The organism is Mycobacterium marinum (assembly GCF_003391395.1).
Taxonomy (GTDB): Bacteria; Actinomycetota; Actinomycetes; order Mycobacteriales; family Mycobacteriaceae; genus Mycobacterium; species Mycobacterium marinum.
In genome coordinates, this window is record NZ_CP024190.1 from 2,074,126 (window position 1) to 2,303,635 (window position 229,510).

General features: G+C 66.2%; 209 protein-coding genes and 2 pseudogenes (2 of these 211 running past the window's edge). 133 read left to right on the plus strand and 78 right to left on the minus strand.

Annotated elements, in window-relative coordinates:
* Nucleotides 1–404, minus strand: the beginning of a protein-coding gene (locus CCUG20998_RS08645) for a WS/DGAT/MGAT family O-acyltransferase (protein ID WP_020728260.1). Its footprint begins 955 nt before the window's first position; only the first 404 of its 1,359 coding nucleotides appear in the window; the start codon lies at nt 402–404; its stop codon lies beyond the left edge, outside the window.
* Between the two features lie 117 nt (nt 405–521).
* On the opposite strand from CCUG20998_RS08645, the gene CCUG20998_RS08650 reads away from it, so the two are divergent.
* From CCUG20998_RS08650 to CCUG20998_RS08685, 8 genes are all read left to right on the plus strand, one after another.
* Nucleotides 522–1,502, plus strand: coding sequence for an NAD-dependent epimerase/dehydratase family protein (locus CCUG20998_RS08650; RefSeq protein ID WP_020728261.1), 981 nt, complete (start codon nt 522–524; stop codon nt 1,500–1,502).
* A 134-nt stretch (nt 1,503–1,636) separates the two neighbouring features.
* Complete coding sequence (fdhD, locus tag CCUG20998_RS08655; RefSeq protein ID WP_020728262.1) at nt 1,637–2,458, plus strand: formate dehydrogenase accessory sulfurtransferase FdhD; 822 nt, start codon at nt 1,637–1,639, stop codon at nt 2,456–2,458.
* 116 nt (nt 2,459–2,574) lie between these two features.
* Nucleotides 2,575–2,943 carry a YraN family protein gene (locus CCUG20998_RS08660; RefSeq protein ID WP_036455401.1) on the plus strand — a complete coding sequence of 123 codons (369 nt, stop codon included), beginning with the start codon at nt 2,575–2,577 and terminating at the stop codon, nt 2,941–2,943.
* The gene (locus CCUG20998_RS08665) at nt 2,943–4,454 is read left to right on the plus strand and encodes a YifB family Mg chelatase-like AAA ATPase (RefSeq protein WP_020728264.1); all 1,512 of its coding nucleotides are present in this window, start codon (nt 2,943–2,945) and stop codon (nt 4,452–4,454) included. Before CCUG20998_RS08660 ends, CCUG20998_RS08665 begins: the two co-directional genes overlap by 1 nt.
* The gene (gene dprA / locus CCUG20998_RS08670; RefSeq protein WP_036455403.1) at nt 4,451–5,626 is read left to right on the plus strand and encodes a DNA-processing protein DprA; all 1,176 of its coding nucleotides are present in this window, start codon (nt 4,451–4,453) and stop codon (nt 5,624–5,626) included. The genes CCUG20998_RS08665 and dprA overlap by 4 nt, the downstream gene beginning before the upstream one ends.
* Before the next feature lie 32 nt (nt 5,627–5,658).
* Nucleotides 5,659–6,507 (plus strand): siderophore-interacting protein, encoded by an 849-nt coding sequence (locus CCUG20998_RS08675; RefSeq protein WP_020728266.1) that lies wholly within the window; start codon nt 5,659–5,661, stop codon nt 6,505–6,507.
* A 23-nt stretch (nt 6,508–6,530) separates the two neighbouring features.
* On the plus strand, nt 6,531–7,691 hold the full coding sequence (locus CCUG20998_RS08680) for a lactate 2-monooxygenase (RefSeq protein ID WP_020728267.1): 1,161 nt from the start codon (nt 6,531–6,533) through the stop codon (nt 7,689–7,691).
* A 31-nt stretch (nt 7,692–7,722) separates the two neighbouring features.
* The gene (locus CCUG20998_RS08685) at nt 7,723–8,631 is read left to right on the plus strand and encodes a tyrosine recombinase XerC (RefSeq protein WP_020728268.1); all 909 of its coding nucleotides are present in this window, start codon (nt 7,723–7,725) and stop codon (nt 8,629–8,631) included.
* A 21-nt stretch (nt 8,632–8,652) separates the two neighbouring features.
* Here CCUG20998_RS08685 and CCUG20998_RS08690 read toward each other — a convergent pair whose 3' ends face one another.
* A complete protein-coding gene (locus CCUG20998_RS08690) occupies nt 8,653–9,153 on the minus strand; it encodes a M23 family metallopeptidase (protein ID WP_036455788.1) in 501 nt (166 codons plus the stop codon).
* Nucleotides 9,154–9,463: 310 nt separating this feature from the next.
* On the opposite strand from CCUG20998_RS08690, the gene rpsB reads away from it, so the two are divergent.
* Genes rpsB through CCUG20998_RS08710 form a run of 3 tightly spaced genes read left to right on the plus strand, consistent with a single transcriptional unit; the run spans nt 9,464 to nt 12,550 of the window.
* The gene (gene rpsB, locus CCUG20998_RS08700; protein ID WP_012393618.1) at nt 9,464–10,294 is read left to right on the plus strand and encodes a 30S ribosomal protein S2; all 831 of its coding nucleotides are present in this window, start codon (nt 9,464–9,466) and stop codon (nt 10,292–10,294) included.
* 1 nt (nt 10,295) lies between these two features.
* Complete coding sequence (gene tsf / locus CCUG20998_RS08705; protein WP_011740116.1) at nt 10,296–11,111, plus strand: translation elongation factor Ts; 816 nt, start codon at nt 10,296–10,298, stop codon at nt 11,109–11,111.
* 20 nt (nt 11,112–11,131) lie between these two features.
* A complete protein-coding gene (locus tag CCUG20998_RS08710; protein WP_020724700.1) occupies nt 11,132–12,550 on the plus strand; it encodes an amidase in 1,419 nt (472 codons plus the stop codon).
* 15 nt (nt 12,551–12,565) lie between these two features.
* On the opposite strand, the gene CCUG20998_RS08715 is transcribed toward CCUG20998_RS08710, so the two are convergent.
* Nucleotides 12,566–12,985, minus strand: a complete 420-nt coding sequence (locus tag CCUG20998_RS08715) for a MarR family winged helix-turn-helix transcriptional regulator (RefSeq protein ID WP_020728271.1) — start codon at nt 12,983–12,985, stop codon at nt 12,566–12,568.
* A 337-nt stretch (nt 12,986–13,322) separates the two neighbouring features.
* On the opposite strand from CCUG20998_RS08715, the gene CCUG20998_RS08720 reads away from it, so the two are divergent.
* Both CCUG20998_RS08720 and CCUG20998_RS08725 read left to right on the plus strand, forming a co-directional pair.
* Nucleotides 13,323–13,805, plus strand: a complete 483-nt coding sequence (locus tag CCUG20998_RS08720; protein ID WP_020728272.1) for an MPT63 family protein — start codon at nt 13,323–13,325, stop codon at nt 13,803–13,805.
* 118 nt (nt 13,806–13,923) lie between these two features.
* Nucleotides 13,924–14,874 carry a lysophospholipid acyltransferase family protein gene (locus tag CCUG20998_RS08725; protein ID WP_081651034.1) on the plus strand — a complete coding sequence of 317 codons (951 nt, stop codon included), beginning with the start codon at nt 13,924–13,926 and terminating at the stop codon, nt 14,872–14,874.
* On the opposite strand, the gene CCUG20998_RS08730 is transcribed toward CCUG20998_RS08725, so the two are convergent.
* Complete coding sequence (locus tag CCUG20998_RS08730) at nt 14,875–15,627, minus strand: winged helix-turn-helix domain-containing protein (protein ID WP_020728274.1); 753 nt, start codon at nt 15,625–15,627, stop codon at nt 14,875–14,877.
* 454 nt (nt 15,628–16,081) lie between these two features.
* On the opposite strand from CCUG20998_RS08730, the gene pyrH reads away from it, so the two are divergent.
* The 7 genes from pyrH (at nt 16,082) to CCUG20998_RS08765 (ending at nt 26,986) form a co-directional block, all read left to right on the plus strand.
* Complete coding sequence (gene pyrH / locus CCUG20998_RS08735; RefSeq protein WP_020728275.1) at nt 16,082–16,879, plus strand: UMP kinase; 798 nt, start codon at nt 16,082–16,084, stop codon at nt 16,877–16,879.
* 64 nt (nt 16,880–16,943) lie between these two features.
* Nucleotides 16,944–17,501 carry a ribosome recycling factor gene (gene frr, locus CCUG20998_RS08740; protein WP_012393625.1) on the plus strand — a complete coding sequence of 186 codons (558 nt, stop codon included), beginning with the start codon at nt 16,944–16,946 and terminating at the stop codon, nt 17,499–17,501.
* Between the two features lie 32 nt (nt 17,502–17,533).
* Entirely contained in the window at nt 17,534–18,448 is a 915-nt protein-coding gene (locus tag CCUG20998_RS08745; protein ID WP_020728276.1) for a phosphatidate cytidylyltransferase, read from the plus strand.
* 366 nt (nt 18,449–18,814) lie between these two features.
* Nucleotides 18,815–24,127, plus strand: coding sequence for a PE family protein (locus tag CCUG20998_RS08750; protein WP_116269161.1), 5,313 nt, complete (start codon nt 18,815–18,817; stop codon nt 24,125–24,127).
* A 109-nt stretch (nt 24,128–24,236) separates the two neighbouring features.
* Entirely contained in the window at nt 24,237–25,331 is a 1,095-nt protein-coding gene (gene rlmN, locus CCUG20998_RS08755) for a dual-specificity RNA methyltransferase RlmN (RefSeq protein WP_020728278.1), read from the plus strand.
* 247 nt (nt 25,332–25,578) lie between these two features.
* Nucleotides 25,579–26,100: a disulfide bond-forming protein DsbE gene (gene dsbE, locus CCUG20998_RS08760; protein WP_036455408.1), complete on the plus strand. Its 522-nt coding sequence runs from the start codon at nt 25,579–25,581 to the stop codon at nt 26,098–26,100.
* 13 nt (nt 26,101–26,113) lie between these two features.
* Nucleotides 26,114–26,986: a cytochrome c biogenesis CcdA family protein gene (locus tag CCUG20998_RS08765; RefSeq protein WP_020728280.1), complete on the plus strand. Its 873-nt coding sequence runs from the start codon at nt 26,114–26,116 to the stop codon at nt 26,984–26,986.
* A gap of 30 nt (nt 26,987–27,016) precedes the next feature.
* Here the strand turns inward: CCUG20998_RS08765 and CCUG20998_RS08770 are convergent, their stop codons facing one another.
* The 3 genes from CCUG20998_RS08770 to CCUG20998_RS08780 all read right to left on the minus strand — a co-directional run bounded on the left by CCUG20998_RS08770 (nt 27,017) and on the right by CCUG20998_RS08780 (nt 29,862).
* Nucleotides 27,017–27,271: a DUF2631 domain-containing protein gene (locus CCUG20998_RS08770; RefSeq protein WP_020728281.1), complete on the minus strand. Its 255-nt coding sequence runs from the start codon at nt 27,269–27,271 to the stop codon at nt 27,017–27,019.
* A 164-nt stretch (nt 27,272–27,435) separates the two neighbouring features.
* On the minus strand, nt 27,436–28,029 hold the full coding sequence (locus CCUG20998_RS08775) for a fasciclin domain-containing protein (RefSeq protein ID WP_012393632.1): 594 nt from the start codon (nt 28,027–28,029) through the stop codon (nt 27,436–27,438).
* Nucleotides 28,030–28,116: 87 nt separating this feature from the next.
* Nucleotides 28,117–29,862 (minus strand): cytochrome c biogenesis protein DipZ, encoded by a 1,746-nt coding sequence (locus CCUG20998_RS08780; protein WP_036455790.1) that lies wholly within the window; start codon nt 29,860–29,862, stop codon nt 28,117–28,119.
* Nucleotides 29,863–29,955: 93 nt separating this feature from the next.
* Between CCUG20998_RS08780 and dxr the strand changes: the two genes are divergently transcribed.
* From dxr to CCUG20998_RS08825, 9 genes are all read left to right on the plus strand, one after another.
* The gene (gene dxr, locus CCUG20998_RS08785; protein WP_020728283.1) at nt 29,956–31,164 is read left to right on the plus strand and encodes a 1-deoxy-D-xylulose-5-phosphate reductoisomerase; all 1,209 of its coding nucleotides are present in this window, start codon (nt 29,956–29,958) and stop codon (nt 31,162–31,164) included.
* Between the two features lie 19 nt (nt 31,165–31,183).
* Nucleotides 31,184–32,398: a M50 family metallopeptidase gene (locus tag CCUG20998_RS08790; protein ID WP_012393635.1), complete on the plus strand. Its 1,215-nt coding sequence runs from the start codon at nt 31,184–31,186 to the stop codon at nt 32,396–32,398.
* A 22-nt stretch (nt 32,399–32,420) separates the two neighbouring features.
* Nucleotides 32,421–33,584 (plus strand): flavodoxin-dependent (E)-4-hydroxy-3-methylbut-2-enyl-diphosphate synthase, encoded by a 1,164-nt coding sequence (gene ispG / locus CCUG20998_RS08795; protein WP_012393636.1) that lies wholly within the window; start codon nt 32,421–32,423, stop codon nt 33,582–33,584.
* Nucleotides 33,585–33,635: 51 nt separating this feature from the next.
* Entirely contained in the window at nt 33,636–34,490 is an 855-nt protein-coding gene (locus CCUG20998_RS08800) for a GNAT family N-acetyltransferase (protein ID WP_012393637.1), read from the plus strand.
* Between the two features lie 110 nt (nt 34,491–34,600).
* Entirely contained in the window at nt 34,601–36,415 is a 1,815-nt protein-coding gene (locus CCUG20998_RS08805) for a penicillin-binding transpeptidase domain-containing protein (protein WP_036455410.1), read from the plus strand.
* A gap of 111 nt (nt 36,416–36,526) precedes the next feature.
* Nucleotides 36,527–37,111 (plus strand): DUF1707 SHOCT-like domain-containing protein, encoded by a 585-nt coding sequence (locus CCUG20998_RS08810; RefSeq protein ID WP_036427447.1) that lies wholly within the window; start codon nt 36,527–36,529, stop codon nt 37,109–37,111.
* Between the two features lie 105 nt (nt 37,112–37,216).
* A complete protein-coding gene (gene map / locus CCUG20998_RS08815) occupies nt 37,217–38,074 on the plus strand; it encodes a type I methionyl aminopeptidase (RefSeq protein WP_012393640.1) in 858 nt (285 codons plus the stop codon).
* A 206-nt stretch (nt 38,075–38,280) separates the two neighbouring features.
* Nucleotides 38,281–38,835, plus strand: coding sequence for an alpha/beta hydrolase (locus CCUG20998_RS08820; protein ID WP_036455412.1), 555 nt, complete (start codon nt 38,281–38,283; stop codon nt 38,833–38,835).
* A gap of 114 nt (nt 38,836–38,949) precedes the next feature.
* On the plus strand, nt 38,950–39,705 hold the full coding sequence (locus CCUG20998_RS08825; protein ID WP_231389646.1) for a gamma-glutamyl-gamma-aminobutyrate hydrolase family protein: 756 nt from the start codon (nt 38,950–38,952) through the stop codon (nt 39,703–39,705).
* A gap of 57 nt (nt 39,706–39,762) precedes the next feature.
* Here CCUG20998_RS08825 and CCUG20998_RS08830 read toward each other — a convergent pair whose 3' ends face one another.
* The 27 genes from CCUG20998_RS08830 to nicT form a co-directional block, all read right to left on the minus strand.
* Nucleotides 39,763–40,731: a PPE family protein gene (locus CCUG20998_RS08830; protein ID WP_020728287.1), complete on the minus strand. Its 969-nt coding sequence runs from the start codon at nt 40,729–40,731 to the stop codon at nt 39,763–39,765.
* 874 nt (nt 40,732–41,605) lie between these two features.
* Nucleotides 41,606–42,772, minus strand: a complete 1,167-nt coding sequence (locus tag CCUG20998_RS08840) for a PPE family protein (RefSeq protein WP_020728289.1) — start codon at nt 42,770–42,772, stop codon at nt 41,606–41,608.
* Nucleotides 42,773–43,551: 779 nt separating this feature from the next.
* The gene (locus CCUG20998_RS08850; protein WP_020728290.1) at nt 43,552–44,808 is read right to left on the minus strand and encodes a PPE family protein; all 1,257 of its coding nucleotides are present in this window, start codon (nt 44,806–44,808) and stop codon (nt 43,552–43,554) included.
* A gap of 15 nt (nt 44,809–44,823) precedes the next feature.
* On the minus strand, nt 44,824–45,042 hold the full coding sequence (locus CCUG20998_RS08855) for a hypothetical protein (protein ID WP_036455415.1): 219 nt from the start codon (nt 45,040–45,042) through the stop codon (nt 44,824–44,826).
* A gap of 578 nt (nt 45,043–45,620) precedes the next feature.
* A complete protein-coding gene (locus CCUG20998_RS08860; protein ID WP_116267768.1) occupies nt 45,621–48,200 on the minus strand; it encodes a PE family protein in 2,580 nt (859 codons plus the stop codon).
* A gap of 336 nt (nt 48,201–48,536) precedes the next feature.
* Nucleotides 48,537–51,122 (minus strand): PE family protein, encoded by a 2,586-nt coding sequence (locus CCUG20998_RS08865; RefSeq protein WP_050674502.1) that lies wholly within the window; start codon nt 51,120–51,122, stop codon nt 48,537–48,539.
* Nucleotides 51,123–51,394: 272 nt separating this feature from the next.
* Complete coding sequence (locus CCUG20998_RS08870; RefSeq protein ID WP_020728295.1) at nt 51,395–52,456, minus strand: GNAT family N-acetyltransferase; 1,062 nt, start codon at nt 52,454–52,456, stop codon at nt 51,395–51,397.
* A 281-nt stretch (nt 52,457–52,737) separates the two neighbouring features.
* Nucleotides 52,738–53,850: an alkaline phosphatase family protein gene (locus CCUG20998_RS08875; RefSeq protein WP_020728296.1), complete on the minus strand. Its 1,113-nt coding sequence runs from the start codon at nt 53,848–53,850 to the stop codon at nt 52,738–52,740.
* 21 nt (nt 53,851–53,871) lie between these two features.
* Nucleotides 53,872–54,621: a DUF6390 family protein gene (locus tag CCUG20998_RS08880; RefSeq protein WP_020728297.1), complete on the minus strand. Its 750-nt coding sequence runs from the start codon at nt 54,619–54,621 to the stop codon at nt 53,872–53,874.
* 3 nt (nt 54,622–54,624) lie between these two features.
* Nucleotides 54,625–55,773: a hydrogenase formation protein HypD gene (hypD, locus tag CCUG20998_RS08885; RefSeq protein ID WP_020728298.1), complete on the minus strand. Its 1,149-nt coding sequence runs from the start codon at nt 55,771–55,773 to the stop codon at nt 54,625–54,627.
* Between the two features lie 11 nt (nt 55,774–55,784).
* Nucleotides 55,785–56,057, minus strand: coding sequence for a HypC/HybG/HupF family hydrogenase formation chaperone (locus tag CCUG20998_RS08890; protein ID WP_012393655.1), 273 nt, complete (start codon nt 56,055–56,057; stop codon nt 55,785–55,787).
* A gap of 23 nt (nt 56,058–56,080) precedes the next feature.
* The gene (gene hypE / locus CCUG20998_RS08895) at nt 56,081–57,193 is read right to left on the minus strand and encodes a hydrogenase expression/formation protein HypE (protein ID WP_012393656.1); all 1,113 of its coding nucleotides are present in this window, start codon (nt 57,191–57,193) and stop codon (nt 56,081–56,083) included.
* Nucleotides 57,190–57,864, minus strand: coding sequence for a D-sedoheptulose-7-phosphate isomerase (locus CCUG20998_RS08900; RefSeq protein WP_020728299.1), 675 nt, complete (start codon nt 57,862–57,864; stop codon nt 57,190–57,192). Before CCUG20998_RS08900 ends, hypE begins: the two co-directional genes overlap by 4 nt.
* Nucleotides 57,861–58,583 carry a HypC/HybG/HupF family hydrogenase formation chaperone gene (locus CCUG20998_RS08905; protein WP_020728300.1) on the minus strand — a complete coding sequence of 241 codons (723 nt, stop codon included), beginning with the start codon at nt 58,581–58,583 and terminating at the stop codon, nt 57,861–57,863. Before CCUG20998_RS08905 ends, CCUG20998_RS08900 begins: the two co-directional genes overlap by 4 nt.
* On the minus strand, nt 58,580–60,970 hold the full coding sequence (gene hypF / locus CCUG20998_RS08910) for a carbamoyltransferase HypF (protein ID WP_020728301.1): 2,391 nt from the start codon (nt 60,968–60,970) through the stop codon (nt 58,580–58,582). Before hypF ends, CCUG20998_RS08905 begins: the two co-directional genes overlap by 4 nt.
* Nucleotide 60,971: 1 nt before the next feature.
* The gene (locus CCUG20998_RS08915) at nt 60,972–61,235 is read right to left on the minus strand and encodes a HypC/HybG/HupF family hydrogenase formation chaperone (protein WP_020728302.1); all 264 of its coding nucleotides are present in this window, start codon (nt 61,233–61,235) and stop codon (nt 60,972–60,974) included.
* A gap of 2 nt (nt 61,236–61,237) precedes the next feature.
* Nucleotides 61,238–61,750 (minus strand): hydrogenase maturation protease, encoded by a 513-nt coding sequence (locus tag CCUG20998_RS08920; RefSeq protein ID WP_012393661.1) that lies wholly within the window; start codon nt 61,748–61,750, stop codon nt 61,238–61,240.
* 15 nt (nt 61,751–61,765) lie between these two features.
* Nucleotides 61,766–61,885 carry a DUF6893 family small protein gene (locus CCUG20998_RS29260; protein WP_015355232.1) on the minus strand — a complete coding sequence of 40 codons (120 nt, stop codon included), beginning with the start codon at nt 61,883–61,885 and terminating at the stop codon, nt 61,766–61,768.
* Complete coding sequence (locus CCUG20998_RS08925; protein WP_020728303.1) at nt 61,873–63,231, minus strand: hypothetical protein; 1,359 nt, start codon at nt 63,229–63,231, stop codon at nt 61,873–61,875. Before CCUG20998_RS08925 ends, CCUG20998_RS29260 begins: the two co-directional genes overlap by 13 nt.
* Complete coding sequence (locus CCUG20998_RS08930) at nt 63,228–63,887, minus strand: DUF6084 family protein (protein WP_020728304.1); 660 nt, start codon at nt 63,885–63,887, stop codon at nt 63,228–63,230. The genes CCUG20998_RS08925 and CCUG20998_RS08930 overlap by 4 nt, the downstream gene beginning before the upstream one ends.
* Entirely contained in the window at nt 63,884–64,510 is a 627-nt protein-coding gene (locus CCUG20998_RS08935) for a DUF5947 family protein (RefSeq protein ID WP_020728305.1), read from the minus strand. Before CCUG20998_RS08935 ends, CCUG20998_RS08930 begins: the two co-directional genes overlap by 4 nt.
* Complete coding sequence (locus CCUG20998_RS08940; protein ID WP_036455426.1) at nt 64,507–65,481, minus strand: NifU family protein; 975 nt, start codon at nt 65,479–65,481, stop codon at nt 64,507–64,509. Before CCUG20998_RS08940 ends, CCUG20998_RS08935 begins: the two co-directional genes overlap by 4 nt.
* Nucleotides 65,482–65,484: 3 nt before the next feature.
* Nucleotides 65,485–67,284 carry a nickel-dependent hydrogenase large subunit gene (locus tag CCUG20998_RS08945; protein ID WP_020728307.1) on the minus strand — a complete coding sequence of 600 codons (1,800 nt, stop codon included), beginning with the start codon at nt 67,282–67,284 and terminating at the stop codon, nt 65,485–65,487.
* Nucleotides 67,285–67,333: 49 nt separating this feature from the next.
* Nucleotides 67,334–68,389 (minus strand): NADH-quinone oxidoreductase subunit B family protein, encoded by a 1,056-nt coding sequence (locus CCUG20998_RS08950; protein ID WP_012393667.1) that lies wholly within the window; start codon nt 68,387–68,389, stop codon nt 67,334–67,336.
* A gap of 319 nt (nt 68,390–68,708) precedes the next feature.
* Nucleotides 68,709–69,476, minus strand: a complete 768-nt coding sequence (gene hypB / locus CCUG20998_RS08955; RefSeq protein WP_012393668.1) for a hydrogenase nickel incorporation protein HypB — start codon at nt 69,474–69,476, stop codon at nt 68,709–68,711.
* Between the two features lie 28 nt (nt 69,477–69,504).
* Nucleotides 69,505–69,840: a hydrogenase maturation nickel metallochaperone HypA gene (locus tag CCUG20998_RS08960; protein WP_020724735.1), complete on the minus strand. Its 336-nt coding sequence runs from the start codon at nt 69,838–69,840 to the stop codon at nt 69,505–69,507.
* A gap of 91 nt (nt 69,841–69,931) precedes the next feature.
* The gene (nicT, locus tag CCUG20998_RS08965) at nt 69,932–71,050 is read right to left on the minus strand and encodes a Nickel transporter NicT (protein WP_012393670.1); all 1,119 of its coding nucleotides are present in this window, start codon (nt 71,048–71,050) and stop codon (nt 69,932–69,934) included.
* Nucleotides 71,051–71,200: 150 nt separating this feature from the next.
* Here nicT and CCUG20998_RS08970 point away from each other — a divergent pair, with 150 nt between their 5' ends.
* A complete protein-coding gene (locus tag CCUG20998_RS08970) occupies nt 71,201–71,695 on the plus strand; it encodes a Fur family transcriptional regulator (RefSeq protein ID WP_012393671.1) in 495 nt (164 codons plus the stop codon).
* 6 nt (nt 71,696–71,701) lie between these two features.
* Here CCUG20998_RS08970 and mtr read toward each other — a convergent pair whose 3' ends face one another.
* Nucleotides 71,702–73,081 (minus strand): mycothione reductase, encoded by a 1,380-nt coding sequence (gene mtr, locus CCUG20998_RS08975; protein ID WP_020728308.1) that lies wholly within the window; start codon nt 73,079–73,081, stop codon nt 71,702–71,704.
* Nucleotides 73,082–73,654: 573 nt separating this feature from the next.
* Between mtr and CCUG20998_RS08980 the strand changes: the two genes are divergently transcribed.
* The gene (locus tag CCUG20998_RS08980) at nt 73,655–76,678 is read left to right on the plus strand and encodes an AMP-binding protein (RefSeq protein WP_020728309.1); all 3,024 of its coding nucleotides are present in this window, start codon (nt 73,655–73,657) and stop codon (nt 76,676–76,678) included.
* Here CCUG20998_RS08980 and CCUG20998_RS08985 read toward each other — a convergent pair.
* Nucleotides 76,665–79,601, minus strand: a complete 2,937-nt coding sequence (locus tag CCUG20998_RS08985) for an MMPL/RND family transporter (RefSeq protein WP_020728310.1) — start codon at nt 79,599–79,601, stop codon at nt 76,665–76,667. The genes CCUG20998_RS08980 and CCUG20998_RS08985 overlap by 14 nt on opposite strands.
* Nucleotides 79,602–80,631: 1,030 nt before the next feature.
* Between CCUG20998_RS08985 and CCUG20998_RS28905 the strand changes: the two genes are divergently transcribed.
* Together CCUG20998_RS28905 and CCUG20998_RS08990 are read left to right on the plus strand one after the other, a co-directional pair.
* A complete protein-coding gene (locus CCUG20998_RS28905) occupies nt 80,632–80,766 on the plus strand; it encodes a hypothetical protein (protein ID WP_258035691.1) in 135 nt (44 codons plus the stop codon).
* Between the two features lie 23 nt (nt 80,767–80,789).
* Nucleotides 80,790–82,292, plus strand: a complete 1,503-nt coding sequence (locus CCUG20998_RS08990; RefSeq protein ID WP_020728313.1) for an MFS transporter — start codon at nt 80,790–80,792, stop codon at nt 82,290–82,292.
* Here CCUG20998_RS08990 and CCUG20998_RS08995 read toward each other — a convergent pair.
* Complete coding sequence (locus CCUG20998_RS08995) at nt 82,269–83,291, minus strand: alpha/beta hydrolase (RefSeq protein WP_020728314.1); 1,023 nt, start codon at nt 83,289–83,291, stop codon at nt 82,269–82,271. The two genes, CCUG20998_RS08990 and CCUG20998_RS08995, sit on opposite strands and share 24 nt — an antisense overlap.
* Nucleotides 83,292–83,487: 196 nt before the next feature.
* On the opposite strand from CCUG20998_RS08995, the gene mqo reads away from it, so the two are divergent.
* The 8 genes and pseudogenes from mqo (at nt 83,488) to CCUG20998_RS09035 (ending at nt 94,312) form a co-directional block, all read left to right on the plus strand.
* A complete protein-coding gene (gene mqo, locus CCUG20998_RS09000; RefSeq protein WP_020728315.1) occupies nt 83,488–84,969 on the plus strand; it encodes a malate dehydrogenase (quinone) in 1,482 nt (493 codons plus the stop codon).
* Nucleotides 84,966–85,436, plus strand: coding sequence for a GNAT family N-acetyltransferase (locus CCUG20998_RS09005; RefSeq protein WP_012393679.1), 471 nt, complete (start codon nt 84,966–84,968; stop codon nt 85,434–85,436). Before mqo ends, CCUG20998_RS09005 begins: the two co-directional genes overlap by 4 nt.
* Nucleotides 85,433–87,283, plus strand: coding sequence for a magnesium chelatase subunit D family protein (locus CCUG20998_RS09010; protein WP_020728316.1), 1,851 nt, complete (start codon nt 85,433–85,435; stop codon nt 87,281–87,283). Before CCUG20998_RS09005 ends, CCUG20998_RS09010 begins: the two co-directional genes overlap by 4 nt.
* A 21-nt stretch (nt 87,284–87,304) precedes the next feature.
* Nucleotides 87,305–87,919 carry a cob(I)yrinic acid a,c-diamide adenosyltransferase gene (gene cobO, locus CCUG20998_RS09015; RefSeq protein ID WP_011740150.1) on the plus strand — a complete coding sequence of 205 codons (615 nt, stop codon included), beginning with the start codon at nt 87,305–87,307 and terminating at the stop codon, nt 87,917–87,919.
* A 103-nt stretch (nt 87,920–88,022) separates the two neighbouring features.
* Nucleotides 88,023–89,390, plus strand: a complete 1,368-nt coding sequence (locus tag CCUG20998_RS09020; RefSeq protein ID WP_172607272.1) for a cobyrinic acid a,c-diamide synthase CobB — start codon at nt 88,023–88,025, stop codon at nt 89,388–89,390.
* A 235-nt stretch (nt 89,391–89,625) separates the two neighbouring features.
* Nucleotides 89,626–90,842, plus strand: a pseudogene (gene cobA / locus CCUG20998_RS09025) (uroporphyrinogen-III C-methyltransferase).
* A 22-nt stretch (nt 90,843–90,864) separates the two neighbouring features.
* Nucleotides 90,865–92,457, plus strand: a complete 1,593-nt coding sequence (locus tag CCUG20998_RS09030; RefSeq protein ID WP_012393683.1) for an MFS transporter — start codon at nt 90,865–90,867, stop codon at nt 92,455–92,457.
* Nucleotides 92,458–92,563: 106 nt separating this feature from the next.
* Nucleotides 92,564–94,312 (plus strand): proline--tRNA ligase, encoded by a 1,749-nt coding sequence (locus CCUG20998_RS09035; protein WP_015355251.1) that lies wholly within the window; start codon nt 92,564–92,566, stop codon nt 94,310–94,312.
* Between the two features lie 12 nt (nt 94,313–94,324).
* On the opposite strand, the gene CCUG20998_RS09040 is transcribed toward CCUG20998_RS09035, so the two are convergent.
* Nucleotides 94,325–94,813, minus strand: a complete 489-nt coding sequence (locus CCUG20998_RS09040) for a ferritin-like domain-containing protein (RefSeq protein ID WP_020728318.1) — start codon at nt 94,811–94,813, stop codon at nt 94,325–94,327.
* Nucleotides 94,810–95,349: a hypothetical protein gene (locus CCUG20998_RS09045; protein ID WP_038579257.1), complete on the minus strand. Its 540-nt coding sequence runs from the start codon at nt 95,347–95,349 to the stop codon at nt 94,810–94,812. The genes CCUG20998_RS09040 and CCUG20998_RS09045 overlap by 4 nt, the downstream gene beginning before the upstream one ends.
* Before the next feature lie 215 nt (nt 95,350–95,564).
* On the opposite strand from CCUG20998_RS09045, the gene rimP reads away from it, so the two are divergent.
* The 11 genes from rimP to CCUG20998_RS09100 all read left to right on the plus strand — a co-directional run bounded on the left by rimP (nt 95,565) and on the right by CCUG20998_RS09100 (nt 107,591).
* Nucleotides 95,565–96,098, plus strand: a complete 534-nt coding sequence (gene rimP / locus CCUG20998_RS09050; protein WP_036455796.1) for a ribosome maturation factor RimP — start codon at nt 95,565–95,567, stop codon at nt 96,096–96,098.
* A complete protein-coding gene (nusA, locus tag CCUG20998_RS09055; protein WP_020728322.1) occupies nt 96,095–97,138 on the plus strand; it encodes a transcription termination factor NusA in 1,044 nt (347 codons plus the stop codon). Before rimP ends, nusA begins: the two co-directional genes overlap by 4 nt.
* Nucleotides 97,139–97,247: 109 nt before the next feature.
* Entirely contained in the window at nt 97,248–97,604 is a 357-nt protein-coding gene (locus CCUG20998_RS09060; protein ID WP_179953036.1) for a YlxR family protein, read from the plus strand.
* A gap of 64 nt (nt 97,605–97,668) precedes the next feature.
* Nucleotides 97,669–100,518 carry a translation initiation factor IF-2 gene (gene infB / locus CCUG20998_RS09065; RefSeq protein WP_103653832.1) on the plus strand — a complete coding sequence of 950 codons (2,850 nt, stop codon included), beginning with the start codon at nt 97,669–97,671 and terminating at the stop codon, nt 100,516–100,518.
* A gap of 12 nt (nt 100,519–100,530) precedes the next feature.
* Nucleotides 100,531–101,058 (plus strand): 30S ribosome-binding factor RbfA, encoded by a 528-nt coding sequence (gene rbfA / locus CCUG20998_RS09070; RefSeq protein WP_020728324.1) that lies wholly within the window; start codon nt 100,531–100,533, stop codon nt 101,056–101,058.
* Between the two features lie 4 nt (nt 101,059–101,062).
* Nucleotides 101,063–102,037, plus strand: coding sequence for a DHH family phosphoesterase (locus CCUG20998_RS09075; protein ID WP_036455436.1), 975 nt, complete (start codon nt 101,063–101,065; stop codon nt 102,035–102,037).
* 15 nt (nt 102,038–102,052) lie between these two features.
* A complete protein-coding gene (locus tag CCUG20998_RS09080; protein WP_103653831.1) occupies nt 102,053–103,390 on the plus strand; it encodes an MATE family efflux transporter in 1,338 nt (445 codons plus the stop codon).
* Nucleotides 103,391–103,454: 64 nt separating this feature from the next.
* Nucleotides 103,455–104,354, plus strand: coding sequence for a carbohydrate ABC transporter permease (locus CCUG20998_RS09085; RefSeq protein WP_051173345.1), 900 nt, complete (start codon nt 103,455–103,457; stop codon nt 104,352–104,354).
* Nucleotides 104,354–105,196, plus strand: a complete 843-nt coding sequence (locus CCUG20998_RS09090) for a carbohydrate ABC transporter permease (protein ID WP_020728329.1) — start codon at nt 104,354–104,356, stop codon at nt 105,194–105,196. Before CCUG20998_RS09085 ends, CCUG20998_RS09090 begins: the two co-directional genes overlap by 1 nt.
* Before the next feature lie 6 nt (nt 105,197–105,202).
* A complete protein-coding gene (locus tag CCUG20998_RS09095) occupies nt 105,203–106,516 on the plus strand; it encodes an ABC transporter substrate-binding protein (protein WP_020728330.1) in 1,314 nt (437 codons plus the stop codon).
* Nucleotides 106,509–107,591 carry an ABC transporter ATP-binding protein gene (locus CCUG20998_RS09100; RefSeq protein ID WP_036455442.1) on the plus strand — a complete coding sequence of 361 codons (1,083 nt, stop codon included), beginning with the start codon at nt 106,509–106,511 and terminating at the stop codon, nt 107,589–107,591. The genes CCUG20998_RS09095 and CCUG20998_RS09100 overlap by 8 nt, the downstream gene beginning before the upstream one ends.
* 29 nt (nt 107,592–107,620) lie before the next feature.
* Here the strand turns inward: CCUG20998_RS09100 and CCUG20998_RS09105 are convergent, their stop codons facing one another.
* Both CCUG20998_RS09105 and CCUG20998_RS09110 read right to left on the minus strand, forming a co-directional pair.
* Entirely contained in the window at nt 107,621–108,565 is a 945-nt protein-coding gene (locus tag CCUG20998_RS09105; protein WP_020728332.1) for an NAD(P)/FAD-dependent oxidoreductase, read from the minus strand.
* A 49-nt stretch (nt 108,566–108,614) separates the two neighbouring features.
* On the minus strand, nt 108,615–109,364 hold the full coding sequence (locus tag CCUG20998_RS09110; protein ID WP_012393698.1) for an enoyl-CoA hydratase: 750 nt from the start codon (nt 109,362–109,364) through the stop codon (nt 108,615–108,617).
* A 293-nt stretch (nt 109,365–109,657) separates the two neighbouring features.
* Here CCUG20998_RS09110 and CCUG20998_RS09115 point away from each other — a divergent pair, with 293 nt between their 5' ends.
* The 4 genes from CCUG20998_RS09115 to CCUG20998_RS09130 all read left to right on the plus strand — a co-directional run bounded on the left by CCUG20998_RS09115 (nt 109,658) and on the right by CCUG20998_RS09130 (nt 113,017).
* Nucleotides 109,658–110,854: a PPE family protein gene (locus CCUG20998_RS09115; RefSeq protein WP_020728333.1), complete on the plus strand. Its 1,197-nt coding sequence runs from the start codon at nt 109,658–109,660 to the stop codon at nt 110,852–110,854.
* A gap of 132 nt (nt 110,855–110,986) precedes the next feature.
* Nucleotides 110,987–112,162, plus strand: coding sequence for a PPE family protein (locus tag CCUG20998_RS09120; RefSeq protein ID WP_036455797.1), 1,176 nt, complete (start codon nt 110,987–110,989; stop codon nt 112,160–112,162).
* 37 nt (nt 112,163–112,199) lie between these two features.
* Nucleotides 112,200–112,475 carry a DUF2277 family protein gene (locus tag CCUG20998_RS09125; protein ID WP_012393701.1) on the plus strand — a complete coding sequence of 92 codons (276 nt, stop codon included), beginning with the start codon at nt 112,200–112,202 and terminating at the stop codon, nt 112,473–112,475.
* Nucleotides 112,472–113,017 carry a DUF1802 family protein gene (locus CCUG20998_RS09130; protein WP_020728335.1) on the plus strand — a complete coding sequence of 182 codons (546 nt, stop codon included), beginning with the start codon at nt 112,472–112,474 and terminating at the stop codon, nt 113,015–113,017. Before CCUG20998_RS09125 ends, CCUG20998_RS09130 begins: the two co-directional genes overlap by 4 nt.
* 26 nt (nt 113,018–113,043) lie before the next feature.
* On the opposite strand, the gene CCUG20998_RS09135 is transcribed toward CCUG20998_RS09130, so the two are convergent.
* The 3 genes from CCUG20998_RS09135 to CCUG20998_RS09150 all read right to left on the minus strand — a co-directional run bounded on the left by CCUG20998_RS09135 (nt 113,044) and on the right by CCUG20998_RS09150 (nt 118,721).
* Nucleotides 113,044–115,758: a discoidin domain-containing protein gene (locus CCUG20998_RS09135; protein ID WP_020728336.1), complete on the minus strand. Its 2,715-nt coding sequence runs from the start codon at nt 115,756–115,758 to the stop codon at nt 113,044–113,046.
* 643 nt (nt 115,759–116,401) lie between these two features.
* Nucleotides 116,402–118,114 (minus strand): CocE/NonD family hydrolase, encoded by a 1,713-nt coding sequence (locus CCUG20998_RS09145; protein WP_020728338.1) that lies wholly within the window; start codon nt 118,112–118,114, stop codon nt 116,402–116,404.
* A gap of 31 nt (nt 118,115–118,145) precedes the next feature.
* On the minus strand, nt 118,146–118,721 hold the full coding sequence (locus tag CCUG20998_RS09150; RefSeq protein ID WP_020728339.1) for a hypothetical protein: 576 nt from the start codon (nt 118,719–118,721) through the stop codon (nt 118,146–118,148).
* Nucleotides 118,722–118,914: 193 nt separating this feature from the next.
* On the opposite strand from CCUG20998_RS09150, the gene CCUG20998_RS09155 reads away from it, so the two are divergent.
* From CCUG20998_RS09155 to CCUG20998_RS09190, 8 genes are all read left to right on the plus strand, one after another.
* On the plus strand, nt 118,915–119,226 hold the full coding sequence (locus tag CCUG20998_RS09155) for a WXG100 family type VII secretion target (protein ID WP_036455447.1): 312 nt from the start codon (nt 118,915–118,917) through the stop codon (nt 119,224–119,226).
* Nucleotides 119,217–120,905: an alpha/beta hydrolase family protein gene (locus CCUG20998_RS09160; protein WP_020728341.1), complete on the plus strand. Its 1,689-nt coding sequence runs from the start codon at nt 119,217–119,219 to the stop codon at nt 120,903–120,905. The genes CCUG20998_RS09155 and CCUG20998_RS09160 overlap by 10 nt, the downstream gene beginning before the upstream one ends.
* Nucleotides 120,905–121,477, plus strand: a complete 573-nt coding sequence (locus tag CCUG20998_RS09165) for an LppA family lipoprotein (protein WP_020728342.1) — start codon at nt 120,905–120,907, stop codon at nt 121,475–121,477. The genes CCUG20998_RS09160 and CCUG20998_RS09165 overlap by 1 nt, the downstream gene beginning before the upstream one ends.
* Nucleotides 121,478–121,567: 90 nt before the next feature.
* Nucleotides 121,568–122,533: a metallophosphoesterase family protein gene (locus tag CCUG20998_RS09170; protein ID WP_012393709.1), complete on the plus strand. Its 966-nt coding sequence runs from the start codon at nt 121,568–121,570 to the stop codon at nt 122,531–122,533.
* Nucleotides 122,530–123,213: a 4'-phosphopantetheinyl transferase PptT gene (gene pptT, locus CCUG20998_RS09175; RefSeq protein ID WP_012393710.1), complete on the plus strand. Its 684-nt coding sequence runs from the start codon at nt 122,530–122,532 to the stop codon at nt 123,211–123,213. The genes CCUG20998_RS09170 and pptT overlap by 4 nt, the downstream gene beginning before the upstream one ends.
* The gene (truB, locus tag CCUG20998_RS09180; RefSeq protein WP_020728343.1) at nt 123,210–124,115 is read left to right on the plus strand and encodes a tRNA pseudouridine(55) synthase TruB; all 906 of its coding nucleotides are present in this window, start codon (nt 123,210–123,212) and stop codon (nt 124,113–124,115) included. The genes pptT and truB overlap by 4 nt, the downstream gene beginning before the upstream one ends.
* 106 nt (nt 124,116–124,221) lie before the next feature.
* Nucleotides 124,222–125,424 carry a lipid-transfer protein gene (locus tag CCUG20998_RS09185; RefSeq protein WP_036455448.1) on the plus strand — a complete coding sequence of 401 codons (1,203 nt, stop codon included), beginning with the start codon at nt 124,222–124,224 and terminating at the stop codon, nt 125,422–125,424.
* 28 nt (nt 125,425–125,452) lie between these two features.
* On the plus strand, nt 125,453–126,691 hold the full coding sequence (locus CCUG20998_RS09190; RefSeq protein ID WP_020728345.1) for an acyl-CoA dehydrogenase family protein: 1,239 nt from the start codon (nt 125,453–125,455) through the stop codon (nt 126,689–126,691).
* A gap of 16 nt (nt 126,692–126,707) precedes the next feature.
* Here the strand turns inward: CCUG20998_RS09190 and mntR are convergent, their stop codons facing one another.
* Complete coding sequence (gene mntR / locus CCUG20998_RS09195; RefSeq protein WP_012393714.1) at nt 126,708–127,400, minus strand: manganese-binding transcriptional regulator MntR; 693 nt, start codon at nt 127,398–127,400, stop codon at nt 126,708–126,710.
* 180 nt (nt 127,401–127,580) lie between these two features.
* Here mntR and CCUG20998_RS09200 point away from each other — a divergent pair, with 180 nt between their 5' ends.
* The 7 genes from CCUG20998_RS09200 (at nt 127,581) to CCUG20998_RS09230 (ending at nt 134,920) form a co-directional block, all read left to right on the plus strand.
* Nucleotides 127,581–128,555 (plus strand): bifunctional riboflavin kinase/FAD synthetase, encoded by a 975-nt coding sequence (locus CCUG20998_RS09200; protein ID WP_012393715.1) that lies wholly within the window; start codon nt 127,581–127,583, stop codon nt 128,553–128,555.
* Between the two features lie 125 nt (nt 128,556–128,680).
* Nucleotides 128,681–128,950: a 30S ribosomal protein S15 gene (gene rpsO / locus CCUG20998_RS09205; protein ID WP_011740180.1), complete on the plus strand. Its 270-nt coding sequence runs from the start codon at nt 128,681–128,683 to the stop codon at nt 128,948–128,950.
* A gap of 11 nt (nt 128,951–128,961) precedes the next feature.
* Nucleotides 128,962–129,495 carry an LppU family putative lipoprotein gene (lppU, locus tag CCUG20998_RS09210; protein ID WP_036455451.1) on the plus strand — a complete coding sequence of 178 codons (534 nt, stop codon included), beginning with the start codon at nt 128,962–128,964 and terminating at the stop codon, nt 129,493–129,495.
* Between the two features lie 34 nt (nt 129,496–129,529).
* The gene (locus tag CCUG20998_RS09215; RefSeq protein ID WP_020728347.1) at nt 129,530–129,928 is read left to right on the plus strand and encodes an SMI1/KNR4 family protein; all 399 of its coding nucleotides are present in this window, start codon (nt 129,530–129,532) and stop codon (nt 129,926–129,928) included.
* Nucleotides 129,929–130,298: 370 nt separating this feature from the next.
* Complete coding sequence (locus tag CCUG20998_RS09220; protein ID WP_036455454.1) at nt 130,299–132,587, plus strand: polyribonucleotide nucleotidyltransferase; 2,289 nt, start codon at nt 130,299–130,301, stop codon at nt 132,585–132,587.
* Nucleotides 132,565–133,881 (plus strand): M16 family metallopeptidase, encoded by a 1,317-nt coding sequence (locus CCUG20998_RS09225; protein WP_020728349.1) that lies wholly within the window; start codon nt 132,565–132,567, stop codon nt 133,879–133,881. The genes CCUG20998_RS09220 and CCUG20998_RS09225 overlap by 23 nt, the downstream gene beginning before the upstream one ends.
* Before the next feature lie 4 nt (nt 133,882–133,885).
* A complete protein-coding gene (locus tag CCUG20998_RS09230; RefSeq protein ID WP_012393719.1) occupies nt 133,886–134,920 on the plus strand; it encodes a nitronate monooxygenase in 1,035 nt (344 codons plus the stop codon).
* A 76-nt stretch (nt 134,921–134,996) separates the two neighbouring features.
* Here the strand turns inward: CCUG20998_RS09230 and ald are convergent, their stop codons facing one another.
* The gene (ald, locus tag CCUG20998_RS09235) at nt 134,997–136,112 is read right to left on the minus strand and encodes an alanine dehydrogenase (protein ID WP_020728350.1); all 1,116 of its coding nucleotides are present in this window, start codon (nt 136,110–136,112) and stop codon (nt 134,997–134,999) included.
* A 117-nt stretch (nt 136,113–136,229) separates the two neighbouring features.
* On the opposite strand from ald, the gene aldR reads away from it, so the two are divergent.
* From aldR to CCUG20998_RS09260, 5 genes are all read left to right on the plus strand, one after another.
* Nucleotides 136,230–136,745: an HTH-type transcriptional regulator AldR gene (gene aldR, locus CCUG20998_RS09240; RefSeq protein ID WP_081650992.1), complete on the plus strand. Its 516-nt coding sequence runs from the start codon at nt 136,230–136,232 to the stop codon at nt 136,743–136,745.
* Between the two features lie 28 nt (nt 136,746–136,773).
* Nucleotides 136,774–137,238, plus strand: a complete 465-nt coding sequence (locus tag CCUG20998_RS09245) for an SRPBCC family protein (RefSeq protein ID WP_011740188.1) — start codon at nt 136,774–136,776, stop codon at nt 137,236–137,238.
* Between the two features lie 104 nt (nt 137,239–137,342).
* Nucleotides 137,343–138,260, plus strand: coding sequence for a metal-dependent hydrolase (locus CCUG20998_RS09250; protein WP_011740189.1), 918 nt, complete (start codon nt 137,343–137,345; stop codon nt 138,258–138,260).
* Nucleotides 138,261–138,265: 5 nt separating this feature from the next.
* Nucleotides 138,266–140,026 carry an SDR family oxidoreductase gene (locus CCUG20998_RS09255; RefSeq protein ID WP_020728351.1) on the plus strand — a complete coding sequence of 587 codons (1,761 nt, stop codon included), beginning with the start codon at nt 138,266–138,268 and terminating at the stop codon, nt 140,024–140,026.
* Between the two features lie 13 nt (nt 140,027–140,039).
* Nucleotides 140,040–141,122, plus strand: coding sequence for a PDR/VanB family oxidoreductase (locus CCUG20998_RS09260; protein ID WP_020728352.1), 1,083 nt, complete (start codon nt 140,040–140,042; stop codon nt 141,120–141,122).
* 5 nt (nt 141,123–141,127) lie between these two features.
* Here CCUG20998_RS09260 and CCUG20998_RS09265 read toward each other — a convergent pair whose 3' ends face one another.
* Nucleotides 141,128–141,769, minus strand: a complete 642-nt coding sequence (locus CCUG20998_RS09265; protein ID WP_012393724.1) for a TetR/AcrR family transcriptional regulator — start codon at nt 141,767–141,769, stop codon at nt 141,128–141,130.
* 123 nt (nt 141,770–141,892) lie between these two features.
* On the opposite strand from CCUG20998_RS09265, the gene CCUG20998_RS09270 reads away from it, so the two are divergent.
* Entirely contained in the window at nt 141,893–142,918 is a 1,026-nt protein-coding gene (locus CCUG20998_RS09270; protein WP_020728353.1) for an aromatic ring-hydroxylating dioxygenase subunit alpha, read from the plus strand.
* Between the two features lie 5 nt (nt 142,919–142,923).
* Entirely contained in the window at nt 142,924–144,012 is a 1,089-nt protein-coding gene (locus CCUG20998_RS09275) for an NAD(P)H-dependent amine dehydrogenase family protein (protein ID WP_020728354.1), read from the plus strand.
* Nucleotides 144,013–144,018: 6 nt separating this feature from the next.
* Here CCUG20998_RS09275 and CCUG20998_RS09280 read toward each other — a convergent pair whose 3' ends face one another.
* Nucleotides 144,019–145,356, minus strand: a complete 1,338-nt coding sequence (locus CCUG20998_RS09280; protein ID WP_020728355.1) for an HNH endonuclease signature motif containing protein — start codon at nt 145,354–145,356, stop codon at nt 144,019–144,021.
* A gap of 103 nt (nt 145,357–145,459) precedes the next feature.
* Between CCUG20998_RS09280 and dapB the strand changes: the two genes are divergently transcribed.
* The 9 genes and pseudogenes from dapB to CCUG20998_RS09325 all read left to right on the plus strand — a co-directional run bounded on the left by dapB (nt 145,460) and on the right by CCUG20998_RS09325 (nt 155,886).
* On the plus strand, nt 145,460–146,197 hold the full coding sequence (dapB, locus tag CCUG20998_RS09285; RefSeq protein WP_020728356.1) for a 4-hydroxy-tetrahydrodipicolinate reductase: 738 nt from the start codon (nt 145,460–145,462) through the stop codon (nt 146,195–146,197).
* A gap of 6 nt (nt 146,198–146,203) precedes the next feature.
* A complete protein-coding gene (locus tag CCUG20998_RS09290) occupies nt 146,204–146,668 on the plus strand; it encodes a hypothetical protein (protein WP_036455799.1) in 465 nt (154 codons plus the stop codon).
* A gap of 50 nt (nt 146,669–146,718) precedes the next feature.
* Nucleotides 146,719–147,120 (plus strand): flavodoxin family protein, encoded by a 402-nt coding sequence (locus tag CCUG20998_RS09295; RefSeq protein WP_099052703.1) that lies wholly within the window; start codon nt 146,719–146,721, stop codon nt 147,118–147,120.
* A gap of 31 nt (nt 147,121–147,151) precedes the next feature.
* Nucleotides 147,152–147,298 (plus strand): annotated as a pseudogene (locus CCUG20998_RS28370) (GMC oxidoreductase); the annotation flags it as partial.
* Between the two features lie 200 nt (nt 147,299–147,498).
* The gene (locus tag CCUG20998_RS09305) at nt 147,499–148,620 is read left to right on the plus strand and encodes a PPE family protein (protein WP_181005673.1); all 1,122 of its coding nucleotides are present in this window, start codon (nt 147,499–147,501) and stop codon (nt 148,618–148,620) included.
* Between the two features lie 99 nt (nt 148,621–148,719).
* Entirely contained in the window at nt 148,720–150,267 is a 1,548-nt protein-coding gene (locus CCUG20998_RS09310; RefSeq protein ID WP_020728360.1) for a class I adenylate-forming enzyme family protein, read from the plus strand.
* A gap of 299 nt (nt 150,268–150,566) precedes the next feature.
* Complete coding sequence (locus CCUG20998_RS09315) at nt 150,567–151,370, plus strand: PPE family protein, SVP subgroup (RefSeq protein WP_012393739.1); 804 nt, start codon at nt 150,567–150,569, stop codon at nt 151,368–151,370.
* A gap of 69 nt (nt 151,371–151,439) precedes the next feature.
* Entirely contained in the window at nt 151,440–152,621 is a 1,182-nt protein-coding gene (locus CCUG20998_RS09320; protein ID WP_036455459.1) for a PPE family protein, read from the plus strand.
* A 31-nt stretch (nt 152,622–152,652) separates the two neighbouring features.
* Nucleotides 152,653–155,886, plus strand: a complete 3,234-nt coding sequence (locus tag CCUG20998_RS09325; RefSeq protein WP_020728362.1) for an acetyl-CoA carboxylase family protein — start codon at nt 152,653–152,655, stop codon at nt 155,884–155,886.
* Between the two features lie 16 nt (nt 155,887–155,902).
* Here CCUG20998_RS09325 and CCUG20998_RS09330 read toward each other — a convergent pair whose 3' ends face one another.
* Nucleotides 155,903–156,232 carry a PE-PGRS family protein gene (locus tag CCUG20998_RS09330; protein ID WP_172607273.1) on the minus strand — a complete coding sequence of 110 codons (330 nt, stop codon included), beginning with the start codon at nt 156,230–156,232 and terminating at the stop codon, nt 155,903–155,905.
* A 142-nt stretch (nt 156,233–156,374) separates the two neighbouring features.
* Here CCUG20998_RS09330 and CCUG20998_RS09335 point away from each other — a divergent pair, with 142 nt between their 5' ends.
* The 3 genes from CCUG20998_RS09335 to CCUG20998_RS09345 are packed head-to-tail and all read left to right on the plus strand — an operon-like array spanning nt 156,375 to nt 159,447.
* Complete coding sequence (locus tag CCUG20998_RS09335) at nt 156,375–157,157, plus strand: SDR family oxidoreductase (RefSeq protein WP_012393743.1); 783 nt, start codon at nt 156,375–156,377, stop codon at nt 157,155–157,157.
* Nucleotides 157,154–158,347, plus strand: coding sequence for an acyl-CoA dehydrogenase family protein (locus CCUG20998_RS09340; protein WP_020724787.1), 1,194 nt, complete (start codon nt 157,154–157,156; stop codon nt 158,345–158,347). The genes CCUG20998_RS09335 and CCUG20998_RS09340 overlap by 4 nt, the downstream gene beginning before the upstream one ends.
* Nucleotides 158,344–159,447 carry an acyl-CoA dehydrogenase family protein gene (locus tag CCUG20998_RS09345; protein ID WP_020728364.1) on the plus strand — a complete coding sequence of 368 codons (1,104 nt, stop codon included), beginning with the start codon at nt 158,344–158,346 and terminating at the stop codon, nt 159,445–159,447. The genes CCUG20998_RS09340 and CCUG20998_RS09345 overlap by 4 nt, the downstream gene beginning before the upstream one ends.
* Before the next feature lie 22 nt (nt 159,448–159,469).
* Here the strand turns inward: CCUG20998_RS09345 and CCUG20998_RS09350 are convergent, their stop codons facing one another.
* On the minus strand, nt 159,470–160,210 hold the full coding sequence (locus CCUG20998_RS09350) for an alpha/beta fold hydrolase (RefSeq protein WP_038579293.1): 741 nt from the start codon (nt 160,208–160,210) through the stop codon (nt 159,470–159,472).
* A 98-nt stretch (nt 160,211–160,308) separates the two neighbouring features.
* Here CCUG20998_RS09350 and CCUG20998_RS09355 point away from each other — a divergent pair, with 98 nt between their 5' ends.
* From CCUG20998_RS09355 to CCUG20998_RS09390, 8 genes are all read left to right on the plus strand, one after another.
* On the plus strand, nt 160,309–161,109 hold the full coding sequence (locus CCUG20998_RS09355) for a thymidylate synthase (protein ID WP_020728367.1): 801 nt from the start codon (nt 160,309–160,311) through the stop codon (nt 161,107–161,109).
* 7 nt (nt 161,110–161,116) lie between these two features.
* Nucleotides 161,117–161,614 (plus strand): dihydrofolate reductase, encoded by a 498-nt coding sequence (locus tag CCUG20998_RS09360; RefSeq protein ID WP_020728368.1) that lies wholly within the window; start codon nt 161,117–161,119, stop codon nt 161,612–161,614.
* The gene (locus tag CCUG20998_RS09365) at nt 161,611–162,825 is read left to right on the plus strand and encodes a winged helix-turn-helix domain-containing protein (protein WP_020728369.1); all 1,215 of its coding nucleotides are present in this window, start codon (nt 161,611–161,613) and stop codon (nt 162,823–162,825) included. Before CCUG20998_RS09360 ends, CCUG20998_RS09365 begins: the two co-directional genes overlap by 4 nt.
* Entirely contained in the window at nt 162,825–164,279 is a 1,455-nt protein-coding gene (locus CCUG20998_RS09370) for a class I SAM-dependent DNA methyltransferase (protein WP_020728370.1), read from the plus strand. Before CCUG20998_RS09365 ends, CCUG20998_RS09370 begins: the two co-directional genes overlap by 1 nt.
* Nucleotides 164,270–165,361, plus strand: coding sequence for a restriction endonuclease subunit S (locus CCUG20998_RS09375; RefSeq protein ID WP_020728371.1), 1,092 nt, complete (start codon nt 164,270–164,272; stop codon nt 165,359–165,361). Before CCUG20998_RS09370 ends, CCUG20998_RS09375 begins: the two co-directional genes overlap by 10 nt.
* 10 nt (nt 165,362–165,371) lie before the next feature.
* The gene (gene thyX / locus CCUG20998_RS09380; RefSeq protein WP_012393751.1) at nt 165,372–166,124 is read left to right on the plus strand and encodes an FAD-dependent thymidylate synthase; all 753 of its coding nucleotides are present in this window, start codon (nt 165,372–165,374) and stop codon (nt 166,122–166,124) included.
* A gap of 117 nt (nt 166,125–166,241) precedes the next feature.
* The gene (dapA, locus tag CCUG20998_RS09385; RefSeq protein WP_020728372.1) at nt 166,242–167,144 is read left to right on the plus strand and encodes a 4-hydroxy-tetrahydrodipicolinate synthase; all 903 of its coding nucleotides are present in this window, start codon (nt 166,242–166,244) and stop codon (nt 167,142–167,144) included.
* A 19-nt stretch (nt 167,145–167,163) separates the two neighbouring features.
* A complete protein-coding gene (locus CCUG20998_RS09390) occupies nt 167,164–168,840 on the plus strand; it encodes a ribonuclease J (protein ID WP_012393752.1) in 1,677 nt (558 codons plus the stop codon).
* A 23-nt stretch (nt 168,841–168,863) separates the two neighbouring features.
* Here CCUG20998_RS09390 and CCUG20998_RS09395 read toward each other — a convergent pair whose 3' ends face one another.
* From CCUG20998_RS09395 to CCUG20998_RS09405, 3 genes are read right to left on the minus strand one after another with little or no spacing between them, the layout of a single operon-like run.
* The gene (locus tag CCUG20998_RS09395) at nt 168,864–169,736 is read right to left on the minus strand and encodes an SAM-dependent methyltransferase (protein WP_015355302.1); all 873 of its coding nucleotides are present in this window, start codon (nt 169,734–169,736) and stop codon (nt 168,864–168,866) included.
* A 3-nt stretch (nt 169,737–169,739) separates the two neighbouring features.
* Nucleotides 169,740–170,573 carry a mycofactocin-coupled SDR family oxidoreductase gene (locus CCUG20998_RS09400; RefSeq protein ID WP_036455461.1) on the minus strand — a complete coding sequence of 278 codons (834 nt, stop codon included), beginning with the start codon at nt 170,571–170,573 and terminating at the stop codon, nt 169,740–169,742.
* Nucleotides 170,573–170,887, minus strand: a complete 315-nt coding sequence (locus CCUG20998_RS09405) for a putative quinol monooxygenase (RefSeq protein WP_020724793.1) — start codon at nt 170,885–170,887, stop codon at nt 170,573–170,575. The genes CCUG20998_RS09400 and CCUG20998_RS09405 overlap by 1 nt, the downstream gene beginning before the upstream one ends.
* Before the next feature lie 179 nt (nt 170,888–171,066).
* Between CCUG20998_RS09405 and CCUG20998_RS09410 the strand changes: the two genes are divergently transcribed.
* The gene (locus CCUG20998_RS09410) at nt 171,067–173,676 is read left to right on the plus strand and encodes a DNA translocase FtsK 4TM domain-containing protein (RefSeq protein ID WP_051173346.1); all 2,610 of its coding nucleotides are present in this window, start codon (nt 171,067–171,069) and stop codon (nt 173,674–173,676) included.
* A gap of 11 nt (nt 173,677–173,687) precedes the next feature.
* Here CCUG20998_RS09410 and CCUG20998_RS09415 read toward each other — a convergent pair whose 3' ends face one another.
* Complete coding sequence (locus CCUG20998_RS09415; protein WP_011741175.1) at nt 173,688–174,212, minus strand: amino-acid N-acetyltransferase; 525 nt, start codon at nt 174,210–174,212, stop codon at nt 173,688–173,690.
* A 57-nt stretch (nt 174,213–174,269) separates the two neighbouring features.
* Here CCUG20998_RS09415 and pgsA point away from each other — a divergent pair, with 57 nt between their 5' ends.
* The 4 genes from pgsA to pspM all read left to right on the plus strand — a co-directional run bounded on the left by pgsA (nt 174,270) and on the right by pspM (nt 177,136).
* On the plus strand, nt 174,270–174,866 hold the full coding sequence (gene pgsA, locus CCUG20998_RS09420; protein WP_036455463.1) for a CDP-diacylglycerol--glycerol-3-phosphate 3-phosphatidyltransferase: 597 nt from the start codon (nt 174,270–174,272) through the stop codon (nt 174,864–174,866).
* Nucleotides 174,867–175,005: 139 nt separating this feature from the next.
* Nucleotides 175,006–175,332 (plus strand): transcriptional regulator ClgR, encoded by a 327-nt coding sequence (gene clgR / locus CCUG20998_RS09425; protein ID WP_036455803.1) that lies wholly within the window; start codon nt 175,006–175,008, stop codon nt 175,330–175,332.
* A 157-nt stretch (nt 175,333–175,489) separates the two neighbouring features.
* The gene (pspA, locus tag CCUG20998_RS09430) at nt 175,490–176,305 is read left to right on the plus strand and encodes a phage shock protein PspA (protein ID WP_020728377.1); all 816 of its coding nucleotides are present in this window, start codon (nt 175,490–175,492) and stop codon (nt 176,303–176,305) included.
* A 15-nt stretch (nt 176,306–176,320) separates the two neighbouring features.
* A complete protein-coding gene (gene pspM / locus CCUG20998_RS09435; protein ID WP_012393760.1) occupies nt 176,321–177,136 on the plus strand; it encodes a phage shock envelope stress response protein PspM in 816 nt (271 codons plus the stop codon).
* A gap of 8 nt (nt 177,137–177,144) precedes the next feature.
* Here the strand turns inward: pspM and CCUG20998_RS09440 are convergent, their stop codons facing one another.
* Nucleotides 177,145–177,576 carry a limonene-1,2-epoxide hydrolase family protein gene (locus tag CCUG20998_RS09440; protein WP_020728378.1) on the minus strand — a complete coding sequence of 144 codons (432 nt, stop codon included), beginning with the start codon at nt 177,574–177,576 and terminating at the stop codon, nt 177,145–177,147.
* 73 nt (nt 177,577–177,649) lie between these two features.
* On the opposite strand from CCUG20998_RS09440, the gene CCUG20998_RS09445 reads away from it, so the two are divergent.
* Both CCUG20998_RS09445 and CCUG20998_RS09450 read left to right on the plus strand, forming a co-directional pair.
* The gene (locus tag CCUG20998_RS09445; protein ID WP_036455805.1) at nt 177,650–178,816 is read left to right on the plus strand and encodes a glycosyltransferase; all 1,167 of its coding nucleotides are present in this window, start codon (nt 177,650–177,652) and stop codon (nt 178,814–178,816) included.
* A 35-nt stretch (nt 178,817–178,851) separates the two neighbouring features.
* The gene (locus CCUG20998_RS09450; RefSeq protein ID WP_406682451.1) at nt 178,852–179,046 is read left to right on the plus strand and encodes a DUF3046 domain-containing protein; all 195 of its coding nucleotides are present in this window, start codon (nt 178,852–178,854) and stop codon (nt 179,044–179,046) included.
* 12 nt (nt 179,047–179,058) lie between these two features.
* Here the strand turns inward: CCUG20998_RS09450 and CCUG20998_RS09455 are convergent, their stop codons facing one another.
* On the minus strand, nt 179,059–179,706 hold the full coding sequence (locus CCUG20998_RS09455; RefSeq protein ID WP_036455807.1) for a (2Fe-2S)-binding protein: 648 nt from the start codon (nt 179,704–179,706) through the stop codon (nt 179,059–179,061).
* A gap of 170 nt (nt 179,707–179,876) precedes the next feature.
* Here CCUG20998_RS09455 and recA point away from each other — a divergent pair, with 170 nt between their 5' ends.
* The 4 genes from recA to CCUG20998_RS09475 all read left to right on the plus strand — a co-directional run bounded on the left by recA (nt 179,877) and on the right by CCUG20998_RS09475 (nt 183,685).
* The gene (gene recA / locus CCUG20998_RS09460; RefSeq protein WP_012393764.1) at nt 179,877–180,917 is read left to right on the plus strand and encodes a recombinase RecA; all 1,041 of its coding nucleotides are present in this window, start codon (nt 179,877–179,879) and stop codon (nt 180,915–180,917) included.
* The gene (gene recX, locus CCUG20998_RS09465) at nt 180,883–181,404 is read left to right on the plus strand and encodes a recombination regulator RecX (RefSeq protein WP_036455467.1); all 522 of its coding nucleotides are present in this window, start codon (nt 180,883–180,885) and stop codon (nt 181,402–181,404) included. The genes recA and recX overlap by 35 nt, the downstream gene beginning before the upstream one ends.
* Nucleotides 181,405–181,538: 134 nt before the next feature.
* Nucleotides 181,539–183,077 carry a tRNA (N6-isopentenyl adenosine(37)-C2)-methylthiotransferase MiaB gene (gene miaB, locus CCUG20998_RS09470; RefSeq protein WP_231389698.1) on the plus strand — a complete coding sequence of 513 codons (1,539 nt, stop codon included), beginning with the start codon at nt 181,539–181,541 and terminating at the stop codon, nt 183,075–183,077.
* Nucleotides 183,074–183,685 carry an Rv2732c family membrane protein gene (locus CCUG20998_RS09475; protein ID WP_012393766.1) on the plus strand — a complete coding sequence of 204 codons (612 nt, stop codon included), beginning with the start codon at nt 183,074–183,076 and terminating at the stop codon, nt 183,683–183,685. Before miaB ends, CCUG20998_RS09475 begins: the two co-directional genes overlap by 4 nt.
* Here the strand turns inward: CCUG20998_RS09475 and CCUG20998_RS09480 are convergent.
* Together CCUG20998_RS09480 and CCUG20998_RS09485 are read right to left on the minus strand one after the other, a co-directional pair.
* Nucleotides 183,682–185,034, minus strand: coding sequence for a DUF349 domain-containing protein (locus CCUG20998_RS09480; RefSeq protein ID WP_081650995.1), 1,353 nt, complete (start codon nt 185,032–185,034; stop codon nt 183,682–183,684). The genes CCUG20998_RS09475 and CCUG20998_RS09480 overlap by 4 nt on opposite strands.
* Nucleotides 185,035–185,271: 237 nt before the next feature.
* Nucleotides 185,272–187,077 carry a serine/threonine-protein kinase gene (locus CCUG20998_RS09485; RefSeq protein WP_020724802.1) on the minus strand — a complete coding sequence of 602 codons (1,806 nt, stop codon included), beginning with the start codon at nt 187,075–187,077 and terminating at the stop codon, nt 185,272–185,274.
* A 463-nt stretch (nt 187,078–187,540) separates the two neighbouring features.
* Between CCUG20998_RS09485 and CCUG20998_RS09490 the strand changes: the two genes are divergently transcribed.
* From CCUG20998_RS09490 to CCUG20998_RS09520, 7 genes are all read left to right on the plus strand, one after another.
* Complete coding sequence (locus CCUG20998_RS09490; RefSeq protein WP_012393769.1) at nt 187,541–188,440, plus strand: DMT family transporter; 900 nt, start codon at nt 187,541–187,543, stop codon at nt 188,438–188,440.
* A 219-nt stretch (nt 188,441–188,659) separates the two neighbouring features.
* Nucleotides 188,660–189,637, plus strand: coding sequence for a DMT family transporter (locus CCUG20998_RS09495; protein WP_011741160.1), 978 nt, complete (start codon nt 188,660–188,662; stop codon nt 189,635–189,637).
* A gap of 46 nt (nt 189,638–189,683) precedes the next feature.
* Nucleotides 189,684–190,379 carry a class III extradiol ring-cleavage dioxygenase family protein gene (locus tag CCUG20998_RS09500; RefSeq protein ID WP_020728386.1) on the plus strand — a complete coding sequence of 232 codons (696 nt, stop codon included), beginning with the start codon at nt 189,684–189,686 and terminating at the stop codon, nt 190,377–190,379.
* On the plus strand, nt 190,376–191,320 hold the full coding sequence (gene miaA, locus CCUG20998_RS09505) for a tRNA (adenosine(37)-N6)-dimethylallyltransferase MiaA (protein ID WP_020728387.1): 945 nt from the start codon (nt 190,376–190,378) through the stop codon (nt 191,318–191,320). Before CCUG20998_RS09500 ends, miaA begins: the two co-directional genes overlap by 4 nt.
* A gap of 4 nt (nt 191,321–191,324) precedes the next feature.
* Entirely contained in the window at nt 191,325–192,197 is an 873-nt protein-coding gene (gene dapF, locus CCUG20998_RS09510) for a diaminopimelate epimerase (protein ID WP_020728388.1), read from the plus strand.
* A gap of 46 nt (nt 192,198–192,243) precedes the next feature.
* Complete coding sequence (gene hflX, locus CCUG20998_RS09515) at nt 192,244–193,758, plus strand: GTPase HflX (protein WP_020728389.1); 1,515 nt, start codon at nt 192,244–192,246, stop codon at nt 193,756–193,758.
* 142 nt (nt 193,759–193,900) lie between these two features.
* Nucleotides 193,901–195,061, plus strand: a complete 1,161-nt coding sequence (locus CCUG20998_RS09520; RefSeq protein ID WP_012393774.1) for an acyl-CoA dehydrogenase family protein — start codon at nt 193,901–193,903, stop codon at nt 195,059–195,061.
* A gap of 28 nt (nt 195,062–195,089) precedes the next feature.
* Here CCUG20998_RS09520 and CCUG20998_RS09525 read toward each other — a convergent pair whose 3' ends face one another.
* On the minus strand, nt 195,090–196,271 hold the full coding sequence (locus tag CCUG20998_RS09525; protein ID WP_020728390.1) for a TerC/Alx family metal homeostasis membrane protein: 1,182 nt from the start codon (nt 196,269–196,271) through the stop codon (nt 195,090–195,092).
* A 294-nt stretch (nt 196,272–196,565) separates the two neighbouring features.
* Between CCUG20998_RS09525 and CCUG20998_RS09530 the strand changes: the two genes are divergently transcribed.
* Entirely contained in the window at nt 196,566–198,866 is a 2,301-nt protein-coding gene (locus CCUG20998_RS09530) for an LGFP repeat-containing protein (RefSeq protein WP_181005701.1), read from the plus strand.
* 40 nt (nt 198,867–198,906) lie between these two features.
* Here the strand turns inward: CCUG20998_RS09530 and lexA are convergent, their stop codons facing one another.
* The gene (gene lexA / locus CCUG20998_RS09535) at nt 198,907–199,641 is read right to left on the minus strand and encodes a transcriptional repressor LexA (protein WP_020728392.1); all 735 of its coding nucleotides are present in this window, start codon (nt 199,639–199,641) and stop codon (nt 198,907–198,909) included.
* Nucleotides 199,642–199,948: 307 nt separating this feature from the next.
* Between lexA and CCUG20998_RS09540 the strand changes: the two genes are divergently transcribed.
* The 3 genes from CCUG20998_RS09540 to CCUG20998_RS09550 all read left to right on the plus strand — a co-directional run bounded on the left by CCUG20998_RS09540 (nt 199,949) and on the right by CCUG20998_RS09550 (nt 201,632).
* Nucleotides 199,949–200,491, plus strand: coding sequence for a hypothetical protein (locus CCUG20998_RS09540; RefSeq protein ID WP_036455809.1), 543 nt, complete (start codon nt 199,949–199,951; stop codon nt 200,489–200,491).
* Between the two features lie 162 nt (nt 200,492–200,653).
* Nucleotides 200,654–201,118 (plus strand): transcriptional regulator NrdR, encoded by a 465-nt coding sequence (nrdR, locus tag CCUG20998_RS09545; protein ID WP_011741151.1) that lies wholly within the window; start codon nt 200,654–200,656, stop codon nt 201,116–201,118.
* A 28-nt stretch (nt 201,119–201,146) separates the two neighbouring features.
* A complete protein-coding gene (locus CCUG20998_RS09550) occupies nt 201,147–201,632 on the plus strand; it encodes a peroxynitrite isomerase (protein WP_020728395.1) in 486 nt (161 codons plus the stop codon).
* Between the two features lie 9 nt (nt 201,633–201,641).
* Here CCUG20998_RS09550 and CCUG20998_RS09555 read toward each other — a convergent pair whose 3' ends face one another.
* From CCUG20998_RS09555 to CCUG20998_RS09565, 3 genes are read right to left on the minus strand one after another with little or no spacing between them, the layout of a single operon-like run.
* Nucleotides 201,642–202,328 (minus strand): PhzF family phenazine biosynthesis protein, encoded by a 687-nt coding sequence (locus CCUG20998_RS09555; RefSeq protein ID WP_020728396.1) that lies wholly within the window; start codon nt 202,326–202,328, stop codon nt 201,642–201,644.
* Between the two features lie 45 nt (nt 202,329–202,373).
* The gene (locus tag CCUG20998_RS09560; RefSeq protein WP_012393782.1) at nt 202,374–203,399 is read right to left on the minus strand and encodes an alpha/beta fold hydrolase; all 1,026 of its coding nucleotides are present in this window, start codon (nt 203,397–203,399) and stop codon (nt 202,374–202,376) included.
* 47 nt (nt 203,400–203,446) lie between these two features.
* Nucleotides 203,447–204,424, minus strand: a complete 978-nt coding sequence (locus tag CCUG20998_RS09565) for a proteasome assembly chaperone family protein (protein WP_020728397.1) — start codon at nt 204,422–204,424, stop codon at nt 203,447–203,449.
* A 243-nt stretch (nt 204,425–204,667) separates the two neighbouring features.
* On the opposite strand from CCUG20998_RS09565, the gene CCUG20998_RS09570 reads away from it, so the two are divergent.
* Nucleotides 204,668–205,495: a trypsin-like serine peptidase gene (locus CCUG20998_RS09570; RefSeq protein WP_020728398.1), complete on the plus strand. Its 828-nt coding sequence runs from the start codon at nt 204,668–204,670 to the stop codon at nt 205,493–205,495.
* 7 nt (nt 205,496–205,502) lie between these two features.
* Here the strand turns inward: CCUG20998_RS09570 and sthA are convergent, their stop codons facing one another.
* Complete coding sequence (gene sthA / locus CCUG20998_RS09575) at nt 205,503–206,909, minus strand: Si-specific NAD(P)(+) transhydrogenase (protein WP_085979888.1); 1,407 nt, start codon at nt 206,907–206,909, stop codon at nt 205,503–205,505.
* A gap of 114 nt (nt 206,910–207,023) precedes the next feature.
* Here sthA and CCUG20998_RS09580 point away from each other — a divergent pair, with 114 nt between their 5' ends.
* Nucleotides 207,024–208,091: a DUF4192 domain-containing protein gene (locus tag CCUG20998_RS09580; protein WP_020728399.1), complete on the plus strand. Its 1,068-nt coding sequence runs from the start codon at nt 207,024–207,026 to the stop codon at nt 208,089–208,091.
* Nucleotide 208,092: 1 nt separating this feature from the next.
* On the opposite strand, the gene CCUG20998_RS09585 is transcribed toward CCUG20998_RS09580, so the two are convergent.
* From CCUG20998_RS09585 to CCUG20998_RS09595, 3 genes are all read right to left on the minus strand, one after another.
* The gene (locus CCUG20998_RS09585) at nt 208,093–208,785 is read right to left on the minus strand and encodes an iron-dependent transcriptional repressor DtxR (protein WP_012393787.1); all 693 of its coding nucleotides are present in this window, start codon (nt 208,783–208,785) and stop codon (nt 208,093–208,095) included.
* A 151-nt stretch (nt 208,786–208,936) separates the two neighbouring features.
* Nucleotides 208,937–209,908: a sigma-70 family RNA polymerase sigma factor SigB gene (gene sigB / locus CCUG20998_RS09590; RefSeq protein ID WP_020728400.1), complete on the minus strand. Its 972-nt coding sequence runs from the start codon at nt 209,906–209,908 to the stop codon at nt 208,937–208,939.
* 164 nt (nt 209,909–210,072) lie between these two features.
* Nucleotides 210,073–210,501: a DUF3099 domain-containing protein gene (locus CCUG20998_RS09595; RefSeq protein WP_172607122.1), complete on the minus strand. Its 429-nt coding sequence runs from the start codon at nt 210,499–210,501 to the stop codon at nt 210,073–210,075.
* Between the two features lie 45 nt (nt 210,502–210,546).
* On the opposite strand from CCUG20998_RS09595, the gene CCUG20998_RS09600 reads away from it, so the two are divergent.
* Nucleotides 210,547–210,786, plus strand: a complete 240-nt coding sequence (locus tag CCUG20998_RS09600) for a DUF3039 domain-containing protein (RefSeq protein WP_020728402.1) — start codon at nt 210,547–210,549, stop codon at nt 210,784–210,786.
* Here the strand turns inward: CCUG20998_RS09600 and CCUG20998_RS09605 are convergent, their stop codons facing one another.
* Complete coding sequence (locus tag CCUG20998_RS09605) at nt 210,787–211,761, minus strand: YihY/virulence factor BrkB family protein (RefSeq protein WP_020728403.1); 975 nt, start codon at nt 211,759–211,761, stop codon at nt 210,787–210,789.
* Nucleotides 211,762–211,826: 65 nt separating this feature from the next.
* Nucleotides 211,827–212,012 (minus strand): DUF7455 domain-containing protein, encoded by a 186-nt coding sequence (locus CCUG20998_RS09610; RefSeq protein ID WP_011741138.1) that lies wholly within the window; start codon nt 212,010–212,012, stop codon nt 211,827–211,829.
* 126 nt (nt 212,013–212,138) lie between these two features.
* On the opposite strand from CCUG20998_RS09610, the gene CCUG20998_RS09615 reads away from it, so the two are divergent.
* The gene (locus tag CCUG20998_RS09615; protein ID WP_081650996.1) at nt 212,139–212,519 is read left to right on the plus strand and encodes a DUF952 domain-containing protein; all 381 of its coding nucleotides are present in this window, start codon (nt 212,139–212,141) and stop codon (nt 212,517–212,519) included.
* Here CCUG20998_RS09615 and CCUG20998_RS09620 read toward each other — a convergent pair.
* From CCUG20998_RS09620 to ppgK, 4 genes are all read right to left on the minus strand, one after another.
* Entirely contained in the window at nt 212,447–212,881 is a 435-nt protein-coding gene (locus CCUG20998_RS09620; RefSeq protein WP_020728404.1) for a RidA family protein, read from the minus strand. The genes CCUG20998_RS09615 and CCUG20998_RS09620 overlap by 73 nt on opposite strands.
* 114 nt (nt 212,882–212,995) lie before the next feature.
* Nucleotides 212,996–214,960 carry a PE domain-containing protein gene (locus CCUG20998_RS09625; protein ID WP_020728405.1) on the minus strand — a complete coding sequence of 655 codons (1,965 nt, stop codon included), beginning with the start codon at nt 214,958–214,960 and terminating at the stop codon, nt 212,996–212,998.
* Nucleotides 214,961–215,167: 207 nt separating this feature from the next.
* Nucleotides 215,168–216,679, minus strand: coding sequence for an RNA polymerase sigma factor (locus CCUG20998_RS09630; RefSeq protein ID WP_020728407.1), 1,512 nt, complete (start codon nt 216,677–216,679; stop codon nt 215,168–215,170).
* Nucleotides 216,680–216,852: 173 nt separating this feature from the next.
* Entirely contained in the window at nt 216,853–217,647 is a 795-nt protein-coding gene (ppgK, locus tag CCUG20998_RS09635) for a polyphosphate--glucose phosphotransferase (protein ID WP_020728408.1), read from the minus strand.
* Between the two features lie 225 nt (nt 217,648–217,872).
* On the opposite strand from ppgK, the gene CCUG20998_RS09640 reads away from it, so the two are divergent.
* Complete coding sequence (locus tag CCUG20998_RS09640; protein WP_011741133.1) at nt 217,873–218,742, plus strand: inositol monophosphatase family protein; 870 nt, start codon at nt 217,873–217,875, stop codon at nt 218,740–218,742.
* Between the two features lie 5 nt (nt 218,743–218,747).
* Here CCUG20998_RS09640 and cei read toward each other — a convergent pair whose 3' ends face one another.
* Nucleotides 218,748–219,401, minus strand: a complete 654-nt coding sequence (cei, locus tag CCUG20998_RS09645; protein ID WP_012393797.1) for an envelope integrity protein Cei — start codon at nt 219,399–219,401, stop codon at nt 218,748–218,750.
* Nucleotides 219,402–219,584: 183 nt separating this feature from the next.
* On the opposite strand from cei, the gene CCUG20998_RS09650 reads away from it, so the two are divergent.
* Entirely contained in the window at nt 219,585–219,887 is a 303-nt protein-coding gene (locus CCUG20998_RS09650) for a DUF4193 domain-containing protein (RefSeq protein WP_011741131.1), read from the plus strand.
* Between the two features lie 4 nt (nt 219,888–219,891).
* On the opposite strand, the gene CCUG20998_RS09655 is transcribed toward CCUG20998_RS09650, so the two are convergent.
* Nucleotides 219,892–220,371, minus strand: coding sequence for a DUF3093 domain-containing protein (locus tag CCUG20998_RS09655; protein ID WP_036455473.1), 480 nt, complete (start codon nt 220,369–220,371; stop codon nt 219,892–219,894).
* A 25-nt stretch (nt 220,372–220,396) separates the two neighbouring features.
* Between CCUG20998_RS09655 and dut the strand changes: the two genes are divergently transcribed.
* Together dut and CCUG20998_RS09665 are read left to right on the plus strand one after the other, a co-directional pair.
* Entirely contained in the window at nt 220,397–220,861 is a 465-nt protein-coding gene (gene dut / locus CCUG20998_RS09660; protein WP_012393798.1) for a dUTP diphosphatase, read from the plus strand.
* Entirely contained in the window at nt 220,858–221,604 is a 747-nt protein-coding gene (locus CCUG20998_RS09665; RefSeq protein WP_020728411.1) for a DUF3710 domain-containing protein, read from the plus strand. The genes dut and CCUG20998_RS09665 overlap by 4 nt, the downstream gene beginning before the upstream one ends.
* Before the next feature lie 13 nt (nt 221,605–221,617).
* Here the strand turns inward: CCUG20998_RS09665 and CCUG20998_RS09670 are convergent, their stop codons facing one another.
* Nucleotides 221,618–222,316 (minus strand): serine aminopeptidase domain-containing protein, encoded by a 699-nt coding sequence (locus CCUG20998_RS09670; protein WP_036455815.1) that lies wholly within the window; start codon nt 222,314–222,316, stop codon nt 221,618–221,620.
* 167 nt (nt 222,317–222,483) lie between these two features.
* On the opposite strand from CCUG20998_RS09670, the gene CCUG20998_RS09675 reads away from it, so the two are divergent.
* Together CCUG20998_RS09675 and CCUG20998_RS09680 are read left to right on the plus strand one after the other, a co-directional pair.
* A complete protein-coding gene (locus CCUG20998_RS09675; protein WP_011741126.1) occupies nt 222,484–222,852 on the plus strand; it encodes an OB-fold nucleic acid binding domain-containing protein in 369 nt (122 codons plus the stop codon).
* A 27-nt stretch (nt 222,853–222,879) separates the two neighbouring features.
* The gene (locus CCUG20998_RS09680; RefSeq protein ID WP_020728413.1) at nt 222,880–223,551 is read left to right on the plus strand and encodes a DUF3159 domain-containing protein; all 672 of its coding nucleotides are present in this window, start codon (nt 222,880–222,882) and stop codon (nt 223,549–223,551) included.
* Nucleotides 223,552–223,770: 219 nt separating this feature from the next.
* Here the strand turns inward: CCUG20998_RS09680 and CCUG20998_RS09685 are convergent, their stop codons facing one another.
* Nucleotides 223,771–224,433, minus strand: coding sequence for a potassium channel family protein (locus CCUG20998_RS09685; protein ID WP_011741124.1), 663 nt, complete (start codon nt 224,431–224,433; stop codon nt 223,771–223,773).
* A gap of 52 nt (nt 224,434–224,485) precedes the next feature.
* Entirely contained in the window at nt 224,486–225,169 is a 684-nt protein-coding gene (locus tag CCUG20998_RS09690; RefSeq protein WP_011741123.1) for a potassium channel family protein, read from the minus strand.
* Nucleotides 225,170–225,301: 132 nt separating this feature from the next.
* Between CCUG20998_RS09690 and CCUG20998_RS09695 the strand changes: the two genes are divergently transcribed.
* The 3 genes from CCUG20998_RS09695 to CCUG20998_RS09705 form a co-directional block, all read left to right on the plus strand.
* A complete protein-coding gene (locus CCUG20998_RS09695) occupies nt 225,302–227,299 on the plus strand; it encodes an APC family permease (RefSeq protein WP_020728415.1) in 1,998 nt (665 codons plus the stop codon).
* Nucleotides 227,296–228,501 (plus strand): class I SAM-dependent RNA methyltransferase, encoded by a 1,206-nt coding sequence (locus CCUG20998_RS09700; protein WP_020728416.1) that lies wholly within the window; start codon nt 227,296–227,298, stop codon nt 228,499–228,501. Before CCUG20998_RS09695 ends, CCUG20998_RS09700 begins: the two co-directional genes overlap by 4 nt.
* Before the next feature lie 116 nt (nt 228,502–228,617).
* Nucleotides 228,618–229,510 carry the 5' portion of an ABC transporter ATP-binding protein gene (locus tag CCUG20998_RS09705; RefSeq protein ID WP_020728417.1) on the plus strand. Its footprint extends 7 nt past the window's final position, so the window shows 893 of its 900 coding nt (coding positions 1–893); its start codon is at nt 228,618–228,620; its stop codon lies beyond the right edge, outside the window.

A 229,510-nucleotide genomic window follows, 5' to 3' on the forward strand; every position in this document is an offset into this window, starting at 1 on the left:
TTGATGTAGACCGCGTAGCGCCCGTCGTTGAGTCCCTCCACCAGATGGGCTTCCCAGAGGGGCCGGTGCCTGTCGAGCAGGCTGCCATGCAGCCGAGAGGTCAGCTCGAGGAGCTCCCGTACCCGGCCTGGCCGGGGGAGAGCGGACCGGCGGAAGTGATAGTCGAGCTCCACGTCGTCGTCGAATGTCCACGCGAAGTTGGTCATCGCGCCCAAGAACGCGGGATGCTTGCGGAACATGGGCTGGACGTCGGTGCAGCCGAGCATGGCTTCATATGCCTCGGTGACGAAGTTCCCGTCGGCATTTTCGGGCGGCTGGAACAGCTGCAGGCCCCCCACATGCATCGGGTGTTCGCGCGATTCGCCGAGCAAGAACATGGAATCGGTGGGTGCGATCAGCTTCATCATTCGTCTCCCCGAACTCGAGCAACACCAACCGGGATAGCCGCGCGCAAGGCCCCGCACACATTGCGGGTTTTGGTCCTGCGTTTGGGCGCGGTCGCTGGCGGAAACCCATTCTAGGTGGGTGTTGCTGTCGCGGTTACCGGGCCGACTGGAGATATCGGCATCTCGGCGGTCACTGCGCTGGAGCGGGAGCCGGCCGTGGCGTCGATCGTCGGTATGGCGCGCCGGCCGTTTGACCCGGCCATCTACGGCTGGTCCAAGACCACCTATCAGCGGGGCAACATCTTGGATCGCGATGCGGTCGACGCGTTGGTCGCCTCGGCCGATGTGGTGGTCCACCTGGCGTTCATCAAGCTCGGATCGCGTGCCGAGAGCGCGCAGGTCAATCTGCAGGGCGCCCGCAACGTCTTCGAAGCCACCGTCGCGGCCCGCCGGCCACGACGCTTGGTCTACACGTCGTCGGTGGCGGCCTACGGCTACCACTCGGGCAACCCGGCGGCCATCACCGAGGATGTACCCGCGCGTGGATCACCGGAGCACTACTACTCCGAGCAGAAGGCGCAAAGCGAGGCAGCGCTCGCCAAGATCACCGAGGACTCGTTGCTGCAGGTGTTCGTCCTGCGCCCGTGTATCGTCGCGGGCCCGCACGCCTACTCGTTGGCCGAGGCCATGCCATGCAGGCAGGTGCCCGCGCCGGTGCGCGCGCTGAGCCGGCTGGTGCCGATGCTGAAGCCGATCGTGCCGGATCCGGGTGTTCCGGTGCAGCTGGTGCATCACGACGACGTGGCAGCCGCGATAGCGTTGGCGGCGACCGCACCGGTGCCCGCGGGGGCCTACAACATCGCCGCTGACGGGGTCGTGACGATCACCGACATGGCCAGGGTGCTGGGCGGCCGTCCGGTCCGGGTCCCAGCGGCTGCCGCCTCGGTCGCATCCGCGGCGATTTCTCGATTTCCGCTGGTACCCCCGCTGCTCGAATGGCTTCATGCGGTTCGACAACCCGTGGTGATGGACACCGCCAAGGCGAAACGCGAACTCGGCTGGTCGCCGACGCACTCGTCAGCTGACACCTTGTCGGCGCTGGCTGCAGCGATATGACGGTGGCCGGCCGATCCGACGGGCGGTGCGCAATCGAGGTACGTTGAGGCCGTGTTCGGGTGTTCTGCGGTCCCTGCCGATGCCGTGGCCTGCTGCCGGCGCGATTCGGCGGCGGGGCCAATCGAAGCCGGTCAGTGGGCCACGTAACGGCGCGTCGGCGGGTCAAGCACCTCGCCGCCGGTGATGCGATCACCCGACCGGAAACCCTGGCCGTCGAGGAGCCGCTGGAGATCCGCGTCAATGGTGTGCCGATATCGGTCACCATGCGCACCCCCGGCTCGGATTTTGAGCTCGCGCGCGGTTTCCTGCTGACCGAAGGGGTGATCGCCCACCGTGACGATGTGCTGACGGTCCGCTATTGCGGCGGGCGCGGTGCCGATGGCGTCAACACCTACAACGTCTTGGACATCACGCTGGCGCCCGGGGTAAGCCCGCCGGGCCTCGATGTGACCCGCAACTTCTACACCACCTCGTCGTGCGGAGTCTGCGGCAAGGCGTCGCTGGACGCGGTGCGGCTGATCAGCCGATTTTCGCCCGGCGACGATCCGGCCACCATCACGGCCGGTGCGCTTGAGGCGATGCCCGGCCAACTCCGTAGTGGCCAAAAGGTTTTCGCGAGCACCGGCGGCCTGCACGCCGCGGCGTTGTTCAGCGCGGACGGCACAATGCACGTGATCCGCGAAGATATCGGCCGGCACAACGCGGCAGACAAGGTCATCGGCTGGGCCATCGAGCACGATCGGGTGCCGTTGGCGGGGGCGGTGTTGCTGGTCAGCGGTCGCGCATCGTTCGAGCTGACGCAGAAGGCGCTGATGGCCGGGATCCCGGTGCTGGCCGCGGTCTCCGCCCCGTCGTCGCTGGCGGTCTCGCTGGCCGAAGAATCCGGGATGACGCTGGTGGCGTTTCTGCGGGAAGACTCGATGAACGTCTACACGCGCCCGGACCGCATCGTCTGAATCCGCTGTCGGCCCGTTGTGGACGAGTGTGCGACTGTTGATAATCGGGCGGTTTTGCTTCCCTGACGCCCTCGGTCCGGCGGCCAGTGTCGGGGCCGGCGTGCAGGTTTGGGCGCATGAAGACGTTGACTCGCATGCAACTGGGAGCCCTGGGTGAGCAGCTGGCCGTGGAGCATCTGAGCGGTCAGGGGCTACAGATCTTGACCCGAAACTGGCGGTGCCGCTACGGCGAACTCGATGTGATCGCCTGTGAACCTGCCACCCGCACCGTGGTGTTCGTTGAGGTCAAGACGCGCACCGGCGACGGGTACGGCGGGCTGGCCCAGGCGGTGACCGAAGGCAAGGTCCGCAGGCTGCGCCGCCTGGCCGGGTTGTGGCTGGCCGGTCAGGACCGCGGCTGGGCGGCCGTGCGCCTCGATGTCATCGGGGTGCGCATCGGGCGCGGCGCCAACCCCGAGATCACGCATCTGATGGGCGTGGGCTGATGGCGCTGGGGCGGGCGTTCTCGGTGGCGGTGTGCGGGCTGGACGGCGAGATCGTGGAAATCGAAGCCGACATCAGCTCGGGGCTGCCGGGAGTGCATCTGGTGGGTCTGCCCGACGCGGCGCTGCAGGAATCCCGCGACCGGGTTCGCGCGGCGGTCACCAACTGCGGCAACAGCTGGCCAATGGCCCGGCTGACGCTCGCACTGTCGCCGGCGACCCTGCCGAAAATGGGTTCGGTCTACGACATTGCCCTGGCCGCCGCGGTGTTGTCGGCGCAGCGAAAAAAGCCTTGGCAGCGTTTGGAAAAGACGCTGTTGTTGGGGGAGTTGTCGCTGGACGGCCGGGTCCGCGCGGTGCGTGGCGTGCTGCCGGCCGTGTTGGCCGCCAAACGCGATGGCTGGCCGGCCGTGGTGGTTCCGGCGGATAACTTGGCCGAGGCCAGCCTGGTGGATGGCATCGATGTCTGGGGTGTGCGCACCCTGGGACAACTGCAGGGCTGGCTGACGGGTGCTGCCGATTTGGACAGTCCCAGCGGGCCCGCGGCCACCAGCGAGGGGACCTCGGCCGACTTGGCCGATGTGCTCGGGCAGTCCCAAGCGCGTTTTGCGGTCGAGGTGGCGGCGGCCGGTGCGCACCATCTCATGCTGACCGGTCCGCCCGGGGTAGGCAAAACGATGCTGGCACAACGCCTTCCGGGTTTACTGCCGCCGCTGTCGCGCGGCGAGTCACTGGAGGTCACCGCGATCCACTCGGTGGCTGGTTTGTTGTCGGGGGACACCCCGCTGATCACCCGGCCGCCGTTCGTGGCGCCGCACCACAGTTCCAGCGTCGTCGCGCTGGTGGGGGGCGGCACGGGCATGGCCCGCCCCGGCGCCGTCAGCCGGGCACATCGTGGGGTGTTGTTTCTCGACGAGTGCGCCGAGATCAGCGTCAGCGCCATGGAAGCGTTGCGAACTCCGTTGGAGGACGGGGAAATCCGCCTTGCCCGCCGCGACGGAGTTGCGTGTTACCCGGCCCGATTTCAGCTGGTGCTTGCCGCAAACCCGTGTCCATGCGCTCCAGCGGACCCGCAAGACTGCATCTGTGCGGCGGCTGTAAAGCGACGTTACCTCGGCAAACTGTCGGGGCCGTTGCTGGACCGGGTGGACCTGAGGGTGCAGATGCACCCGGTGCGGGCCGGAGCCTTCTCGGCGGTGGCGGGCGAGTCGACCTCGCAGGTTCGTGACCGGGTGGCCCAGGCCCGCAACGCGGCCGCCCAGCGGTGGCGGCCGCACGGCTTTCGCACCAATGCAGAAGTCAGCGGCCCCCTGCTGCGTCGGGAATTCCGGCTTGGCAACTCAGCGATGGTCCCGTTGCGCACGGCGCTGGATCGGGGGCTGCTCAGCATCCGCGGTGTCGATCGAACTCTGCGAGTCGCGTGGAGTTTGGCGGACTTGGCCGGCCGGGCGGCACCCGGCCTGGACGAGGTGTCGACCGCGCTGAGCTTTCGGCAGCCGGGAGCTTGCCGATGAGCGCGTCCGGCAGTGCCTTGCGGGCCTGGGGTTACCTGTCGCGCGTGGCGGAGCCGCCGTGTGCGGAATTGGCTGCCCTGGTGCAACGAGTCGGCCCGGTAGAGGCGGCCGAGCGGGTTCGGCGCGGCCAGGTCGATGGCGAGCTTGCCCGATTGACCCGGGCCAGATGCGAGATCGATCGGGCCGCAGCAGATCTCGAGCAACTCGCGCGCCGTGGCGGGCGCTTGATCACACCCGACGACGACGAGTGGCCGGTGGTGGCCTTCACGGCTTTTTCTGGTTCGGCGATCCGGGCGAAGGGAAACGGCGGAGCTCCGATGGCGTTGTGGGTGCAGGGTCCCGCCCGCCTTGACCAGGTGGTTCAGCGCGCGACCGCTCTCGTGGGAACCCGCGCCGCGACGGCCTATGGCGAGCACATGGCCGCGGATCTGGCCGCCGGCCTGGTCGAACGTGACGTTGCGGTCATCTCCGGCGGTGCCTACGGAATCGACGGAGCGGCCCATCGCGCAGCGCTCATTGCCGAGGGCACCACGGTGGCGGTACTGGCCGGTGGGATCGACATCCCGTATCCCACCGGGCATTCGGCCCTGCTCCATCGGATCGGCCAGCACGGCTTGCTGGTCACCGAATACCCGCCGGGTGTGCGGCCGGCCCGGCATCGGTTCCTCACCCGCAACCGGTTGGTGGCTGCTCTCGGTGGCGCCGCGGTCGTGGTCGAAGCGGGGCTACGTAGCGGTGCCGCCAACACCGCCGCGTGGGCTCGGGCGCTGGGGCGGATCGTGGCCGCGGTGCCCGGGCCGGCGACATCATCGGCTTCGGCGGGCTGCCATGTGCTGCTTCGCAACGGGGCGCAGCTGATCACCCGCGCCGATGAGATAGTCGAACTGGTCGGTCGAATCGGCGAATTGTCCCTCGAACAATCGCGGCCCACTTCCGTTTTGGACGGACTCAGCCAGTCCGAAAGTCAGGTCTATGAGGCATTGCCGGGTCGCGGCGCGATGAGCGTCGACGAGATCGCTGTCGCATCCGGGCTGGTGGCCGAACAGGTGATGGGGCGGTTGGCGATCCTCGAGGTGGCCGGACTGGCCGAGCGTGACGGCGGGCGGTGGCGCCTGGTGCGTGCCGGCCGCGCACGGACCGCGGCCGAGAGCGTGCGGGCGCGGCTCGTATAGTCGACTGGGGTCGGATCTGGACAGGAGGAGTAGTGGCGGGTCGACCTGTACACACCTTCGAAGTCGTGGGTACCCAACAACTCGCGCCCCACATGGTCCGGGTGCGAGTCGGCGGCAGCGGCTTCGACACATTCGTTCCCAGCGAATTCACCGACTCTTACGTCAAGCTGGTTTTCGTCGCACATGACGTCGACGTGGCCGCACTGCCTCGGCCGTTGACACTGGATAGCTTTTCCAGTCTTCCGCCCGAGAAGCAGCCCGCGGTGCGGACCCTGACCGTCCGTCGCGTCGATGCCGCGGCGCGCGAAATCGTGCTCGACGTCGTGGCGCATGGCGAACACGGGGTAGCCGGCCAGTGGGCGGCGGCCGCGCAACCTGGCGAGCTCGTCTACCTGATGGGACCTAGCGGCGCCTACAAGCCCGACCCGGAGGCCGACTGGCATCTGCTGGCCGGCGATGAATCCGCGCTGCCGGCCATCGCCGCTGCGCTGGAGGCGCTGCCCGCCGACGCTGTCGGCAAAGCGTTCATCGAGGTTGCCGGTCCCGACGACGAGATCGAATTGCGCGCGCCGGAGTCGGTCCAGATCAACTGGGTTTACCGAGGTGGTCGCGCCGATCTGGTTTCAGCGGATCGTGCCGGCGACCATGCGCCGCTGATCGAGGCCGTCAAGACCGCCCTGTGGCTTCCGGGTCAGGTGCACGTCTTCATCCACGGCGAGGCCCAGGCCGTCATGCACAACTTGCGCCCTTACATCCGCAAGGAGCGGGGCGTGGATGCGAAATGGGCGTCCTCAATCTCCGGTTACTGGCGGCGCGGGCGCACCGAGGAGACGTTCCGGCAATGGAAAAAGGAATTGGCGGAGGCAGAAGCGGGTAGCTGACCGCTGGCTGGCATTCTCATCGCATGGCATTCGGCGATTACCAGTACGAGATCTACTTCCAGGGGCTATCCGGGGTAGTGCCAGGGCTGCCGATGGCCTTCGCCGAACTGGAGTCCAGGGCCCAGATGGCGCTGCCGCCGTCGGTGTGGTCATACGTAGTCGGCGGGGCCGGCGACGAGCGCACCCAGCGCGCCAACTGTGAGGCCTTCGACCGGTGGGGTCTAATGCCGCGCATGTTCGTCGGTGCCGCAGAACGCGACCTGACCGTGGAGATGTTCGGACTGACCCTGCCCTCACCGATCTTCATGGCACCGATCGGCGTCATCGGACTGTGCGCCCAGGACGGCCACGGCGACCTGGCCACCGCGCGCGCGGCGGCCCGCACCGGAGTCCCGATGGTGGTCTCCACCCTGACAGCCGACCCCATGGAAGACGTGGCAGCCGAGTTCGGTGACACCCCCGGGTTCTTTCAGCTGTACACGCCGAAGGATCGCGAGCTGGCCGCCAGCCTGGTGCAGCGCGCCGAATCCGCGGGTTTCAAGGGCATCGTGGTCACCCTCGACACCTGGATCCCCGGCTGGCGGCCGCGGGACCTGAGCACCGCCAATTTTCCCCAACTACGCGGACACTGCCTGAGCAACTACACCAGCGACCCGGTGTTCCGCGCCGGCCTGCCCCGCCCCCCGGAGGAAGACCCGCAGGGGACCGTGCTGCGCTGGGCCCAGCTCTTCGGAAACCCGCTGACCTGGAGCGATCTCGCCTGGCTGCGCGAACTCACCGATCTGCCACTCATCGTCAAGGGCATCTGCCATCCCGATGACGCCCGGCGCGCCAAGGACGGGGGCGTGGACGGCATCTACTGCTCCACCCATGGCGGACGCCAGGCCAACGGCGGTCTTCCGGCCCTGGACTGTCTGCCGGGTGTGGTCGAGGCGGCCGACGGGCTGCCGGTGCTTTTCGACTCGGGGATTCGCAGTGGCGCCGACATCATCAAGGCGCTGGCGATGGGCGCGACGGCGGTCGGCATTGGGCGGCCCTACGCCTACGGATTGGCGCTGGGCGGCGTGGACGGCGTCGTGCATGTACTGCGCATGTTGCTCGCCGAAGCCGACCTGATCATGGCCGTCGACGGGTATCCCACGCGCAAAGATCTCACCCCGGACACATTGCGGCGCGTCAACTGAAACCCGCAGCGCTGTCTGCGACGGTGGGGGAGTGCCGGACAACAGCGAAGCGATTCTCGAGGAGTTCGACGAATACCTCGCACTGCAGTGCGGCCGCTCGGCCCACACTCGTCGCGCGTATCTGGGCGACCTGCGATCGCTGCTGGATTACCTCGCTGGCCGCGGCGCTGACCTGCGGGCACTGAGTCTGCCCGTGCTGCGGTCGTGGCTGGCTACCGCGGCGGGGGCCGGGGCGGCCCGAACGACGCTGGCCAGGCGCACCTCTGCGGTCAAGGCCTTCACCGCCTGGGCGGTGCGGCGCGGGCTGTTGGCCACCGACCCCGCGGCGCGGCTGCAGGTGCCCAAGGCGCATCGCACCCTGCCCGCCGTGCTGCGCCAGGACCAAGCGCTGGCGGCCATGACGGCGGCGAAGTCCGGTGCGCAGCAAGGGGATCCGCTGGCCTTGCGGGACCGCTTGATCGTCGAACTGCTGTATGCGACCGGGATCCGGGTGAGCGAACTGTGTGGTCTTGACATTGACGACGTCGACACCGGTCATCGGCTGGTGCGGGTGCTCGGGAAGGGCAACAAGCAGCGCACCGCGCCGTTTGGCCAACCCGCTGCCGAAGCGCTTCAGACCTGGCTGGCAGATGGACGTCCGGCACTGGCAACGGCGGAGTCCGGTCCGGCGCTGCTGCTCGGCGCCCGGGGCCGGCGCCTCGATGTGCGGCAAGCCCGCACGGTGGTTCATCAAACCGTCGCCGCGGTGGATGGGGCCCCCGACATGGGGCCGCACGGGTTGCGTCACAGCGCGGCCACCCATCTGCTTGAAGGTGGAGCCGACCTGAGGGTGGTCCAGGAGTTGCTCGGGCATTCCAGTTTGGCCACCACCCAGCTCTATACCCACGTGGCGGTCTCGCGACTGCGCGCCGTACACGATCAGGCCCATCCGCGGGCCTAGCCGGGCCCTCCGGCGGGGAGCTCAGCCCGTCACGGGCTTGAGCCGGATCGGGGTGGATTTCAGCAGGCCGAGCGGATCGACATAGTGGGCGTCCGACGCCGGCCCCCACATTGCGCCCCAATGCAGGCACGCCTTGGCTGGGCAGCCCGGGTGCCCAGCCACCAGGGTGCCTACCGCTGATCCCGCCGTCACGTGCTGGCCGGCTCGCACCGTCGGGCGCACCGGCTGGTAGCTGGTGCGCAAGCCGCCTGGATGGGCCAGCGAAACGACCGGCCGATCCGCCAAGGTTCCCGCATACACGACGGTCGCGTCACCGGCGGCAAAGATCGGCTCGCCGGGGACCCCGGCCAAGTCGACGCCGCGATGCCCGGGGCGCCAATTCGGTGTGGGTGCATCAAAACCACGCAACACGACCGCCGGCGGCCGCAACGGCCACTGCAACCGGGTGTCGTCGGCATGTGCCGCCGCCGCGCCCAGCAGCGACCAGGATGTCAACCAGGATGTCAACCAGGATGCAGCCATCACCACCCGTCGCACATGATCAGTTCAATGCGCCGACGGCGTCCCTGCCAGCCAAATTCGCGGATCTGTGCGCCACGGGGCCGCTGTGGAAAAACCGTCGCCGGCTTCGGTGTAAACTTCTCGACGCAGCTCGCAACCGCGGGCTGACTTCGCGCGTCTGCTCCGCGACCCGGTAGTTCAGGGATCCGCAACAGCATGCCGAGCGGTCCCGTAGCCGGAGTCTCCGGAGCGGGTTCGGCATCGCAGCAGGCGCCAGGGCCCCGGTTTCAGCCGATACCGGGCGAACAACCGACACAAGTAAGGCATCAGCATGGCTGTTGTAACCATGAAGCAGCTGCTTGACAGCGGCACCCACTTCGGGCACCAGACCCGTCGTTGGAATCCCAAGATGAAGCGGTTCATTTTCACCGACCGCAACGGCATCTACATCATCGACCTTCAGCAGACGCTGACCTTCATCGACAAGGCGTACGAGTTCGTCAAAGAGACCGTCGCCCACGGTGGAACCGTGCTGTTTGTCGGCACCAAGAAGCAGGCGCAGGAGTCCGTCGCCGCCGAAGCGACCCGCGTCGGCATGCCGTACGTGAACCAGCGCTGGCTGGGTGGCATGCTCACCAACTTCTCCACCGTGCACAAGCGGCTGCAGCGCCTCAAGGAGCTCGAGGCCATGGAGCAGACCGGTGGCTTCGAGGGCCGCACCAAGAAAGAGATCCTGGGCCTGACCCGGGAGAAGAACAAGCTCGAGCGCAGCCTCGGTGGTATTCGCGACATGGCCAAGGTGCCGTCGGCGATCTGGGTTGTCGACACCAACAAGGAGCACATCGCCGTCGGCGAGGCCCGCAAGCTGGGTATCCCGGTCATCGCGATCCTGGACACCAACTGCGACCCCGACGAGGTCGACTACCCGATCCCGGGCAACGACGACGCGATCCGCTCGGCCGCGCTGCTGACCAAGGTGATTGCCTCCGCGGTCGCCGAGGGCCTGCAGGCACGTGCCGGAGCGGGCCGCGGTGATGGCAAGCCTGTGGTCGAGGCCGCGGAGCCGCTGGCCGAATGGGAGCAGGAGCTGCTTGCCGGTGCCACTGCCGCCGCCCCGGCCGAAGGCGCTGTCGCAACCGAAACAACCCCCACGGAAGGCTGAAATGGCGAACTTCACCGCTGCCGATGTCAAGCGACTTCGGGAGCTGACCGGTGCTGGCATGCTCGCGTGTAAGAACGCGCTCGCCGAAAGCGACGGAGACTTCGACAAGGCCGTCGAGGCGCTGCGGATCAAGGGTGCCAAGGACGTCGGCAAGCGCGCCGAGCGTGCGACCGCCGAGGGTCTGGTTGCCGCCAAGGATGGCGCGCTCATCGAGCTGAACTGCGAGACGGACTTCGTCGCCAAGAATGCGGAGTTCCAGAAGCTTGCCGACGACATCGTCGCTGCGGCGGTGGCGTCGAAGGCCGCTGATGTTGACGCGCTCAAGGCGGCCAGCATCGGCGGTCAGACGGTCGAGGAGGCCATCGGGGCGCTCTCGGCCAAGATCGGCGAGAAGCTGGAACTGCGTCGCGTCGCGATCTTCGGCGGCACGGTCGAGACCTACCTGCACCGTCGGGCGGCTGACCTGCCGCCGGCGGTCGGGGTGCTGGTCGAGTACACCGGTGCCGGTGCCGAAGCGGCGCATGCGGTGGCACTGCAAATCGCCGCGCTCAAGGCGCGCTACCTCTCGCGCGAGGACGTGCCCGAAGACCTGGTGGCCAGCGAGCGCCGTATCGCCGAGGAGACCGCAAAGGAAGAGGGCAAGCCCGAGCAGGCGCTGCCCAAGATCGTCGAGGGCCGGCTCAACGGCTTCTTCAAGGACGCGGTGCTGCTCGAACAGCCCTCGGTGTCCGACAGCAAGAAGAGCGTCAAGGCTCTGCTCGACGACGCTGGTGTGACGGTCACGCAGTTCGTCCGGTTCGAGGTGGGCCAGGCCTAGCTTGGGCTACCGTCGACCGTATGGTCCGTGTCCACGCTTTCGGTGACGACGTCCTCGGTGACCTTGACGCTGTCGGCCTAGCCGATGCCATCCGGTCCGGCCAGTTGGGTGCGGTCGAGGTTGTCGAGGCCGCCGTCGCGCGGACCGAAGCGGTCAACGCCCGGCTCAACGGCGTGGCGCACGCCGATTTTGACCGGGCGCGAGACGCGGCTCAGCAGCACGGGCGCGGGTCGGGGCGCGGCTTCTTCGGCGGGGTGCCGAGTTATATCAAGGACAACGTCGACGTCAGTGGCCTGCCGACGATGCGGGGCACTGACGCGTGGGTGCCCCGTCGGGCCGGCACCGACAGCGAGATTGCCCGAGAACTGCTGTCTACCGGATTGATCGCGTTGGGTAAGACGCAGATGTCGGAGTTCGGCTTCTGCGCCGCGGCCGAGCATCCCCGGTTGGGCCCGGTCCGTAATCCGTGGAATACCGACCACACCGCGGGCGCCTCTTCGTCGGGATCGGGGGCGTTGGTGGCCGCGGGCGTGGTGCCGATCGCGCATGCCAACGACGGCGGGGGTTCGATCCGAATTCCGGCATCCTGTAACGGCCTCGTCGGGCTCAAGCCGTCGCGCGGTCGGCTGCCATTGAATTCGCAATTGCGCCGACTGCCACTGGTCATCGTCGCCAATGGTGTGCTGACCCGGTCGGTGCGTGACACCGCTGCCATCTACCGCGAGGTCGAGCGCAGCTGGCGGCCGAGTGGATTGCCACCCATCGGGGACGTCACCCGGCCCGGCACCGAGCGGCTCAAGATCGCGGTGGTGACTCGCTCGGTCGACGGTGAATGCGGCACCGAGATGCGGGAACTGACATTGAAGACCGCCGGGCTTCTCGAGGAACTTGGGCACCGGGTCGAATATGTCGAACAGGTTCCGGTACCGGAGTCCTTGCCCGACGACTTCATCTTGTACTGGGGCTTCTTGGCCACCGCGCAGGTGCTTACCGGCCGCTATTCTTTCGGTAAGTCGTTCGATCGCAACCGGTTGGACAGTTTGACACTCGGGTTGGCTCGCCACGCCAACCGCAATGTGCACCGCTTACCCACGGCGGTGGCCCGGTTGCGTACGCTGCGGCGGCACACAGAGCGGTTCTTCCAACGCTATGACGTGGTACTCACGCCTACCCTCGCGGACCCGCCGCCGCAGGTCGGCTACCTTTCGCCCACTGACTACCACCAGGTCATCGAGCGGCTGCGCAAGTGGGTCACCTTTACCCCGTTGCAGAACGTCACCGGTGACCCGGCGATTTCGCTACCGCTGGCCCAATCCTCGGATGGGTTGCCGGTGGGCATGATGCTCACGGCTGACATCGGCCGCGAAGCCCGCCTGCTCGAGCTGGCCTACGAATTGGAGGAAGCGCAGCCTTTCGCGCGCATCCACGTACCCGGGTGAATGTGGACGTGCCCGCTATTCGGTGCCCAGCATCTCCAGCATCCGTTTGAACTCACGCTGCTCAGCTGGGGTCAGCTTGGCCAGGATGCGGTCATCGGCGCCGCGCACGACGACCTCCGCGCGCTTCAACAGGGCCCGCCCGGGTGCGGTCAAGGTGGCCGGCAGGGCGCGACCGGAGGGCACTGATGCTGGGCGCGATACCGCGCCGACCTCTTCCAATTTGCGCAGCACCGTGTTCATCGCCTGCGGTGTGACATTGGTGTGTCGGGCCAACTCGGCGCTGGACAGGCCGGGTGACGCCGAGAGTATGCGTAGACAGACGAATTCCGGCAACGTCAGCCCCAGGGGGTTCAGTGCGGTAGAAACCTCTGGCCGCAGCACCGCTGCGGCCCGGTAGAGCAGGAACCCTAGCGGGGCTTCTTCGGCTTGACCCATGTCAACCATCCTGACATATCGCGCGGAAGGCGGTCGCGAACCAGCACGGTTGATGGGCTTGCCCAGCAGCGCAAGACATCGCTGCGATGGGCGCGGGCAATAGCTTGGTTCAGCAAAGGCCGGCAATTGATGCCGCTGTAAGAGCTGATGCCAATGATGCTGCAGTGTCAAAGGAAACAAACTGAAAATGCACAGTCCCCGCAGCTAGATCGGTGTGGAAAAACAATTCACGGGTTATCGGTGTTTGGGTCCGGCGGCACCCGGAAACCCAGTGGAAAGCGGTTGGTCCCCATGGCGGGGCGGACTGCTTGAACGACACGAGAGAGAGGGGATAACCGTGGAGTTCGTTGCTACCACCATGAAGACGGCTGTGGGGGCTGCGGCCATTGCGGCGGCAAGCGTTTTCGGCGCAGCGTCAGCGTCGGCCGCGCCACCGACTATTCAAGGCTTCGGGACCAGCGAACGGCTCGTCGACGGGCCCATGGTCACCTCCTACACGGTCGGTAACCTGCAGCTCAGCGATGTCACAATTCCGGGCTACCTACCTCAGGGACAGCTCTACTCGGCCGACGTCACGGCTCGGTCCGTGACCGGAACGATCACCCCGCTGGTGTCGAGCTTCAACGCCCGCGCGGCCAACGGTGACACCTACGGAGTGGTCAACGAAGTCCCGGCACCCGGTGGCCTCAATCCCGCACCGATCCTTCAGGGCAACAGCCAAAGTGGCGTCCTGTACTTCGATGTGACCGGCCCACCGCCTAATGGCGTTGTGTACAACGACGGCGTGCAAGACGTTCTCATCTGGACCAGCAACGTCTGATTGCGCACCGCTAGCCGACATCCTCCCCGCGTCATCTGGCGCGGGGAGGGTTGTTTGGGCCGTCGAAATCCGTTCGAATGGCTGAGTCGTGGGTCTGGCGAACGGGTACTCCTTCGCCATGAGCGCAACCGACACGAGTGCAACCGACCCCAGGCCGGAACCGCTACGGCGACAAGCTCAGCGCCATGCCGAGCGGGCGAGAGTGGCGATGGATGACAAGCGTGAGCGCCGCGACGGCGGACTCAGCGGTTGGGTGGCGCAACGAGCGGGGCGGTGGGACCTAGATGGCCAAGACGAGGCCACCCTACAGCGGCAGAAGTTTTTCTGGAATCTGTTGGTCGACTACTGGTTTCGCATGGAGATCGACGGCTGGGAAAACATCCCGGATTCGCCGGCACTGCTGATCGGCATTCACTCGGGTGCTCCCTTTGTCTGGGATGCGTGGACGGTGGGACTGCAGTGGTGGCGGCGGTTCGGCCCGGAGCGTCCGCTGCACGGTACGGCTCACGATGCGCTGATGGCGATTCCGGGTATTGGGCGCTACTTCCGGTCTATGGGAGTGCTCCCCGCCGCTCCGGACGCGATCGCCACGGCGTTGGCCGAGGGCCGCGACGTGGCGTTGTGGCCGGGCGGCGAGGTGGATTCATTGCGTCCGTGGACCGAGCGCGACTGTGCCAACCTGGCCGGGCGCAAGGGATTCGTGAAGATGGCGATTCGTGCCGGAGTACCGATCGTGCCGATTGCGACCGTCGGCGGGGCGGACGCGATGCCGGTTCTGATCCGTGGGGACCGTCTGTCGCGGGTGCTACACCTTGACCGGCTGCTGCGCTTGAAGGTGTTCCCGCTGGCGATCTCACTGCCATGGGGGATCGCGCCAGCTGCCCTGCCCCAGCTGCCGTTGCCGGCCAAGATCCGCACCCGGTTCATGCCCGCGATCGATCTTGACCACGATCCCGACCTCACCGATGACGACGCGTACATCGACGACATCTACCACCAGGTTGAGGGCAGCATCCAACACGGGATGGACGCGTTGGCGCGCAAGCGCGCTCTGCCCCTGTTCGGGTGATCAGCGGACGAGGACCTGTTCGGTCGGCACCGAAATGTCTTGCGGCTCTGGCCCCGAACCCGGGCTGAGTACGGGTTGTCGGGCGGTCCATCGGGGCAGCGGTGGCGTTACCGCCATATAGCCCACGCCCCGCACGGTATCGACCATCGATTCGTGGTCTGCTCCCAGCTTGGCGCGCAGTCGCCGCACATGAACGTCGACGGTGCGGGCCCGTCCGTTGCAGTCGTAGCCCCAGACTTCATGCATGAGCCGCGTGCGGGTGAAGGCTTGTCCGGCGTGGCGGACGAGAAAGTGGAACAGCCGAAATTCGGTGAGTGTCAGGCCTAGGGCTTCGCCGGCCACGGTGACCGTGCAACTGTCCGGGTGAATGGCGAGGTCGCCGAACTCCAGGGTGCCTTTGCGGGCCCGGCGGCGACGCGTGACCGCCAGCCGCAGCCGGGCTCGCAGCTCGGCCGCGCCGGCCGCCGCCAGCAAGACGTCGTCGAAGTGCCAATCGATGTCGATGTCGACGAAGTCGGCCGCGGCGACAACTGCAACCACCGCAACAGACGGCGCGTTGGCGGTCAGCCGCCGGCAGGCGCTGCGGGCAGTTGCCAGGTCGGAGCGCGCGTCGATCATCGCGACATCTGGGCCGGCCCAATCCGGTGGGCCGGCAGCGTCTAGCCGCGCGTGTTGTATTACCGATGCGAACGACTTCAACGTCGGCAGAGTCGACTCGAAGTCAGCGGCATTGCTGAGCAAGAGGACTCTCAAAAAACATCTCCCAACCCCTCGCGGGGTTCCAGCCACCCCGGTCCGCATGCATCTCCCGGGGAGATGTCTCACGGCGCAGCACTGGGTACCCCTTTTCGGCCGCAACTATTCCGCTCCCGCGTGCCGGTGGCATGCACGACAGTCCAGAACAAGTCGGTGGGCCCGATCCGTGTCCGGACCGGGCCCACCTTTCCAACAAGCCTGCTTGAAGCCTGCTTGGTCCCCGGCGGGGCGCCGCGGTTGGGGTCAACGGCCCGCGCTCGATGGCGGATTCCCGGGGCCCCGGCCGTTCAAACATCGCTGCGCCGGTGTCCGCGACCTGACACCGGGCACCTCTTTGGTGCCGTTGGAATATGAGCGGACACCCCGGCTACCCCGGAGCAGTGCGATGAGGCAGGATATGAGAGGCCGTTCCGGGTGGTTGCCGGGATGGCACTCTCATGCGAGGAGATTCATGACGGAGTCCGACGTCGCCGGTGGGGCGGCTCCGAAGCCGGAGCCGGCAAGCGCCAACGGCGTACCGGCAGCTCCTGCTTCGGGGTCGGTGTCGCAATACAAGCGAGTATTGCTCAAGCTGGGTGGCGAAATGTTCGGCGGCGGTCAGGTGGGCCTGGATCCCGACGTGGTGGCACAGGTGGCCCGGCAGATCGCCGAAGTGGTGCGCGGTGGCGTACAGGTGGCGGTCGTGATCGGCGGCGGCAACTTCTTCCGCGGCGCCCAGCTTCAGCAGCGCGGTATGGAGCGGACCCGGTCGGACTACATGGGAATGCTCGGCACCGTCATGAACAGTCTCGCGTTGCAGGACTTTCTTGAAAAAGAGGGCATAGCTACCCGAGTTCAGACCGCGATCACCATGGGCCAGGTGGCTGAGCCATACCTGCCGTTGCGCGCCGTTCGCCACCTGGAGAAGGGGCGAGTGGTGATCTTCGGCGCCGGCATGGGGTTGCCTTACTTCTCGACGGACACGACGGCGGCGCAGCGCGCACTCGAGATCGGGGCCGACGTGGTTCTGATGGCCAAAGCGGTCGACGGGGTGTTTGCCGAGGATCCGCGAGTGAATCCGCACGCCGAGCTGCTCGCCGTGATCAGTCATCGGGAGGTCATCGACCGAGGGTTGCGGGTCGCCGATGCCACCGCATTCAGTCTGTGCATGGACAATGGCATGCCGATTCTGGTGTTCAACCTGTTGACCAATGGCAATATCGCCCGTGCGGTCGCTGGTGAGAAAATCGGAACGCTGGTCACCACCTAAGAGGAAGACTCAATGATCCGCGCTTGCGACGATGCAGGGCGCAGCGATGAGGAGGAGCGGCGCAATGATCGATGAGGCTCTCTTCGATGCAGAAGAGAAAATGGAGAAGGCCGTATCGGTAGCCCGTGAAGACATGGCGACAATCCGCACCGGCCGCGCGAACCCCGGAATGTTCTCACGGATTGTTATCGACTACTACGGCACCCATACCCCTATCACTCAGCTGGCCAGCATCAATGTCCCCGAGGCGCGAATGGTGGTCATCAAGCCGTATGAAGCCAATCAGTTGCATGCGATTGAGACGGCAATTCGCAATTCCGACCTCGGGGTGAATCCCACCAACGACGGCACCATCATCCGAGTGGCCGTACCGCAGCTCACCGAGGAACGTCGGCGCGACCTGGTCAAGCAGGCCAAACACAAGGGCGAGGAAGCCCGGGTCTCGGTGCGCAACATTCGGCGCAAGGCGATGGAAGAACTGCACCGCATCCGCAAGGACGGCGAGGCCGGCGAGGATGAGGTCGCCCGTGCGGAAAAGGACCTCGACAAGAGCACCCACCAGTACGTCGCGCAGATCGATGAGCTGGTCAAGCATAAGGAAGGCGAGCTGCTGGAGGTCTAACGACCTCTCAGCAGCTAAGCCCGTTTAGGTCCGTGGCCAACACCGACGCCACCACCGGCACCCCGGCCGACGAGCCGGTGCAAGAGCCGCCAAAAAAGGCATCACGAGCTGGGCGCGACCTGCCCGCGGCCATCGCAGTGGGCCTCAGCATTGGTTTGTTCCTGGTTGCAACGTTGGTGTTCGCGCCGCGCGGGTGGGTCGCGATCTGCGCGTTTGCGATGGTCGTCGCTACCCACGAGGTGGTGCGGCGGCTACGTGAAGCCGGGTATCTGATTCCGGTTGTTCCGCTGCTGATCGGTGGACAGCTAACCGTCTGGCTGAGCTGGCCATACGGCGTTCGCGGTGTGCTGGCCGGGTTCGGGGCCACGATCGTGGTTTGCATGTTCTGGCGGCTGTTCATGCAGGACAACCGGCCGCACGACGGTGCTGGCAGCGACGGGGTGCCCGCGTCGGGAACCTATTTGCGCGATACCTCGACCACCGTTTTTCTGGCCGTTTGGGTTGTGCTATTCGGTTCCTTCGCCGCGATGCTGGTCTACCCACCCAACGGCACCGGATGGGTGTTCTGCGTGATGATCGCGATCATCGCGTCCGATGTCGGGGGATACACCGTGGGTGTGCTTTTCGGTAAGCACCCGATGGTCCCTACAATCAGCCCCAAGAAGTCCTGGGAAGGTTTTGCCGGTTCGCTGTTTTGCGGGATCGTCGCAACGACTATCACGGCGACATTTCTGGCGCATGAACCCCCCTGGGTGGGTGCGCTGCTCGGGGTGCTGTTCGTGCTCACCACCACGCTGGGTGACCTGGTGGAGTCGCAGGTCAAGCGTGACCTCGGCATCAAAGACATGGGGCGGCTGCTACCCGGCCACGGAGGTTTGATGGATCGGCTCGACGGCGTTCTGCCGTCAGCGGTAGCGGCCTGGATCGTGATGTCACTGTTGACCTGACAGAGTCAGTCAGCCCCGATGTGACAGCCGGGTTCGGCTCGGAGAAGATGCGGCAGCTGCTCGAGGCGTAACGCATCTCCGGTAGATCCATGCCCTCCAAATGCGTTCCATCCGCCATAGAACTCATCTCGGCCGGATTTGCATTTCTCAATTGTGAGATGCAACGAGTCGCTGTCGGTAACCGGAGCCGCAGTTGGCGTAGTCGCGGTGAGATTGCCGCGAGCCTGGCGTGTCGTGACGGCTACTCAACTTTTGACGATCTCGTTTTTCTGCAGATACTTCGTTGACCTGCGGTTATAGCGTGTTTGGACCGGTTGGGTCCGGGTCGAACTTTGTTGGCCTTTGGGTGGATGGGCGGTGGGTGTTGTGTCGTTTGTGAGTGTGGTTCCGGAGTGGGTGGCGGCCGCGGCAACCGATGTGGCCGGGATTGGGTCGGTGGTGGGTGCGGCTAATGCGGCGGCGGCGGGGGCGACGACGTCGGTGACGGCGGCTGCCGGTGATGAGGTGTCGGTGGCGATTGCGGCGTTGTTTGGGGGGTTTGGTCGCGAGTATCAGGCGGTGTGTGGGCAGTGGGCGGAGTTTGAGCAACGGTTCGCGCGGGCGTTGGGGGCCGGGGCGGGGGCGTATGCGGGGGCTGAGGCGGCCGCGGTGGGGACGTTGTCGCCGCTAGGGGTGATTGAGCAGGGCGTGTGGGGGGCGGTGAACGGGCCGGCGGTGGCGTTGTGGGGGCGGCCGTTGATCGGTGATGGCGCTGATGGGGCGGCCGGGACCGGTCAAGCCGGTGGGGCGGGGGGCTTGTTGTGGGGTAACGGGGGTAATGGGGGTTCGGGCGGGGTGGGTCAAAACGGTGGGGCGGGTGGTTCGGCGGGGTTGATCGGGCGAGGCGGGGCCGGTGGTGCGGGCGGGCTCAGCGGCGGCTCGGGGGCTGGCGGTGCGGGTGGGGTGGGCGGCAATGGTGGCTGGTTGTGGGGTGCCGGCGGGGATGGTGGTGCCGGTGGGGTGGGTGCGGTTAGTGGTGGTGTTGGTGGTGGGGCGGGTCGGGCGTGGTTGTGGGGTGCGGGCGGGGCCGGCGGTGCTGGTGGGCAGGGCATGGGTCTAGATGGCGGTGCTGGTGGTGGTGGTGGGCAGGGCGGGTTGGTTTATGGCGGCGGCGGGGCTGGTGGTGCCGGTGGGGTGGGTGGTGAGGTCGGCGGTGGTGGTGTCGGCGGTACCGGCGGGGCTGGTGGTGCGGCGGGGCTGATCGGCCACGGTGGGGCCGGGGGTGGCGGTGGTGCCGGTGATGGCGGTAGCACCGGGGGTGCGGGCCAGACCGGTGGTGATGGCGGCCGTGCCGGTGATGGGGGCGTTGGGGGGCGGGGCGGCTGGCTGGCCGGTGCCGGCGGCGACGGGGGTGCTGGCGGTGTCGGGGGTGTCGGCGGTGCCGGTGGTGGCGGCGCGGACGGGCTGGTGTTGGGCAGTGACGGCGGAGATGGCGGTGATGGCGGTACCGGCGGGGCCGGGGGGACCGGCGGCGCCGGGGGTGCGGGCGGGTTGATCAGTTTGTTCGGCGGCCAGGGTGCCGGCGGGGCCGGCGGTGCCGGTGGGGCCGGTGGGCTGGCCGGTGATGGTGGTGCCGGGGCCACGGGCACGTTTGCCGGTGGTGGCAGCGGTACCGGTGGTGCCGGCGGTGATGGCGGCACCCCCGGTGTGGGTGGTGCTGGCGGCGCCGGCGGGGCCGGCTCGATCGCGGGCGCTCATGGCAGCGAAGGTGCCCGCCCACTGAGCGGTAATGGCGGTAGCGGAGGCCGCGGGGCGGACAGCGCGGTGCTGGGCGGAACCGGCGGGGCTGGCGGCAACGGCGGTCTCTACGGCAATGGTGGTGCGGGCGGGGCTGGCGGCAACGGGATCGCCGGATCGCGGGGCTTGACCGCGATCACTGCGGGCGACTCGGGCACCGCCGGCCACGACGGTGGCGCCGGTGGTGATGGCGGGACCGGCGGCCTGGGCGGTGCCCTGGCCGGCCACGGGGGCGACGGCGGAGCCGGTGGCACCGGCGGCGACGGTGGGGCCGGCGGGTCCGGCGCGGCCGGTGCTGTCGGGGAGGACGGCACCGTGGCAGACCCCGACGGTGGTCGTGGTGGCGACGGCGGGTCCGGCGCCGGGGGCGGGGCCGGCGGGGCCGGCGGTAACGGTGGGACCGGTGGTGACGCACAAGCGGCCGGCTACGCCGACGGCGTTCGCGGCGCCGGCGGATCCGGCGGGACTGGCGGGGCCGGCGGGCTGGCGGGCGACGGCGGCCGCGGTGGTGACGGCGCGGTCGGATTGGGCGGCGATGGCGGCGACGGTGGCCACGGCGGCGACTCCGGTCCTGGCGGGTCCGGCGGTGCCGGTGGTAACGGCGGGAGCACCGGACTGCACGGCCTTTCCGGAGCAACCCCGACCAGCGGCGGCAACGGCGGTGCCGGCGGTGAGGGAGGCAGGGGTGCGATCGATATCGCCGGTGGGACCGGCGGGGCCGGTGGTGACGGCGGAACGTATGGCGATGGCGGTGACGGCGGTGCCGGTGGCGACGGTGTCACCGGATCGCAGGGTTTGACCGCGACCACACCGGGGGGCTCGGGTACCAACGGTGGGGCTGGCAGCGCTGGTGGTGCTGGCGGGTCCGGCGGGCTGGGCGGAACCCTGGCTGGTCACGGCGGTGATGGTGGTGCCGGCGGGGCCGGCGGTGATGGTGGTTTCGGCGGGTCCGGCGCGACTGGTAGCTCCGGGGATCAGGGCAGCGCCGCGGATCCCACCGGTGGCCGTGGCGGTGACGGCGGATCCGGCGCGGACGGTGGGGCCGGTGGTACCGGAGGTGACGGCGGGGCCGGTGGACAGGCACAAGCCGCCGGCTACGCCGACGGCACCCGCGGCGCCGGCGGCAACGGTGGTGCCGGCGGGTCCGGCGGGCTCGCCGGCGACGGCGGCCGCGGTGGAGACGGCGCGGTCGGATTCGGTGGGGCCGGCGGGGACGGCGGCCACGGCGGTAACACCGGCGCCGGCGGGGTCGGCGGTAGAGGCGGTGTCGGCTCGACCACCGGACTCACCGGCCTTGGCGGGCATAGCCCGACCAACGGCGGCAACGGCGGTGCCGGCGGTGGTGGCGGCAACGGCGCGGTCGATATCGCGGGCGGGGTCGGCGGTGCCGGCGGTAACGGCGGGCTCTACGGCAACGGCGGGCACGGCGGCGACGGCGGTGACGGCGTCAATGGAGAACGCGGGTTGACCGCGATTGCTCCGGGGGGCTCAGGCACCGACGGCGGGGCCGGCAGTGTGGGCGGCGCGGGCGGGGCCGGTGGCAACGGTGGGGCCCTGGCCGGTGACGGGGGCGACGGCGGTGCCGGCGGGTCCGGCGGTGATGGTGGTGCCGGCGGGTCCGGCGCGGCCGGTGCCGCCGGGGATAACGGCACCTACCACGGTGGCCGCGGTGGTGACGGTGGCCACGGCGGCACCGGCGGCGACGGCGGTGCCGGGGGCGACGGAGGAGCAGCCGGTCACGCACAAGCGGCCGGCTACGCCGATGGCACCCGCGGTGCGGGTGGGTCCGGTGGCGCCGGTGGCGCCGGCGGGCTGGCCGGCGACGGCGGCCGGGGCGGAAACGGAGCCGCGACAACCGGTGGCGCCGGCGGCGACGGCGGCAATGGCGGTGACCCGGGTGTCGGCGGTGCTGGCGGTAAAGGCGGTGCCGGCTCGACCAACGGATTGAGTGGACTAGGCGGGTACAGCCCCACCAGCGGCGGCGACGGCGGCGACGGCGGCGACGGCGGCAGCGGTAGCGCCGGCACCCTCTCTGACCCACCGGGCGATTTCGGCGGAGCCGGTGGGCGGGGCGGCAACGGCGGGGCCTACGGCAACGGCGGTAACGGCGGCGACGGCGGGACCGGCGGCGACGGAAGCCAAAGCCTGAGCGGCGATGGCGGTGGTCCCGGTGGGCATGGCGGTGCTGGAGGCGTGGGAGGTGCCGGAGGAGTCCTCGGCGGCAACGGTGGGGACGGCGGGACGGGGGGCACCGGCGGCACGGGTGGTCTGGGCGCGCACGGTGAGTCGCAGGTGGACGCAAACGGCCTGAACGGCGGTACGGGCGGTCTCGGGTCTGCTGGCGGCGCCGGCGGCGACGGCGGCAACGGCGGAAAGGCCCACGCAACCGGATTCCACGACGGCGCCGGCGGCCGAGGAGGCGACGGCGGCCAAGGAGGCACCGGAGGGCACGGCGGCGAAGGCGGTGACGGCAAAGCCGGGTACAACCAGCGGGCTGGAGGAGATGGTGGTGCCGGTGGAGACGGCGGCTTCGGCGGCAGCGGCGGCACCGGCGGCCTCAACGGCGACGGCACCAGAGCCGCCGGAGGCGCCGCCGGCATTCGAGGGATCGGTGGCACCGGCGGCAGCGGGGGAGACGGACTCGGTGGCCGCACCGCGACCGGCGACGGCGGCCACGGAGGTAACGGCGGTGCCGGTGGTTACGGTTCTGTCGGCGGTGTCGGTGGCAGCGGCGGCGACGGCGGCAATGGCGGCCAATCTGGTACACCCCGATACGGAGGCCACGGTGGTAACGGCGGCGACGGTGGCGTCGGCTCCGTGACCGGCGGAAGAGGCGGTGCCGGCGGCGACGGCGGTCACGGCATCGACGGTGCCGGAGGCTTATTCGGCCCGAGCGGCGGTGGCGGTGGTACTGGCGGTAATGGCGGGACCGGCGGCTCCGGTGGCACCAACGGCACCGGCGGAGTCGGCGGGGCCGGTGGCAATGGCGGCAACGGGGGCACGGGGTTCAGTACGAATACCGCGGCCAGCGGTGGCGCCGGTGGCGGCGGCGGCCGAGGCGGTGGCGGCGGCGATGGTCTGATCGGCGGCGACGGGGGCAGCGGCGGTAACGGAGGTAACGGGGCGGCCGGCAGCACAGCGGCCGGCAACGGGGGCCGCGGTGGTACCGGTGGCATCGGTGGCGCCGGTCGTACCAACAGCGGCGACGGTGGCAGCGGTGGGAATGGCGGCGCCGCCGGCGAGGTCGGGCAAACCGCTGCAATCCTGCAAGTGGACCCCGGCGTTGGTGGCGCCGGTGGCGACGGCGGCGAAGGCGGCTACTCCAACACAGTCGGCGGCGTCGCTGGCAATGGCGGGACTGGTGGTGCCGGTGGCGCCGGCGGCACCCTCGATCACAACGTCGTCTTTACCTCCTCCGGGCGCGGCGGGGTCGGCGGCACCGGTGGTGTTGGCGGCTCCAGCACCTACGGCACCGGCGGGGTCGGTGGCGCCGGCGGGACCGGAGGCACGGCCGGTGCCGCGGATGCCAATAACTATGCCGCTGCCAGCGGCGACGGCGGGACCGGCGGGATCGGTGGCGCCGGGGTCACCGGCGGCGACGGCGGCCGAGGCGGGACCGGCGGTAGAAGCACCTTTGCCGGCACCTCCGGCACCGGTGGGATCGGCGGTATCGGCGGCCTCGGCACCGCCGGGGTCGGCGGCTACGGCGGGGACGGTGGCACCGGCGGCACTGGTAACGGCGCTACGGGGGGCTACGGCGGTGCCGGCGGCCGAGGCGGCACCAGCACCATTGACGGACAACGCATTCCCGGCTACAACGGTGGCCCAGGCCAACCTCCTCCACCCGGCTACGCCGGTCCGCCCGGCGCCGGCGGGACCGGCGGCGCCCCCGCAAGCCCCTGACCCCCGCGCGGTGGGCCGTGTGCCGGTCGAACCACGATGGGGGAGCAGAAAGCCGCGGTTGGTTCGCAATCCCGGCTGCGGCCGCGGGACGGATGTCAAACTGGAGCACATGGCCCAAGAGTTGATGTTTGAGGAGCCGCGTCGCGGGAAGCCGCCGCGGCACCTTGCCGATTTCGACGCGGAGGGCCGCGCGTCGGCAGTGGCCGCGCTCGGCCTGCCGCCATTTAGGGCCAAGCAGCTGGCACACCAGTACTACGGTCGGCTGATCGCCGATCCCCGTCAGATGACCGACCTGCCAGCGGCGGTGCGTGAGCAGATCGCCGAAACGATGTTCCCGAACCTGCTGACGGCGGCGCGAGAGGTCACCTGTGATGCGGGCCAGACGCGAAAGACGCTATGGCGCGCCACCGATGGCGTCACCCTCGAATCGGTGCTCATGCGCTACCCGCAGCGCAACACGGTGTGCATCTCCTCGCAGGCAGGCTGTGGGATGGCGTGTCCTTTCTGCGCGACCGGCCAGGGAGGCCTGACCCGCAATCTGTCGACGGCAGAGATCCTCGAACAGGTACGGGCCGCGGCCGCGGCGTTGCGCGATGAGTTCGGTGATCGGCTGTCGAATGTCGTGTTCATGGGCATGGGGGAGCCGCTGGCCAATTACGCCCGGGTGCTGGCGGCGGTACGTCGCATCACCGAACCGCCGCCGATGGGCTTTGGCATTTCGGCCCGATCGGTGACGGTGTCGACCGTGGGTCTGGCGCCCGCGATCCGCAAGCTTGCCGATGAACGCATCGGCGTCACGCTGGCGCTGTCATTGCATGCGCCCGACGACGAATTGCGCGACACGTTGGTGCCGGTCAACAACAGGTGGAAGATCAGCGAAGCCCTCGAAGCCGCCCACTACTACGCTGAGGCGACCGGTCGTCGGGTGTCCGTCGAGTATGCGCTGATCCGTGAGGTCAATGATCAACCCTGGCGGGCTGATCTGCTGGGCAAACGACTGCATCGCGCGCTGGGGCCGCTGGTCCATGTCAACCTGATCCCGCTCAACCCGACGCCGGGCAGCGATTGGGATGCGAGTCCCAAGCCGGTGGAGCGGGAGTTTGTCAAACGCGTTCGTGCACAGGGGGTTTCGTGCACCGTCCGGGATACTCGTGGCCGCGAGATCAGCGCCGCCTGCGGACAGCTGGCCGCCGAAGGCGGGTAGCTGGAGCGTGGGCGATTGGGGCTGGGCCTGCGGACAGCTGGCCGCCGAAGGCGGGTAGCTGGAGCGTGGGCGATTGGGGCTGGGCCTGCGGACAGCTGGCCGCCGAAGGCGGGTAGCTGGAGCGTGGGCGATTGGGGCTGGGCCTGCGGACAGCTGGCCGCCGAAGGCGGGTAGCTGCAGCGGGTGCGATGAACCGCGTCAGTGGGTATTACGTCATCAAGGCAAACACCAGTAAGTGAGGTCTGCTATGACTGTTCGCCCTACGCCCCGCAATCGTTGGTTTGCCGCGGTCCTGATGGCCAGCATGGTCGCGCTTGTCCTGACCCTCGGCCTGATCGCCGCCCCGCGCGCCCGCGCCGCCGATGATCGTCTCGATTTCACCGCGACGACGCTGGGCGGCGCGCCCTTCAACGGGGCCAGTCTGCAGGGTAAGCCGGCGGTGTTGTGGTTCTGGACGCCGTGGTGCCCGTTCTGCAACGCCGAGGGCCCCGCCGCCAGCCAGGTGGCGGCCGCCAACCCGGGGGTCACATTCGTCGGCATCGCCGCGCATTCGGACGTGGGTGCGATGCAGGGCTTCGTCGCCAAATACGGGCTGAACTTCACCAACATCAACGACGCCGACGGCGCGATCTGGGCGCGCTACAACGTGCCCTGGCAGCCGGCCTGGGTGTTCTATCGGGCCGACGGTTCCTCGACGTTCGTCAACAACCCCACCTCGGCCATGTCCCAGCAGGAACTGGCCGACCGTGTCGCCGCGCTGACGTCCTGATTCCCCGACCCCGATGAATTCGGCCCTGGTCGCGCTGGCCTTCGCCGCCGGATCGGTGGCCGCGCTAAACCCATGCGGATTCGCGATGCTGCCCGCATACCTGCTGTTGGTGGTGCGCGGGCAGCATGGCGGCGCGTCGGGGGAGGCTGCCTCTCCGATCGGCGCGGTTGGCCGAGCCATCGCCGCCACCATGGGGATGGCGCTCGGTTTCCTTACGGTCTTCGGTGCCTTTGGCGCTTTGACCATCTCGGCAGCTTCCACGGTGCAGCGATACCTGCCCTACCTGACCGTGCTGATCGGTGTGCTGCTTGTCGGCCTTGGGGTCTGGCTGCTGTCGGGGCGTGAGTTGGCCGCGCTGACCCCCAGCGGGTTTGGTCCGCGATGGGCGCCAACGGCCCGCTTGGGCTCCATGTACGGCTACGGCGTCAGCTATGCCGTCGCCTCGCTGTCCTGCACCATCGGCCCGTTTCTCGCGGTAACCGGGGCGGGCCTGCGGGGCGGTTCAATCCTGGGCGCGGTGGCAATCTACCTGGCCTACATCGCGGGCCTGACCATGGTGGTCGGCGCACTCGCCATTGCCGCGGCGACCGCCAGCTCGGCACTGGCCGACCGGTTGCGGCGGGTGCTGCCGCTGGTCAACCGGATCAGCGGTGGGTTGCTGGTGGTAGTTGGGCTCTACGTCGGCTACTACGGCTACTACGAGGTGCGGTTGACCTCTGGTCTACTGGTCGATCCCCAAGATCGGGTGATCGGTGCGGCTGGCCGCATCCAAGGTGAGTTGGCCGGCTGGGTCCACCAGCACGGTATCTGGCCGTGGGTGGTGGCGCTGACGTTGCTGGTGGCCGGTGCGTTCAGCGTCAGTTGGTATCGGCGGGCCCGTCGCTAAGCGGCGCGCGCCGAGTTGGTCGGGAAACCGCTATCGGAGCCAGCCGCGCCGGCGGCCCCACAGGTCACGAACCAGGACGGCCAACGTCAGTACAGCGAACCCGATGAGGAACCAGTCTTCGACATGGCCGACGTGGTTGCCGCGCAGCATCGCCAGCAGAAACAAAAAGGCGCACGCTCCGGTGATGTGCCAGGTGCGGTAATTGATCCGGCTCCATCCCCAGCGTGCGGACGGCACCTCGGCGATATCGACGCCGGTGAAAGGCTCCACCTCAGTACTGGCCACAGCGATTCCTCCGGATGGGATTGGCTACTGCACGTCTTCGAATCGAACCCGATCATTCTGGCACATCTGCCCGAAGCGCAGACCGGGGTCATCACCTTTGTGCTACCCGTCCGGAGGAATCGCCGTAGCGAAATGCGTCGCCGCTGCCGGTGATGCCTAGCTGGCTAGCTGGGCGGCATCAGCACGGTGTCGATCATGTACACCACGGCGTTGGCGGTTTGCACTCCGCCGCAGACCACGGCCGCGTCACCGACCTGTAGGTCATTGCCAGAACCGGTGACGGTCAGCGAGGCGCCCTCGACGGTGCTGTGGGTGCCGACCACCTGCGACGGACTCAACTGCCCGGGGACCACGTGATAGGTGAGGATCTTTTTCAGCAGCGGCGCATCGGTTTTCAACGAATCGATCGTTGCGGCGTCGATCTTGCCGAACGCGGCATCGGTCGGGGCGAAGACCGTGAATTGGCCGCCGTTGAGGGTGTCGACCAGGTTCACCTGCGGGTTGAGCTTGCCGGACAACGCCGAGGTCAGCGTGGTGAGCATCGGGTTGTTCGACGCCGCCACCGCGACCGGTTCGGCCGCCATGCCGGCTACCGACCCCGGCCCGGTCGGCACTTGCTGTGCGTAGGCACTGCATCCGGGGCCGACCAGCGTGTCTGGCGGGCTGGCCATCGCGCTCGGAGCGGTGGCCACCACCAGGCCTACCGCAGCGGCTGCCGCGAGACCGGTTGCTGCAATTGCTGGGTTGTGGAACTTCATTGCCTATGGCTCCTTTGTTGTCGGGTGGATCTCTGACTGTTATTCGGAGCCGCAGCGGTTTTGGATCGGTGTTGTGGGAAAAATAATTCATCCGTAGGTGAATGAATACACCTGCAATCCTTTGCTGGGATGCACTTCTATCGTGGTTCGCTGCACTTGGTCGCCGGCGACGATTTGATGCGAGGTGGGTGCCCCGCCGATCCGCAGCGTCGTCGACTTGCCGGCTCCGGTCACGGTGAGGGTTCCGGTGCCACCGACCACCAGATAGACGTTCTTGGCGAGGTAGTTCAGCTTGATGCGGCAGTCGTCGCCGTCGGCCGTGGCCCGCTGGTGGTCCAGGGACCAGGGGCCTTGCAGGGCGAAGGTGTCTGGGGGCAGCGCGAGCGGGTAGCTGAACGTCGCCGAACCCTGGTCGTAGCCGCTGCCGGCGAAGTTGACCGCTTTGCCAACGCCGAAATATGTCTCGGGGGTCAGGCTCAGCGCGGGTGTGGTGTCGGCGGCGTCCACCGGTGCCGGCAGTTTGGCGCCCGGATTGGCGTCGGTGAGTAGCCGTCTGATCAGGTTCTCCGTGCCGTCGTAGTCACCCTCGCCGAACTTGATGTGCCGAACGGTGCCACTGGCATCGATCAGATACTCGGCGGGCCAGTACGCGTTGCGGTAGTTCGTCCAGGTCGAATAGTTGTTGTCCAGCGCGATCGGGTAGGTGATGTTCAGATCCGCGGCGCCGGCCGCAACATTTTCCGGCACCTTTTCGAACGCGTACTCGGGTGTGTGCACGCCGATCACTTCCAGGCCGCTGTCTTTGTAGGCCCGGTACCAGCCGACGACGTGGGGGATGGCGCGTTGGCAGTTGATGCATGAATACGCCCAGAAGTCGACCAGCACCACGCGGCCTCGCAGCGTACTCAACCGGATCGGTTGGTGCTCAGGGGTGTTGAGCCAGCCGCTGATTCCCGTGATGTCGGGTGCGGTGCCACAGTCTTGCGGTTGCGCGGCGCCGTTGGTGCAGTTGGAGAGCTGCGCGTTTTGGTCAGTCACAAGACCGCCGATGCCGCCCAGGTTGGTGCCGATCTGGTTGGGGCCGCCCACCTGCTCCGGTAGGCCCTGTAGCGCACTGGTGTAGTCGGGGATGGCCCGCTGCAGAGTCGCGGGCAGATTGAGCACCAGGGCCACTGCCAGCAGAATCGTCACGACTCCGGCCCCAATCCGGATCTCGCGCTGGCGGCGACGAAACGCGCTCACCCGCCCTGCCGTCTCGCGCCCGGCCAGGGCGAAGAACAGCAATGGCAAGGCGGTTCCGAGGGCGAATGCGCAGGTGAGCGCGACGGTGTTGAGCCCGATTCTCGAGGTGGCGCCGGCCAGGATGATAGCGGTGAGCACCGGGCCGGCGCAGGGGACATAGAGCACGCCCAGCGCCAACCCGAGCCCGAAACCGGTGCCGCCAGCACTGATCGAGTTGTGCGGGATGCGGGCAAACGGCCGCTGTAGCCACTGTTCGAGTCGCGGAAAGATCAAGCCCGAGCCGATCGCCACCAGCGCGGCCAGCGCGACCCAGCGGATGGTGTCCTGGCGCAGATGCAGCAACGACAGCAGCGCCGAACCCGTCAGGGTCACCAGGCAGAAGCTGAGCACCAGGCCGGCGATCACCCGATAGGGGCGTGTCTGGACACGCGCGGCCTTCGGGTCCGGCGTACTAACCCCCGTCTGTGTGGTGGCCACCGTGGCGCCGCCATGGGCGCCGGAGAAGAAGACCACCGGCAGCACCGGCAGGATGCACGGCGAGATCCCGGTGATCAGACCTCCGACGAAGCCGACGAGTGCAAGCGTGACCATGTTCACTATTCGAAACTGCGGAGGTCCTGGATGGCTAGTCGAAGCGGCGGGCTGGCCGGGCCGCATTGGGGTCGGTCGGGGCACAATGATGGAGTGACTACTGCCACCGACGGGTCCGCCGACGGCCGCTTGCGCGTGCTAGTGCTGGGCAGCACGGGTTCGATCGGCACCCAGGCGCTGGAAGTCATCGCCGCCAATCCGGACCGTTTCGAGGTCGTCGGGCTGGCTGCCGGGGGCAGCAATCTGGACACGCTGCTGCGACAGCGCGCCGAGACCGGCGTAACGGAGATTGCGATCGCCGACGAGCGGGCGGCGCAACTGGCCGGCGACATTGCGTACCAGGGGCCCGACGCTGTCACCCGGCTGGTGGAGGAGACCGAGGCCGACGTCGTCCTCAACGCGCTCGTCGGCGCATTGGGCCTGCGGCCGACGCTGGCCGCGCTGGCATCCGGGTCCAGGCTGGCCTTGGCCAACAAGGAATCGCTGGTTGCCGGCGGTCCACTGGTATTGCAGGCCGCGCAACCCGGTCAGATCGTGCCGGTCGACTCCGAGCATTCCGCGCTGGCTCAGTGCTTGCGCGCAGGCACCCCCGACGAAGTCGCCAAACTAGTGTTGACCGCCTCGGGTGGGCCGTTTCGGGGGTGGTCGGCGGCCGACCTTCGAGAGGTCACCCCGGAGCAGGCCGGTGCCCATCCGACCTGGTCAATGGGCCCGATGAATACGCTGAACTCGGCCTCACTGGTCAACAAGGGACTCGAGCTCATCGAAACCCACCTATTGTTCGGCATCCCGTACGAGCGCATCGAGGTCGTCGTGCATCCGCAGTCGATCGTGCATTCCATGGTCACCTTCGTCGACGGTTCGACCATCGCCCAGGCCAGCCCCCCAGACATGAAATTGCCGATCTCCCTGGCGTTGGGCTGGCCGCGCCGGGTGCCGGGTGCGGCCCGTTATTGCGATTTCAGTCAGGCTCAGACGTGGGAGTTCGAGCCGCTGGATGACGAGGTGTTTCCCGCCGTCGAGCTGGCTCGCCATGCTGGCGAGACCGGCGGGTGCATGACCGCGGTGTACAACGCGGCTAACGAAGAAGCGGCAGCGGCCTTCCTCGCCGGCCGGATCAGTTTCCCCGCCATCGTGGGAACAGTCGCCGACGTGCTGCACGCTGCCGACCAATGGGCCGTTTCACCCGCTAACGTGGATGACGTACTTGACGCGCAGCGTTGGGCGCGGCAGCGGGCACAGCGTGCGATCGCCAAAGCAAGCCCGGCCGGCGCATGCGAGAAGGTCTCCGGACTGGCTTGAGAAAGGTCGATAGAGGCTGATGATGTTCGTTGTCGGCATTGTGCTCTTCGCACTCGCCATCTTGATATCGGTGGCGCTGCACGAGTGCGGCCACATGTGGGTAGCGCGCGCGACCGGAATGAAGGTGCGGCGCTATTTCGTCGGCTTCGGTCCCACCTTGTGGTCGACGCGCCGAGGCGAAACCGAGTACGGGGTCAAGGCCATTCCGGCGGGTGGCTTCTGCGACATCGCCGGCATGACCCCGGTCGAGGATCTCGAGCCCGACGAACATGACCGGGCGATGTACAAACAGGCGACCTGGAAGCGGGTGGCGGTCCTGTTCGCCGGGCCCGGTATGAACTTCGTTATCTGCCTGGTGCTGATCTATGGCATCGCAGTGGTCTGGGGGCTGCCGAACCTGCACCCGCCCACCCAGGCGATCATTGGCGAAACCGGCTGTGTCGCACCGGAAACGGCTCAAGGAAAACTGGAGCAGTGCACCGGGCCGGGGCCCGCGGCGCTAGCCGGACTGCGCGCCGGTGACGTCGTCGTCAAGGTCGGCGACACCGCGGTCTCCACCTTCGACGAGATGGCGACCGCCATTCGTAAGCTGCACGGCAGCGTGCCGATCGTCGTCGAACGCGACGGAACCACGGTGACGGCCAACGTCGTCATCGAATCCACCCGCCGCTGGGTTCCCAACGAGCAGGGCAATCAACTCGAGCCCGCGACTGTCGGTGCTATCGGGGTGGGCGCGGCCCAGTCCGGGCCGACGCAATACGGGATTCTGTCGGCGCTGCCCGCCACGTTCGCCTTCACCGGTGACCTAACGGTCGAAGTGGGCAGGGCGCTGGTGGCCATCCCGACCAAGGTCGGCGCGCTGGTCCACGCCATCGGGGGCGGCCAGCGTGACCCGCAGACGCCGATCAGCGTGGTCGGCGCCAGCATCATCGGCGGCGACACCGTCGACCACGGGCTGTGGGTGGCCTTCTGGTTCTTCCTAGCCCAGTTGAATCTCATCCTCGGGGCCATCAACCTGCTGCCCCTGTTGCCGTTCGACGGCGGCCATATCGCCGTCGCGGTGTTCGAGAAGATCCGCAACATGATCCGCGCGGCCCGCGGCAAGGTGGCCGCGGCGCCGGTGAACTATCTCAAGCTGATGCCAGCGACCTATGTGGTGCTGGTTTTCGTGGTCGGATACATGTTGCTGACCGTCACCGCCGACTTGGTCAACCCGATCAGGTTGTTCCAATAAGAACCAGAAAGAAGGGGTCACAGTGACCACTGGCCTGGGCATCCCGCAGCCTCCGGCGCCCACGCTTTCGCCCCGCCGCACCACGCGTCAGCTGATGGTCCGCGATGTCGGAGTCGGCAGCGATTACCCGGTCTCGGTGCAATCGATGTGCACCACCAAGACCCACGACGTCAATGCCACGCTGCAGCAGATCGCCGAGCTGACCGCGGCGGGCTGCGACATCGTCCGGGTGGCCTGCCCCCGCCAAGAGGACGCTGACGCGCTGGCCGAGATAGCCCGGCACAGCCAGATTCCGGTGATCGCCGACATCCACTTCCAGCCGAAGTACATCTTTGCCGCCATCGATGCCGGTTGCGCTGCCGTGCGGGTGAATCCGGGCAACATCAAGGAGTTCGACGGCCGGGTGGGGGAGGTCGCCAAGGCGGCCGGGGCGGCCGGCATTCCGATTCGCATCGGGGTCAACGCGGGCTCGCTGGACAAGCGGTTCATGCAGAAGTACGGCAAGGCCACGCCCGAAGCGCTGGTCGAGTCTGCCCTGTGGGAAGCGTCGTTGTTCGAAGAGCATGGTTTCGGCAACATCAAGATCAGCGTCAAGCACAACGACCCGGTGATCATGGTCGCCGCCTACGAGCAGCTCGCGGCCCAATGCGACTATCCGCTGCACCTGGGGGTCACCGAGGCCGGTCCGGCCTTTCAGGGCACCATCAAGTCCGCGGTCGCTTTCGGTGCGCTGCTCTCGCGTGGCATCGGAGACACCATCCGGGTGTCGTTGTCGGCCCCACCCGTGGAGGAAGTCAAGGTCGGCAACCAGATTCTCGAGTCGCTGAATCTACGACCACGGTCCCTCGAGATCGTGTCCTGTCCGTCCTGCGGACGCGCTCAGGTCGACGTCTACACGCTGGCCAACGAGGTCACCGCCGGCTTGGACGGTCTTGACGTTCCGTTGCGGGTGGCCGTGATGGGGTGCGTCGTCAACGGTCCTGGTGAAGCGCGTGAGGCTGACCTGGGAGTGGCCTCGGGCAACGGCAAGGGCCAGATCTTTGTGCGGGGCGAAGTGATCAAGACGGTGCCCGAAGCGCAGATCGTCGAGACCCTGATCGAGGAGGCGATGCGCATCGCCGCAGAAATGGGAACCGAGGATCCGGGCACGACATCAAGCGGTACGCCTATTGTGACCGTAAGCTGATAGGGGTCAGTGAATTGTCTGGCCTCAGTTCGCACCACAGAGAGATCTGAGATGTCGGCTCCGCCCATCATGCGCCTTGTCGGCGAACGACGGGTGTCTGTGGTGCGTGACGTTGCCGCATTGTGGCGAGTGCTCGACGAGAATCCGGTCGAATCGTGCATGGTCGCCGCGCGGGTGGCCGACTACGGAATCGAGCCCAATTCGCTTGGCGGGGAACTGTGGACGCGCGACGGAGTGGATGAGTCGTTGTGCTTCGCCGGCGCCAACCTGATCCCGCTGCGCGGTGAATTGATCGATTTGAACGCGTTCGCCGATGAGGCGAAGAGCACCGCGCGGCGGTGTTCGTCGCTGGTGGGCCGGGCCGATCTGGTGCTGCCGATGTGGCAGCGCCTGGAGTCGGCCTGGGGGCCGGCCCGCGATGTGCGTGACCACCAGCCGCTCATGGCCATCAACACCCACCCCAGTTGCGCGATCGACCCGGAGGTACGCCAGGTCCGACCCGAGGAGTTGGACGCCTACCTGGTGGCTGCCGTGGACATGTTCATCGGTGAGGTGGGCATCGATCCTCGCCTCGGAGACGGCGGCCGGGGTTATCGCCGCCGGGTCGCCAGCCTCATCGCGGCCGGGCGGGCGTGGGCCCGGTTCGAGCACGGTGAGGTGATTTTCAAGGCCGAGGTGGGGTCGCAGTCTCCGGCCGTCGGGCAGATCCAGGGGGTTTGGGTTCATCCGGAGCGGCGCGGCCTGGGTTTGGGTACCGCGGGAACCGCCACGCTTGCCGCAGTGACCGTCGGCAGCGGGCGCATCGCCAGCCTGTACGTGAACAACTTCAACACGGTCGCCCGCGCCGCCTACACGCGCGTCGGCTTCAAGGAAGTCGGCACCTTCGCCACAGTGCTGCTCGACTGAGCAGCCTCCTGCACCAAACCCCTTCGTAGCGTCAACCAGATCCGACATAACGGTTGGGTCTCGGTGTGTCTACGCCCTCCTTGGCGTCACTGTTCTTAACATCAGTAACGATGGTAACTAGAGCAACATTGGCCTCAGCTGGCGCAGCCCTTTTGTTGGTCTGCTGCATGGCGCTGCCAGGCTGCACGCCCCGCCCCGAGGGCCCGGGGCCGGCTGCCGCGAAATTCTTCGCCGCGCTCGCCGTTGGCGATACCGCGACCGCGGCCCAGCTCAGCGACAACCCCAACGAAGCCCGGGAAGCGCTCAACGCCGCGTGGGCGGGTCTGCAGGCGACCCACCTGGACGCGCAGATCCTCAGCTCGAAGTACGCCGAGGACACGGGCACCGTCGTCTACCGCTTCACCTGGCACCTTCCCAAGAATCGGACGTGGACCTATGACGGCCAGTTGAAGATGGCCCGCGATGAGGGGCGCTGGGCGGTCCGCTGGGTATCCACCGGCTTGCATCCCAAGCTGGGGGAGCACCAGACGTTCTCGCTGCGCGCCGACCCGCCCCGGCGGGCGTCGGTCAACGAACTCGGCGGCACCGACGTACTCGTGCCGGGCTACGTGTATCACTACGCTCTGGATGCCGTCGAGGCCGGCCGCAACCTGATCGGGACCGCCCATGCCGCGGTTGATGCCCTGCACCCCTTCAACGACACGCTCAACGACCCGCAGCTGCTCGCCGAGCAGGCCAGTTCGTTGACACACCCGCTGGACTTGGGGGTCACCCTGCGTCCTGACGACAGCGGTCGGGTCGCCGAAGCGATCGGCCACCTGCCCGGTGTGGTGATCACGCCCCAGCCCGAGATGTTGCCGACCGACGATCATTTCGCCGGAGTCGTCATGACCGAGGTGAAGAAAGCCGTGGTCGACGAGCTGGAGGGCGAGGCGGGCTGGCGGGTGGTCAGCGTCAACCAGAACGGTGTGGACGTGGCCGTGCTGCATGAGGTGGCACCGTCACCGGCGCCGTCGGTCACCATCACGTTGGATCGGGCCGTGCAGAACGCCGCGCAGCGCGCGGTGGACGCCAGGGGCGGCAAGGCGATGATCGTGGTGATCAAGCCCTCGACCGGAGAGATCCTGGCGGTGGCGCAGAATGCCGCCGCCGACGCCGACGGCCCGGTTGCCACCACCGGCCTGTATCCACCCGGGTCGACCTTCAAGGTCGTTACCGCCGGTGCGGCCGTCGAGCGCGATATGGCCACCCCCAACACCATGCTCGGCTGCCCCGGCGAACTCGACATCGGCCATCGCACGATCCCCAATTACGGCGGCTTCGATCTCGGCGTAGTGCCGCTATCACGCGCGTTCGCCAGTTCGTGCAACACCACCTTCGCGGAACTGAGCAGCAAGATGCCCCCGCGCGGGTTGACGCAAGCGGCCATTCGTTACGGCATCGGGCTCGACTATCGAGTGGAGGGCCTCACCACGGTCACCGGTTCGGTGCCCCCGACGGTGGACCTGGCAGAGCGCACCGAGGACGGGTTCGGCCAGGGCAAGGTGTTGGCCAGCCCCTTCGGGATGGCGCTGGTGGCGGCCACCGTGGCCGCAGGCAGGACACCGGTTCCGCAGCTCATCGTCGGTCGGCCCACGCAGGTGACGGGTGCGGGCGCGCCGATCAGCCCGAAGATGGTGGACGCGCTGCGCCCCATGATGCGCCTGGTGGTGACCAACGGCACCGCCAAAGAGATCGCCGGGTGCGGCGAGGTCTTCGGCAAGACCGGTGAAGCCGAATTCCCGGGCGGGTCGCATTCCTGGTTCGCCGGATACCGCGGTGACCTGGCTTTCGCCTCGCTGATTGTCGGCGGTGGCAGCTCGGAATACGCCGTGCGGATGACCAAGATGATGTTCGAGCTGATGCCGCCCGGGTACCTGACCTAGCCGCTGTGGGCGCCTGGCTGGGCCGGCGGCGTCGCCGCCAATCCCGCAACCGCGGTAAGTTGCCAGGAGAGGCGGATGATCGCCGTTAGCGAGGGACATCAGGAAAAGGCCATGACGGATTCCGGTGCAGAGATGGTGGCGTTGCGGGTCTCCGACGCCGACAGGAACGGCACGATGCGCCGTTTACACAACGCGGTGGCGCTCGGGTTGATCGACATCAATGAATTCGAGCAGCGTTCGTCTCGGGTGTCGTTTGCGCGCACCCAGAACGAACTGGACGGGCTGGTCTGTGACCTGCCCGGGCCGGGTGCCATCGTCACATCCGCGGCTGACCGGGTCGAATTGCGTGGCTGGGCCGGGTCGTTGAAGCGCCATGGCGAATGGATGGTCCCCACTCGCCTGGCGTTGGTTCGCCGGCTGGGCTCGATCGAACTCGACCTGACCAAGGCGCGTTTCGCGGGACCCGTGGTGGTGATCGAACTCGACATGAGGTTCGGCTCACTCGAGCTCAGACTGCCCGAGGGGGCCAGCGCCTCCATCGACGACGTCGAGGTTTACGTGGGCAGTGCCAGCGACCGTCGCAAGGATGCCCCTGGGGAAGGCACACCGCATGTCGTGGTGACGGGCCAGGTGGTGTGCGGCTCCGTGGTGATCCGGGGTCCGCGCCGGGCCTTGCTGCGCCGCCATCAGGTGTAACCAGCGGTTCGTCCAGACAGCGACCATCGGGGCGGGATGTGGCGGCGGGCCGGGCGGCTCCCGGCGAGGTGCGAGTCACCGGCCAGGCGCGACTAAGCTAGCGGGATGCCTGCTCGCACCGCGCTTTCCCCTGGAGTCCTCTCGCCGATGCGTTCGGTGCCCAAGTGGATCGCGCGCCCGGAGTATGTCGGCAAGCCGACGGCCCGCGAAGGGACCGAGCCATGGGTGCAGACCCCTGAGGTCATCGAGAAGATGCGCGTGGCCGGGCGAATCGCGGCCGGCGCACTGGTGGAGGCGGGCAAAGCGGTGGCACCCGGGGTCACGACCGACGAGCTGGACCGGATCGCGCACGAGTACATGGTCGACAACGGTGCCTATCCGTCGACGCTGGAATACAAGGGCTTCCCCAAGTCGTGCTGTACCTCGCTCAACGAGGTGATCTGCCACGGAATCCCCGACTCGACGGTGATCGCCGACGGTGACATCGTCAACATCGATGTCACCGCTTACTTCGACGGGGTGCATGGCGACACCAACGCGACCTTCCTGGCCGGTGACGTCTCCGAGGAGCACCGGCTGCTGGTGGAGCGCACCCGGGAAGCGACGATGCGGGCGATCAACGCCGTCAAACCCGGACGGGCGTTGTCGGTCATCGGGCGAGTGATCGAGGCGTATGCAAATCGCTTTGGCTACAACGTGGTTCGCGACTTCACCGGCCACGGCATCGGTACCACCTTCCACAACGGGCTGGTTGTGTTGCATTACGACCAGCCTGCGGTGGAGACGATCATGCAGACCGGGATGACATTCACCATCGAGCCGATGATCAACCTGGGCACGTTGGACTACGAGATCTGGGATGACGACTGGACGGTGGTCACCAAGGACCGCAAGTGGACCGCGCAGTTCGAACACACGCTGCTGGTCACCGATACCGGTGCCGAGATTCTCACGTTGCCATGAGCTCTCCATGCGCGAGCAGACACAAACTCGCGTAGCCGTCCGCGTGCCGGTGCGATTTTGCGTCTGCTCGCCATGCTCGGTGGCGTCGGCGGTTGACCCGTTACCGGGTGGTTAACCGCAGGAAGCTCGAGGTGTCGCGGGGCTGCGACTGGATGAACTCGTGGCACGCTCTGGTCGATTGGCGGTAACTTGCGTAAGTGTCTTCGATGATGACCACGCTCGACGGATTCCCGGTCCAAGTGGCAGTGGCCGGTCCCGCAACTGGCGTCGTCGTCGCCATTCTTGGTGCCGATCAACGCGCTGTCACCGCGTATGACGCGGTGTGCGAGCGGCTGCATACCGCCTCACTTCGAACGGTGGTGGTGGGCGCCGACCCGCGGCTGACGTCAAAATCCGTGGTTGGCATCCTCGATGCCCTGGGTATCAAGTGGGCGGTGGTGGCCGGCGATCGGGAGGGCGCCGAACTCGCCTGGGAACTGGCGGCGACGAGGTTGGGCAGGTTCGCCGGCTTGGTCGCAATTGACCGTGGCCATCCGGCGATCGCCGATTCCGAGGGTATCGTTCGCGATGACCTGTGTCCGCCCGTCGAGATCGCCACCACCGTGCTGGTGACTTCGGCGGCCGTGCGGGAAGCGGCCCGTAACAGCCAGCAGTTGGTCTACGCCGAGTATCGGGTCGTTGAGCTGCTGGGCCGACGCAATGCGCAGGAGTCGACGGCCCAGCTGGCCACCGAGATCGTGCTGCGCACCAGCGGTTGGTAGGTGCCGCCAACCTGGCCTTCCACGAGCAGGCCGGGGATGTCTAGTCTTGTGCCACAACCGTTTCCGTTGAAATATTCGGCATGACACCACGCTGGGCGATGCGGATGCTCCAGCATGATGGGGAGAGGACGGGTGGTCTTGAACGCCGCTGGACCGGGACCGATCGTGGGGATGACCACATATCTGGACCAAGCCAAGACTGGTGTCTGGGATGTCAGCGCAAGTTTTCTGCCCGCCAGCTATTTCGACGGTGTCACCATGGCTGGTGGCATCGCCGTGCTGCTGCCTCCGCAGCGGGCCGATGCCGATGCTGCCAACAGAGTGCTCGACAGCCTCGATGCCCTGGTCATCACCGGAGGTAAGGATGTCGACCCCGCTGCCTACGGCCAACAGGCGCATCCGGCCACCGACGAGCCGGCACCGATCCGGGACAGCTGGGAGTTCGCGCTACTGCGCGGTGCACTGCACCGGGGGCTACCGGTGCTCGGTATCTGCCGCGGCGCTCAAGTTCTCAACGTCGCATTCGGTGGGACGCTGCACCAGCACCTGCCCGATGTGCTCGGGCACAACGGACACCGGGCAGGCAACGCGGTGTTTTCCTCGCTGCCGGTGCGTACCGTGCCCGGGACCCGGTTGGCGACCTTGATCGGGGAGTCCGCGCAGGTGCGTTGCTACCACCACCAGGCCGTCGCCGAGGTGGGCGAAGGCCTGGTGGTCAGCGCCTGGGATGTTGACGGCGTGGTCGAGGCGCTGGAGCTGCCGGGGGAGAACTTCGTGCTGGCCGTGCAGTGGCATCCCGAGGAGTCATTGGAGGATCTGCGTCTGTTCTCGGCTGTGGTGGATGCCGCCCGGTCGCGCAGCAGCGGGTGAGCGGATCGGACCTCCCGATTGGACGCCGCACTCGGCTCCGCCGGCCTAGTGTGGGCGCTACCCCGGCGGCTCACTGCCGACGGCGTCACCGATTGGTTCGCAGATCCATCCGGTGCGTTGTAGCACCGAGACGACGGGGCTGGCCGCAATCGCTGTTATCCACGCCTGCGGCACCGACAACGCTCCGATCGATGTCGCGTGATCAACGTCGACCAAAAGCTGGCTACCGCCACTGTCCGCGACGGTGGTTCGTGCTAGGCCCGAGGCGGTAGCCGTTTCCAGGACATGTAGCGTGCGGGCCGCGAGATTTGACCGTAGGACAACCGAACTCAGTCTTGACAGCGACAAAGCCGCAGGGGAGATCGCGGCACCCAATGACGCATAGGGCGCAGACAGGGCCTTGAGCGCTCGCGGAATTGATGAAACCACCTGAGTGCCGGTAGTCATGATCGCGAGGCTGTCCATGGCGGCTGTCCCGCAGGCAACGGGCGACCCACGGTGGGCCAGTCTCGTGAACCCGATGGCGACGAGTTGGGAGGTCAACGCCGTCGACCTCGGCGAGATAGCCAGGGCACCGGCGAAGTCGTGCACGGCGTCGGCGCAGTGCACCCACACCCGTTCGTACTCGGCTTCGAGCTCGGCGATCACCGGGCTGGCCTGGCCCAGAAAGTTGTTCGCCGACAACCACTTTCTCATCATGCGGTTGGGCGCGATCAGCTGAGCCGATGTCATCTTTGCTGCTGCCTGTTCGTAGGCTTTCGCGGCGGTTTCGGCCTGAACCGCGGTCTGACTGGCATGGCGGGCCAGGGCGGTGAGCAATGCCCAGTGCGGCGCAATGACCCGCATCACCGGCACCGCCGCCGGCCCGCGCCACCCGCTGGTGAGCCCGGCGGCGATCGAACTACATTCCGCCCCAATCTGGCGCATCCCGGCGGCCAACCCGCGCAACGCCACCGCGGTGGCCTGCAGGGAGCCCGGACGGGCTCGACCGGAGTTGACCTCCGGTGGCAACTTCCCGAAGTCCATGGCTATCTCTTCGGCCTCTTCCGCGCGACAATCGTTCGGGGGATGGCAGGAGTGGGCCGTAGAGACATGATCAATTCCTAAAGTGCTGGGGGACGGGTTGATTCCGCTGTTGTCCCGTTACCGATGTGCTCGGGATCGTTGGCATTCGATGGCATCCTGCGAAGGGGTTACCGCATCGAAGAACGGCGTCATGCAACCAGCGCAGACGCGTTGAAATTGCGTGGTTGGCGATCACCTGTAACCGGTTGTGGTGCAGCACAACCGGCGGGAACGATCAGCGCCGAGCGACGCAGAACTTGGTCAAGATATCTCGGTCATCGGCAGTCGCCGTCGGTGGACCCGGCGGGTGCACGTGGATCAGCTGGGATTGCCAGCCCCGGGTTACCCAACCACTCGTCGGCCACCAGGCCGAAAGTGGCCCAAGGTGGGCCTGGCTTGGCGGCCGATCCCGCGTCATCCAAGCGTTTCTGAAGGGTTTCTGATGCGCGGGAGGAGCGTCTTGATCGCTATGGTTCACGGGTTGTGAGCCGTGAGCGAGCTGCAGGTGGCCGATATCGGGGATCGCCTGCGACCATGCTGCGGGTTGCAGTAGTGCCGCGGCGGAAAGCCCGGACCGCAGTGCCCAGCCCGCGATGACGGCGGCAAAAAGACCTAGCGCGACGACAACGGCGACGGCGCGTTGCCATCGTCGGGGAGAAGCCGCGCATGGGAAGGTCACAGTGGCGCAAACGTACAGCGCCAGCATTGTTGGGGGCTGGAAGAAACCTTTGAGATTGGTTAGAGGAATGCCATTTTCGGCTGGGTAGCTGAGCACGGGCACGTGATCGGGGCCCGATGCGGCGCGGGCCCTAACCGCATCCCGTCATCGTTTGGGTCATCCGGCGGCCGGGGAACGGGGTACCACCGTTGAGCGCAGCTCGAACCGGGAGGCGGCAGGGCCGTTAGCGCTGCGCCCGTTCATGCCGGTCAACGGCATGAACGGCATACCTGCGGTGCCGCTGTCTACGGAGCCAACCGAGGACAAACTGCTCGGTAGGTTCGCGGCGACGGCACTTGTGGCTGGCGCCGTGATCCAAGAATGCGGAACCGACAACGCCCCTACCGTCATGCCGCGTCCCATTGCGGCGCTCAGTGCCGCACCGCTACCCGTGATTCCCAGCGAGACCGATCCCAGCGATTGCGCCCCGGATTCGACCGCCTTGACCGCACCTGTGGCCGCGGCAGTGAGCGAACCGGTTGCGGCTTTGGTAAATCCGATCCCCTTATCGAGGAAGTTCAGCGCGTACATGGCGAAGTTCAGCGGCACGGTCAGTGAGCTCAGCTTCGACAGCGACGTTGACAACGACGTGAAGGCGCTATTCAGGGATGTCATGATGGGTGCGGTGGCGAGCCCCGCCAGGGCCACGGGCAGCGTTGTGATCACCTGAGATGCCGCCAGTACGGCCTCGAGGCTTGGCGCAGCCGCCGATGCGCCGGTCGATTGCGTGGCGGCAACACCTTGTCTGGCCAACCCGACCGGGTCGGTGATCGGCGGCGGTGAAGTAAATGGCGTCAGCCGTGTGGCGCTCGCGCAAGCACCCGCGTAGCCATACATTGCTGCCGCATCCTGAGCCCACATCTGTTCGTAGTTGGCCTCGGTTGTCGCGATCGCCGGGCTGTTCTGACCTAGTAGGTTGGTCGCGATCAACGCTGCGAGATGGGCACGGTTGGCGGCGATCACCGGTGGTGGCACTGTCGCCGCGAACGCGCCGGCGTGGGCACTGACGGCCGCTCTTGCCTGCGCCGAGGCTAGCTGTGCCTGGGCCGCGGTGGTGCTGAGCCACGTCGCGTAGGGCGCGGCGGCTTGGGCCATCGCGGTAGCGGCCGGTCCCTGCCACTTGCCGGCCAGTCCCGCGGTGATGGAGCTATAGCAACTGGCCGCCGAATAGAGCTCGGTGGCCAACGCGTCCCAGGCTGTTGCCGCGGTCTGCATGGATGTCGATCCTGGCCCGGAATACATGCGAGCGGAGTTGATTTCGGGTGGTAAAGCTGCGTAGTCCATTGCTATTTCCTCGGGTCTTGCGCCGGTTGGCCGGCTTGGTGCGTTGGCGTGTCTGTCGCCGCTAGCATGACGAATTAGTTTGTGGCGCAACAGAACATGCTCTTCTTCCGGGCACGTTTGGGTGAGCCGTTTAGTGCATGACAAGTCGCACGGGTCAGCGAGATTGCTGACCGGGTGTAGGTTTCGCCGGCTCCGCGTCAGCCTTGGAATGGCCGCACAACGAGCCTGGTGCTAGCCGATCAGCAGCGAGCGACGCAGAGCTGGTTGAGATATGCCCGCCCGGCGGCAGCTGCCAGCGGGGCACGCGCACGCAGTGCACTGAGCGGGTGGCCCGCCGTGGTCAGTGAGGCAGGTGTGGATAGCCACCACTGCGGTGGTGCCGAGCGCGACCACGTCGGCGGCCGATCCCGTTTCAACCCAGCGCTTTTGCACGGGCTGTGGCCTGTGGATGACGAGCGTTGGTGCCCGGTGCTGCGCACGGACTGTTTGTCGATCTCGGCTCGGTTAAGGCCGGCGGCGGATGCTGTTGCGGCCGGATGCGACGGAGTGGCGGCCGCCACCCCAGAGCGCAGTGCCCAGCATCCGATGACGGCGGCGAATAGGCACAGTCCTGCCACCACAGCGATGGCTGACTGCCATCGCGTCGGCTTGTTGGGGCCCCGCAGAAACACAGTGATTCAACGGTACCAGCGACCGTGCTCAGCTGAGGTGTCAAGACGTGAACCGGCTTTCGCGCCGGTGCCGAGCATGGCCGTGAACCGGATTGGCAGGGAGTCCGGTCAACCCGCCGCTGGTGGGTGCATGACCACTGTCGGCTTGAACCCGTAGCGGGGGACCTCGCTGAAACCGCGTCCGCCAAAGCCGCTCAATGGCAGCCCGCCGAGCATGCTCGCCGGGCCGTGTGCGGTCAGGGGTGCGCCGGCGGCAACGGATGGCAAGGTCGCCACTGCGGCGCCGACCGGCGAGGTCGCCGCCCAGGTCGGGGGCGCCGACAATGACCCGATCGAGGCCGCATTTCCCACCCCCGCCGACACGGCGGTGCCCAACCCGCCGAATCCGCCGAGACCGGGTGCGGCCCCGCCGAGGCCGCTACTGGCGGCGATGGCGGCGTCCTCGGCAGCGTCCATGGCCGAGAAACTGGATAGCCCGAAGAAGTCACACATGGTGCCAAAGAAGTTGCCGGGCGTGTAGAAGCCGGAGCCGATCGCGTTCGTGGTTATTGCGTTGACGGCTGTGCCCAGCGGCGATCCGTCGGTCCCGTTGAAGAATGCGAGCAGCCCGCTCGGGGTCGTCAGGTCGATGCCCTGTAAACCGAGCCAACTTTGAATTCCGTCCAGTTGTGGGGCACCCAGCCCCAGCGCGCCCGCGACATCGGTGATGGTGACGCCGGACGCTGACGGCGAGGCCAGCCCCTGCAGGGCGGTCGGCACCGTTGACATCACCTGTGACAGCGATGCCTGGCTTTGGGTGCTACTTGTGGTCGCAGCCTGGGCGATCAGGCCGGCCTCGGGGCTGGCGGTCGGTGGTGGGTCGGCGAACGGGGTCAACCGCGTTGCCGTCGCGCAGCACGCGGCATAGCCGTACATGGCGGCCGCATCTTGGGCCCACATCTCGCCGTAGGCGGCCTCGGCGGCGGCGATGGCCGGCGTGTTTTGGCCGAGTAGGTTGGTGGCGACCAATGAGGCCAACAACGCGCGGTTGGCCGCGATCATCGGCGGTGGCACGGTCACGGCGAATGCGGCTTCGTAGGCCCCGGCGGCGGCCTTGGCCTGCAGTGAAGCCTGCAGGGCCTGTGTAGCGGTGCCCGCCATCCAGGCGATGTAAGGGGCGGCGGCGGAGGCCATCGAGGTCGATGCCGGCCCCCGCCACGGCCCGCTCGTCATGGCGGCCAATGCTGAACTGTAATCGGCTGCGGCCGAGGATAACTCGGTAGAAAGGCCATCCCAGGCCAGTGCGGCGGCCAGCATCGGGCCCGAGCCGGGTCCGGTGTACATGCGTGCCGAGTTGACTTCTGGCGGAAGCGCTGCGTAGTCCATGGTTGCACCCAGCGCTCAACCGGCGATGATCGCGTTGATGGCTTCGTTGGTGGGATGGCAATCCGCACCGACCGACCGCATCGGGCCAAGGTATTTGGCGTTATCCGCTGCTGCGGAGCATATTTCGGGTATCGTTCGGACAGATGACATGGGCTGCTCTTTCGGAATCGAGCCCGGCCCCGGTGGAAGTGTCCGTGTTTGGGCGCGCAGCGGTGCGCGATCGAGAAACAGCATACGAGCATGAAATATGGTTCAGTGAAGCCATTTTCGATGTCGAGTGCGATACCGGGTCCGGATGGGTAGGTTACGGCCGTCGACTTCAGTGAATTGCTCCGCCCGTGGTTGGGGGAGGAGCTGGTCCGATCGTTGTGTCGCTTGTGCGTCGATCCATGGTTGGGATGCCGGAAATGCCTCCCCACCAACGTCTATCAGATCGGATCGTCATCGAATCCGGTATCGGCGCGGTGGTGCCCGCGGCTTGAGACCGACCCAAGCCGATGTGACGACGCGTGTCAGCCGACGCGTTCGGCAGGCATCGAGCACTGCTCTTCTAGCTGTGCGCTACTGCGGGTCAGGAAACAAGGTGCCGATTTGTCCGGTGCAATAGTGTTTCGCATCAAGTGCGACAATGGCTGCCGGCAGCACAGAGCACAGGCCATGTGCGTCCCCTTAGGGTTGGCGGAGACTCCCTGTATCTAGAAGTTAACTACTGCAACCACATTGATGCAATCGATTTGCAGAAATAGTTGCGAATCATTTGCTACACGACCAGATGCGCACCATCTGCGGTTCGGGGGAGAGTGGGTGTGGGCTCAGGTCAACCCGTTGAGCCCGTCTTCGCCTAGCAGGGTGCCGCCGGTACCGCCGGCTCCGCCCTTGCCGTCGGTGCCCGCAGTTGCACCGGCAGCGCCGTTGCCGCCGTTGCCGCCGTTGCCGATCAGCATCGCACCGCCGCCGTCCCCGCCGTCCCCGCCGTCCCCGAATCCGCCCAAGTCGCACTCTCCGCCGGCGCCGCCGGAGCCTCCGGTGCCCAAGAGCGGTCCGCCGCTACCGCCGGACCCGCCGGAGCCGCCATCGATGAACACTCCGAATCCACCGGCCCCGCCGTCACCACCACTGCCGAATAGACCTGCGTTGCCGCCGTTGCCTCCGGACCCGCCCCCGGATCCGAACCCGCCGAACCCGCCGAATCCGCCGCTGCCGAACAGCAACCCGGCGTTGCCGCCGGCGCCGCCGGTACCAGCAAAGCCGCGGGAGGCTCCGCCGGAGCCGCCGTGCCCGCCGTTGCCGAACAGCAGTCCGGCGTTGCCGCCGGCTCCACCGTTGCTCGAGGGAGCATCGTCGCTGTAGCCGCCGGTGCCGCCAGCGCCGCCGGCGCCGCCGAGCAACCCGCCATTGCCTCCAGCGCCACCGTCGCCGCCGTCGGTATCCCCGGGCCCGCCGTGACCTCCGGCGCCGCCTCCGGCGCCGACCAGGCCGCTGAGCAGCCCGCCCGCGCCGCCGGCCCCGCCGCCCCCACCGGGCCCGGCGAGGCTGCCCCCGCCTACCCCGCCGCCTCCGCCCCCGCCAAACAGGCCCCCGGCTCCACCTGCCCCGCCTACCCCTCCGGCTCCGGTACCGGTCGCTGGTGAGAACCCGCCGGCACCACCAGCCCCGCCAGTACCCGCCAGAAATCCGCCGGCCCCGCCCTCACCGCCGGCGCCGCCCAGGCCTCCCGTCGAGGTGCCACCGGCACCGCCGGTGCCGCCGGTGCCCCACAGCCCGGCGGCTCCGCCCGCACCTCCGTCTTGGGCCGTGAACAGTGGAGCGGATCCGCCGGCGCCGCCGTCGCCGAGCAGCCAGCCGCCGGCGGCTCCATCGGCACCGCTACCCGCCGCAGCGGGGGTACCGTTGCCGATTAGCGGCCGTCCGGTCAGTGTCTGGATCGGCCCGTTGATCGCGGTCAGCGCCTGTTGCTGCAGGGCGTGTATCGGCGAAGCGCTGGCCGGCGCGTTGAAGCCGTCCAGACCCAAGAGCAGCCCGCTGGTCCCGCCCACGCCGGTGCCGCCGACGGTCACACCAGCGCCGCCGATACCGGCGTTGCCGCCGTTGCCGATCAGTACGCCGGCCCCGCCGGCCCCGCCGGCGCCACCGGTGGAAGCGGTGCCGCCGTTGCCACCGGCGCCTCCGTTGCCGAACAGCACCCCACCGGTACCGCCGCCGCCGCCGACACCCCCGGAGCTGAAATAGCCCGCCCCGCCGGCGCCGCCGATTCCGCCGTTGCCAAACCAGCCGGCGTCGCCGCCGGCGCCGCCGGCCCCGCCGTCCACGGAGCTGAAGCCGCCGACTGCACCGGCCCCGCCATCACCGAACAACCCCGCATGACCGCCGGCGCCACCAACCCCCCCGGTGCCGCTAAAGGTGGCTCCGCCGGCACCGCCGGACCCGCCCGGCCCGAACAACAAGCCGGCCGCGCCGCCGGCCCCGCCGTCCCCGCCAAGGGTGCCGCCGAATGCGCCCGACCCGCCGCTTCCGCCCGGGCCGGCCAGCGCCCCGCCGTCCCCGCCGTCCCCGCCCGCTCCGCCATTGACCGAGCCGAATCCGCCGTTACCGCCGTTGCCGCCGCCGGAGCCGAATAGCCCCGCAAGCAGCCCACCGGCTCCACCGGCTCCACCATCCCCACCGGTATCCATCCCTGAGGCGCCGCCGGCCCCGCCGAGCCCGCCGGCGCCAAACAACCCGCCGGTGCCGCCGGTGCCACCGACACCGCCCGATGCGGTTAAGAAATTGCTGTACCCGCCGGCCCCGCCGGTCCCGGCATTGCCTAACAACAAGCCCCCGGCCCCGCCGGCTCCGCCGGTGCCGCCGTTGCCGGTCGATGAGCTGCCGCCGGTACCGCCGGCACCCCCGGACCCGAACAGTCCGGCCGCGCCGCCGGCCCCGCCGTTCTGCCCGGATCCCGCCGCGCCAGAGCCGCCGGCGCCGCCATTGCCGAGCAGCCAGCCGCCGGCCGCCCCATCGGCACCGGTGCCCGGGGTCCCGTTGGCGCCGTTGCCGATCAGTGGGCGTCCGGTCAAGGCCAAAGCGGGGGCGTTGATTGCGGCCAGGAGGGGGTCGGCGATTGACGCCGCGCTGGCGGCCTCGGCGCTGGAATAGGCGCCGGCCCCGGAGGTCAGGGCCTGCACAAACCGGCTCCCAAACGCCGCCGCTTGGGCACTGGCCGCTTGATAGGCCTGGGCGTGGCCGGAAAACAGCGCCGCAATTGCGGTTGATATCTCGTCTTCGGCGGCGGCGAGGATCTCGGTTGTAGGGATGGCCGCAGCGGCATTGGCGGCGCTCAGTGTCGAGCCGATGCCAGTCAAGTCTGTTGCTGCCGAGCCAATAAAATCGGGTACCGCAATTACGAACGACATTGTCATCCCTCAAAATAGAATCGAATTCGGTTTGCGCCCAATCGATGTCGACGCGCCTGGCGATATTTACCGTATAGCAAATTAGCTTTTGGGATTCCTATTTCCATAACGGATGCCTAGAATTGGCGGTAATAGCGGCAGGTGATGGGCGGCACGGCGATCTCGCTTGGTCGCCGGTTTGCTGTGAAAAGTCCTGGGGTGAAATGGCTTTAGGGCGTCGTGTCCGAACCTGCCAGTGCCGCCGTGCGGTTGTTAGGACTGGGCTGATAAACGGATTGTCTTGCTTGCCAGTTATTTCCGATGTGTTACGTGCGGCCGCAGCGCAGGGTGCCCTGGCTAGGGCAACCCGTTGAGCCCGTCTTGACCCAGTAGCCCGCCGGAGCCGCCGTGGCCTCCGCTGCCGGTGGGTGTTCCGCCGTTGCCGCCGTTGCCGCCGGTCCCGATGAACGCCGCGTTGCCGCCGACCCCGCCGGCGCCGTCGCCTTCCCCGCCCTCGCCGCCGGCTCCGCCGTTGCCGAGCAGCCCTCCGCCGACGCCGCCGGCCCCTCCGGCACCCGCGTCGCCGACTCCGCCGAGTCCGCCGCCGCCACCGGCCCCGCCAAAGCCAACCAGTCTCGCGCTTCCGCCCGTGCCGCCGGCCCCTCCGGTCCCGCTGCCGAACCCGCCGAAGCCCCCGGCCCCGCCCGCCGAGAACAGCAGTCCGGCGTCACCGCCGTTGCCGCCGGCCCCGCCTACGCCGCCGACACCAACGGGTGCGAATCCGCCGTCCCCACCGCCGCCCCCGCTGCCGAACAGCAGCCCGGCGTTGCCGCCGGTTCCGCCGCCACCGGCGAAACCCCCGTGGCTGAAGCCGCCGGCTCCGCCGCTGCCGCCCGGGCCACCGAGCAATCCGCCATCGCCGCCGGCCCCGCCAAGACCTGAAATGGCGGTGGCGCCGCCACCGGTCCCGCCATTGCCGCCGCCGGCCCCGAATAGCCCGCCGAGTAGCCCGCCGGAGCCGCCGGCTCCACCCGAGCCGCCATCGCCATTGAGCACGCTCGCCCCGCCGGTGCCACCGACACCGCCGGCGCCCAGCAGTCCGCCTGCCCCGCCGCCGCCCCCGGCCCCACCGTTACCGCCGCCACCGGCCATGTTGGGTCCGCCGGATCCGCCGGCCCCGCCGGTGCCCGACAGCCAGCCGCCGGCCCCGCCGGATCCGCCGGCGCCGCCGTTGGTAGTCGATGTGAACGAGCTGCCTCCGGCCCCGCCGGTTCCGCCGGCGCCCCATAGCCCGGCCGAACCTCCGGCCCCGCCGTTGTGGCCGACGCCTGGTGCTCCGGACCCGCCGGCTCCGCCGTCACCGAGTAGCCACCCGCCAGGCGTGCCGATCGCCCCGGTGCCAGCAGCGCCGGGGGTGCCATTGCCGATCAGCGGGCGCCCGGTCAGTGCCTGGGTGGGCGCGTTGATGGCGGTGAGGACCTGCTGTTGCAGGTTGTGTAGGGGCGAGGTGCTTGCCGCCGCGTTGAATCCGTCCAGCCCTATGAGTAGCCCGCCGGTGCCGCCGACGCCGGTACCGCCGTTGGTGGTGCTGGCACCGCCGACCCCGGCGTTTCCGCCGTTGCCGAACAGCACACCGGCGCCGCCGTTTCCGCCGGTCCCGCCGCTGACTCCAGCACCGCCGCCGGCACCGCCAGCGCCACCATTGCCAATCAGCTGGCCGGCTCTCCCGCCGGTCCCGCCGGCGCCGCCAAGGACGTTTTCGCCGTAGCCGCCGGCTCCGCCTATCCCGCCGTTGCCGACCACGGCGGCATTGCCGCCGTTGCCGCCGTCGCCACCACCTGTCGTGCCGTACCCGCCGTTCCCGCCGATCCCACCGGTGCCCCACAGCCCGCCGTTGCCGCCGGCCCCGCCGTTGCCGCCGGCGCCGGAGGAGCCGAAGGTGGTGGATCCGCCGGTCCCGCCGCCGCCGCCATCGCCGAACAGCAGTCCCGCGTTGCCGCCTGCCCCTCCGCTACCGCCACTGCGCCCGAGGCTGGCTCCACCGTCGCCGCCGGCACCGCCCGGGCCGGCGAGCAGGCCGCCGTCGCCGCCGGTTCCGCCGGACCCGCCGTCGCCGAACATGCCAGCCCCACCGCCGGTACCGCCCGCACCACCGCCGGCACCGACCATCCCGGCCAGCAGTCCGCCCGCGCCGCCGTGACCGCCGACACCACCGTCATCGAACTCCGAGCTTCCGCCGGTCCCGCCAATCCCGCCGGCGCCCAACAGCCCACCGGGTCCGCCGGCTCCTCCGGCTCCGCCGTACCCCCCGCCGATGCCGGTCGCGGTGCCGCCGGCTCCACCGGCCCCTGCGTTGCCCGCCAGCCAGCCGCCTGCCCCGCCGTCGCCGCCCGCCCCGCCGCGACCATCGACCGTCGAGCCGCCGCCGGCACCCCCGGCCCCTCCGGAACCGAACAGTCCAGCCGCTCCGCCGTTCCCGCCGGGCATCCCCGCCGCGCCCGACCCACCGGCCCCACCATTGCCGAGCAGCCACCCGCCCGGCGCCCCGTCAACTCCGGTCCCCGGGGCCCCGTTGGCGCCGTTGCCGATCAGCGGGCGCCCGGTCAACGCCAACGCGGGTTCGTTTATGGCGGCCAGCAGCGGGTCGGCGATCGATGCTGCACTTGCGGACTCGGCGCCGGCATAGGCGCTCGCGCCCGCGGTCAAGGCTTGCACAAAGCGTTGCTGAAATGTGGCCGCCTGCGCGCTGGCCGCTTGATATGCATGGGCGTGTTGGGAAAACAGGGCCGCAACCGCCGCGGATACTTCGTCCCCGGCCGGGGCCAGAATCCCCGTTGTCGAAGCCGACGCAGCGGCGGTGGCCGTGTTCAGAGCTGTGCCGATGTTGGCTAAATCCGTTGCTGCCGAATCGATCAACTCCGGCAGCGTGATCACGAAGGACATGTGCTACCTCCAATACCGGAATAACCGGCTGGCGTCGGCCCGGGACCGACGCGGTCATGGTTCACCGTAGCGCGATTCGAGACGAGGATCTCTACATCGGGGCGGATACGTTGCGGTACTAGGGGTTTTAGCGTGCGATGAATGAGATGGATAATTCGGCACCGTGCGCCGCTCGGCGAACGTGTATGGGGTGAAGCCGTTTCTGGGCTCTTGTGCTGTCAACAAACAGCCGCCAACCCCCGCGAGGCCGGGACGCACTGCGTTGAGAGCGACTAATCGGCGCCTTGGTGGATCTGTTGGTTGGTGGCCACTTTGGCGACGGCCTCGCCGAGCAGAGCCCCCGCGTAGTCATCGCGGGTCCGCAAGTACATGAAGATGCGTTCGGCGCGGGCGCCGAAGCGGTTCTTCTCGACCTCGGCGTCCATGCCCATCCGAACTTTGCGCATTGACAGGGCGCATGCCCTGCGCACCCAATGCAGGATCGTCACGCGGTAAATGTCTCGATCCCGATACGCGTCGTCAACTCCCAACAGGAACGGCGCATAGGTGTCACCGCACTTGTGCGCGGCCCAGAATCCGACCGGCTGTGGTGGGCCGCCCGCTTCGGCGCGGATTCGGACCACCCCGAGTTCCCAAGCGGGGCTGGTCAGCATGCCCGGGAGCAGCGTCATCGGCAGGTCGAACAGGTTGATCCGAAACTTTTTCTGCTCCAGCTGTTCAAACAGGCCATGCAAGTATTTGGCCTCCTCATCGGTCAGTGGAGCCAGGCCTACTCCGTGGAAGCTCACTTCGGTGTCTTTCGCATGTTCGATAACCCGCCGCAGCTGGTAGCGCTTCTTGTTATGAAGTGCCGAATACCAGGCCGACTCGTCCGGGGCATCGAGGGTGAGGGTGTGAGTGTCGAGGATTGGCACGCGGGAGAAGCCCTCGTCAAGCATGAAGGTATCCATTTCCGGATCTCCGTCGGGCAAGTCTCGCAGCATGATCGCGTCGGCTCCCGCGCGCTCGGATTCTTCGTCCGCGGCGGCCAGAATCAGTCGTAGCGCTTCCCGCCAGGGGCCAGTGCGGTCCAGGTAGAGGTGATTGCCCTCGGACAGCGTGGAACCCGTCATGACGACCGTCGAACTCAGGTAGTACCGGTCTGCTTCCCGCCGCCTCTCGATCTCCCGGGAAACGTCTTCAGCCGCGAGCATGTCATCCTTGGTCAGCAGCGTCGTGAACACGGTTGCGGCGACGACGCGATGGGTGTGGTCGCGGACGATCAGGTAGCGGAACTTCCAGCGATGTTCCGGTGGAGCGTCCTTGGCGCCGTAGATCCGCTCTGCCGCCGCCATCGCGTCCCAGCTACAGTGGGCTGCTTCGCCCAGGACGGTGTCCCAGGTACCCTACCTCGCGCTCCCGTACCTTGTTGATTTGGTGCTCTCACCGCCGAACTTGGGAAGTCGGATGCGCGCGAGCGGGTGAAGGAAACCGAATAGTCCGGAAACGCTTGCGGCCGACCCGTTAGCGGCACGTAGGCTGATGCGCCCGCGCGATGTTGGCGCAACGCGCAGTTCAACGATGTATCCGTGGCCAGAACAGATCGCCCAAGCAGATCAGTTGCCGGGCACAAGGATCAGAAGGAGATGAGCGGTATGGCCATTTCGGCCGCGGTGGCGGCGCCGTGAAAGCCGATGAGTCGGGCCGTTTCCGGCGGCTCGTGAGCCGTTGCCAGCACTGCCGCGTCGTCGGCACAAGTCACGACGACATCGCCGATTCGGAGCCGGTGCTCTGGTGCTACCGAACCGAAAATCCCTGTGGCAATTGCATCGTCGCGGGTGCGGACATCGGCTCGGGTTCCCAGCAGCTCCCGCCAGGTATCCAAGACGTCGGTTGTCGCCCCGGGCACGGTGTGCAGGTAGCGCACCCGCGGTTCACCGGCGACCACCCGGATCCCGGCCGAAAGCCGTGGGTCTGTGTCGAGATCGACGCGAGCATCGGCCGCGACATTGAGGCCACCGTGGTCTGCGGTCACCAGTAGCGCCGCATCCGGCGGCAATGCCTCGACCAGCCGGGTGAGCAAGGAATCCACGCTGCGCCCCGCCTCATGCCACTGGGATGAACCGATGCCGAACAGGTGCGCCGCGGTGTCCAGGTCGGAGGTGTAGGCGTAAACGAGTCCCGGCGCGCCACGCACCTCATCGATGACCAGCTGAGCGTAGTCGTCGCTTGCGCGGGTCGGGTGAAACCGCGCGCCGCGGTACGCCGCTGCGGTCAAGCCGCTGCCGATGAACCACTCCGGCAGCACCGCGCGTGTACTGATGCCCGCCCACGTCAATCGTTCGAACCAGGTTGGGAGGGGCTGCCATTGGCCCTGTGGTGGATCATCGCGCCAGCGGATGTGGTTGAGCACCCGATCGGTTCCGGGGACGTTGACGGTAAAGCCGAGGATGCCGTGCTCACCGGGCATCGCTCCGGTACCCAGGGAGACCAGGCTTGTCGGTGTCGTGGACGGAAACGTACAGCTGAGTTGGCTGACCCGGCCGGCATCACCGGCCAACGAGGCGGCCAGCAGTGCACCATCAGCGGCCAACTCGGGCAGCAAGTGCCAGCCCAGCCCGTCGACCAGGACGACGAGCACGCGGTCGACGTGGCCGACCCGGTCGATCAGCCCGAGCCGGTCTTCGGTGCCCGGGACCCCCAGTAGTGCGCCCGCCGCAGGCAACACGTCGCAGATGGAACCGGGCATGACGGTCAGTCTGGCATGCCGCTACACCCGAGCTAGCCGCTGGTTTGTCACTCGTAGCTGGCGGTGGGTGCTCTCGGCGAGCGCCACCACCTGTTCTGGCGGTAGCCGGCCGCAGAGCCGGCCCCAGTGCACGGCGACTTCTTCGCCGACCGACACATCGGGTACCGCGCTGTATCCGTCGGCCCAAACATCCAGTAGCTGCGATGAGGGCGCGGCCAAAGCCAGCGCCTCGCCATCCCAGATGAGGCTTTGACGCGAAACCTCAACGGCGTCACCGGTGCGGGAGACGACTGTTGCCCAAGTGATTCGGCAACTATCGAGCACGCTCAGCGGATGCTCGTCGAGGCCTCGGCCCAGAAAGCGGGTCCACGGATAGACACCGAAGACGTGGAAGCAGTGATTTCCGGCCGCCTCGTGCGCCAGTTCCGGCGTCAGATGCGACCAATAACGGCCCGCCTGCGGGCCGATGATGGCCAGCAGCTCGTCGAAGAACCGGCCAGGCTCCACGTCGGTGCCGACGCCGCCACCGAGCCAGTATGCCTCGACGAGTCGATAGTCCAACGGATCGGCGATGCCGGTCAGCCGCGAGAGCACCCGCAGGTACGGCCACGCACCCGAGAATTTCCTGGCCGCGGCGCGCACATCGGCAACCGATCCGTCCCGCAGCGTGGCGCCCAGCGGGGGACCGCAATAGCCCAAGGCGTTGGGCGCATAGGCGTAGCGGGCGAACATCTCGGGCCCCCGGATGTCGGGCGGATCAGGGACTGACACGCGTCATGCCCGCCCGGACTGCCCCACGAGCTTGACGGCGTCGCGGTGCAGGCGGCCGAAGTTGTAGTAGGCCGCACAGGCCCCCTCCGGAGACACCATGCACGTGCCGATCGGGGTCTCCGGCGTACACGCGGTGCCGAAGACCTTGCATTCCCAAGGCTTGAGCACACCCTTGAGCACCTCACCGCATTGGCATGCCTTCGGGTCGGCCACCCGTACGCCGGGCATCGCGAATCGCAGCTCGGCATCGAACTCGGCGAAATCGTCACTGAGCCGCAGTGCACTTTGCGAGATGAAGCCCAACCCACGCCACTCGAAGTGTGGGCGCAGGGCGAATACCTTGCCCATCAGTGCCAGTGCGGCGGGGTTGCCCTCTTCGGGCACGACCCGCTTGTACTGGTTTTCCACCTCGCAGCGGCCCTCACGAATCTGACGTAGCAGCATCGTGACCGACGCCAGGATGTCCAACGGCTCGAATCCCGCCACGACCAACGGCTTGTGGTACACCTCGGGCACGAACCGATACGGCCGATTACCCACGACGGTCGAGACATGACCGGGGCCAATGAAACCCGACAAGCGCAGATCCGGCGATTCCAGAATGGCCTTGATCGGCGGAACGATCGTTACGTGATTGCAGAACACACTGAAGTTGGGCAACTCGAGGTCGCGAGCCCGCACCAGGGTCACCGCGGTCGAGGGTGCGGTGGTTTCAAAACCGATGGCGAAGAACACCACCTGTTTGTCTGGGTTGTCGATCGCGACCTTGAGCGCATCCAGCGGCGAATAGACGAACCGAACGTCGGCGCCGCGCGCCTTGGCGTCCAGCAGGCTGCCGTCGGACCCGGGAACCCGCATCATGTCGCCGAAGCAGGTAAAGATGACATCGGGTTGGCCGGCCAGCCACATGGCGTCGTCGATGCGGCCCATCGGGATGACGCACACCGGACAACCGGGGCCGTGCACCAGTTCGACATTGTCTGGCAGGAGGTGTTCGATCCCATGCCGGTAGATGGTGTGCGTGTGTCCGCCGCACACCTCCATGAACTTGAAGTGTTCGGGGCCGGCTCCCGGCAGGTGCGCCAGATGTTCGATGGCGGTCAGCAGTTTTCGGGCCGCCGCCGGATCACGGAATTCGTCGACAAATTTCATCGTCAGCCTCCTCACACGATCGAGGATGAGTCGAAGGCTTCCATCTCGGCTGTGTAGGCCTCGCCGAGCTGCTTGATGGCGGCCAGCGTGAGTAGCGCTTCGCTCTCATCGATCTTGGCCATCGCGAACCCGACGTGAACCAACACCCAATCGTCGGGTTGTGGCGTGTCTTCGTCGAGTAGCCGCACGCTGATCGTGCGCTGCACCCCACTGACATCGACTTTCGCCAAATAGTTCTCCGGATCGGTGATCTCGACGATCCGGCCCGGAATCCCAAGGCACATGTCAGCCCCTCTCTTCTAGCAGCTCAGCAGATTCGCGGCAGCGGGTCGCCGACCAACATGTCGACAATCCGGGTACCACCGAATCCGGTTCGCAGGATTACGGTTTCGGCCGGCTCGGCGATGATCTCGCCAACCTCGGCCGCATCGGCTCCCAGGGGGTGCGACTGCAACGCGGCCAGCCCCGCTTCGGCTTCCTCGGGCGCGACGACAGCGATGAACTTGCCCTCATTGGCGACGTAAAGGGGGTCGATGCCGAGCAGCTCACACGCGCCGTTGACCATCGGAGCCACCGGAAGGCGCTGTTCGTCGAGCAAGACCCCGAAACCACAGGCCTGGGCCAGTTCGTTGCAAACGGTGCCCACCCCGCCGCGGGTGGCGTCGCGCAGCCAGCGGGTGCCCGGGGCGGCCGCCATGAGAAGTTCCACCAGCGGGCTGACCGACGCGGTGTCCGAGTGGATGTCGGCTTCGATGGCCAGATCCCCGCGCGCCAGCATGACCGCCATGCCGTGATCACCCATCGAGCCGGACAACAGCACCTTGTCGCCCGGTCGCACCGAGTCGGCAGATAGCGCACGCCCGGTGGGAATGATGCCGGTCCCGGTGGTCGTGATGAACAGGCCGTCTGCCGCGCCCTTGGGCACCACCTTGGTGTCGCCGGTGACGATCTGCACGCCGGCCTTGGCCGCCGCGTCCGCCATGTCGGCGACGATCTGTTTCAACTCCTCGATCGGGAACCCTTCTTCGAGCACGAAGGCGGCCGAAATCCAGGACGGTACCGCGCCCGCCACGGCGAGGTCGTTGCATGTTCCGTGCACGGCGAGTTCGCCGATCGAGCCACCGGGAAAGCGTCTGGGCTGCACCACGAATGAGTCCGTGGACATCGCCACCCGCTCGCCGCTGGGCAGAGTGAGGATGGCTCCATCGCCCAGCGACTCCAGCAGCGGGTTGCGGAAAGCCTCCATGAACACCGCATCGATCAGCGCCGCGGACGCCTTTCCGCCGGCGCCGTGCGCCAGGGTGACGTGCTCGTCGAGCAGCCTGGGACGTCTGCGGCGGAACGACTCGATGCGCCCAATGACGTCACCTTCGGCAAAGCGCGGTCCTGACGACAAGTATTCGCCGGCTGACTTGCTCATGCCGCCCCCAGATCCCGGTCGACCTTTTCGTGGGTCGCCAACCACAACTGATAGCCCAACAATGCCTGTGACTCCTGAATCCGATGCACGCTTTGTGACCGAACGATGAAGCAGGCGTCGACGTTCGGGTTGTCCGCCATCGCGCCACCGTCGTAGCCGGCGAACCCGACGGTGTACAGACCCCGCTGCCGCGCCTCGGCCAACGCGGTCAACAGGTTCGGTGAATTGCCGCTGGTCGACATGGCGATCGCAATGTCGCCGGCCTGTGCGCGCGCGATCAATTGTCGGGCGAACACCAGCTCGAACCCGACATCGTTGCCCAGCGCGGTGATGATCGCCTGGTCGGCGGTCAGCGACCAGGCCGGCAGTGACGTCGTCGGTGTGCCGATCGGCGGCCGGGCGAACAGGCCGGCCAAGGTCGCGGAATCGGTGCAGCTACCGCCATTGCCGAAGGTGAACAGGCGCCCGCCGACGCGGAAGCGGCATGCCATCTCGGTGGCGGCCTGGTCCAGCAGCTCGGCGTTGGCCTCCAGCGTGGAGCGCCGCAAGGCCAGGCTCTCGGCGGCCTTTGCCTGCGCCGAGGCGGCGAGGTCGGCGAGCAGGGATTGTGGATCTTCTTCCTGCGCGTCGATGAACGGATACAGAAAGTTGGTGGGTTCCTCGCGCGTCATGAGTCGTCCCCGTCGTCGCCGAGGCGGCTGATCGCGGTACCCGCATGCACTAGCACCAGGTCACCGGCGGCGACCGGGTCGATAAGTGTCGTGATCACGTCCTCGATGCCGCGCGCGGTGCGCACCGCGGCCAGCCCGTCGGCCGGGGCTGACACCACCTCGCCCAGCCGGCCTTCGTCGCTGCAGGTGACGCACACCTCCTCGGTGCACTCGGGTTTGAGCAAACCGGAATGTTCGAAGCAGACATGGGTCAATTCCCACAGCAGGTGATAGAACAGCACAAATCCGCCGGTTGCGGGCACTCGCGGGTCGGGATCGTCGAGCCAGAGCAGATGATCGGCCAGCGCGGCCTCGGGGCGGGCGCCACTGCCGATCCAGATCGTGGTGGCGCCCCAGGCCGGACTGCGACGCATCACCGATCGGACGTCGGGCTGGTCGGCGCCGGCCACCGCGACCACGATGTCGCCGGGCCGCACCGATACCCGGACCAGATCCACCAGGTCAGGGCCGGTCAGCGCCACCGCGGGCAAGGCGCGTTTGCCCATGATGACCGGATGGACGAACTCGACCGCGATGTGCAGGGCATGCGGTTCCCACGACGGCGCGATTGACCACATGGTCGCGCCCGCGACGAACCTTTTCGCCAGCGTGAACGCGGCGGCCGCCAGGTCAGCGGCCAGCTCGGAGCTGAGCCCGCGATCGATCGCGGTGGTGGTCATTGATCAGTCCTTTTCCAATCCTCATCCAGTCCTATCAACAAGGAAACCACGGCCTGGCCCAGCGCGAGCCCACCGTCGTTGGGTGGCACCGTATGGTGGGTCAGCACCTCGAATCCTGCTCGCTGCAATCGCTCCCGGCATGCCCGCAGCAGCAGCACGTTCTGGAACACTCCGCCGGTCAGGCCCACCAGCCGCACCTGGCCCGCTACCTGCGCAACCACCTCGGCGACGGCGCGGGCCACCGCTTGGTGAAAACTCGCCGCCAGTACCGCCGGTGGCGTGCCAGCGCGCAGGGCCGATACCAGTGTTTGCACCATCGTGGTCGGGTCGATCACCCCGTCCGGGCGCACGGTGAGCGGTAGTGACGGCCGGGGCCCGTTGCACTCAGCGAGCGCCGACTCGGCGAGCGCCTCGAGTTCGATGGCGGCCTGGCCTTCATAGTCGATCCGGTGGCGGACGCCGAGCAGGGAAGCCACCGCGTCAAACAAGCGGCCCATGCTCGAGCACGGCACACAGCCCGCGCCGCTGGCCAACTGGGAACGCGTCACCCGTAGTTCATCGACTCCCGCCGCAGCGACCGGCGCCAGGTCCGGACTCCACTCGATATGCGCGGTCCACAGCTGCGACAGCGCCATCCGCCACGGATTGCGCACCGCGGCGTCGCCGCCGGGCAGCGGCACCGCCAACAGGTGTCCGGCGCGGGTGAAGCGGTGGCTCTGGGGCCCGAGGACAAGAATCTCCCCACCCCAAATCGTCTCATCACACCCATAGCCAGTGCCGTCAAAGGAGACTCCGACGACGGGTTCGTTGATCCGCCCGTGCTCGGCGAGCAGCGACACCACGTGCGCGTGATGGTGCTGGATCAGATCGAGTGGTCGATCGTCCGCGTGACGCTCGGCCCAGTTGCGGGTGTGGTAACTCGGATGCAGATCGGCGGCCAAACGAACCGGATGGCCGCGTATTTCGCTGAGTTGGCCAACCGCGCGCTCGAAGGCACGCAACGTCTCCCAGGTAGCCATGTCACCGATATGCCCGGATAGGTAGGCCCGTGTGCCGTCGGTCAGACAGAACGTGTTCTTGAGCTCGCCGCCGACGGCAAGAACCGGTGGGCTCTCGACGGCGATGTGTCCGAGGTCGACCGGCAGGGGGGCATAGCCGCGAGATCGGCGGATTGGTAGCTCACGGGCCAGGCCCGCGTCTTCGACCACCCGCACCACCGAGTCGTCGCAGGGCACGTGGATGGGACGGTCGTGGTCGAGCACCGCATCGCACAACATCGAAAGGCGCTCTGCGGCATCAACTTCGGTGAAGCAGATGGGTTCATCGGAGCGGTTGGCGCTGGTCAGCACCAGTGCCTCGGGCGCCGCCGCATCGGCACCCGGGACCGGTGTCAACAGTAGGTGATGGATGGGGGAGTAGGGCAGCATCAGCCCGAGCAGCGGGCTGCCCGGAGCGACGGCGTCGGCGACCGGCGCATCGGGTCGGCGGCGCAGCAACACGATTGGCCGGGCGGGACCGGACAACACCGCGGCCTCGGCATCGTCGATGAAGGCGTAGCGGCGCGCCACGTCCAGATCGCGGACCAAGATGGCGAAAGGTTTGGCCCCACGGCTTTTGCGGGATCGCAGCACACCGACCACCGCGTCGTCGTCGACGGCACAGGCCAGGTGGTAGCCACCAATGCCCTTGATGGCGACGACCTTCGCCGCCGTCAGGGCGTGCTGGGTGGCCGCCAGCGCCGCATCCGCCCCGGCGACGTGCTCGGTTGCACTCCGAAACCACAGCGACGGACCGCAGTCCGGGCAGGCGATCGGTTGGGCGTGAAATCGGCGATCGCCTGGATCGTGGTACTCGGCGGCGCACCGCTCGCACATCGGGAATGCCGACATGGTGGTGCCCGGACGGTCGTAGGGCAGCGTGCGGATGACGGTCAATCTCGGCCCGCAATTGGTGCAGGTCACGAACGGGTGCCGAAAGCGTCGGTCCCGCGGGTCGAAAAGCTCGCGCAGGCAGTCGTCGCACACCGCGATATCCGGCGGAATCGGTGTTGTCGCACCGGTTGCGCCCTGGCTGGCAACGATCCGGAAGCCGGCGGCACCGGCCTGCAGCGCCAACTCGGTAGCCGAGACCGAGCTGATGCGGGCCAACGGCGGAGCGTCTGCGCGCAATCGGCGCGCAAACTCGTCCAGCCCGGCGCGCCCGCCCTGTACCTCGATGAAGACCGCCGCCGAGTCATTGCCGACGAACCCGGACAGACCCAGCTCGCTGGCCAGTTGGTGGACGAAGGGGCGAAAACCCACTCCCTGGACGACACCGGTCACCGTGAAACGCTGTCGGGTCTCGGCGCACCGCACCATCGCGGGCCGCAGCAGGGGGAGGCCGGCCATGTCAGCCGCCGTCGGGGAAGTCGGTGTCGGTTCTGCCGCGGCCCATCAACTCCAGACCGGCCATCGCTTGTTCGGCACCGGCCCGATCCGTTTTCTCGACGGCGAAGCCCATGTGAATGATCACCCAGTCACCGGGTGAAAATGTCTCCTCCGGCAGCATGCCGATATTGACTTTCCGCGCCTCGCCGGTGACCTCGACCAACGCCAATTGCCCCTCGTACCCGTCGAGGATCCTGATTACTTGACCGGGTATGCCCAGGCACATGCTCAGACCTCCTCTCCGGTCGACTGCGCGGTCGCGGGACCCTGTAGCGCCGCCACGATCTCCTCGACCGCTCGCGCGGCGCGGGGGACGGCCTTGGCGACGGGTTCGGTGAGGCCGATACCTTCCTCGACGCTACCCGCCTCGCATCCGACGACAACGGTGTAGGGCGGATTGCCGCCCAGCGCCCGCAGATTGGCGAACACCGTTCCCGGATCCATGCCGTGGGCGTCCAGGCCGGGCGCCTCTGACCAGGACGCTTGATCTGCCTCGAAATCGGCTTGGAAGACGTGCAGGGTGCCCGGATTGCCGCGGCTGGGTACCGCGTCGACGAGCACCAGGGTGTCCCAGCTGTCCAGCAGGTCGTAGGCCAAGTGCATGCCGCGGATGCCGTAGTCGATGACGCGCACACCCGGATCGTTCTGCGGGATGTCGGCTCGCCGGACCACTTCGGAGCCAAATCCGTCATCCCCCAGAAAGATATTGCCGATTCCGGCTACCAGGATGCGTGCTGTCATCGGGCTGGCGGGAGGCTACATGCGCCGCAGCCTGAGGTAGCGACGGGCGTCCGGTAGCGATACCACGCCCATCACCACCGCGGCCGCCACGACCAGCGCGATGATGCCAAGGAAGATCCAGCCTAAGATCTCCATATCGAACTCCTTTCGTTGCTGGTTTGTTCGGATTCCAACGGCTCGACTTCGTCGGGGGAGAAGTACAGGTAGCGCCCGTACCAATCATGCAGATCGGCGGCGGGATCGTCCTCCACCACGACCCCGACGTGGCGGTTGCCCTCAACGTCCTCATGCACCGAGGTGACCCGCGCGATCTTGCCGGCAACAAAGATGTCCTGAGCGTCGGCGTTGCGCCTGGGGTGTAGCCGGACACGGCTGCCCCGCGCGACCCGGACCCCGTTCACCAGCACGCCGTCCAGCTCGGGCCGAACCGCGTTGTCGGCCATGGGATCCCACCAGTCGACTCCCTCGGGCAGCTCAGGGACCAGGCCGGAGACGGCATGCGGATCGCGCAGCACACCGTGCAGGCGCGCCATGGCTTCGGGTGACATGGCGTCGCATTGGTCGATGATCTGGGCGGCGCGCGGATCGGTGGCCCGCGCTTGCGCCTTCTCCTCGTCGGTCATCGTCATCACCCGAAGCGTCAGGATCTCGTCGATCTCCGTGCAGTCGTAGAGTGCGGTGTTGCTCTGTTCGGCGACCTCGGGGTGGTCATAGAGGATGATCGGCGAGATCAGCAGCAGGTCTTGGGTGCCCGGGGGGCCGGCCAGTACGGGGAAGCAGCGGTGCTGGGTGCACCGTGACACCGCATCCGCCGCGGCAGGCGCCGGCTCGAGTAGCGAGACAAACTGGCCTCCAATCACTTCGGCGATCATATGACTGCCGATCATGGACCGAGCGATCACCGAGTCTTTGCCCTCGGTAACGGGATCCACCGGCGGCCCTACATTGCGGAGCCGCAACGAGACTCGCCGCAGGTCGCCGTCGGATTGGCTGGAAACCGTGAGTTCGCCGCGCACTTCCCGGCGTTGTCGCACCAGGCGACCGCCTTCGACCTCCTCGATGTCAGTGGCCGCGGGTGTCAGCACCGGTAGCTGCCACGGTTGGTCCTGATCGTCGAATGTGAGTGGTCCGAATGACATTTCGCACTCGACCGCTTCGTCCCAGGTCAGCCATGATCCGGACGGTGTCGCCAGTTCGTCGACGGCCTCGAACGCGCCGTTGATTTCGCGCTCGGCCCGGCGATGCTGCAACTGCAGGTAGCGCACCGCCACGGTGATCGCCTGGGTGCCCTCGACCAGGAACTCTGCCGCGAGCGTGTCGTCTTCACCCAAGCCGGCATCGGCCGCCGCGGGCGGACCCAAAACGCCGAACTGCCAACGAGACTGGTTCTTGCTGGAGGTCCCACGGTACGGATACAGCAAGTAACCCTCGTAGAGCACCGCATCGGCGACCGCGCGGGCCCGGTCTCGGTTTGAGGTCATTGGGCGACCTCCGGTCGTGCGGCGTCGGCGATCAGGGCGGTGACCGCGTGGTCGAGGTCGAGCAGTCCGTGGGCCGACTTGTAGCGGGCCAGCGCGCTGACGGTGTCATGGGCCAGCCGCACCCAACCGGAATTTGGATAGTGCTGGGCGATCAGCTGATGCCACACCGCGACCGGCATGTCGTATCGATCTTCGCAATCCCAGGACACCTGCTGGACCGAGAATCCGCGCTCGGACTTGACGAAGATGGTCCCGCTGAAGAGAAATTGAAGGGGCAATGCGCCGTCACGGAGCGCATGCAGGTACTTGGCGGCGGTCACCTCGAAGTCGTATGTGCAGTCCAGCGGCAGGGCGACAGTCGTGTTGCCGGCGAATCCGGGCACCATCGCGGTGCAGTGTTGCCACAAGAAGGTGCGCTGGGTGATAGCCCAGCGTTCGCGGGCACCGAAAAGGTCCACCAGTCCGTCCGCCTCGGCATCGGAGTAGGGACGACGCAGCGGCTCGATTCGGACCTGGCAGCGCAGCGCAATGGCGTGCACCGGGTCTTCGCCGCCGGTGTCGATCCCGACGCGGGCGGTCAGCACCGGGCTGACGGCGTAGGGTTCGGGCGCCACGTCCAACACGGCGAAGTTCAGGTCCAGCGGTTGTTCGCTCATCGCGGCGTCTCCACCGCCGTGCCCGCGATTTTCGCGAAAAAGGTGTCGATGAACTCCCTGGCTTGCTGACCGCCATCGAACCCTCGCCACAGCATGCGCAGCCGTCCGACGAACTCGTAGCACGCATCGATCGGAACCAGATAGCTGCGCGGCGCGCCCGATTCGGGGACTTGCACCAGCAGCGCTTCAACGTCGTCGGCAAGCAGTTCGAGTCGCTTGTCGCCGTCTTTGAGGTCGCTCCAGACATCGAGGTCCAGCTCGGACTCGCAGGCCCCGGCCGGGCCCGGATAGAAGGCGACGGCGCGTCCGAGAGCGGAGTTGGTGAAGAAGAACGCCACACCGACCGGGATCTGCAGTGCGTCCCAGGCGCGGCGGTCCAGCGCGAAGTCCGGGAACCACAAGTACCGGTCGGGCACCGCGCGGTAGCGCAACTCGGCAGCCGAATCCGTGAACAACAGATAGCAGGCTCGACAGACGCACATCAGTTGCCGGCCAGCCACATTGACGACGTGCTGGTGCTCATCGGCGATCTCGGTAGCGCACATTTCGCAGCGCTCACCCGCTGGTTCGGGAGGCCGCCGGTTGGCGGTGATCCGCGCCAACACGTCATAGGCCGTGTTCATGCGATGGCTCCCAGCTCTTGACCGCGCAGTGCTATCGAGGGCACACCGTCGCGAATCAGCAGCGGCAGCGGGTCGAGGTGGAGCTCCTGGCGTCCCGCGCCGGCGGGGACGCCGGCCCGCACGACGTCGAAATCCGTTCGGCAGCCCGGGCATCGCAGAAGGGTGCCCAGCAGTCGCGCCCCGGCCAGTGAGTCGCGGCAGATCGGACAATGGTCGCGGTAGGCCAGTACCTGCTCGCCGACGCGGCACGCCAGTAGCGTGGTGTCGCCAATCGCAAAACCGGCGACTTCGCCGGGCACCAGTTCGGCCAGCTCGGGCACCGGGTGCCAACTGGTGGCGCTTGATGCGTCGGTTCCGTTGGAATGCACGCGCGACAACAACGACTCCGCCGGTATCACGCCGGCGGTGCCGGCGGGTTCGGCCGCCACGACCTCGATCGCCGAGATTTCCGGGGCGGCAGCCCGCACCGCGTCCTGTACCGCTAACTCCAGCGTCACCGCCGACGACGGACAGCTCTTGCAGCTGCCGGTGAATGCCAGGCGCACGGTGATGTCACCCGATCGCCCGGTGACGACGTCGATCAATTCGACGTCACCGCCGTGGGATCCGAGATAGGGCCGTACCCCGTCCAAAGCGTCGGACACGCGCCGGTGGACGTCATGCGGGTGTAGGCCGTGGACCAGGAGCAGGCTGGCCACCAGGTCGTCGGTGGCCAGCCGCTCGGCTAGGTCGATGTGCGCGTCCGGGTCCAGACCAGGCTGGGAGAGCAGCCGCATGATCCGCTCGAGCCCGGCTCCGTAGAGGCCGACCACCTCCCGGACCAGTTGCGAAGCGCGCTCCTGCGCGGCGGCTCCGCCGGCCGCGCAGGAGTCCAGGAGTGTCTGGATCCGATCGCCCGCTGTACGCCACTGCACGTCGCTTTCCGAAATTGCCTGGGTAGGTTCCGAGGGGGTTTCCGGGCGATCCGCCATGTGTCACTCCCCGACGGGTGACTGTGTTGGTGTGTGCAGTCTCTCCAGGGTTTTGCCCTTTCCCAGATACATGTGCACCCCGCAAGGCAGGCACGGGTCGAAGCTACGCACGGTGCGCATGACATCGATGCCCTTGAAGTTTTCCCGGTCGTTCTCTTCGAAGATCGGCTGGCCCTGCACGGCATCTTCGTAGGGGCCTGGGGTGCCAAAGCTGTCGCGCGGGTTGGCATTCCACGGGGTGGGCGGATACGGGTGGTAGTTGGCGATCTTGCCGTCGCGAATCACCAGATGGTGGCTCAGCACCCCACGCACGGCCTCGGTGAACCCGCATCCGATGCCCTCGTCGGGCACCTCGAATTTCTCCCAGGTCTTGGTGCGCCCGGCCCGGATCTCGGCGAGTGCTTTCTCGGCGAAGTGCAGGGCGCACGCCGCGGCGTAGGCCTGGAAGTAGGTGCGGGCGCGGTCGCGCTCGATGGTGTTGCTGCCGTGCTTGGGTACCTTCCACTCAAACTCGACCGGGCCCTTCAGCGCGGTCTTGGGCAGGTTGATCTTGACGCTGTTGCCGGTGGCCTTGACGTAGCCGATGTCGACCAGGCCGGCCAGGGCCGTCGCCCACAGCCGGGCCAGCGGACCGCCACCGGTGTCCAGGGCCAGGTGATCCTTGCCGTCAAACCAGCGCGGCGACATCACCCAGCTGTACTTGCCGCCATCCATTTCCCGCTTCTGGGGATGCGGGTTGGTGTGCTGGTTCCACGGGTGGCGTCGATCCACCTTGTTGCCTAGGGGATCGGTCTTGACAAACATCTCCTGGTCGGTCCAGTCGTCGTAATACGAACTGCCCAAAAGGATCCGGATACCCAGGTTGATGTCCACCAGCGAGTGGGTGACCAGCTTGCCGTCGACCACAACACCCGGGGTTACAAACATGGCGTTACCCCAGCGTTCCATGTCCTTGTATTCGAAGTTGCACACCTCGGGATCCTGGAAGGAGCCCCAGCAGCCGAGCAGGGTGCGGCGCAGGCCCACCTTCTCGTAGCCGGGCAGGGCGTCGTAGAAGAAGTCGAACAGATCGTCGTGTAGCGGGACGACCTTCTTCATGAACTCCACGTAGCGCATCAGACGCGTCATGTAGTCGGTCATCAACTGGATGGTCGCGACCGTGCCGACCCCACCCGGGTACAGCGTGGAGGGGTGCACGTGGCGACCTTCCATCAGACAAAACATCTCTCGGGTCCAGCGACTGACTTGCAGGGCTTCGCGATAGAACTCGCCGCTGAACGGGTTGAGCGAGCGCATGATGTCGGCGATGGTCTTGTATCCGTGCGCGTCGGCATGTGGCGCTTCGGTCTTTTCCGCTTTGGCGAGCACTCCGGGGTTGGTTTCGGAGACCATCTTTTCGCAGAAGTCCACGCCGACCAGGTTCTCTTGGAAGATGTTGTGGTCGAACATGTACTCGGCGGCCTCACCGAGGTTGACGATCCATTCACCCAGGTGCGGCGGCCGGACTCCGTAGGCCATGTTCTGCGCGTAGCACGAACAGGTGGCGTGGTTGTCACCGCAGATGCCGCAGATGCGGCTGGTGATGAAGTGGGCGTCGCGGGGATCCTTGCCTTTCATGAAGATGGAGTAGCCGCGGAAAATAGACGAAGTGCTGTGGCACTCGACGACTTCGCGGTTTTCGAAATCGATCTTGGTGTAGATGCCGAGGCTGCCCACGATTCGGGTGATCGGATCCCACGCCATTTCGACGAGCTGGCCGGGTTCGCGCTTGGCAGTGGTGGGCTCGGGGACGATAGTTGTCATCGGAGTCTCTCTGTCTAGAACAAGATGGAGTGCCGGTCGGTTCGTCGAACTACCAGGTGCGGCGGGCTCCAGTGGTGAGTTGGGTGCCCTTGTGGCGCCAGCGCGGTTCCTTGTCGACGGTGCGTTCGGTGATATTGCGCAGACTGCGGATCACCGTTCCGTACAGACCCGACGCGGTGCTGGACAACTTGCCGCCCGGCGGCTCGTCCATGAACGGCATGAACTTGTCCGGGAATCCCGGCATCGTGCAACCGATGCAAATGCCGCCGACGTTCGGGCAACCCCCGATGCCGTTGATCCAGCCGCGCTTGGGCACGTTGCACTTCACAACGGGACCCCAACAGCCCAGTTTGACAATGCATTTCGGTGAACCGTATTCGGTGGCGAAGTCTCCCTGCTCGTAGTAACCGGCCCGGTCGCAGCCCTCGTGCACGGTGTTGCCGAACAACCACTTGGGGCGCAGCGCGTCGTCGAGCGGAATCATCGGTGCCTGCCCGGTGGCCATGTAGAGCAGATACGTCAGGGTCTCCGACAGGTTGTCCGGGTGAATCGGGCAGCCGGGAACGCAGACGATCGGGATGCCGGCCTTGCTCTTCCAGTCCCAGCCCAGGTAGTCGGGCACCCCCATCGCCCCGGTCGGATTGCCGGCCATCGCGTGGATACCGCCGTAGGTGGCGCATGTTCCCACGGCGACGACAGCGGTGGCTTTGGGCGTTAGCCGATCCAGCCATTCGCTGGTGGTCATCGGCTGACCGGTCGCCGGGTCGTTGCCGAACCCGCACCAGTAGCCCTCGTTCTTGATCTTCTCGTTGGGAATCGACCCTTCCACGACGAGCACGAAGGGCTCCAATTCACCGCGTTCAGCCTTGAAGAACCACGCGAGAAAGTCGTCCGCGCCCCCGCTGGGCCCACATTCAAAATCGATCAATGGCCAGTGGACAGCGACCTGAGGCAGGCCCGGAAGTGCGCCTAATGCGATTTCCTCGACGCTGGGCTGGGTGGCGGCAGTCAACGCCACCGAATCGCCGTCACAACTAAGACCTGCATTGATCCACAGAACATGGATCAAGGTTTCTTCTGCTTTGACTGCTGCTTCTGTTGGCATGCTGCAGCTTTCCGGGGCGGGCTGAAGCCCCTCACGCTGCCGGAGTCGACCTTCGGCCCACTTGCGCAGCGTTGTTTTTGGGTCTACCCCGGTTGCCGAGCCTTGTCAATGGTTCGCAGTTAGAACACCAAGCAATGTGGCAAGAAAGCCATTGCATGGCCCATCGTTTGTGCCGAATCCGCTTTGAGCAGAACAGTATTCATGACTTCTGGCCCACCCGATGGGCCCCGGCGAGCGGCTCGGCGGACCATTGTTGGGCTTTCTGCAAATCATTTGCAGCTGAATTAATGCGCGCCGCCAATTGCATGCGTAAAGAGGTCTATTCCGGCGGTAGGCCTTGCGCGAATCGGCGCAACCAGTCGAACCAGGCGGTCATGCCGGCCCCGGTGCGTGCACTCACCGGCAGGATTGTTGCGTGCGCGTTGACCTCTCGGATGTGCGCGACGTATGTGTCGACGTCAGCGTCCAGATAGGGCACCAGGTCGATCTTGTTCAGCAGCACCACATCCACACAGCGGAACATCACCGGGTACTTCAGCGGCTTGTCCTCGCCTTCGGTCACCGAGTAGACCATGGCCTTGGCATGCTCGCCGACATCGAACTCCGCCGGACAGACCAGATTGCCGACGTTCTCGACGATCACCAGGTCCAGGTTCGGCAGGTCCAGACCCGGTAGGGCCCGGTTGACCATTGGCGCGTCGAGGTGGCATTCCCCGCCAAATCCGTTGCTGGTGTTCAGCAGCGATACCTGTGCGCCGCGACCACTGAGTTTGGCGGCGTCCAGATCGGTGGCGATGTCGCCTTCGATCACCCCGATGGCGAACTCGCTGGCGAGCTGGTCGAGGGTGGCTTGCAGCACTGTCGTCTTACCCGACCCGGGGGAGCTCATCAGGTTGAGCGCGCGGATCCCGTTGGTCTCGAAAGCCCTCCGGTTGAGATCGGCGCGCACGTCGTTTTCGGCGAAGATTTCTTCCAACACTTCGATTCGCGCCGGTCCCGTCTGATAGCCGGTGTGATCGCCGTGCTGGTGATGTTCGTGCTCGTGGGTGTGCACCGTGCCGTCGTCGTGACGGTGAAATCTACCCATGCTGGAAACCGTTCATCTTGACTACCTTTCACGAGACATCCAGCGATGTCACCAGGAACTCGTTGCCGTGTAGCACCTCTACATCGGAACTGTCACACTGCGGACACCAGATCGACCACGCCGAGGTGATCTCCGACTGCTGGCCACAGGCGCGACAGCGGACCTCGGCGGTGACGCACTCGAGTTCCAACTCGGCGTCGGGCATGTTCTCCGAGTCGCGCACCAGGGTCCAGCAGAACGACAAAGACTCCGGGACCACCTGCCTCAGCGCACCGACACGCACCCGGACCACCTCGACGTGGCGACCGTCGGCATGCGTCTTGACCACGTTGGCGATCGCCTCACACAGGGCTAGTTCATGCATGGGCGGCAAACGGAGCTCATGTGCCTGTTCTACACCGTGGATCCGCACCGGGGCCATCAGCCCGGGACACAGCGGTGGGGTGCGGCTCGGGTCAGGTCGCGCTATTTGCCGCGGCGGTCCACTTCTCTTCGATGCGGCCGAAGCGCCAGACCAGCATGGCGGCGGCCCAGGTGACCACAAACATGCCGACGACCAGGAAACCGACCAGGTTCAGGTTCAGACCGGCGATCCAATCCCAGAATGCACCCCGCCAGCCGAATTCGTCGGCGAAGAGGCCAAGCAACTCGACGCTTCCGATCAGCAGCGCCACTGCCACCGACAGTGCGGTGATGGTGATGTTGTAGTAGATCTTGCGCACCGGGTTGGAGAACGCCCAGCCATAGGCGAAGTTCATGAACGAACCGTCGATGGTGTCCAGCAGGCACATGCCCGCGGTGAACAGCACCGGCAAACACAGGATCGCGTACCAGGGCAATCCGGCCGCCGCGCTGGTGCCGGCGAGCACCAGCAGCGCGATTTCGGTAGCGGTGTCGAACCCGAGTCCGAACAGCAATCCCACCGGATACATGTGCCAGGACTTGGTGATCGAGTTGGTGAACCGGCCCAGCAGCCGGTTGATCAGTCCTCGGTTGTTCAGCTGCTCCTCGAGTTCGGCCTCGCTGAACTCGCCGCGCCGCAACCGGAAGAAAACGCGCAGGATGCCGGCCAGAATGATGACGTTGAGGATGGCGATCAGATATAGGAACAGCCCGGAGACGCTGGTGCCGATCAGGCCCGTGTAGTGGTGCAGCCTCGAGGAGTCCTCTCGGACCGGGCCGATGATGGTCTTGATCCCGGTTGCCAGCAGGACCGCTAGGCCGAAAACCACGGTGGAGTGGCCCAGGGAGAAGAAGAATCCGGTGGCCAACGGACGCTGGCCGTCGTTCATCAGCTTGCGGGTTGTGTTGTCGATCGCGGCAATGTGGTCGGCATCGAAGGCATGTCGCATGCCCAGCGTGTAGGCGGTCACTCCGATCCCGATACCGAAGGCCCTGCTGCCCACGGCAAGCTGCGCCGGCTCCACCAAGAAAACCAGCGTGCCCCAGCCGACGACATGCAGCGCGGCGATGAAGGCGAACATCGCGCCCAGGCGCCACCATTCCGGCGGCGTCAGGGTGCTGTGCAGCCTGGACCACCACGAAGAGCGTGAGACGAGGTCATTGCTGGCCATGTCGGTCCTTCCGGCACTGGGCACGACGCAACAATCAGACTGTAGGTTCGTCCCCGAGCTGGATGCAAGTCAATTGCAAGAACGCCGCCGCGGCGGCACCGCCGGGTTCCATCACTGGCATTCCCGGGGGATGGGCGCGACACTGAATAGGTGACGACAACGCCGCCGGGGCTGGACCCGGCCGTCACCGAACGCATCGGAGAGTTGCTGCGCGCTCGCGGGTTGCGGCGGATGGCGTCGCGCATCCAGGTGTTGGCGGTGCTCGAACCGGTCAACGGGCACCTGTCGGTGGCCGAGATCCATCAACGGCTGGCCGCGCGGCTTCCCGCCGGTGCACAGCCGCCGGACCTGGCAACCATTTATCGCACCGTCACCACTCTGGTGCAGCAGGGGGTGCTGCACGCGCTGACCCTCGATGGGGGCGTCACCACCTACGGACTGGCCACCGCCGCCCACCACCACGCGGTATGCACCAAATGCGCGGCGATCATCGAAGTACCCGCACGACAGCTGAGCTCGGCGCTGGAGCAGGCGATGGCGGGCAGTTCTTTCGCGCTCTCGGAGCGCGCCGGACTGACGCTGCGCGGGTTGTGTCCGGCGTGTCAAGACAGCGTGGCGGACAAGCCGGAACAGGCAGACCGCTAGTCGAGGTCAGCGCAGATTCAACAGGGCGTTTTCGATCACCTCGGGCAGCGCGGGATGAATCCAGTACTGGCCGCGGGCCATCTCGGCCGCGGTCAGCCCGAAACTCATCGCCTGAATCAACGGTTGGATCACCGTCGATGCGTGATAGCCCATGATGTGGGCGCCCAAGAGCCGACCGGTGGCGCGGTCGCCCACGAGCTTCACGAACCCGGTCGTGTCCTCCATCGCCCAGCCGTACCCGACGTCGGCGTACTCCTGTATCGCAACGGTGATATCGAGGCCCTTTGCCACGGCTTCATTTTCGGTCAACCCGACCCCAGCCAGTTGCGGGCTGGTGAACACCGCAGCGGGGACAAACCGGTGGTCGGTGACGGCCATCGACTCGGTGTCGTCCCAGTCGCAAAGCAGATTCTGCTGCACAACGCGGGCTTCATGGTTGGCTACGTGCTTGAGCTGGTACGGCGAGGACACGTCTCCGAGCGCGAAAACCCCACGCGCGGAAGTCCGTTGGTACTGGTCGACCACTACTCGGCCGTCGGCGACCGCGACGCCGGCTTGCTCGGCATCGATCAGATCGGCGTTGGAAACCCGCCCGGTCGCCACCAGGAGCAGGTCGGCGTCGATGGTTGAGCCGTCGTCGAGCTGCAGCACGACGCCCGAGCCACGGTTTTCCCCGCCCACGATGTTGCGGTGCGTGCGTAGTTCCCACTTGGTCGACGCGATGCGGGTAAACCGCTCACAGATGGTGTCGTCGCAATGGCGTAGCAGACAGCTGCCCCGGATCACCAAGGTGACTCGTGCGCCTAGCGTGGAGAACACATGCGCGAATTCGGCAGCCACAAAACCACTTCCAACGATCACGACGTGTTCGGGCAACTCGGCGATACGCATGACGGTGTCGCTGGTGTGATACTTCAGGCCGGATTCGGCGATGGCCTGGGGAACCACCGGCCGTGACCCGGCCGCGATCACCACCTGGTCAGCGGTGAACTCATCGCCGGCCGCAGTCCGCAACAGGTAGCGTCCGTCAGCCTGGGTCGGCCCGAACCGGGTATGGGAGCCGTATACATCGATGTTGGGTGCCGAGCGTCGGTAGTCCTCGCCGCTGTGCGCGATTGGATCGATACGGCCGAAGACCCGCGAGACAATGTCGTCCCAGCGCACCCGGTCGATGTGCGCGTCGACGCCGTAGCGCGACGCGCCCCGAATGGTCTGGGCCACCTCGGCGGCGTAGACGAACATCTTTGTTGGCAGGCACCCGACGTTGAGGCAGGTGCCGCCGAAGGTGCCTTGCTCGCAGATCGCTGCTCGCTTTCCGGCATAGCGCTCGTCGAGAATGCTATTGCCCGAGCCCGTTCCGATGATCGCGAGGTCGTAGGTTTCCATTCTGGGCCGTTTACCCTTTCCCCGGACGATGCCGAGACGTCGGTGTCTAGTTGGCGATAGGCTATCTGGCCCGGCTGTCCGGTCGGAAAGAAGACGTCGTGTTGGGCGCACTCGTCGATGAGCTGGTGGGTGGCATCGCCCGCCCCGCGGATCCACGCGCGCCAAGGACCGATCCTCAAGGCACGCAATGCTTGTCGAGATGATGCAGCGGGATCTCGGCTCGACTCGAGGGGGCGCATGCGCGCCTTTGCCCGGGGGTTGCGTCGTCGGCCACTTCCTCGGAAATGGGCCATTCGAGCGTGTTCGAGTTTGCGAGAAATATGTAAATGTAGATTCAGGTTCTATCGACAATATAATTGGCACCACCATCTCTTCTTCCGCTTGATACCGACGGGCATCCCGGCGTCAAACAGGCCCCTCGAGGGTGCTCCCAAGTCGCGGTACCGAGAATCTTGGTTTGGCCGCCGAGGCGATCGGCGAACTGTTACCGTTCAACGCAGTGGAGCGGCCATCGCATTTGCGCCACTGATTGATGTCCGAATGATTTCATGTACAACTACTGAGGCCACAGCTATGTCGTTACTTCTAGACCGGTTTAGGGAACTCGCGGCGTGCATACCCGCCAACACCGCCATCTCGTTCGTCAACGAAAAAGGGCGAGTCGCCGAATCGATGAGCCGTGCTGATGTGGTGAGCGACATGGGCGAGGTGGCCGAGTTTCTGCGGCACCACTGCGGACTGGAGCCGGGGGACCGGGCGATCCTTGCATATCCATCCGGTCTGGACTTCGTGCGCGGCCTGATCGGATGCCTCGCAGCGGGGGTTGTTCCCGTCCCGATCTACCCGCCGGACCCGATCAACCCTCAGAAGACCGTCGACCGGATGCAGCGGGTGGTGGCCAGCAGCGGTGCGAAAGCGGTGCTGACGAGTCGGCGGTATGCGAACGCTCGCTGGCTCGGAACAGCCAGGTCCATCGTGACCGGAAGCACGGTTGGCTGGCCTGGGGATCTGCCCTGGCACATCACCTCGCGGGGTATCGGCGGCCGCCGAATGCGCGGACCGGGCACCCCCGGCGCGCCGGGCCGCGGCTGGTCCCCGAGCCCTGACGCCCCCGCTTTGCTGCAATACACCTCGGGCTCCACCTCAGACCCCAAGGGTGTCGTCATCACCCATGGCAACCTGGCGCATCAGGTCGATTTCAACCGTCGGTTGCTAGGGCTCGGACTGGATGCCCGGGGCGTCTTCTGGCTCCCGCCGTATCACGACTTCGGACTCATCAGCGTGATCCTGAGCGGTTTGGCGGGCAGTGGCGAGGTCACCCTGATGTCGCCGTTGACCTTCCTGCAACGGCCCGCGCTGTGGTTCGACGTCATGGATCGGGTGCGTGCCACCCACACCGCCGCCCCCAACTTTGCCTACGAACTGGCGGTGCGTAAGACCACCGCCGAGCAACGTGCGGCATGGGATCTGAGTTCGCTGCAGGTGGTCATGAGCGCGGCCGAACCGGTACGCGAGGACACCACCAGCCGTTTCCTGGATGCCTTCAGCGGAACCGGGCTGCGTCGCGATGCATTCTGCCCCTCCTATGGCCTGGCCGAGCACACCGTCGCTGTCACGATGTTCGGGCGTTCGACGCTCAGTGTCGACCGCCATCAGCTGGAAACGCAGCGGCTGGCGGTTCCTGCCGATGGTCCCGGTAGCCAGGTGCTGATTGGTTGCGGCCAGGTGGCCGACGACGTCGACGTGCGCATCGTGGACCCCGAACTCCACGTGCCGCTGGCCGACGGGCAGGTCGGCGAAATCTGGGTGGATTCTCCGAGTAAGGCGGCGGGCTACTGGGGATTGCCGGACAAGAGCCGCGACACCTTCGGCGCCCGTCTCGCCGGGTCTGACGACAGCCGCAGCTACCTGCGAACCGGTGACCTGGGACTCCTGCATGACGGCGAGCTGTATGTGTGCGGTCGCCTCAAAGACCTGCTCATCCTGGCCGGGCGCAACATCCATCCCCAAGACATCGAGGAGAGCCTGCGTGACTGTCACCCAGCCATCAGGCCGGGCGGGATCGCAGCCTTCGCAGTCGATGCCGGCGATGCCGGCGAGGTCGAGGGGCTTGCGGTGCTCGTCGAGGTGAAAGCCGATATCGCCACCGAGATGTTGTCGGGGGTGGCCGATGAGGTGCAGGCAGTTGTCTTGAAGAACCACCAGTTGCGCTGCTCGGCGGTGGTGGTCGCGCCGCCCGGCAGCGTGAGCAAGACGACCAGCGGGAAAGTGCAGCGTGCCAGATGCCGCACCCGCCTGCTGGACGGCACCCTGGAAGCCGAGGCGCTGCTGGTGGCACGCCTCGAGGACGCGGGGCCGCCGGACGTGCCCGACGACGAACTGGGGACGGCCGGCCCAGTGGTCACATCGGCCGGAGCCTGGCCGGCAGCTCCGGGCGACCCGCTACTGGCGTCGGTGCGCGACCAGGTGGCCGCGGTCTTCGGAATTCGGGCTGCCCGGGTCGACATCGACCAACCCCTCAGTGAGCAGGGCCTGGACTCGGTCGGGTTCGTGAAGCTGGCTTCGCGCCTGAGCCAGGCGTTCGACCGGGATGTGCCTCCGGTGGACGTCTTCAACCACCCGACCGTTCGAGGCCTGGCTCACATGTTGAGGGACGCTGAGGTGGCGGGTTGCGAACACCACCCGCCGCAAGCTTTGCTGCAGCACCCCAACCCGGCCCGGTGCGGTCCGGCTGGGGATGGGGACGACGCATCAACCAGGGATTCGTTCGAAGCGCTCCTCAAGGGGGCGATCACCACAGGGCGGATCAGCGAGGGAATGCACTTGCTGCGTTCGGCGTCTCAGCTACGACTGGCGGTTCAATCCGAGTCCGGCGCCCGGACCTGGCCGACCGCCGTTCCGACGACCTTCACCAGCGGGCCCAAGGCTCCCCATCTGATCTTCCTGTGCACGTCGGTCTTCAGCAGCGGAGTGCATAACTATGCAACAATTGCGTCAGAATTCAGGGGAGTGCGAGCCGTCTCGGCCATACCCTTGCCCGGTTTCGCCCGCGGTGAGCCACTGCCCGACTCCCCGGAAGCCGCGGTTGAGTGCCTCGCTCGGATCGTCGTCGAACTGGTCGGTGATGAGCCTTTCGTCCTCGCGGGGCAATCATCGGGTGGAAAGTTCGCCTATGCTCTCGGCAAACATTTTGAGGATGTCAGAAATCGCAATCTCGCCGGTGTGGCTTTGCTCGATAGTCACAAGGAATCCGATCCCGAACTAACTGAACTTCTCACCAGAGAAATACTTTATGACGTGTACGGGGAAAGTGGCGGACAGGATCTATTTCATGCCACCAGGCTAACTGCCGTAGTCAGCTGGTCGGATCTGCTTCCCAATATGTACGATGGGCCTCTTGAATCCGATGTGCTATTCGTGCAATGCACCCGGCCGTGGGTGATGCCTTATGGCGCGGGTGATATTACGTATCCCGCCACCGAGCCTTGGTCGCCATCGAATACCGTGCGCACGGTCGCGGTGGACCACGTTTCGCTGCTCGTCGAAGGGGCGAAACCCGCAGCGCAGATCCTCGAGGAGTGGATCAGCCGGGGCTGAGGGTCTCAGTCGACAAGGCGCGCAGCCGCCGGGTTGGGTGACGTGCGCCAAGCGATGGCAAATGATCCGGGGGATCAGGCAGGCGGGGTTTGACTGCGGTGGGCCTGGTTGGCCGGGTTCGCACCTGCAGCGGCCACCAGAACCAGCGCCCGAGTAGGGCGGCGATGGACGGCGTCATGAATGCGCGCACGATCAGGGTGTCGAACAGCAGGCCCAGACTGATGGTGGTGCCGACTTGGCCGATGATCCGCAGATCGCTGACGATCATCGAGGCCATGGTGATGGCGAACACCAGTCCCGCATTCGTCACCACCTTGCCGGTACCGCCGATCGCACGGATGATGCCGGTATTGAGGCCGGCGCCGATCTCCTGCTTGAACCTGGAGACCAGAAGCAGGTTGTAGTCGGATCCCACCGCCAACAGCACAATCACCGACATCGGAAGCACCAGCCAGTGCAATTTGATGCCGAAAATGTGTTGCCAGACCAATACGGATAGGCCAAAGGAAGCGCCCAATGACAGCGCCACCGTGCCGACGATGACGGTGGCGGCGATAAGGGCTCGGGTGAGGATGAGCATGATGATGAAAATGAGGCACAGGGAAGCGATTCCCGCGATCAGAAGATCCCATTTAGCGCCTTCGGAGAGGTCCTTGGATACGGCCCCGGTTCCGGTCAGATAAATCCTGGAGTCTTCTAATGGCGAGCCCTTCAGCGACTCCTCGGCAGCGGTGCGTATCAGGTCGATGCGGGCAATTCCTTCAGGCCTGTCGGGGTCTCCACGGTGCAAAATAATAAACCGAGCCGCATGCCCGTCGGGGGATAGAAATAGTTTCATTATGCGTTTGAAGTTCGCGTTGGTGAACACCTCGGGGGGGAGATAGAACGAGTCGTCGTTGTTCGCGGTGTCGAACGCTTTCCCCATGGCCGTCGAGTTTGCGCTCAGCTCGTCCATCTGGTCGTAGATCCCGATCATGGTGCTATGCATGGTCAGGACGATGTCCCGTACCGTCTCCAGGGCTTCGATCTGCGGTGGGATCTGGGCGGCCGTCAGCGGCATGAGCCGGTCCATGGTTTTCACGTCGCCCAGCAGGTCGGTTAGTTCGTCGCTGATCTTGTCGACGCCGTCGAGCGCGTCGAATATCGATCGCAGCGACCAGCACATCGGGACTCCGTTGCAGTGCTTATCCCAGTAGAAATAGCTCCGGATCGGTCGCCAGAAATCATCGAAGTCCGCAATATGATCGCGCAACTCATCGGTGACATCCTTTATCTGGCCGGTGTCGATGACCGTCTGATGCATCGTGTCCGACATTTGCATCATCAAGTCATACATGCGTTTCATCACGGTGATGGACTTGCCGATCGCATCCGCCTGTCTGAGTAGGTCGTCCATTCGGTCACGTTGATAGTTGAGATTTTGCATCTGACTGGCGTTTTGCATGCTGATCTGAAACGGGATCGACGTGTGATCCATCGGCTTTCCTTCGGGCCGGGTTATCCCCTGGACACGGGAAATCCCGGGAATCCGGAAGATTTCCTTTGCGACCTTGTCCAAGACCAGAAAGTCGGCTGGATTCCGCAGATCGTGATCCGACTCGATCAGCAACGCCTCGGGCTTCATCCGCGACTGAGAGAAATGTCGATCCGCGGCGGCGAATCCCTGGTTGGCTGGGGTGAAGCCCGGGGTGTAGTCCCGGTTGTTGTAGCTGGTCGTGTACGCGGGCAGAGCGAGCAGACCGATCAGCGCGATTGCGATCGTGGCAGCCAGAACGGGCCCCGGCCAGCGAACCACGACGGTGCCGATCCGTCGCCAGCCGCGAATCTTGATCATGCGTTTGGGGTCGAATACCCCGAAACGGCTGCCGATGGCAAGCACCGCCGGTCCTAACGTCAGGGCGACCACCACCGCTAGCAGCATCCCGACCGCGCAGGGGATACCTAGCGTTCGAAAGTAGGGCAGCCGGGCCAGGCTGAGGCAAGACGTCGCCCCCGCGATCGTCAGCCCCGAGCCCGCGATGACGTGGGCGACCCCCCGGTACATCGTGTAGAACGCCGTCTCGCGGTCTTCGCCGGCCTGGCGGGCTTCCTGATAGCGCCCGATGATGAAGATCCCGTAGTCGGTGCCGGCGGCAATCGCCAGCGAAGTCAGCAGGCTCACGGCGAAGGTGGAAAGCGCAATGGCCCCGACCTGCCCGAGTAGCGCGACTACTCCACGGGCCACCGTGAATTCGGCTCCGACGGTGAGCAATAGCAGGACCACCGTGAGCGGCGAACGGTACACCAAGAGCAACATGATGAATATGACCGCGGCGGTCGTGACGGTGATTCTCGCCAAAGACCTGTCGCCACTGTGCTGCATGTCAGCCACCAGTGCCGCTGTCCCGGTGACGTAGACCGCGATCCCGGGCGGCGGCTTGGCGCCGTCAACGATGCTGCGGACAGCTTCGACGGATTCGTTGCCCAGCGGCTCACCCTGGTTGCCGGCCAGATTCAGCTGGACATAAGCGGCCTTGTCATCGGCACTCTGCGACCCGGAAGCGGTAAGCGGATCCCCCCAGAAATCCTGGACGTGCTGCACGTGCCTGGTATCGCCACGCAACCTACGGACCAGATCGTCGTAGTACTTGTGGGCTTCGGTGCCGAGGGGCTGGTCGCCTTCCAGAACAATTGTCACGATGCTGTCGGAATCCGATTCCTTGAACACCGCCCCGATCCGGTGTATAGCCTGCATCGCCGGCGCGTCGCGGGGAGTCAATGACACCGAACGGTTTTCTCCAACCGATTCCAGTGAAGGCACGAAGGCTGCGATGATCGCGCAGACGGCTAGCCAAAACAGGGCGATGGGAACCGCGAATTTGTAGATCGACCTTGCCAGAATTGATGGTTCTATATCTGTGTTGTTGAGGTATTTGCCACTCACGCGTGCTTCGCTAGATCGATTGTGTCAAAGATGGTGCGATGAGTACCCCCTGTCGCCCATCTCTTATTGCCTGATGTGAATCGACAGTCGATGTCGGATTCCTTCGTCGCGATGTTTGTCGTCAACGCCGCCCCATCCGTCGTGCTACGAACCGTTGGTGCAGCGTACTTCGTGGCCGAGCGGGTTGTCAGTATTTTGTGAAAGTCGCGGCGGGAAGCGGGTGCTGGCAATGTTGGTCGACAGCTATTTTTCGCCCCGGACCGGGCCAGGTGAGTGCAGCTTTCATGACGGGGCAGGGCATTCAACGATGTCGCGCTAGTGCTGGCCGAAATCCGTGCGACGACGCGCAGCTCCACCCTCCGAAGGCCTGATGTACGGCCCGACTTACCGCAGCTTGATGGCATGATGTGTCGGGCGGTGGTGGGCGCCGGAAACCGATTTCGGGCAGCGATTCTGCGGCGGAGGTTGCGACCCATGAAGCGCTGACCGCTACTCCTCCTGGTCGGGCCGTCCTGCCGGGGTTCGTCATCGAAGGATGATCCCATTTATGCACGCCAGAAGCTGAATAAACGCGGGCTCGAACCAAGCTGGTTTGCAATCGGAAGTGACGCCCTGCCCGGGATCCTCGAATTAGATTCTTGAATTATATTCTCGAATTACGTTCTTGAATTTGATTCTAGTATTGGGGCACTATCCTCGGTATTGCCGGACGAGAATCGGCTCGCTGAGCATGTTCGATTCTACGCTTGATGGCGAGGTTGGATGTCGATATCTGTCAACAATTGTTGAGTTTGCTGGTGACTCACACAGTGGTTGCTTTCGAGCGGCGGTCGGCAAGTTGTTGTCAATTTGTCCGATTTGCATAGCAGCGTCTTTCTGGGGGGTAGAGTCACGGGCTGGACTTGCCGGCGCATCATCGACGTTGGCTTCCGTTCGGGGAAATATTCGGTTGGGACGTGCGCGAATATCGCAGCTGTTTCAGATCGAGCCGCGGCGCAGGTATTCATCGGTTCTCGCCGATGCTCACCGAGTGACTGAAAGGGTCGCAGCGATGTCATTGCTGGTGATGGCCGCCTGGGTGCTGCATCGGGCTGGCCCGGCCGGGCCCGTTACGGCCACCGCGGCCCGCGCTGCTGGTGGTGGCCGGGTCGAAGTAGCGCCATGACGCGGGGGGAGACGCAGCGAGCCGTGCCGGCAAGTCCGGGCATCCACTGCAATGCTGCGCCCGTCCAAACCCACCGCGACACGCTATGGGCGATCGCCATTGGCATCTTCATGACCTCGGTGGACGACACCGTCGTGTACGTCGCCAACCCGAGCATCATGGCCGGGCTGAACACCAGCTATCACATGGTGATCTGGGTGACCAGCGGCTACGTGTTGGCCTATACGGTGCCGTCGCTGGTCGCTGGTCGACTTGGTGACCGGTTCGGCGTCAAGAACCTCTACCTGGCCGGATTGGCGGTGTTCACCGTCAGCTCATTGTGGTGTGGCGTGTCGGGCACCATCGAAATATTGATAGCGGCTCGGGTGGCCCAAGGCATCGGCGCCGCGTTGCTCTACACACAGACGTTCACCATCGTCACCCGGGCTTTCCCGCCGGAACGTCGCGGAGCGGCGGCGACCGTTTGGGCTGCGGCCGCCGGCTTCGGCAATCTGGTCGGTCCGCTGCTCGGCGGCGCGCTGGTCGACACCCTTGGGTGGCAGTGGATCTTTTTCGTCAATGTCCCCGTCGGCATCGTCGGATTGGTGCTGGCCGTGCGGTTTGTGCCCGCACTGCCGACGCACACGCGCCGGTTCGACCTGATCGGTGTGGGGCTATCCGGACTCGGCTTGCTCCTCATTGTCTTCGGGCTGCAGCAGGGCCACGCGGCCGGCTGGTCGCCATGGATCTGGGCGATGATCGTCGTGGGCGTCGGGTTTGTGACCGTATTTGTCTACTGGCAATCGGTGAACACCAGCGAGCCACTGATCCCGCTGCGGATCTTCGGCGATCGCAACTTCGCCCTGTGCAGCTTCGGTGTGGCGGTGATCGCGTTCGTGGCGGCGGCGATGATGCTGCCTGGCGTGTTCTATATGCAGACGGTGCGGGGCTTGTCGCCGACTCGTACGGCGCTGCTGATGGCGCCGCTGCCCATTGTCGTCGGCTTGTTGACCCCGTTCATCGGCAAGATCCTGGATCGGGCACACCCGCGGGCGGTGGCCGGTTTCGGCTTCTCAGTGGTGGCCATCTCGCTGATCTGGTTCTCGATCGAGATGGCCCCGGCAACCCCGGTTTGGCGGTTAGCAGTGCCGATCGCTTTCCTTGGCGTTGGAATGGTGTTCGCCTGGCCTGTGTTGACGGTTACCGCCACCCGTGACCTGCCGGCAGAGCTGGTCGGTGCGAGTTCAGGGGTGTACAACGCGGCTCGGGCGTTGGGCGCCACGCTCGGCAGCGCCGGGATGGCCGCGTTGATGACATCACGCATTGCCGCCCAGGCCCCGGCCATCCACGACGACGCGCATACCTCCGCGGCGGCGGCAACCGAAGGCGTCGCCCTGCAGCTGCCCGAGTTTGCGCGTGAGCCGTTCTCGGCCGCGATGTCGCAGTCACTGCTGTTGCCCGCGTTGATCGCACTGCTCGGCGTCGGCGCCGCCTTGCTCATGTCCGACTTGCGCGCGCCGCGGTCAACCCTTGCGCAAGGGCTTTGATGGGTCGGCGTCGATAGTCTCGAGGTAGTGGTCCAGCCAGCGGTCCAGCTGACGATAAGCGGTCAGTCGAGGTTGTGGCAGGGACAAGAACACATCGTGTTTGGCGTCCGGCACCGGAATGACGGTGCTGCGGTTCCCGATGCAGCCGGCCCAGCGGGCGATTTGTGTGACGTCGAGAACCGCGTCGCCGCGTTCCACGGCGGTCGGGTCGGCGCTGTCGGGCACGCTGTGGTCCGAACGCAGGATCAGATTGGGCACGCCGACGTCCAGCCCCCGATGCAGCCGCGCCTGGCCGCGGCGTATGGCACTGAACCAGCCGGCGGTGACGGGAAAGCCGCCCAGCGGTTTCCACTGCAGGTTGAAGTCGAACTCGCCGTGGTAGTCCCGGTGCAGGCCGGAGCCGTAGCCGGGCTCACCTCGCGCTCGGAGCACCCACATGGGGCGCACCCGCGATACCGCGCCGATCGCGGCGGAAATCACGCCCAGGCGCAGGACCGCCGCGCCCTGCAGGTCCAGCCACGGGCTGTTGAGCACCAGGCCGCCGACGCCCCCGTACGCACCCAGCCGGCGCCGACGCAGCCGGTCCAGCCATAGCGACACGATGAGCCCGCCGGCCGAATGCCCGTAGACGAGGACCTTGGCGGCACCTGCCGAGCCGGTGTGCTCGCCGATGACCGCCAAGGCGCGCTGCAGTTCGACGTCGTATTGCGCCAGGTCGGTGGTGAAGTGCGGGGTTTGGCCAGGCCGGTGCGAGCGGCCGCACTTTTGCAGATCCAGCGCGTAAAAGGCGAAGCCGCGGTCGGCGAAGTGGTCGGCCAGAGCGGTATTGAAGAAGTAGTCGGTGAAGCCGTGCACCGCCAGAACCGCGTGTGCCGAGGGCGCGGCGTTCGCCCGGCGGACCAGGGTCGCGACGATGTCGCCCTCGTCGACGGGATCGGGTCCGAGCGGGATCGTGTACTGCTCATAGCCAGGCAGTACATCGGGTACCCAGCCGCTCACGAGGTCAGCTTAGAGGCGATCACCGAAGCGCGGGCGACTAGGTGGGGCAGCGGCGTTTGCTGGTCTGCGCCGTCGCAATTGCGGCTTGCGCCCCGAGGTCTGCCGGCTCGACGGCAGCGGTTTGGGTGGGGCCCATACCCGGCGGGATAACCTGAGGACCTGCACAACCGCGCGAACACGAAGGACCAACGATCCGGTGTCAGAGTCAGCCAGAACCGACGTCGTGCTGGTGGGCGCGGGCATCATGAGCGCCACGCTGGGCGCGATGCTGCGACGACTGGAACCGGACTGGTCGATCACCCTCATCGAGCGCCTGGACGCCGTCGCAGCAGAAAGCAGTGGCCCCTGGAACAATGCCGGCACCGGGCACTCCGCGCTGTGCGAGTTGAACTACACGCCACAGCGACCCGACGGTTCCATAGACATTTCCAAAGCGGTGCGGATCAACGAGGAATTTCAGGTCACCCGCCAGTTTTGGGCGTACGCGGCGGAGAACGGCATCCTCAACGACGTGCGCAGCTTCCTCAACCCACTCCCGCACGTGAGCTTTGTGCACGGTGCCGAGCGGGTCGACCAGCTGCGGCGGCGTCGCGACGCGCTGGCCGGCAACCCGTTGTTCGCCGGCGCCGAGTGGATCGACGACCCGGACGAGTTCGCTCGCCGACTGCCTTTGATGGCCGCCAAACGTGTTTTCTCCGAACCGATTGCGCTCAACTGGGCCGCTGACGGTACCGACGTTGATTTCGGCGCACTGTCTCGACAGCTCGTTGGCTATTGTGTGCGCAACGGCGCGGTGGCCCTGTTCGGTCAGGAGGTCCGCAATCTGGTTCGACAGCCCGACGGTGGTTGGATGCTGACCGTGGTCAACCGTCGCACCGGCGAAAAGCGCAAGCTGAAAACCAAATTCGTGTTTGTCGGTGCGGGGGGCAACGCGCTGTCGTTGCTGCAGCGGTCGGGCATCAAGGAAATCAACGGTTTTGCCGGCTTTCCCATCGGCGGCCGGTTCTTGCGTACCGCGAACCCGGCGCTCACCGCGGCACACCGGGCCAAGGTGTACGGCGTTCCGGCGCCGGGGGCCCCGCCGCTGGGTGCGCTGCACCTGGACCTGAGGTATGTCAACGGTAAGTCCTGGCTGATGTTCGGGCCGTTCGCCGGATGGTCGCCGAAGTTCTTGAAGCGCGGCCACTTGCGCGACCTACCTGGTTCGATCAAGCCCAACAACATACTGTCCATGGTTGGCGTCGGTGTCACTCAAGTGACACTGTTGAACTACCTGATCGGCCAGCTGCGTCTCTCCGAGCCCGACCGAGTCGCGGTGCTGCGCGAGTTTGTTCCCAGTGCAGCGGATTCGGACTGGGAATTGATTGTGGCAGGTCAGCGAGTGCAGGTGATCCGTCGGGACAAGCGCAAAGGTGGTGTGCTCGAATTCGGTACCACGGTGGTCGGCGAGGCCGACGGCAGTATTGCGGGACTACTTGGGGGGTCGCCCGGGGCCTCGACGGCGGTGCCGATAATGCTTGAGGTGTTACAGCGATGCTTTACCCATCGGTACCAGTCCTGGCTGCCAGCACTCAAAGAGATGGTGCCGTCGTTGGGGGCGAACTTGTCTGAAGAGCCGGTTTTGTACGACGAGGTGCGGTCCTGGAGCAGCAGGGCGCTGCAGCTGGATGCGTCATGAGCGAAGCGCTGCGCCGTGTCTGGGCCAAAGACCTTGACGTACCAACCCTTTACGAATTGCTCAAGTTGCGGGTCGAGGTGTTCGTGGTCGAGCAGGCCTGCCCCTATCCGGAGCTGGACGGCCGTGATCTGCTCGCCGAGACCCGCCACTTCTGGCTGGAAACCGCCGATGGCGAAGTGATTTGCACGTTGCGGTTGATGGAGGAACACGCCGGGGGCGAGAAGGTGTTCCGGCTTGGCCGGCTGTGTACGAAACGTCAGGCCCGCGGGCACGGGCACTCCACCCGGCTGCTGCGGGCAGCCCTGGCCGAGGTTGGCGACTACCCGTGCCGGATCGACGCGCAGGTCTACCTGGCCGAAATGTATGCGCGGCACGGATTCGTTCGTGACGGGGACGATTTCATCGACGACGGTATTCCGCACCTGCCCATGTTGCGGCCCGCGCACGGTCCCGCGGCGCAGTCATGAAGGCCTATCCATTCAGCGCGATCGTTGGACACGACCAGATGCGACTGGCGTTGCTGTTGTGCGCCGTTCGTCCGGAGATAGGCGGCGTGCTCATTCGCGGCGAGAAGGGCACCGCGAAATCAACAGCCGTGCGCGGGCTCGCCGCGCTACTGTCCGCCGCTACCGGCAGTTCCGGTCCCGGGCTGGTCGAAATGCCGCTGGGAGCCACCGAGGACCGGGTGGTCGGCTCGCTGGACCTGCAGCGCGTCTTGCGCGATGGCGAACACGCCTTCGCGCCGGGACTGCTGGCCCGCGCCCACGGGGGAGTGCTCTACGTCGACGAAGTGAACTTGCTGCACGATCATCTGGTCGACATCTTGCTCGACGCCGCCGCGATGGGGCGGGTGCACGTTGAACGGGACGGCATCTCACATTCGCACGAGGCCCGTTTCGTCCTGATCGGCACGATGAATCCCGAAGAAGGCGAACTGCGTCCACAACTGCTGGACCGGTTCGGGCTGACCGTCGACGTGCACGCGTCCCGCGATGTGGACGTCCGCGTGGAAGTCATTCGCCAGCGGATGGCTTTTGAAGCAGACCCGGACGCCTTCTGTGAACGCTATGTGGGCCCCGACGCCGAGCTGGCTCGTCGCATCGCCGAGGCGCGGGACATCGTCGACACGGTCGTGTTGCCCGACCACGAATTGCGCCGGATCGCCGCGTTGTGCGCGGCGTTCGACGTCGATGGCATGCGAGCGGATCTGGTGCTGGCCCGAACGGCCACCGCTCATGCGGCGTGGCGCGGCGCACCGGCCGTCGAAGAACAAGACGTGCGGGTCGCCGCGGAACTGGCATTGCCCCATCGCCGTCGTCGGGACCCATTCGACGATCACGGTATCGACCGCGACCAGCTCGACGAGGCACTGGCACGGGCCGGAGCGGAGTCGCAGGGTTCGCCCGAGCCGGAGCCCGACCCGCCGGGTGGAGGCCAGTCAGCGGGCCAGGATTGCCCTCCCCAACAACAGAACTCGAACTCCAGGCCCCAGCAGGCGCCCAAGCCCAGCGCCGGGCCGTCCAAGGTGTTCCGCACCCGCGCGCTGGTTGTGCCCGGGGTCGGCGAAGGTGCGCCCGGGCGGCGCTCGCGGGCGCGCAACGGCTCCGGCAGCGTGGTAGCGGCCGCCGACGGTAGTGACAGCAATTCCGGCGCCCGTGGGTTGCACCTGTTCGCCACCTTGCTCTCGGCCGCCGAAAACGCCACCGGATCGGGGCCGCTGCGCCCGCAGGGCGCCGACATCCGCCGGGCGGTGCGCGAGGGGCGTGAGGGCAACCTGGTGATCTTCGTCGTGGACGCTTCGGGATCGATGGCTGCCCGGGATCGGATGGCGGCGGTCGGCGGCGCGACCATGTCGCTGCTGCGCGATGCCTACCAGCGCCGGGACAAGGTCGCGGTGATCACGTTCCGCCAGCATGAAGCCAAGATCCTGCTGCCACCCACCTCGTCGGCGCACATCGCCAGCCGGCGGCTGGCCCGGTTCGACACCGGCGGCAAGACTCCGCTGGCCGAGGGGCTGCTGGCCGCGCGCGAGCTGGTGATCCGGGAGAAAGTGCGCGACCGCGCCCGCCGCCCGCTGGTGGTGGTGCTCACCGATGGACGGGCCACCGCCGGGCCGGACCCGTTGGGCCGCAGCCGAATCGCCGCCGCTCGGCTTGTCGCCGAAGGCGCCACCGCGGTGGTTGTGGACTGCGAGACGTCGTATGTGCGGCTCGGACTGGCCCAGCAACTCGCCCGCCATCTCGGAGCGCCGGCGGTACGGCTCGAACAGTTGCACGCCGATTACTTGGCGCAAGCCATCCGCAGCGTGGCCTGAACTCGCGGAAGGCAACTGTTTATGCCACAGGGAAATCCGGCTCAGGTCCCCGACGACGGTCTAACTACCCGACAGCGGCGCAACACCCCGGTGCTGGCCGTGCATACCGGTGACGGCAAGGGCAAGTCGACCGCGGCGTTCGGAATGGCGCTGCGGGCTTGGAACGTCGGCTTGGATGTCGCGGTATTCCAGTTCGTCAAGAGCGCCAAGTGGAAAGTGGGCGAGGAGACGGCGTTCCAACACCTCGGCCGGTTGCACGACCAGCAGGGGATCGGCGCGGCCGTCCAGTGGCACAAGATGGGCGCGGGGTGGTCCTGGTCACGCAAGGTCGGCAGCGACGACGACCACGCGGCCGCAGCAGCGGACGGCTGGGCCGAGATCGCGCGGCGACTGGCGGCGCAGCGCCACCAGTTCTACGTGCTCGACGAGTTCACCTACCCACTCAAGTGGGGCTGGGTGGACGTCGGGGAAGTGGTGGACGTACTGCTGGCGCGGCCGGGGTACCAGCATGTGGTGATCACCGGGCGTGATGCCCCCGCGCAGCTGATTGCGGCCGCCGACCTGGTCACCGAGATGACCAAGGTCAAACACCCGATGGACGCGGGGCGCAAGGGGCAGAAGGGCATCGAGTGGTGAGCATTGCCCCGCCCCGGTGCCGCGAGCGTGCGTGTCGGCACAGCGACACGCCGCTACAAGTGGCATTTCGTGCACGCTCGCACCGGGTGCCTCGGTGAACTCAATCCCCGGCGTGGTGATCGCCGCCCCGGCGTCGGGCAGCGGAAAGACCACCGTGGCCACGGGTCTGATCGGAGCGCTCCGACAAGCGGGCCGCAGGGTCGCCCCGTTCAAGGTCGGCCCGGATTTCATCGATCCCGGCTACCACGCCCTGGCCGCGGGACGCCCGGGCCGCAACTTGGACCCGGTATTGGTGGGGGAGCGGCTCATCGGCCCGCTGTACGCACACGGCGCACAAGGTGCCGACATCGCGGTGGTCGAAGGGGTGATGGGCCTTTTCGACGGGCGTATCGAGCAAGCCGTGGCGGGCCCGGCGACGGGTTCGAGCGCACACGTGGCAAATCTGTTGGGAACACCGGTGATCCTGGTGGTCGATGCCCGCGGCCAAAGCCACAGCATCGCCGCACTGCTACATGGCTTTTCTACGTTCGACTCCAAGACCCGCATCGCCGGGGTCATTCTCAACCGGGTCGGAAGCCCCCGCCATGAGCACGTCTTGCGGCAGGCGTGCGAGCAAGCCGGTGTGCCGGTGGTGGGCGCCATCCCGCGCAGTGCCGAGCTGGAGCTTCCGACGCGGTATCTGGGTCTGGTTACCGCCGTCGAATATGGCCGTCGTGCCCGGCTGGCGGTCGAGGCGATGACAGCGTTGATCGCCCGCCATGTCGACGTGGAGGCGGTGCTGGCCGCGGCCGGCAGCAGTGTCGGCGATGCGCCCTGGGACCCGGTGACCGCCATTGGCGGGGCGCCGGCCGGCCACGCCACCATCGCGATGGCCGCCGGCAAGGCGTTCAGCTTCGCGTACGCCGAGCACGCCGAGTTGTTGCGGGCCGCCGGGGCCGATGTGGTCGAGTTCGACCCGCTCGGCGAACCACTGCCCGTGGATAGCACCGGCGTCCTGCTACCCGGCGGATTTCCCGAGCAGTTCACCGCGGAGCTGTCCGCCAACGACCAGGTGCGCCGCCAAATCAAAGAGCTGGCGCACGCCGGCGCGCCCCTGCACGCCGAATGCGCGGGCCTTATCTATTTGTCCTCCGAACTCGATGGCTACCCGATGTGCGATGTGCTGGCCGGATCGGCACGGTTCACCCCGCACCTCACCCTGGGATATCGCGACGCGGTCGCGGTTGCGGACTCGGCGTTGTATGCGGCCGGCCATCGAGTTGTCGGACACGAATTCCACCGCACCACCGTCACCTTCTCCGATCGCTACGAACCGGCTTGGGTGTATCGCGGCAACGATGCGGCAGCGGTGCGGGACGGAGTTGTACATGCCGGTGTGCATGCGTCATACCTGCACACTCATCCGGCTTCCACGCCGGAGGCGGTAGCACGTTTTGTCGCGCACGCCGCCCGGGCCGGCCACGGGATTTGATGGTGGCGACCCGCTGCGCCCGGCTCCCCGCCGCGCTGGCGGTCACCACGGGATTTGATGGTGGCGACCCGCTGCGCCCGGCTCCCCGCCGCGCTGGCGGTCACCACGGGATTTGATGGTGGCGACCCGCTGCGCCCGGCTCCCCGCCGCGCTGGCGGTCACCACGGGATTTGATGGTGGCGACCCGCTGCGCCCGGCTCCCCGCCGCGCTGGCGGTCACCACTAAGCTTGCCGGGTGACCGAGAGCCCCTACCTTGTCGGACTGCGTCTGACCGGCAGGAAGGTCGTCGTGGTCGGCGGGGGCACCGTTGCTCAGCGCCGTCTGCCCCTTCTGATCGCCAGCGGCGCGGATGTGCAAGTCATATCCCGTAGCGCCACCCGTTCCGTCGAGGTGATGGACAAGATCACCTTGACCCTGCGGGAATATCGCGACGGCGACTTGGAAGGCGCCTGGTACGCGATAGCGGCCACCGATGACCCCGCGGTGAACGCGGCCATCGTCGCTGAAGCCGATCGGCGCCAGATTTTCTGCGTGCGCGCCGACATCGCAGTGGAAGGAACCGCGGTCACCCCCGCGACCTTCAACCACGCGGGCCTGTCGGTAGGAGTTTTGGCCAGTGGCGACCACCGTCGTTCGGCGGCAATCCGGTCGGCGATTCGCGAGGCGCTGCAGAACGGCCTTGTCACCTCGACGAGCTATCAGAGTTCCGACGTCATCCGGGGCGGGGTCGCGCTGATCGGCGGTGGTCCGGGGGATCCGGAGCTGATCACCGTCCGGGGTCGACGCCTGCTCGCCCAGGCGGATGTCGTCGTCGCCGACCGTCTCGCGCCACCTGAACTGCTCGCCGAACTGCCGCCGCACGTGGAAGTCATCGACGCGGCCAAGATCCCTTACGGCCGGGCCATGGCCCAGGACGCCATCAACGACGTCATGATCGAGCGGGCCAAGGCGGGGCGCTTTGTCGTCCGCCTCAAAGGGGGCGACCCGTTCGTCTTCGCGCGGGGCTACGAAGAGGTGTTGGCATGCACCGAAGCCGGGATTCCGGTGATTGTGGTGCCAGGTGTGACGAGTGCCATAGCTGTGCCCGCTTTGGCGGGCGTTCCGGTCACTCATCGGGCCACAAATCACGAGTTTGTGGTGGTCAGCGGCCATATCGCGCCCGACCATCCCGAATCGTTAGTGAATTGGAATGCGTTGGCAGCAATGTCAGGCACGATTGTTTTGCTGATGGCGGTCGAACGAATCGAACTTTTCGTCGAGGCGCTGTTGAAAGGCGGCCGACCTGCGGATACGCCGGTGCTTGTCGTTCAGCATGGAACGACGCCCGCTCAGCACACGTTGCGGGCGACCCTTGCCGACACGCCGGAAAAGGTCCGCGCGGAGGGGATCCGACCTCCTGCGATCATCGTCATAGGGCCTGTCGCGGCATTCGGGGTTTAAACGATTCTTAAGATTACTGTAAGGTAACCCGCTATGACGGCTCTCAACGACACAGAGCGGGCAGTCCATAATTGGACGTCCGGACGGCAGGAGCGTCCGACCTCCGCTCGCGCAACGCGCGAGACGGAGACCGCCTCAGAGCGCGCGAGCAGGTATTACCCGACGTGGTTGCCCTCGCGCCGCTTCATCGCCGCGGTTATTGCGATCGGCGGGATGCAGCTGCTGGCGACGATGGACAGCACCGTCGCGATCGTCGCGCTTCCTAAGATTCAAGACGAGCTGAGCCTTTCCGACGCGGGTCGGAGCTGGGTGATTACCGCATACGTGCTGACCTTCGGCGGGCTGATGCTGCTCGGCGGCCGGCTTGGCGACACGATCGGGCGTAAGCGGACATTCATCGTCGGCGTCGCGCTGTTCACCATCTCGTCGGTGCTGTGTGCGGTCGCCTGGGACGAGGCGACATTGGTCATCGCACGGCTATCACAGGGTGTGGGATCGGCGATCGCCTCGCCGACTGGTTTGGCCCTGGTGGCCACCACGTTCCCGAAGGGGCCGGCGCGTAACGCCGCGACGGCGGTATTCGCCGCGATGACTGCGGTCGGTTCGGTGATGGGCCTGGTGGTAGGCGGGGCGCTGACCGAGGTCTCCTGGCGGCTGGCGTTCATGGTCAACGTGCCGATCGGTCTGGTCATGATCTACCTGGCTCGCACCGCGCTGCGCGAGACCAACCGCGAGCGGATGAAGCTGGACGCCGCCGGTGCCATCCTGGCCACATTGGCGTGCACCGCTGCCGTATTCGCCTTCTCGATGGGCCCGGAAAAGGGCTGGCTCTCGATCACCACGATCGGCTCGGGTGCCGTGGCGTTCGCCGCCGCTCTCGGCTTCGTTCTGGTGGAACGTACCGCCGAAAACCCCGTCGTACCGTTTGACCTGTTCCATGACCGCAACCGGCTGGTCACGTTCATCGCCATCTTCTTGGCCGGTGGCGTGATGTTCAGCCTGACCGTCTGCATCGGCTTGTACGTGCAGGACGTCTTGGGCTACAGCGCGCTACGTGCCGGTGTCGGCTTCATCCCCTTCGTCATCGCGATGGGAATCGGCCTAGGCGTGTCCTCGCAGCTGGTTTCGCGATTCTCGCCGCGGGTGCTGACGATCGGCGGTGGATACCTGCTGGTGTGCGCGATGATCTACGGCTGGGCGTTCATGCAGCGCGGTGTGCCCTACTTCCCGAACCTGGTGGCCCCCATCGTGATCGGCGGCATCGGTATCGGCATGGCTGTCGTCCCGCTGACGCTGGCGGCGATCGCCGGCGTCGGCTTCGACCGCATCGGTCCGGTATCGGCCCTCACGCTCATGCTGCAGAGCCTGGGCGGGCCGCTGGTGCTGGCCGTCATTCAGGCCGTGATTACCTCCCGCACGCTGTATCTGGGTGGCACCACGGGCCCGGTCAAGTTCATGAACGACGCACAGCTGCACGCGCTCGACCACGGATACACCTACGGCCTGTTGTGGGTCGCCGGAGCGGCCGTGATCGTCGGCGGAGCGGCAGTGTTCATCGGGTACACCCCGGAGCAGGTGGCCCACGCGCAAGAGGTCAAGGAAGCGATCGACGCCGGAGAGCTGTGAGCCTTCGGCGGGGGCGCCGTAGCCGCGCGTGAGCACACGCCGGCTCGCCGCCCGGAGGTGGCCCGCTTGGTCACCCGCGGACGCACCGCCACTAGGCTAGCCGCCTGTGATTACCCGGATGTCCGAGCTGTTCCTGCGCACCCTGCGAGACGACCCCGCCGATGCGGAAGTGCCTAGCCACAAACTGCTGATTCGGGCCGGATACATCCGGCCGGTAGGGCCTGGCCTGTATAGCTGGCTGCCGTTGGGGCTGCGAGTGCTGCGCAACATCGAACGCGTCATTCGTGAGGAGATGAACGCGATCGGTGGGCAGGAGATCCTGTTTCCCGCATTGTTGCCGCGGGCGCCCTACGAGACCACCAACCGCTGGACGGAGTACGGCGACGGCGTATTCCGTTTGCAAGACCGCCGCGGCAATGACTACCTACTGGGCCCGACCCACGAAGAGCTGTTCACCCTGACCGTCAAGGGCGAATACAACTCCTACAAAGACTTTCCACTCACGCTGTATCAAATCCAGATCAAATACCGCGACGAGGCCCGACCGCGCGCCGGCATCTTGCGGGCCCGCGAATTCGTCATGAAGGATTCCTACTCCTTCGACATCGACAGTGGCGGCCTCAAAGCGGCCTACCACGCCCACCGAGAGGCCTACCAGCGGATCTTCGATCGGCTGCGGGTGCGCTACGTCATCGTGTCGGCGGTGTCCGGTGCGATGGGCGGCAGCGCCTCAGAGGAGTTCTTGGCCGAGAGCCCAGTCGGCGAAGACACCTTCGTGCGGTGTGTGGAGTCGGGGTACGCGGCCAACGTGGAGGCGGTCGTCACCGCGCGCCCGGAAAGCCTGCCGATCGATGGGCAGCCCGACGCCGTGGTCCACGACACCGGCGAGACCCCCACCATCGCCACCCTGGTGGCCTGGGCAAACGAGGCGGGTCTGGGGCGTGAGGTGAGCGCCGCGGACACGCTGAAGAACGTCCTGATGAAGATCCGTCAACCGGGCGGGGAGTGGGAGCTGCTGGCGATCGGCGTGCCGGGCGATCGCGAGATCGACGAGAAGCGGCTGGCCGCGGCGCTGGACCCGGCCGAGTACGTCTTCCTCGATGACGACGATTTCGGCAAGTACCCGTTCCTGGTCAAGGGCTACATCGGTCCGAAGGCGCTACGAAGCAACGACGTTCGCTATCTTCTCGACCCGCGGGTGGTCGACGGCACCAGCTGGATCACCGGGGCCGACGAACCCGGTCGCCACGTGGTCGGCCTGGTCGCCGGCCGCGACTTCACCGCCGACGGCACCATCGAGGCCGCCGAGGTGCGCGAGGGAGATCCCGCCCCGGACGGCGCCGGTCAGTTGGTCATGGCCCGCGGAATCGAGATCGGTCACATTTTCCAGCTCGGCCGCAAATACACCGACGCCTTCACCGCCGATGTGCTCGGTGAGGACGGTAAGCCCGTGCGGCTGACCATGGGCTCCTACGGCATCGGTGTATCGCGGCTGGTTGCGGTCATCGCCGAACAGCATCACGACAACCTGGGCTTGCGCTGGCCGGCGGAGATCGCGCCGTTCGGTGTTCATCTGGTGATCGCCAACAAGGACGCCGAGGCGCGGGCTGGGGCCATCGGGCTTGCCGGCGAACTGGATGGCCTCGGCGTCGAGGTGCTCCTCGATGACCGCCAGGCGTCGCCGGGAGTCAAGTTCAAGGACGCTGAGCTGCTGGGAATGCCCTGGGTGGTCGTCGTCGGGCGTGGTTGGGCGGACGGGGTGGTGGAGCTGCGCGACCGCTTCGGTGGGCAGACCCGCGAGTTGACGGTTGGAGATTCGCTGGCCACCGACATCGCGGCGGCCATTTCGGGCTAAGCCAACGCCTGGCTACTCGTCCCCGCCCGGAAAGGCGGTGGTGATCGGCCAGGCGCCCAGCACCTTGCTCCAGCGGGCGGCCAGCACCGCGCTCTGGGTCAGCGCCGTGCTGGCGAATGCCCGATCACCGGCGGTGTCGGCGTATTCGACGACTGCGCGCCAGGCCGTTGCACCGTCGTTCTCCATCCGGGCGGCCAGCCGCGCGGCGTCGGCGGCACTGCTCACCACGTTCGGCAGCTGGTACCCGGCGGCGGCGACCGGTGCGTTGACCTTGCGGGAGGTCAGCATGGCGATCACGTCATCACGGCGTTGACGGTGTTGGTTGAGCGCCTCCACCACCAGGTCGTTGACGCTGGGTGGCGATAGCGCTGACACGATGCCGTAGCCATAGATGGTCGCGTGCTCGACGGCGAGCGCATCGCAGAGCGCCGCGGTGTCGCCGTCTTTGTCGGCGGGGGAGCGCTTCGGGTTGGCGCCGAAGCTGGGTTCGGAAGAGGTCATATCGATGGCCCTCCGGGCAGCAGCGCGACCTGGTAGGACGCGGTGCAGGATGCGGCGATCGAGGCGAGCAGCCCGGCACGGTAGCCCTCCGTCGTGGTGACCAGGCGATTGGCGTCCTCGGCGGACTGGCGCAGTGAGTCGACCACGTCGGACAGGGGCGGGGGCGGCGGTGGCGGCGCCGGCGGCTCGGTGGCGCTGGGGCTGGGACTCGAGCTGCTCGTTTCGCTGGTCGCCGATACCAGCTTGCCGGCGGCGCGGGCGATCTCGGTGGCCAGCGCGCGCGCATGGGCGGCCCGTTGGTTGGCGACCACGGTCAGGGCGGCGGCGATCTGTGGTGGATTGCCGATCGCCCCGGCGGCGGCCGAGGCCAGCGCACTGTCATGGCGGGCCTGCTCCAAAGGCGCCAGCAGCTCTTCGACGGCTGGCGGCTTGGGCGGGGACTCGCCGCAGGCGGAAACGACCACCCCGAGTGCAGCGAGAGCGGCACCGCCGGCGAGCACACCCCGCCTGTTGAGGACGGTTACTGCTCGGGACACAGCAACATCCTGCCATTGAGATCAAGCGGGGCTCGATCAGGGACGATTAGCTTCCGAGCTTGACGGCGGGATCGGCGCGCCGACGCGGATTCCTGGCGTATCGTTGGTAGCTGGTTCCGGTGAATCGTCGGCTTTTTGGTGCCGGTGGGACGCTGGTACCGCCCTGGCGGCGCCATCCGCCAGATGACCGGACAACTCAAGATGAGGAGCTCGCCGTGACCACCGGGCTACCTTCGCAGACGCAGGTGATCGAGCTACTCGGTGGAGAGTTCGCGCGCGCCGGCTACGAGATCGAGGATGTGGTCATCGACCACCGCGCTCGTCCACCGCGGATCACGATTGTCGCCGATGGTGACACCACCCTGGACCTGGACACCATCGCCGTGCTGTCGCGCTCCGCGTCGAGCTTGCTCGACAGCCTGGACAACATCGGCGACAGTTACGTGCTTGAAGTCAGTTCGCCCGGTATCGATCGCCCGCTGACCAGCGAGAAGCATTTCCGCCGTGCTCGTGGCCGCAAGGTCGAACTGACCCTGGCGGACGGATCGCAGCTGACTGGCCGCATCGGCGCGCTGCAAAGCGGTTCGCTGGATCTGGTGGTTCGGGCCGGGCGGGAGTGGAAAGTCCGCGAGATCCCACTTGCCGAGGTGGGGAAAGCGGTTGTGCAGGTGGAGTTTTCGCCGCCGAATCCAGCTGAACTGGAACTCGCGACTACAGGTAGGGCCGCTGGGACGGAGGTCGAGGCATGAACATCGACATGGCGGCACTGCATGCGATCGAGGTCGATCGGGGCATCTCGGTCAATGAGCTGCTCGAGACGATCAAATCGGCGCTGCTGACCGCCTATAGACACACCCAAGGCCATCAGACCGACGCGCGCATCGAGATCGACCGCAAGACCGGCGTCGTGCGCGTGATGGCCCGCGAGACCGATGACGACGGCAATGTGATCAGCGAATGGGATGACACGCCCGAGGGTTTTGGCCGCATCGCTGCGACAACCGCACGCCAAGTCATGTTGCAGCGGTTCCGGGACGCGGAAAATGAGCGCACTTACGGGGAGTTCTCTACCCGCGAGGGCGAGATCGTCGCGGGTGTGATCCAGCGCGATAGCCGAGCCAACGCTCGTGGGCTGGTCGTGGTTCGGATGGGAAGCGAGACCAAGGCCTCCGAGGGCGTGATTCCCTCTGCCGAACAGGTTCCTGGCGAGAGCTACGAGCATGGCAATCGGCTGCGCTGCTACGTCGTGGGCGTTAGCCGCGGTTCTCGGGAGCCGCTGATCACGCTGTCTCGTACCCACCCCAATCTGGTGCGCAAGCTGTTCTCCCTGGAAGTGCCCGAGATTGCGGATGGTTCGGTGGAGATCGTGGCGGTCGCCCGCGAGGCCGGACATCGCTCCAAGATTGCGGTTCGGTCCAACGTTCCGGGGCTGAACGCCAAGGGCGCCTGCATCGGACCGATGGGTCAACGCGTCCGCAACGTGATGAGCGAACTTTCCGGAGAAAAGATCGACATCATCGACTATGACGAGGACCCGTCGCGGTTCGTCGCCAACGCGCTGTCCCCGGCGAAGGTGGTCTCGGTGTCGGTGATCGATGAGACCGCACGGGCGGCTCGCGTCGTGGTACCGGACTTCCAGCTGTCCCTGGCCATCGGCAAGGAAGGCCAGAACGCGCGGTTGGCGGCCCGGCTTACCGGCTGGCGGATCGACATCCGCGGCGATTCGCCGGAGCAGTCGGCGGAGCACCCGGAACGGGGCGCCAGCCGCGGCTTGGCGCACGACCACTAGGGGACATGCCCCGGTTTTGGCGCCGGCCCGGACAACGGGTCCACGGGCGGTTCGGGCAATCGGTTCGGTGACGCTAGACTGAGCCGTGATCCAGCGCAAGCCTTCGGCCATGGCGCACGGGCGTCCGGATATCCCCTGCGGACCGGTGCGGACGTGTGTCGGGTGCCGGAAGCGAGAGTTGGCCGTCGAACTGCTTCGAGTGGTGGCTGAGTCGACCGGGAACGGCAACTATGCCGTGATCGTTGACACAGCTAGGGGGCTGCCGGGACGGGGTGCGTGGTTGCACCCGGTGCCGCAGTGCGTACAACAAGCGATTCGGCGACGGGCTTTCACCAGAGCGCTGCGCATCACCGGGTCACCGGATATATCCGCGGTGGTCGAGCACATCGGTGGTTTGGACGTGCCCGGTCCGCCGAGCAACAGAACAGGTAGCAAAGAACATGAGCACACCGTGAAGTCCCGATGACAATGTGTCATAGCTAAACCCCGAGGCGCGGCCCACGACTGTCGCCTCATGGACAGGAGATGTAGTGGCAGGTAAGGCCCGCGTACACGAGTTGGCTAAGGAACTCGGTGTAACCAGCAAAGAAGTGCTCGCCCGGCTGAGTGAACAGGGCGAATTCGTCAAGTCGGCCTCGTCGACGGTGGAAGCTCCCGTGGCCCGCAGGCTGCGTGAATCGTTCGGTGGCGGTAAGTCGGCGCCGGCGAAAGGCTCCGACACGGGTGCCGCCAAAGGTGTGGCCAAGGCCCCGCAGAAGGTGCCGGGTGCCAACCCCGCGGCCAAGGCTGCGGACAAGTCTCTGGACGCCGCTCTGGACAAGGCAGTAGGCAACGGTGCCCCGGCGCCCGTTCCGGCCCCCGCGCCGACGGCTACGCCTACGCCTGCGCCCGCGCCTGCGCCCGTGCAACCCGCGGACTCCGGTGTGGCACCGCCGGCCGCGACGCCGGCGGCCCCCGCTGCTTCGGCAGCGCCCGCGCCGCCGAAGGCGCCGCTTCCCGGGCAACGGCCTGCGCCGACACCGGGCAAGCCGGCCGCTCCGCAAGCGCCTCACCCGGGCATGGCTCCGGGGGCACGGCCGGGTCCGGTGCCCAAGCCGGGAGTTCGTACTCCCCGCGTCGGCAACAACCCGTTCTCCTCGGCGCAGCCGGTTGATCGGCCCATTCCGCGCCCGCAGGCGCCGCGTCCCGGGGCGCCGCGCCCAGGGGCGCCTCGCCCCGGTGGCGCTTCTCCCGGCAACATGCCTCCGCGTCCCGGCGGCGCTTCCGGTGGGCCTCGCCCACCGCGTACCGGCGCGCCGCGGCCCGGTGGTGGTCGTCCTGGTGGGCCAGGTGGCGGCCGGTCAGATGGTGGCGGCGGTAACTACCGCGGCGGAGGCGGCGGCGTTGGCGCCGCACCTGGAGGCGGCTTCCGCGGCCGTCCCGGTGGCGGTGGTGGCGGTGGCCGTCCCGGCCAGCGCGGCGGTGCGGCCGGTGCTTTCGGCCGTCCCGGCGGCGCGCCCCGGCGCGGCCGTAAGTCCAAGCGGGCCAAACGCGCCGAGTACGAGAACATGCAGGCGCCGGTCGTCGGCGGTGTGCGGTTGCCGCACGGCAACGGTGAAACCATCCGGCTGGCGCGCGGAGCATCGCTCTCCGACTTCGCGGACAAGATCAACGCCAACCCGGCGGCACTGGTTCAGGCGCTGTTCAACCTCGGCGAGATGGTCACGGCCACCCAGTCGGTCGGCGACGAGACCCTCGAGCTGCTCGGCAGCGAGATGAACTACAACGTCCAGGTGGTCAGTCCCGAGGACGAGGACCGCGAGCTGCTGGAATCCTTCGATCTGACCTACGGCGAAGACTCCGGCGACGAGTCCGAGTTGCAGACCCGACCGCCGGTAGTCACGGTGATGGGTCACGTCGACCACGGCAAGACCCGACTGCTGGACACCATCCGCAAGGCCAACGTCCGCGAGGGCGAGGCCGGTGGCATCACCCAGCACATCGGTGCCTACCAGGTCAGCGTGGACCACGATGGCACCGAGCGGTTGATCACCTTCATTGACACCCCCGGTCACGAGGCGTTCACCGCCATGCGTGCCCGTGGTGCCAAGGCCACCGACATCGCCATCCTGGTGGTCGCCGCCGACGACGGTGTGATGCCGCAGACGGTTGAGGCCATCAACCACGCACAGGCCGCAGACGTGCCGATCGTGGTGGCGGTCAACAAGATCGACAAGGAGGGCGCCGACCCGGCCAAGATCCGCGGTCAGCTCACCGAATACGGTTTGGTCGCTGAGGATTTCGGTGGCGACACGATGTTTGTCGACATCTCGGCCAAGCAAGGCACCAACATCGAGGCGCTCGAGGAGGCGGTGCTGCTTACCGCCGACGCGGCCCTGGATCTGCGGGCCAACCCCGACATGGAGGCCCAGGGTGTGGCGATCGAAGCGCACCTGGACCGTGGTCGTGGCCCGGTGGCCACCGTGCTGGTGCAACGCGGCACGCTGCGGGTCGGCGACTCGGTGGTCGCCGGCGACGCCTACGGCCGCGTGCGCCGGATGGTCGACGAGCACGGCGAGGACGTGGAAGAGGCGCTACCGTCGCGTCCGGTCCAGGTGATCGGCTTCACCTCGGTCCCCGGTGCCGGTGACAACTTCCTGGTCGTGGACGAGGACCGGATCGCCCGCCAAATCGCCGACCGGCGCAGCGCTCGCAAGCGCAACGCGTTGGCGGCGCGCAGTCGCAAGCGGATCAGCCTGGAAGATCTGGATTCGGCGCTGAAGGAAACCAGCCAGCTCAACCTGATCCTCAAGGGCGACAACGCCGGTACTGTCGAGGCGCTGGAAGAGGCCCTGATGGGTATCGAGGTCGACGACGAGGTGGCCCTGCGTGTCATCGACCGCGGTGTCGGTGGCATCACCGAGACCAACGTCAACCTGGCGTCGGCTTCGGATGCGATCATCATCGGTTTCAACGTGCGTGCCGAGGGCAAGGCCACCGAGCTGGCCAACCGCGAAGGTGTGGAGATTCGCTACTACTCGGTCATCTACCAGGCGATTGATGAGATCGAGAAGGCCCTGCGCGGCATGCTCAAGCCGATCTACGAAGAGGTCGAGCTCGGGCGCGCAGAGATCCGGGCGCTGTTCCGGTCCTCGAAGGTCGGCCTCATCGCGGGCTGCATGATCAGCTCCGGTGTGGTTCGCCGCAATGCGAAGGCCCGGTTGTTGCGAGACAACATCGTGGTCGTCGAGAACCTCTCGATTCACTCGTTGCGTCGGGAGAAGGACGACGTGACCGAGGTCCGCGAGGGATTCGAGTGCGGTATGACGCTGGGCTACTCCGACCTCAAAGAGGGCGACTTCATCGAGTCCTACGAGCTGGTCCAGAAAGACCGCTCCTGATGGGGCGCGAGCATGGCTGACCCGGCGCGAGCGCGCCGGCTGGCCAAACGGATCACCACGATCGTCGCGTCGGCGATCGAGTACGAGATCAAGGATCCGGGGCTGGTCGGGGTGACCATCACCGACGCCAAGGTGACGGCCGATCTGCACGATGCGACGGTGTACTACACCGTGATGGGGCCGACGTTGGACGATGAGCCGGACTACGCGGCCGCCGCGGCGGCACTGGAACGGGCCAAGGGGGTGTTGCGCACCAAGGTCGGAGCCGGCACTGGCGTGCGTTTCACCCCGACCCTGACGTTCACCCGGGACGTCACGTCCGACACCGTGCATCGGATGGACGAGTTGTTGGCCCGTGCCCGCGCCGCCGACGCAGATCTGGCGCGGGTGCGAATCGGTGCCAAGCCGGCGGGGGAGGCCGATCCCTACCGCGACAGCGGATCGGCCGACGAACCGTCGGATGCCGGGGGACTGGTCATTCGAACTAGCGACGGGCTCGAGGCTGAGAACACCGGTGACGACTACCAAGCCGAAGATTGAGCAGATGCGATGTCCGGGGGTGCGCGTCGACGCCGTCGGCGCGGCCGAGCTGCTTTCGGCCGCCGACAGCATTGCGGTAATCGCCCATGTCCACCCCGACGCCGACACGATCGGCGCGGGACTGGCCCTGGCGTTGGTGTTGGACGGGTGCGGCAAGCAGGTCGAGGTGAGTTTCGCCGCCCCCGCCACGCTGCCTGAGTCGTTGGCGTCGCTGCCCGGTTGCGCCCTGCTTGTCGATGCCGACGAGATGCGCCGCGACGTCGACTTGGTGGTGACCGTCGACGTCCCCAGCATCAAGCGTCTCGGTGGGCTCAGTGACCTGGCCGATCCGGGCCGCAGCGTGCTGGTCATCGATCACCACGCGTCCAACGCCGAGTTCGGCACGGCCAACTTCATCGATTGCTCGGCCGACTCGACCACCATGATGGTGGCCGAGATTCTCGATGCGTGGGGCAAACCGATCGGTCTGGACGTCGCGCACTGCATCTATGCCGGTCTCACCACCGACACCGGGTCGTTTAGGTGGGCGAGTCCGCGCGGCCTGCGGCTGGCGGCCCGGCTGGTGGACATCGGCGTGGACAACGCCGCGATCAGCCGATCGCTGATGGATACCCACCCGTTCATGTGGTTGCCGATGCTCTCCCGGGTGCTCGGCTCGGCGCAGCTGCTGCCCGAGGCGGTAGCCGGTCGGGGATTGGTCTACGCGGTCGTCGAGCACCAGGAGTTTGCGCGGGCGCGCGCCGAAGAGGTGGAGAGCATCGTCGACATCGTGCGCACCACCCGGCAGGCCGAGGTCGCGGTCGTTTTCAAAGAGGTCGACCCCCAGCAGTGGTCGGTGTCGATGCGGGCCAAGAAGGACATCGATTTGAGCGTGGTCGCCTCAGCGTTCGGTGGTGGGGGCCACCTACTGGCGGCGGGGTATTCGACCACCGGCTCGATCGATGACGTCGTGGCGTCGCTGCTCGCAGCGCTGGGCTGACCCTCTTTGCGGGAAATGGGGCCCGACGCCGTGCGGCCCGACGCCGGCGGCCGCAAGATCGCAGCGCTGGCGTTGCCCGCGCTGGGTGTGCTGGCCGCGGAGCCGCTGTATCTGTTGTTCGATACCGCAGTGATAGGTCGGCTTGGGGCTTTGGCCCTGGCGGGTCTGGCCATCGGCAGTCTGGTTCTGGGCCTGGTCGGTTCCCAGGCGACGTTTTTGTCCTACGGCACGACGGCGCGTTCGGCGCGCCACTACGGGGCGGGCGACCGGGTGGCGGCGGTCGCCGAAGGCGTGCAGGCGACCTGGTTGGCGGTGGCGCTCGGGCTGTTGACCATCCTCGTGGTGCAGATCGCCGCGGTGCCCCTGGTGTCGGTGATCGCCGGGGCCCGCGCGGGTAGCGGCGATATCGCGGGGGCGGCGCTGCCCTGGCTGCGGATCGCCATTTTGGGCACGCCGGCGATCCTCATCTCGCTCGCGGGCAACGGCTGGATGCGGGGCGTGCAGGACACCGTTCGGCCGCTGCGCTACGTGGTTGCCGGTTTTGGGTTGTCGGCACTGCTGTGTCCGCTGCTGGTGTACGGCTGGCTGGGCTTGCCGCGAATGGAACTGGCCGGCTCGGCGGTGGCCAATCTGGTGGGGCAGTGGCTGGCGGCGTTGCTGTTCGGGGGCGCGCTGCTCGCCGAGCGGGTGTCGTTGCGACCCGACCGCCACATACTGCGGGAGCAATTGGTGCTGGCTCGCGATCTGATCGTGCGGACGATGGCGTTCCAGGCGTGTTTTATCTCGGCCGCGGCGGTGGCTGCCAGGTTCGGCGCTGCCGCTCTGGCTGCACACCAGGTGGTGCTGCAGCTGTGGGGCTTTTTCGCCCTGGTTCTCGATTCACTGGCCATTGCGGCCCAATCGCTGGTGGGGGCGGCGCTGGGGGCCGGGGACGCCGCAAACGCGAAGTGGGTGGCATGGCGGGTGACAGTGTTTTCGCTGCTTGCCGCGGGCATGTTGGCGGCGGCTTTGGCGCTGGGGGCCCCGGTGCTGCCCGCGCTGTTCACCGACGATGCGGCGGTGCTCGCGGCGGTCACCGTGCCGTGGTGGTTCCTTGTTGCGCAGTTACCTTTTGCCGGAATCGTTTTCGCACTCGACGGGGTGTTGTTAGGTGCTGGTGACGCCGCCTTCATGCGTACCGCGACCGTGGTCAGCGCGCTGGCGGGGTTCTTACCGCTCACCTGGCTGTCGTTGGTGTACGGCTGGGGGCTGGCGGGCATCTGGTCGGGCCTTGCCACCTTCATCGTGCTGCGGCTGATTTTCGTCGGATGGCGGGCGATGAGTGGTCGGTGGGCTTTGACGGGGACGGCTTGACTCGCCCGGCGCCGATCTTGGATCTTGACGAGAACTCCCCGGCAACCGCTGATACACTGCGCCGGTGACGACGACGCGGCCACGGCGGAACCGGTCGTGGCGGGATTACGCGCTATTCGTCGCTTTGGTGGGCCCCAACCTGGCATTGTTGTTGCTGTTCGTCTACCGCCCATTGGTCGACAACATCAGGTTGTCGTTCTTTGACTGGAATATCTCCGATCCCACCGCGGAATTCGTCGGACTCTCCAACTACATCGAGTGGTTCAGTCGTCCGGACACCCGCCAGATCGTGGCCAACACGGCGATTTTCACCACCGCAGCGGTGGCCGGATCGATGGTGCTGGGACTGCTGCTGGCGATGCTGCTCGACCAACCGTTGCGCGGGCGAAACCTGGTGCGCTCAACGGTCTTCGCACCGTTTGTGATCTCGGGTGCGGCCGTCGGTCTGGCAGCCCAGTTCGTGTTCGATCCACATTTCGGTCTGGTGCAAGACTTGTTGCACCGGGTCGGGGTCAACGCTCCCGACTTCTACCAGGACACGCCCTGGGCGTTGTTCATGGTGACGGTCACCTATGTGTGGAAGAACCTCGGATACACCTGCGTGATCTATCTGGCGGCGTTGCAGGGCGTGCGTCGAGATCTATTGGAGGCCGCAGAAATCGACGGCGCGAGCCGGTGGACGAGCTTTCGGCGGGTACTGCTGCCGCAGTTGCGGCCAACCACCTTCTTCCTGTCGATTACCGTGCTGATCAACTCGCTGCAGGTGTTCGATGTAATCAACGTCATGACCCGCGGCGGACCGGAAGGAACCGGGACCACAACGATGGTGTACCAGGTGTATCTGGAGACCTTCCGAAACTTCCGCGCCGGCTACGGCGCCACCATCGCAACGATGATGTTTCTTTTCCTGTTGGTCGTCACCTACTACCAGGTGCGAGTCATGGATAGAGGGCAGCAGCAGTGATGTCCTTGCGCCCGCGCGGCTCGAGGGCCATCGTTCGTGCGCTCGGCTATGTCGCCATGTTGTTGGTGATGGCTGTGGTGGCCGGGCCGCTGCTGTTCGTGTTCTTCACCTCGTTCAAGGAACAGGCGGACATCTACTCACAACCGACCAACTGGTGGCCGCCGCACTGGTATCCGCAGAACTATTGGACGGCCACCCGGCAGATCCCGTTTTGGACCTTCCTGCGTAACTCGGTGATTATCACCTCGGTGCTGGCTGTGGTGAAGTTCGCCCTCGGTGTGTTCAGCGCATTCGGCTTGGTGTTTGTCCAGTTCCCGGGCAAAACCCCGGTGTTCTTGTTGATCATTGCCGCGCTGATGGTGCCCAACCAGATCACCGTCATCTCCAACTACGCGCTGATCGCTCAGCTGGGGCTGCGCAACACGTTTCCCGGCATCATCTTGCCCCTTGCCGGAGTCGCGTTCGGAACCTTCCTGATGCGCAATCACTTTTTGTCGCTGCCCAGCGAGGTCATCGAGGCCGCGCGGATGGACGGGGCGCGTTGGTGGCAACTGCTATTTCGGGTGGTGTTGCCGATGTCTGGTCCCACCATGGTGGCCTTCGGCATCATTACAGTCGTCAACGAATGGAATGAATACCTGTGGCCATTTCTGATGTCCGACGACGAATCGGTGGCGCCGCTGCCGGTGGGGCTGACCTTCCTTCAGCAGGCCGAGGGCGTGACGAACTGGGGTCCGGTGATGGCAGTGACACTGTTGGCGATGTTGCCGATCCTGGTCATCTTCATCGGATTGCAGCGGCGCATGATCAAGGGCCTCACCTCGGGTGCGGTTAAGGGTTAGTGGGCCATGAACTCCATGCATCGCAGACGGTTTCTGTCGCTGGCAAGTGCTGCCGCGGCCGGTGTGACGGCCGGATGCGCCGGGATCACCAACAACGTCTCGATCAAGTCGGGGCCCGGACCGATCTCGTTCTGGTCCAATCATCCGGGTCAATCATCCGGCGTGGAGAAGGTTCTGATCGACCGTTTTCAGCAGCAGTTTCCCGGCTTGTCGGTCAAATTGGTCGATGCCGGCATGGACTACGACGAAGTGGCGGAGAAGTTCAACGCCGCACTTATCGGCGACGACGTGCCCGATGTGGTTGTGCTGGACGATATCTGGTGGTTTCACTTTGCCTTGAGCGGCGTGATTTCCCCCCTCGATAAACTATTTCGCCAGATCGGTGTGGACACCTCTGATTATGTGGACACACTGCTGGCCGACTACGAGTTCAACGGACGGCATTACGCGTTGCCCTATGCGCGCTCGACGCCGCTGTTCTACTACAACAAGGCGGTATGGCAGCGGGCCGGATTGCCCGATCGCGGGCCGAACAGTTGGCAAGAATTCGATGACTGGGGTCCGCGGCTACAACGCGTCGTCGATGAACGGCAGTGGGCCCACGGCTGGGCCAATGCCGAATTGATCTCGTGGACGTTCCAAGGAGTGAACTGGACCTTCGATGGTTCTTACTCGGATCTGTGGACGCTGCGATTCACCGACCCCGACACCATCGCGGCCGGCAACTTTTACCGGGACAGCATCCATACCAAGCGTTATGCGGCGGTCGCCAACAACATCGCCAACGAATTCGCCACCGGAATCATGGCCTCCGCGGTCGCCTCGACCGGCTCGCTGACCGGCATTACCCAGATGGCCAAATTCGACTTTGGTGCGGCGCCCATGCCTACCGGCCCGGGCGGAGCCCCCGGATGCCCGACGGGTGGGGCGGGCCTGGCGATTCCCACCAAGCTCTCCGACGAACGCAAGCGCAACGCGCTCAGGTTCATCGAGTACATCACCAACCCGGTCAATACCGCCTATTTCAGTCAGCGCACCGGATATCTGGCGGTGCGAAAGTCGGCAGCCGATGTCCCCAGCGAACAGAAGTATCTGGCGGATCATCCGCGCGCCAGAGTTGCGATCAACCAGCTTCCCCACACCCGCCCGCAGGACTACGCGCGGGTTTTCCTGCCCGGTGCCGATCGAATCATCTCCGCCGGGCTCGAGTCCATCGGGTTGCGGGGAACAAACGTGGCAAAGACATTCGCAAGTATTGAAAGGCAGCTGCAGATCATTCTGGACCGACAGATCGTGCGAAAGCTTCGCCAGCATGGCTAAAGTGCAGTACTCCGGGGTCACCTATCGGTATCCGGGCAGTGGTGCGCCCGCTGTGAACAACCTGGACCTCGAGATCGCCGACGGCGAGTTTCTGGTGCTGGTCGGCCCTTCCGGTTGCGGCAAATCCACCATACTGCGGGTGCTGGCCGGACTGGAATCCGTTGAAAGCGGTCGTATCACTATCGGCGATACGGATGTCACCGACCTTCCGCCGCGGGCCCGCGATGTCGCGATGGTATTCCAGAACTACGCGCTTTACCCGAATATGACGGTGGCGCAGAACATGGGATTCGCGTTGCGCAATGCCGGCATGTCGCGAGCGGACACTCGGCAACGAGTTCTCGATGTTGCCAGCATGCTGGAACTGACCGAGCTGCTGGATCGTAAGCCGTCGAAGCTCTCGGGTGGACAACGCCAGCGGGTGGCGATGGGACGAGCCATCGTGCGCCGGCCGCGGGTCTTTTGCATGGACGAACCGTTGTCGAATTTGGATGCCAAGCTGCGAGTGAGCACCAGATCGCACATCTCGGGGCTGCAACGTCAGCTGGGCACCACCACCGTGTACGTCACACACGACCAGGTGGAGGCCATGACAATGGGCCATCGGGTCGCCGTACTCAAAGACGGGGTGCTGCAACAGGTTGACACGCCCCGGGAACTGTATGACAACCCGGTGAACACTTTCGTCGCCACTTTCATCGGGGCGCCGGCGATGAACCTCATCGAGGCTCCGGTCGCCGATGGGGTGGCGCGACTGTCCGGTCTGGTGATACCGGTTCCGCGCGGCGCCGCCGATCGGGTGCTGATTGGCGTCCGGCCGGAGTCCTGGGATGTGGTTGGAGGCGATGGGACCGCAGCATTGGGTGTTCGCGTCGAACAGGTCGAGGAACTGGGCTTCGAATCGTTCATCTACGCAACCCCCGTCGCCCAGGACGGGTGGTCGTCACGGACCCGGCGGGTCGTGATCCGGTCCGACCGCCACACCACCGTCGGTGCAGGGGACTCGTTGTCGATCGCGGCCAATCCGCAGGAAGTGTGCTTCTTCGATAGTCGAACCGAGTCGCGCATCCGTTGAGCAGTACCGGTGCTATCGCGGACCCGATGTCATCGGTCAGCAACCCCCAGAAGTGCTTGCTCGGTGTCCTCGTCGACCAGGTCGGCGTTGATGGCCATAGCGGCGAGCAGGCCAGAAGACGCCGAGTTGACCACGTGAGCCGAAATGTCGGCCGCGTTGCCGGCGGCGTAGACGCCGGGCACCGAGGTACGGCCGCTGCCATCGGTCTGCAGATTCTCGCCGAAACCCGACGGGTGGGTCACCAAGCGAAGCCCCAGCGGGTCTAGGAAATCGGTGTTGGCGACCATCCGCGGCAACAGCGCGAGCGCTGCCAGCGCGACGCGGTTGCCGTCGGCGAGCGCGACGGCCTCTAGCCGCCCGTCGCTGCTGACAACCTCGGTGACCGGCGAGGTTACGACTTCGATCTGGCGGGCGTGCAGCCGGGCTCGCTCGGGTTCGCTCGGATCGACTGCGCCGTTGAGAAAGAGCGTGATCCGCGGACTCCACTGTCGGAACATGAGGGCCTGATGGACCGATTCGGGCCCGGTCGCCAGGACGCCGATCGGCTGGTCTCGCACCTCCCACCCGTGGCAGTACGGGCAATACAGCACATCGGTGCCCCATAGCTCGGCCAGGCCGGTGATGTCGGGCAAATGGTCCACCAGCCCCGAAGCGATAAGCAGCTTGCGTGCGCGAATCGTGCTGCCGTCGGTGATGGAAAGCTCGAACATCGATCCGTTGCGGTGTGCCGCCACGACCTGGCCCTGGCGGAGTTGGCCGCCATAACCCGCAATTTCGGCATGACCGGCGGAAATGAGATCCGCGGGGGCACAACCGTCGCGGGTCAAGAAATCATGGACCCCGGCTGACCGCGCATTGCGCGGTTGCCCGCCATCGATGACCAGGACGGATCTTCGGGCTCGGGCGAGCGTTAACGCACTGCTCAATCCGGCTGGACCGCTACCGATGACGACGACGTCATGGGGATCGGTCATCTGGCAAGGATCCCTGCAGTTCTGCGTTCAGGCAAGCGCGGTGTGATCGCTACCGCACTTGGGAACGTCCGCGATTGAGGACAGCCTCGCGGTTGGCCGCGATATCGTCGCCGCTGGTCCGGAATTCTCTAGCGGCAGTTGCTTCCAGCCACAGCCCCTGCGCGGTCGAAGACTCATCGATGCGGTGGTAGGACGCGAGTAGCGCTCGGACCGCGTTCTGGTTGTTGCCAACGATGGACGCCGCGACTTGGCGCGCGGCGGGCAGCAGTTGCTGGTGCTCCACGACCTCGGTGACCAGGCCCGCGCGCAGCGCGTCGGTGGCCGAAAGGTAGTCCCCGGTGAGGCTCATGCGCCGGGCCAGGCCCACGCCCACCTTCTGGGGCAACCGCACGCTGAGGCCCCAGGTGGGCAACAGCCCGACTCGCGCGTGGGTGTCGGCGAAGCGTGCCTGCTCGGAGGCGATCAGGATGTCGCAGTACAAGGCGAGTTCGAGTCCGCCCGTCACCGCGGCACCGTTGATGGCTCCGATCACCGGCTTGGTGAGGGCCGGCCAGCGCGGCGAGATGTCGGGCAGTGCTGATTGCCCGCCGAGCTCCTTGAGATCCAGTCCGGCGCAGAACACCGGATCGGCGCCGGTGAGGATGATGACGTCGACGTCGTCGTCGGTCTCGGCCGCGGCGAGAGCCGCGAAAAACTGATCCCGCAGGGCCGCCGATAGAGCATTGCGTGATTGCGGGCGGTTGAGGGTCAAAGTGAGCACCCGCTCAGCAGTATCAATCAGCAGGATTTCGTTGGTCATGATTTCACCGTAGTCGGCGCTGGCAAGGACCCCTATCCGGCTGGTTGGCAGGAAGGGGCCGCAGCCCTCGGCGCCGAATTTGGAGTGGCTGGGTGGTGTATCAACGGTGAACAGTGTTGAACCCACTTGGGTTTCGCGTGAATAGACGCTACCGTTTCCTGCGAGCGGCCAATTACTGCATATAGCAACTGTTTTGTAGGAAAACTGTTGACGGGCTCGCTTTTTGGGTGTCTGCGGCACAGCCGGCGCAGATCTCGTAACCGCTGCTACTTCCGAGGTGAGGAGACGAAGAGATGGATTTTGGGCGCAGACCGCCTGAAGTCACCTCCGCGCTGATGTATATGGGTCCGGGGTCGACGTCGATGACCGCTGCGGCATCGGTCTGGAACCGCGTTGCCGCGGAGTTGGATTCGGCGGCGACCAGCTATGAATCCCTGGTCATCGGGCTGGTCGAGGAAGGGTGGCTGGGCCCGGCATCGGTGGCGATGGCAGATGCGGTCGCGCCCTATGTGGTCTGGATGCGGGCCACCGCCGCACAGGCCGAGCACACGGCGATGCAGGCCAGAGCCTCGGCGGCGGCCTACGAGACCGCGTTTGGTGCGGTGGTACCACCGCCGCTGATCTCGGCGAATCGGGTGCGGTTGGCCGAGCTGATCGCATCGAATGTCTTCGGTCAGAACACCGCGGTGATTACCACCTTGGAAACCGAGTACGGCCAGATGTGGGCTCAAGACGCCGCGGCCATGTACGAGTACGCCGCGGCCACCTCGTCGGCCACGGAGTTGACCCCGTTCACGCAGCCGCAGCAGATCGTTAGCCCCGGCGCCGGTTCCGGTCAGATCGCTGCGGTCGCACACTCGGCGGCAACATTGGCCGGCACCAGTCAAACAACGCTGTCGCGGCTAATTTCGGAGATCCCCAAGGCGTTGCATGGCATTGTTGCGCCAATTGCAGCCTCGACCACACCAGACTCCCCGCTGGGTTGGCTGTGGCAAATCTTGTTCGGAACGACTTTCCCCACCTCGATTTCGGCGCTGCTCACCGATTTGCAGCCATATGCCAGCTTTTTCTACAACACCGAGGGCTTGCCCTATTTCAGCATTGGGATGGCGAACAACTTCATTCAGATGAGCAAGACCCTGGGATTGCTCAGCGGCACCACCGCGGCGGCCACTGGCGGCGCCGCCAGTGGGTTAGCCGGTCTGGGCGGCCTGATTGACGGCGGCGGGCAGGTATCGGCACATCTGGGGCACGCCGCGTCGCTGGGGCGGTTGTCGGTGCCGCCGTCGTGGGCGCAGTCCGTCCCGGATCTCGAGTCCATGCCAGCGCGCATGCCGATCGAGACGCTCAAGTTCGCACCCGATGGTGGAGGCGCCGGGAACCTGTTGGGGGGCATGCCGCTTGGCGGTCCCGGGCTCGGCGCGTCCGGTTCGGGTCCCCGATACGGTGTCCGCCCCACCGTGATGGCACGCCCACCCTTTGCCGGTTGAAACGTGATCGCGACCAACGTGATGACGGTCCCGCCCGACGGCCAGGACATAAGTGCTGACCCAACCTATGGCGATGTTCCCGATGCAGACGTTCCTGTATTCAGGCGACCGCATCCAATCAGGAAAGCGCTGATGGCGCATGCCGACTATGGGGCACGACCACCCGAAATCAACTCTGCGCTGATGTATTTCGGCCCAGGCTCGCGATCCATGCTGGCGGCCGCGGCGGCATGGGATGCGGTGGCCTTCGAGCTTGGTGTGCTGGCCTCCGGCTATACATCGGTGATTTCCGAGCTGACGAGTGGGCCGTGGGTCGGTCCGGCGGCGGCTTCGATGGTGGGTGCGTCCGCCCCGTATGTGGCATGGTTGCGCGCCAGCGCCATCCGGGCCGAACGGACCGCCAGTCAGGCGCGGTCGGCCGCGGCCGCCTATGAGGCGGCATTCGTCATGACCGTGCCCCCGCCCGTGGTCGCGGCTAACCGGGTCTTGTTGACGACGCTCATCGTCACCAACTTCTTCGGTCAGAACACCCCGGCGATCGCGGTCACGGAGGCCCAATACGCCGAGATGTGGGCCCAGGACGCCGCCGCGATGTACGGCTACGCCGCATCCTCGGCGACCGCCACCAGGCTGACTCCCTTCGTGCCGCCGCCCGCGACGACCAACCTGCCTGGACCACTGTGGCAAGCATCCGCGATGGGAAAAGCCGCCACCACAACCGCGGTGGCTGGCGGGTCAGCGCTGTTGGCGGCGACCCGGCGACCCGTCGCCTTCCCGCGGCTCGCGGCGTTGGCGCAATGGCTCGAAGCGCACCTGCCCGGCATCACGCCCGCCGAAAGGACCACGGTGGTCCGGCTGTTGGGGCAAAGCTACTTCGCCCTGGGGATGGTGCAGTTTTCCACATCGATAGCGCTGCAAGCCATTCCCGGGACCGCCAGTGGCGCCGGGGGCTCGGGATCCTCTGTCGTTGACAACTGGGGGTCGATGCTGCACGGCGCCCATGGCGGGGCCGCCGCGGAGTTCGAGGAGGATTTGGGCACGCTGACCCGCCCGGTGTCGGCGGCAATGGGCAAGGCGCGGTTGACGGGATCCCTGTCGACGCCGAGCAGTTGGGGTGCTGGGGTTCGAGAATTCGCCAACGCCGCCGCCGATGAGCAGCTCGACCTGGCCGGCTCGGTGGCGAGTGCGAAGTCGAACGCATACCTGCAGGGCATGCCGATGACAGCGGCCGGCAGGAATACCGCCGTGGCGGAGCAGAAATACGGATTCCGCTATCGGGTGATGCAACGCACTCCTGCTGGCGGGTAGCGGGGTCGAGCGGACCCATGGTGCCTATCGTGGAGGTATGTGCCGGAACATCACCGAACTGCGCGGGCTGGAGCCGCCGGCCACTGCCCAGGAAATCGCGGCCGCGGCGCGCCAGTATGTGCGCAAAGTCAGCGGGATCACCCATCCCTCGGCTGCCAACGCGGAAGCGTTTGAAGCCGCGGTCGCCGAAGTCACTGCGACCACGACACGGTTGCTCGCCGGGCTAGCCCCCCGGCGGCAGCCGCCAAAGACGGTTCCGCCGTTGCGCCGACCAGAGGTGGTGGCGCGGTTGGCGGGCTCGCAATCGCCATGACGCCCGCGCTGAAGGAGTGGAGCGCCGCGGTGCACGCGCTACTGGACGGGCGCCAGAAGGTGCTGCTGCGCAAGGGTGGCATCGGTGAGAAGCGATTCGAGGTTGCGGCGCAAGAGTTTTTGCTGTTTCCGACGGTGGCGCACAGTCACACCGAGCGGGTTCGACCCGAGCACCGGGATCTACTGACCGCCGCCGCTGCCGATAGTACCGACGACCACCTGCTGATCCGTGCGGCAGCGAAAGTTGTTGCCGCACTGCCCGTCAACCGTCCGGAGGGGCTGGGAGAAATCGAGGATCTGCACATCTGGACCGCAGAGTCGGTACGGTCCGAGCGGCTCGACTTCCGGCCCAAACACAAGCTTGCCGTGCTGGTGGTGTCGGCGATCCCGCTCGCCGAGCCCGTGCGGGTGCGCCGCGTTCCGGAGTTCGGGGGGTGCACCAGTTGGGTCCAGTTGCCGATTGCGCCGAGCAAGGCGGCACCGGTGCACGACGAGGCGCTGCTATCGCAGGTCGCTGCCCGCGTCCGTGATGCCGTCGGCTGACTGGCCGGCGCCTGAAACCCGCAACGTCAACTCCGATCGGTTACCACCAATTCACGCAATCCGACATGTTGCTGCGCTGGCCCGGTGACTTCCAGTTTCACGTAGCGGGCTAGCCGCGGCGGCGCAAGCTCGGTCTCCGTTTCGCTGAAATGCTCACCATCAACGGAGGTGAACAGGCGCAAGGAGCTCGGCGCAACATCAGTCCACGTCGTCGCGATCTTGGTGAGCTGCCGTGGCTGGCCCAAGTCGACGGTGAGGGAGCCCGCGGTTCCGTTGGGCGCCCAGCTGGTCGCGTTGTTGCCGTCGACCGCAGCCTCGGCGTACCGTCCCGGCTCCTCCGATGTGGCGGTCGCGGGTCGGCACCGAGCGACATCGCTGGTCGGTGTGAGATCCGGGCGCCGGGTCTGGAGGACCAGCGGCTCTTGCGCGCTCACCACATGGTCCCGGTCCGTGGCGTGCACCGTGAATGGCTCACCGTCGCGAAGGCTGACCTGTGTGGTCTGGGGCCCGATAGCGATGTCGAAGGTGCGGCCCTGCCAATGCAGGTTGGCAACTTCCACGCCGTCGGCGAGCTGCGGCGGCAGCATCGGGTCGACGACGATGCCGTCGGCGCGCAATCGCAGGCCGGTCAGACCGAAGGTGAACACCTGCGTGAATCCGCCGCCGCCGGTCAGGAAGCTAAACGCCGGAGGCCCGGTGCGCGCACTGCCACTGTCATCGCGAGTTTCCGAAAGCTGCGCGAATGGCGCTCTGAGGTATGGCAGCACGGAACGGTCCAGGTAGGTGTTGGTCGCACACCCCGGTTCGCCGGTGGCGGCCGCGTCGATTGCGTGCACGGCATCCGTCATGGCAGGACCGTCCGGGTCGGTGCGCGGTGCGTAGAAGTCGAGGGTGTTGGTCGCGGCTTCACGTGACATCGGCCACTCCAACGGATATTGGAGCAATACGGAGTCGGCCTGCTTGATCGTGCTGTCTCGGTAGCCGTCGTACTGCATAAACACCTTGTGGCTCGGGTCGAACGGAATCCGCAGGTGTTCGGCGATCTGTTCCCATCGCTGGGGTGCCGTTTCGCCAATCAGCCGCGCCGCTTCGGTGGCGCGGGTGAGCGCCATAGCGGCGCCCGCGTTGGTGAATACGCCATCGGTGACACCGTTGCTGTACTCGTCGGGCCCGGCGACGTTGGCAACCGAGTAGCTCCCGTCACGATTGACCCGCACGCGGCCGGCCCAGTACTCGGCGACCGCCTGCAGGACCGGCCAGCCGTCGTGGCGTAGCCATTGCCGGTCGCCGGTGGCCAGGTAGTACTGCCACATGGCAAACCCGACGTCACTTTGCAGATGGTTTTGGGTCAGGCAGTGCGGCGGATCCCAGCTGTGGCAGTCGGCGTATACATCGCCGGTGTCCGCACTCGTCCACGGGTAGAAAGCGCCCTTCTCGCCGATCGATTGCGCGTTACGGCGCGCTGCCGGCAGCGTTGTCACCCGGTAATCGATGATGTTGCGCGCGATTTCGGGGTGCGCGAGCAGCAGGTTCGGGTACATCCACAGCTCGGTATCCCAAAAGATCAGCCCGGCGTAGTTGTCACTGCTCAGCCCGGCCGGCGCGACGCTGCTGGCCTGACCCTCACGGATGCTGGACAGCAGGGCGTAGTTCGTTGAACGCAACGCGTCCTGCAGCTGTGGACGCCCGACAACTCGGACGTCGCTTCGCCACAACCGCGACCACTGCTCGGCATGCGTCGCGAACACATTGCCCCAACCGCGCTCGGCCGCATCCCGGGAGAACCGCACCGCGGTCGAGGCATCTCGGCGCCTGGTGTCCACGCCCACGAACTTTGCGAATTCGTAGGTGTGACCCGGCTCGACTTGGAAATCGACGGCATGCTCAGCGGTCAGACCGTCGGCGCGGTGGTGGTGTTCGCGCACCTTTGCTGACGGACCGGCCTGCAGCGTTGACGCGACCGCGCCGTTCACACCCACCCCGTCGGTGGAAAAGCCGACATGAATGGTGTTTTCGTCGGCACCAGACCCGGTCGGCTGTACCCGCCGTGCTCCGGCCCCATCGATTCGGTCGACCACCTGAGCCGGTCCGCTCCAGTGCGGCGTCATCTTCAGGCGCACCGCCCCGACGTGCGGGTTCGCTCGATCGGCCAGCACCTGGTACTCCAGGTCCGTCGCACGCCCGTCTGGTGTCGTCCACGTCAACGACGTGCGCAGTAGCCCGCACCTGACGTTGAGCGTCTGCCGAAAATTCGACACCTGCTTCGGGGACACTTCGGGCGAGTACTTGTGGGCGCCTTGCTGTACCTCCAACGTCGACCACGTGGGTATCGCCGCGATGGCACGCCGGGGCACGGAGCTCTGCTTGGTCGGAGCCACGGAGTACAAGCCCGCGGTGAAAGCGCCGTCGAAACGCGGTGTGAAGAGGGGGAATCCGGTCTCCTCACCGGTCTGCGCATACCCCATGCCCGCCGGCGGCACTTGTTGCGACAGGTAGCCGTTGCCGACGAAGGCGTGCCGGCCATACGAGTTGTCGAACTCGTCAGACGTGAACTCCCAACCCGGTCCACCATCGCAGCGATCGGCCGCTGCCGGGGTCGCCTGGGTCGGTGCCACGGCGGAAGCGGTCAGCATCCCGGCCGCAACAACGGTGCAGAATCGGGTGAAGAGCCGACCGCGGCGCGCTCGAGTCTGAAACGCCGGGGTCACATCGGCCCGGTGGGCATTCTGGTCGGCCTTCACGTGAGCGAACCCCCAGGTGAACGTCGTGCGCCCGGCACGGTGGGCCGTTCGACTCCGAAGTCGGCTGCCCTGAGGGCGGATCGCGCGGCGGTGGGCACCACAGCGCCCGCGCCGCCCAGCGAACAACTGGTCAATACCTCGATCATGTAACGCACCAAATCGTCAATAGTTCCATCATGGGTGGGCTTGACCCCGTCCAATCGGTACGGGTCCGGCGGCTTGCGCCGTGTGAGCAAGTCGGTCTTGAACTCGACGGGAGCCGAGCATACCCAGAGCCGGTCGCGGACGCGAACCACACAGGCAGCGCGGGTCTGCACCCCAGCCAAATCGCGCGACGCTGCAATCAATGACGGGCAGATATCCCAAATGCTATGGAAAGCAGTGCTATTGAGGTGCAGAGGCGGAAACGGCCGGCTCCAGATTTTGCTGACCGACCGTGCCGCGGCGGAGGAGTTCAGGGATGCTAGCGCCCGCGTTGGGCGCTCATCGATCGTTGACGTGCTGCACTGCGCTACTGCGCATTTCAATCCGCGGTCGGCGCATCTCCGGGCCAAGCCCGTCGAGCCGCCATTTCGGCTCTCTCGGCCGAATCGCATTGACTGCCAGGCTAATTCGTCTCAATCCCAGATCCCGTGCGGACGCGTCATTCGGGTGATTCGTCGCTGCCCGCGTCCGTGATGTCGTTGGCTGACTGGTCGACACCGAGCAGCAGCCGCGACTGGCCGAAGTACACCGAGTGGGTGGCCGGTTGCACCTGCCGTCCGGTCAGGGTCGGCTCGTCGGTGCCCAGGTGGCGGGCATAACGCGGGAACCAGCTGCCCGCAATCAAGACGCGAATACGCGAGCCGGCCTTGAAGCGGTGAGCGATCGGATCGAGTTCGATGCGGACCGTTTCGGGCGCGTCGCCCAGTCGCTGGTAACCGTCACTGACGTTGCGGGATCGCCCGTTGCTGTCGACCTCACTGATCCGGACAAACACGTCGACGTTGGGATTGTCCGAGCTGTGGGTCAACTCGATCACCGGGTGCCCGTGAATCCACAGATCATGGGTCAGCGCGGAGCCGGTAAAGGTGAGCACGTCATTGCGTGAAGCGAGCCGACTGTCGTTGCGATAGCCGGCTTTGGAGGACAACAGCGGGCCGCCGATGGTCGGGGTGGGATCGGTGGGGTCGTAGCGGAACGTTGCCGGTGTCGTTGCGTCGGGCGGCGCGATCTCGCTGAGGCGGCCGGTGGGGTGCAGGTAGAGCTCATGGTCAGTGGTTTTCGGCGGCCAGTCCGAAAGGTGGCGCCAGCCCTCGCCGGTCACGTAGACGCGAACCGCGTCGGGCCGGCGCAACTCGCCCGTGCCGCCCAGGTGGGTGTCGAGCCAGTCCAACGTTTCTTGTGCGCCGACGGCCAGCCCTTTGCTGAGTAGCTGCGAGTGGGTCCATGGGCCGATGGTCAGCGCGACGTCCACGCCGCGGTCGCGCAGATGCCGATACTGCTGCAACGTCTGTTGCACAAAGACGTCTTGCCAACCGCCGACCAGAAGTACCGGAACCTGCACCCGGTCCAATGCGTCCTGGGAGCGCATCCGGTCCCAAAACGGATCGCTGTGGTCGGTGTGCTCGACCCACGATTCGAACCACGGCGCCCCCGTACCGAGCAGCGTCCTGGCCGATTCACCCATCGGTAATTCGGCCGCCGCTCGCGCCACCCGGCGCGGGGCGGTCAGTTGGCGGATTCCGGTCCGGATGCGCACCGGATCTTCCTGGCGGGCGACCAACTCGCTCCAGCCCAGGAAGTCGTTGATGGCAAACGAGCCGGTGCCCCAGACCGAGGACCGTAAGTCGTGGGGGCCCGCGGTGATCACCGCCGCGGCCAGCTCCGGAGGCGGATCCTGCAACAACGCCCACTGGGTGAACCCCAGGTAGGACACCCCGATGGTGGCGAACCGGCCGGTGAACCAGGGCTGCCGGCGCAGCCACTCGACGGTGTCCGCGCCGTCGGCCGCCTCGTTGACCATTGGCTCGAACTGCCCGGCGGACCCGAAGGTTCCCCGCACGCTCTGCAGCACGACGTGGTAGCCGCGGGCGGCATACAGGCGGGCGAACACCAACGAGAACGGAAATCCGCGCCCGTAGGGTCCGCGGACCAGCACGGTCCCGGCAGGTCGCGACGTAGTGGGGCAGTAGTGGTCGGCCACCAGGTGGACACCGTCGCGCATCGGGACTCCGACGCGGCTCACGGTGTAGCGGGTGGTCGCGCGCGGTAGGCCCAATAAGCCGCCGAGAGCGCCGCCGGCCGCGCTGCCGCCGACTCGTTTGGTCAAGGCGCGCAGCGTGGGCTGCCCGACGTCGGTCGAAGTGATGCTCATATCCCCAGGTTAGCCACGCTCGCTAGCGGAGCTAGAAAACGTAGTAGGGGGCAAGCTCATTTGCCCGCTGCAGGTTGGTTGCCTGGCAGTCGACATCGGGCTCGGAGTAGACGGTGGAGTAGTAGAGCGACTGCTGGATCACCCCGTAGCTGGTTTTGAAGGTGACCATGCAGGAGGAGAACCAGAAGCTGTTGTGATAGGTCGGCTTCATCACCCAGTACTGAGCCGCCCGGTGGCCCGCGATAGTGGTCTCGATGGCATCCGGCGGCAGGGTCTGAGCGTAGCTGCGCCAGACGATCGTTTCGACGGCCATCTGGTAGTTGCCCGCATCGAAGTGGCACCGCAACCCATCCTCGTGTTCGGGCGGCGTGTAGGCCAGACCGAGTCGCTGCACGGCGTCGAACGGGATGTCTTCGCACGCGTCGAACGGGCGTACGTTGTTGGTCTCCACGATCGGGCTCTTCATCGTGCTCGACAGCGGCGCGGTGGTTGAGCGCAGATCGATGCTTTCGCCTCTGGTGGGGGCCGGCGCGACGCCCTGCCAGCCGATCACCGCCGCTGCGACCAGTGCGCCAAGCGCTCCGGCCAGACGCACTTTGGTAAGCACGACACCCCCTGCCTTTGGGCGGTCCCTTTGCCCGGAGTGTACAAGTCGGCTCCGCGCCGCCACAGTCAAACGAGAACTTGTTCTAGTCCGGGGGGTTGATTTCTTGGTGGCCAACTCGAGCGTGGCGCAGCTCGAATTTCGCCCTGACCCGCGATGAAGTGCGCTTGGTGGCGCCCAGCGCAAGAATGTCTGGGTGTTTGAGATCAACCCGGAGCAATGGGTGCGCTCAGCGGCGCATGTCACCGGGCAGGGGGAGGACTTGGCGGCCGGACATTTGTCGTCCGATCATCGGATCCAGGCCGCTCAGTCCGGGTGGCAGGGCGCGTCGGCGCTGGCTCTCAATGCCGCCATGGACGACTGGCTGGAAATGTCGAGGGCGTTGTTGAGCAGAATCGGCGATCATGCACGCGGCCTGCATCAAGCCGCCGTCGCGCATACGGCGGAAGAGGAGGAGCGGGCCCGCGCGCTCGCCCAAGTGGGCGTTGGTTGTGATCGGTGTCGCTGACGGTCGCCGATATCGATCGGTGGGACGCGCAAGCGGTTCGGGAAGTGTTCCACGCGGCCACCGCCCGAGCCCAGGTGAGCTTGGAGGTGTCGCGTCAGCTGGCCACGCTGTCGATTTTTGCCAACTCCGGTGGCAAGACCGCCGAGGCTGCCGCGCATCAGAACGCGGGACTTCGCCGCGATCTCGACGCCCACGGTAATGAAGCGTTGGCAGTTGCGAGGGCGGCGGATCGGGCCGCTGATGGGATTGTGAAGGTCCAATCGGAGTTGGCCGCGTTGCGCAAAGCCGCCGCGGCCGCCGAACTGCAGATCGATGCGCTGAGCAACCGGGTGGTGCCGATTCCGGGCTTGCGCCACACCGAGTCCGAATGGGCGCGGGTGCTTGCCAAGCAAGCCGAGCTGCAGGCTGACCTGGGGGCGATTGTGGTTGAGGCGAACACCATCGACGAGGAATTGGCGTCGGCGGTCAACATGGCCGACGGCGATTCGCCCATCCCGGCCGAGGCTGGTGCGCCGGTCGGACCCGAGGGGCTGACACCGACTCAGCGGGCCAGCGATGCCAACGAGGAGCTGTTGCGTGAGGAACGCGCCAAGCTGCGAGCCCGGATTGGGCAGTTGCAGGGGCGCTATGACCAGCTGGCGGCGCGGGCCGCCAGCGACTACAACAACGGCATCCTCGACAGCGATGCGATGGGCCAGCTCGCCGCCCTTGACGATCAGCTGACCGCCGCCAAGGGCCGGCTGGGCGATCTCGATGCGGTTGATCAGGCCTTGAGCCGCGCCCCGGAAACGTACTTGGCCCAGTTGCGGCTTCCGGACGACCCGCACCAGCAGGTGCTGGCGGCGGTGGCTGTTGGCAATCCGGACACCGCAGCCAATGTTTCGGTGACCGTGCCCGGAGTCGGTTCCACCACCCGGGGCACCTTGCCGGGCATGGTTTCCGAGGCACGCAACCTTCGGCTTGAGGAAATGCGGCAGTTGAAGAATTCCGGCAAACCGACGTCGGTCGCCACGATCGCGTGGATGGGCTATGAGCCGCCCCCCAACCCGCTCGACACCGCAAGTGCGGGTGACCTGTGGCAGACCATGACCGATGGGCAGGCACGTGCGGGCGCCGGCGATTTGTCCAGGTATTTGCAGCAGGTGCGCGCCAATAACCCCTCCGGCCACCTCACCGTGTTGGGGCACTCCTATGGCTCGTTGACGGCGTCGCTAGCTCTGCAGGACCTCAACGCCCATGGCGCGCATCCCGTCAACGATGTCGTGTTCTACGGTTCACCCGGCCTGGAGCTCTACAGCCCGGCTCAGCTGGGACTCGAGCACGGGCATGCTTATGTCATGCAGGCGCCGCACGATTTGATCACCAGCGTGGTGGCCCCGCTGGCCCCGCTACACGGTTGGGGGCCGGACCCGTATCTGACTCCCGGGTTGACGGAGTTGTCGTCACAGGCCGGTTTCGATCCCGGCGGGATCTGGCGGGACGGGGCGTATGCCCATGGCGATTATCCGCGAGTCTTCCAAGATGCCGCCGGGCAGCCACAGCTGCGGATGTCAGGCTATAACCTGGCGGCGATCGCCGCTGGGCTGCCGGACAATAAGGTCGGCGCGCCGCTGCTCCCGCCGGTTCTGGGCGGCGGGATGCCGGCAGCGCCCGGCCACGTATTGGCGGGAGGGCATTGATGCGGTGGCGGCTGGTGGGGTTGTTGGCGCTGGTTTGTGTGCTGGTGCTGGGATGTGGTCCCAGTGGTTCTGGTGGTCTTGGGCGTGGTGGTGAGCAGGAGGGCCCGTTGAGTCCGGAGAAGGTTGCTGAACTGGAGAACCCGTTGCGGGCCAAGCCTTCGTTGGAGGCGGCCAAGGATCAGTACCGCGCGGCGGTGACCCGGATGGCCGATGCGATCGCGGCCCTGGTGCCGGGGTTGACCTGGTCGATGGATGTGGACAGCTGGAATGGGTGTGGAGGCGACTACGAGTGGACCAGGGCCAGAACGGCGTATTTCATGGTCGGATTCAGCGGGCCGATTCCCGACGACAAGTGGCCGCAGGCTGTTCAGATTGTCAAAGATGGTGGGCAGCAATTCGGCGCCACCACCTTTGGGGTGATGAAGGACAAGCCGGGTGACCATGACGTCTACCTCGCCGGGCACGGGGGCGTCGAGTTCAAACTGGGCACCCAGGTGGCCTCATCGCTCACGGCACAGTCGGACTGCCGGATCAGTGAGACCCACACACCCAGCCCACCGCCGACCCCTTAGCCTGGGGCCTTGAACCCCGCCGCTGCACCCGAGGTGTGCGGGACCCAAGGATTTCGTCTCCACTTCACCGGGTCGTTAGGCTGGTGAGTCGTGACAGGACACGAATCGACCGGCGGGGCGCAGCCGACGTTGTGGGCTGTCTCCGATCTGCACACCGGTCACATGGGCAACAAGCCGGTCACCGAGTCGCTGTACCCCTCCTCGCCAGAGGACTGGCTGATCGTCGCCGGCGACGTTGCCGAGCGCACCGACGAGATTCGTTGGTCGCTGGACTTGCTGCGGCGGCGATTCGCAAAGGTGATCTGGGTGCCCGGAAACCATGAGCTTTGGACCACCACCCGCGATCCGATGCAGATTTTTGGCCGGGCGCGCTATGACTACCTGGTCAACATGTGCGACGAAATGGGCGTGGTGACACCCGAGCACCCCTTCCCGGTATGGACCGAACGGGGTGGCCCGGCCACCATCGTGCCGATGTTCTTGCTGTACGACTACTCGTTTCTGCCCAGCGGCGCGACCACCAAAGCCGAGGGCATGGCCATCGCGAAGCAACGCAATGTGGTGGCCACCGACGAATTCCTGCTCTCGCCCGAGCCCTATGCCACCCGGGATGCCTGGTGCCGCGAGCGGGTTGCCGCTACCCGCGCCCGCCTCGAACAGCTCGACTGGATGCAGCCCACCGTGCTGGTGAATCACTTCCCGCTGCTGCGCGAACCGTGTGACGCGATGTTCTACCCGGAATTCTCGATGTGGTGTGGAACCACCAAGACGGCCGACTGGCATACCCGCTACAACGCGCTGTGTTCGGTCTACGGCCATCTGCACATCCCGCGCACCACATGGCATGACGGCGTGCGCTTTGAAGAGGTGTCGGTGGGCTACCCGCGGGAATGGCGTCGACGCAAGCCCTACAGCTGGCTGCGTCAGGTGTTGCCGGACCCCCAGTACGCGCCGGGGTACCTCAACGACTTCGGCGGTCATTTCGTGATCACTCCGGAGATGAGGGCGCAGGCCACCAAGTTCCGGGAAAGACTGCGGCAGCGGCAGGAGCGGTGACAATCAGCATGTTGGTGTCGTCGGTTCTACCCGGCACCGTGGTCGATGATCTGGCGTATGCGGAGCTGTACTCGGACCCGCCCGGCCTGGTGCCGCTGCCCGAAGAGGAACCACTGATCGCCAGGTCGGTTGCCAAGCGGCGCAACGAGTTCATCACCGTCCGCCACTGTGCTCGCGTCGCGTTGGGCGACCTCGGTGTGCCGCCGGTGCCGATTCTCAAGGGCGACAAGGGGCAACCGTGCTGGCCCGACGGCGTGGTGGGTAGCCTCACCCACTGCTCGGGCTACCGCGGTGCCGTGGTCGGTCGCAGCGCCGCGGTGCGTTCGGTGGGCATCGACGCCGAACCGCACGACGTGTTGCCCAACGGCGTGCTCGATGCGATCAGCTTGCCCGAAGAGCGCGACGAGATACCGTCGGCAATGCCGGACGGCCTGCACTGGGACCGAATACTGTTCTGCGCCAAGGAAGCAACCTACAAAGTATGGTTTCCGCTGACCAATCGGTGGCTGGGATTCGAGGACGCGCACATCACCTTCGAGGCCGATGACTCGGGGCGGACCGGCCGCTTTGTCTCCCGCATCTTGATCGATCCGAGTGCGCTGTGGGGCCCGCCCCTGACGACACTTCACGGTCGATGGTCGGTTGAGCGCGGGCTGGTGCTGACCGCGATCGTGCTATGAGCCGGCAGAACGCCGGTCCCGGCTTTGGCCCGGGCATCGTTGTGGTCGACAAGCCGGGGGGAATGACCAGCCACGACGTGGTTGGGCGCTGCCGCAGGATCTTCGGCACCCGCCGGGTCGGCCACGCGGGAACCCTGGACCCGATGGCCACCGGTGTGCTGGTGATCGGCATCGAGCGTGCCACCAAGATCCTTGGCCTGCTGACCGCCACCTCGAAGTCGTACGCCGCCACCATCCGGTTGGGCCAGACGACCTCCACCGAGGACGCCGAAGGCGAGCCGCTGGCCTCGGCGTCCACCGAACATGTCGCACCCGAGGCAATCGCCGCGGCGATCTTGGATTTGACCGGCGACATCAGACAAGTTCCGTCGGCGGTCAGCGCGATCAAGGTGGACGGCCGGCGCGCGTATCAACTGGCCCGGGAAGGCCAGACGGTCGAGCTTGCGGCGCGCCCGGTGCGCATCGACCGATTCGAGCTGATGGATCTGCGACGCGGCGCCGATGTGGTCGATATCGACGTCGAAGTCGACTGCTCGTCGGGGACCTACATCCGCGCCCTGGCGCGCGATCTTGGTGCGGCGCTCGATGTGGGAGGTCATTTGACGTCGCTGCGGCGCACCCGCGTTGGTCACTTCGACCTGTCCCAGGCCGCGTCACTCGACGAGCTGGTCGAGCGGCCGGCGCTGAGCCTGACCCTCGATCAGGCCTGCCTGCTGATGTTTCCGCGCCGCGACCTCACCGTCGACGAATCTCAGTCCGTGGGCAACGGTCGTCCCCTTGAACCGGCCGGAATCGACGGCATCTACGCCGCCAGCGATGCCGATGGCCGGGTGATTGCGCTGTTGCGCGACGAGGGACGCCGCACCAAGTCGGTGGTGGTGATCCGCCCGGCGACGATGTAGGGGACCCGCCCCTAAAGTCGATGCGGCCGGGTTGCACACTGTGCAAGAGGGGTCGTTCCGGCCTTTCAGCCGCTAGGGGGGGCCTGGAAGGGTAGTAGGGGTAAAGATGCCTAACAACGGGTCGAACAGGGTTTTTGTCATCGGCGTCGGCATGACGAAGTTTGAGAAGCCGGGTCGTCGTGAAGGCTGGGATTATCCCGACATGGCGCGCGAGTCGGGAACCAACGCGCTCAATGACGCCGGCATCGAGTACCGCGAAGTCGAGCACGCCTACATCGGCTATGTCTATGGAGAGTCGACGTCGGGCCAGCGGGCGCTCTACGAACTGGGTATGACGGGCATTCCGGTCGTCAACGTCAACAACAACTGCTCCACCGGTTCCACCGCGTTGTTCCTGGCGGCACAGGCGATCCGCGGCGGACTCGCCGACTGCACCGTCGCGCTGGGCTTCGAGAAGATGAAGCCGGGCTCGCTGTCCTCGTCCTACGACGACCGCACGCAACCGATGGACAAACACGTCAAGGCGCTGGCCCAAATAGCCGAATTCGCGTTTCCGGTGGCTCCCTGGATGTTTGGGGCCGCCGGACGCGAACACATGCAGCAGTACGGCAGCACGGCCGAGCACTTCGCCAAGATTGGCTTCAAGAACCACAAGCATTCGGTCAACAACCCGTTCGCGCAGTTCCAGGAGGCCTACACGCTCGACGACATCCTGGCGTCGCGGATGATCTACGAGCCACTCACCAAGCTGCAGTGTTCGCCGACCTCCGACGGTTCGGGGGCGGCGATCCTGGCGTCGGAATCCTTCGTCGACAGCCACGGGCTGGCTGGGCGAGCGGTCGAGATCGTCGGCCAGGCCATGACCACCGACTTCGCGTCGACCTTCGACGGCAGCGCCAAGAACCTCATCGGATACGACATGAATGTCCAAGCGGCACAGCGCGTTTACCAACAATCTGGACTTGGCCCCGAAGATTTTCAAGTGATCGAGCTGCACGACTGCTTCTCGGCCAACGAGTTGTTGCTCTACGAAGCGCTGGGCCTGTGCGGCCAAGGTGAGGCACCCAAACTGATCGACAACGGCGACACCACCTACGGCGGACGTTGGGTGGTCAACCCTTCGGGTGGGCTGATCTCCAAGGGGCATCCGCTCGGTGCGACCGGTCTGGCCCAGTGCTGCGAGCTCACCTGGCAGCTTCGTGGCACCGCCGACAGGAGGCAGGTCGACAACGTCACGGCCGCGCTACAGCACAATATCGGGCTCGGTGGCGCCGCCGTGGTCACCGCCTACCAGCGCGCCGAACGCTGAGCGGCGAGCGGGCGGCGAGGCGGCTCCGATGATCGAGTGGTCCGACACAGATCTGATGATGCGCGACGCGGTTCGTCAATTCATCGACAGGGAGATTCGGCCAAATCTGGATGAACTGGAAACCGGTGCGCTATCGCCGTATCCGATCATGCGCAAGCTGTTCAGTCAGTTCGGTTTGGATGTGCTGGCAGCCGAATCGGTCAAGTCGATATTGGACGCCGAGCGCGCCAACCAAGGCGAAAAGCGGCACCGAACCAGCGGTTCGGGTGGCCTGGGGCCCCAGGCGTCGATGGCCGCGGTGCTGGTGTCCGAGCTCGCCGGAGTCAGCATCGGCTTGCTGAGCACGGTCGCGGTGAGCCTTGGATTGGGCGCGGCGACCATCATGAGCCGCGGCACGCTGGCGCAGAAGCAGCGCTGGTTGCCCGAGTTGATGACGCTGGAAAAGATCGCGGCCTGGGCGATCACCGAGCCGGATTCCGGCTCGGATGCGTTCGGCGGCATGAAGACTCACGTCAAACGTGACGGCGCCGACTACATCCTCAACGGTCAGAAGACTTTCATCACCAACGGTCCTTACGCCGACGTGTTGTTGGTGTACGCCAAACTCGACGAGGCCGGAGCCACGTCCTCGGACCGGCGGGACCGGCCGGTACTCATCTTTGTGCTCGAATCGGGTATGGAAGGCCTCACGCAAGGCAAGCCATTCAAGAAAATGGGCATGATGTCCTCGCCGACCGGCGAGTTGTTCTTCGACAACGTGCGGCTGACTCCGGACCGTCTGCTCGGCGAGAGTGAACACCACGGCGACGGTGACGGACGTGAGAGCGCCCGTGCCAATTTCGCTGTGGAACGTCTCGGGGTGGCGCTGATGGCGCTGGGCATCATCAACGAATGTCACCGGTTGTGCGTGGACTACGCAAAGACTCGTACGTTGTGGGGCAAGAACATCGGGCAGTTCCAACTGATCCAGCTCAAGCTGGCCAAGATGGAGGTGGCCCGAATCAACGTCGAGAACATGGTCTTTCAGACACTCGAGAAGCTCAAGGCGGGCAGGGAACCGACACTGGCCGAAGCGTCGGCGATCAAGCTGTACTCCTCCGAAGCCGCCACCGACGTCGCGATGGAGGCCGTCCAGTTATTTGGCGGCAACGGCTACATGGCCGAGTACCGGGTGGAACAGCTTGCGCGCGATGCAAAGTCGCTGATGATCTATGCCGGAAGCAATGAGGTCCAGGTAACTCACATCGCCAAGGGCCTACTTGGCTGAGGTCGGATCAGACCGATCAGGCCACCACCCAGATCGCTCGCGCCGCGGGGCTCCCCAAATCGACCGTGTTCGCGGCGCCGTCGGCCGATTCGATCGCCACCGAGATCATGCCGGCGAATTCACGCCGGGTCAGGACCCGCAGCTGCGAGTCGAGGTTGATCCCGACACTGTCGAAATACCGCAGCATCTCCGGGTCGGCATCGGATATGCGTGCCACGGTCGCGGTGTCACCATCCCGACAGGCCCACAGCTGGCGGGCCGGTGGGGTGGGCACTTGCCCGTCGGAGGCGGGAATGGGATCACCATGGGGATCCCGCCGCGGGAAGCCCAGCTTCGCGTCGATCCGGGCCACCAGGCGATCCGATACCGCGTGCTCGAGCACCTCGGCCTCGTCGTGCACCTCATCCCAGCCGTAGCCGAGCTCATTGACCAGGAAGGTTTCCAAGAGCCGGTGCCGGCGCACCATCGCCAGCGCGGCTCGCCGCCCCGAGTCGGTCAGGGTCACTGCACCGTACTTTTCGTGGTCAACCAGGCCCTGCTCGGCGAGTTTGCGTATCGACTCCGAAGCGGTGCTGGCCGACACGCCGATCTTCTCCGCCAGCATCTTGGTGCTGACCCTTTCCCGCGACCACTCCTGAGCCGTCCAAATGACTTTCAGATAGTCCTGGGCAACCGTGGTGAGACCGCCAGGCTCCTCGTCAGCCCTCACAAGGAGAAAGTTTAGGCAACCCACGCCTGATCGGCGGTCCAGCCCGCCAAACGAGCGTGTCCCGGTGGGCCCCGATGACCGTCCGAGCGCGCGCCGAACCCGCTCGGACAGTGCCGCCAAGACCCGCCAACCCCAGCGATGCTGTACGCCGCGGTCCCATCGCGCCGTAGGCTTGCGGTTGTGCAGCGGTGGCGTGGCCAGGACGAGATCCCCACGGACTGGGGCAGATGCGTGCTCACCGTCGGGGTATTCGACGGTGTGCACCGCGGGCATGCCGAGTTGATCGCGCACGCCGTGAAGGCCGGTAGGGCGCGCGGCGTGCCGACCGTGATGATGACCTTCGATCCACACCCGATGGAAGTGGTCTACCCCGGCAGCCACCCGGCGCAGCTGACGACGCTGACCCGTCGCGCTGAGTTGGTCGAAGAGCTGGGCATCGACGTGTTCCTGGTGATGCCGTTCACCACCGATTTCATGAAGCTCACACCGGATCGCTTCATCCACGAACTGCTGGTCGAGCACCTGCACGTGGTCGAGGTCGTGGTCGGTGAGAACTTCACCTTCGGCAAGAAGGCGGCCGGCAGCGTCGACACCCTGCGCCACGCCGGCGAGCGATTCGGGTTCGCCGTGGAGGCCATGTCGCTGGTGTCCGAGCACCACAGCAACGAGACCGTGACATTCTCGTCCACCTACATCCGGTCGTGTGTGGACGCCGGTGATGTCATGGCGGCCACCGAAGCCCTGGGCCGCCCGCATCGCGTCGAGGGCGTCGTGGTCCGCGGCTACGGGCGTGGCGCCGAACTGGGGTTCCCCACCGCTAACGTTGCGCCCCCGATGTATTCGGCCATACCGGCCGACGGGGTCTACGCCGCCTGGTTCACCGTCCTGGGACACGGCCCGGTGACCGGCGCGGTCATACCGGGGGAGCGTTACCAGGCGGCCGTCTCGGTCGGGACCAACCCGACTTTCTCCGGACGCACCCGCACGGTCGAGGCGTTTGTCCTGGACACCGCCGCGGACCTCTACGGTCAGCACGTGGCGCTGGACTTCGTTGCCCGCATCCGAGGCCAGAAGAAATTCGCTTCCGTGCCCGAACTGGTCGCCGAGATCGGGGCGGATACCGAACGGACCCGGGTCCTGCTGTCGACCGGCTGACCCGCGGCGTTTGTGTCTGTCGGCCACACCGCTGCTAGACTGCCCGACGACATCGGCGCGTGCTGCGGTTCGCGGTGGCCGCGCCGGCTAATCCCTGATCGCGGACCAATTGATGGAGATGTTTCGTGGCGCTGACTGCCGAGCAGAAAAAGGAAATTCTGAATTCCTACGGTCTTCATGAGACCGACACCGGATCCCCGGAGGCGCAGATTGCGCTGCTGACCAAGCGGATCTCTGACCTCACCGAGCACCTCAAGGTGCACAAGCACGACCACCACTCGCGGCGTGGACTGCTGCTCCTGGTGGGGCGCCGGCGCCGGCTGATCAAGTACATCTCCCAGATCGATGTGCAGCGCTATCGCTCGCTCATTGAGCGGCTGGGCCTGCGTCGCTGACCCCCGGCGCGATGCGCGCCTTGTTCTTGGCCGTGCTGATGGCTCTGGCGGTGCCGGCATCCGGCGTCTTGGTGGGTTGCTCGTCAACCACCAAGGCCGCCGACCTGGCGGTGGGTGACTGCCTCAAACTTGCCGGACCGCCGGACCGGCCGCAGGCCACCAAGGCCGCGTGCGGCAGCGAGGACTCCAACTTCAAGGTCGTTGCCGTCGCCAAGGATGGGACCGACCGCACGGAGTGCCCGGCCGACGTGGATTCGTCGTACTCCAGCCGCAACGTGCTGGGCGGCGCAAACAGCACCCTGTGCCTGGACGTCGACTGGGTGCTGGGCAGTTGTATGAGTGTCGACCCGGACCACAAGACCGACCCGTTTCGAGTGGGCTGCAACGACGCGTCGGCGCCGCACCGGCAACGGGCCACCCAGATTCTCCAAGATGTCGCATCCCCGGTCACCGTGGATCAGTGCGCCAGCGGTGTGGGCTACACCTACACCGAACGGCGGTTCGTTGTCTGTGTGGAGGACGTCGGCGGCAGTTCCCAGACGTAGTGGGTGAGTTTGATCGTTCCATCAGGAGAAGTCGATGCCCTTCCCGGTCGCTGAGAAGTACATCCTCGACACCGAGGAGAAGCTCGGAGTTACCTTCCCCGCGGCGTTCCGGGCGAAGATGATGGCCGATAACGGTGGAGCTGTCGAGACGTCCTCGGACGTCTGGGACTTGCACCCCTTCTTTGACACGAGCGACAAACAGCGGCTGAAGCGGACCTGCAATGACATTGTCCGCGAGACGGCAAGCTCCAAGGAATGGTTCGGCTTTCCGGTCAACGCCGTCGCCATTGGGGCCAACGGTTGCGGCGACCGGCTCGTGTTGTTGCCTGGTGTGAATGGTTCGGCATTGCGCGACGAGGTGTTCTGCTGGGACCACGAGTTGGGCGAGCTCGAGAAGGTCGCCGACGATTTCGCGGAACTGGAATTGGCTTAGACCCGGAGCCCTCGATAATCGTCGACAGGTTCCCATCATGGCCGGGCATCGTGGCGAATTGGCCGGTGTACAGTGAGGAAGTTCTGGGCCCATTCGGCCCAGGCACTGTGGTGCGGTTCACGCAGATCCGCGTGCGCCGTTCCAGCGAGTCGCTACGCATGTCCGAGGGAGCAGCCCTGCCTGTATCGGGCGGTCTTCGGTAGTGGCTGCCGGGCACCCCGGATCTGGGGAAAGTCCGGCCGCTTCGATCGACGGCCGTAGCCGCATCCAGGCCGGCCCATCTGGGTCCGCGAGGAGTCCTGCAAACTCATCGGGTTACGTGTGACGCCGCGAAACAGCTGAATAACCCAGAGAGGGCCGCACGGACGTTATGTCTGTAGCTGAAACTGAAGAAGGCGTGTTCGAAGCAACCGCCACCATCGACAACGGGAGCTTCGGCACCCGCACCATCCGTTTCGAGACTGGCCGATTGGCCCAGCAGGCCGCCGGCTCGGTGGTCGCATACCTCGACGACGAGAACATGTTGCTGTCGGCGACCACCGCCAGCAAGAACCCCAAAGAGCATTTCGACTTCTTTCCGCTGACCGTCGATGTCGAAGAGCGGATGTATGCCGCCGGCCGCATCCCCGGTTCGTTCTTCCGTCGTGAGGGCCGCCCCTCCACCGACGCGATCCTGACCTGCCGGCTCATCGACCGCCCGCTGCGGCCGTCGTTCGTCAACGGACTGCGCAACGAGATCCAGGTCGTGGTGACGATTCTGAGCCTGGACCCCAACGACCTCTACGACGTGGTGGCGATCAACGCCGCGTCGGCCTCCACCCAACTGGCCGGGCTGCCGTTCTCTGGTCCCGTCGGGGGCGTGCGGGTGGCCCTCATCGACGGCCAGTGGGTCGCATTCCCCAACGTCGAGCAGCTCGAGCGCGCCGTGTTCGACATGGTGGTTGCCGGCCGGATTGTCGGCACCGAGGAAGACGGCACGCCCGACGTCGCGATCATGATGGTCGAGGCCGAGGCCACCGACAAGGTCATCGAGCTGGTTGAGGGTGGCGCCCCGGCGCCGACCGAGAGCGTGGTCGCGCAGGGTCTGGAAGCGGCCAAGCCGTTCATCGCGGCGCTGTGCACCGCGCAGCAGGAGCTGGCCGACGCATCTGGGGCCACCGCCAAGACCGGTGCCGAATATCCGGTGTTCCCCGAATACGGCGACGACGTCTACTACGCGGTGTCCTCGGTGGCTACCGATGGACTGGCCGCGGCGTTGACCATCGGTGGTAAGGCCGAACGAAACCAGCGCACCGAGGAAATCAAGGCCGAGGTGCTCGAACGGCTGGCCGACACCTACGAGGGCCGGGAAAAAGAGATCGGCGCCGCGTTCCGCTCGCTGACCAAGAAGCTGGTACGGCAGCGCATCGTCACCGATCACTTCCGCATCGACGGCCGCGGCATCACCGACATCCGCGCATTGTCGGCCGAAGTCGCCCTGGTTCCGCGGGCCCACGGCAGCGCGCTGTTCGAGCGCGGTGAGACCCAGATTCTCGGCGTGACCACGCTGGACATGGTCAAGATGGCGCAGCAGATCGACTCGCTGGGGCCGGAGACCACCAAGCGGTACATGCACCACTACAACTTCCCGCCGTTCTCCACTGGTGAGACCGGCCGGGTCGGTTCGCCCAAGCGACGGGAGATCGGGCACGGTGCGCTGGCGGAGCGGGCGCTGATGCCGGTGCTGCCCAGCGTTGAGGAATTCCCGTACGCCATTCGCCAGGTATCCGAAGCGCTGGGTTCCAACGGCTCGACCTCGATGGGGTCGGTGTGCGCTTCGACGCTGGCGCTGCTCAACGCCGGTGTGCCGTTGAAGGCGCCGGTGGCCGGTATCGCCATGGGCCTGGTGTCCGACGATGTCGAGGTGGACGGCAAGACCGAGCGCCGTTTCGTCACCTTGACCGACATCCTGGGCGCCGAAGACGCGTTCGGTGACATGGACTTCAAGGTCGCCGGAACCAAGGACTTCGTCACGGCACTGCAGCTGGACACCAAGCTCGACGGGATCCCGTCGCAGGTTCTGGCCGGTGCGCTGGCCCAGGCGAAGGATGCGCGCCTGACCATCCTCGAGGTCATGGCCGAGGCCATTGACACGCCCGACGAGATGAGCCCGTACGCGCCTCGGGTGACCACCATCAAGGTTCCGGTGGACAAGATCGGTGAGGTGATCGGGCCCAAGGGCAAGGTCATCAACTCGATCACCGAGGAGACCGGCGCGCAAATCTCCATCGAGGACGATGGCACCGTGTTCGTCGGCGCCACCGACGGGCCGTCGGCTCAGGCTGCCATCGACAAGATCAACGCCATCGCCAACCCACAACTGCCCACCGTTGGTGAGCGGTTCCTGGGCACGGTGGTCAAGACGACCGACTTCGGTGCGTTTGTGTCGCTGCTGCCCGGTCGCGATGGCCTGGTGCACATCTCCAAGCTGGGCAAGGGCAAGCGCATCGCCAAGGTCGAGGACGTCGTCACTGTCGGCGACAAGCTGCGGGTGGAGATCGCCGACATCGACAAGCGCGGCAAGATCTCGCTGGTGTTGGTGGCCGAGGACGACGATTCAGCCGCTGCGGCGGCCGCCGATTCCCCGGCGCCGGCCGATGCCGCCACGGCAAGTAGCTGACCCTGCGGCCGTCCCGGCACTGCGCCGCACCACACTGCCGGGCGGTCTGCGGGTCGTCACCGAATACCTGCCTGCGGTGCGCTCCGCGTCGGTCGGGGTCTGGGTAGGGGTCGGGTCGCGGGACGAGGGCACGACGGTGGCCGGTGCCGCGCACTTCCTCGAGCACCTGCTCTTCAAGTCGACCCCGACCCGCACCGCGGTGGACATCGCTCAGGCGATGGACGCCGTCGGCGGGGAGCTCAACGCGTTCACCGCCAAGGAGCACACCTGCTACTACGCGCACGTGCTCGACAACGACCTAGAGCTGGCCGTGGAACTGGTGGCCGACGTGGTGCTCAACGGACGCTGCGCCGCCGACGATGTCGAGCTGGAACGTGACGTCGTTCTCGAGGAGATCGCGATGCGCGACGATGACCCCGAGGACGCACTGGCGGACATGTTCTTGACGGCCATGTACGGTGACCATCCGGTCGGCCGGCCGGTGATTGGCAGTACCCAATCCGTCTCGGCGATGACGCGAGCCCAGCTGCACTCGTTTCACATGCGCCGCTACACACCGGATCGGATGGTCGTCGCGGTAGCCGGCAATGTCGACCACAACCAGGTGGTCGGGTTGGTGCGCGAGCACTTCGGGCCACGCTTGGTCCGCGGCCGCCGGCCCGTCGCCCCGCGCAAGGGCACGGGCCGGGTCAACGGCACCCCGCAGCTGGTGCTGGCGGACCGGGAAGCCGAACAGACCCACGTGTCGTTGGGAGTCCGCACGCCCGGACGTGGCTGGGAGCACCGCTGGGCTTTGTCGGTGCTACATACCGCGCTGGGCGGCGGATTGAGCTCGCGGCTGTTCCAGGAGATCCGCGAGTCCCGCGGTCTTGCCTATTCGGTCTATTCGGCGCTGGACATCTTCGCTGACAGTGGAGCGCTGTCGGTGTATGCCGCCTGTCTTCCGGAACGTTTCGCCGAAGTGATGCGCGTGACCAGAGAGGTGCTGGAGGCGGTGGCACGCGACGGCATCACCGAGTCCGAATGCCGTATCGCCAAGGGCTCGCTGCGTGGCGGGCTGGTGCTGGGGCTGGAGGATTCCAGCTCGCGAATGAGCCGTATCGGCCGCAGCGAATTGAACTACGGTAAGCACCGCACTATCGAGCACACTTTGCAGCAAATCGATCGGGTCACGGTCGACGAGGTCAACGCACTGGCCCGCCGGCTGCTGGTGAAACGATATGGCGCCGCGGTTCTCGGCCCGCATACCTCGAAACGACAGCTGCCGCAACAACTTCGAGCGATGGTAAATTAGGTCGATGGTACTGGGTTTCTGGGACATCGCGGTACCCATCGTGGGTGCTCCGATGGCGGGCGGCCCAGGAACCCCGGCCTTGGCCGCGGCCGTGTCGAACGCGGGCGGGCTGGGCTTCGTCGCTGGCGGGTATCGGACCGCCGACCAGTTCGCCGATGACATCTCCGCTGCGCGGGCCGCCACCACCGGCCCGATCGGAGCCAATATCTTTGTGCCCCAGCCCAGCGTCGCCGACTGGTTGCAGCTGGAGTACTACGCAGAAGAACTCGCGGAGGTCGCCGAGTACTACCACGTCGAGGTGGGACAACCCATTCACGGCGATGACGACGAGTGGGAACGCAAGCTCGAAGTCGTGGCCGACATTCGTCCGGAGCTGGTGTCGTTCACCTTCGGTGCGCCGCCGCCCGATGTGGTCCGTCAGCTCAGTGCGCTGGGGTTGTTGGTTTCGGTCACGGTGACGTCGGCTTATGAGGCCGGGGTGGCCATCGCGGCCGGCGCTGACAACCTGGTGGTTCAGGGCCCCGGCGCGGGCGGGCATCGCGGTACGTTCGCGCCGGATACGGAGCCGGGCGAGGAGTCCCTGCACCAACTACTCGATCACATCGGCCATACCCACGATGTGCCGCTGATCGCGGCGGGCGGTCTTGGTACCGCCGACGAAGTCGCAGCCGTGCTGCGCAGGGGAGCGGTTGCTGCACAGGTGGGGACGGCGCTGTTGCTTGCTGATGAAGCGGGTACCAGCTCGGTGCACCGAGTTGCCCTGAAGAACCCGGAGTTCGACTCCACGCTAGTCACCCGTGCTTTCTCCGGCCGCTATGCGCGAGGGCTGGCGAACAACTTCACTCGACTGCTTGACCGGGTCGCGCCGCTTGGCTATCCGGAGGTCAATCAGATGACCAAGCCCATCCGGGCGGCGGCGATCGAGGCGGACGACCCCCACGGAACAAACCTGTGGGCGGGGACGGCCTACCGGGCGGCCCAGGCGGGACCGGCGGCCGACATCGTTGCGGCCCTGGCGCCGGACGTGTGGTCGCTGTAGGTCCGGCCCAACGGCCCCCGACGCGACACTGGCCACCTGCATGGTGGGCAGGTGGCCAGCGTCGGTTGTGATTCGGTTAGCCGAGCACGCTCGCCGGGTCGGTGAACGGCAGGTCGAGGTCGGCGGCCACGTGATCTGCCAGCAGCGCGCCTTCGTGAGTCGAAAGGCCTTTAGCCAGTGCAGAATCCGAGAGGCAGGCCGCTTGCCAACCCAGGTCGGCGAGCTTGAGCACGTAGGGCATGGTCGCGTTGGTTAGCGCGTAGGTCGACGTGCGGGGCGCGGCGCCGGGCATGTTCGCGACGCAGTAGAACACCGTGTCGTGGACGGTGAACGTCGGCGACGTGTGCGTGGTCGGCCGGGAGTCCTCGAAGCAGCCGCCCTGGTCGATGGAGATGTCCACCAGCACGGCGCCCTTCTTCATCCGCGCTACCAGCGAGTTCGGAATCAACTTGGGTGCCTTGGCGCCGGGCACCAGCACGGCCCCGATCAGCAGGTCGGCGTTGACTGCCGCATCCTCGAGGTCGAGGGTCGACGAGTAGCGGGTCCGGACACGACCGCCGAACTCCGCGTCGATCTGGCGGAGCTTGTTGATGTTGACATCCAGCACGGTGACCATCGCGCCCATGCCGTTGGCGACGCGGGCGGCGTTGTAGCCGGCCGTGCCCGCGCCGATCACCACGACGTCGGCCGGCTTGACGCCGGGGACGCCGCCCATCAGCACGCCGCGACCGCCGTGGGTGCGCATCAGGTGGTAGGCGCCAGCCTGGGCGGACAGGCGCCCGGCGACCTCGCTCATGGGGGCCAGCAGCGGCAATGCGCCGTCGGCGGTCTGCACCGTCTCGTAGGCGATGGAGGTGGTGCCGGACTGCAGCAGGGCATCGGTGCAGGCGCGCGAGGCGGCCAGGTGCAGGTAGGTGAACAGGGTCTGGCCCCGGCGCAGCCGGCCGTACTCGGACTCGATCGGCTCCTTGACCTTGAGCAGCAGGTCCGCATCCGCCCACACCTGGTCGGCGGTGCTGATCAGCTGGGCACCGGCGGCCTTGAAGTCGGAGTCGGAGATGGCGGAGCCTTCTCCGGCACCGGCCTGGATCAGCACCTCGTGGCCGCGCTTGGTCAAGGCGGCGACGCCGGCCGGGGTGATCGCAACCCGGAATTCGTTGTCTTTGGTTTCGGTTGGAATACCGACTCGCATATTCGCTCCTGCCGATTTGGTGGGGGTTTGACGGGCTTGTGTGACGCGGTTCCATAAGTGTGAAAAAACTTCGGAAGTTATGCAATTACACTGATGATAATTCTGTAATGTGGATGCATGTCTGATGACCTAACGGGATCTAGCGGCCGAGGGGGAGACTCGCCGAAGGATGTTCGGCCCGCTGCTCTTGACGACATGGACCGCAAGATCCTGCTGCTGCTGCATGGCGATGCCAGGATCACCAACAATGCCCTGGCCCAGGCGGTCGGGATCGCGCCTTCGACATGCCACGGCCGGGTTCGCCGACTGGTCGATCTCGGCGTGATCCGCGGGTTCTACACCGATATCGACCCCGTGGCGGTGGGCCAACCGCTGCAGGCGATGATCTCGGTCAGCCTGCAGGCCAACGCCCGTGGCAAGATCCGCAGCTTCATTCAGCAGATCCGCCGCAAGCGACAGGTGATGGATGTCTACTTCCTGGCCGGTGCCGAAGACTTTCTGTTGCATGTCGCCGCTCGGGACACCGATGACCTGCGCTCATTTGTGGTGGAGAACCTCAACGCGGACATCAACGTCGCGGGCACCCAAACGTCGCTGATCTTCGAACATCTACGCGGGGCCGCGCCCCTTTAGGCCGGTCCGCCCTGGTTATGATCACCCAATGACCAAGCCTTCTGTGGCGGCCACTGTCGAGATCGATGCCACCCCCGAGCGGGTGTACGGACTGATCACCGACCTGAGGACACTGGCGTCGCTGGCCGAGGAGGCGGTGGCGATGGAACTGCAGAAGGGCGATGGAGTCGGTAAGGGGGCCGTGTTCGTCGGCCACAACCGAAACGGTGGCCGGCGCTGGAAGACGACCTGCACGGTGACCGACGCGGAACCGGGCCGGATCTTCGCGTTCGATGTCCACTCCATCTTCATTCCGGTGTCGCGGTGGCAGTACGACATCGTCGGTGCCGATGGCGGTTGCCGGGTCACCGAGAGCACCTGGGACCGGCGGCCCGGGTGGTTCCGCAAGGTGGCCGGCCTGGCGACCGGGGTCAAGGATCGGGCCGCGACAAACGCCGAGCACATCGCGACCACGCTGCAGCGCCTGAAGCAACGTGCTGAGGCTGGCGACTGAGTTCTTCACCATCGGGGGATTGCATCACTATACTTGCGAGCACGAGTTGTCTATTGAGGCGACATTTGAGGCGTTAATGTAAACGTCCAAGGCAAGGGGGCCTTATGTTCACCGTCGATAACCGCGCAGTAGGGCCGCACTCTGGAGAATCGGGTGCGGCAGACCACGAGCGTCTCGTTCTGGAGGCTCGCGATGTCGAGTTCGACTGGGCGAACCTGCCGTTTCATTACGTGCCCAACGAGCCGCTGCCGACCCATGTGCTCAACGTGCTGCACCTGCTGCTGCCCGCCGGCGAGGAATTCTTCGTCGAGGTGTTCAAGAAGACGTTGCCATTGATCAAGGATGATCAGCTGCGGCTGGATGTGCAGGGGTTCATCGGCCAGGAGGCGATGCACTCCCAGGCACACTCCGGTGTGCTGGCCCACTTCGAGGCCCAGGGCGTGGACGTGACGCCTTATACCGACCAGATCAGGTGGCTGTTCGGGAAGCTGCTGGCGGAGAAGCCGGGACGCAATCCGCGACAACGGCACCGCTGGCTGCTGGAGCAGGTCTCCTTCATCGCGGCAATCGAGCACTACACCGCCGTATTGGGGGAGTGGATTCTGAACTCGCCGCAACTCGACGTGGTCGGCACCGACCCGGTGATGCTGGACATGCTCCGGTGGCACGGCGCAGAAGAGGTCGAGCACAAGGCGGTGGCGTTCGACACCATGAAGCACCTGCGCGCGGGGTATTGGCGGCAAGTGCGTGCGCAGCTGGCCGTGACGCCGGTGATGCTGTTGCTGTGGATTCGCGGGGTCCGGTTCATGTATACGGTGGATCCGCTGCTGGCGCCGGGCACCAAACCACGGTGGCGGGACTACGTCAGGTCCGCGCGTCGCGGTCTGACGCCCGGCCCGTGGCGACTGATCCGGGTGGTAGGCGACTACTACAAGCCGGGCTTTCACCCCTCGCAGTTGGGTGGACTCGAGCGGGCCGTCGACTACCTGGCCGTCTCTCCCGCCGCCCGGGCGTCGCACTGAGGCCAATGAACACCGCTTCGCGAACGGGAATCACCGCATCCGACGGCGCCACCCTGGCCGTGTATCACTACACGCCGCTAGATCCGCAGCGCCCGACCATTTTGGCCATTCACGGCTGGCCCGATAACCACCACCTGTGGGATCCGGTGGCCGAGCTGCTCGGCGATCGCTACAACGTGGTTGCCTATGACGTGCGCGGCTCCGGCGAATCATCCTGTCCTGCCAGTCGTTCCGGATACCGGCTGGAACAGCTGGTTTCTGACACCGGCGCGGTGATCGACAGCCTGGGCGTCGATCGGGTGCACCTGCTGGCACACGATTGGGGCTCGATTCAGGGCTGGGCCGCGGTGACCGCCGACTCGGTCATGGAAAAGGTCGCCTCATTTACCTCTATCTCGGGCCCGCACCTGCAGTACGCGGGTGCGTTCCTGCGCTCGGGGCGCACCCCCCGCTCGGTGGCCCAGGTTGCCAGGCAGCTTGCCAGTTCGGGATACATCGGGTTCTTCTTGTGCCCGGTAGTGCCGGAACTCTTCTTCCGTTCCGGCATCGGGGTGAAACTCGTTGGGGTGTTTGAGCGTATCGGTCAATCGAGCACCCGCAGTCAGCGTGGTCAGACGCCGCGCTCGATCGGGGACTATGTGAACGCGCTCAACCTCTATCGGGCCAACATGCCCGCCGGATTTGTCACCGATGGGTCGTCACTCCCGCAGACCAGCGTGCCGGTTCAGGTGCTGGTGCCCAGGAAAGACATGTTCGTGACACCGGCTCTGCAACGTTTCACCGGCGCGATTCCGGGCGGCGGCAGGGTGGTCCCGATCGAGGGCGGGCACTGGGTGGTGACCTCGCGTCCGGACGTGGTCGCACGGCTGACCGCCGACTGGGTGGACCGGGTCGTTGCGGGTACGGGCGACGCCGCGGCGACCGTGGTGCGCGCGGGTCCGGGTGAGGTGCGCGGTCAGCTCGCTTTGGTCACCGGGGCGGGTGCGGGCATCGGCCGGGCCACCGCGGTGGAGCTGGCGCGCCAGGGCGCCCGCATGGTGATAATCGCCGACCGTGACCTTGCCGCGGCCAACGAGAGCGCAGCACAGGTGCGCGCCGCGGGCGCGGCGGCGGCCGTGTACCAGGTCGATGTCAGCGACGAAACGGCGATGAACGACCTTGCCGCGCAAGTCCTTGACGAACATGGTGTCGTCGACATCCTGGTGAACAACGCCGGAATCGGGATGGCGGGCAGGTTTTTGGAGACGACCCCGCAGCACTGGGACGCGATCCTGGGGATCAATGTCGGTGGCGTCATCAGCGGGAGCCGAGCATTCGGCGCCCAGATGGTGGAGCGCGGTCAGGGCGGAACGATCATCAACATCGCGTCGGCCGCCGCGTATCTCCCGTCGAAATCGATGGTCGCCTACAGCACCACCAAGGCCGCCGTGCTGGGGTTCAGCGAAGCGTTGCGCGCCGACCTAGCCGACGAAGGCATCAGCGTCACAGCGGTGTGCCCGGGCTTCGTCAACACCAACATCGCCAAGAGCACTGTCTACGCCGGGATGTCGACCGAGCAACAAGAGCGCGCCCGGCAGAAGGCGGACGCGGCCTATCGGCGTCGTAATTTCACCCCGGAAGCGACCGCAAAGGCGATCGTGAAGGCCATCAGGTCCGGGCCGGCCGTGTTGCCGGTGGCCGCGGAATCCAAGGTGGGCTACGCGATGCGGCGCATCAGCCCGTCGATGATTCGGATGTTCGCACGCTTGGACATCCGGCAGCGGTAGAAAGTTGGGGGATATGGCGGTGTCGGAGAGCAGCTGGACCAGCAGGCCCGCCGATCTGTACGGTCGCAGCCACCGGGATCGCTTTGCCACCGCATTGTGGGGTGTGCGCACCATGTTCGGTGGATTCGCCCGGTTCTCGCGGTGGAATCCGTCGCGGGTAACGCCGGTGGGCCGGACACATCGCGCCAGGGTGGTTGAGCGCGAACTCGTCGCGCCCGACGTGGTCGCGCTGACCCTGGCAGACCCGGACGGCGGATTGCTTCCGTCCTGGTCACCCGGGGGGCACATCGACGTGCAGCTGCCCTCTGGCCGGCGCCGCCAGTATTCGCTGTGCGGCCCACCGGGGCGCCGCATCGACTACCGCGTCGCGGTGCGCCGCATCGCCGACGGGGGCGGCGGTTCCATCGAGATGCACGCCGCTTACCAACCGGGAGACATCCTGGTCTTCGAGGGGCCGCGCAACGCGTTCTATCTCGGTGCTGCCGAGCACGACATGCTCTTTGTGATCGGCGGCATCGGGGTGACTCCGATTCTGCCGATGGTCGCGCTGGCCCAGCAGCGCGGCGTCAATTGGCGCGCGATGTATGCCGGTCGCAGCCGCGAGTACATGCCCCTACTCGATGAGCTCGTGGCTGTCGCACCGGAGCGGGTGTCGGTGTGGGCCGACGACGAACACGGCCGCTTTGCCCAAGTGGAAGATCTGGTGGCCGGGGCCGGACCGAAGACGGCCGTCTACGTGTGCGGGCCACCCCCAATGCTGGAGGCGGTACGCGCGGCGCGTGCTGAATATCCTTGTGCACCTTTGCACTACGAACGATTCAGCCCGCCGCCGGTCGTGGACGGGGTGCCGTTCGAGCTGGAGCTCGCGCGCACCGGCGAGGTGCTGAGCATCCCGGCGAATCGGACAGCGCTGGACGTCATGCTCGACCGCGATCCGACGACCGCGTACTCCTGCCAACAGGGATTCTGCGGCACGTGCAAGGTCAAAGTGCTTGCCGGACGGGTTGATCACCGTGGCCGGGCGGCGCAGGGTGACGACGAAATGCTGGTCTGCGTTTCGCGGGGGCACAGCGCTCGGGTCGTCATCGACGCCTGAGCGACTCAGGGTGTCCGAGAATTCTTCAGGTAACCCGCCAGCGCATTGGTGAGCGCGCGTCGTGCCAGCTCGAGGTCGGCGTAGGAACCCAGTTGTCGCTCTGACACCAGCCCCCGCATCGCGCCGGGAATGAGGGCGGCGACCTCACGCACCCGGTTGGGGTCGACATCGAGATCGGCGAAGGCGTTCTGGCACGTTTCGAGCCAGCTTCTACCCCAGGAGAACAGCTCGGCCGCGGTGCGGGGATAGAGGCGCTCGAGTTCGCCTGGGTCTCGGGGCAGCGCGGCGCGCAGGTTCTCTATTGCGCGTGAATCGGCCGATGCCAGGCCGTGAAACAGGGTCTCGATGACGGCGGCAACTCGCTCCTGCAGGGGCCGGCCGGACTGCAGCGGCTTCGACAATGCCAACATCGACCCCGCACGCCGCTCGGCGGTGCGGTGCAGTACGGCGGCCCAGAAACCGTCGACGTCGCCAAACTGGTATTGCACCGCACCCCAGGTGGCTCCGATCTCCTTGGCGATGCGGTTGGCCGAAACCGAGCCCGGATCCCCGGAAGCAAGTGACGTCAGCGCCGCTTCGAGCATGCTCTCGCGGGTGGCGTTGCCGCGCCGGTTGGGGCGTCTGCCTGCGACTCCGGCCCGAGTCATGTGCCGATGGTATCGGCTGTCGCGATGGCAGTAGGGGCAAATTCACATTTTCATAGAAGGTGCTGTGATTTTTTGGCGGGGCGGCCTATCATTCGTACGAAGCCGCCGAGGAGGACTGCTCAGATGGCCAAGCCGCCGCTGTCGATGAAGCCGACCGGATGGTTCCAGGTCGCCTGGTCCGACGAGATCGGCGTGGGTGACGTACGCACCATGAAGTACTTCGACCAGGAATTGATCGCCTGGCGGGCCGAGTCGGGCCAGCTCATCGTGATGAACGCCTATTGCGAACATCTTGGCGCCCACCTCGGCTACGGCGGCAAGGTCGTCGGCGAGGTGCTGCAGTGTCCGTTCCATGGGTGGCAGTGGAATCAGCTGGGTCGCAACGTGTGCATTCCGTATCAGGACCGGCCAAATCGAGGGCGCCGCATTCGTACCTATCCCGTGGTAGAGCGCAATGCGTCGGTCTACCTTTGGCACGATGTCGAAGGCCGTGCGCCGTTCTTCGACGCCCCGGATGTGTTCGCCGGCTTCAACGATGGCAGCAGCGCCGCCGACTACTATCCGCAGCAGCGCCTCTACCGGCAAACATTGGAGCTGCATCCGCAATACGTGCTCGAGAACGGGGTGGATTTCGCGCACTTCAAGTACGTGCACAACACTCCGATAGTGCCGGTGTTCACCCGCCACGACTTCGACGGCCCAGTGTCTTTCGTCGACTTCACCATCACGTTCGAAGGCGATGACGGCCAGCGGATCGAGGACATCAACAGCGGCGTGGAGGCGATCAACGGCGGCCTGGGAGTGGCGGTCACCAAGAGCTGGGGCATGGTCGACAATCGCACCATTTCGGCGATCACGCCGGTCGACGAATCCACTTCCGATGTCCGGTTCATGGTCTACATCGGCCGTACCCCTGGTAAGGATCCGGCCCGAGCCGAACTCAAAGCTGCCGAATTCGGCCGGGAAGTGATCCGTCAGTTCGAGCAGGACATCCAGATCTGGGCTCATCAGCGTTACTGCGACCCGCCAGCGCTAACCACTGATGAACTCGCCGGATTCACCGCAATTCGCCGATGGGCCAAGCAGTTCTATCCCGACGGCGTCGGCGGCAGCGCCGCCGAGGTGTATGCAGCGTTGCAGAAAGGCTGAACCGAATGAGTGCACGGCCCCAACCGATTCGGGTCTTTCAGGTCGCCACCGGCAACGTCGGTCGCGAGATGATCAAACGGCTGCAAACCCGGCCCGACCTGGAGCTGATCGGGCTGCACTGCTATTCGCCAGACAAGGTCGGCGCAGATGCCGGGGAACTGGCCGGTATCGGCCCGATCGGCGTAACGGCCACGGGCAGCGTCTCCGACATCGTCGCGGCCAAGCCGGATGTGCTCACGTTTCACGGTGTGTTCCCCGACGAAGACCTCTATGTCAAAGTGCTCGAGGCGGGCATCAATATCGTCACCACCGCCGACTGGATCACCGGGTGGCACCGCGATCACAACCATCCACATCCATCGGGCAAGCCGGTGACGCGGCTGTTGGCCGAGGCGTGTGAAAAGGGCGGCGCCACGTTCTACGGCACCGGCATGAACCCCGGCCTGAACCAGATCCTGGGTGTGGTGTGCTCAGCTGATGTGGCCGAGATCGAGAACGTCACCACGATCGAGTCCGTCGACGTGTCATGCCACCACTCCAAGGAGACCTGGATCGAGGTCGGTTACGGTCAACCGGTTGATGACCCGGACATTCCGGCCAAGCTGGAGAAGTACACGCGGGTCTTCGCCGACAGCGTGCTGATGATGGCGGACTGTTTCGACTTGCCGCTCGACGAGGTCAAGTTCAGTTACGAACTCGGGGCCTGCACCAAGGACGTCGACCTGGGCTGGTACACGCTGCCCAAGGGCTCACTCGGCGGTAACTATCTCAAGTATCAGGGCATGGTCGGCGGGGTGCCGCGAGTGGAGACACACCTGGAGTGGCAGATGACGCCGCACACCGACCCGAGCTGGAACATCAAGGGCTGTTACATCACCCAGATCAAGGGCGACCCGTGCATCTACAACAAGCACATGATCTTCCCGAAAGCCGGTGTGGACCTGTCCAACCCGGACAACTTCGCCTCCATCGGCATGACGGTTACCGGGATGCCCGCCCTCAACTCGATCAAGTCGGTGGTGGCGGCACGGCCCGGCTTGATCACCAGCGCTGAGCTTCCATTGCGCGGGTTTGCCGGGCGGTTCAAGAACTAGCCCCGGTCAGGGCCCCTCGTCGTCGAAGAGGCGTTCGGGGTGATGGTAGTCATTGGTGCGTGCGCCGCGGTCGAGCTGTGGGGGCGGGATCCATGCGGTCCGTCCGTTGGGGAGTTTCGTTGTTCGCCAGCCATTTCCGGCCAGCTTGTGATCGGGTTTGCAGGCAAAGGTGAGTTTGTCGACGTCGGTTGGGCCGCCGGCCGCCCACTCGTCGGTGTGGTGCACTTCGCACCAGTAGCCGGGCACGTCGCAGCCCGGGTGGGTGCAGCCGCGGTCCTGCGCGTAGAGGACCAGCCGCTGATCGGCCGAGGCCAGTCGGCGAGATCGTCCGAGATACAGGGAGCGATTTGAATGTTCGTCGAAAACCGCCAAGTAGTGATATGCGCGGCTGGCCATCCGGATCACGTCGCGCATGGGCACAAACGTCCCACCGCCGGTCACCGCGCGGCCCGTGCCCGAAGTTAGTTCCCGCAGCGTGGTCGACACGATGACCGTCACCGGCAATCCGTTGTGAGCACCGAGTTTTGGATCGCCCAGCCGGCCGTCGAGCAGGGCGTTGAGGGCGTCGTGGCGGCGCTGGGCGGGGCTGCGCAGATCTTTGGCGGTGCCCTCGTCGGTGGGTTCGCCTTTGACGCAGGGTGTTTCGTCATCGGGGTTGCACATGCCGGGTGCGGCGAACCGGGCCAGCCACGCATCGAGATGGGCACGCAGTTGCGGGGTGGCGATGAGCTTGCCGATGCTCATGCCGTCGGGGCGTTGAGCGCACCAGGTAAAGCCACGCTGGCGGGCCCGGTCGGCGTCGGAGAACTTTCCGTCGGGATTGATCAGCACCGCGGCGCGGTTGGCGACCTTTTCGAGTTGGTCGGGCCGCAGCTGCACCGCTTGCCGGGCCAGAAATTGTTCTGCTTGTCTGACCGTGTCGGCCGGTGTGTCCCGGGGGAGATCGCGCACGAAGGCCGCTATTACCTTTACGTGCTGGCCATCCAGCAGGCCCCGGCGCCACACCTGTGCCGTGGCGGGCAGTTCCGCCGGCAGTGATTGGCCGGTCAGCGTGATGCGCGGTGATAGTTGTTGGGCATCGTGAACCCGGCGACGGGCTTCGGCGCAGCTGATGCGCAGCCAGTCGGCGACCACCTTGTAGACCGGGCCGCCGATGTCGGCCGGATCTTCGGCGGCCAGGCCCGCGATCACGTCGTGGCTGACCACCGCTTGGCGTCGTCGCGCGTTCTCCAGCCGCTGCAGCGCGCGCAGCCGAGCGGCGGGCTCGAGGTGGCCAAGGTCGGCTTCACCGATCGCCGCCACCGCCGCATCCAGCGCGTCCAACAAGGCGGCTATCGAATGCATGTTCGAATTCTATGTGTGCGTGGCAACACGGGTGCGGCGGTCAACGGCCGCTGTGGATGAACGCCGGACTGTGGATGACGGTGCCGGGTCTAGGGTGAAGGCCATGCGAGTAGGCGTATTGGGAGCCAAGGGAAAAGTCGGTGCGACGATGGTTTCGGCGGTCGAGTCCGCTGCGGACTTGACCCTGTCCGCCGAGGTGGACGCCGGTGATCCACTGAGTACCTTGACCGAGACAAACACTGAGGCCGTCATCGACTTCACCCACCCCGACGTGGTGATGGGCAACCTGGAGTTCCTGATCGACAATGGAATTCACGCCGTGGTCGGAACCACAGGTTTCACCGCCGAGCGGATCGCGCAGGTGCAATCATGGCTGGCCAAAAAGCCCAGCACGGCAGTGTTGATCGCGCCGAATTTTGCTATCGGGGCGGTGTTATCCATGCATTTCGCCAAGCAGGCTGCGCCGTTCTTCGACTCCGCTGAGATCATCGAGCTGCATCATCCACAAAAGGCGGACGCACCATCGGGCACGGCCACCCGTACCGCAAAGCTGATCGCCGAGGCGCGGGAAGGCCTGGCGCCCAACCCCGATGCCACCAGCACCAGCCTGCCGGGAGCTCGTGGCGCCGACGTCGACGGGATCCCGGTGCACGCGGTGCGCTTGGCCGGACTCGTCGCTCACCAGGAGGTGTTGTTCGGTACGCAGGGGGAGACGCTCACAATCCGCCACGACAGCCTGGACCGGACATCGTTTGTGCCCGGTGTGCTGCTGGCGGTGCGTCGGGTCCGGGAGCGTCCCGGCCTGACCATAGGTATTGAGCCGCTGCTCAACCTGCAGTGAGTGACCATGAGTGACACTGTGCGCACCGTGCGTGTTCAGGTGCTGATCGCCTTCATGTGCGTAGCCCTGCTGGCGTATTTCGTCATGCTCGGCCGGCTTGCGTTCGCGATGATCGGCTCGGGTCGCGCGGCCGCGGTGGGGCTGGGGTTGGCGCTGCTGATCATGCCGCTGATCGGGTTATGGGCGATGGTCGCGACGCTGCGAGCTGGATTCACGCATCAGAAGCTGGCCCGCCTCATCGCCGAAGAGGGACTGGAACTCGACGCCGACGGGCTGCCGCGGCGCGCGTCGGGCCGGATCGAGCGCGATGCGGCTGACGCGTTGTTCGACACGATGCGCGCCGAGTTGGAAGAGGACCCGCAAAATTGGCGGCGCTGGTACCGGCTGGCCCGTGCCTACGATTACGCGGGGGACCGCCGCCGTGCCCGCGAAGCCATGAAAACCGCTGTCGAACTGCAGGCGCGGCAGTGAGCAAGCGATTGTTGATCGTGCACCACACCCCGTCGCCGCACTGCCAGGAGATGTTCGAGGCGGTGGTGGCCGGGGCGACTGACCCTGAGATCGAGGGTGTGGAGGTCGTCCGGCGGCCCGCGCTGACCGTCTCACCGGTAGAGATGCTCGAGGCGCACGGGTACTTGCTGGGCAGCCCGGCGAACCTTGGCTACATCTCGGGCGCGCTCAAGCACGCGTTTGACCAGTCCTACTACCAACTGCTCGACTCGACGCGAGGTCGGCCCTTCGGGGCCTGGATGCACGGCAATGAGGGCACCGAGGGAGCCCTACGTGCCATCGACGGCATCACCGCCGGGCTCGGGTGGGTAAAGGCCGCCCAGACCGTCGTGGTGATGGGTAAGCCGACCAAGGCAGATGTCGAGGCGTGTTGGAACCTCGGCGCGACGGTCGCGGCGCAATTGATGGAGTGAGTCCCGTGCTGCCGTGATGTGCGTGTCGGTCGCATCCGTTGTCGGGCAGGTGCTCCGTGTCCGCGGTGTCGAGGGCCTCCGTGTCGCAGACGCCTCGGCGCTGCCTCGCATTCCCCGCGCCAACACCAATGCCCCCTCGATCATGATCGGAGAGCGCTGCGCGGACTTCCTGCTCGCACAATCGGCGACAGCTACGCCGAGACGGCAATTGTGTCCGGCAAGGAACTCGGGTGCAGGCAAACTTCGAGTGCGTTGCGATAAGAAGCTGCAATCGGCGCGCTTGAGCCCGCATTGGCGGGCAGGCTGTTGGATAATGGATGCCACACCTGGAGCACAGAACGCCAATATCCCCGGCTAGAACGAGAAATGGAATCCCAAGTGGATTTTGGAGCTCTACCTCCGGAGATAAACTCCGCGCGCATGTACTTCGGCGCGGGAGCGGCTCCGCTGCTGGGGGCCGCGGCGGCATGGAACGACATTGCTGTCGAGCTGAGCACCGCCGCGTCCGCCATCGAGTCGGTCATCACCCGGCTCAGTTCCGATCAGTGGTTGGGCACCGCGTCGCTGTCGATGGCCGCCGCGGCACAGCCGTTGCTGGCCTGGTTGAGCTACACCGCTGAATCCTCAGCACTTGCTGCGGCGCAGGCCGCGGCGTCGGTGGCCGCCTTCGAAACCGCATTCGCCATGACAGTGCCCCCGGCCGAGGTTGCGGCGAACCGAGCGCGGCTGGCGGCACTGATGGCGACCAACATCTTTGGGCAAAATGTGCCGGCTATCGCGGCTACCGAGGCACGTTACGGCGAGATGTGGGCCCAAGACGCGTCGGCCATGTACAGCTATGCGGCCTCTTGCGCGGGTGCCGTAAGACTGAATCCACTGACCCGGCCGTCGGAGACCACCAATCCGGGCGGGATCGCCAGCCAGGCGGCCGCGGTCAGCCACGCTGCCGCCTCTGTTTCGGTGCAGCAGGCGGGTTTCGAGAACCTGATCAGCACGGTCTCCGATGCCGTCATGAGCCTGTCGGCTCCCGTGACATCCTCACCGCATGTGACGTCACTCGGCGCTTTCATAGAGGACATCATCTTTCTGGATATTCCGCGGTTCGTAGAGTCCGCGTTTCACGGCCTGGGCGCGACCGCGGACTATGCCACCATGATCGCTGCCAATCTGCTGACCCTGCAGACCAGCGCCAATACCGCAACCTCCGCGGGCGGGGTCGCCCCGGCGGCCGCGGCGGGATCCGCACTGGCCCAAACGGTCACCTCCGCGGGCGTTGGCGATGCATCCTCGGTCGGTGCGCTGTCGGTGCCGGTGGGCTGGACTACCGCGGCACCGGCTGCGACCGGCGGCGCCGCCTCCCACGGCACGGGCTGGGCGGTTCCCGACGAGGACGTGCCGAGCCCGGCGGGGATGGTCGCCGGCACCAACGGTGCTGGTGCGCGGCCAGGCCCGCGGTACGGAGTCAAACCGAGGGTGATGCCGAAGAAAGTCCTCGTCTGAGCTGAACCTGGACTACGCAGCCGGCCGCTCCTACCGTTTGTTGATATGGGGCAACAACGACACCGGTGAGCGCTGATGTAGTAGCAAAAGGATTGGGATATGAGTTCGGTCATCGAAATCTCCCGCGACCACAACCCGTTCCCGCGGCTAGGGGTTTGCGTCGATCGCAACGGTGTCGCGCGCTACGACGAACTGCCGGCCACCCTGCTGGAAATGCTCGCCGAGCAGTTCGACAGCCGTCCCGACGCCATGGCGGTGATCGAAGTCGGTGGCGACCGGTTGACCTACCGCCAGTTGTGGTGCCGCGCATCGCGAGTGGCCGGAGGGCTGCGGGCCGACGGCCTGAAACCAGGTGACCGGGTGGCCGTGCGATACCCGGCGGGCATCAATTGGGTGCTGGCATTTTGGGGGGTACTGATGGCCGGGGGAATCGCGGTTGCGGTCAACACACGCTCGGCCCGCCCCGAGGTCGAATTCGTGCTAAACGACTGCGGGGCACGCATCGACCTGGCACCACAGGACGCGCTGCCCGATGGCGATCCGTATCTCACCGAGCAACTCGGCCCGCGTGATGTCGCAGCGCTGTTCTACACGTCGGGCACCACCGGACACCCCAAGGGCGTGCCAACGACTCACGAGGCGTTCCTGACCAACACCGAGAACGGGCTCAGATGTCTCGGATTGGCAACGGATCTCGGTGAGCAACTGCGCACCCTGATCACGGTGCCGTTGTTTCATGTGACAGGCTGCAACTCACAGCTGTTGACGGCCGCCCGGCTTGGCGGCGTCGCGGTGATCCTGCCTGCACTCGACCTTGACCAGGCGCTCGTAACGCTTCTCGCAGAGCGGATCTCGCTCCTGGTGACCGTCCCGGCGGTGTATTCTTTACTGCTGCGGCACAAGGATTTTGGCGCTGCCGATGTTTCGGGAGTCCGCCAGGTCTGCTACGGGGGTGCGCCGATAGCGCCGTCGCTGGTGCGGCGGGTGAAGGAAGCGTTTCCGCGGGCCACGGTGTTGAATGGATACGGCATGACGGAGTCCGCCTCGCTGATGACCGTGCTGCCCGACCCGGAGGCCGTCGAGCACGCCGATTCGGTCGGATATGCGGTTCCTTCGGTGGACCTGGGGGTAATTCCGTTGCGCGACGGCGGGACCGGTCCAGGTGGGCTGGTAGGCGAGCTGGTGGTGCGTGGCGCCAATGTGACGGCGGGCTACTGGAATCGGCCGGAGGCCACGTCGGCGACGATCGTGGACGGCTGGTTGCATACCGGTGACGTGGTCCGCGTCGACGATGCGGGTCGGGTGCACGTCATCGATCGACTCAAAGACATCATCAACCGGGGTGGGGAGAACGTCTCGAGTGTCGAGGTCGAATCCGTGTTGTTGTCCGCGCCCAGCATCGCCGACGCGTGTGTGTTGGCCGTGCCCGACGAGGTGATGGGGGAGAAGGTCGGAGCGGTGCTGTTCGGGGGCGCCGACCCGATCGATGTGGCCGCGGTGCTGCAACACTGTCGGGCCCAGCTCGCGGACTTCAAAGTCCCGCAATACGTGACCGTGGTGACCAATCCGTTGCCGCGCAACGCCGGAGGCAAGCTGCTCAAGGCCAAGCTTCGCGAGCAGATCCAGTGGGGCGCGGCCTTGCGGTGACTGACGCGCGCGCACGGCCCGCAGAAATTTTTTCGCCACAAGGCTCAATTCGGTGCGGTCGGCCGTGCCAAGGTGACACGCTCGAATGGACAGTGTTAGCGCTGTCGGCGTCGGCGTTAAGAAACCGTAAATGGATTCCTCGCCTTGCGTCTTTGGGCCGGAAGTGCGGGGGTGCATATCACTAGCCTTATCTCAGTGCACAGGAGCCAATCAGAAAATAATCAGAAAGTGTTCAGCAAATGTACAGGAAATTCGGTCGCGGCACTGAGCCGGAATGTTTCACAAGGAAGGAGCAATAGATGTCTTTTCTGACTACACAGCCCGAAGAGCTGGCCGCAGCGGCGGGCAAGCTGGAGACCATCGGTGCGACGATGGATGCGGAGAACGTGGCCGCCGTGGCTCCGACCACGACCGGAGTCATTCCCGCGGCAGCAGACGAGGTGTCGGCGCTGCAGGCGTCACTGTTCACCGCCTACGGAACCCTGTATCAGCAGGTCAGCGCCGAGGCGGCGACCCTCTACGACATGTTCGTCAGAACGCTCGGGGTCAGCGCTGGCACCTATGCGGCCGCAGAGACGGCCAATTCGTCGGCGGCCGCCTCTCCGTTGTCGGGGATCATCGACGCGCTCGGCGCATCGACGCCCGCATCAGACATCGCGAACATCGTGAATATCGGGGCGGGGAACTGGGCCTCGGCTTCGTCGGACTTGCTCGCGCTGGCTGGTGGCGGCTTGCTTCCGGCCGCGGTTCAGGCTGCCGAAGGCGATGTCGCGCAAGCCGCCGGCAGCGCGGAATCCGCCGCTGCGGCGGCCGGGGCCGCCTCACTCGGCGAGGCCCCGATCGTGGCCGGTGTGGGCGGGGTGTCGGCCATGTCCGCGGCATCCGCGTCGCCCAGTTGGGCCGGGCAGGCGACCTTGGTCTCCAGTACGAGTGCCGGCGCCCTGCGGGGCGCGGGCTGGACGGTTCCGGCGCCACAAGCAGCGCCGGGAACCGTCATTCCCGGAATGCCGGGACTGGCCGCGGCTACTCGCAATAGCGCGGGATTCGGCGCCCCACGCTACGGCGTCAAACCCATCGTCATGCCAAAACCGGCGGCCGTCTAGCAAACGAATAACTAGACCACTGCCAGCAACCAAGAACGCCGAATTTCGGATAATCAGGGGATAGGAAAAATGGATTTCGGAGCTTTACCACCTGAGATCAACTCCACACGCATGTACGCGGGCGCGGGTGCGACACCAATGATGGCCGCGGCGGCGGCGTGGAACCGGCTGGCCGTCGAGTTGGGTACCACGGCCGCCTCCTTCGAATCGGTGGTCACCCAGCTGACCACCGAACAATGGATGGGGCCGGCATCCACGTCGATGGCGGTCGCGGTTCAGCCGTACCTGGCGTGGCTGACCTATACGGCGGAATCCGCGGCACACGCAGGTGCGCAAGCCACGGCATCGGCGGCCGCGTTTGAGGCGGCGTTTGCCGCGACGGTTCCCCCGGCCGCAGTGGCGGCCAACCGGGCGCAGTTGGCGATGCTGGTATCGACGAACATCCTGGGCCAGAACACGCCCGCCATCGCGGCCACCGAGGCCCAGTACGGCGAGATGTGGGCGCAGGACGCGTTGGCGATGTACGGGTACGCGGCGTCCTCGGCGGCCGCCGGCACGCTGAATCCTTTGACCACGCCCGCGCAGATCGCCAACCCGGCCGGGCTGGCGAGCCAGGCGGCCGCCGTGAGCCAGGCCGCCGCGGCCACCACCGTCGAGCAGGTGGGCCTGGGCAATCTGATCACCAACGTGCCAGGGGCGGTCATGGGTCTGGCATCCCCGGCGGCATCACTGGTCGATGCGACCGGGCTGAGCACCCTGGTTCAGGACATCAGCAGCGTGCTGGGGACACCCTTCCTGCAGAACGCCATCAACGGTGCGGTCAACACCGCGGCATGGTTCGTCATGGCGGCCATCCCCAATTCGGTCTTCCTCGGCCACACCCTCAACGCCATCGAGACCGCGGGCGCGCCCGTGGCTGCCGATCTTGCCCCAGCCCTCGCGCCCGCGGCGGGCCTAAGGCATGCGGTGGCGCCGTTGAGCCTCGGTGGGGCCGGCGTTGAGGCGGGTCTGGGGCAGGCCGCTGGGGTGGGCAAGTTGTCGGTTCCGGTCGGTTGGTCCAGCGCCGCGCCCGCGCTGACCTCTGGCACCACGGCGCTGGACGGCAGCGGCTGGGCCGTACCCGAGGAAGCCGGGCCAATAGCGGCGATGCCGGGTGGACCGGGAATGGCAGTGGCAGGCAAGGGCGGGGGCTTTGCCGGGCCACGCTATGGATTCAAACCCACCGTCATGCCCAAGCAGGTTGTCGTTTGATCCCCACTGACCTGAAAAACCGACGGGACTCATGACTCTGCTAATCGCGAACCGCGGTGAGATTGCGCTGCGAATCATCCGCACGGCAAATGAATTGGGAATCGCGACGGTGGCGGTGTATGCCGAAGACGACGCCGAGACCCCACACGTGCACGCTGCCGATGAGGCGATCGGTTTGCCTGGCAAGGGCGCATCCGCCTACCTGGACCGAGCGGCGATCCTCGCGGCGGCCGCGAAGGCCGGGGCCCGCCTGATCCATCCCGGCTACGGATTTCTCAGCGAGAACTCCGAATTTGTGTGGGCCTGCACGGCCGCGGGATACACGTTTGTCGGGCCGGACGCCGACGTACTGGACCTGGTGGGCAACAAGGCCTCTGCCCGTGGCGTCGCGACTGCCGCCGGAGTGCCGGTATTGGCCGCGACCGAAGGGCCGAGCAGCGTCGAGGACGTCCGTGCCTTCTTCGCTGACCAGGATGGCGGCATCATGATCAAGGCGCTGGCCGGCGGTGGAGGCCGCGGAATGCGCAAGGTCGAGTGCGGTGACCAGATCGACAACGCATACCGGCAGTGCGCGGCCGAAGCGCAACTCGGATTCGGCAGTCCCGCGCTGTTCGCTGAGGCGTTGCTGCACAACGCGCGCCACATCGAGGTCCAGGTGGTCGCCGCCCCCGTCGGGCACCAAACACGTGCCCTGGCTCTTGGGGACCGGGACTGCAGTATCCAGCGGCGCTACCAGAAGCTGGTTGAAATAGCGCCAGCCCAGCAACTTTCGGACCTGCTGCGGCGTCAGCTGCATCAGGCCGCCGCGCGGTTGTGCGCCAGGGTAGGCCTGCGCGGGGTCGCCACGGTCGAATTCTTGGTTGCGGGGGACAAGTTCGTTTTTCTCGAGATCAATCCGCGAATTCAGGTGGAACACACCATCACCGAAGAGGTCACCGGGGTGGACCTGGTGGCCGCACAGTTGGCGATCGCCGGCGGCGCCTCCTACTACGAACTGGGTCATCAGCTCGGACTACCCGCCGGTATCGCCTCTGACGGCAGTGAAGTCATCGGCGAGCCCGCCGTGCGCCGCGGGATCGCCATCCAGACCCGGATCAACATGGAGACCCTCGCCGCTGACGGCTCGGTCTCGCCCGCTACCGGCACCCTGAACGTGTTCTCGCCGCCAAGCGGTCCGGGCGTGCGGGTCGATACCTATGGCCGGACAGGCCTGGTCCCCAGCCCGCTCTACGACTCGCTGCTGGCCAAGGTGATCACCCACGTACACGGTTCTTCGTTTCCGGCAGCGTTGCGCAAGGCCCGGACCGTGTTGTCCGATTTCAGCATTGAGGGCATCGCGACCAACGCCGGTCTGTTGCGAGAAGTGCTCTCGGATGACCGTCTTGTGTCCGGAGTGGTGCCGACGACCTTCCTCGACGAGATACTCCCGGCGCTGGTAGAGGAGGCGCAGTCACAGCAGCGCGAGGTCCGTGTGGTGGCCCTCGAGTTGTACCCCGGTGAACAGGCGTTGCGCGCCCAAATGGCGGGCACCGTCGTCGAGGTTCCGCCCGAGGGCGTCGATATCGGCGCCGGTGACCAACTGGTGGTTCTGGAAGCGATGAAAATGCAGCATGTGCTGGCGGCGCCGGATCGGCTTCACACGGTCCGGATACTGGTGACGCCCGGTCAGGTCGTTGCGACGGGCGACCCGCTAGTAGTCTTCAGCCGTACCGATGCTGGAGAAGACGTCGAATCATCTTTGGCGGCAGTCGATCTGGATCGCTCGCGGGCCGATCTCGAGGAGGTCCGGGCGCGCCACCGGCTGGCTCTGGACGAGGGCAGGGAACTCGCCGTCGGCAAGCGGCACAAGCAAGGCCGACGCACGGCGCGGGAGAACATCGCCGACCTGGTGGATGCCGGAAGCTTCGTCGAATACGGTGCACTGGCGATCGCGGCGCAACGCAGCCGGCGCTCCGAGGGAGACCTGATCGTGAGCACTCCGGCCGACGGCCTGGTGGCCGGGCTGGCAACCATCGGGGCGGATCGCTTCGGAAACAACGCCGCCGAGGCGGTGGTGGTGTCCTATGACTACACCGTGCTGGCCGGAACCCAAGGCATGCGCAACCACGCCAAGACCGATCGTGTCTTCGGACTGGCCGCTCGAAAACGGATTCCGGTCGTGCTGTTTGCCGAGGGCGGTGGTGGCCGGCCGGGGGACACCGACCTCGGCAACATTTCCGGACTCGATGTGCCGACCTTCCGCATGCTGGCCGGACTCAGCGGGCGGGTGCCGTTGGTGTCGATCGTTTCCGGCCGCTGCTTCGCCGGCAATGCCGCACTCGCCGGAGTATGCGACGTGATCATTGCGACCCCGGACGCCAACATCGGGATGGGTGGTCCCGCAATGATCGAGGGCGGTGGGCTCGGGGTGTACCCCCCGGAGGCGATCGGCCCGATCGACGTTCAACGACGAAACGGCGTGGTAAGTCTGGTCGCCCGCGACGAAGCCCATGCGGTGTCGCTTGCCAAACGGTATCTCGGCTACTTCCAGGGCAAGGTCGAGGGTTGGCAGGCGCCGGATCCGCGGTTGGCCCGCCAGGTGGTGCCGGAGAATCGGTTGCGCGCCTACGATGTTCACCGTGCGATCGAGTCCATTGTGGACGTCGGTTCGGTATTGGAGTTGCGCGCCGACTATGGGGTGGGCATCGTCACCGCACTCGTTCGGATCGAGGGTGTTGCCTACGGGTTGATCGCCAATAGCAGTCACCACCTCGGTGGTGCCATCGATGCCGAAGCATCGGACAAGGCGACCGACTTCCTCATGCTCTGCGAATCGTTTCGGTTGCCGGTGATCTCACTGTGTGACACGCCCGGGTTCATGGTTGGGCCAGACGCGGAAACGCAAGCCTCGGTCCGCCGGTTCGGCCGGATGTTTCTGGCCGGCGCACGGTTGACGGTGCCGCTCGGAATGATCATCTTGCGCAAGGGATATGGGCTGGGAGCCATGGCGATGGCCGGCGGCTCCTTTCATGCCCCCGAATTCACCATCGCCTGGCCCACCGGGGAGATCGGCGGCATGGGCTTGGAAGGGGCGGTCCGCCTTGGCTTTAGTAAAGAACTCGCGGCGGCCGCCGACGACATCGAGCGCCAAGAACTCTTCGATCGTCTTGTTCAGGCCGCCTACCAACACGGCAAAGCGCTACGGTCGGCCACCACATTCGAACTGGATGACGTGATAGACCCGGCAGAGTCCCGGGCCTGGATCACCAGACTGCCGGGACGCTGACGGTTCGCGCGGCTAGTTATCCGTGGCCGGAGCCGCAACCGACGCCGGGGATGCAGCCCTGGCCGCCCGGCACGCCACCGGGTCCGGAGAACTGGCCTCCGGAGCCGCAACCGACGCCGGGGATGCAGCCTTGGCCGCCCGGTCCGCCGCCGGGGCCACCGTTGACCCCTCCGGATCCGCAGTTGCCGTTGCTGTCGCAGCCGCTGCCGCCGGGCTGTTCGGTGGCGAGGAAAGTGATTGCTGTGGTGGTCGCTGCCGGGCCGGCCGCCGCGACGGCATCGGCTGTGACAACCGGTGCTGCGGCGATCGCAGTAGCGACAGCCCCAGCCACCACCAGTGGTTTGATGAGGTGTGATTTCGCTAACATCCTTATCGCATACCACGCGCGCGCCTGCCCGAAACATGGCAGCAGGGATTGAGTGCAACAGGTGCCCGTCAACGATGTTATTGACTGAGTCCGGCTCACCGACAACCGAAGGCACACCACGATGACCTCACTGGATCTGACCGGCCGCACCGCGATAATCACCGGAGCCTCAAGGGGTATCGGGTTGGCCATCGCACAACGTCTCGCCGGCGCGGGCGCCAACGTGGTGCTCACCGCGCGCAAGCAGGAGTCCGCCGACGCCGCCGCCGCTGAGGTGGGTGAGCGGGCGGTGGGCGTCGGCGCTCACGCGGTCGATGAGGAGGCCGCGCGAGGGTGCGTCGACCTCGCGCTCGAGCGCTTCGGCAGCGTGGACATCCTGATCAACAACGCGGGAACCAACCCGGCCTACGGTCCGCTGATCGAGCAGGACCATGCCCGGTTCACCAAGATTTTCGATGTCAACCTGTGGGCCCCGCTGATGTGGACCTCGCTGGTGGTCAAGGCCTGGATGGGCGAACACGGCGGCGTCGTGATCAATACCGCCTCGATCGGCGGAATGCACCAATCGCCGGCCATGGGGATGTACAACGCCACCAAGGCCGCCCTGATCCATGTGACCAAGCAGCTCGCGCTGGAACTTTCACCGCGGGTGCGCGTCAATGCGATCTGCCCCGGTGTGGTGCGCACCAAGCTCGCCGAAGCGCTGTGGAAAGACCACGAGGACCCGCTGGCGGCCAACATCGCGCTCGGACGGATCGGGGAACCGGTGGATGTCGCCGAAGCCGTCGGCTTTTTGGTGTCGGACGCGGCGAGCTGGATCACCGGCGAGACCATGGTGATTGACGGCGGTCTGCTGCTCGGCAGCGCGGCGGGTTTCCAGTCCCGGCCGGGCAGCGCCTCGTGACGGCCGCCGACGACCTGCAATCGCGGGTCCAGACTCTGCTCGACGCGCACCCCCCGGCCACCAGTGACCCGCGCGAGTTTCTCGGTGCACGATTTGACGCCGGGCTGGCCTGGGTGCATTTTCCGGTCGGGTTCGGCGGGCTCGACCTGCCGCACACCTACCAGGCGCAGGTCGACAAGCAGCTGGCCGCCGCCGGTGCACCGCCGGCCGGCGGCGGGCGAAACATCATCGGCATCGGCATGGCGGCACCGACCATTGCCGCGTTCGGCACCGCGGAGCAGAAACAGAAGTTCTTGCGCCCGTTGTTCACCGGAGAGCATCTCTACTGCCAGTTGTTCAGCGAGCCCGGGGCCGGATCCGACTTGGCCGCCGCGGCAACCCGCGCCGTTCGCGATCCACACCGCCCCCAGGACTGGATTGTCAACGGGCAAAAGGTATGGACGTCGATGGCGCAACATGCGCAAATGGCGATCCTGGTCGCGCGAACCGACCCCGACGTGCCCAAACACGCCGGTCTGACCTATTTCCTGTGCGACATGACCCAACCGGGGATCGACATCCGGCCACTGCGCCAGATCACCGGCGAAGCGGAGTTCAACGAGGTGTTCCTGACTGACATCCGGGTGCCCGACGCGAACCGGCTTGGTCCCGAAGGCGGTGGCTGGCGGGTGGCGACCACCACTCTCAACAACGAGCGCGTCGCTATCGGCTCCCGAACCGGTGTCCCGCGGGAGGGCGGCATGATCGGCAAGGTCACCGAAGCGTGGCGCGCCGAACCGGCACTGCGCAACCCGGCGATGCACGACGACATGATGCGGCTGTGGGTCGAGGCGGAGGTGCTGCGGCTGGCCGGTGAACGGCTGCGCCAGCAGGCCGCCTCGGGTCAGCCCGGGCCGGAGGGGGCGGGCATGAAGGTGGCGTTTGCCCGGCTCGCGCAACAGATCTCGGGCTTCGAACTGGAATTACACCCCGAATCCGGTCTGCAGTACGACGACTGGACGCTGCGCAGACCCGACACGGTTGATCTCACCGGACGCGGGCCCGGTTACCGCTACCTGCGGGCTCGCGGTAACTCGATCGAGGGAGGCACCTCAGAAATCCTGCGCAACACCATCTCCGAGCGGGTCCTGGGATTGCCCGGCGAACACCGCGTGGACAAGACCCTCGCCTGGAAGGACCTGGACCGATGAGCACCGGGGACTTGCTGTACTCCGACACCGAGGAGGCGCTGCGGGCCAGCGTTGGGCAGTTGTTCGCCGAGCGCTGCCCACCCGAATCGGTGGTGGCCGCCTACGACTCGCCTCCGGCGGATTTCGCCAAGCTGTGGCGCACGCTGGCCGCCGAGCTCGGGGTCGCGGGTTTGCTGGTGCCCGAGTCCCTTGGTGGGGCCGGCGCCAGCGCGCGCGAGGCGGCGGTAGTCATGGAGGAAGTCGGCCGGGCGGTAGCGCCGGTCCCGTTCCTGTCCAGTGCGGTACTGGGCACCGTCGCGTTGCTGCATTCCGGGGAGACCGAGACCCTCTCGGAGCTGGCGCAGGGTGAGCTCACCGCGGCCCTGGTGGTGCCGTTGGCCACGGCGCCGGGTGACCCCGTTGCCGGGGTGAGTCGTGGCAGCGCCGGGCTGTCCGGGCGAGTCTGCGGCGTGGCGGGTGCCCGGGAGGCCGACGTGCTGGTGGTGCCGGTCGCCGGGGCCGACGGAGTGGAACTGCATACGGTGCGCGCCAATGCGCCCGGCGTCGAGATAGTGCCGTTGCTGGCCTTCGATATGACCAGACCCCTTGCCGACGTTGTGTTTTCGGGGGCCGCGTCCGCACCGGTCGGTCTCGGCTCGGCGGAGGCCGCGCTGGCTGAGGCGTTGCAGACAGGTGCCGCGCTGCTGGCCTCCGAGCAGCTCGGGATTGCGCAGTGGTGCTTTGACACCACGCTGGCTTACACGAAGCAGCGCAAACAGTTCGGCCGTGCCATCGGTTCCTATCAAGCGATCAAACACCGGCTGGCGGACCTGTGGCTGGAAGTCGGCTCAGCGCGGGCCGCGGCCCGCTACGGCGCCGACACCTGTGCTCGCGGTGATGAGGACGCGGCGATTGCGGCGGCGATCGCCGCGGCCTACTGCGGTGATGTCGCGGTGCACGCCGCCGAGGAGTGTGTGCAACTACATGGCGGCATCGGGATGACCTGGGAATATCCGGCCCATCTCTACCTGAAGCGAGCCAAGAGTGACCAGTTGGCGCTCGGCACCGCGTATCGCCACCGCGGTCGACTGGCCAAGCTGGTCAACCTCCCGGTGAGCTGAATCCTGCGGCGGGGCCGGGGGCCTAGCGGGACAGCGTCGCGGCGAACAGGTCGGTCATCGCGGTCCAGTGCCGCTGCGCGCAGGCTTCGTCGTAGGGCGGGTTATCGGGAACCGCGAACCCGTGCGCGCCCGGGTACCACTCGATGGTGTGCTCGACACCCGCAGCCGTCAGCGCCTTCGCCAATTGTTCGGCGTGGTCGGTGGTGAACGACGGGTCGTTTTGGGCGCCGCCCACATACAGCCTGGCGGTCATCCGGTCGGCCAACAGATGCGGGCTGTCGGGATTGTCGGTCACCAGGCCACCGCCGTGAAAGGACGCCGCGGCGGCCACCCGGTCCGGCTGCCGGCCGGCCAGCAGCACCGAGATCCGCCCACCCATGCAGTAGCCGCATACACCGAAACGCTCGCCGCTCACCTGCGGGCGAGTGGCCAGGTAGTCGAAGTATGCGCCCGCGTCGCGGGTGACCCGGTCCGGCGTCAGGGTTCCGAGCATGAACATGAGTCGAGCGCGCTCGTCCGCGTCGCCGAACACCGTTTCCATGGCGAACGGCGTCCAATCGCCCTCGCGGTAGTACACATCGGGCAGCAGCACGACGTAGCCGTGGCCGGCCAATGTGGCCGCCATCTGCTCGAAGGTCTCGCGCACCCCGCCGGCGTCGGGAAACATGATCACGCCTGGCCAGGGACCCGGGCCGGCAGGAGTGAACAAACGGACCGGGCAGGTGCCGTCGGGAGTGGAGACGCTGTCACTGATTATCGGCATGGCACCCGTTCTACTCCTGGTAGATCGCCCGAGCTTCGGCGGCGCCGTCGCGCCGTGCCTGGCTTCGTTGGGCTCGCGATCACCGCTAAGCTGACCGCGTGCCGATCGCGACGCCTTACGAGGATCTGTTGCGCAGGGTGCTCGAAACGGGCACCGCCAAATCCGACCGCACCGGCACCGGGACCCGCAGCCTGTTCGGCCAGCAGATCCGGTACGACCTCGGTTGCGGTTTCCCCTTGCTGACCACCAAGAAGGTGCACTTCAAGTCGGTCGTTTATGAGTTGCTGTGGTTTCTGCGCGGCGACTCCAACGTGGGCTGGTTGCAGCAGCACGGTGTGACCATCTGGGACGAATGGGCCGGCGAAACAGGCGATCTCGGCCCAATCTACGGAGTTCAGTGGCGATCCTGGCCGACTCCGTCGGGTGAGCACATCGACCAGATCAGTGCCGCATTGGAACTGCTGCGTACCGACCCCGATTCGCGGCGCATCATCGTGTCGGCCTGGAATGTCGGCCAGATCCCGCAAATGGCGCTGCCGCCGTGTCACGCCTTCTTCCAGTTCTACGTCGCCGACGGCCGCCTGAGCTGCCAGCTGTATCAGCGCAGTGCCGACCTGTTTCTGGGGGTGCCCTTCAACATCGCCAGCTACGCCCTGCTCACCCACATGATGGCCGCTCAGGCCGGTCTTTCGGTCGGCGAGTTCATCTGGACTGGCGGCGATTGCCACATCTATGACAACCACGTCGAACAGGTCGCCGAGCAACTGCGTCGCGAGCCCCGGCCCTATCCGAAACTAAGCTTGTCGCAACGGGATTCGATCTTCGACTACACTTACGAGGACGTCGTCGTGCAGGATTATGATCCCCATCCCGCGATCAAAGCTCCCGTCGCTGTATGAGGCGCAGATGACGTCGGTGGGCCTGATCTGGGCTCAGTCCACCTCCGGGGTCATCGGCCGTGATGGCGGCATCCCGTGGCGACTGCCCGAGGATCTCGCGCACTTCAAACGGCTCACCATGGGGCACGCCGTGGTGATGGGCCGCCGGACCTGGGACTCCCTGCCCGCCGCCAACCGGCCACTGCCGGGCCGGCGAAATGTCGTAGTGACCCGCCAGACTGGTCTGGTGGCGCACGGAGCGCAGGTGGTGGGTTCCCTCGAGCAGGCGTTGTGTCCGGCCGAGCCGGATGCCGAGACATGGGTGATCGGTGGTGCCCAGATCTACGCGCTGGCGCTGCCCCTGGCGAACAGGTGTGAAGTCACCGAGGTCGACGTCGACTTACCGCCCGAGGACGAGGACGCCCTGGCCCCCGTGCTCGACCAGACCTGGGCTGGCACCTCGGGGGAGTGGCTGGTCAGCCGCTCGGGACTGCGATACCGGATGCACAGCTACCGCCGACTATGAGCACCTTGACCGTTGCCCAGGCCCGCCGGGTGGCGGTCGCCGCACAGGGGTTCGCCGAACCCAAGCCGGCCGGCCGGATCAACAAGGCACACCTGAGGCGGCTGATCTCCCGGATCCAGGTGCTGCAGCTGGATTCGGTGTCGGTGGCGGTGCGCGCCCACTACGCGCCGGTGTTCAGTCGGCTCGGGCCCTACGACCGGGAGGTGCTCGACCGGGTCGCGTGGGGCCCGCCCTCGTCGCGGCTGCTCGCCGAATACTGGGCGCACGAGGCCGCGCTGATGGCCGTCGATGACTGGCCGTTGCTGCGCTGGCGGATGCGGCAGTACCGGCACGGCAGGTGGGGCACCGAGATCGTCAAGGCCAACCCGCGCCTGGTGGACGACGTCGTTGCCGCCGTTGCCGAACTCGGCCCGTCCAGCGCGGGACAGATCGAAGCTCACCTGGCAGCGGAGCCGCGCGGGGGCAAGGGGCCCTGGTGGAATCGCAGCGACACCAAATGGGTTGCCGAGGCGTTGTTCGCGTCCGGCGTGCTCACCACCGCCACCCGGTTGGGCTTCGCTCGTCACTACGACCTGGTGGAAAGGGTGTTGCCGCCCGAAGTGCTGGCCCGGCAGGTCGACGATGACGAGGCGGTTCGCGAACTCATATTGCGGGCGGCCTCCGCGCTGGGGGTGGGGACCGAGGCCGACATCCGCGACTACTTCCGGCTGTCCGCGCAGCAGGTTAAGCCCGCGCTCGCCGATCTGGTAGCCGCCGGTGAGGTCGAGCCGGTGCAGGTGCAGGGTTGGTCGGCCCCGGCATATCTGCGGGCGGGCCGATCCCTGCCACGACGTGATCGCGGCACCGCACTGTTGTGTCCGTTTGACCCGCTGATCTTTTTCCGGCCCCGGGTGCAGCGCCTGTTCGACTTTCACTACCGCATCGAGATCTACACCCCGGCCGCCCAACGCCAATACGGCTACTACGTCTGGCCGCTGCTGCTGGACGGGCAGCTGGTGGGACGGGTGGACCTCAAGGCCGACCGTTCCACCGACACCCTGCTGGTGGTGGGCGCGTTCGCCGAACCCGACGCATCGGGGCCGCGGGTCGCCGCGGCACTCGCCGGTGAGTTGGCGTCGATGGCGCCGTGGCTGGGATTGAGCGGGATCAGCGTGTCCGGACGGGGTGATCTGGCCGGGGAGCTGGCGATCGCCGTCAGGCGGACCGGCTGATGGCACCGTCGACGATGAAAGAGCTCAAAGACACGCTCTGGAAAGGCGCCGAGAAGCTGCGCGGGTCCATTCCGGCCAGCCAGTACAAAGACGTCATTCTCGGCCTGGTCTTTCTCAAGTTCGTTTCCGATGCCCGAGACGAGCGCAAGCCATTCGTGGTGCCCCCGGCAGCGCGCTGGGAAGCGTTGGCCGGCAATGCGAAATCACCGGACATCGGCCAGCTCATCGACACGGCGATGCTGTCGGTAATGACGGCCAATCCGTCGCTGGCCGCGACCCTGCCGCAGCTGTATCACAAGGTCGATCAGCGGCGGCTCGGCGAACTGGTCGAGGTGCTCGGCGCGGCGCGATTCAGTGGCCGGCCAAGCCACCGCGCGCGTGACCTGATGGGTGAGGTGTACGAATACTTCCTCGGCAACTTCGCGCGCGCGGAGGGACGACGCGGCGGCGAATTCTTCACCCCACCCAGCGTCGTTCGAGTGATCGTGGAGATTCTCGAACCCTCGAGCGGTCGGATCTATGACCCGTGCTGCGGATCGGGCGGGATGTTCGTGCAAACCGAGCGCTTCATCTGCGCCCACGACGGGGACCCCGCGCAGATATCGATCTACGGTCAGGAGAGCGTCGAGCAGACCTGGCGGATGGCAAAGATGAACCTGGCCGTCCATGGGATCGATGATGCGGGCCTGGGCGCGCGTTGGGGCGACACCTTCGCCACCGACCAACACGACGGCGTGCCGATGGACTACGTGATGGCCAATCCGCCCTTCAACATCAAGGATTGGGCCCGCGACGAACAGGACCCGCGTTGGCGGTTCGGCACTCCGCCCGCCGCAAATGCGAATTTCGCCTGGATTCAGCACATCCTGTCCAAGCTCGCGCCGACAGGTCAGGCCGGGGTGGTGATGGCCAATGGCTCGATGTCATCGAAAACCAATGGAGAGGACAGGATTCGCGCTGGAATCATTGATGCAGACCTGGTCTCATGCATGGTCGCCCTGCCGACGCAGCTGTTTCGCAGTACCGGGATTCCGGTGTGTCTGTGGTTCTTCGCCAAGGACAAGAAAGCTCGTTCGGGCCAGGTGCTGTTCATCGACGCGCGCGGGCTCGGGAGCATGGTGGACCGCTGCGAGCGAACCCTGACCGATGACGACGTAGCCCGCATCGGCGATACCTATCACGGCTGGTTCGGATCCGCATCAGCCGTCGCGAAAGGTACTGTTTACCAGGATATTCCGGGATTTTGCAGGTCAGCATCGTTGGATGAAATCCGCGCCGAGGGGTACGTGCTCACGCCGGGGCGCTATGTGGGGACTGGAGCGTCCTGTGCTGACGGCGAACCGATCGGCGACAAACTCACAAGGTTGACCACCCAGTTGCTGGCCGCGCTGGATGAATCGACAAAACTGGACGAGGCGGTGCGTGCGCAGTTGGGGCGGGTGCGGTGGAGGTGAGGCTCGGCGAGCACCTCGAATTCCGCAGCGGCAGTTGCTCTCCGCCGCGACGCGCCCGGGGCCGGTTTCCCGTATACGGTGCGAACGGGCCGATCGGCTTCGCGGCCGAACACAACGTCAGCGGTCCGCTGATTGTGGTGGGGCGCGTTGGATCCTATTGCGGCAGTGTGCGCTACTGCGATTCCGATGTCTGGGTCACCGATAACGCCTACGTTTGCCGTGCCAATGACCCTGCGGAAACCCGGTACTGGTATTACGCACTGCAGACGTGCCGGCTCAATGAACACCGGGCGGGATCCGGACAGCCGTTGCTGAATCAGCGGACTCTTCGCGAGGTCTCGGTCCACGTTGCCCAAGCACCTGAGCGTCGGCGAATCGCCGAGGTGCTGGGCGCCCTGGACGACAAGATCGCCAACAACGAGCGGGTCATCGAGGCCGCCGAGGCCCTGATGGTCGCGATGGTCGGGTCGGTCGATGCGCGCGTCGCGCTGTCGGGCCTGGCGCGCCGGTCGACGAAGTTGGTCAATCCCGCTGACTTCGACGACGTTGTTGCCCATTTCAGCCTTCCCGCCTTTGATGCGGGGGCGCACGCCCGTCCGGTTGCCGGGGCATCGGTCAAAAGCGTCAAATTCCACTTGTCCGAACCCTGTGTGCTGTTCGCGAAACTGAACCCCCGAGTACCGCGAATCTGGAACGTGGTGCGCCTGCCGCCCCAGATGGCGCTGGCCAGCTGCGAGTTCGTCGTATTGAGCCCGCTCGGGGTGGATACCTCGGTGCTGTGGTCGGCGCTGCGTCAGCCCGAAGTCTCAACCTCACTGGCACAGCTGGTCGCCGGAACATCGGGAAGTCACCAGCGCATCGGGCCCAAAGACCTGCTCGACCTTCAGGTGCCAGACGTCCGGCGCTTGGGAGCCGCCCAGTCCGCGACGATCACCGATCTGGGCGCGTTGTGTCATGCCCGCCGTGGCCAGTGCGCGCAGCTGGCCGCGCTGCGCGACGCGCTGCTACCGGGATTGATCACCGGCGAGGTCGCCGTCAGTGGGGGAGAGCTCCTCCTCGCGTCGCCGCTCGGCACGCCTTAAGGTGAGCGCCGTGGCCGAGACTGCGCCGCTACGCGTACAGCTGATCGCCAAGACCGAGTTCTTGGCGCCCCCCGACGTGCCCTGGACCACCGACGCCGATGGAGGCGAGGCGCTGGTCGAGTTCGCCGGCCGCGCCTGCTACCAGAGCTGGTCCAAGCCCAACCCCAAGACCGCGACCAACGCCGGTTACCTGCGCCACATCATCGACGTCGGGCACTTTGCCGTGCTCGAGCACGCCAGTGTGTCGTTCTACATCAGCGGCATCTCGCGATCGTGCACCCACGAGCTGATCCGGCACCGCCACTTCTCCTACTCGCAGCTATCCCAGCGCTACGTGCCCGAAGGTGACTCGCGGGTCGTCGTGCCGCCGGGGTTGGAGGACGATCCCGAGCTGCGCGAAATCCTGATCGCCGCCGCCGACGCCAGCCGTGCCACCTACACCGAACTGCTGACCAAGCTGGAAGCCAGGTTCGCTGACCAGCCCAACGCCGTCCTGCGGCGCAAACAGGCTCGCCAGGCCGCTCGTGCCGTGCTCCCCAACGCGACCGAAACCCGGATCGTGGTCAGCGGTAATTACCGAGCGTGGAGGCACTTCATAGCCATGCGGGCCAGCGAGCATGCCGATGTGGAGATCCGGCGGCTGGCCATCGAGTGCCTGCGTCAGCTCGTCGCGGTGGCGCCAGCGGTGTTCGCCGACTTCGAGGTCACGACCCTGGCCGACGGCAGCGAGGTCGCCACCAGCCCGCTGGCCACCGAGGTCTGAGTCCGGCCCTGGCGCGAGCGTGCGTATCTGGGCAGCCTTCGCGGCGTGTCGGCGGACAAACACGCACGCTTGCGCCGGTGCAAAAAAGATTGCTGCCGCCAGGTAATCTTGGGAACCGTGAGCACCGTCGGATTCGACGTTCCCGCACGCCTGGGAACACTGCTGACCGCGATGGTGACACCATTCGGCTCCGACGGCGCCCTTGATCTTGCCGCGGCGGCGCGACTGGCTAATCACCTGGTGGACCAGGGGTGCGATGGACTGGTGGTTTCCGGTACCACCGGCGAGTCGCCCACCACCACCGACGACGAGAAGCGTGAGCTGCTCAGAGTCGTCTTGGAAGCGGTGGGCGACCGGGCTCGGGTGATTGCGGGGGCCGGCACCAATGACACCGCGCACAGCATTGGGCTGGCGAAGGCCGCTGCGGCCGAAGGCGCCCATGGTCTGTTGGTGGTGACCCCGTATTACTCCAAGCCGCCACAATCGGGGCTATTGGCGCACTTCACCGCGGTGGCCGATGCGACCGAGCTGCCCGTGCTGCTCTACGACATCCCCGGGCGGTCTGCGGTGCCGATCGAGTCCGAAACAATCCGCGCCCTGGCAAAGCACCCGAACATCGTCGGCGTCAAGGACGCCAAAGCGGACCTGCCCAGCGGTGCCCAGATCATGGCCGACACGGGACTGGCCTACTACTCCGGCGACGACGCCCTCAACCTGCCCTGGCTGGCCATGGGCGCCATCGGCTTCATCAGCGTGATCGGTCATCTGGCGGCTGGCCAGCTACGGGAGATGTTGTCGGCACTCAGTTCCGGGGACGTCGCCACCGCCCGCAAGATCAACGTCGCGGTCAGTCCGCTGTGCAACGCCATGACCCGACTGGGCGGGGTGACGCTGTCCAAGGCCGGCTTGCGGCTGCAAGGTATCGAGGTCGGTGACCCGAGGCTGCCGCAGGTCGCCGCCACCGCTGAGCAAATCGACGTGTTGGCCGCTGACATGCGCGCGGCCTCCGTGCTTCGGTGAATCCCAGGGTGAGTCGACGGTGAACGAAGAACTTCCCCCACCAGCGCCGTTGGCTTCCGGGGGGTTGCGGGTCACCGCGCTGGGCGGCATCAACGAAATCGGCCGCAACATGACGGTGTTCGAGCATCTGGGGCGGCTGCTGATCATCGACTGCGGCGTGCTGTTCCCGACCCACGACGAGCCGGGCGTCGATTTGATCCTGCCCGACCTGCGCCATATCGAGGACCGCCTGGACGACATCGAGGCGCTGGTGCTCACGCACGCGCACGAGGACCACATCGGGGCTATCCCGTTCTTGCTCAGGTTGCGTCCGGACATCCCCATCGTCGGATCCAAGTTCACCCTGGCGCTGGTTGCGGCCAAGTGCCGCGAATACCGGATCAAACCGGTGTTCGTCGAGGTCGCAGAGGGGCAGAGCAGTCGACACGGCGTGTTCGAGTGCGAATACTTCGCCGTCAACCACTCCGTGCCGGATGCCCTTGCGATCGCCGTCTACACCGGCGCGGGAACCGTGCTGCACACCGGTGATATCAAGCTTGATCAGCTGCCCCTCGACGGTCGCCCCACCGACTTGCCGGGCATGTCGCGCCTCGGCGATGCCGGTGTTGACCTGTTCCTGTGTGATTCGACCAACTCCGAGATCCCCGGTGTCGGGCCCTCCGAAAGTGAGGTGGGTCCCACCCTGCACCGGCTGATCAGGGGTGCCGACGGTCGGGTCATCGTGGCGTGTTTCGCCTCAAACGTCGACCGGGTGCAGCAGATCATCGACGCCGCGGTGGCACTGGGCCGGCGAGTTTCCTTCGTGGGGCGCTCCATGGTGCGCAACATGGGCATCGCCAGGGAACTGGGCTTTCTGCGGGTGGACGATTCCGATGTGATCGACATCGGTGCCGCCGAGATGATGCCGCCCGAACAGGTGTTGTTGATTACCACCGGCACCCAGGGCGAACCGATGTCGGCGTTGTCGCGGATGTCGCGCGGTGAGCACCGCAGCATCACGCTGACTGCCGGTGATCTCATCGTTTTGTCGTCGTCGCTGATCCCCGGCAACGAGGAAGCGGTTTTCGGCGTCATCGATTCGCTCTCCAAGATCGGCGCCAGGGTGGTCACCAACGCCCAAGCCCGGGTGCACGTTTCCGGCCATGCCTACGCCGGTGAGCTGTTGTTCCTGTACAACGGGGTGCGACCACGCAACGTCATGCCGGTGCACGGAACCTGGCGAATGCTTCGGGCCAACGCCAAGCTGGCCGCCAGCGCCGGGGTGGCGCCGGAGTCAATCCTGTTGGCGGAGAACGGGGTCAGCGTCGATCTGGTGGGGCGCAAGGCTTCGATCGCCGGTGCCGTCCCGGTTGGCAAGATGTTCGTCGACGGTTTGATCACCGGCGATGTCGGCGAAATCACCCTGGGCGAGCGGCTGATCCTGTCGTCGGGTTTTATCGCGGTGACCGTGGTCGTGCACCGGGGCACCGGGCGTCCCGCGGCTGTGCCGCATCTGCATTCGCGTGGATTCTCCGAAGACCCCAAGGCGCTGGAGCCCGCCGTGCGCAAGGTCGAAGCCGAGCTGGAATCTCTGGTTGCCGCCAACGTCACCGATCCGATCAGGATCGCGCAGGGGGTGCGCCGCACCGTCGGAAAATGGGTCGGTGAGACCTACCGCCGGCAGCCGATGATCGTGCCCACGGTCATCGAAGTCTGAGGACCGGCCGCTTCCGGCCCGGCTCAGAGTTTTTCGGCGTAGGCCGACCATTCGATCTGAGATGCGTTGAGCTTGCGGCCGGCCGGCTCGACATAGCGCTGGACGAGCTCGTCGGGCCCCGCCTGTTCCACCAGCCGCCAGCCGTATTCGGCAAGAAACTCGGGGACCTCGTCGGGCAGCAAGCCGAAATGCCACAGTTGACGCCGTTGGCGCACCGAGCGGTACAAGGTCCGGGTGCCGTAGCGATTGGTTCCGTCGATGAAGTCGCGGCGGACGTAGGTGAACACCAGGCGACTGCCCGGTGCCGCCGCGCGCAGCCCCTCCAGGGTCCGCCGGACGGTCTCTTCGGTGAGGTATTGGGTGACGCCCTCGCAGATGAAGAACACCCGGAAGTCGGTGAGGTAGCCATGTTCGGCCAATGCGGTGAGCAGGTCGTCATGCTCAAAGTCCAACGCCACCAGCCGAACCGACAACGGTAGTTCGCCCAGCACCCGTCGCACCGTCTTGGCCTTGCGAGCGATGTTGACCGGCAGATCCACCTCGAAGATCGGAATGCGCACCTTGCGGGTCAATCGGTAGGCGCGGGTGTCCAGCCCGGCGCCCAGAATCGCCACCGCATCGACGTCGTCGAGCGCCTCGCCAAGTTTGTCGCCGATGAATCGTTTGCGGCAGGTCAGATTGACCCAGAGCCCGCTGCCGGACCACTCCGACCAGCGGATGAAGAGGCGCCGAATGCCGGCCGGCCGGGTCGCGCTGACCAGCCACCGCAGCGGTCTGGGCAGGAACAGATCCGCCAGGTCGTCGTCGACCAGGCGGTGCTCGGCGGGCTCGTTCTGTTCGACAGCCGACAGCACCATCGGGCCGAAGGCGGTCTGCGCAGCGGGATTTCGGGTCATCAACTACCTCTTGTTCACACAGCCGGCATCCACCGGCAGGGCGACGCCGGTGATGTAACGGGCCTCGTCGGACACCAGCCAGGCCAGCGCACCGGCGATGTCATCGGCTTGCAGGATCTGCACCGGCAGCGCGTTGCCCGCGCCGGGGCCGGAGCCGGTCTCGGCGACCAGGTCGGCGAGCCAGCGCCGGATGAACTCGTTGTTGATCATCGGGGTATCCACCCCGGATGGGTGTAGCGAGTTGACCCGGATGCTGTGCGGTGCAAGCAGGTTCGCGTATACGCGCATCAACCCGACCAACGCGTGTTTGGAGGCGGCGTAGCCGATGGCGCCGGCGTCCGCGCTGCTGATGCCAACCAATCCGGCCGCCGAGCTGATCAGAACGATCGACCCGCCCCGGCCCTGTTCGATCATGGTCGGTATCGCGACCTCGACCGTGTAGTAGACGCCGCTGAGGTTGACGTCGATAACGTCACGCCAGCCGTCGTCGCCGGACTGCATCGGTGCGATACCGGCGTTGGCCACCACAATGTCGACCTGGCCCAATTCGTCGATCCCGGCTTGCAGCGCCGCGGCCAGTGCTTCCCGATCCCGGACGTCGGCCTGGCTGGCCACGATGCGGGCGCCGGTGTCCTCGACGAGCTTGACGGTGGTTGCCAATTCCTCGGCGGTGCCCAGCGGATACGGCACGCTGGCGATCTGGTCACACAGGTCGACCGCGATGACATCTGCGCCGTCGCGGGCCAGTCGAAGCGCATGCGCGCGACCCTGCCCGCGCGCCGCCCCGGTGATGAAGGCAACACGGCCGCTCAGTGGGCCGTCCAGTGGCCGGCTCATCACTGACGGAGTTGACCTTTGTCGGGATCTCCCGCGGGGATCGGCGCCAGCATCTTGATGTCCGGCGCCCCGGCCAGGTGTTCGCCGGCCGCGGTGAACATCTTGGCCACCGCGGGCGCGGTGCTATGGGCGGTCAGTGCCTCCGCGTCGGCCCACTGTTCGATGAAAACGAAGGTTTCGCCCGTTTGATGCAGCGAGTAGAGCTGGCAGCCGGGTTCGCCGTGCACCTCTTCGACCGCCGTGGTGAGGATGTCGCGGACGGCGTCGACCGACTCCGGCTTGACGGTCAGCGTGGCGACGACGACGACGGGCATGCTGGGACCTCCTGGGGAGACTGCGGCGGGTTTTTGGTGGTGTGACCGGGCATGACTTTGGTCACCTTTGGCCACCCTACTCAGGCCCGAAGATAACGAGGCGGGCACATGCTGGTGAAGCCTGCGTTACCAGTGTGGCAAGTGGTGCAGATGATGCAATTGCGACTAGTCTTGCTGGCATGGCTAGTAAGACCGCTGCGCGCTCCGGAGCCCGAACGAGCAGGTCAAAGGCCGCTTCAGGGGGCGCTTCCCGAGGTGGGAGAGCTACTGCCTCCGCCGGGCCGGCAAGGCCGGCGAAGGGGACCAGAAAGCCGGCGGGCAAGCCGGCCAAGCGGGTAGCCAAGCCGATCCCGCGGCGCAATCAGTCCGTGTTCAAGGTGGCCGGGCTCGCGGGCGGCCGAGCCATGCGCGCTACCTGGATGATGGCGGCCAAGGGCACCGGCGGGGCGGCGCGGTCGATAGGGCGGGCTCGTGACATCGAACCCGGGCATCGCCGTGACGGCGTGGCGCTGGTGGTGCTGGGCATTGCGGTGGTCGTCGCCGCGAGTTCATGGTTCGACGCCGCCCGCCCGGTCGGCGCGTGGGTGGATGCGGTACTGCGAACGTTCATCGGCTCGGCGGTGGTGTTGCTCCCGATCGTTCTTGCGGGCACGGCGATAGTGCTGATGCGCACCGAGCCGAACCCCGACACCAGGCCCCGGCTGATTCTCGGGTCCAGCCTGATCGCGCTGTCTTTCCTGGGTTTGCGGCACTTGTGGGCGGGTTCGCCGGAATCCCCGGAGTTGCGCCAGCGTGCCGCGGGGTTCATCGGATTCACGATCGGTGGACCGCTATCCGACGGGCTGACCGTGTGGATCGCCGCTCCGTTGCTGTTCATCGGGGCGCTGTTTGGACTATTGCTGTTGACCGGGACCACAATCCGCGAGGTTCCCGATGTGCTGCGTGGTCTGTTCGGAACCCGGCTGCTGCAGCGCGAGTACTTCGATGACGAGTTCGACGACGGCGATGACTACGAGGGCTACTCGGATTTCGCCGGTGATGATGCCGACACGGTGGAAGTCGCGCGTGAGGACTTCTCCGACGGCTACTACGACGAGGTGCCGCTGCGGCCCGACGCGGAACTGCGGGCCTGGCCCTCGCCGAACACGGAGCCCGACGGCGAAATCGGGGAGCCGGATGCGCCGACCGTTCCAGAACCTGCCGTCGCGCGCGGCGCCGGCAAGGCCGGAAAGTCCGGCCGCAGCGCCCCGGCGGAGAAGCAGGAAACCCTGGTACTCGACCGTGTCGTCGAGGGGCCCTACGCACTGCCATCGATGGAACTGTTGGTGGCGGGAGATCCGCCCAAGAAGCGCAGCGCCGCCAACAGTCACATGGCCGGCGCCATCGGGGATGTGCTCACCCAATTCAAGGTCGACGCGGCGGTCACCGGCTGCACCCGCGGTCCGACCGTCACGCGGTATGAGGTCGAGCTTGGGCCCGGCGTCAAGGTGGAGAAGATCACCGCGCTGCAGAAGAACATCGCCTACGCGGTGGCCACCGAGAGCGTGCGGATGCTCGCTCCCATCCCCGGCAAGTCGGCGGTCGGCATCGAGGTGCCCAACACCGACCGCGAAATGGTGCGGCTGGCCGACGTGCTCACCGCTCCGACGACCCGCCGCGACCACCACCCGCTGGTGATCGGCCTGGGCAAAGACATCGAGGGCGATTTCATCTCGGCCAACCTGGCGAAGATGCCGCACCTGCTGGTCGCCGGTTCCACCGGGTCCGGAAAGTCCAGCTTCGTCAACTCCATGCTGATCTCCCTGCTGACCCGGGCCACCCCGGAAGAGGTCAGGATGATCCTGATCGACCCGAAGATGGTGGAACTGACCCCTTACGAAGGCATTCCGCACCTGATCACCCCGATCATCACGCAGCCAAAGAAGGCGGCGGCCGCTCTCGCATGGCTGGTCGAGGAGATGGAACAGCGCTACCAGGACATGCAAGCGTCCCGGGTGCGTCATATCGATGACTTCAACGAGAAGGTGCGATCGGGAGCGATCACCGCGCCACTGGGCAGCCAGCGGGTGTACAAGCCCTATCCCTATGTCGTTGCGATCGTCGACGAGTTGGCCGACCTGATGATGACCGCGCCGCGTGACGTCGAGGAAGCCATCGTGCGGATCACCCAGAAGGCCCGCGCCGCCGGCATCCATCTGGTGCTGGCCACCCAGCGGCCCTCGGTCGACGTGGTCACCGGCTTGATCAAGACCAACGTGCCGTCCCGGCTGGCGTTCGCCACATCCTCACTGACCGACAGCCGGGTGATCCTGGACCAGGCGGGCGCGGAAAAGCTGATCGGTATGGGTGACGGCCTATTCCTGCCGATGGGCGCCGGCAAGCCGATCCGGTTGCAGGGCGCGTTCATCACCGACGAGGAGATCCACGCCGTTGTAACCGCGTGTAAGGATCAGGCGGAGCCCGAGTACACCGAGGGTGTCACCAACGCCAAGCCCACCGGTGAGCGCACCGACGTCGACCCGGACATCGGTGACGACATGGACGTGCTGCTGCAGGCCGTGGAGTTGGTGGTGTCCAGTCAGTTCGGCTCCACCTCGATGTTGCAGCGCAAGCTGCGGGTCGGGTTCGCCAAAGCCGGCCGACTGATGGACCTGATGGAGACGCGCAACATCGTCGGGCCGAGCGAAGGCTCGAAGGCCCGCGAGGTGCTGGTCAAGCCCGATGAATTGGCCGGAACGCTGGCCTTGATCAGGGGCGGGGTGGCCGACGACGCGCCGGACGAGGATTGATCGGTGACGGCTTAAAGCACCAACAGCATCCGGGTGTTGCCCAAGATGTTGGGCTTGATGTAGCTCAGATCCAGAAACTCCGCGACGCCGATGTCGTAGGAGCGGCACATCTCTTCGAACACCTCCGCGGTCACCGGCGTGCCCTCGATCTCGGTGAACCCGTGCGCGGTGAAGAATTCGGTCTCGAAGGTCAGCACGAATAGTCGCTCTAGCTGCAGTTCCCGGGCCACCTCGAGCAGCCGGTCGACAATCGCGTGACCGATGCCGTGCCCGGTCATAGCGGGATCCACCGCGACGGTGCGGACCTCACCGAGGTCCGACCACAACACGTGCAGGGCCCCGCAGCCGATCACGTTGCCCTGGATTTCGGGGTGTTCGGCAACCCAGAATTCCTGAACCGCTTCGTAAAGCGTGACCAGGTTCTTCTCCAGCAGGATCTTCCCCGCATAGGTGTCGACAAGCTTTTTGATCGCCGGGACATCGGACGTTCTGGCACGCCGGACCACCGGCCGGAAATCCTGTTGACTTTCGGTCACGGGAAAACAGTATCGACATCGGCGACGGGGCGGCTGGTCAACCGCTATTCTGTTGCGGTGTCAGGGCAGCCGCAAACAGGTCAGGTGCCGGGAACCGCAGGGATTGCCAACCTAGCCAACGTCCTGACTGGCCTGCGCTTTGTGCTGGTCCCCATTTTCTTGTACCTCCTGTTCTATGACGGAGGTCACCAAACGACTTTCCGGATAGCGGCATGGGCGGTATTCGCGGTTGCCAGCATCACCGATCGATTCGACGGACTGCTCGCCCGCAACTACGGCATGGCGACCGAATTCGGGGCGTTTGTCGATCCGATCGCGGACAAGGCCCTGATCGGGGCGGCACTGATCGGGCTATCGATGCTCAACGACCTGCCGTGGTGGGTCACGGTGTTGATCCTGGCCCGCGAACTCGGGGTGACCGTGCTGCGGCTGGCTGTCATCCGCCGCGGTGTCATTCCCGCCAGCTGGGGCGGCAAGCTCAAGACCGTCGTCCAAGCGGTGGCGATCGGGCTGTTCGTCCTGCCGCTTTCGGGCCCGCTGCACATGGCGGCGGTGGTCGTGATGGCCGCCGCAATCGTGCTCACGGTGGTGACCGGGGTCGACTACGTGGCATCGACCGTCCGCGAAATTCGTGCCGGAAAACGCGCGTCGTAAGCCAGCGGGAACCACACCAGCTCACTCCGCGTTCATCTAAGAACCAGTGCTCTCGGGCGCTGCTGGTCGGGCGCTTGAACCGCGTTTGGGCGCGTGATTTGGTCGTCATGGATGTTGAAGGCAGATGGAGGAGAGCACGATGGCGTCATTGGTGCGCGAGGTCATTGGCGACGTGTTGCGCGGGGAGCGAACTTCACAAGGCCGGACGTTGCGGGAGGTGTCCGACACCGCTCGGGTGAGTCTGGGGTATCTGTCCGAGATCGAGCGTGGCCGCAAGGAGCCGTCCAGCGAATTGCTCAATGCGATCTGCGACGCGTTGCAGGTCCCGCTGTCTGAGGTGCTCATCGGTGCGGGTGAGCGGATGGCGCGTGAAGAACGCGCGATCCAGACCGCGCCGACCGGAGCCACCATCGATGCCGGCACTAGATTGGTCATTCCCCAGGTAGCGTCGCTGGCGGTGGCCTGAGCGCGGCGCAGCCGATCTGGTGTCGATCAGTTATGGGATCACGGGTGGGGAGATCGGCCCGGACCCACTAAATTGAGCGGCAGGGTAAGTGTGCTGAGCTCAATCGGGCCCTACCCGGGACCACCCAGCCCACAAGAAACGAAGGCGGAGCTAACCGATGGCCAATCCGTTCGTCAAAGCGTGGAAGTACCTCATGGCGCTGTTCAACTCCAAGATTGACGAGCACGCCGACCCCAAAGTGCAGATTCAGCAGGCTATTGAGGAAGCCCAGCGCACCCATCAGGCGCTGACCCAACAGGCCGCACAGGTGATCGGCAACCAGCGCCAGCTGGAGATGCGCCTCAACCGCCAGCTGGCCGACATCGAAAAGCTACAGGTCAACGTGCGTCAGGCGCTGACGCTGGCCGACCAGGCCACCGCCGCTGGCGACGCGGCCAAGGCGGTCGAGTACAACAACGCCGCCGAGGCGTTTGCCGCCCAGCTGGTGACCGCTGAGCAGAGCGTCGAAGACCTCAAAGCGCTGCACGACCAGGCCCTCAATGCCGCGGCTCAGGCCAAGCGGGCAGTCGAGCAGAACTCGATGGTGCTGCAGCAGAAGATCGCCGAACGCACCAAGCTGCTCAGCCAGCTGGAGCAGGCAAAGATGCAAGAGCAGGTCAGCTCATCGCTGCGGTCGATGAGTGAGCTTGCCGCCCCCGGCAACGTCCCCAGCCTCGATGAGGTGCGGGACAAGATCGAACGCCGGTATGCCACCGCACTCGGTCAGGCCGAACTCGCCCAAAGTTCGGTGCAGGGCCGCATGCTCGAAGTTCAGCAGGCCGGCGTGCAGATGGCCGGTCATTCCCGGCTGGAACAGATCCGGGCCTCGATGCGCGGCGAGTCGCTGCCGGCGGGGGGCGCAGCCACTCCCGGCGCCACTGGGGCCGCCGAAACCGGTGGGGCGGTCGCAGAGAAACCTTTTGGTCAGCAGTAGGGCGGAGAGTCTCACATGGCGGTGAAGTCGGCTCAGCGCGGCCAGCGGCGTGCGTTGCTGCAGCGGGGCCTCGACTTCGTGGGTGATCTGTCCGACTTCGCCGCCCGCAAGATCAGCGCTGCCACCGATCCGCGAGCTCGCCAGCTGCGCCGCCGCCGCCGCGCGCTGCGGTGGGCGCTGATCTTCAGCGCCGGCTGCGTCTTTTGGGCCGCGGTGACGGCGGTGCTGGCAGCGTGGGGCTGGTTCGCGTTGCTGCTGCAGATCACCGGAGCGATCGCGGTGGTGCAGGTGATTCCCGCGACGTTGCTGTTCTTCCGCTACTACTGGCTGCGGTCGGAGCCCTTGCCGTCACAGCGGCCGACCACCACCCGGCGGTTGCCGCCGATGGGTTCGGCCGCCCGCCCCGCGATGGCCGCCCTGGGCGCCTCCGAACGTGGATTCTTTTCGCTGTTGGGTGTAATGGAACGGGGTGCGCTGGTACCTGCGGCCGAAATCCAGGACCTGACCGATGCGGCCAACCACAGCGCCGCGGCGATGGCCGCCACGGCTGCCCAGGTGGTATCGATGGAGCGGGCGGCGCAGTATTCGGAATCCTCGCGTGGCCAACTGGTGCCCACCATCAATGCCTTTACCGCCCAACTAGGCGCCGGCGTGCGTCAGTACAACGAGATGGTGACCGCGGCAGCGCAATTGGTTTCGTCGGCCAACGGTGCCACCGTGGCCGAGGCGGTGTCGCAGCAGCGCTACCGCCACGAACTGGTCGGAGCTACCGATCGCCTGGCCGGCTGGGCGCAGGCCTTCGACGAACTGGGTGGGTTACCGCGCCGCTAAGTGTGCACCTACATGCGTGCCTTCAGCGCTGGGATCACCGCGCCGGCCACCCCGCGCAGCAATGCCTTGGTCATGTCGTAGAAATCGAAGTAGTCGCGCCACAGCGTGATGCGCCCGTCGTGCACCTCGAACACGCCGCAGACCCAGAACTGAATTCGCAGCGGGCCGAGAATCAATGCATCGGTGCGTTCGGTGAGTACGGCGGCGCCATCGGCGGCGGCGCGATGGATCTTCACCTCGAACCCCATGCGCCCGTCCATCTGGCGAAATAGCCGCATCGCCCGGCTCCGGCCACGGATCGTCGGCAGTCCGACGTTCTGGTACACCAGGTGGTCGTCTAGGACCGCGTTCGCCGCTTCGTAGTCCGCGTCCTGAAGCGCACTCAGAAAGCCCTCGACCGTGCGGATGTTGTCGGTGCTTGTTTGAGTCAGCTCGGTCATGGTTGCCAGCGTAGGCGAGCGGGGGCGACTGCGGTGGCTGGGCACTGGCTGGGCGCTGTGGCAGGGTAGGGCGGTGCGTATCGCAGTGGTCGCCGGGCCGGATCCCGGGCATTCCTTTCCCGCGATTGCGCTGTGCCGACGCTTTTTGGCGGCCGGCGATACTCCGACGCTGTTGACCGGCGTGGAGTGGTTGGATACCGCTCGGGCAGCCGGCGTTGACGCGATTGAGTTGGCGGGGCTGGTCGCCACCGACGAGGATCTGGATGCCGGTGCCAGGATTCATCGCAGGGCCGCTCAGATGGCCCTGCTCAACGCTCCGGCGCTGTCCGACCTGGCGCCCGACCTGGTGGTGTCCGACGTGATCACCGCCTGCGGGGGAATGGCGGCCGAGCGGTTGGGGATCCCCTGGATCGAGCTCAACCCGCATCCGCTGTATCGGCCGTCGAAAGGCCTGCCGCCGATCGGCAGCGGTCTGGCGCCGGGCACCGGAATTCGCGGCCGGCTGCGCGACACCACCATGCGGGCGCTGACGGCGCGGTCCTGGCGTGCGGGCCTGCGACAGCGCGCCGCCGTGCGGGCCGAGATCGGCCTGGCAGAACATGATCCGGGCCCGCTGCGGCGATTGATCGCCACGCTGCCCGCCCTTGAGGTGCCGCGTCCGGACTGGCCTGCCGAGGCGATCGTGGTTGGCCCGTTGCACTTCGAACCGACCGATCAGCTGCTGAAAGTCCCTGCCGGTTCGGGTCCGGTGCTGGTCATCGCGCCGTCCACGGCATTGTCCGGAACCGCCGGACTGGCCGAAGTTGCGCTGGAGTCGCTGATTCCGGGCGACACGCTGCCGTCGGGATCGCGGCTGGTGGTCTCCCGGCTCGGCGGCGACGATCTGGTGACACCGTCGTGGGCGGCGGTCGGCCTGGGCAGCCAGGCCGAGCTGTTGACCCACGCCGACGTGGTGATCTGCGGCGGCGGTCATGGGATGGTCTCCAAGACGTTGCTGGCCGGGGTGCCCCTGGTGGTGGTTCCCGGCGGCGGGGACCAGTGGGAGATAGCCAATCGCGTGGTACGCCAGGGCAGCGCTCGGCTGATCCGGCCGCTGGGCGCTGATGCGCTGGCGGCCGCGGTGAATGAGGTACTGTCGTCGCCCGGTTACCGGGAGGCGGCGCAACGGGCCGCCGCCAGCATTGCCGACGTGGCCGATCCGGTGCAGGTCTGCCACGAAGCGCTGGCGCTTGCGGGATGACCGGATTGGCTGGCCGGCCCAGTATGTTGGCTGGCGTGCGGCTGACAGAGTTTCACGAGCGGATCACGCTGCGGTTTGGTGCCGCCTACGGCGCATCGGTTCTGGTCGACCACGTCTTGACGGGCTTCGACGGCCGGACCGCAGCCCAGGCGATCGAGGCGGGTGTGGAGCCTCGCGACGTGTGGCGGGCGTTGTGCGCTGACTTCGATGTTCCCCGTGAGCAGTGGTGATCTAGGCGCCCGCTAAAGCGGGCAGTCGCCGCATTTCCCCGCGCCGGGCAGGCGGTAGTAGAGACAGCAACTGTTGCGCCGGAAGCTCAGATCGGCGCCTGCGATCACCCCTGATCCGGCCAGGCGGCCCATGCTCAGCAACTCGGCGGTGGTGCTGGCTACGGACTGGCGCAAGTCCGGTCGCGCCGAGATCAGCGCGCGTGACGCCCCGACGAGCGCCGACGCGATGTTGCCGGACAGCAGCGCGGGCGCCAACTTGGCGCGCAGGCCCGCTGCGAACGGTTCCATGTGGTCCTCGATGACGACGCGATACAACAATTCCGGGGACGGTGCGGCGGGCTCACCGATGGGTTCGGGCAGCCGCAGCAGCGCGGCGTTGTCGGCACGCTGCAGGTTGGTCAGGTCGGGAACTACGCCCTGGCTCAAGACGCATGCGAGCACTGGTGACCACAGCCGGGCGGCATGGCCGAGATGCACCAGGGATGCGCCGATTCGCACCTCTGGCGCGCCATAGCGCTCGATGGTGGCGTCGATCAAGTCCGAGAACCCGTTGGCATAGGCCTGGGTGACCGGATGCCATCCCGTTGGGTCGCCGCCCACGGTCAGCCCGAAAAAACCTCCGTAGGAGGCGATTTCGGCCAGCTCGGCGGAGATGTTCATGCGTCCATCGGTAGCCGATATTGCCACACGCGGCGTGTCGAAACTTGAATCGAACAGATGTTCGGCTACTGTGGTCATCACTCGAAGACGCGATCTGTCGGTGGCCTTCTTTAGTGTCACAGCCAACCGACCGATACCGGTCATCGAACACCGACTATAGGAGAGGCACGATGGCGCAAGCTCCCGACCGCGAAAAGGCACTCGAACTGGCGATGGCCCAGATCGAGAAGAGTTATGGCAAAGGTTCGGTGATGCGCCTTGGCGACGAGGTACGGCAACCGATTTCGATCATCCCGACCGGCTCCATCGCACTCGATGTCGCCCTGGGCATCGGCGGTCTGCCACGTGGCCGGGTGATCGAGATCTACGGCCCGGAATCCTCGGGTAAGACCACCGTGGCATTGCACGCGGTGGCCAACGCCCAGGCCGCCGGCGGCGTCGCGGCATTCATCGATGCCGAGCATGCGCTGGATCCCGAGTACGCCAAAAAGCTTGGTGTCGATACCGATTCCCTGCTGGTCAGCCAGCCGGACACCGGTGAACAGGCGCTCGAGATCGCCGACATGCTGATCCGTTCGGGGGCGCTCGACATCGTGGTGATCGACTCGGTGGCCGCACTGGTGCCACGCGCGGAGCTCGAAGGCGAAATGGGGGATAGCCATGTCGGCCTGCAGGCCCGGCTGATGAGCCAGGCGCTGCGGAAGATGACTGGCGCATTGAACAATTCGGGAACCACGGCGATCTTCATCAACCAGCTCCGCGACAAGATCGGGGTGATGTTCGGCTCACCCGAGACGACGACGGGGGGAAAGGCGCTGAAGTTCTACGCGTCGGTGCGCATGGATGTGCGTCGGATCGAAACGCTCAAGGACGGCACCAATGCGGTCGGCAACCGCACCCGGGTCAAGATCGTCAAGAACAAGGTCTCGCCACCGTTCAAACAGGCCGAGTTCGACATCCTCTACGGCAGGGGTATCAGCAGGGAAGGCTCGCTGATCGATATGGGTGTGGATCAGGGCTTCATCCGGAAATCCGGTGCGTGGTTCACCTACGAGGGCGAACAGCTCGGGCAGGGCAAGGAGAATGCCCGCAACTTCCTGCTGGAGAACGGCGAAGTGGCCAACGAGATCGAGAAGAAGATCAAAGAAAAGCTCGGTATCGGTGCAGTGGTGACTGATGACGGTGTCCTTCCCGCCCCCGTCGACTTCTGAGCCATCTCGCGAAGAGCAGGCGCGGGCGTTATGCCTGCGCCTGCTCACCGCGCGATCCCGGACTCGGGCAGAGTTGGCCGGTCAGCTGGCGAAACGTGGCTACCCCGAGGACGTCGGCGATCGCGTGCTGGATCGGCTTACCGCGGTAGGTCTGGTCGACGACGCCGACTTTGCCGCGGACTGGGTGCAATCCCGTCGGGCCAATGCGGGAAAGAGCAGGCGCGCACTGGCCGCTGAGCTGCAGGCCAAGGGGGTCGACCAGGATGTGATCGGCACCGCGCTGGCCGGACTCGACGCGGGTGCCGAGCGAGGCAGGGCCGAGCAACTCGTCAGGACCAAGCTCAGGCGCGAAAAGCTGACCGAGGATGACGCCCGGGTGACCCGCAGATTGGTGGCGATGCTGGCGCGTCGTGGCTACAGCCAGACTGTGGCGTGCGAGGTGGTCGTCGCAGAACTGGCCGCCGAACGAGATCGCCGGCGGGTCTAGCCCGACTCCGTCCGGGAGGGGCTCGGCCACCGGCCGACACGCTGTCGGCCAGCCGGCCGCCGTACCATGGCCCCGTGACTTCGACGGTGGCGCACGGCGCCGGGTCTGCCGGCCCGGTCGATGATGCTGAGCCCATGTCGGCGCGCACGTATCAGGTCCGCACCTACGGCTGCCAGATGAATGTCCACGACTCCGAACGAATGGCGGGCCTGCTCGAAGCCGCCGGCTACCGTCGTGCGGCCGAGGGCACCGATGCCGATGTCGTGGTCTTCAACACCTGCGCGGTACGGGAAAACGCCGACAACAAGCTCTACGGCAACCTCAGCCACCTGGCCCCGCGCAAGCGCACCAGTCCGGACATGCAAATCGCCGTCGGTGGTTGCTTGGCCCAGAAAGACCGCGACGCGCTGCTGCGCAAAGCGCCCTGGGTTGACGTGGTTTTCGGTACCCATAACATCGGGTCGTTGCCCGCGCTGCTCGACCGCGCCCGGCACAACCGGGTGGCCCAGGTGGAGATCGCCGAGGCGCTGCAGCAGTTCCCGTCGTCGCTGCCGAGCGCCCGCGAGTCTGCGTACGCCGCTTGGGTATCGATCTCGGTCGGCTGCAACAACACCTGCACCTTCTGCATCGTGCCGTCGCTGCGCGGCAAAGAGATCGATCGCAGCCCGGCCGACATCCTGGCCGAGGTCCAGTCGCTGGTGGATACCGGTGTAGTCGAGATCACCCTGCTGGGGCAGAACGTCAACGCCTACGGCGTCTCCTTCGCTGACCCCGCACTGCCGCGCAACCGGGGCGCTTTCGCCGAGTTGCTACGGGCCTGCGGAGACATCGACGGGCTGGAGCGGGTCCGGTTTACCTCGCCGCACCCGGCCGAGTTCACCGATGACGTCATCGAGGCCATGGCACAAACACCCAACGTGTGCCCCGCCCTGCACATGCCCCTGCAGTCCGGATCGGATCGGGTGTTGCGCGCGATGCGGCGCTCCTACCGTGCCGAACGCTATCTGGGCATCATCGAGCGGGTTCGGGCTGCCATGCCGCACGCGGCCATCACCACGGATCTGATCGTGGGATTCCCGGGTGAGACCGAACAGGACTTTGCCGCCACCCTTGATGTGGTGCGGCAGGCCCGGTTCTCGGCCGCGTTCACCTTCCAGTACTCCAAGCGCCCCGGGACCCCGGCGGCCGAACTCGACGGGCAGTTGCCCAAAGCTGTTGTGCAGGAACGGTATGAGCGGCTCGTCGAGTTGCAGGAGCAAATCTCGCTGGAGGGCAACCAGGCCATCGTCGGACAGCGCGTCGAGCTGCTGGTGGCCACCGGAGAAGGACGCAAGGACACCCTGACGGCGCGCATGAGCGGCCGGGCGCGCGATGGGCGCCTGGTTCACTTCCGCGCCGGTGACGGGCCGGTTCGCCCCGGCGACATCGTCACCGTGGAGGTCACCGACGCCGCTCCGCACCACCTGATTGCCGACGGGGGCATTCTGGCCCACCGCCGTACCCGTGCCGGTGACGCGCACGCCGACGGACAGACTGTTCGGGGCATCGGGCTGGGCATGCCCGGCATCGGGCGGCCCGTGGTTCCCGTTGCGGCCGAAGCCACCCCATGCGGATCGGCGGGCGGATGCGGATCGGCGGACGGGGCTGGATCTAGCGCGGGTGACCCGCAATGAACGGAGAGGTTGACGTGGCGGATTTCGACGCCTACCGGTCTGAAATCGAGGCGGCAGAACGCCGGGTGGCGCGTGAGATCGACCCCGGCGCCAGAGCTTTGGTCGTCGCGATCCTCGTGTTCGTGCTGCTGGGGTCGTTCATCCTGCCGCACACCGGAAACGTGCGCGGATGGGATGTGCTGTTCAGCAGCAATGGGGCCACCGACGCCGCGGTGACGCTGCCGTCGCAGGTGTTCGCCTGGTTGACACTGGTATTCGGCGTGGGCTTCTCGATGCTGGCGTTGATGACACGACGCTGGACGCTGGCGTGGGTGGCCCTGGCGGGTTCGGCGTTGGCCAGTGGCACCGGGCTGTTGGCGGTGTGGTCGCGCCAGACCGTGGCCGCGGGTCAACCGGGTCCGGGCGTCGGGCTCATCGTGTCTTGGATCGCGGTGATCCTGTTGACGTTTCACTGGGCACGGGTGGTGTGGCAGCGCACGATAGTGCAGCTTGCCGCGGAAGAGCAGCGTCGTCGCGTGGTCGCCGAACAACAGTCGCAGACCTTGTTGGACAGCTTCAACACACCCGATGAGTCAGACGGGACCGCGGCCGAAAAAGACCAGGACTAGGTTTTGCGGGTCAGCGCGTCGGCCGCGGCTGCCGCCCACTGCCGCCACTGTTCGGCGTTGGCTTTTGCCTGTTCGGCTTCCTTGGTCTTTCCCGCCGCGGCTGCCTTGGCGGCTTGCTGTTCGAACTGCTCGACTCGGGCCTGGAACTGCTCGGCGCGCGCTTGAGCCTGTGGATCCGACCAATTGGATTCGCCGGCTTCGCGCACCTTTTTCTCGACCGCGCGCAACCGACGCTCCAATTCGGCGGTGCGCTCGCGGGGCACCCGGCCGATCGCGTCCCACTTGTCGGTGATGGTGCGAAGCGCTGCTCGCGCGGCGTCGAGGTTGGTGGTGTCGAGCTTCTCCGCCTCGACGAGCAGGGCCTCCTTGGCGGTGGCATTGGCGCGGAACTCGGCGTCTCGCTCCGCGGTAGCGGCGTTGCGCGCGGTGAAAAAGGCATCCTGGGCGGCTTTGAAACGACGCCATAACGCGTCGTCGACGTCCTTGCTGGCGCGTCCCGCCGCTTTCCATTCGGCGAGTAGTTTGCGGAATTCAGCGCTGGTGGGGGCCCAGTCCGTGGAGTCGGACAACTCCTCCGCGCGCTCGCAGAGCCGCTCTTTGCTCTGCTTGACCCCAGATCGCTCACGGTCGAGTTCGGCGAAATGGGAGCCCCGTCGACGGTTGAAGGTGTCACGGGCCGCCGAGTAGCGCTTCCACAACGCGTCATCGACCTTGCGGTCCAGGCCGCTGATCGTCTTCCATTCGTCGAGGATCGCGCGCAGCCGGTCGCCGGCGGCCTTCCATTGGGTCGAGTTGGCGGCCAGTTCCTCAGCCTCGGCGGCCAGCGCCTCTTTGCGCGAGGTCTGGGCGGCCCGATGTTCGTCTCGTTTGGTGCGGTCGGCGACGGCCATGCTGTCGGCCTGTTCGCACAGGCTGGCCAGCCTGGTGGCCAGCGCATCGAGGTCCCCGAGCACCGACGCGGTCGGCAGTGTCTCGGCCAGCGCTGCGGCGTTGGCGCGGATCTTGCGGGCGTCTCCGGTGCCGGCGGCCAGCCGCTCCTCCATGAGCGTGATCTCGGTGTTCAAGTCGTCGAAACGCCTGCCGAAATGCGCAAATGCGGCCTCGGCGTCCCCGGCCAGCCAGGACCCGACGATGCGCTCGCCGGCGGTGGTGATCAGCCAGACCGTGCCGTCGTCGTCGACACGACCGAACCGGTGGGGATCGCTGGGCGCGGATACCACCACCGGATGGGCAGCGGGTCGGGGCGAGGGCCTGGGGCCGGGCCTGGGTCCCGGCCGCGGTCCCGGCCGTGGGCCGGGGCCCGAAACCGTCGGGTGCAAATCGTTGCCGCGGGGTTCGTCAGCCGTCATGCGCTCGTCACCTACCCTTTGCACCCTCTGCGCGGTCCGTATCCCGCGCACCTGCCGCGCGAAGCGGCACCCAATATCCGATCTGCAGCTCTGATGGGGCCGACGGCTTCACCAGAGGGCACAGACCGGTTCTAACAGTTCCAACAGTATTGAAGCAGCTTGCCCCGCCATACACCGACACCTTGGTCGGTGTTGGTCAACTGCCCATCTGGACAGTTTCACAAACGAGGCCGGCTATCACGAGTGCTTTTTCCACCAGCTGTAGAGCTCTTCGAGGTTGGGGCCCCGCGGATCGCCCTGGACTACGCTGATCATCAACTGGGCTTCGTTTGTCCACACCACCGAGGGACTGCCCTCCTGGATCGCGCAGAAGATCATGCCGCCGACCTGTGGGCTATCGGGATGGTGCCAGGCGGTCGGTGACTTCTTCTCGCCTGGGCAGTCGACCATGATGTCGGTGCGCAGCAGGCCGTCGAAATACTGGCGCAGCGTCGCTGTTTCCCCGAACAGCGTGTACACGCCCCGGGACGGGCCCCCAGGGTCGACGTTCTTGTCGCAGGTGACCCTGGCCAGCGAGTCCTTGGCCGGCAGAAAGGCCCGGCAGGTGCCCGGTGCGTAACCCAGTGGAAGCGTGCTCAGTAGGCGGGCCAGCGCGTCCGCCGACGCCGGCGAGGGCGCGCTGGGCGAAGCCGTCGACGGGCTGGTGGAAGCGGACTCGGACTTCGGCCGGAAGCTGAGCCAGATGCCCTGGGCGGCGAAGACGATCAGGGCCACCAGGGCGGCGGCGCCGAGCAGCATCCACGGGTTGCGCAGGCGTGCGGCCAAGGAGTGTGGGCCTGGGCCCGACGGTGATGTGTCGCTCGTCTGCTTCGGCGGTTGCGGGGGCGTCGGGGGAACTGGGGGAGTCGGGGGTGTCAGGGGCGCCGGGGGTGCCTGTGGCGGTGGTGCGGCCGTCAGATCGCCCCAAGAACTCGTGCTCGCGTCGAATAACGGGACGTTGGCTTCCGATGTGGGGAATGACGGAATCGACAGGGGCCCGGAGATCCTCAGGTCGGGCTGCGAAGTCGATGCGACCGGGGTGGGTGCCGATGGTGACGCCGTCGACGGGCTTGCAAAGGTGATCCCGGCCTCTGCCGCGGCGTCGGTGTGCAGGCCACCGGCCTCCTCACTACGTTTGAGGATGCGAAATTCTTGAGCCTGGTGCGGTGCGCTGAGCGCTTGGTGCGCCGCCGCAGCCAGTTCGCCCGCGCTTGCGAAGCGGTCCTCCGGGCGTTTGGCCATTCCGCGCGCGATCACCGCGTCGAACGTGGCGGGGATACCGGGCCGCAGCTGGCTGGGACGCGGGATGGGCGCCATCAGATGCGCGGTGATCAACATGCCTGCGCTGTCCGCCCGATATGGCGGGGTTCCGGTCAGGCACTCATGGAGCACGCAGGTCAGCGAATAGATGTCGGCACGCTGATTCACTTCGGCGTCGGAAAACCGCTCCGGGGCCATGTACCTCCAGGTCCCCACCGCGCTGCCGATCTGCGTCAGTTTCTCGTCGGTCGCCGCACTGGCGATCCCGAAGTCCACCAGGTAGACGAAGTCATCCTGGGTCACCAGGATGTTTTCCGGTTTCACATCCCGATGCATCACGCCGGCCGCGTGGGCGGCGTCCAATGCGGAGGCGACCTGATGCACCAGCGCCACCGCCCACGGGGGTGTCACCGGACCGAACCGTTCCAGCAGCAGCGCCAGGTGGGTGCCCTCGATGAGGCGCATGTCCAGGTAGAGCTGCCCGTCGATTTCACCGTAATCGTGAATGGGCACCACGTGCGGCTCTTGCAGCCTGCCCGCGTTGCGGGCCTCACGCTGCATCCGCATGCGAAACACGGGATCGTGGCTGAGCGACTCCGACATCAACTTCAGTGCCACCACGCGCTGTCTCACGGTGTCCACGGCCTCGTAGACCTCGCCCATGCCGCCAGTGCCAAGCTGTCGCTTGAGGTAGTAGGGCCCGAAGCGGGTACCTACTCGCGAGCGTCGCGCGGAGGCGCTCATCGCCTACTCCTCAAACCAGCGGGTAATCGCACCGGCAAGCCACACTCACCGGCCGACCTGCCGACCGCATACCCCGGTCTAGCAACCATGACGGTAATTGCTCACCATTGTGGACGCACCAAAACTGCAGCATCCGTCCTATAGCTGCAACCGTTCCGTTAGTTGCGCTGTGTGCTCGCGCGGGAATTTGGGCAGGTCGGATCGGCATAGCCGGCGCCCCGATCGATTTTGTGAATTGCGGTGATCGGGTGTGCGCGGCTGCTGGCGTGCGGACCGTCCAGCTGGTGTCGCGGCCGACCGGTCGGCTGCGAAATGCGCGGCCCGACGCCCGTGTGAGGCAACCATTTCTATGGGATCGCGCGATTGAGATGCTTAACCAGCACACACGGGTCATTATTGAACAACTGCCTAACGGAAGGTTTACGCAGACAGCTTGCAGCTGAATGCGGTGGGAGGGCACCAAATGGCCAATGTCGAAGTCTCGGCGTCGCTCGCCCTGGGCGCGGCGCTGCTGGCCGGGGTCGGCTACGTGGTGCTGCAGCGGTCAGCGCAGCAGGTCACCGAGGACGAGGTTGGTCACTTCACGCTGCTGCACCTCTCGCTACGCCATGGTCAGTGGTGGCTGGGCAGCGCCGCGGCTCTGTCCAGCTTCACCCTGCAGGCCATCGCGTTGACCATGGGGTCTGTGGTGCTGGTGCAGTCGCTGCAGGCGACCGCGCTGCTTTTCGCCCTGCCGATCGATTCTTGGCTTACTCAGCATCGGATCACCGCTCGAGAGTGGATGTGGGCGATCTTGCTGGCCGGCGCGGTGGCGGTCATCGTGACGGCAGGGGATCCCACGGCTGGCCACGCGCGCGCCCCGCTGTCGACCTGGGCGGTGGTTGCCGCGGTGATGATTCCGGCCTTGGTGGTCTGCGTGGTAGCGGCGCGGGTCACCTCCGGTGCCCTGTCGGCGGTGCTACTGGCGGTCTCTTCGGCCGCTGTGCTGGCCGTGTTCACGGTGTTTACCAAAGGCGTTGTCGCGCTCATCGGCACCGGCTTCGGGCCGCTAGTGCGCGCCCCCGAGTTCTACGCCTGGATGACGGTGCTGCCGATCGGTCTGATGCTTCAGCAATCATCGCTGCGGGCCGGCTCGTTGACCGCGTCATTGCCGACCATCACCGTGGCCAGGCCGGTGATTGCTTCGCTGTTGGGGGTCACGGTGCTCGACGAGGTGCTACAGACCGGCGACTTGGGCGTGTTTGTGTTGCTGGTTGCCGTTGCCGTGGTGATCGTGGCCACCGTGGCGCTGGCTCGCGACGAAGCCGCCATGATGGCGCCCGCCGACAATCTCAACGCGGCCGGCCAGCTTGCCATGCCGTAGCCGTGTGAACCGAAACACATCTGGCACACAGGTTCTGCATAGCTTCCTAAAGAGTTGCCGCTGTTAGGTGGGTGCACGGTGGGTATTTGGGATCGGTTCGAATCCAGCTAGTTGCCAGCCCGGCGGGGTAAGCCTGGTTGAGAACACCACCAAAACGGGTAATGGATACCGGATGTACGAACGGTTTCCCGAGGGCGAGTTTTGGCGAGGAGGTTGGCCATGACGACGACGGAGATCGCGGCTGTTCTCGCGCTGGGTGCCGCGTTCGCATCCGCGCTGGGCAACGTGACGCGTCAGCGTTCCGCTCAGGAGATCACCGACGAACAGGTGGGCCACCTGGAGCTGTTCTGGCTGTCACTGCGCGACTCGCGCTGGTGGCTGGGAGCCCTCGGCGCGATTGCGAACTATCTGCTGCAGGCCGCCGCCCTGACGCTGGGATCGGTGGTGCTGGTGTCGGCGCTGCAAGTGACGGCGCTGTTGTTCGCGCTGCCGATATACGCCCGTGTTACTCGGCGCCGGGTGACACGCTGGGAGTGGACCTGGGCTGTGCTGTTGGCCGTTTCGCTGGCGGTGGTGGTCATCGTTGGCGACCCGGATGTCGGCGTGTCGCGTGGTTCGCTGGCGACCTGGATGGTGGTGGCCTCGGTGCTGGGCCCGGTAATGGTGTTCTGTGTGCTTGGCGCACGGATCTGGTCAGGATCGGTGGCCGCGGTGCTGCTGGCGGTGGTCTCGGGGTGTTCGTTGGCGCTGTTCGCCGTGCTCACCAAGGCGGTCGTCGAAGTGGTCGGCGGGGGAGCCGGCGCACTGTTTCGCGCGCCGGAGTTCTATGTCTGGATCGCCGCCGCGCTGGGCGGAATGATCTTCCAGCAGTCCTCGTTTCGCGCGGGCACGTTGACCGCCTCGTTGCCGACGGTGGTGGTGGCCAAACCATTGATGGGCGCGGTGCTGGGCATGGTCGTCCTGGGCGAAACACTCGATACCACCGGCCCCGGGCTTGTCGTGGTGGCCTTTGGCGTGGTCCTGGTGCTCGTCGCGACGATAGCGCTGGCCCGCGGAGAGGCCGAGAAGGTGGCCGAAGAGGCGGTCGAGAGTGGCCATATTCCGGCAACGATGCCCCACCGGGCGGTCACCATGCACTTCGGGCCCGCCGACGACGACGTGCAGACCGACCGGTTGCGCAGGGCGCCGGCGGGTTAGCCCCAACCGGTCGAACCGGCGCGCGCCGAGACACTAGTTTGGTGACGTGCTGAGCGCCATCGCGATCATCCCGTCCGCGCCCGTGCTTGTCCCCGAACTGACCGGACTGGCCGGCGCCGAAGTGGCCGACCTGAGGTCGGCGGTGGTCGCAGCGGCGAGCTCGTTGCCGAACCACTGGGTTGGCATCGGGGTCGGCCCCGAAGATCAGGTAGCCGGCCCCGACGCGGTCGGGACTTTTGCGGGCTTCGGGGTAGACGTGCAGGTCCGCCTTGCCCCAGCGCTTGGCGAGCAACCGGGTCCGCCGTCCGACCTTCCGCTCTGCGCATTGCTGGCGGGTTGGGTTCGCGGTCAGATACGGCCCGCCGCCACCGCGAAAATCCAGGTCTACGCCCACGGCCGGGAATCCGAAGACGCACTGGTGCAGGGCAAGCTACTGCGCGCCGAGATCGACCGGACGGCCGATCCGGTCGGTGTGCTCGTCGTTGCCGACGGCGTCAATACGTTGACCCCAAGCGCGCCGGGCGGCTATGACCCCACCGGCGCCCCGGCCCAACTGCTCCTTGACGACGCGCTGGCCGGCGGTGACGTCGCCGCCCTGGCGCGGTTGCCCGAACGAGTGCTCGGGCGACCCGCGTTCCAGGTGCTGGCCGGCCTTTGCGGTGCCGGGCCCCGATCGGCCACGGAGCTCTATCGCGGGGCACCCTTCGGTGTGGGGTGCTTCGTCGGTGTCTGGCAGCCATGAGACCACTGGCGATCATCGGCCCGACGGGCAGCGGAAAGTCGCAACTGGCGCTCGACGTGGCCGAGCGGCTGGCCGGCGAGGTACCCGCGGAGATCGTGAACGCCGACGCGATGCAGCTCTACCGCGGCATGGACATCGGCACCGCGAAGCTGTCGGTCGCAGCGCGCCGTGGCATCCCGCATCATCAACTCGACGTCCTCAACGTCGCCGAAACGGCGACCGTCGCCCGCTACCAGCAGGCGGCGGCGGCCGACATCGAGGCGATCATCGCGCGCGGGCATGTGCCGATCGTGGTGGGCGGTTCCATGCTCTACGTCCAGTCGCTGCTCGACAACTGGTCGTTTCCGGCAACCGATCCGGCGGTGCGGGCCAGATGGGAAGAATGTCTGGCCGAACTCGGGGTCGGCGAGCTGCACGCCGAACTGGCTCGGCGCGACCCGGCCGCCGCCGCCACGATCCTGCCCACCGACGGTCGCCGCATCGTGCGCGCGCTCGAGGTCATCGAGCTCACCGGGCAGCCGTTCGCCGCATCCGCGCCGCGCATCGGCGCCGCCCAATGGGGCACCGCGATTATCGGGTTGGATTGCGACACACGAATTCTGGATGATCGGCTGGCGGTGCGCACCGATTCGATGTTCGAGCGGGGCCTGGTCGAGGAAGTGCGCGTGTTGCTGCGCGCGGGTCTGCGCGACGGGGTGACCGCCGCGCGTGCGCTGGGTTATGCCCAGGTGCTCGCGGCTCTCGACGCCGGCGGCGGCGCGGAGCTACTCGACGACGCACGTGAGCAGACCTATTTCGGTACCCGCCGTTACGTCCGACGGCAGCGGTCGTGGTTTCGCCGGGACCACCGAGTGCACTGGTGCGACGCCGGCGCAACCGGTCCCTCCGATCGCGTCGCCATGGTCGATGAGGCGCTGCGGGTGTGGCGGCACGTAACCTGATCTGGTGATCTTCGCCAAGGGCCACGGCACCCAGAACGATTTTGTGCTGTTGCCTGACGTGGCGGCCCGGCTGTCGCTGACCGCCGCCCAGGTTGCGGCGCTCTGCGATCGCCGCCGGGGTTTGGGCGCTGATGGCATCCTGCGGGTCACCACCGCGGATGCGGCCGTGGCGGCCGGTGTTCTGCACCGTCTGCCCGACGGTGTCAGTCGGGGCGACTGGTACATGGACTACCGCAACGCCGACGGGTCGACCGCTCAGATGTGTGGCAACGGCGTGCGAGTGTTCGCCCATTACCTGCGAGCCAGCGGGTTGGAGACGCGCGATGAGTTCGTGGTCGGGTCACTGGCCGGCCCGCGGCCGGTTACCGTGCACCACGCCGATCAGACCCACGCCGACGTCACCGTCGACATGGGCAAGGCCAACAAGCTGGGGCCGGGGGAGGCCGTCGTTGGCGGCAGGCGGTTATCCGGCGTGGCCGTTGACGTCGGCAATCCGCACCTGGCATGCCTTGATCCGGGGCTGACACCGGAGCAGCTGGCAGCGTTGGATGTGGGGGCCCCGGTGAGCTTCGATCACGCGCAATTTCCCGAGGGCGTCAACGTCGAGGTTCTCACCGCGCCGGCCGCCGGCGTGGTGTGCATGCGTGTTCATGAACGCGGCGTTGGTGAAACCCGCTCCTGCGGCACCGGCACCGTCGCCGCCGCCGTCGCCGCGCTGGCGAGCGCAGGACAGGAGACCGGCACGCTGACCGTCCGCATTCCCGGCGGGGATGTCACGGTCAACATCACCGATGCGACCAGCCTGCTGCGCGGGCCGTCGGTGCTGGTCGCCAGCGGTGAGATCAGCGAGGAATGGTGGCGCGATCTACGGCGTTAATTCAGGTGCGCGACACCCATCCACCGTGCACTATTGCTAATTGCCTATGACATATTCCGAATTTCCCGATTCCGTTCGGCGGGCTTCTCAGCCCGCCGCCGAGCCCAGCATCGGCGAGCTCGCCCTCGAAGACCGGTCCGCGCTGCGCCGCGTCGCCGGGCTGTCGACCGAGCTCGCCGACGTCTCCGAGGTCGAGTACCGACAGCTGCGACTGGAGCGTGTGGTGTTGGTCGGCGTGTGGACCGAAGGTACCGCGGCCGACAACCAGGCGAGCCTTGCGGAGCTGGCCGCACTGGCCGAAACCGCCGGTTCCCAGGTGCTCGAAGGGCTTATCCAACGTCGTGACCGGCCCGACCCGTCCACCTACATCGGCTCGGGCAAGGCCGCCGAACTCCGCGAAGTGGTGGTGGCGACCGGGGCCGACACCGTCATCTGTGATGGCGAATTGTCACCGGCCCAGCTGACCGCCCTGGAGAAGGCGGTCAAGGTCAAAGTCATCGACCGCACCGCGCTGATTTTGGACATCTTTGCCCAGCACGCGACCAGCCGAGAGGGCAAAGCCCAGGTTTCGCTGGCTCAGATGGAGTACATGCTGCCGAGGCTGCGCGGCTGGGGTGAGTCGATGTCGCGGCAGGCCGGTGGCCGAGCCGGTGGCAGCGGCGGCGGGGTCGGCTTGCGCGGCCCGGGTGAGACCAAGATCGAGACCGACCGTCGTCGCATCCGGGAGCGGATGGCCAAGCTACGGCGCGAGATCAAGGCGATGAAGCAAGCCCGCGACACTCAGCGCAGCCGGCGGCTGCACAGCGACGTGCCCTCGATTGCGATCGTCGGCTACACCAACGCCGGCAAGTCCAGCCTGCTCAACGCGCTCACCGGCGCCGGGGTCCTGGTGCAGGACGCGTTGTTCGCGACACTGGATCCAACCACCCGGCGCGCGGAGTTCGATCCCGATTCCAATGGTGCGCGGCCCTTTCTGTTCACCGACACCGTCGGTTTCGTGCGCCATCTGCCCACCCAGCTGGTCGAGGCGTTTCGGTCCACGCTGGAGGAGGTCATCGACGCGGATCTGCTGTTACACGTCGTCGACGGGTCCGACCCGAACCCGCTGGCCCAGATCAACGCGGTGCGCCAGGTGATCTCCGAGGTCATCGCCGACGGGGCCACAGACGGTGGTGATGGCAGTGATGGGAGGACCGGCAGTGCCGGCGCCGAGGCGCCGCAGGAGCTGCTGGTCGTGAACAAGGTGGATGCCGCCGGTGACTTGGCATTGGCCGAGCTGCGCCACGCTCTTCCCGGCGCGCTGTTCGTCTCCGCACACACCGGCGACGGTATCGATGCGCTCTGGCGCAAGTTGGCAGAGCTCGCCGCTCCCACCGATACCGCCGTGGATGTGGTGATCCCATATGACCGCGGTGACCTGGTGGCGCGCATGCACGCCGATGGGCGGGTGCAGCAGGCGGAGCATCAGCCGGAGGGCACCCGGATCAGGGCCCGGGTGCCTGGTGCACTGGCGGCCACTTTGCGGGAGTTCGCTGCATCGTCTGCCGGGCCGGGGGAGTAACGACCGCCCGGGTTATCGCCGCAAATTCGCGTTGGCCTGCCACTTGTTGCGACCGGATGTCCGATAACGGCCCCAACAGGCCTACCAACCGTATGGTTGGTATACGGTGTGCAGCAAGATTATCTTCGGCGGAGGTCTATTCATGGGCAGTGCCATCAAGTACCAGCGCACTCTATTCGAACCTGAGCACGATCTATTCCGTGAGTCTTACCGCGGCTTTCTGGAGCGCCATGTAGCGCCATATCACGACGAATGGGAAAAGGCCAAGATCGTCGATCGCGGTGTGTGGCTTGAAGCCGGCAAACAAGGTTTCCTCGGCATGGCGGTACCCGAGGAGTACGGCGGCGGGGGCAACCCCGACTTCCGGTACAACACGATCATCACCGAGGAGACCAGCGCCGGGCGCTATAGCGGCATCGGTTTCGGGTTGCACAACGACATCGTGGCCCCCTACCTGCTGGCGTTGGCCACCGAAGAGCAAAAGCAGCGTTGGTTGCCGAAGTTCTGTACCGGGGAGTTCATTACGGCGATCGCGATGACTGAGCCGGGAACCGGCAGTGACCTGCAGGGCATCAAGACCCGCGCCGTCAAGCAGGGTGATCATTACCTGCTGAACGGTTCAAAAACCTTCATCACCAACGGGATCAACGCGGACTTGGTGATCGTGGTAGCTCAGACCGATCCCGAGAAAGGCGCCCAGGGCTTTTCGCTGCTGGTGGTCGAACGCGGGATGGAGGGCTTCGAACGGGGCCGTCATCTCGACAAGATCGGCCTGGATGCCCAGGACACCGCGGAACTGTCCTTCTCCGACGTGCAGGTGCCGGTCGAAAACTTGCTTGGCCAAGAGGGAATGGGCTTCATCTACCTGATGCAGAACCTGCCCCAGGAGCGCATCTCCATCGCCATCATGGCCGCCGCCGGGATGGAATCGGTGCTAGACCAGACGCTGCAATACACCAAGGAACGTAAGGCATTTGGCAGGTCCATCGGCAATTTTCAGAACAGTCGCTTTGTCCTGGCTGAGCTGGCCACCGAGGCCACCATGGTCCGCATCATGGTCGATGAGTTCATCGAGTTGCACCTTGACGGCAAGTTGACGGCCGAGCAGGCCGCCATGGCCAAGTGGTACTCCACCGAGAAGCAGGTGTCCTTGAACGACCGCTGCCTGCAGCTCCACGGGGGGTACGGGTACATGCGCGAATATCCAGTTGCCCGAGCCTATCTGGATTCACGGGTGCAGACGATTTACGGTGGCACAACCGAAATCATGAAAGAGATTATCGGCCGCAGCCTGGGTATCTAGCCGCACCGCGGCGTGGCTCTGACGGGTCTCACTCGCGCGCTTCGCGCGCGTTGTGGGCCTGTTGCAGCAGCGTTGTCAGCTCAGTGTCCTGCTGCACCTGGGCGCGGTGTTTCAATGGGAGTGAGCTGATTTCGTCTTCGGCCTGCAGCAGCGCTGCGAAGATCTCTTCGCGTTCGACTGGATCCGCCGGGTGATGCAGATCGAGATACTCCAGGGCGTGTCGACGGGCTCGGGCAGCGGCGTTTTCCCTGCGTCCGCGTACCGAAACCAATGACGCCACCGTTGTGAGAAGTAGGACGACGACAATCACGGTCAACGACATCGCGGTGCTCATCTCCACGGTCGTGACCGGCCTGCCCCGGTTGATGAATGCAATGGTGTTGTGATGCAACGCTTCTAGCATCAGCTTGATGCCGATGAAGCCCAGAATCGTCGCTAGACCGTAGGGCAGATAGATCAACCGGTACAGCAGATTGTCGATCAGAAAGTACAACTGTCGCAGACCCAACAATGAGAACGCGGTCGCGGCGAACACCAGATAGACGTTCTGGGTCAGGCCAAACAGCGCCGGCACCGAGTCGAACGCGAACAGCAAGTCGCTGCCGCCAACCGCGAGCATTACCAGAAGCAGCGGAGTCATGACCCGACTTTCGTTCTCCACGATAAAAAATCGGTCGCCGTTGTAGTTCTGGGAGGTACGCAGGAACCGATTGGCCAGGCGGATGGCGAGATTGTCGGCGTCGCGGCTTTCCGCTGCGGCGGGTTTGGCGAGGTTACCCGCCATGATCAGCAGCGTCAGACCGAACACATAGAAGGCCGCGTTGAAGTGTTCGATGAGTGCGCCACCGAGCAGGATGAAACCGGTGCGTGCGATGAGTGCGAATGCAACACCGAACAGCAAGACCTTCTGCTGAGCGACCCGTGGGACCCCGAAGCTGCTGATCACCACCAGGAAGACGAATAGGTTGTCGACAGAAAGGGCTTCGTTGCTCAAGTAGCCCGCGAAGTATTCGATCCCCATGCCGATGCTGCCGAAGATCACCACGCCGACACCGAACATGATCGCAACCCCGACGTAGATCGCTGACCATAACGCGGCTTCACGCAGCGTCGGCACGTGGGTATGACGTACGTGAAATACGTAGTCGAACAGCATCAGAGCCGCGACCATCACGATCGTGAGGGCCCAGACAATAGTGGGAACACCCATTTCCAGCCGGGTTTCCTCTCGCGGTGTAAGTCGAGTTAGGCTCGTGCGCACGGTAACCTAATCGCCGTGCGGGTAGCAGTTCGGTTCATCGCGAAAGGAGCTCGGCCCCGCATCGATTCGACATCAGCTGGGTATCCGTTTCGTAATATCTGCGAATTGACTTCGCATTTGTCATTCGTTGGAGCAAAGTAATGCGGGCCCCTGGCAGCGATGCGGATCGTAGCTAGAGGACGGCCCAAGGGTGGCGGTCCATTGAAACGCTAGGCGGGGCAGCGGCATCGGCTGGGAGGCTTGGTGAACGGGCAGAGAGGTCAATTGAGCAGGCTGATTGGGCGTGCATTGCTCAGCTTGGCGGCTTCGGTGGTGGCAGTCACGTTGCTGGCGCCTACCGCGACGGCGTCGCCGATCGGCGACGCCGAAGCCGCCATGATGGAAGCCTGGGACAAGGCTGGCGGCGATACGTCAACACTTGGTGCCCGCAAGGGCGACGTTTATCCCGTCGGTGACGGATTCGCGCTGGACTTCGACGGCGGCAAGATGTTCTTCACCCCGCAGACTGGGGCCAAGTACATGTACGGCCCGATTCTGGCGAAGTATGACGAGCTAGGCGGTCCGGTAGACAGCGATCTGGGCTTTCCGACGATTAATGAAGTCCCCGGTCTGGCCGGCCCCGATAGCCGGGTGAGCACCTTCTCCGCCAGCGACAACCCGGTGATCTTCTGGACGCCCGACCACGGGGCGTTCGTCGTGCGTGGCGCGATGAACGCCGCGTGGGACAAGCTGGGCAGCTCCGGCGGTGTATTGGGTGCCCCGATCGGGGACGCGACATTCGACGGCGAGGTCACTTCGCAGAAGTTCACCGGCGGCGAGGTGTCCTGGAACCGGCAGACCAAGGAGTTCACCACCACCCCGACGGTACTTGCCGATCAGCTCAAGGACCTGCAGGTGGCGATCGACCCCACCGCGGCCATCAATATGGCCTGGCGCGCCGCCGGCGGCGCCACCGGCCCGTTGGGCGCCAGGAAGGGCGCCCAGTACCCGATCGGCGGCGACGGTATCGCCCAGGACTTCGAGGGCGGAAAGGTCTTCTTCAGCCCGGCTACCGGTGCGAACGCGGTCGAGGGCGAGATTCTGGCGAAGTACGAGTCGCTGGGTGGGCCGGTGAGCAGCGACCTTGGTTTCCCCACCGCCAACGAGTCTGACGGCGGCATCGAGCCGGCGAGCCGGGTCGCTGCCTTCTCGGCGGCCGACAAGCCGGTGATCTTCTGGACGCCCGATCACGGCGCCTTCGTCGTGCGCGGAGCCATGAAGGTCGCCTGGGACAAGCTCAAGGGTGCCACCGGGAAACTGGGTGCACCGGTCGCCGATCAGACCGAGGCCGGCGATGTGGTGTCGCAGAAGTTCACCGGCGGCACGATTTCGTGGAACCGGGCGACCAATAGTTTCAGCACCGACCCGGCGAACCTGGCGCCGCTGCTCTCGGGCCTTCAGGTGTCCGGCCAGAATCAGCCCAGCACGTCGGCGGCGCCCCCGCACAGCAAGAAGTTCACCTGGCATTGGTGGTGGCTGGCGGCCGCCATCCCGGTGCTGCTGCTGGTGGTATTCCTCGTGGTGATGGCTGTTGGCCTGCGCCGGCGTCGCGCCGGCCAGGAGACCCACGGCTATGAGCCGGCCGAGCACGATGCGGAATCCGGCTACGACGCCATCGGTGGCCAGTGGCCCCATGACGAGTTGGACTTCGGTTCCGAACACTTCCCGCCTGATGATCACGATCTGGCGCATGCGGCGTCGGACTCCGGCGCCGGGGCCCGGGTCAGCTGGCCGCGTGGTGGTGGTGGCCCTGCCTACGGCGAGGAGATGCCGCCCTCGTTCCACGAAGATTTCGAGCGGGACGAGTTCGCACACGAGGACTTCGAACATGAAGACTTCGAGGATGAGGACTTCGAGCACGAAAACTTCGAACACGAGGACTTCGGGGCCGATGACGAAGACCCCGACGCGGTGGACACCACACCCACCCCCGTGATCTCCATCGCCGACTTGGCCGAAGCGGTGCGGCAGGAGACCGCCGTGCCGGAAACCGCGGTCATCGAGGCCTTCGGGCTACCGCACCGGTATGTTCCGGAACCAGTCGTTCCGGAGACCGCGGCACCGGAGGCAGCGGTTCCGGAAACCGCGGTCCACGAGGACGATTTCCCGAAAAGCTTCATGCCCAGCGGTGGTACCGCAGACGCCACGACCGAGATCCGCGTGCTCCCGGAAGCGGCCGGATCGCCTCGTCTACCCAGGGCCGGACGGCACGCCGCGGCCGAAACGGCGGAGGATGACTCCGAGGACGAGGTCACCGTGCATGCTCGGCAAGCCCATGCCCCAGCGGCCGCCGCAGCTGGGCCAAGCGCGGGGGCGCGACCGACGATCCACATGCCGCTCGACCACGACCCGTACCAGGCGCCGGAGGGATATCCCATCAAGGCCAGCGCCCGCTTCGGCCTGTACTACACGCCGAGCAGTGCGCTGTACTACGACACCCTTGCCGAGATCTGGTTCGCCACCGAAGCGGCCGCGCAAGCCAACGGTTTCATCAAGGCCGACTAGAGGGCCGCACTGCCCGTGGTGGTTGGCACCCCGGGTGCCGCTATATCTTGCGGATAACCGTGACCACCTTGCCGAGCACGGTCGCGTCATTGCCGGGGATCGGATCAAAGGCGGGGTTGTGCGGCATCAGCCATATCTGGCCTCCCGCGCGCTTGAACGTCTTGACCGTCGCCTCGCCGTCGATCATCGCCGCAACGATATCGCCGTTGTCTGCGACGTTCTGCTGTCGCACCACCACCCAGTCGCCGTCACAGATCGCGGCTTCGACCATGGACTCCCCGACAACCTTGAGCAGAAACAGTGTTCCCTGGCCAACCAGCTCACGCGGTAGCGGGAACACATCTTCGACGGCTTCCTCGGCCAGAATCGGTCCGCCGGCCGCGATGCGTCCCAGGACCGGGACAAACGTGGGTTCCGGCAGCGCGTCCGAACCCGCGACATCGGTGACCGGGGCGGCGGTCACCGTGTCGTCAGCGCCACGCACGTCGACGGCGCGGGGACGATTGGGGTCGCGGCGCAGATAGCCCTTGCGCTCCAGGGTGCGTAGTTGGTGCGCGACCGACGAGGTCGACGTCAAGCCGACGGCATCGCCGATCTCCCGGATGCTCGGTGGGTATCCGCGATCGTTCACCGACGTCCGGATGACGTTCAAAATGGTGCGCTGCCGCTCCGTCAACGCCGTGTCTACTGATTGCGCGCGATTGTCCGCTCCACTGGCTCCGTCACTGGCTCCGTCACTCGCCCCGTCGACCGTGGTGTCGCTGCTGTCGCTCATGGGACTGAATGTAGCCGCACGGCGCCCAAGAATCAAACATGTGTTCGACCAGTGTGTCGCGGGGTAGCGGTATACCGCAGGTGTCCGCCGCGGCGGCTCCAACTGCTGAATCACAAAGGTGTAACTCGGCGCGGGGTCGGGTATGCGCAGCACATGGGAGTTGGTTGCGACCGGCAGGTCTTGTCGGTGGCTTGCTCTAGCGTTTTGCTCGGGCGACACGCCTCGATCAAATGTTCGGTAAATCGAACACGTGAGCGACTACAGTGTCGAACACTTGAGCGACAAACCGTCAGCCGGAGGAACGAACATGACACTCATGCAGGCAGTCCAGCCCGTCTCGCCCGCCGCGCCCGTCCGGTTGGGCACCCGTGAGGCGCGCAGGTTCATTCGGGGGCCGGTCGGGGGGGCCATCCACGAGCCTGTCACCGGCCGGGGCAGGCTGGCCACGTCGCGGCGGGTCCGCCCATCGCGCCCGGCTGTTGCCCCGCTGAGCTACCGGGGCACCGGTGTGGCGCTGTCGGCCACGGCCCATCGCCGGCGTCCCGCTTCGGTTGCGACGACGGTGGGCCTGGCGCTGCTCGCCGCGATCATCACGCTCTGGCTGGGGTTGGTCGCTCACTTCGGCGATATGGCCAATGGCGGCTCCGCCAATATGTCACCCGTCTCATCGAGCGTGCCGGACCGGCTCGCGGTGGTCCGGGTGGACGCGGGGGAGTCGCTGCAGGACGTGGCGGCTCGAGTCGCTCCGGGCGCGCCGGTTCGACAGGTCGTCGAGCGCATCCGGGAATTGAACGCGTTGGGCTCGTCGATGCCGGCTTCCGGGCAGACGCTGATTGCGCCGGTTGGCTAGCGCACTCCGATGAACAGCGAAAACCGCTCCACATCAACGCTCCTCGGCTACCGCGGCGTCGAGCGGAGGTGGATTGCGACGGCGTTGGCAGTGCGGGGGAGCGCGCAGGTACTCTCGGAAAGGTCCGAGGTACCGCATTGTCAGGACGCCGAAGGAGCGGCCATGCATTGTCCGTTCTGCCGGCATCCCGATTCCCGGGTGATCGATTCGCGGGAAACCGATGAGGGCCAGGCCATTCGGCGTCGCCGGTCATGTCCGGAATGTGGGCGACGATTCACCACTGTCGAAACCGCCGTCCTTGCCGTGGTCAAGCGCAGCGGTGTCTCAGAACCATTCAGCCGGGAGAAAGTCATCAGCGGGGTGCGCCGGGCGTGCCAGGGGCGCCAAGTTGACGACGACGCGCTGAACCTGCTTGCCCAGCAGGTGGAGGACTCGGTTCGCGCCGCTGGCTCGCCGGAAATCCCCAGTCACGAAGTCGGCCTGGCCATCCTTGGGCCGCTGCGTGAACTCGACGAGGTGGCTTACCTGCGATTTGCATCGGTGTATCGCTCGTTCTCCTCGGCCGAGGATTTCGAGCGCGAAATCGAGGCGTTGCGCGCACACCGCCAGGTTCCTACTTCGAGCTGAGCCATTGCCGCCTCGTTAGGCTGGCCCCATGCCTGCCGACTTGCACCCGGATCTTGATGCGCTGGCCCCGCTGCTGGGCACCTGGGCGGGACAAGGTGCCGGCGAGTATCCGACGATCGAGCCGTTCGAATATCTTGAAGAGGTTGTGTTCTCTCATGTAGGCAAGCCGTTCCTGGTTTACGCACAGAAGACCAAGGCCGTTGCCGACGGGGCGCCGTTGCATGCGGAGACCGGATATCTGCGCGTGCCGAAATCGGGCCAGGTCGAGCTGGTTCTGGCTCATCCGAGTGGCATCACCGAAATCGAGGTGGGCACCTATTCGGCAAGCGGCGGGGTGATCGAGATGGAAATGGTCACCACGGCCATCGGCATGACCCCCACGGCAAAAGAGGTGACCGCGCTGAGCCGATCCTTCCGGATGGTCGGAGACGAGCTGTCCTACCGGCTGCGCATGGGCGCGGTCGGACTGCCGCTGCAACACCATCTGGGCGCCCGGTTGCGCCGAAAGTCCTGATCCGCCCGGTCAGTCGACGTGCGTCACGCCGTCGCTGACGACTCGTCCGGCAACCGCGACCCAGCCTTCGGCACTCCAGGTCGTGTTGATTATTGATCCCTTGCCCTGGGTGATGGTGAGGTCGCGGCTGAGGTAGTCAGTAAGCCGCATTGCGGCGGAACCGGTTGCTTCGTCTTCCTCGACTCCCAGGTTGGAGGCGAACATCCGCGACCGCAGTTCACCGGCGGGCTCGTCGGTCCATGTCCATAGATAGTGCGCCGTGTCATCGGCAAAGTCAGAGGGGTCGGCGGCCGCGAGGGCATCAGGGGAATCCAAGTCGTGGATAGCGAATTCGGGTGCCCACTCCGCGCGGGCGCTGATCGTGGTGAGGTCGCGGTCGTGATGCACCTGCACGAGACCGGCCGGCACCTGCAGGGTGTTCACCGGTGTTCCCTGCTCGCGCAGCCACCAGGACGCACCAACGGTCGGGTGGCCGGCGAATGCGATGTCGGTGCGGGGGGTGTAGATGGTGGCGTGTGCGGTGTGCGAGCCGGTGGCCGGAAGGTCGACGAAAACTGTTTCGCTGTAGGCCAATCGGCTCGCCAGATGCTGCCGGTCACGGGGTTCAACCTTGCTTGCGTCGACCACCCCGAGTGGATTCCCGAAGTTGCCGGTTGGATCGGTGAAGACCCGCAACACCGTTACGTCGATGCCCATGGCCCGACTCTACGACGCCCTCCTAGGCGTCGGCATACGGGCTGGTCAGGTGGCGCTGCGTTCGTCAGAACCCATGGCGCTGAGCACCGCCACGCGGGTGTCGGCCGGGCCCGAAACGGTTCGTTCACCGCCGCCGGTGCGCAGCAGTTCCCGAAGCGCCGCTTGATCGTATTCGGGAGGCTGGGTGCTGTCGATGAAGCGCAGGACGATGTCGATAAAACGAGCGGGGTCGTCGTGGAACGGGAAATGTCCGGATCCCTCGAAGACCTCGAGTTTGGATCCTGGCATGGCCGCGTGTGCCATTTCGGCGTGGCGGACCGGGACCACGGCATCTCGACTGCCCCAGATGATCTGTACCGGGATGGCCTGGGTCAAGTAGCAGCGATCGAGCATCGTGACGATCTGGCCGCGCCAGTCGACCACGGCCCGCAATGTGCGGGTGAAAGCCGACGAGGCCGTTGGTTCGGGGAGGTCGTCGAGTATTCGCAGCACATTGGGAAGGTCTTGCCCGAGCGCGGTGGAGCCGAGTGCCATGCCCAACACTTTGCCGGCGAGCTGAACCGTCGGCAGGACCATGGGCAGCCGCAACAACGCCAACGCCTCGGCACCCATCGGCAGCGAGGCCAAACGGAAGACGACGTTGACATCCTTGGTAACTCCACCGGCCCCGACCAGAATGAGTCGGTCCACCAACTGTGGGAACTGGTAGGCGAATTGCATGGCAACGCCGCCGCCGAGCGAATGGCCGATGATGGTCACTCGCTCGATGTCAAGCACGCTGAGCAGGTCGCGCATGCCGTTGGCATAGGCCGCGATCGAGTAGTCGGCGCGCGGCTTGTCGGACCTTCCGTGCCCCAGCAGATCGGGGGCGATGACGGTGAACCGCTGGGCGAGCTTGGCGTGAATACCGGTCCAAGTGGTGGAATTGTCGCCAATCCCGTGGATTAGCAGGATCGCGGGACCTGACCCGGCGATCCGGAACGCTCGCTTGTATCCGTGGATGGTGCGGAACTGAAGCGACGGCGCAGTCACTTCCCGCACCGGGCGAAGATTGCGCTTGCGCTCGGTCATCTCGGCAACCTCATTGTCTGGCCGACTGGGGCGTATTTTTGGGGGCGTTATGGCTGGTCGTCGTCGTCGAACTTCTTCTCTGCCTGCTGGGCCAAGAATCGTTCGAACTCCGCGCCCAGCTCGTCGCCACTAGGCAGATCCTCGTCGCGCGTTAGCAGTGATCTGTTTTCCTGGGCGTCGATGAACGCATCGTACTGGCGCTCGAGGGCTGCCACCACTTGAGCGACTTCCGCGCTTGCCTGAACTTGCTCATCGATCTTGGCTCCGACCTGCGTCGATGCGTCTGTTAGTGCGGCTAGAGGAAGGTCCAGTGAACCGGTCTTGGCCACCTGTTCCAGCAGCGCCTGCGCGGCCGCGGGGTAGTCGGTTTGGGTGAGGTAGTGGGGGACGTGCACGGTGAATCCGACGACCTCGTGGCCATGCTGGGCCATCCGGTACTCCAACAGGTTGGATGCGCTCGCCGGAACCTGGATTTCGGAAATCCACGGTTGGAAGTCCGCGATGAGCTCCGGGTTGTTGGAGTGAGCGGTCATCGTGACGGGACGCGTGTGCGGGACGGCCATGGGAACGGTGCCCAATCCGATGGTCTGGCGCACCCCCAGCCGCTCGGCCAGCAGGCGAACAGCGGTGATGAACCGCTCCCATTTCAGGTCGGGTTCCATCCCGGCCAACAGCAGAAACGGTGTGCCGACACTGTCACGCAGTGCGTAAAGGCTCAGCTCTGGATCGTCATACTTGGTGAAGTGGTCGGTCTTGAACGTCATCAACGGTCGCCGTGAGCGATAGTCCAATAACTCGTCGATGGCGAACGACGCGACCAGCTCGGTGTCCAAGCCATCCTTGAGGTGGGTGGCGGCTAGCCGGATCGCATGACCGGCGTCGGAGAAGCCCTCCAAAGCGTGCACCAACACCGGACCGCGGCCATCGGACGTCGACAACTGGGGCGCGGGGAACTCGAGCTCATACATGCCGGATTGGCCCGGCTGGTAGTCCTGCGCCTCGCCTGGGTCTTGGTCATGCGCCATGGGTGTTGCCTCCTCTCGGGGGTCGGACCAGGGTGCCTTGATCAGTGTCTCGCAAATCAGTGGGCACCAGTGATCCAATTACAAACTCGTTTGTTCGTTTCATACATAACGCGCGAGCGCCCGGCTGTATTCGCTGTCGCCGGCGTCATGCGGTGGCGCGGGTTGCTGACAAGTGTATTGGCGAGGTGAAAGCGATCCGCATCCGCTTGCCGCCCGGCGGTGGGGCCAGATGGGTCAAGATGGGTGTCGATGCGCAACCTGGCTGCGGTGATTTGCTTGTGGGGCGGCCTGGCGCTGCTACTGAGTTGCTGCGGGCGGCCAACCAGCCAAGCCCCCAGCGCCGGTGAGCGGTCTGAGCAAACTTCCTTGCCCGGGCAGCGGTCCAGCCCGCCCGCCAACCAGGCCGCGGTGGCCGTCCCGGTGGATCCGGACCCGCGGGTGGGCGCGATCTTCCTCGATGACGGGCCGGTGCACATCTGCACGGGCGCGGTGTTGCATTCGACCAGCGGTGACCTCGTCCTGACCGCCGCGCATTGCCTCCTGGGCGGTCACACGGCGGCGTCCTTCATCCCGGGATTCGGCGGCGCCGACCCGCCGCCGTCGAGATGGAAGATCGACCAGGTCTATTTCGATCCACGCTGGATCGCCAACCAGGATCCGCGCGCCGACTACGCGATCGCGCGCGTCAGCGGCGATGGATCGCTGCAAGCACGGGTCGGCTCCGCGCTGCTGTTGGGCCGGGCCCCGGCGCGGGGCGCCCCGGTGACCGTCACCGGCTACCCGGCGGGTCTGGATGACACGCCCATCGCCTGTTCGGCGAACACCGAGGTCACCGAGGGCGGGTTTCCGGAATTGTCATGCCACGGCCTGGTGGCCGGCACCAGCGGGGCGCCCTGGGTCAGTGCTGGGACCGTCACTGGGGTAATCGGTGGTCTAGAAGGCGGTGGCTGCACCGAGAGCGTCTCGTATTCGGCACCGTTGGACGAACACGCCGCTGCTCTTCTGGTTCGTGCCGAAGCCGGCGGACCCGGCGACGACCCGCCGGTCGAGTTCGACGACGCGTGCTTGTGAGGCCCGATCAGCGGCGGAACTGGTTGAGCGCCCGGACCTTGTTCATCACGTCGAGCGCGGCCACCTTGTAGGCCTCGGAGAAGGTCGGATAGTTGAACACCGCCTCGACCAGGTACTCGACTGTGCCGCCGCAGCCCATGATGGCCTGCCCGATGTGCACCATCTCGGTGGCGCTGGTGCCGAAGATGTGCACGCCCAGCAGGGTGAGATCTTCGGTGGAGACCAGCAGCTTGAGCATGCCGTAGGAGTCGCCGGCGATCTGACCGCGGGCCAGCTCGCGGTAGCGTGCCACGCCCACCTCGTAGGGGATCGAGTTCTTGGTCAGCTCCACCTCGGTGGCCCCGACGTAGGAAATCTCGGGGATGGAGTAGATGCCGATCGGCTGCAGTTCGGTGATGCCGTCGGTGGGTTCGCCGAATGCGTGGTAGGCGGCGAGACGGCCCTGCTCCATCGATGTTGCGGCTAGGGCCGGGAAGCCGATGACGTCGCCCACCGCGTAGATGTGTTCGACCTTGGTCCTGAACTTGTCATCCACCCAGATCCGCCCGCGACCTTCGACCTCGAGTCCGGCGTTGGCCAGATCCAGGTGGTCGGTCTGGCCTTGGCGTCCGGCGGAGTACATGACCGTTTCGGCGGGGATCTGCTTGCCGCTGGCCAGGGTGGTGACCGTTCCCGCTGAGCCGACGTCGACCGCGGTCACCTCTTCGCCGAATCGGAATGTCACCGCCAGATCGCGCAGGTGGAATTTCAGCGCTTCGACGACCTCGGGATCGCAGAAGTCGAGCATGTTGTCCCGCTTCTCGACGACGGTCACCTTGGTGCCCAGCGCGGCGAACATCGACGCGTACTCGATCCCGATCACCCCGGCGCCCACCACGACCATCGAGGCCGGCAGCGACTTGAGATCCAGGATCCCGTCGGAGTCGAGGACCTTGTCTTCGTCGAACTCGACCCCGGATGGCCGGGCCGGCCTGGTGCCGGTGGCAATGACGATGTAATCGCCTGTCACCGTCGTCTTTTCCCGGTGTGTCTGGTCTTCGACCACGATGCTGTGCGGGTCGACGAAGCGGCCATGGCCGACGATCAGGTCGACCCGGTTGCGCATCAGCTGGCTACGCACCACGTCGACTTCCTTGCCGATCACGTGCTGAGTCCGTGCCAGCAGGTCGGCGGGGGTGATTCGGTCCTTGACGCGGTAGCTGGCTCCGTAGAGTTCGCGCTGGTTCATGCCGGTGAGGTAAAGCACCGCCTCGCGCAACGTCTTTGACGGGATGGTGCCCGTATTGACGCATACCCCGCCCAGCATGCGGCCGCGCTCGATGATCGCGACGGATTTACCCAATTTGGCCGAGGCGATGGCGGCCTTCTGGCCGCCAGGCCCAGAACCAATAACCACCATGTCGTATTCGCGCATCGACCCCATGGAATAGACAGTAGAACGCACAGTGGGCAATTCGTCCACAGGAGGGCAGTTGGGTCGCCTGGTGTGTGCACCGGCTGACGGTGTGCAGGGCCAGCGTTGAGGCCTATGACGAAGCATCGATCTGAATTTGAACTGAATCGTCCTGCCGCACTTATTGCGGCGCTTCCGGCCATTCTCGGATTCGTGCCGGAAAAGTCTCTGGTCTTGGTATCGCTGGATGACGGCGAACTGGGTTCGGTGCTACGCGCCGACTTGTCCGAGGACCTTGTTGACCGGGTCGAGCATCTCGCCGAGGTCGCGGGAGCGGCCGATCCGCAGGCTGCCATCGCGGTGATCGTCGACGAGGGCGGCGCGCAGTGCCCGGCGTGCAACGAGGTGTACCGGCGAGTGTGCGCGGCGCTCGCCGAGGCGCTCTCGCAACACAACGTGGTGCTGCGGGCGGCGCATGTGGTGGACCAGATCGCGGTGGGCGGACGCTGGCATTGCGTCGATGGGTGCGGCTCTAGCGGGCTGATCGACGACCCGGCGGCGTCGCCGCTGACCGTTGCGGCTGTGTTGGACGGGCGCCGTCTGTACCCACGGCGTGCCGACCTGCAAGCCGTCGTCGAGCTGGACGAGTCGGCGCGTGCCGGCGAGTTGGCCGGGGCGCTCGCCGAACACGCGGCCGAGCGGGAGATCTCCCACCGGGCCGACCCGTCGCGATGCGCCCGCCGCGACGTCGAGAGCGCGATGGCCGCCGCCGCGCGGGTTGCCGACGGGCAATCTCTGTCGGAGGTGGAGCTGGCGAGGCTGGGATGCGCGCTGACCGACGTTCAGGTCCGCGACACGCTGTATGCCCTTGCCGTCGGTGAAAACGCGGATGAGGCCGAATCCTTGTGGGGCGTGCTGGCGCGGGCGCTCCCGGCGCCATGGCGGGCCGAAGCGCTGGTCTTGCTCGCGTTCAGCGCCTATGTGCGCGGTGATGGACCGCTGGCCGGGGTTTCGCTGGACGCGGCGCTGCGCTGCGCGCCAGGACATCGCATGGCCGGCATGCTGGACACGGCGCTGCAGTCCGGTCTGCGCCCCGAGCACATCCGTGACCTCGCGGTCACCGGTTACCGGCTGGCAAAGCAGCTGGGGGTGCAGTTACCTCCGCGGCGGGCATCGGGTCCCTACGGTCGATGCGCCGGCTAGGTCAGACCTTCTCGACCTTGACCGCGTGTGCCATCGCGTGGGGCAGGGTCACGTTCTCGTGTCCCGGGATGAGGATGGTCACCCCGCCGGCCGGGCTGGTTTCGACGGTCACGCGCGCGTTGGGTACCACGCCGGCGTCCTTGAGCCGGCTGATCAAGTCGATATCGCCCTGAACGTGCTCGGTGAGCTGGCGGACGACCACCGCGACCGGTGATCCCGACGGCAATTCGGTCAACCGCACCAAGTTGGCTTCGTAGGAGTCGGACTCCGGTCCCACACCGAGGTCCAGCAGACCCGGAATCGGATTGCCGAAGGGGGAGGTGGTGGGGTTGTTGAGCACCTTGACCAGACGCCGTTCGACGTCTTCGCTCATCACGTGCTCCCACCGGCATGCCTCGGCGTGCACCTCTTCCCACGGCAACCCGATGACATCGACGAGCAAACGTTCGGCCAAGCGGTGCTTGCGCATCACCGCGACCGCCAGGGCCCGGCCCTTATCGGTCAATTCGAGGTGGCGGTCGCCGGCGACGCGCAGTAACCCGTCACGCTCCATCCGCGACACGGTCTGGCTGACGGTGGGCCCACTTTGCTCGAGCCGCTCGGCGATCCGGGCGCGCAATGGGGTGACACCCTCTTCTTCGAGGTCATAGATCGTCCGCAGATACATTTCGGTGGTATCAACCAAGTCGTTCATTCAGCATCCTCCGTTGCCGCCGAGTCTACTTGGCCAGCTGCTTGCATGGTCTGCCAAAACACCCCACCGCAGCAGTATGCCCGCCGCGTATAGCGGCGGGCACACCGTCTCGTACCTAGCCTCTCAACCTAGCGGGCAACGGGCTGACTACTCAACTGGCGTATGAGCGCAGCCGGTCGGCGCGTTCGCCGTGGCGCAGCTTGCACATCACGTCCCGCTCGATCTGACGTACCCGCTCGCGGGAAAGACCGAACAGTTTGCCGATCTGGTCCAGGGTGCGCGGCTGGCCGTCATCGAGGCCAAAGCGCAGCCGGATCACCTGATGCTCACGCTCGTCGAGGGTGGCCAGCACGCTGCGGATGTCGGTGTGCAGCAGTTCGGCGATGACCGCGTTCTCCGCGGACATGGCCTCAGCATCTTCGATGAAGTCGCCCAGCGGGGCCTCTTCCTCCGAACCGACCGGCATGTCCAGGCTCACCGGGTCGCGGCTGTGCTCCAACAGGTCGTTGATCTTCTCGACGGGAATGCCGGATTCGGCGGCGAGTTCCTCGTCGGTGGCTTCGCGGCCCAGATTCTGGTGCATCTCACGCTTGATCCGGGCCAGCTTGTTGACCTGTTCGACCAGGTGGACCGGCAGCCGAATGGTGCGGCTCTGGTCGGCCATGCCGCGGGTGATGGCTTGACGGATCCACCAGGTGGCGTACGTCGAGAACTTGAATCCCTTTGTGTAGTCGAACTTCTCCATCGCGCGGATCAGGCCCAGGTTGCCCTCCTGGATGAGATCCAGCAACGGCATGCCCCGACCCGTGTAGCGCTTGGCCAACGACACCACCAGCCGCAGGTTCGCTTCCAGTAGGTGGCGGCGCGCTTCCGTGCCATCGCGCACCACGGCGGCGAGTTCGCGTTTGCGGTTGTCGCCGAGGCGCTTGCGGGTTGTCAACAGATGCTCCGCGTAGAGCCCGGCCTCGATGCGCTTGGCGAGTTCCACCTCGCCCTCGGCGTTGAGCAACGCCGTCTTGCCGATGCCGTTCAGATACACGCGCACCAAGTCCGCTGCAGGGCTTTGAGCGTCCAGATCGCTGTCAACCCGGCCTACGATGCCCCTTGCTATGGGCTGTGCCATTTCGCCCTCCCGATCGGCTTGTGCTGTCATGAGGATTAACGACAGGTTCCACCGCAGAGTTCCCGCGCAGCTGTCATCTCACACCCCGTGACGTGCAGGAATGTGCCGCCGAGCTGAGAATGTCCTGAGAAATGTGTCGCCGGGTCGGTTGACCGGAACCCGGACTAGCCCCGCTCGTCGAAGCGCTGCGCGTCCCACCGTGGCGCGGGGTCTTCCAGCCCGTCGTCCAACGCCAACCGCTCAGCGGTGGGGAACAGGGGGGTATGCCGCCGGGCGTCGTCGAAGCGGCGGGGCTCATCGGAGCTACGCGGCGGCCGGTCGTTGGCGATGAGTACGGCCATCCATGGCAACGGCACCGAAGCGGCCACGATCAGCAGTGAAATCAAACCGTTGTGCCACAGGCCGTAGGCGATCGCGGCAAGGATCAGCGCCGGGATCCGAAAGGCCATCAGGGTCAGGTACTTGCGCACTCGCGCTCGGTGCTGCACCTCGTAGGAGGGCGCAGCGCCGGTGATCAACACTGGGCGGTGCTTGTCGTCGAAGTCGTCGAAACTCAACTCCGAGTCTCGCGTCATACCTCCACTCTCCCACATCCGGTGGATTCCGGCAGGAGCGAGTCAGGAGGCACAATGTCATACATGGAGACGCAGACGATCGAACGTCCCGATACCGAAGAACGCGTCGACGACGGGACCGGCAGCGACACCCCCAAATTCTTCCACTACGTCAAGAAAGACAAGATCGCCGAGAGCGCGGTCATGGGCAATTACGTGGTGGCGTTGTGCGGTGAGGTCTTTCCGGTGACTCGGGCGGCCAAGCCGGGCTCGCCGGTCTGCCCGGATTGCAAGCAGATCTACGAACAGCTCAAGAGGGACTGATCAAGACGGCGGGTCGACCGCGGTGTTGGACTGCGGTGACTCCGAATCCGCGGACCCGGTGGCCGCAGCCGTGCGTGCTCGCAGCCAATTGCGCAGCCGGTGCGCGTGGGTTGCCGGTGCCGGCCATTCCTCTTGGATGGCGGCGTTGAGTTCGGCGCCGATCATGACCGCAAAACCGCCGAAGAACGCGAACAGCAGGAAAGCGATCGGGGTGGACAGCGCACCGTAGGTATAGCCGGTGTGAGTGATCCATCCCAAGTAGAACCGCAGCCCCAACGTGGCGATGAGAAACACCGCCATCGCCAGCACGGCACCCAGGATGAGTCGATGGGTCGGCAGCGGCACCGGCAGCGATACTCGGTACAAGATGATCACCCCGACGGTCAGTACCGCGATCAGGGCCGGGTAGTAGCCGAAGTGCATGAGGTTGGACATGCTGTCAGGGATGTGTTCGCTCACCTTGCGCGGGCCCATCACCGCCACTGGCGCCGAGATGACGATGAACAGCAATCCCACGACGTAGAGAAAGAGTGCGAAGAACCGCTGGCGCACCGGATGACGCAGGGGAGTCTGGTCATGGGCCTCGACGATGGCATCGACGTAGGACGAGATCGCCGATGACCCCGCCCACAGCGAGATCAGGAAACCCACCGATACCACCTCACCACGAGCGTTGGCGGTGATGTCGCGGATGGTGGGTTCAATGATCTCGTCGACCACGCTGGGGGAGAAGAAGCGGTGGGTCATCGAGATGATCGTTTTTTCGATCGCGGGCAACGTGTCCTGCCCGAACAGCGGAGCCACGTAAGCCAAACTGCCCAACATTCCCAACAGCAGCGGCGGCAGCGACAGCGCCGACCAGAAACCCGCTTGCGCCGACTCGGAAAAGATCGAGTCGTCCCAACTCTTGGAGAGGGTTCTTAAACTAATACGCCAGATGTGATGGCGGGACGGCTTGGGGACTTGGTCGCTCATACCAGTCCAGCATTACCGAAGACTGCTCGGTCAGCCGACGTTGGCTCCGGGCTGGCTCGGTGCATCTAGTCGCCGCTGACCTCCAGCACTGCGGCTAGCTCGAGCAGCTTGGCCTCATGCTCGTTGGCGTGATGCTGGCAGAAGAGAAGTACGGCTCCAGAAGGCAGCTTCGCACGCACCCGCGCTGCTGCACTGCAGCGGTCGCAGCGGTCTGCTCTAGTCAATTCGGGACTGGTCAGAGTTGCGTTCATGGCTTCTCCGTTCCTGGCGTGAGTTCACTCTGTCAGACGTATGGGGATTTCGCCTTGTTCCCCGACCGCTGTGAGGTGTGTCGTTTCTCACGAGTTTTTGACCTGCGGGTCGGGCAAGCTGACGGTATGTCTGCGACGGTCGCTTCGCTGGTGCACATGTGCGGTGCCGAGGAGTGGTTGCACGCTCGTCACCATGGGTGCATAACGCCACAACCTGGTGCCGAGTTCATCCACCTGTCGACGCCCGAACAGGTGCACCTTCCGGCGAATCGACTGTTCCACGGCCGTCCAGACTTGGTTCTGCTCCACATCGACCCTGCTGCGCTGCAGTCACCGGTGCGGTGGGAACCAGGCGTTCCAACGGATCCGGCCTCGATGCTATTCCCGCATTTGTATGGGCCGCTGCCGGTGCAGGCGGTGGTCGGGGTGACCGCCTACCGGCCAGGCCCCGACGGCACCTTCGGGTCGGTCTCGGGGCTTGGCTGCCCGCCTGGCGACTGCACGTAGGCGTCGGCTTCGATCTCGACCAGCAAGTCGGGCGCGATGAGTGCGGAGACCTCGACCATGGTGGCTACCGGACGGGTGTGGCCGAAGACCTGCGCATGCACGTCGCCGACTTCGCGCCACCGTGAAATGTCGGTCACGTAGATCCGGGTGCGGATCACATCGGCGAGGCTGGCCCCGGCATCGGTGAGTGCGACCTCGATGCGCCGCAGGGCGTCTCGGGTTTGCGCGGCGATGTCACCGGCCGGGCCATTGCCGGTCGTTCCGGCCACCGCGACATGGGGGCCGATGCGAACTGCGCGCGAGTAACCGACGGCCGACTCGAAAGCCGATTCCGACGAAATGATGGTGCGGCTGGTTGACATGCGCGTCACAGTAGGACCTCAGTGGCACTGAGTGCAGCTCAATTTCTTGAGCCGCAGTTCAAGCCGATGCAGCGGGAGGGCAGGCCGAGATGTGTTGGCAGGCCGCGGCCGGGCTCAGGAGTTGCTGGCGTACTGCTCGAAGATCTCGGAGAACTCGAAGGGCGTCTGTTCCACTCCGCTGCCGTTGTTGTTCGATACCCCGATATCGCCCGTCTGGTCGCGCGGAAGCTGCCACATCGACAGTTGGCCGATGTTGTTGTCCTGCGCGAACGAGGTCAACGTTTGGGCGTCGGCGAGGGTGAAGATTTCGCTGGTGTCATCGTTGACGCCGATCATGGGCGTCACGCCGAGCATGGCCCACGCCTGATCGCTGCTGAGCGAGGGATACAGCGTCATCAGCTGACCATGAGTGGCGGTCGCGGCGTCGATTGCCGCGGTGCCCATCTGGGTGGTGCCGTCGTAGTAATCCATCGCCATGATGTTCACTGTCGACACGTTCACGCCACTGCTGATCGCGGCATTGATCGGCGCCATGCCCTCAGCGGTCAGACCCGAGGGCGCCACCGGAACGGTGTAGGAGACCGTTACCGGGGTCCCGTTGGCCGTGCCCCACGCCTGGGAGAGCGCGATCGCCTGGGCCTGCAACGTCAGTGCCGAGCTGTTGGTCAGAATGGCGCCTTCGTCGTCGAAGTCGATGCTGTAGATCCCATAGGTGCTCATCACCTCTTGATACTGCGCGGCCAACTGGGCGGCGGTGAGAGAGTTGTTCGCGGCGTACACAGCGAGCGGGGTGCCGGCCTGGCCACCGAAGGAGATGGTCCCGTTGATGCCGGCGTTGGTCATGTTGGTGATCTGGTTCTCGATGTAGGAGATTTGGGAGCCGCCGGTGACGTCGTAGGCGGTGTACCCACCCCAAGCAGCTTGGCCATTTGTGGTGTCGGCGGTGATGAACGCGAGCGTGACGTCTGTGATGCCCGCGTTGGCGGCGTCAGAGAAGTTGTATCCGGATCCATCCGGGTAGGGCCACAGCGTGATGTCGACGTAGGGCTTGTACACCCCGGTAGAGCCTGTCCCGGTGATGCCGTCACTGCCGTTGCTGCCGTTAAGGCCATTGTGACCGCCGGTGCCGCCCAGCAGCGCGTGGTTGACGCCGCCGGTACCGCCCACGCCACCCTGGCCACCGAGCCCGCCGCCCGCGCCGCCGGCACCGCCGTTGCCGCCGTTTCCGCCAGTGCCGCCGGTACCGCCCAACAGCGCCTGGTTGGCCCCGCCGGCCCCGCCGGCCCCGGCATCACCTCCAGCAGCGCCGATGCCGCCGAACCCGCCGCCGCCGCCGGTGCCGCCGGCGCCACCGGTCCCGTCTAGTGAAAGAAGCTGACGGTTGGCCCCGCCGATGCCACCGGCACCGCCGGTACCACCGGCGATGTCGCCGCCTGGGGCGCCAGCGCCACCGGCGCCACCGGCGCCACCGTTACCGCCTCCGATCAGCCCATTGGCTCCGCCGGCGCCACCGTTACCGCCAGGCCCGCCGGCGATAGTGGCGTCCCCGCCGACGCCCCCGTCGCCCCCGCGGCCCCACAGCCCCGCCGACCCACCGGCCCCACCGGCGCCGCCGGGCGCACCCGAGCCGCCATTGCCTCCATTGCCCCACAGCCATCCGCCGTCACCGCCGTTTTGCCCGGTGCCTGGGGATCCGTTGGCTCCATCGCCGATCAGCGGGCGCCCCGTCAGCGCCTGGCTAGGGGCGTTGATCACCGCCAGCAAGCTCTGCTCGAGGTTCTGCAGCGGCGAGGTGCTGGCTGCTTCGGCTGCCGCGTAGGCGCCACTGGCGCCGCTCAATGTCTCGACAAACTGGTCATGAAAGGCCGAGGCCTGCGCACTGAGCGTCTGAAACTGCTGGGCATGGCCGCTGAAGAACCCTGCGATCGCCGCCGAGACCTCGTCCTGTGCCGCGGCCAACACCTGCGTTGTCGAGGGCGCAGCCGTCAAATTCGCCGACCGAATGGCGATGCCGATCCCGGCCAGGTCCGACGAAACCGTGGTCAGAGCCTCGGGTGTGGCGAACACATAGGACGGCATGGGCGACCTCCCGGGGAGCGTCAGTACTGCCAAAGAACACGATGTGTACGCCGAACACTATGCCCTGGTGCACCGGATCTCAGCAATCGCTGGCGGGTCGCAGCTTTTCGACACGTCAGGTAGATGGCGACGCCAACGGTCCCCACAACGCGCGGCGCGCGCCGGAGCTGCGGGAGAACCGCTGATCCAGCGCGCTTACGCGGGATGTCAGTCCAGGTAGTCGCGCAGCACCTGCGAGCGGCTGGGGTGGCGCAGCTTGGACATCGTCTTCGACTCGATCTGGCGGATGCGTTCCCGGGTGACGCCGTAGACCTGGCCGATCTCGTCGAGCGTGCGCGGCTGGCCGTCGGTGAGACCGAAGCGCAGACGTACGACGCCGGCCTCGCGCTCGGAGAGCGTGTCCAGCACCGACTGCAGCTGGTCTTGGAGCAGGGTGAACGACACGGCATCCACCGCGACGACCGCTTCGCTGTCTTCGATGAAGTCACCGAGCTGGCTGTCGCCTTCGTCACCGATGGTCTGGTCCAGCGAGATCGGTTCCCGGGCGTACTGCTGGATCTCCAGCACCTTCTCCGGGGTGATGTCCATTTCTTTGGCCAGCTCCTCCGGCGTGGGCTCGCGGCCCAGGTCCTGAAGCAGCTCGCGCTGGATGCGGCCCAGCTTGTTGATCACCTCGACCATGTGCACCGGGATCCGGATGGTGCGGGCCTGGTCGGCCATGGCACGGGTGATGGCCTGGCGGATCCACCACGTCGCGTAGGTGGAGAACTTGTAGCCCTTGGTGTAGTCGAACTTTTCGACCGCACGGATCAGGCCCAGGTTGCCTTCCTGGATGAGGTCCAGAAACGCCATCCCGCGGCCCGTGTAGCGCTTGGCCAGCGAGACCACCAGACGCAGGTTGGCTTCCAGCAGGTGGTTTTTCGCACGATCACCGTCGCGGCAGATCCACATCATGTCGCGGCGCTGGGCTGCGGGCAGTTTTTCGCCGCGGTCTGTCAACTCGGCCATCAGCTGTGTCGCGTAGAGACCGGCCTCGATGCGCTTGGCGAGCTCAACCTCTTCCTCGGCGTTGAGCAGCGCCACCTTGCCGATCTGCTTGAGGTAGGCGCGGACCGAGTCGGCGGATGCCGTCAGTTCGGCGTCCTTGCGGGCCTGGCGCAATGCCTCCGACTCGTCCTCGTCCCAGACGAAGTCCCCCGAAGCCTTGTCTTTCTCGCTGGGCTCGGCGATCTCTTCTTCATCGCTAGGGGTTCCCGGCGCCGCGGCCGCGGGTGCCTTGGCCCCAGTGCCGTCCTCGGCGTCGTCGCCCTCTTCCGAATCGTCGTCGCCCTCGGCCTCGTCGGAGGCCGCTTCGTCCTCGTCTTCGAGGTCATCCAAGTCGAGGTCGAGATCGTCGGAGGAGTCGACGTCGATGTCCGGATCGGCATCAAGATCGTCAGCGGTGTCCAGATTGGTGTCTGGGTCCGTCGCGCCTTCGCCCGGCGCCTTGGTTCCGCGGGCGGCCTTGGTGCCTCTGGCCGACGGGCGCGTCTTCTTCGGGGCGTCGCCGGTGGTGGCGTCGTCGGCTTGACCTGTTGTTTTTGCGGCCCGCTTGGCGGGGGCCGCGCCGTTTGCGGTCTTCGTCGGTCGCTTGGCCCCAGCCTTGGCCGGGGACTTGGTGGCGGTGCGTTTCACCGGCTCACCGGTCTCCGGGCTTGCCTTGGTCGCTGCCACATACACCCCTTCGGTGGTACTCACTTCCGGCTGCGGCTGGGCGTGCTTAACCGAAAGTGTCTGTTTATGTCGAATGTCGGCGTTGATACCAGCGTGAATACTCGCTCGCTATCGGTTGGGCTGTCGCCGACGACCATTGTAACTTCACTGCGCGCGTGCACCGCCCGAGCGGGCAGAATTCAGTGCGTCACATCGGTGCTGGAGGCCATTGCCGCGCCGACAATCCCGGCGGTGTTCTGCAGGGTCGCCGCCACCACCGGCGTGCGGTTCTCCAGCAGGTGCACCCACTTGTCGGCCTTGCGGCTGATGCCACCGCCGACGATGAAAAGGTCAGGCCAGATCGCGTTTTCGATGGCTACCAGGACCCGCGTCACCTGCTTGGTCCACTTCTCGTAGCTCCAGTCGTTTTTCTCCTTGACCGACGACGCGGCCCGTTGCTCGGCCTCCTTGCCGCCGACCTCGAGATGGCCAAATTCTGTGTTGGGTATGAGCGCGCCGTTGTGAATGACCGCCGACCCGATGCCGGTTCCGAAGGTGAGGAGCACCACCAGGCCGGGCTGGTTGTTCCCGGCGCCGTACCGTTCCTCGGCGAGTCCGGCCGCATCGGCGTCGTTGAGGATCGTCACGTCCTGGCCGTTCAGTTCGGCGCTGATGACCTCGCGCGCGTTGGTACCGATCCACGACTTGTCCACGTTGGCCGCCGTCTGAACGATGCCGTGGGTGACCACGCCCGGGTAGGTCACCCCGAGCGGGCCGGTCCAGCCGAATCGATCGACCACCTCGGCGATGGTCTTGGCAACCGCTGACGGAGTTGCGGGCTGTGGGGTCGCCAGCTTGATGCGCTCGCCGATTAGCTGGCCCGTGTCCAGGTCGACGATCGCGCCTTTGATGCCGCTGCCGCCGACGTCAATCCCGAATCCGCGATGCGGCTGTGCGGCACCGGCGGTTTGGGCCATTGGGTCGGTGCTGGTCATCGGATCTCCTCGGCGAGACGTGGCGAGACGTTTTGTGTCCGGATCACCTTAGCCCGGCGACAAACCAGGCTTGGCCTGGTGAGGAGCGGGCTGTTTGGGGTGAGCCCGGCGACAAACCAGGCTTGGCCTGGTGAGGAGCGGGCTGTTTGGGGTGAGCCCGGCGACAAACCAGGCTTGGCCTGGTGAGGAGCGGGCTGCGCGGGGCGACTGTGATGCGATAGAGCGGTGACACGACCTGACAACGACCCTGCGCGGCTGCGCGTGGTGGCTGAGACCCTGGCCGCCGAGGCGGCCGAATTCGTGCGCAGCCGGCGCGCCGAGCTGTTTGGCGCCCATCCGGCCGCGGCTGACGAGTCGGACGCGGTGCGGGCCAAGAGCACCCCGACCGACCCGGTGACCGTCGTCGACACCGATGCGGAACGGTTGCTGCGCAGTCGACTGGCGCAACTTCGGCCCGGGGACCCGATCGTGGGGGAGGAGGGTGGCGGTCCCGCGGATTCGGCGCCGGCGCCCGACGATGCCGTTACCTGGGTGCTGGATCCCATCGACGGCACCGTGAACTTCGTCTACGGCATCCCGGCCTATGCGGTGTCGATCGGCGCCCAGGTGGGTGGCGTGTCGGTGGCCGGGGCGGTCGCCGACGTCGTGGGCCGCAGCGTGTATTCGGCGGCGCTTGGCCAGGGCGCCCACGTCACCGACGAGCAGGGAACCCGCGAGCTGCGCTGCACCGCGGTGGAGGATTTGTCGATGGCGTTGCTGGGCACCGGGTTTGGCTACTCGGCGGGACGCCGGGCCACCCAGGCCGCCCTGCTGGCCCGGATGCTGCCAATGGTCCGCGACGTGCGCCGGATCGGTTCGGCGGCGCTGGACCTGTGCATGGTCGCGGCCGGCCGTCTCGACGCCTACTACGAGCACGGGCTGCAGTTGTGGGATCGCGCCGCGGGAGCGCTGATCGCCGCCGAGGCCGGAGCGCGGGTGGTGTTGCCCGCCTCGGATGTCGTTGGCGCCGGTTTGGTCGTCGCCGCCGCGCCCGGGGTCGCCGATGAGCTGCTGGGGGTCCTGAAGCGACTCAATGCGCTCGAACCCCTGGACTGAGTCGGCTAACAGCTACTGGCGTGGATCTTTGCTATCAGGGTTGGGTCCGGCGGTTGGGTGGCGCCCGGGCGCAGGCTGCTCAGCACCGCGTCAATGTCGTCGTTGTGCGCCAGGGTGGTGAAGTCGGTGCCCAGGACGAGGTCGACGGAGTCGTCGGCCCGGCCGTCGTTGAACAATTCGGTGCACGGTGCGACCAGCCATACCGCCGCCGCGGTCGCTTGTCCGGCGGTGCCGAATCGGATCTGGCCTTGGCAGTCCAGGCGGGTGTCGGCATAGACGGGGTCGTTTGCTGCGGTCGGCTGGGTGAATCCGAGGTCTTTTAGCGCCCCAGCGACGTCGGCGGCTTGACCGCCCCGGCCGCTGGCATTGAGCACCCGGACTTTGGTCTCGCCCAGTTGTGCGGGTGTGACATCGGTCATTTCGGTGCGCGATACCCGCTCACCGAGTTTGACCGTTGCCGTCGCGTCGGCCGGTTGGGGCGGCGGGTTGCACACCGCGGCCTCGGTGATGTCCGGTGGGCGGGTCAGCGCGACTGTCCACACCACACCGGTCAAGACCACCAGCAGAATCACGACGATGATGGCGGGCCGGGGGTTGCGTCGCCGGAATGGCCGACCGTGTTTGTCGAAGGCGGTACCCTCGGTGATTTGTGCGACCACACGTGCACTCTAGTCCGCACGCTGTCCGCACCGTTTAGGCCTGATTACAAGGGCCGATTCAGAGATGTGACGTAAATCACAGTTGAATCAAGCAAGATACGGGCACGAATCGTTTGGTGGATGCGTTCGACGCTGGTACAAAGCGTTGCTTGAAGTGATGAGGGCATGCGAGGGGACGGAACAATGCCTACCGACTATGACGCTCCACGGCGGACAGAGTCTGACGACGTGTCAGAGGATTCGCTGGAGGAGCTGAAGGCTCGACGGAACGAGGCCGCCTCGTCGGTGGTCGACGTGGATGAATCGGAATCCGCTGAGTCATTCGAGCTGCCAGGTGCTGACTTATCCGGCGAAGAGCTGTCGGTGCGTGTCATTCCGAAGCAGGCTGACGAGTTCACCTGCTCGAGCTGCTTCCTGGTGCAACACCGCAGCCGCCTGGCCAGCGAGAAGAACGGCTTGATGATCTGTACCGACTGCGCCGCCTGATCGGTCAGCTGCGCAATGCGGATAGGACCCGCTCGGGGTGGCGACAGCTCACCAGCCAGTACGGCGTCGGGTCGTCTGGGTCGTCCAGAACGAGCAGAACCATGGGCCCGACCCACGCTCGGTGCAGGACGTACGCTGCTGGGTCGAGTTGACGGCCCAGGGCCGCGGACTTGGCCGTGCGTGGAACTTCGGCGGAGCGGGCGATGGCGGTGACGGGCAGATGCGCCTCGCCGGCCCATAGCTCGACTTCGCCATCCGCGCCGGCGATGACTCGGATCTCGACTCGGCCTAGCCACAGCAATGCGGCGGCCGCCACGGTGAACAAAATCGCGTACGGGAGCCAGTCCGCGAGAGCGGCTATACCCAGATTGACCTCGAACGCGATGAGTCCTGCCAGTGCGAAGCCCAACGGCCACCACCACCAGGGGACCCAAAGTCGTTCGCGATATCGCACGCTGTGCGGCGCGACGCGCGTTTCGGACATCCGGTCAAGAGTAGTCTGTGGCCCCGTGTCGAACAGTCTCGCCGTTGTGCGTCTTGACCCCGGGCTTCCGCTGCCCAGCCGCGCTCACGATGGCGACGCGGGGGTAGACCTCTACAGCGCCGAAGACGTGGTGCTGCCCCCGGGGCAGCGGGCCCTGGTGCGCACGGGTGTTGCGGTCGCGATTCCCTTTGGCATGGTGGGTCTGGTCCATCCCCGCTCGGGGCTGGCCTCCCGCGTCGGGCTCTCGATCGTCAACAGCCCGGGCACCATCGATGCGGGGTACCGGGGCGAGCTCAAGGTCGCGCTGATCAATCTCGACCCGGCCACACCAATCGTGGTCAACCGCGGTGACCGTATCGCTCAGCTGTTGGTGCAGCGGGTCGAGTTGCTAGAGCTGGTCGAGGTTTCGTCCTTCGACGAGGCCGGGCTGGCCGCGACATCCCGTGGTGATGGTGGTCATGGTTCCTCCGGCGGACATGCGAGTTTGTGATGGCATTCGGTAGACGCACCCGTAAAGGCGACAGCAGCGGCAGCCCCGTGGAACCCGATGGACCCGCAGCGCGCGAGGCCGGCGAACCGGCTGCAGATGACGTGGACCTGGTAGGCCCGTTCGACATCGAAGACTTCGACGACCCGTCGGTTGCCCAGCTGGCCCGACTCGATCTGGGATCGGTCTTGGTTCCCATGCCGGAAGGCGGCCAGGTCCAGGTCGAACTGACCGAGAGCGGAGTTCCCAGCGCCGTGTGGGTTGTCACGGCCAATGGTCGCTTCACCATCGCTGCCTATGCGGCGCCCAAGTCCGCCGGCCTGTGGCGTGAGGTCGCATCGGAGCTCGCCGACTCGCTGCGCAAGGATTCGGCCGAGGTATCGATCAAGGACGGCCCGTGGGGTCGGGAAGTGATCGGCACCGCCTCCGGGGTGGTGCGCTTCATCGGTGTCGACGGCTATCGGTGGATGGTCCGGTGTGTGGTCAACGGTCCGCACGAGACCATCGACACGCTGACCGATGAGGCCCGCGAGGCGCTGGCCGACACGGTGATCCGCCGCGGCGACACGCCGTTGCCGGTGCGCACCCCGCTGCCGGTGCAGTTGCCTGAGCCGATGGTGGAGCAACTGCGGCAGGCTGCGGCGGCCCAGCACGAGCAGGGACAGCAGGAGCCCGATCAGCCGGCACCGCGGCGCGGGGCCGAAGGATCTGCCATGCAGCAGCTGCGCAGCACCACCGGCGGCTAGGCGTACCCAGCGCTCAAATATCGGCCAGAGCGGCCAGGCAGGCGGCTCCCAGCGCCGAAGTGTCGGCCCCCATCTGCTCCAGCGTCACCGTCCGCAGGGCGGCGTGCGCCGCGGCGGACACCCAGTCGAGACCGACCTGCAGCGGATGGATCGGATCATCGGTCGCGGCGGCCACCCCCAGCGGCACGGTAAGGCGGCCCAATTCGCTGCTGCTTGGCGCCACGTAGCCGGCCGCCTGCTCCATCGCGTCGGGCAGCTGCGGCCATTGCACCCGCCAGGATCGAGCCAGCTCGTCGGCCAACCAGGGTGGGCTGGATGCCCGCATCTGCGTTGTTGTGGTGGCCAGGCCGTCGCGACGCAATTGCGCTGCCGTGTAGCGCGCCGCGTGGGCGGCCGGCGCCGGCCCAGGTTCCCCGGTCCATGCGGGCAGCGCGGCCAGCACGGCAACGCACCGGTCGGGATGGGCCAGCGCCCACGCGACGGCCACAGCGGCACCGATCGACACGCCGCCCACGGCGATCGGACCGGCCTGGGCGGCCTCATCCAGTGCGGCCAGATAGCCCTCGATTAGGTGTTCTGGCTGCGGCGGCGGTGTCACCAAGATGGCTTCCACGCTTTGCAGCGGGCCGGAAAAGGCCCGGTAGACGTAGTCGTCGTCGGAGCCGGTTCCGGGCAGTAATGCGACGGGTACACCGCGCAGATCAACTGGCACCCCACGATAGTGCCCGGTCATTTCAGGTACTCCAACGTCGGTAGGGCGATCCGTGTGGCGGACGGGAACTAACAGGTCTACGGTGACCGTTGGCATTGTGGAATGCTGCTAGCTAGTGCCACTAGCTAGCACAGCTTCCAAACGACGTTGGAGTGTCAGGAGAGGCCATGGGGGCCGAAGGTTATCTGCGCCGGCTCACCCGTCGGTTGACGGAGGACCCGGAGCAGCGCGACGTCGAAGAATTGTCCGACGAAGTCGTCAATACCGGAGCGCAGCGGGCTATCGACTGCCAACGCGGCCAGGAAGTCACGATGGTAGGCACGCTGCGCAGTGTGGAAACCAACGGCAAGGGTTGTTCCGGCGGTGTTCGGGCCGAATTGTTCGACGGGAGCGACACCGTGACGTTGGTGTGGTTGGGTCAACGCCGGATCCCCGGCATCGACTCGGGCCGCACATTGCGGGTGCGGGGACGGCTGGGCAAGCTCGAGAACGGGAGCAAGGCCATCTACAACCCGCATTACGAAATCCAGCGGTGATCATCGCTTTGGTGGCGGAGGCGGCCGGTGAGCGCTAACCGCGTCAGCGCCGAGAGCTTGCTAGCACAGGCCGGCGGGGTGAGCGGGCTGGTCTACTCGTCGGTTCCGGTAGTGATCTTCGTCGCAGTGTCCAGTATCGGCGGACTCTTGCCCGCCATCGGATCGGCGCTTGCCGCGGCCGGGTTGGTGCTGCTGCTGCGCCTGATCCGGCGCGAGTCCACCCAACCTGCGGTCTCCGGGTTCTTCGGGGTCGCCGGGTGCGCGCTGGTCGCCTACCTGGTGGGGCAGTCCAAGGGCTACTTCTTGCTCGGCATCTGGATGTCGCTGCTGTGGGCGGTCGTCTTCGCCCTGTCGATTGTTGTTCGTCGGCCCGTGGTCGGTTTTCTGTGGAGCTGGACCAGCGGGCGTGACCAGGGCTGGCGTGAGGTGCCCCGCGCCGTCTACGCGTTTGATGTCGCAACGCTGGGCTGGACGCTGGTGTTCGCGGCCCGGTTCATCGTCCAGCGGCTTCTCTACGATGCCGACAAGACGGGCTGGCTAGGGGTTGCGCGGATCGGGATGGGCTGGCCGCTGACCGCGGTGGCGGCGCTGGCGACCTATGCGGCGATCAAGGCGGCCCGGCGGGCCATGCTGGCCGTTGACGAGCCCGAGGCCGCAGAAGTCGCTGCCGTCGACACCGAGGCCTGTCGGGAGCTCTAGACCCCGGTTCGGACGCATTTAGGGCGCTGAGAGCCCCTGTACCGCGTTGAGCGTGCTCGGCGGGCTCTCCATGGGCCCGTGGGCGCCGGCGGGGCGTTCAGCGTCCTTGGAGGGCTTTGAGTGTGCGCTGAGGGCGGCGCTGCCCCCGTTGCATCGCCACCGGCGCACAGTGCGCGCCGTAATCGCACATTGGCTCGCGCAACGACAGCGCGCGGGTGGCTAGCTCGACGGCAGCAACAGCTGGCTCAGCTCTTCCTCTGCCTCGGTGACCGCGACGAAGAGCAACTCGTCGCCACCTTCAAGGGGTTCATCGGCTTGCGGGACGATGACGCGGGGTCCGCGCAGGATCGTGACCAGCACCGCATCCCGCGGTAGTTGCAGTTTGCGCACCGGTTTACCGCCCCAGGGCGTGTCGTCGGGCAGGGTGATTTCCACCAGGTTGGCCTGACCCTTGCGGAATTCCATCAGCCGCACCAGGTCGCCGACGGCGACAGCCTCTTCGATCAGCGAGGCCAACATGCGGGGCGTCGACACCGCCACGTCCACGCCCCAGGCATCGGTGAAGAGCCACTCGTTGCGGGGATCGTTGACCCGGGCCACCACCCGCGGCACCGCGAACTCCGTCTTGGCCAGCAGGCTGAGCACCACGTTGGCTTTGTCATCGCCGGTGGCGGCGACCACGACATCGAAATCTTCGAGATGAACCGACTCCAGCAGGCTCAGTTCGCAGGCATCGCCCAGCAGCCAATGCGCGGCCGGAATGGCGTCGTCGTCGACGTGGTCGCTGTTGCGTTCGATCAGGGTCACGTCGTGGGCGTTTGCGATGAGTTCGCGGGCGACTGAGCGGCCGACCGCGCCGGCGCCGGCGACAACGACTTTCATTTGCCCCACCCCTCAACCCCGGCTGCGCCGATGTGTGCGTCGCGGGCGCGGCTCATTTGGCGGTCCCCGACTCGAAATCCTCGCTCGGCGGCAGCGCCGCGATGGCGACGGCCTCGGCTGCCCGCCCGGATATGGCGGCGACATAGACCTGGTCACCGGCCTGTAGCACCGTTTTCGGCTCGGGCAGCACGCCGGTGCCGAAACGGAGTAGGAACGCGACCCGGGCACCGGTGGCCTGCTGCAGGTCGGAGACGCGGCAGCCGACCCAGTCCTCGTGCAGCACTACTTCACAGACCGCGACGGTGCCGGTGGGATCGCGCCACTTGGCGGTCTCTGTCTCCCGGAGCAGGGCGTTGAGCAGGCGGTCGGTTGTCCACGGCACCGTGGCGATGGTGGGAATGCCGAGGCGTTCGTAGACCTCGGCGCGCTTGGCGTCATAGATCCGCGCGACGACGCGTTTGACGCCGAAGGTCTCCCGTGCCAAACGCGCCGAGATGATGTTGGAGTTGTCGCCGGAGGACACCGCGGCGAAGGCGTCCGCGCCCTCGATTCCCGCGCTGAGCAGCACATCTCGGTCGAATCCCTGGCCCAGAACACGCTCGCCGGCGAATTCGGCACTGAGCCGGTTGAAGGCAGTGCCGTCGCGGTCGATCACCGACACGTCGTGGCCGATTCGCGACAGTGCATCGGCCACCGAAGAACCGACTCGGCCGCAGCCCATCACTACCACTCGCACTTGACGTCCTCTCGGCCGTATCCCTCGCGTCGAACGCAATCGGCAACCACACTGGCCAGCCGATTCCCCTATGGAAAATTCTCGCCTAGGGAACGCTACCGTCAACGCCGATGGGGCTTACCCTTGGCTCTCGTGTCCAAACTTTCCACGGCCGCGCGCCGGCTGCTAATCGGCCGGCCGTTTCGCAGCGATCGGCTTAGCCACACGCTATTGCCAAAACGGATCGCGTTGCCGGTGTTTGCCTCCGACGCGATGTCCTCGGTGGCATACGCCCCGGAGGAAATCTTTCTGATGCTGTCGGTGGCGGGCCTGGCGGCCTACTCGATGGCGCCGTGGATCGCGCTGGCGGTGGCAGCGGTGTTGCTCGTCGTGGTCTCCAGTTATCGGCAGAACGTGCACGCCTACCCATCCGGCGGCGGAGACTACGAGGTCGTCAGCACCAACCTCGGGCCCACCGCCGGCCTGGTGGTGGCCAGCGCCTTGATGGTGGATTACGTTCTCACCGTTGCGGTCTCGATAGCTTCGGCGATGTCGAACATCGGCTCGGCGATCCCATTCGTCTATGACCACAAGGTGTTCTTCGCGGTGGCCGCCATCCTGCTGGTGACGGCGTTGAATCTGCGCGGCGTCCGCGAATCAGGGCTGGCATTCGCCATCCCGACTTATGCATTCATCATCGGGATCAGCGCCATGCTGGGCTGGGGCTTGTTCCGGATCTACGTGCTGGGCAATCAGGTACGCGCCGAATCCGCTGGATTCGTGATGCACGCCGAGCACGGCAAGGTGGTTGGCATCGCGCTGGTCTTTTTGGTGGCCCGCTCGTTCTCCTCCGGCTGTGCGGCGCTCACCGGTGTGGAGGCGATCAGCAACGGGGTACCGGCCTTCCAGAAGCCGAAGTCGCGCAACGCCGCGACCACGCTGCTCATGCTGGGCGCCATCGCGGTGGCCCTGCTGATGGGTGTGGTTGCGCTGGCCGTGCAGACCGGGGCCCAAGTCGTCGACGACCCGGATACCCAGTTGACCGGTGCTCCGGACGGGTACCAGCAAAAGACGCTGGTCGCCCAGCTGGCGCAGGCCGTATTCGGCAGCTTTCACCTCGGCTTCCTGATTATCGCCGCGGTGACTGCGCTCATCTTGGTGCTGGCCGCCAACACCGCCTTCAACGGCTTCCCGGTCCTGGGCTCGGTGCTGGCTCAGCACAGCTACCTGCCCCGCCAACTACACACCCGCGGGGATCGCTTGGCGTTTTCCAACGGCATCATCTTCTTGTCCGCGGCGGCCGTCGGGGCGGTCGTCGCTTTCCGGGCTGAGCTGACGGCGCTGATCCAGCTCTACATCGTCGGCGTGTTCATTTCGTTCACGCTGAGCCAGATCGGAATGGTCCGGCACTGGACTCGCTTGCTGCGCACCGAAACCGATGTCGCGGCCCGGCGCAAGATGGTGCGCTCCCGGGTGGTCAACTCGGTTGGTCTGGTGTCCACCGGGGCTGTCCTGTTGATCGTCCTGGTCACCAAATTCCTTGCCGGCGCGTGGATCGCCATTGTGGCCATGGGTTCGGTCTTCATTCTGATGAAGATGATCCGAAGGCACTACGACACGGTCAATCGGGAACTGGAGGAGCAGGCCGCCGCCCATGACAACGAGGTGGTGTTGCCCAGCCGCAACCACGCCTTGGTGCTGGTCTCGAAGTTGCACCTGCCCACGCTGCGGGCCCTGGCCTACGCGCGGGCGACCCGTCCGGATGTGCTCGAGGCGATCACCGTCAGTGTCGATGATGTCGAGACCCGTGAGCTGGTGCGGCAGTGGGAGGACAGCGACGTCAGCGTGCCGCTGAAGGTCATTGCTTCGCCGTATCGCGAGATCACCCGTCCGGTATTGGATTACGTCAAACGGGTCAGCAAGGAATCGCCACGCACCGTGGTGACGGTGTTCATCCCGGAGTACGTGGTGGGCCGGTGGTGGGAGCAGCTGTTGCACAACCAAAGTGCCTTCCGGCTCAAGACGCGGCTGCTGTTCATGCCCGGGGTGATGGTCACCTCGGTGCCATGGCAGCTGACGTCGTCGGAGCGGATCAACACGTTGGAGCCGCATGCGGCTCCCGGCGACATGCGGCGGGGCATTTTCGATTGAACCCGAATCAGGCACTTGAACTGAACCTGGTCACCGGTGCGGCCGCCAACGGCGGTAGCTGCGTGGCCCGCCACGAGGGGCGAGTGGTCTTCGTCCGCCATGCGCTACCGGGGGAGCGGGTGCTCGCCAGAGTCACCGCGCAACGCGGTTCCTATTGGAACGCAGAGGTTATCGAGGTCATCGACCCGTCGCCGGACCGGATCGGGTCGTTGTGCCCCATCGCCGGGGTGGATGGTGCCGGGTGTTGTGATCTGGCTTTCGCGGCCCCGGACGCGGCCCGGGCGATCAAGTCGAGCGTGGTTGGCGAACAGCTGCAACGCGTTGGCGGATTCAGCTGGTCCGGCGCGGCTGAGCCGCTCTCGGATGCCGGCCCGACGGGGTGGCGTACCCGGGTTCGGCTCGAGGTGGGAGCGGACCATTGCGTGGGTTTCCACCGCTACCACAGCAACGAACTGGTCACCGATCTGCGCTGTGGGCAGCTGCCCGACGGGATGCTGGACGGGCTGGCGCAGCGGTCGGCCAAGGCCGGTTGGCCGGCCGGGGCGCAACTGCATGTGGCGCTCGGTGACGACGGGGCACGCCACGTGGTGCTCACAGTGCGCCGGGGCCGGCGAACCGACGCCAAGGTGGTCGAGGGCGACCCGCGTGTGCTGCAGCGGGTGGGCGGGCGCAGCTGGCGCATTCCGGCGACGGCGTTCTGGCAGTCACACCGCGACGCAGCGAAGGTGTACAGCGGCCTGGTTGCGGACTGGGCCCAACCCGGTACCGGCATGACCGCCTGGGATCTCTACGGGGGAGCTGGTGTTTTCGCGGCGGTGCTCGGTGACGCGGTGGGGGAGTCGGGACGGGTCTTGAGCGTGGACACCGCGCGCGCGGCCTCGGCCGCGGCCCGCGTCGCCCTGGCTGATCTGCCCCAGGTCGAGGTGGTCACCGATTCGGTGCGACGGGTGCTGGCGGCTCAGGACGGTGGCGCCGATATTGCGGTGCTGGACCCGCCCCGATCGGGCGCCGGGCGTGAGGTCATTGATCTGCTGGCCGATGCCGGAGTACGCCGTGTGGTTCACATTGGTTGTGAAGCAGCGTCTTTCGCTCGCGACCTCGGCTTGTATCGGGGCCACGGGTACGGCGTCGACGCCATCAAGGTGTTTGATGCCTTCCCGTTGACCCATCACGTGGAGTCCGTTGCGCTGCTAACCCGCTAGCCCGTTGGGCGTCGGGGCCGAATGCGCGCGCGCCGAGGCCCGAAGCGCCGCGAACTTGATTATGCTGGCGACGGCGCTCCGGGAAGTCTGGTCGGAACTGGACGAAAGGAGCGCGCATGCGCGACCCCGAGCCGGCCGTGTCCGGCGCCGTGGGCGAGGTGATCCGGGTCCGTGGACTCACCTTCGCGTATCCGAAAGCGTCGACACCCGCGGTGCGCGGCATGGACTTCAGTGTCGGCCGCGGTGAAATCTTCGGCTTTCTCGGTCCCAGCGGTGCGGGCAAGTCGACGACGCAACGAATTCTGATCGGGCTACTGCGTGGCCACGGCGGTGAAGTGGCGGTGTGGGGCAAGGACCCGGCGAGCTGGGGCTCCGACTACTACGAGCGCATCGGCGTGTCGTTCGAGCTGCCCAATCACTATCAGAAACTCACCGGGCTGGAGAACCTGCAGTTCTTCGCTTCGCTTTACAGCACGCCGACGCTGGATCCGATGCAGCTACTCGAGGCGGTCGGATTGGCCGACCACGCAGATACCCGGGCGGGCAAGTACTCCAAAGGCATGCAGATGCGCCTGACGTTCGCCAGGGCGCTACTCAACGACCCCGAGTTGCTCTTCCTGGACGAACCGACTTCGGGGATGGATCCGGTGAACGCCCGCAGCGTGAAGAACATGATCATGGATCTGAAGGCACGCGGGCGCACGGTGTTTCTCACCACACACGACATGGCGACGGCGGACGAGCTGTGTGACCGGGTGGCCTTTGTCGTCGACGGGAGCATCGTCGCGTCTGACCGGCCCGCCGAGTTGAAGATCGCCCGCAGCCAGCGCCTGGTCACGGTCGAATATCGAGGCAACGGCGGTGGTTTGAGCGCCGCGGAGTTTTCGCTGGACACGCTGGCCGACGACCCGGCATTTCACGCGGTGCTGCGTGAACATCAGGTCGAGACGATCCACAGCAGGGAAGCCAGCCTCGAGGACGTATTCGTCGAAGTCACCGGCCGGCGGTT

Bases quoted from the DNA above. Each gene is read 5' to 3' on its own strand.
- CCUG20998_RS08660 (WP_036455401.1), top strand. From the start codon at position 2,575: ATGAAGACGTTGACTCGCATGCAACTGGGAGCCCTGGGTGAGCAGCTG.
- CCUG20998_RS08665 (WP_020728264.1), top strand. From the start codon at position 2,943: ATGGCGCTGGGGCGGGCGTTCTCGGTGGCGGTGTGCGGGCTGGACGGC.
- dprA (WP_036455403.1), top strand. From the start codon at position 4,451: ATGAGCGCGTCCGGCAGTGCCTTGCGGGCCTGGGGTTACCTGTCGCGC.
- CCUG20998_RS08680 (WP_020728267.1), top strand. From the start codon at position 6,531: ATGGCATTCGGCGATTACCAGTACGAGATCTACTTCCAGGGGCTATCC.
- CCUG20998_RS08690 (WP_036455788.1), bottom strand. From the start codon at position 9,153: ATGGCTGCATCCTGGTTGACATCCTGGTTGACATCCTGGTCGCTGCTG.
- rpsB (WP_012393618.1), top strand. From the start codon at position 9,464: ATGGCTGTTGTAACCATGAAGCAGCTGCTTGACAGCGGCACCCACTTC.
- tsf (WP_011740116.1), top strand. From the start codon at position 10,296: ATGGCGAACTTCACCGCTGCCGATGTCAAGCGACTTCGGGAGCTGACC.
- CCUG20998_RS08710 (WP_020724700.1), top strand. From the start codon at position 11,132: ATGGTCCGTGTCCACGCTTTCGGTGACGACGTCCTCGGTGACCTTGAC.
- CCUG20998_RS08715 (WP_020728271.1), bottom strand. From the start codon at position 12,985: ATGGGTCAAGCCGAAGAAGCCCCGCTAGGGTTCCTGCTCTACCGGGCC.
- CCUG20998_RS08725 (WP_081651034.1), top strand. From the start codon at position 13,924: ATGAGCGCAACCGACACGAGTGCAACCGACCCCAGGCCGGAACCGCTA.
- pyrH (WP_020728275.1), top strand. From the start codon at position 16,082: ATGACGGAGTCCGACGTCGCCGGTGGGGCGGCTCCGAAGCCGGAGCCG.
- frr (WP_012393625.1), top strand. From the start codon at position 16,944: ATGATCGATGAGGCTCTCTTCGATGCAGAAGAGAAAATGGAGAAGGCC.
- rlmN (WP_020728278.1), top strand. From the start codon at position 24,237: ATGGCCCAAGAGTTGATGTTTGAGGAGCCGCGTCGCGGGAAGCCGCCG.
- dsbE (WP_036455408.1), top strand. From the start codon at position 25,579: ATGACTGTTCGCCCTACGCCCCGCAATCGTTGGTTTGCCGCGGTCCTG.
- CCUG20998_RS08765 (WP_020728280.1), top strand. From the start codon at position 26,114: ATGAATTCGGCCCTGGTCGCGCTGGCCTTCGCCGCCGGATCGGTGGCC.
- CCUG20998_RS08775 (WP_012393632.1), bottom strand. From the start codon at position 28,029: ATGAAGTTCCACAACCCAGCAATTGCAGCAACCGGTCTCGCGGCAGCC.
- CCUG20998_RS08780 (WP_036455790.1), bottom strand. From the start codon at position 29,862: ATGGTCACGCTTGCACTCGTCGGCTTCGTCGGAGGTCTGATCACCGGG.
- CCUG20998_RS08790 (WP_012393635.1), top strand. From the start codon at position 31,184: ATGATGTTCGTTGTCGGCATTGTGCTCTTCGCACTCGCCATCTTGATA.
- CCUG20998_RS08800 (WP_012393637.1), top strand. From the start codon at position 33,636: ATGTCGGCTCCGCCCATCATGCGCCTTGTCGGCGAACGACGGGTGTCT.
- CCUG20998_RS08805 (WP_036455410.1), top strand. From the start codon at position 34,601: ATGGTAACTAGAGCAACATTGGCCTCAGCTGGCGCAGCCCTTTTGTTG.
- CCUG20998_RS08810 (WP_036427447.1), top strand. From the start codon at position 36,527: ATGACGGATTCCGGTGCAGAGATGGTGGCGTTGCGGGTCTCCGACGCC.
- map (WP_012393640.1), top strand. From the start codon at position 37,217: ATGCCTGCTCGCACCGCGCTTTCCCCTGGAGTCCTCTCGCCGATGCGT.
- CCUG20998_RS08820 (WP_036455412.1), top strand. From the start codon at position 38,281: ATGATGACCACGCTCGACGGATTCCCGGTCCAAGTGGCAGTGGCCGGT.
- CCUG20998_RS08825 (WP_231389646.1), top strand. From the start codon at position 38,950: ATGATGGGGAGAGGACGGGTGGTCTTGAACGCCGCTGGACCGGGACCG.
- CCUG20998_RS08830 (WP_020728287.1), bottom strand. From the start codon at position 40,731: ATGGACTTCGGGAAGTTGCCACCGGAGGTCAACTCCGGTCGAGCCCGT.
- CCUG20998_RS08840 (WP_020728289.1), bottom strand. From the start codon at position 42,772: ATGGACTACGCAGCTTTACCACCCGAAATCAACTCCGCTCGCATGTAT.
- CCUG20998_RS08850 (WP_020728290.1), bottom strand. From the start codon at position 44,808: ATGGACTACGCAGCGCTTCCGCCAGAAGTCAACTCGGCACGCATGTAC.
- CCUG20998_RS08855 (WP_036455415.1), bottom strand. From the start codon at position 45,042: ATGCTGTTTCTCGATCGCGCACCGCTGCGCGCCCAAACACGGACACTT.
- CCUG20998_RS08860 (WP_116267768.1), bottom strand. From the start codon at position 48,200: ATGTCGTTCGTAATTGCGGTACCCGATTTTATTGGCTCGGCAGCAACA.
- CCUG20998_RS08865 (WP_050674502.1), bottom strand. From the start codon at position 51,122: ATGTCCTTCGTGATCACGCTGCCGGAGTTGATCGATTCGGCAGCAACG.
- CCUG20998_RS08870 (WP_020728295.1), bottom strand. From the start codon at position 52,456: ATGGCGGCGGCAGAGCGGATCTACGGCGCCAAGGACGCTCCACCGGAA.
- CCUG20998_RS08875 (WP_020728296.1), bottom strand. From the start codon at position 53,850: ATGCCCGGTTCCATCTGCGACGTGTTGCCTGCGGCGGGCGCACTACTG.
- hypD (WP_020728298.1), bottom strand. From the start codon at position 55,773: ATGAAATTTGTCGACGAATTCCGTGATCCGGCGGCGGCCCGAAAACTG.
- CCUG20998_RS08890 (WP_012393655.1), bottom strand. From the start codon at position 56,057: ATGTGCCTTGGGATTCCGGGCCGGATCGTCGAGATCACCGATCCGGAG.
- hypE (WP_012393656.1), bottom strand. From the start codon at position 57,193: ATGAGCAAGTCAGCCGGCGAATACTTGTCGTCAGGACCGCGCTTTGCC.
- CCUG20998_RS08900 (WP_020728299.1), bottom strand. From the start codon at position 57,864: ATGACGCGCGAGGAACCCACCAACTTTCTGTATCCGTTCATCGACGCG.
- CCUG20998_RS08905 (WP_020728300.1), bottom strand. From the start codon at position 58,583: ATGACCACCACCGCGATCGATCGCGGGCTCAGCTCCGAGCTGGCCGCT.
- hypF (WP_020728301.1), bottom strand. From the start codon at position 60,970: ATGGCCGGCCTCCCCCTGCTGCGGCCCGCGATGGTGCGGTGCGCCGAG.
- CCUG20998_RS08915 (WP_020728302.1), bottom strand. From the start codon at position 61,235: ATGTGCCTGGGCATACCCGGTCAAGTAATCAGGATCCTCGACGGGTAC.
- CCUG20998_RS08920 (WP_012393661.1), bottom strand. From the start codon at position 61,750: ATGACAGCACGCATCCTGGTAGCCGGAATCGGCAATATCTTTCTGGGG.
- CCUG20998_RS29260 (WP_015355232.1), bottom strand. From the start codon at position 61,885: ATGGAGATCTTAGGCTGGATCTTCCTTGGCATCATCGCGCTGGTCGTG.
- CCUG20998_RS08925 (WP_020728303.1), bottom strand. From the start codon at position 63,231: ATGACCTCAAACCGAGACCGGGCCCGCGCGGTCGCCGATGCGGTGCTC.
- CCUG20998_RS08930 (WP_020728304.1), bottom strand. From the start codon at position 63,887: ATGAGCGAACAACCGCTGGACCTGAACTTCGCCGTGTTGGACGTGGCG.
- CCUG20998_RS08935 (WP_020728305.1), bottom strand. From the start codon at position 64,510: ATGAACACGGCCTATGACGTGTTGGCGCGGATCACCGCCAACCGGCGG.
- CCUG20998_RS08940 (WP_036455426.1), bottom strand. From the start codon at position 65,481: ATGGCGGATCGCCCGGAAACCCCCTCGGAACCTACCCAGGCAATTTCG.
- CCUG20998_RS08945 (WP_020728307.1), bottom strand. From the start codon at position 67,284: ATGACAACTATCGTCCCCGAGCCCACCACTGCCAAGCGCGAACCCGGC.
- CCUG20998_RS08950 (WP_012393667.1), bottom strand. From the start codon at position 68,389: ATGCCAACAGAAGCAGCAGTCAAAGCAGAAGAAACCTTGATCCATGTT.
- hypB (WP_012393668.1), bottom strand. From the start codon at position 69,476: ATGGGTAGATTTCACCGTCACGACGACGGCACGGTGCACACCCACGAG.
- CCUG20998_RS08960 (WP_020724735.1), bottom strand. From the start codon at position 69,840: ATGCATGAACTAGCCCTGTGTGAGGCGATCGCCAACGTGGTCAAGACG.
- nicT (WP_012393670.1), bottom strand. From the start codon at position 71,050: ATGGCCAGCAATGACCTCGTCTCACGCTCTTCGTGGTGGTCCAGGCTG.
- mtr (WP_020728308.1), bottom strand. From the start codon at position 73,081: ATGGAAACCTACGACCTCGCGATCATCGGAACGGGCTCGGGCAATAGC.
- CCUG20998_RS08980 (WP_020728309.1), top strand. From the start codon at position 73,655: ATGTCGTTACTTCTAGACCGGTTTAGGGAACTCGCGGCGTGCATACCC.
- CCUG20998_RS09005 (WP_012393679.1), top strand. From the start codon at position 84,966: ATGAGCGAAGCGCTGCGCCGTGTCTGGGCCAAAGACCTTGACGTACCA.
- CCUG20998_RS09010 (WP_020728316.1), top strand. From the start codon at position 85,433: ATGAAGGCCTATCCATTCAGCGCGATCGTTGGACACGACCAGATGCGA.
- cobO (WP_011740150.1), top strand. From the start codon at position 87,305: ATGCCACAGGGAAATCCGGCTCAGGTCCCCGACGACGGTCTAACTACC.
- CCUG20998_RS09030 (WP_012393683.1), top strand. From the start codon at position 90,865: ATGACGGCTCTCAACGACACAGAGCGGGCAGTCCATAATTGGACGTCC.
- CCUG20998_RS09040 (WP_020728318.1), bottom strand. From the start codon at position 94,813: ATGACCTCTTCCGAACCCAGCTTCGGCGCCAACCCGAAGCGCTCCCCC.
- nusA (WP_020728322.1), top strand. From the start codon at position 96,095: ATGAACATCGACATGGCGGCACTGCATGCGATCGAGGTCGATCGGGGC.
- CCUG20998_RS09060 (WP_179953036.1), top strand. From the start codon at position 97,248: ATGGCGCACGGGCGTCCGGATATCCCCTGCGGACCGGTGCGGACGTGT.
- rbfA (WP_020728324.1), top strand. From the start codon at position 100,531: ATGGCTGACCCGGCGCGAGCGCGCCGGCTGGCCAAACGGATCACCACG.
- CCUG20998_RS09075 (WP_036455436.1), top strand. From the start codon at position 101,063: ATGCGATGTCCGGGGGTGCGCGTCGACGCCGTCGGCGCGGCCGAGCTG.
- CCUG20998_RS09080 (WP_103653831.1), top strand. From the start codon at position 102,053: ATGGGGCCCGACGCCGTGCGGCCCGACGCCGGCGGCCGCAAGATCGCA.
- CCUG20998_RS09090 (WP_020728329.1), top strand. From the start codon at position 104,354: ATGTCCTTGCGCCCGCGCGGCTCGAGGGCCATCGTTCGTGCGCTCGGC.
- CCUG20998_RS09095 (WP_020728330.1), top strand. From the start codon at position 105,203: ATGAACTCCATGCATCGCAGACGGTTTCTGTCGCTGGCAAGTGCTGCC.
- CCUG20998_RS09100 (WP_036455442.1), top strand. From the start codon at position 106,509: ATGGCTAAAGTGCAGTACTCCGGGGTCACCTATCGGTATCCGGGCAGT.
- CCUG20998_RS09105 (WP_020728332.1), bottom strand. From the start codon at position 108,565: ATGACCGATCCCCATGACGTCGTCGTCATCGGTAGCGGTCCAGCCGGA.
- CCUG20998_RS09110 (WP_012393698.1), bottom strand. From the start codon at position 109,364: ATGACCAACGAAATCCTGCTGATTGATACTGCTGAGCGGGTGCTCACT.
- CCUG20998_RS09115 (WP_020728333.1), top strand. From the start codon at position 109,658: ATGGATTTTGGGCGCAGACCGCCTGAAGTCACCTCCGCGCTGATGTAT.
- CCUG20998_RS09120 (WP_036455797.1), top strand. From the start codon at position 110,987: ATGGCGCATGCCGACTATGGGGCACGACCACCCGAAATCAACTCTGCG.
- CCUG20998_RS09125 (WP_012393701.1), top strand. From the start codon at position 112,200: ATGTGCCGGAACATCACCGAACTGCGCGGGCTGGAGCCGCCGGCCACT.
- CCUG20998_RS09130 (WP_020728335.1), top strand. From the start codon at position 112,472: ATGACGCCCGCGCTGAAGGAGTGGAGCGCCGCGGTGCACGCGCTACTG.
- CCUG20998_RS09145 (WP_020728338.1), bottom strand. From the start codon at position 118,114: ATGAGCATCACTTCGACCGACGTCGGGCAGCCCACGCTGCGCGCCTTG.
- CCUG20998_RS09165 (WP_020728342.1), top strand. From the start codon at position 120,905: ATGCGGTGGCGGCTGGTGGGGTTGTTGGCGCTGGTTTGTGTGCTGGTG.
- truB (WP_020728343.1), top strand. From the start codon at position 123,210: ATGAGCCGGCAGAACGCCGGTCCCGGCTTTGGCCCGGGCATCGTTGTG.
- CCUG20998_RS09185 (WP_036455448.1), top strand. From the start codon at position 124,222: ATGCCTAACAACGGGTCGAACAGGGTTTTTGTCATCGGCGTCGGCATG.
- CCUG20998_RS09190 (WP_020728345.1), top strand. From the start codon at position 125,453: ATGATCGAGTGGTCCGACACAGATCTGATGATGCGCGACGCGGTTCGT.
- lppU (WP_036455451.1), top strand. From the start codon at position 128,962: ATGCGCGCCTTGTTCTTGGCCGTGCTGATGGCTCTGGCGGTGCCGGCA.
- CCUG20998_RS09215 (WP_020728347.1), top strand. From the start codon at position 129,530: ATGCCCTTCCCGGTCGCTGAGAAGTACATCCTCGACACCGAGGAGAAG.
- CCUG20998_RS09220 (WP_036455454.1), top strand. From the start codon at position 130,299: ATGTCTGTAGCTGAAACTGAAGAAGGCGTGTTCGAAGCAACCGCCACC.
- CCUG20998_RS09225 (WP_020728349.1), top strand. From the start codon at position 132,565: ATGCCGCCACGGCAAGTAGCTGACCCTGCGGCCGTCCCGGCACTGCGC.
- CCUG20998_RS09230 (WP_012393719.1), top strand. From the start codon at position 133,886: ATGGTACTGGGTTTCTGGGACATCGCGGTACCCATCGTGGGTGCTCCG.
- ald (WP_020728350.1), bottom strand. From the start codon at position 136,112: ATGCGAGTCGGTATTCCAACCGAAACCAAAGACAACGAATTCCGGGTT.
- aldR (WP_081650992.1), top strand. From the start codon at position 136,230: ATGTCTGATGACCTAACGGGATCTAGCGGCCGAGGGGGAGACTCGCCG.
- CCUG20998_RS09245 (WP_011740188.1), top strand. From the start codon at position 136,774: ATGACCAAGCCTTCTGTGGCGGCCACTGTCGAGATCGATGCCACCCCC.
- CCUG20998_RS09250 (WP_011740189.1), top strand. From the start codon at position 137,343: ATGTTCACCGTCGATAACCGCGCAGTAGGGCCGCACTCTGGAGAATCG.
- CCUG20998_RS09255 (WP_020728351.1), top strand. From the start codon at position 138,266: ATGAACACCGCTTCGCGAACGGGAATCACCGCATCCGACGGCGCCACC.
- CCUG20998_RS09260 (WP_020728352.1), top strand. From the start codon at position 140,040: ATGGCGGTGTCGGAGAGCAGCTGGACCAGCAGGCCCGCCGATCTGTAC.
- CCUG20998_RS09265 (WP_012393724.1), bottom strand. From the start codon at position 141,769: ATGACTCGGGCCGGAGTCGCAGGCAGACGCCCCAACCGGCGCGGCAAC.
- CCUG20998_RS09270 (WP_020728353.1), top strand. From the start codon at position 141,893: ATGGCCAAGCCGCCGCTGTCGATGAAGCCGACCGGATGGTTCCAGGTC.
- CCUG20998_RS09275 (WP_020728354.1), top strand. From the start codon at position 142,924: ATGAGTGCACGGCCCCAACCGATTCGGGTCTTTCAGGTCGCCACCGGC.
- CCUG20998_RS09280 (WP_020728355.1), bottom strand. From the start codon at position 145,356: ATGCATTCGATAGCCGCCTTGTTGGACGCGCTGGATGCGGCGGTGGCG.
- dapB (WP_020728356.1), top strand. From the start codon at position 145,460: ATGCGAGTAGGCGTATTGGGAGCCAAGGGAAAAGTCGGTGCGACGATG.
- CCUG20998_RS09290 (WP_036455799.1), top strand. From the start codon at position 146,204: ATGAGTGACACTGTGCGCACCGTGCGTGTTCAGGTGCTGATCGCCTTC.
- CCUG20998_RS09295 (WP_099052703.1), top strand. From the start codon at position 146,719: ATGTTCGAGGCGGTGGTGGCCGGGGCGACTGACCCTGAGATCGAGGGT.
- CCUG20998_RS09310 (WP_020728360.1), top strand. From the start codon at position 148,720: ATGAGTTCGGTCATCGAAATCTCCCGCGACCACAACCCGTTCCCGCGG.
- CCUG20998_RS09315 (WP_012393739.1), top strand. From the start codon at position 150,567: ATGTCTTTTCTGACTACACAGCCCGAAGAGCTGGCCGCAGCGGCGGGC.
- CCUG20998_RS09320 (WP_036455459.1), top strand. From the start codon at position 151,440: ATGGATTTCGGAGCTTTACCACCTGAGATCAACTCCACACGCATGTAC.
- CCUG20998_RS09325 (WP_020728362.1), top strand. From the start codon at position 152,653: ATGACTCTGCTAATCGCGAACCGCGGTGAGATTGCGCTGCGAATCATC.
- CCUG20998_RS09335 (WP_012393743.1), top strand. From the start codon at position 156,375: ATGACCTCACTGGATCTGACCGGCCGCACCGCGATAATCACCGGAGCC.
- CCUG20998_RS09345 (WP_020728364.1), top strand. From the start codon at position 158,344: ATGAGCACCGGGGACTTGCTGTACTCCGACACCGAGGAGGCGCTGCGG.
- CCUG20998_RS09350 (WP_038579293.1), bottom strand. From the start codon at position 160,210: ATGCCGATAATCAGTGACAGCGTCTCCACTCCCGACGGCACCTGCCCG.
- CCUG20998_RS09360 (WP_020728368.1), top strand. From the start codon at position 161,117: ATGACGTCGGTGGGCCTGATCTGGGCTCAGTCCACCTCCGGGGTCATC.
- CCUG20998_RS09365 (WP_020728369.1), top strand. From the start codon at position 161,611: ATGAGCACCTTGACCGTTGCCCAGGCCCGCCGGGTGGCGGTCGCCGCA.
- CCUG20998_RS09370 (WP_020728370.1), top strand. From the start codon at position 162,825: ATGGCACCGTCGACGATGAAAGAGCTCAAAGACACGCTCTGGAAAGGC.
- CCUG20998_RS09395 (WP_015355302.1), bottom strand. From the start codon at position 169,736: ATGACCCGAAATCCCGCTGCGCAGACCGCCTTCGGCCCGATGGTGCTG.
- CCUG20998_RS09400 (WP_036455461.1), bottom strand. From the start codon at position 170,573: ATGAGCCGGCCACTGGACGGCCCACTGAGCGGCCGTGTTGCCTTCATC.
- CCUG20998_RS09405 (WP_020724793.1), bottom strand. From the start codon at position 170,887: ATGCCCGTCGTCGTCGTCGCCACGCTGACCGTCAAGCCGGAGTCGGTC.
- CCUG20998_RS09410 (WP_051173346.1), top strand. From the start codon at position 171,067: ATGGCTAGTAAGACCGCTGCGCGCTCCGGAGCCCGAACGAGCAGGTCA.
- clgR (WP_036455803.1), top strand. From the start codon at position 175,006: ATGGCGTCATTGGTGCGCGAGGTCATTGGCGACGTGTTGCGCGGGGAG.
- pspA (WP_020728377.1), top strand. From the start codon at position 175,490: ATGGCCAATCCGTTCGTCAAAGCGTGGAAGTACCTCATGGCGCTGTTC.
- pspM (WP_012393760.1), top strand. From the start codon at position 176,321: ATGGCGGTGAAGTCGGCTCAGCGCGGCCAGCGGCGTGCGTTGCTGCAG.
- CCUG20998_RS09440 (WP_020728378.1), bottom strand. From the start codon at position 177,576: ATGACCGAGCTGACTCAAACAAGCACCGACAACATCCGCACGGTCGAG.
- CCUG20998_RS09455 (WP_036455807.1), bottom strand. From the start codon at position 179,706: ATGAACATCTCCGCCGAGCTGGCCGAAATCGCCTCCTACGGAGGTTTT.
- recA (WP_012393764.1), top strand. From the start codon at position 179,877: ATGGCGCAAGCTCCCGACCGCGAAAAGGCACTCGAACTGGCGATGGCC.
- recX (WP_036455467.1), top strand. From the start codon at position 180,883: ATGACGGTGTCCTTCCCGCCCCCGTCGACTTCTGAGCCATCTCGCGAA.
- miaB (WP_231389698.1), top strand. From the start codon at position 181,539: ATGTCGGCGCGCACGTATCAGGTCCGCACCTACGGCTGCCAGATGAAT.
- CCUG20998_RS09475 (WP_012393766.1), top strand. From the start codon at position 183,074: ATGAACGGAGAGGTTGACGTGGCGGATTTCGACGCCTACCGGTCTGAA.
- CCUG20998_RS09480 (WP_081650995.1), bottom strand. From the start codon at position 185,034: ATGACGGCTGACGAACCCCGCGGCAACGATTTGCACCCGACGGTTTCG.
- CCUG20998_RS09485 (WP_020724802.1), bottom strand. From the start codon at position 187,077: ATGAGCGCCTCCGCGCGACGCTCGCGAGTAGGTACCCGCTTCGGGCCC.
- CCUG20998_RS09490 (WP_012393769.1), top strand. From the start codon at position 187,541: ATGGCCAATGTCGAAGTCTCGGCGTCGCTCGCCCTGGGCGCGGCGCTG.
- CCUG20998_RS09495 (WP_011741160.1), top strand. From the start codon at position 188,660: ATGACGACGACGGAGATCGCGGCTGTTCTCGCGCTGGGTGCCGCGTTC.
- miaA (WP_020728387.1), top strand. From the start codon at position 190,376: ATGAGACCACTGGCGATCATCGGCCCGACGGGCAGCGGAAAGTCGCAA.
- hflX (WP_020728389.1), top strand. From the start codon at position 192,244: ATGACATATTCCGAATTTCCCGATTCCGTTCGGCGGGCTTCTCAGCCC.
- CCUG20998_RS09520 (WP_012393774.1), top strand. From the start codon at position 193,901: ATGGGCAGTGCCATCAAGTACCAGCGCACTCTATTCGAACCTGAGCAC.
- CCUG20998_RS09525 (WP_020728390.1), bottom strand. From the start codon at position 196,271: ATGGGTGTTCCCACTATTGTCTGGGCCCTCACGATCGTGATGGTCGCG.
- lexA (WP_020728392.1), bottom strand. From the start codon at position 199,641: ATGAGCGACAGCAGCGACACCACGGTCGACGGGGCGAGTGACGGAGCC.
- CCUG20998_RS09540 (WP_036455809.1), top strand. From the start codon at position 199,949: ATGACACTCATGCAGGCAGTCCAGCCCGTCTCGCCCGCCGCGCCCGTC.
- nrdR (WP_011741151.1), top strand. From the start codon at position 200,654: ATGCATTGTCCGTTCTGCCGGCATCCCGATTCCCGGGTGATCGATTCG.
- CCUG20998_RS09550 (WP_020728395.1), top strand. From the start codon at position 201,147: ATGCCTGCCGACTTGCACCCGGATCTTGATGCGCTGGCCCCGCTGCTG.
- CCUG20998_RS09555 (WP_020728396.1), bottom strand. From the start codon at position 202,328: ATGGGCATCGACGTAACGGTGTTGCGGGTCTTCACCGATCCAACCGGC.
- CCUG20998_RS09560 (WP_012393782.1), bottom strand. From the start codon at position 203,399: ATGACCGAGCGCAAGCGCAATCTTCGCCCGGTGCGGGAAGTGACTGCG.
- CCUG20998_RS09565 (WP_020728397.1), bottom strand. From the start codon at position 204,424: ATGGCGCATGACCAAGACCCAGGCGAGGCGCAGGACTACCAGCCGGGC.
- sthA (WP_085979888.1), bottom strand. From the start codon at position 206,909: ATGCGCGAATACGACATGGTGGTTATTGGTTCTGGGCCTGGCGGCCAG.
- CCUG20998_RS09580 (WP_020728399.1), top strand. From the start codon at position 207,024: ATGACGAAGCATCGATCTGAATTTGAACTGAATCGTCCTGCCGCACTT.
- CCUG20998_RS09585 (WP_012393787.1), bottom strand. From the start codon at position 208,785: ATGAACGACTTGGTTGATACCACCGAAATGTATCTGCGGACGATCTAT.
- sigB (WP_020728400.1), bottom strand. From the start codon at position 209,908: ATGGCACAGCCCATAGCAAGGGGCATCGTAGGCCGGGTTGACAGCGAT.
- CCUG20998_RS09595 (WP_172607122.1), bottom strand. From the start codon at position 210,501: ATGTGGGAGAGTGGAGGTATGACGCGAGACTCGGAGTTGAGTTTCGAC.
- CCUG20998_RS09600 (WP_020728402.1), top strand. From the start codon at position 210,547: ATGGAGACGCAGACGATCGAACGTCCCGATACCGAAGAACGCGTCGAC.
- CCUG20998_RS09605 (WP_020728403.1), bottom strand. From the start codon at position 211,761: ATGAGCGACCAAGTCCCCAAGCCGTCCCGCCATCACATCTGGCGTATT.
- CCUG20998_RS09610 (WP_011741138.1), bottom strand. From the start codon at position 212,012: ATGAACGCAACTCTGACCAGTCCCGAATTGACTAGAGCAGACCGCTGC.
- CCUG20998_RS09615 (WP_081650996.1), top strand. From the start codon at position 212,139: ATGTCTGCGACGGTCGCTTCGCTGGTGCACATGTGCGGTGCCGAGGAG.
- CCUG20998_RS09620 (WP_020728404.1), bottom strand. From the start codon at position 212,881: ATGTCAACCAGCCGCACCATCATTTCGTCGGAATCGGCTTTCGAGTCG.
- CCUG20998_RS09625 (WP_020728405.1), bottom strand. From the start codon at position 214,960: ATGCCGTCCTATGTGTTCGCCACACCCGAGGCTCTGACCACGGTTTCG.
- ppgK (WP_020728408.1), bottom strand. From the start codon at position 217,647: ATGACCAGCACCGACCCAATGGCCCAAACCGCCGGTGCCGCACAGCCG.
- CCUG20998_RS09650 (WP_011741131.1), top strand. From the start codon at position 219,585: ATGCCTACCGACTATGACGCTCCACGGCGGACAGAGTCTGACGACGTG.
- CCUG20998_RS09655 (WP_036455473.1), bottom strand. From the start codon at position 220,371: ATGTCCGAAACGCGCGTCGCGCCGCACAGCGTGCGATATCGCGAACGA.
- CCUG20998_RS09675 (WP_011741126.1), top strand. From the start codon at position 222,484: ATGGGGGCCGAAGGTTATCTGCGCCGGCTCACCCGTCGGTTGACGGAG.
- CCUG20998_RS09685 (WP_011741124.1), bottom strand. From the start codon at position 224,433: ATGAAAGTCGTTGTCGCCGGCGCCGGCGCGGTCGGCCGCTCAGTCGCC.